General features: G+C 64.3%; 191 protein-coding genes, 3 pseudogenes and 1 riboswitch (1 of these 195 cut by a window edge). Of the genes and pseudogenes, 86 read left to right on the forward strand and 108 right to left on the reverse strand.

Annotated elements, in window-relative coordinates; all coding sequences use genetic code 11:
• From DOD19_RS21395 to DOD19_RS27575, 7 genes and pseudogenes are all read right to left on the reverse strand, one after another.
• A partial coding sequence (locus DOD19_RS21395) for an FAD-dependent oxidoreductase (protein ID WP_162634427.1) occupies positions 1-329 on the reverse strand: 329 nt, incomplete at its 3' end.
• Between the two features lie 35 nt (positions 330-364).
• Entirely contained in the window at positions 365-1,054 is a 690-nt protein-coding gene (locus tag DOD19_RS21400; protein ID WP_152543742.1) for a c-type cytochrome, read from the reverse strand.
• Positions 1,051-2,547, reverse strand: a complete 1,497-nt coding sequence (locus DOD19_RS21405) for an FAD-dependent oxidoreductase (protein ID WP_112187982.1) — start codon at positions 2,545-2,547, stop codon at positions 1,051-1,053. The genes DOD19_RS21400 and DOD19_RS21405 overlap by 4 nt, the downstream gene beginning before the upstream one ends.
• Before the next feature lie 193 nt (positions 2,548-2,740).
• Complete coding sequence (locus DOD19_RS21410) at positions 2,741-3,619, reverse strand: phytanoyl-CoA dioxygenase family protein (RefSeq protein ID WP_112187984.1); 879 nt, start codon at positions 3,617-3,619, stop codon at positions 2,741-2,743.
• A 58-nt stretch (positions 3,620-3,677) separates the two neighbouring features.
• Positions 3,678-3,779: pseudogene (locus DOD19_RS21415) on the reverse strand (SDR family oxidoreductase); the annotation flags it as partial.
• Between the two features lie 30 nt (positions 3,780-3,809).
• Entirely contained in the window at positions 3,810-5,171 is a 1,362-nt protein-coding gene (locus tag DOD19_RS21420) for an FAD-binding oxidoreductase (protein WP_112187986.1), read from the reverse strand.
• 107 nt (positions 5,172-5,278) lie between these two features.
• Positions 5,279-5,509, reverse strand: coding sequence for a hypothetical protein (locus tag DOD19_RS27575; RefSeq protein ID WP_162634429.1), 231 nt, complete (start codon positions 5,507-5,509; stop codon positions 5,279-5,281).
• Positions 5,510-5,889: 380 nt separating this feature from the next.
• Between DOD19_RS27575 and DOD19_RS21425 the strand changes: the two genes are divergently transcribed.
• Entirely contained in the window at positions 5,890-7,323 is a 1,434-nt protein-coding gene (locus DOD19_RS21425; RefSeq protein ID WP_024978783.1) for a TetR/AcrR family transcriptional regulator, read from the forward strand.
• Between the two features lie 178 nt (positions 7,324-7,501).
• Here DOD19_RS21425 and DOD19_RS21430 read toward each other — a convergent pair whose 3' ends face one another.
• From DOD19_RS21430 to DOD19_RS21475, 10 genes are all read right to left on the reverse strand, one after another.
• Positions 7,502-8,314, reverse strand: a complete 813-nt coding sequence (locus DOD19_RS21430; RefSeq protein ID WP_239498077.1) for a phytanoyl-CoA dioxygenase family protein — start codon at positions 8,312-8,314, stop codon at positions 7,502-7,504.
• A 105-nt stretch (positions 8,315-8,419) separates the two neighbouring features.
• Positions 8,420-9,391, reverse strand: a complete 972-nt coding sequence (locus DOD19_RS21435; protein WP_112187990.1) for a YCF48-related protein — start codon at positions 9,389-9,391, stop codon at positions 8,420-8,422.
• Between the two features lie 13 nt (positions 9,392-9,404).
• Complete coding sequence (locus DOD19_RS21440; protein ID WP_112187993.1) at positions 9,405-11,765, reverse strand: efflux RND transporter permease subunit; 2,361 nt, start codon at positions 11,763-11,765, stop codon at positions 9,405-9,407.
• Positions 11,766-11,828: 63 nt separating this feature from the next.
• Entirely contained in the window at positions 11,829-13,664 is a 1,836-nt protein-coding gene (locus DOD19_RS21445) for a DUF1302 family protein (protein WP_112187995.1), read from the reverse strand.
• Between the two features lie 74 nt (positions 13,665-13,738).
• On the reverse strand, positions 13,739-15,106 hold the full coding sequence (locus DOD19_RS21450; RefSeq protein WP_204360094.1) for a DUF1329 domain-containing protein: 1,368 nt from the start codon (positions 15,104-15,106) through the stop codon (positions 13,739-13,741).
• Between the two features lie 56 nt (positions 15,107-15,162).
• Complete coding sequence (locus DOD19_RS21455; protein WP_112187999.1) at positions 15,163-15,576, reverse strand: RidA family protein; 414 nt, start codon at positions 15,574-15,576, stop codon at positions 15,163-15,165.
• Between the two features lie 678 nt (positions 15,577-16,254).
• Positions 16,255-17,232: an alpha/beta hydrolase gene (locus DOD19_RS21460; protein ID WP_112188000.1), complete on the reverse strand. Its 978-nt coding sequence runs from the start codon at positions 17,230-17,232 to the stop codon at positions 16,255-16,257.
• Between the two features lie 12 nt (positions 17,233-17,244).
• Positions 17,245-18,708, reverse strand: a complete 1,464-nt coding sequence (locus DOD19_RS21465) for an NAD(P)/FAD-dependent oxidoreductase (protein ID WP_112188002.1) — start codon at positions 18,706-18,708, stop codon at positions 17,245-17,247.
• A 108-nt stretch (positions 18,709-18,816) separates the two neighbouring features.
• Positions 18,817-19,986, reverse strand: a complete 1,170-nt coding sequence (locus tag DOD19_RS21470; protein WP_112188004.1) for an iron-containing alcohol dehydrogenase — start codon at positions 19,984-19,986, stop codon at positions 18,817-18,819.
• 35 nt (positions 19,987-20,021) lie between these two features.
• Positions 20,022-21,506: an NAD-dependent succinate-semialdehyde dehydrogenase gene (locus DOD19_RS21475; RefSeq protein WP_037032291.1), complete on the reverse strand. Its 1,485-nt coding sequence runs from the start codon at positions 21,504-21,506 to the stop codon at positions 20,022-20,024.
• Positions 21,507-22,635: 1,129 nt separating this feature from the next.
• Here DOD19_RS21475 and DOD19_RS21480 point away from each other — a divergent pair.
• The 3 genes from DOD19_RS21480 (at position 22,636) to DOD19_RS21490 (ending at position 26,302) form a co-directional block, all read left to right on the forward strand.
• Positions 22,636-23,217 carry a hypothetical protein gene (locus DOD19_RS21480; RefSeq protein ID WP_024978772.1) on the forward strand — a complete coding sequence of 194 codons (582 nt, stop codon included), beginning with the start codon at positions 22,636-22,638 and terminating at the stop codon, positions 23,215-23,217.
• Positions 23,214-23,900, forward strand: a complete 687-nt coding sequence (locus tag DOD19_RS21485) for a hypothetical protein (protein ID WP_112188008.1) — start codon at positions 23,214-23,216, stop codon at positions 23,898-23,900. Before DOD19_RS21480 ends, DOD19_RS21485 begins: the two co-directional genes overlap by 4 nt.
• Positions 23,901-24,421: 521 nt before the next feature.
• A complete protein-coding gene (locus DOD19_RS21490; RefSeq protein WP_162634431.1) occupies positions 24,422-26,302 on the forward strand; it encodes a CocE/NonD family hydrolase in 1,881 nt (626 codons plus the stop codon).
• Between the two features lie 174 nt (positions 26,303-26,476).
• Here the strand turns inward: DOD19_RS21490 and DOD19_RS21495 are convergent, their stop codons facing one another.
• The 3 genes from DOD19_RS21495 to DOD19_RS21515 all read right to left on the reverse strand — a co-directional run bounded on the left by DOD19_RS21495 (position 26,477) and on the right by DOD19_RS21515 (position 30,274).
• Complete coding sequence (locus DOD19_RS21495) at positions 26,477-28,216, reverse strand: DUF2334 domain-containing protein (RefSeq protein ID WP_024978769.1); 1,740 nt, start codon at positions 28,214-28,216, stop codon at positions 26,477-26,479.
• An 11-nt stretch (positions 28,217-28,227) separates the two neighbouring features.
• The gene (locus DOD19_RS21500) at positions 28,228-28,557 is read right to left on the reverse strand and encodes a hypothetical protein (RefSeq protein WP_024978768.1); all 330 of its coding nucleotides are present in this window, start codon (positions 28,555-28,557) and stop codon (positions 28,228-28,230) included.
• 1,132 nt (positions 28,558-29,689) lie between these two features.
• Positions 29,690-30,274 (reverse strand): fasciclin domain-containing protein, encoded by a 585-nt coding sequence (locus DOD19_RS21515; RefSeq protein ID WP_024978765.1) that lies wholly within the window; start codon positions 30,272-30,274, stop codon positions 29,690-29,692.
• Between the two features lie 355 nt (positions 30,275-30,629).
• Here DOD19_RS21515 and DOD19_RS21520 point away from each other — a divergent pair.
• Positions 30,630-31,667 (forward strand): annotated as a pseudogene (locus DOD19_RS21520) (PEP/pyruvate-binding domain-containing protein); the annotation flags it as partial.
• Positions 31,668-31,857: 190 nt separating this feature from the next.
• On the opposite strand, the gene DOD19_RS21525 reads toward DOD19_RS21520, so the two are convergent.
• The 6 genes from DOD19_RS21525 to DOD19_RS21550 form a co-directional block, all read right to left on the reverse strand.
• Complete coding sequence (locus DOD19_RS21525) at positions 31,858-32,061, reverse strand: DUF2892 domain-containing protein (RefSeq protein WP_024978764.1); 204 nt, start codon at positions 32,059-32,061, stop codon at positions 31,858-31,860.
• 184 nt (positions 32,062-32,245) lie between these two features.
• Positions 32,246-33,064, reverse strand: coding sequence for a c-type cytochrome (locus DOD19_RS21530; protein WP_239498078.1), 819 nt, complete (start codon positions 33,062-33,064; stop codon positions 32,246-32,248).
• Between the two features lie 55 nt (positions 33,065-33,119).
• Positions 33,120-33,938 carry a sulfite exporter TauE/SafE family protein gene (locus DOD19_RS21535; protein ID WP_112188014.1) on the reverse strand — a complete coding sequence of 273 codons (819 nt, stop codon included), beginning with the start codon at positions 33,936-33,938 and terminating at the stop codon, positions 33,120-33,122.
• Positions 33,939-33,956: 18 nt separating this feature from the next.
• Positions 33,957-34,388: a DUF6691 family protein gene (locus DOD19_RS21540; protein ID WP_112188016.1), complete on the reverse strand. Its 432-nt coding sequence runs from the start codon at positions 34,386-34,388 to the stop codon at positions 33,957-33,959.
• Position 34,389: 1 nt separating this feature from the next.
• Positions 34,390-34,824 (reverse strand): YeeE/YedE family protein, encoded by a 435-nt coding sequence (locus DOD19_RS21545; protein ID WP_112188018.1) that lies wholly within the window; start codon positions 34,822-34,824, stop codon positions 34,390-34,392.
• On the reverse strand, positions 34,818-35,156 hold the full coding sequence (locus DOD19_RS21550) for a metalloregulator ArsR/SmtB family transcription factor (RefSeq protein ID WP_112188020.1): 339 nt from the start codon (positions 35,154-35,156) through the stop codon (positions 34,818-34,820). Before DOD19_RS21550 ends, DOD19_RS21545 begins: the two co-directional genes overlap by 7 nt.
• An 82-nt stretch (positions 35,157-35,238) precedes the next feature.
• Here DOD19_RS21550 and DOD19_RS21555 point away from each other — a divergent pair.
• The 3 genes and pseudogenes from DOD19_RS21555 to DOD19_RS21565 all read left to right on the forward strand — a co-directional run bounded on the left by DOD19_RS21555 (position 35,239) and on the right by DOD19_RS21565 (position 36,749).
• Positions 35,239-36,098 (forward strand): annotated as a pseudogene (locus DOD19_RS21555) (MBL fold metallo-hydrolase).
• A gap of 28 nt (positions 36,099-36,126) precedes the next feature.
• Entirely contained in the window at positions 36,127-36,345 is a 219-nt protein-coding gene (locus DOD19_RS21560; RefSeq protein ID WP_239498079.1) for a rhodanese-like domain-containing protein, read from the forward strand.
• Positions 36,346-36,419: 74 nt separating this feature from the next.
• Positions 36,420-36,749: a hypothetical protein gene (locus DOD19_RS21565; protein ID WP_162634433.1), complete on the forward strand. Its 330-nt coding sequence runs from the start codon at positions 36,420-36,422 to the stop codon at positions 36,747-36,749.
• Positions 36,750-36,857: 108 nt separating this feature from the next.
• Here DOD19_RS21565 and DOD19_RS21570 read toward each other — a convergent pair whose 3' ends face one another.
• Genes DOD19_RS21570 through DOD19_RS21605 form a run of 8 tightly spaced genes read right to left on the reverse strand, consistent with a single transcriptional unit; the run spans position 36,858 to position 48,287 of the window.
• Entirely contained in the window at positions 36,858-38,042 is a 1,185-nt protein-coding gene (locus DOD19_RS21570) for an acetate/propionate family kinase (protein WP_112188024.1), read from the reverse strand.
• Positions 38,039-39,484, reverse strand: coding sequence for a bifunctional enoyl-CoA hydratase/phosphate acetyltransferase (locus tag DOD19_RS21575; RefSeq protein ID WP_112188026.1), 1,446 nt, complete (start codon positions 39,482-39,484; stop codon positions 38,039-38,041). Before DOD19_RS21575 ends, DOD19_RS21570 begins: the two co-directional genes overlap by 4 nt.
• 9 nt (positions 39,485-39,493) lie before the next feature.
• Positions 39,494-40,000: a hypothetical protein gene (locus DOD19_RS21580; protein ID WP_112188027.1), complete on the reverse strand. Its 507-nt coding sequence runs from the start codon at positions 39,998-40,000 to the stop codon at positions 39,494-39,496.
• Positions 40,001-40,009: 9 nt separating this feature from the next.
• Positions 40,010-41,161 (reverse strand): ABC transporter permease, encoded by a 1,152-nt coding sequence (locus DOD19_RS21585; RefSeq protein ID WP_051541544.1) that lies wholly within the window; start codon positions 41,159-41,161, stop codon positions 40,010-40,012.
• Positions 41,162-41,173: 12 nt separating this feature from the next.
• A complete protein-coding gene (gene rbbA / locus DOD19_RS21590) occupies positions 41,174-43,990 on the reverse strand; it encodes a ribosome-associated ATPase/putative transporter RbbA (protein WP_112188029.1) in 2,817 nt (938 codons plus the stop codon).
• A complete protein-coding gene (locus tag DOD19_RS21595; RefSeq protein WP_024978751.1) occupies positions 43,954-45,027 on the reverse strand; it encodes an HlyD family efflux transporter periplasmic adaptor subunit in 1,074 nt (357 codons plus the stop codon). Before DOD19_RS21595 ends, rbbA begins: the two co-directional genes overlap by 37 nt.
• On the reverse strand, positions 45,024-46,487 hold the full coding sequence (locus DOD19_RS21600; protein ID WP_112188239.1) for an efflux transporter outer membrane subunit: 1,464 nt from the start codon (positions 46,485-46,487) through the stop codon (positions 45,024-45,026). The genes DOD19_RS21595 and DOD19_RS21600 overlap by 4 nt, the downstream gene beginning before the upstream one ends.
• A 51-nt stretch (positions 46,488-46,538) precedes the next feature.
• Positions 46,539-48,287, reverse strand: coding sequence for an alpha/beta fold hydrolase (locus tag DOD19_RS21605; protein ID WP_112188031.1), 1,749 nt, complete (start codon positions 48,285-48,287; stop codon positions 46,539-46,541).
• 495 nt (positions 48,288-48,782) lie between these two features.
• On the opposite strand from DOD19_RS21605, the gene DOD19_RS21610 reads away from it, so the two are divergent.
• The gene (locus tag DOD19_RS21610; RefSeq protein WP_024978748.1) at positions 48,783-48,968 is read left to right on the forward strand and encodes a hypothetical protein; all 186 of its coding nucleotides are present in this window, start codon (positions 48,783-48,785) and stop codon (positions 48,966-48,968) included.
• Between the two features lie 14 nt (positions 48,969-48,982).
• Positions 48,983-50,380: an ATP-dependent RNA helicase DbpA gene (gene dbpA, locus DOD19_RS21615; protein ID WP_112188241.1), complete on the forward strand. Its 1,398-nt coding sequence runs from the start codon at positions 48,983-48,985 to the stop codon at positions 50,378-50,380.
• A 50-nt stretch (positions 50,381-50,430) separates the two neighbouring features.
• Here dbpA and chrA read toward each other — a convergent pair whose 3' ends face one another.
• Positions 50,431-51,666 carry a chromate efflux transporter gene (gene chrA / locus DOD19_RS21620; protein ID WP_112188033.1) on the reverse strand — a complete coding sequence of 412 codons (1,236 nt, stop codon included), beginning with the start codon at positions 51,664-51,666 and terminating at the stop codon, positions 50,431-50,433.
• 125 nt (positions 51,667-51,791) lie between these two features.
• Between chrA and DOD19_RS21625 the strand changes: the two genes are divergently transcribed.
• From DOD19_RS21625 to DOD19_RS21635, 3 genes are all read left to right on the forward strand, one after another.
• Positions 51,792-53,174 carry an ethanolamine ammonia-lyase subunit EutB gene (locus tag DOD19_RS21625; RefSeq protein ID WP_112188035.1) on the forward strand — a complete coding sequence of 461 codons (1,383 nt, stop codon included), beginning with the start codon at positions 51,792-51,794 and terminating at the stop codon, positions 53,172-53,174.
• Between the two features lie 20 nt (positions 53,175-53,194).
• The gene (gene eutC / locus DOD19_RS21630; protein WP_112188036.1) at positions 53,195-53,986 is read left to right on the forward strand and encodes an ethanolamine ammonia-lyase subunit EutC; all 792 of its coding nucleotides are present in this window, start codon (positions 53,195-53,197) and stop codon (positions 53,984-53,986) included.
• A 64-nt stretch (positions 53,987-54,050) separates the two neighbouring features.
• Positions 54,051-54,156: riboswitch (glycine riboswitch) on the forward strand.
• Positions 54,157-54,301: 145 nt separating this feature from the next.
• Positions 54,302-55,555, forward strand: coding sequence for a D-amino acid dehydrogenase (locus tag DOD19_RS21635; RefSeq protein WP_112188039.1), 1,254 nt, complete (start codon positions 54,302-54,304; stop codon positions 55,553-55,555).
• 58 nt (positions 55,556-55,613) lie between these two features.
• Here the strand turns inward: DOD19_RS21635 and DOD19_RS21640 are convergent, their stop codons facing one another.
• Positions 55,614-56,678, reverse strand: a complete 1,065-nt coding sequence (locus tag DOD19_RS21640) for a porin (RefSeq protein WP_024978742.1) — start codon at positions 56,676-56,678, stop codon at positions 55,614-55,616.
• Between the two features lie 121 nt (positions 56,679-56,799).
• On the reverse strand, positions 56,800-58,686 hold the full coding sequence (locus DOD19_RS21645) for a sugar phosphate isomerase/epimerase and 4-hydroxyphenylpyruvate domain-containing protein (RefSeq protein WP_112188243.1): 1,887 nt from the start codon (positions 58,684-58,686) through the stop codon (positions 56,800-56,802).
• A 131-nt stretch (positions 58,687-58,817) separates the two neighbouring features.
• On the opposite strand from DOD19_RS21645, the gene DOD19_RS21650 reads away from it, so the two are divergent.
• From DOD19_RS21650 to DOD19_RS21670, 5 genes are all read left to right on the forward strand, one after another.
• Positions 58,818-59,585 (forward strand): IclR family transcriptional regulator C-terminal domain-containing protein, encoded by a 768-nt coding sequence (locus tag DOD19_RS21650; RefSeq protein ID WP_009240699.1) that lies wholly within the window; start codon positions 58,818-58,820, stop codon positions 59,583-59,585.
• Positions 59,586-59,825: 240 nt separating this feature from the next.
• On the forward strand, positions 59,826-61,211 hold the full coding sequence (locus tag DOD19_RS21655) for an MFS transporter (RefSeq protein ID WP_024978740.1): 1,386 nt from the start codon (positions 59,826-59,828) through the stop codon (positions 61,209-61,211).
• Positions 61,212-61,229: 18 nt separating this feature from the next.
• The gene (locus DOD19_RS21660; protein ID WP_112188041.1) at positions 61,230-62,063 is read left to right on the forward strand and encodes a ThiF family adenylyltransferase; all 834 of its coding nucleotides are present in this window, start codon (positions 61,230-61,232) and stop codon (positions 62,061-62,063) included.
• A 4-nt stretch (positions 62,064-62,067) separates the two neighbouring features.
• Positions 62,068-63,258: an MFS transporter gene (locus DOD19_RS21665; protein ID WP_112188043.1), complete on the forward strand. Its 1,191-nt coding sequence runs from the start codon at positions 62,068-62,070 to the stop codon at positions 63,256-63,258.
• 81 nt (positions 63,259-63,339) lie between these two features.
• Positions 63,340-64,413: a VOC family protein gene (locus DOD19_RS21670; RefSeq protein ID WP_024978737.1), complete on the forward strand. Its 1,074-nt coding sequence runs from the start codon at positions 63,340-63,342 to the stop codon at positions 64,411-64,413.
• Between the two features lie 79 nt (positions 64,414-64,492).
• Here the strand turns inward: DOD19_RS21670 and ggt are convergent, their stop codons facing one another.
• Complete coding sequence (gene ggt / locus DOD19_RS21675; RefSeq protein ID WP_024978736.1) at positions 64,493-66,223, reverse strand: gamma-glutamyltransferase; 1,731 nt, start codon at positions 66,221-66,223, stop codon at positions 64,493-64,495.
• A 144-nt stretch (positions 66,224-66,367) separates the two neighbouring features.
• Complete coding sequence (locus DOD19_RS21680; RefSeq protein WP_024978735.1) at positions 66,368-66,844, reverse strand: Lrp/AsnC family transcriptional regulator; 477 nt, start codon at positions 66,842-66,844, stop codon at positions 66,368-66,370.
• Positions 66,845-66,954: 110 nt separating this feature from the next.
• On the opposite strand from DOD19_RS21680, the gene DOD19_RS21685 reads away from it, so the two are divergent.
• Positions 66,955-68,133: a cystathionine beta-lyase gene (locus DOD19_RS21685; RefSeq protein ID WP_112188047.1), complete on the forward strand. Its 1,179-nt coding sequence runs from the start codon at positions 66,955-66,957 to the stop codon at positions 68,131-68,133.
• Between the two features lie 11 nt (positions 68,134-68,144).
• Here DOD19_RS21685 and DOD19_RS21690 read toward each other — a convergent pair whose 3' ends face one another.
• Positions 68,145-68,597, reverse strand: coding sequence for an Lrp/AsnC family transcriptional regulator (locus tag DOD19_RS21690; protein WP_112188049.1), 453 nt, complete (start codon positions 68,595-68,597; stop codon positions 68,145-68,147).
• A gap of 132 nt (positions 68,598-68,729) precedes the next feature.
• Here DOD19_RS21690 and DOD19_RS21695 point away from each other — a divergent pair, with 132 nt between their 5' ends.
• The 8 genes from DOD19_RS21695 (at position 68,730) to DOD19_RS21730 (ending at position 73,784) form a co-directional block, all read left to right on the forward strand.
• Positions 68,730-69,632 (forward strand): DMT family transporter, encoded by a 903-nt coding sequence (locus tag DOD19_RS21695; RefSeq protein ID WP_112188051.1) that lies wholly within the window; start codon positions 68,730-68,732, stop codon positions 69,630-69,632.
• Between the two features lie 156 nt (positions 69,633-69,788).
• Complete coding sequence (locus DOD19_RS21700; protein WP_024978731.1) at positions 69,789-70,058, forward strand: H-NS family nucleoid-associated regulatory protein; 270 nt, start codon at positions 69,789-69,791, stop codon at positions 70,056-70,058.
• Positions 70,059-70,177: 119 nt separating this feature from the next.
• Positions 70,178-70,708 carry a hypothetical protein gene (locus tag DOD19_RS21705; protein ID WP_045204032.1) on the forward strand — a complete coding sequence of 177 codons (531 nt, stop codon included), beginning with the start codon at positions 70,178-70,180 and terminating at the stop codon, positions 70,706-70,708.
• 227 nt (positions 70,709-70,935) lie between these two features.
• Positions 70,936-71,202, forward strand: coding sequence for a DUF2282 domain-containing protein (locus DOD19_RS21710; protein ID WP_024978729.1), 267 nt, complete (start codon positions 70,936-70,938; stop codon positions 71,200-71,202).
• 22 nt (positions 71,203-71,224) lie between these two features.
• Complete coding sequence (locus tag DOD19_RS21715; RefSeq protein ID WP_112188245.1) at positions 71,225-72,094, forward strand: DUF692 domain-containing protein; 870 nt, start codon at positions 71,225-71,227, stop codon at positions 72,092-72,094.
• Positions 72,081-72,839: a DNA-binding domain-containing protein gene (locus DOD19_RS21720; protein ID WP_112188053.1), complete on the forward strand. Its 759-nt coding sequence runs from the start codon at positions 72,081-72,083 to the stop codon at positions 72,837-72,839. Before DOD19_RS21715 ends, DOD19_RS21720 begins: the two co-directional genes overlap by 14 nt.
• On the forward strand, positions 72,836-73,306 hold the full coding sequence (locus tag DOD19_RS21725; protein WP_024978726.1) for a DoxX family protein: 471 nt from the start codon (positions 72,836-72,838) through the stop codon (positions 73,304-73,306). The genes DOD19_RS21720 and DOD19_RS21725 overlap by 4 nt, the downstream gene beginning before the upstream one ends.
• Positions 73,307-73,367: 61 nt before the next feature.
• The gene (locus DOD19_RS21730; RefSeq protein ID WP_024978725.1) at positions 73,368-73,784 is read left to right on the forward strand and encodes a BON domain-containing protein; all 417 of its coding nucleotides are present in this window, start codon (positions 73,368-73,370) and stop codon (positions 73,782-73,784) included.
• Between the two features lie 13 nt (positions 73,785-73,797).
• Here DOD19_RS21730 and DOD19_RS21735 read toward each other — a convergent pair whose 3' ends face one another.
• The gene (locus DOD19_RS21735) at positions 73,798-74,220 is read right to left on the reverse strand and encodes a hypothetical protein (protein ID WP_024978724.1); all 423 of its coding nucleotides are present in this window, start codon (positions 74,218-74,220) and stop codon (positions 73,798-73,800) included.
• A gap of 97 nt (positions 74,221-74,317) precedes the next feature.
• On the opposite strand from DOD19_RS21735, the gene DOD19_RS21740 reads away from it, so the two are divergent.
• The 9 genes from DOD19_RS21740 (at position 74,318) to fdhD (ending at position 86,434) form a co-directional block, all read left to right on the forward strand.
• Positions 74,318-74,719 (forward strand): MerR family transcriptional regulator, encoded by a 402-nt coding sequence (locus DOD19_RS21740; protein ID WP_112188055.1) that lies wholly within the window; start codon positions 74,318-74,320, stop codon positions 74,717-74,719.
• 156 nt (positions 74,720-74,875) lie between these two features.
• Positions 74,876-76,246 carry a TolC family protein gene (locus DOD19_RS21745; protein WP_024978722.1) on the forward strand — a complete coding sequence of 457 codons (1,371 nt, stop codon included), beginning with the start codon at positions 74,876-74,878 and terminating at the stop codon, positions 76,244-76,246.
• 4 nt (positions 76,247-76,250) lie between these two features.
• Positions 76,251-77,399, forward strand: coding sequence for an efflux RND transporter periplasmic adaptor subunit (locus tag DOD19_RS21750; protein WP_112188057.1), 1,149 nt, complete (start codon positions 76,251-76,253; stop codon positions 77,397-77,399).
• A gap of 2 nt (positions 77,400-77,401) precedes the next feature.
• Positions 77,402-80,497, forward strand: a complete 3,096-nt coding sequence (locus tag DOD19_RS21755) for a CusA/CzcA family heavy metal efflux RND transporter (RefSeq protein ID WP_112188059.1) — start codon at positions 77,402-77,404, stop codon at positions 80,495-80,497.
• Positions 80,498-80,649: 152 nt separating this feature from the next.
• Positions 80,650-81,063 (forward strand): Hpt domain-containing protein, encoded by a 414-nt coding sequence (locus DOD19_RS21760; protein ID WP_051541542.1) that lies wholly within the window; start codon positions 80,650-80,652, stop codon positions 81,061-81,063.
• Positions 81,064-81,353: 290 nt separating this feature from the next.
• Positions 81,354-83,009 carry an OFA family MFS transporter gene (locus DOD19_RS21765; RefSeq protein WP_112188061.1) on the forward strand — a complete coding sequence of 552 codons (1,656 nt, stop codon included), beginning with the start codon at positions 81,354-81,356 and terminating at the stop codon, positions 83,007-83,009.
• Between the two features lie 28 nt (positions 83,010-83,037).
• The gene (locus tag DOD19_RS21770; protein ID WP_112188063.1) at positions 83,038-85,377 is read left to right on the forward strand and encodes an FdhF/YdeP family oxidoreductase; all 2,340 of its coding nucleotides are present in this window, start codon (positions 83,038-83,040) and stop codon (positions 85,375-85,377) included.
• Entirely contained in the window at positions 85,377-85,622 is a 246-nt protein-coding gene (locus tag DOD19_RS21775) for a hypothetical protein (RefSeq protein WP_024978717.1), read from the forward strand. The genes DOD19_RS21770 and DOD19_RS21775 overlap by 1 nt, the downstream gene beginning before the upstream one ends.
• The gene (gene fdhD, locus DOD19_RS21780; protein ID WP_112188065.1) at positions 85,619-86,434 is read left to right on the forward strand and encodes a formate dehydrogenase accessory sulfurtransferase FdhD; all 816 of its coding nucleotides are present in this window, start codon (positions 85,619-85,621) and stop codon (positions 86,432-86,434) included. Before DOD19_RS21775 ends, fdhD begins: the two co-directional genes overlap by 4 nt.
• Positions 86,435-86,452: 18 nt before the next feature.
• On the opposite strand, the gene DOD19_RS21785 is transcribed toward fdhD, so the two are convergent.
• Positions 86,453-88,348, reverse strand: coding sequence for a potassium transporter Kup (locus DOD19_RS21785; RefSeq protein ID WP_024978715.1), 1,896 nt, complete (start codon positions 88,346-88,348; stop codon positions 86,453-86,455).
• 351 nt (positions 88,349-88,699) lie between these two features.
• Here DOD19_RS21785 and DOD19_RS21790 point away from each other — a divergent pair, with 351 nt between their 5' ends.
• On the forward strand, positions 88,700-88,903 hold the full coding sequence (locus DOD19_RS21790; protein WP_004627322.1) for a cold-shock protein: 204 nt from the start codon (positions 88,700-88,702) through the stop codon (positions 88,901-88,903).
• Between the two features lie 177 nt (positions 88,904-89,080).
• Positions 89,081-89,287 carry a cold-shock protein gene (locus tag DOD19_RS21795; protein ID WP_024978714.1) on the forward strand — a complete coding sequence of 69 codons (207 nt, stop codon included), beginning with the start codon at positions 89,081-89,083 and terminating at the stop codon, positions 89,285-89,287.
• Between the two features lie 75 nt (positions 89,288-89,362).
• Here the strand turns inward: DOD19_RS21795 and DOD19_RS21800 are convergent, their stop codons facing one another.
• Positions 89,363-90,886 (reverse strand): CoA-acylating methylmalonate-semialdehyde dehydrogenase, encoded by a 1,524-nt coding sequence (locus DOD19_RS21800; protein WP_112188068.1) that lies wholly within the window; start codon positions 90,884-90,886, stop codon positions 89,363-89,365.
• A 1-nt stretch (position 90,887) separates the two neighbouring features.
• The gene (locus DOD19_RS21805) at positions 90,888-92,225 is read right to left on the reverse strand and encodes an aspartate aminotransferase family protein (protein WP_024978712.1); all 1,338 of its coding nucleotides are present in this window, start codon (positions 92,223-92,225) and stop codon (positions 90,888-90,890) included.
• Positions 92,226-92,380: 155 nt separating this feature from the next.
• On the opposite strand from DOD19_RS21805, the gene DOD19_RS21810 reads away from it, so the two are divergent.
• The 4 genes from DOD19_RS21810 to DOD19_RS21825 all read left to right on the forward strand — a co-directional run bounded on the left by DOD19_RS21810 (position 92,381) and on the right by DOD19_RS21825 (position 96,880).
• The gene (locus DOD19_RS21810; RefSeq protein WP_024978711.1) at positions 92,381-93,784 is read left to right on the forward strand and encodes a PLP-dependent aminotransferase family protein; all 1,404 of its coding nucleotides are present in this window, start codon (positions 92,381-92,383) and stop codon (positions 93,782-93,784) included.
• Between the two features lie 221 nt (positions 93,785-94,005).
• Positions 94,006-94,749, forward strand: a complete 744-nt coding sequence (locus tag DOD19_RS21815) for an acetoacetate decarboxylase (RefSeq protein ID WP_112188070.1) — start codon at positions 94,006-94,008, stop codon at positions 94,747-94,749.
• 50 nt (positions 94,750-94,799) lie between these two features.
• Positions 94,800-95,585, forward strand: a complete 786-nt coding sequence (locus tag DOD19_RS21820; protein WP_024978709.1) for a 3-hydroxybutyrate dehydrogenase — start codon at positions 94,800-94,802, stop codon at positions 95,583-95,585.
• A 32-nt stretch (positions 95,586-95,617) separates the two neighbouring features.
• Positions 95,618-96,880 carry a patatin-like phospholipase family protein gene (locus DOD19_RS21825; protein ID WP_024978708.1) on the forward strand — a complete coding sequence of 421 codons (1,263 nt, stop codon included), beginning with the start codon at positions 95,618-95,620 and terminating at the stop codon, positions 96,878-96,880.
• A 30-nt stretch (positions 96,881-96,910) separates the two neighbouring features.
• Here the strand turns inward: DOD19_RS21825 and DOD19_RS21830 are convergent, their stop codons facing one another.
• Positions 96,911-99,022 (reverse strand): sodium:proton antiporter, encoded by a 2,112-nt coding sequence (locus DOD19_RS21830; protein ID WP_112188072.1) that lies wholly within the window; start codon positions 99,020-99,022, stop codon positions 96,911-96,913.
• A complete protein-coding gene (locus DOD19_RS21835; RefSeq protein WP_112188074.1) occupies positions 99,019-100,095 on the reverse strand; it encodes an oxidoreductase in 1,077 nt (358 codons plus the stop codon). The genes DOD19_RS21830 and DOD19_RS21835 overlap by 4 nt, the downstream gene beginning before the upstream one ends.
• Positions 100,096-100,361: 266 nt before the next feature.
• Here DOD19_RS21835 and DOD19_RS21840 point away from each other — a divergent pair, with 266 nt between their 5' ends.
• From DOD19_RS21840 to speG, 3 genes are read left to right on the forward strand one after another with little or no spacing between them, the layout of a single operon-like run.
• Positions 100,362-102,482: a TonB-dependent siderophore receptor gene (locus DOD19_RS21840; RefSeq protein ID WP_112188076.1), complete on the forward strand. Its 2,121-nt coding sequence runs from the start codon at positions 100,362-100,364 to the stop codon at positions 102,480-102,482.
• A gap of 22 nt (positions 102,483-102,504) precedes the next feature.
• Positions 102,505-103,647, forward strand: a complete 1,143-nt coding sequence (locus DOD19_RS21845; protein ID WP_112188078.1) for a PepSY-associated TM helix domain-containing protein — start codon at positions 102,505-102,507, stop codon at positions 103,645-103,647.
• 55 nt (positions 103,648-103,702) lie between these two features.
• On the forward strand, positions 103,703-104,245 hold the full coding sequence (gene speG, locus DOD19_RS21850) for a spermidine N1-acetyltransferase (protein ID WP_112188080.1): 543 nt from the start codon (positions 103,703-103,705) through the stop codon (positions 104,243-104,245).
• A 16-nt stretch (positions 104,246-104,261) separates the two neighbouring features.
• Here speG and DOD19_RS21855 read toward each other — a convergent pair whose 3' ends face one another.
• On the reverse strand, positions 104,262-104,978 hold the full coding sequence (locus DOD19_RS21855; protein ID WP_024978702.1) for a winged helix-turn-helix domain-containing protein: 717 nt from the start codon (positions 104,976-104,978) through the stop codon (positions 104,262-104,264).
• Between the two features lie 88 nt (positions 104,979-105,066).
• Between DOD19_RS21855 and DOD19_RS21860 the strand changes: the two genes are divergently transcribed.
• The 3 genes from DOD19_RS21860 to DOD19_RS21870 all read left to right on the forward strand — a co-directional run bounded on the left by DOD19_RS21860 (position 105,067) and on the right by DOD19_RS21870 (position 107,915).
• Positions 105,067-106,206, forward strand: coding sequence for a cytochrome P450 (locus tag DOD19_RS21860; RefSeq protein ID WP_024978701.1), 1,140 nt, complete (start codon positions 105,067-105,069; stop codon positions 106,204-106,206).
• Positions 106,207-106,262: 56 nt separating this feature from the next.
• The gene (locus tag DOD19_RS21865; RefSeq protein WP_112188082.1) at positions 106,263-106,607 is read left to right on the forward strand and encodes an antibiotic biosynthesis monooxygenase; all 345 of its coding nucleotides are present in this window, start codon (positions 106,263-106,265) and stop codon (positions 106,605-106,607) included.
• A gap of 153 nt (positions 106,608-106,760) precedes the next feature.
• Positions 106,761-107,915 carry a Gfo/Idh/MocA family oxidoreductase gene (locus DOD19_RS21870; protein WP_112188084.1) on the forward strand — a complete coding sequence of 385 codons (1,155 nt, stop codon included), beginning with the start codon at positions 106,761-106,763 and terminating at the stop codon, positions 107,913-107,915.
• 46 nt (positions 107,916-107,961) lie between these two features.
• Here DOD19_RS21870 and DOD19_RS21875 read toward each other — a convergent pair whose 3' ends face one another.
• From DOD19_RS21875 to DOD19_RS21955, 17 genes are all read right to left on the reverse strand, one after another.
• A complete protein-coding gene (locus DOD19_RS21875) occupies positions 107,962-108,252 on the reverse strand; it encodes a hypothetical protein (RefSeq protein ID WP_004627354.1) in 291 nt (96 codons plus the stop codon).
• A 203-nt stretch (positions 108,253-108,455) separates the two neighbouring features.
• Positions 108,456-111,695, reverse strand: a complete 3,240-nt coding sequence (locus tag DOD19_RS21880; protein WP_112188086.1) for a cytochrome P450 — start codon at positions 111,693-111,695, stop codon at positions 108,456-108,458.
• A 150-nt stretch (positions 111,696-111,845) separates the two neighbouring features.
• Positions 111,846-112,637: a DUF2968 domain-containing protein gene (locus tag DOD19_RS21885; protein ID WP_112188088.1), complete on the reverse strand. Its 792-nt coding sequence runs from the start codon at positions 112,635-112,637 to the stop codon at positions 111,846-111,848.
• Between the two features lie 106 nt (positions 112,638-112,743).
• Complete coding sequence (locus DOD19_RS21890) at positions 112,744-114,141, reverse strand: sigma-54-dependent transcriptional regulator (RefSeq protein WP_112188090.1); 1,398 nt, start codon at positions 114,139-114,141, stop codon at positions 112,744-112,746.
• Positions 114,142-114,156: 15 nt separating this feature from the next.
• The gene (locus tag DOD19_RS21895; RefSeq protein ID WP_239498080.1) at positions 114,157-115,821 is read right to left on the reverse strand and encodes a TadG family pilus assembly protein; all 1,665 of its coding nucleotides are present in this window, start codon (positions 115,819-115,821) and stop codon (positions 114,157-114,159) included.
• Between the two features lie 63 nt (positions 115,822-115,884).
• Positions 115,885-116,214 carry a DUF3613 domain-containing protein gene (locus tag DOD19_RS21900; protein ID WP_112188092.1) on the reverse strand — a complete coding sequence of 110 codons (330 nt, stop codon included), beginning with the start codon at positions 116,212-116,214 and terminating at the stop codon, positions 115,885-115,887.
• Positions 116,211-117,146 (reverse strand): tetratricopeptide repeat protein, encoded by a 936-nt coding sequence (locus tag DOD19_RS21905; protein WP_112188094.1) that lies wholly within the window; start codon positions 117,144-117,146, stop codon positions 116,211-116,213. The genes DOD19_RS21900 and DOD19_RS21905 overlap by 4 nt, the downstream gene beginning before the upstream one ends.
• A gap of 1 nt (position 117,147) precedes the next feature.
• On the reverse strand, positions 117,148-118,137 hold the full coding sequence (locus tag DOD19_RS21910) for a type II secretion system F family protein (RefSeq protein ID WP_024978691.1): 990 nt from the start codon (positions 118,135-118,137) through the stop codon (positions 117,148-117,150).
• Between the two features lie 9 nt (positions 118,138-118,146).
• On the reverse strand, positions 118,147-119,073 hold the full coding sequence (locus DOD19_RS21915) for a type II secretion system F family protein (RefSeq protein WP_112188096.1): 927 nt from the start codon (positions 119,071-119,073) through the stop codon (positions 118,147-118,149).
• Positions 119,066-120,421, reverse strand: coding sequence for a CpaF family protein (locus tag DOD19_RS21920; RefSeq protein ID WP_112188098.1), 1,356 nt, complete (start codon positions 120,419-120,421; stop codon positions 119,066-119,068). The genes DOD19_RS21915 and DOD19_RS21920 overlap by 8 nt, the downstream gene beginning before the upstream one ends.
• Positions 120,418-121,761 carry a CpaE family protein gene (locus DOD19_RS21925; RefSeq protein ID WP_024978688.1) on the reverse strand — a complete coding sequence of 448 codons (1,344 nt, stop codon included), beginning with the start codon at positions 121,759-121,761 and terminating at the stop codon, positions 120,418-120,420. The genes DOD19_RS21920 and DOD19_RS21925 overlap by 4 nt, the downstream gene beginning before the upstream one ends.
• A gap of 9 nt (positions 121,762-121,770) precedes the next feature.
• On the reverse strand, positions 121,771-123,135 hold the full coding sequence (locus DOD19_RS21930) for a type II and III secretion system protein family protein (RefSeq protein ID WP_024978687.1): 1,365 nt from the start codon (positions 123,133-123,135) through the stop codon (positions 121,771-121,773).
• Positions 123,128-124,057 carry a Flp pilus assembly protein CpaB gene (gene cpaB, locus DOD19_RS21935; protein ID WP_112188100.1) on the reverse strand — a complete coding sequence of 310 codons (930 nt, stop codon included), beginning with the start codon at positions 124,055-124,057 and terminating at the stop codon, positions 123,128-123,130. Before cpaB ends, DOD19_RS21930 begins: the two co-directional genes overlap by 8 nt.
• A gap of 52 nt (positions 124,058-124,109) precedes the next feature.
• Complete coding sequence (locus DOD19_RS21940; protein ID WP_239498083.1) at positions 124,110-124,577, reverse strand: TadE/TadG family type IV pilus assembly protein; 468 nt, start codon at positions 124,575-124,577, stop codon at positions 124,110-124,112.
• 100 nt (positions 124,578-124,677) lie between these two features.
• Complete coding sequence (locus DOD19_RS21945) at positions 124,678-125,142, reverse strand: prepilin peptidase (protein ID WP_024978684.1); 465 nt, start codon at positions 125,140-125,142, stop codon at positions 124,678-124,680.
• Positions 125,143-125,234: 92 nt separating this feature from the next.
• Complete coding sequence (locus DOD19_RS21950; protein ID WP_024978683.1) at positions 125,235-125,414, reverse strand: Flp family type IVb pilin; 180 nt, start codon at positions 125,412-125,414, stop codon at positions 125,235-125,237.
• Between the two features lie 569 nt (positions 125,415-125,983).
• Complete coding sequence (locus DOD19_RS21955) at positions 125,984-127,108, reverse strand: collagen-like triple helix repeat-containing protein (RefSeq protein WP_112188104.1); 1,125 nt, start codon at positions 127,106-127,108, stop codon at positions 125,984-125,986.
• Positions 127,109-127,598: 490 nt separating this feature from the next.
• On the opposite strand from DOD19_RS21955, the gene DOD19_RS21960 reads away from it, so the two are divergent.
• The 5 genes from DOD19_RS21960 to DOD19_RS21980 all read left to right on the forward strand — a co-directional run bounded on the left by DOD19_RS21960 (position 127,599) and on the right by DOD19_RS21980 (position 135,456).
• Positions 127,599-129,005 carry a collagen-like triple helix repeat-containing protein gene (locus DOD19_RS21960; RefSeq protein ID WP_112188106.1) on the forward strand — a complete coding sequence of 469 codons (1,407 nt, stop codon included), beginning with the start codon at positions 127,599-127,601 and terminating at the stop codon, positions 129,003-129,005.
• A 268-nt stretch (positions 129,006-129,273) separates the two neighbouring features.
• A complete protein-coding gene (locus DOD19_RS21965; RefSeq protein ID WP_112188108.1) occupies positions 129,274-130,959 on the forward strand; it encodes a ShlB/FhaC/HecB family hemolysin secretion/activation protein in 1,686 nt (561 codons plus the stop codon).
• Positions 130,960-131,089: 130 nt separating this feature from the next.
• Positions 131,090-132,343, forward strand: coding sequence for a helix-turn-helix transcriptional regulator (locus DOD19_RS21970; protein WP_024978679.1), 1,254 nt, complete (start codon positions 131,090-131,092; stop codon positions 132,341-132,343).
• A 303-nt stretch (positions 132,344-132,646) separates the two neighbouring features.
• Positions 132,647-134,734, forward strand: coding sequence for a bifunctional diguanylate cyclase/phosphodiesterase (locus tag DOD19_RS21975; RefSeq protein ID WP_112188110.1), 2,088 nt, complete (start codon positions 132,647-132,649; stop codon positions 134,732-134,734).
• A 413-nt stretch (positions 134,735-135,147) separates the two neighbouring features.
• Positions 135,148-135,456 (forward strand): H-NS histone family protein, encoded by a 309-nt coding sequence (locus DOD19_RS21980; RefSeq protein WP_004627393.1) that lies wholly within the window; start codon positions 135,148-135,150, stop codon positions 135,454-135,456.
• A gap of 120 nt (positions 135,457-135,576) precedes the next feature.
• Here the strand turns inward: DOD19_RS21980 and DOD19_RS21985 are convergent, their stop codons facing one another.
• The 4 genes from DOD19_RS21985 to DOD19_RS22000 form a co-directional block, all read right to left on the reverse strand.
• Positions 135,577-137,118, reverse strand: coding sequence for a methyl-accepting chemotaxis protein (locus DOD19_RS21985; protein WP_024978677.1), 1,542 nt, complete (start codon positions 137,116-137,118; stop codon positions 135,577-135,579).
• A 178-nt stretch (positions 137,119-137,296) separates the two neighbouring features.
• Positions 137,297-138,724, reverse strand: a complete 1,428-nt coding sequence (locus DOD19_RS21990) for a PAS domain-containing protein (RefSeq protein WP_112188112.1) — start codon at positions 138,722-138,724, stop codon at positions 137,297-137,299.
• Positions 138,725-138,762: 38 nt separating this feature from the next.
• Positions 138,763-139,788, reverse strand: a complete 1,026-nt coding sequence (galE, locus tag DOD19_RS21995) for a UDP-glucose 4-epimerase GalE (RefSeq protein ID WP_024978675.1) — start codon at positions 139,786-139,788, stop codon at positions 138,763-138,765.
• Positions 139,789-139,954: 166 nt separating this feature from the next.
• Entirely contained in the window at positions 139,955-140,935 is a 981-nt protein-coding gene (locus DOD19_RS22000; RefSeq protein WP_024978674.1) for a tyrosine-type recombinase/integrase, read from the reverse strand.
• A gap of 86 nt (positions 140,936-141,021) precedes the next feature.
• Here DOD19_RS22000 and DOD19_RS22005 point away from each other — a divergent pair, with 86 nt between their 5' ends.
• From DOD19_RS22005 to otsA, 7 genes are all read left to right on the forward strand, one after another.
• Positions 141,022-141,228, forward strand: a complete 207-nt coding sequence (locus tag DOD19_RS22005; protein WP_080693713.1) for a hypothetical protein — start codon at positions 141,022-141,024, stop codon at positions 141,226-141,228.
• 108 nt (positions 141,229-141,336) lie between these two features.
• A complete protein-coding gene (locus tag DOD19_RS22010; RefSeq protein ID WP_112188114.1) occupies positions 141,337-143,388 on the forward strand; it encodes an NADPH-dependent 2,4-dienoyl-CoA reductase in 2,052 nt (683 codons plus the stop codon).
• A 262-nt stretch (positions 143,389-143,650) separates the two neighbouring features.
• Positions 143,651-145,243, forward strand: a complete 1,593-nt coding sequence (locus tag DOD19_RS22015; protein WP_112188116.1) for a hypothetical protein — start codon at positions 143,651-143,653, stop codon at positions 145,241-145,243.
• 13 nt (positions 145,244-145,256) lie between these two features.
• Entirely contained in the window at positions 145,257-146,138 is an 882-nt protein-coding gene (locus tag DOD19_RS22020) for a hypothetical protein (RefSeq protein ID WP_162634435.1), read from the forward strand.
• On the forward strand, positions 146,135-146,797 hold the full coding sequence (locus tag DOD19_RS22025) for a 2OG-Fe(II) oxygenase (RefSeq protein ID WP_024978669.1): 663 nt from the start codon (positions 146,135-146,137) through the stop codon (positions 146,795-146,797). The genes DOD19_RS22020 and DOD19_RS22025 overlap by 4 nt, the downstream gene beginning before the upstream one ends.
• A 173-nt stretch (positions 146,798-146,970) precedes the next feature.
• Positions 146,971-147,771 carry a trehalose-phosphatase gene (otsB, locus tag DOD19_RS22030; protein ID WP_112188120.1) on the forward strand — a complete coding sequence of 267 codons (801 nt, stop codon included), beginning with the start codon at positions 146,971-146,973 and terminating at the stop codon, positions 147,769-147,771.
• A complete protein-coding gene (gene otsA, locus DOD19_RS22035) occupies positions 147,768-149,210 on the forward strand; it encodes an alpha,alpha-trehalose-phosphate synthase (UDP-forming) (RefSeq protein WP_024978667.1) in 1,443 nt (480 codons plus the stop codon). Before otsB ends, otsA begins: the two co-directional genes overlap by 4 nt.
• Positions 149,211-149,219: 9 nt before the next feature.
• On the opposite strand, the gene DOD19_RS22040 is transcribed toward otsA, so the two are convergent.
• From DOD19_RS22040 to DOD19_RS22050, 3 genes are all read right to left on the reverse strand, one after another.
• Positions 149,220-149,996 carry a Mut7-C RNAse domain-containing protein gene (locus tag DOD19_RS22040; RefSeq protein WP_112188122.1) on the reverse strand — a complete coding sequence of 259 codons (777 nt, stop codon included), beginning with the start codon at positions 149,994-149,996 and terminating at the stop codon, positions 149,220-149,222.
• Positions 149,997-150,125: 129 nt separating this feature from the next.
• Entirely contained in the window at positions 150,126-150,455 is a 330-nt protein-coding gene (locus tag DOD19_RS22045; protein WP_024978665.1) for a hypothetical protein, read from the reverse strand.
• A 97-nt stretch (positions 150,456-150,552) separates the two neighbouring features.
• Entirely contained in the window at positions 150,553-151,497 is a 945-nt protein-coding gene (locus tag DOD19_RS22050; RefSeq protein WP_024978664.1) for a LysR family transcriptional regulator, read from the reverse strand.
• 339 nt (positions 151,498-151,836) lie between these two features.
• Here DOD19_RS22050 and DOD19_RS22055 point away from each other — a divergent pair, with 339 nt between their 5' ends.
• From DOD19_RS22055 to DOD19_RS22070, 4 genes are all read left to right on the forward strand, one after another.
• Positions 151,837-152,928 carry an alpha/beta hydrolase gene (locus DOD19_RS22055; RefSeq protein WP_112188124.1) on the forward strand — a complete coding sequence of 364 codons (1,092 nt, stop codon included), beginning with the start codon at positions 151,837-151,839 and terminating at the stop codon, positions 152,926-152,928.
• A 115-nt stretch (positions 152,929-153,043) separates the two neighbouring features.
• Positions 153,044-154,354 carry an efflux RND transporter periplasmic adaptor subunit gene (locus tag DOD19_RS22060; RefSeq protein WP_024978662.1) on the forward strand — a complete coding sequence of 437 codons (1,311 nt, stop codon included), beginning with the start codon at positions 153,044-153,046 and terminating at the stop codon, positions 154,352-154,354.
• 28 nt (positions 154,355-154,382) lie between these two features.
• Positions 154,383-157,589 carry an efflux RND transporter permease subunit gene (locus DOD19_RS22065; protein WP_024978661.1) on the forward strand — a complete coding sequence of 1,069 codons (3,207 nt, stop codon included), beginning with the start codon at positions 154,383-154,385 and terminating at the stop codon, positions 157,587-157,589.
• 25 nt (positions 157,590-157,614) lie between these two features.
• Positions 157,615-159,174, forward strand: a complete 1,560-nt coding sequence (locus DOD19_RS22070; RefSeq protein WP_275426892.1) for an efflux transporter outer membrane subunit — start codon at positions 157,615-157,617, stop codon at positions 159,172-159,174.
• A 66-nt stretch (positions 159,175-159,240) separates the two neighbouring features.
• On the opposite strand, the gene DOD19_RS22075 is transcribed toward DOD19_RS22070, so the two are convergent.
• The 9 genes from DOD19_RS22075 to DOD19_RS22115 all read right to left on the reverse strand — a co-directional run bounded on the left by DOD19_RS22075 (position 159,241) and on the right by DOD19_RS22115 (position 170,365).
• The gene (locus DOD19_RS22075) at positions 159,241-160,083 is read right to left on the reverse strand and encodes a hypothetical protein (RefSeq protein ID WP_024978659.1); all 843 of its coding nucleotides are present in this window, start codon (positions 160,081-160,083) and stop codon (positions 159,241-159,243) included.
• Positions 160,080-161,090, reverse strand: a complete 1,011-nt coding sequence (locus DOD19_RS22080; RefSeq protein ID WP_239498081.1) for a YaiO family outer membrane beta-barrel protein — start codon at positions 161,088-161,090, stop codon at positions 160,080-160,082. Before DOD19_RS22080 ends, DOD19_RS22075 begins: the two co-directional genes overlap by 4 nt.
• 87 nt (positions 161,091-161,177) lie before the next feature.
• Positions 161,178-163,028 carry a polysaccharide deacetylase family protein gene (locus DOD19_RS22085; protein WP_112188128.1) on the reverse strand — a complete coding sequence of 617 codons (1,851 nt, stop codon included), beginning with the start codon at positions 163,026-163,028 and terminating at the stop codon, positions 161,178-161,180.
• Positions 163,025-164,011: a hypothetical protein gene (locus tag DOD19_RS22090; RefSeq protein ID WP_112188130.1), complete on the reverse strand. Its 987-nt coding sequence runs from the start codon at positions 164,009-164,011 to the stop codon at positions 163,025-163,027. Before DOD19_RS22090 ends, DOD19_RS22085 begins: the two co-directional genes overlap by 4 nt.
• A 10-nt stretch (positions 164,012-164,021) precedes the next feature.
• Positions 164,022-165,065, reverse strand: a complete 1,044-nt coding sequence (locus tag DOD19_RS22095) for a hypothetical protein (RefSeq protein ID WP_112188132.1) — start codon at positions 165,063-165,065, stop codon at positions 164,022-164,024.
• Entirely contained in the window at positions 165,062-166,387 is a 1,326-nt protein-coding gene (locus DOD19_RS22100) for a glycosyltransferase family 2 protein (RefSeq protein ID WP_024978654.1), read from the reverse strand. The genes DOD19_RS22095 and DOD19_RS22100 overlap by 4 nt, the downstream gene beginning before the upstream one ends.
• 27 nt (positions 166,388-166,414) lie before the next feature.
• A complete protein-coding gene (gene wecB / locus DOD19_RS22105; RefSeq protein ID WP_024978653.1) occupies positions 166,415-167,572 on the reverse strand; it encodes a UDP-N-acetylglucosamine 2-epimerase (non-hydrolyzing) in 1,158 nt (385 codons plus the stop codon).
• A 556-nt stretch (positions 167,573-168,128) separates the two neighbouring features.
• The gene (locus DOD19_RS22110; RefSeq protein ID WP_024978652.1) at positions 168,129-169,430 is read right to left on the reverse strand and encodes an MFS transporter; all 1,302 of its coding nucleotides are present in this window, start codon (positions 169,428-169,430) and stop codon (positions 168,129-168,131) included.
• A 128-nt stretch (positions 169,431-169,558) separates the two neighbouring features.
• On the reverse strand, positions 169,559-170,365 hold the full coding sequence (locus DOD19_RS22115; protein ID WP_024978651.1) for a putative hydro-lyase: 807 nt from the start codon (positions 170,363-170,365) through the stop codon (positions 169,559-169,561).
• Positions 170,366-170,591: 226 nt separating this feature from the next.
• Here DOD19_RS22115 and DOD19_RS22120 point away from each other — a divergent pair, with 226 nt between their 5' ends.
• Positions 170,592-171,506: a glutaminase gene (locus tag DOD19_RS22120; protein WP_024978650.1), complete on the forward strand. Its 915-nt coding sequence runs from the start codon at positions 170,592-170,594 to the stop codon at positions 171,504-171,506.
• 46 nt (positions 171,507-171,552) lie between these two features.
• Here the strand turns inward: DOD19_RS22120 and DOD19_RS22125 are convergent, their stop codons facing one another.
• A complete protein-coding gene (locus DOD19_RS22125; RefSeq protein WP_024978649.1) occupies positions 171,553-172,497 on the reverse strand; it encodes a LysR family transcriptional regulator in 945 nt (314 codons plus the stop codon).
• Between the two features lie 314 nt (positions 172,498-172,811).
• Here DOD19_RS22125 and DOD19_RS22130 point away from each other — a divergent pair, with 314 nt between their 5' ends.
• Positions 172,812-180,560 carry a glutamate cyclase domain-containing protein gene (locus DOD19_RS22130; protein WP_162634437.1) on the forward strand — a complete coding sequence of 2,583 codons (7,749 nt, stop codon included), beginning with the start codon at positions 172,812-172,814 and terminating at the stop codon, positions 180,558-180,560.
• A gap of 85 nt (positions 180,561-180,645) precedes the next feature.
• On the opposite strand, the gene DOD19_RS22135 is transcribed toward DOD19_RS22130, so the two are convergent.
• From DOD19_RS22135 to DOD19_RS22195, 13 genes are all read right to left on the reverse strand, one after another.
• Positions 180,646-181,713, reverse strand: coding sequence for an EscU/YscU/HrcU family type III secretion system export apparatus switch protein (locus tag DOD19_RS22135; protein ID WP_112188137.1), 1,068 nt, complete (start codon positions 181,711-181,713; stop codon positions 180,646-180,648).
• Positions 181,710-182,486 (reverse strand): type III secretion system export apparatus subunit SctT, encoded by a 777-nt coding sequence (gene sctT / locus DOD19_RS22140; RefSeq protein WP_235193233.1) that lies wholly within the window; start codon positions 182,484-182,486, stop codon positions 181,710-181,712. Before sctT ends, DOD19_RS22135 begins: the two co-directional genes overlap by 4 nt.
• A gap of 28 nt (positions 182,487-182,514) precedes the next feature.
• Positions 182,515-183,009 carry a hypothetical protein gene (locus DOD19_RS22145; protein WP_112188139.1) on the reverse strand — a complete coding sequence of 165 codons (495 nt, stop codon included), beginning with the start codon at positions 183,007-183,009 and terminating at the stop codon, positions 182,515-182,517.
• Entirely contained in the window at positions 183,006-184,364 is a 1,359-nt protein-coding gene (locus DOD19_RS22150; RefSeq protein WP_112188141.1) for a FliI/YscN family ATPase, read from the reverse strand. The genes DOD19_RS22145 and DOD19_RS22150 overlap by 4 nt, the downstream gene beginning before the upstream one ends.
• On the reverse strand, positions 184,361-184,966 hold the full coding sequence (gene sctL, locus DOD19_RS22155; RefSeq protein WP_024978643.1) for a type III secretion system stator protein SctL: 606 nt from the start codon (positions 184,964-184,966) through the stop codon (positions 184,361-184,363). The genes DOD19_RS22150 and sctL overlap by 4 nt, the downstream gene beginning before the upstream one ends.
• Positions 184,948-185,610, reverse strand: coding sequence for a SctK family type III secretion system sorting platform protein (locus DOD19_RS22160; protein ID WP_162634439.1), 663 nt, complete (start codon positions 185,608-185,610; stop codon positions 184,948-184,950). Before DOD19_RS22160 ends, sctL begins: the two co-directional genes overlap by 19 nt.
• Positions 185,607-186,374, reverse strand: a complete 768-nt coding sequence (gene sctJ / locus DOD19_RS22165) for a type III secretion inner membrane ring lipoprotein SctJ (RefSeq protein WP_112188147.1) — start codon at positions 186,372-186,374, stop codon at positions 185,607-185,609. Before sctJ ends, DOD19_RS22160 begins: the two co-directional genes overlap by 4 nt.
• Position 186,375: 1 nt before the next feature.
• On the reverse strand, positions 186,376-186,957 hold the full coding sequence (locus DOD19_RS22170; protein WP_024978641.1) for a hypothetical protein: 582 nt from the start codon (positions 186,955-186,957) through the stop codon (positions 186,376-186,378).
• Between the two features lie 62 nt (positions 186,958-187,019).
• Positions 187,020-187,226 carry a hypothetical protein gene (locus DOD19_RS22175; RefSeq protein WP_024978640.1) on the reverse strand — a complete coding sequence of 69 codons (207 nt, stop codon included), beginning with the start codon at positions 187,224-187,226 and terminating at the stop codon, positions 187,020-187,022.
• A gap of 139 nt (positions 187,227-187,365) precedes the next feature.
• On the reverse strand, positions 187,366-188,559 hold the full coding sequence (locus tag DOD19_RS22180) for an FHA domain-containing protein (protein ID WP_024978639.1): 1,194 nt from the start codon (positions 188,557-188,559) through the stop codon (positions 187,366-187,368).
• On the reverse strand, positions 188,519-190,390 hold the full coding sequence (sctC, locus tag DOD19_RS22185) for a type III secretion system outer membrane ring subunit SctC (RefSeq protein ID WP_239498084.1): 1,872 nt from the start codon (positions 190,388-190,390) through the stop codon (positions 188,519-188,521). The genes DOD19_RS22180 and sctC overlap by 41 nt, the downstream gene beginning before the upstream one ends.
• A gap of 78 nt (positions 190,391-190,468) precedes the next feature.
• On the reverse strand, positions 190,469-190,744 hold the full coding sequence (sctS, locus tag DOD19_RS22190; protein ID WP_024978637.1) for a type III secretion system export apparatus subunit SctS: 276 nt from the start codon (positions 190,742-190,744) through the stop codon (positions 190,469-190,471).
• Between the two features lie 42 nt (positions 190,745-190,786).
• On the reverse strand, positions 190,787-192,742 hold the full coding sequence (locus DOD19_RS22195; protein ID WP_051541566.1) for an FHIPEP family type III secretion protein: 1,956 nt from the start codon (positions 192,740-192,742) through the stop codon (positions 190,787-190,789).
• A gap of 307 nt (positions 192,743-193,049) precedes the next feature.
• Here DOD19_RS22195 and DOD19_RS22200 point away from each other — a divergent pair, with 307 nt between their 5' ends.
• The 4 genes from DOD19_RS22200 to DOD19_RS22215 are packed head-to-tail and all read left to right on the forward strand — an operon-like array spanning position 193,050 to position 196,480.
• Complete coding sequence (locus DOD19_RS22200; RefSeq protein ID WP_024978635.1) at positions 193,050-193,898, forward strand: LuxR family transcriptional regulator; 849 nt, start codon at positions 193,050-193,052, stop codon at positions 193,896-193,898.
• Positions 193,895-194,983, forward strand: coding sequence for a type III secretion system cytoplasmic ring protein SctQ (sctQ, locus tag DOD19_RS22205; RefSeq protein WP_112188151.1), 1,089 nt, complete (start codon positions 193,895-193,897; stop codon positions 194,981-194,983). The genes DOD19_RS22200 and sctQ overlap by 4 nt, the downstream gene beginning before the upstream one ends.
• Before the next feature lie 52 nt (positions 194,984-195,035).
• The gene (sctR, locus tag DOD19_RS22210) at positions 195,036-195,695 is read left to right on the forward strand and encodes a type III secretion system export apparatus subunit SctR (protein ID WP_024978633.1); all 660 of its coding nucleotides are present in this window, start codon (positions 195,036-195,038) and stop codon (positions 195,693-195,695) included.
• A gap of 59 nt (positions 195,696-195,754) precedes the next feature.
• Positions 195,755-196,480, forward strand: a complete 726-nt coding sequence (locus DOD19_RS22215; protein WP_235193241.1) for a lytic transglycosylase domain-containing protein — start codon at positions 195,755-195,757, stop codon at positions 196,478-196,480.
• Between the two features lie 34 nt (positions 196,481-196,514).
• Here DOD19_RS22215 and DOD19_RS22220 read toward each other — a convergent pair whose 3' ends face one another.
• Positions 196,515-197,594, reverse strand: coding sequence for a LuxR family transcriptional regulator (locus DOD19_RS22220; RefSeq protein ID WP_162634441.1), 1,080 nt, complete (start codon positions 197,592-197,594; stop codon positions 196,515-196,517).
• Positions 197,595-198,043: 449 nt separating this feature from the next.
• On the opposite strand from DOD19_RS22220, the gene modB reads away from it, so the two are divergent.
• A complete protein-coding gene (gene modB / locus DOD19_RS22225) occupies positions 198,044-198,730 on the forward strand; it encodes a molybdate ABC transporter permease subunit (RefSeq protein ID WP_024978630.1) in 687 nt (228 codons plus the stop codon).
• Positions 198,727-199,470 (forward strand): ATP-binding cassette domain-containing protein, encoded by a 744-nt coding sequence (locus DOD19_RS22230; protein WP_024978629.1) that lies wholly within the window; start codon positions 198,727-198,729, stop codon positions 199,468-199,470. The genes modB and DOD19_RS22230 overlap by 4 nt, the downstream gene beginning before the upstream one ends.
• Here the strand turns inward: DOD19_RS22230 and DOD19_RS22235 are convergent.
• From DOD19_RS22235 to DOD19_RS22250, 4 genes are all read right to left on the reverse strand, one after another.
• Positions 199,467-199,964, reverse strand: a complete 498-nt coding sequence (locus tag DOD19_RS22235) for an NAD(P)H-dependent oxidoreductase (RefSeq protein WP_112188155.1) — start codon at positions 199,962-199,964, stop codon at positions 199,467-199,469. The genes DOD19_RS22230 and DOD19_RS22235 overlap by 4 nt on opposite strands.
• A gap of 6 nt (positions 199,965-199,970) precedes the next feature.
• Entirely contained in the window at positions 199,971-200,783 is an 813-nt protein-coding gene (locus DOD19_RS22240; RefSeq protein ID WP_112188157.1) for a TOBE domain-containing protein, read from the reverse strand.
• A 58-nt stretch (positions 200,784-200,841) separates the two neighbouring features.
• On the reverse strand, positions 200,842-201,345 hold the full coding sequence (locus DOD19_RS22245; RefSeq protein WP_024978626.1) for a DUF6622 family protein: 504 nt from the start codon (positions 201,343-201,345) through the stop codon (positions 200,842-200,844).
• A 135-nt stretch (positions 201,346-201,480) separates the two neighbouring features.
• Positions 201,481-204,231 (reverse strand): EAL domain-containing protein, encoded by a 2,751-nt coding sequence (locus DOD19_RS22250; protein WP_112188159.1) that lies wholly within the window; start codon positions 204,229-204,231, stop codon positions 201,481-201,483.
• A 712-nt stretch (positions 204,232-204,943) separates the two neighbouring features.
• Between DOD19_RS22250 and DOD19_RS22260 the strand changes: the two genes are divergently transcribed.
• From DOD19_RS22260 to DOD19_RS22275, 4 genes are all read left to right on the forward strand, one after another.
• Positions 204,944-205,342 carry a glycoprotein gene (locus DOD19_RS22260; RefSeq protein ID WP_112188163.1) on the forward strand — a complete coding sequence of 133 codons (399 nt, stop codon included), beginning with the start codon at positions 204,944-204,946 and terminating at the stop codon, positions 205,340-205,342.
• Positions 205,339-205,770 carry a hypothetical protein gene (locus tag DOD19_RS22265; RefSeq protein WP_024978622.1) on the forward strand — a complete coding sequence of 144 codons (432 nt, stop codon included), beginning with the start codon at positions 205,339-205,341 and terminating at the stop codon, positions 205,768-205,770. Before DOD19_RS22260 ends, DOD19_RS22265 begins: the two co-directional genes overlap by 4 nt.
• 52 nt (positions 205,771-205,822) lie before the next feature.
• A complete protein-coding gene (locus DOD19_RS22270) occupies positions 205,823-206,740 on the forward strand; it encodes an AraC family transcriptional regulator (RefSeq protein WP_112188164.1) in 918 nt (305 codons plus the stop codon).
• Positions 206,741-206,895: 155 nt separating this feature from the next.
• Positions 206,896-207,336: a universal stress protein gene (locus DOD19_RS22275; protein ID WP_112188252.1), complete on the forward strand. Its 441-nt coding sequence runs from the start codon at positions 206,896-206,898 to the stop codon at positions 207,334-207,336.
• 66 nt (positions 207,337-207,402) lie between these two features.
• Here DOD19_RS22275 and DOD19_RS22280 read toward each other — a convergent pair whose 3' ends face one another.
• The 3 genes from DOD19_RS22280 to DOD19_RS22290 form a co-directional block, all read right to left on the reverse strand.
• Complete coding sequence (locus tag DOD19_RS22280; protein WP_024978619.1) at positions 207,403-207,957, reverse strand: Spy/CpxP family protein refolding chaperone; 555 nt, start codon at positions 207,955-207,957, stop codon at positions 207,403-207,405.
• Positions 207,958-208,062: 105 nt separating this feature from the next.
• Positions 208,063-208,722, reverse strand: a complete 660-nt coding sequence (locus DOD19_RS22285) for a response regulator (protein ID WP_024978618.1) — start codon at positions 208,720-208,722, stop codon at positions 208,063-208,065.
• Complete coding sequence (locus DOD19_RS22290) at positions 208,706-210,259, reverse strand: ATP-binding protein (protein ID WP_112188166.1); 1,554 nt, start codon at positions 210,257-210,259, stop codon at positions 208,706-208,708. Before DOD19_RS22290 ends, DOD19_RS22285 begins: the two co-directional genes overlap by 17 nt.
• 262 nt (positions 210,260-210,521) lie before the next feature.
• Between DOD19_RS22290 and DOD19_RS22295 the strand changes: the two genes are divergently transcribed.
• Both DOD19_RS22295 and DOD19_RS22300 read left to right on the forward strand, forming a co-directional pair.
• Complete coding sequence (locus tag DOD19_RS22295; protein WP_112188254.1) at positions 210,522-211,301, forward strand: AraC family transcriptional regulator; 780 nt, start codon at positions 210,522-210,524, stop codon at positions 211,299-211,301.
• A 97-nt stretch (positions 211,302-211,398) separates the two neighbouring features.
• Entirely contained in the window at positions 211,399-212,307 is a 909-nt protein-coding gene (locus DOD19_RS22300) for a DMT family transporter (RefSeq protein WP_112188168.1), read from the forward strand.
• Here the strand turns inward: DOD19_RS22300 and DOD19_RS22305 are convergent.
• Entirely contained in the window at positions 212,304-213,884 is a 1,581-nt protein-coding gene (locus DOD19_RS22305) for a TerC family protein (protein WP_024978614.1), read from the reverse strand. The two genes, DOD19_RS22300 and DOD19_RS22305, sit on opposite strands and share 4 nt — an antisense overlap.
• A gap of 123 nt (positions 213,885-214,007) precedes the next feature.
• Positions 214,008-215,399, reverse strand: coding sequence for a cytochrome-c peroxidase (locus DOD19_RS22310; protein ID WP_112188170.1), 1,392 nt, complete (start codon positions 215,397-215,399; stop codon positions 214,008-214,010).
• A 274-nt stretch (positions 215,400-215,673) separates the two neighbouring features.
• Here DOD19_RS22310 and acpA point away from each other — a divergent pair, with 274 nt between their 5' ends.
• Entirely contained in the window at positions 215,674-217,818 is a 2,145-nt protein-coding gene (gene acpA / locus DOD19_RS22315; RefSeq protein ID WP_112188172.1) for an acid phosphatase, read from the forward strand.
• A gap of 67 nt (positions 217,819-217,885) precedes the next feature.
• On the opposite strand, the gene DOD19_RS22320 is transcribed toward acpA, so the two are convergent.
• Complete coding sequence (locus tag DOD19_RS22320; RefSeq protein WP_024978611.1) at positions 217,886-218,134, reverse strand: dodecin; 249 nt, start codon at positions 218,132-218,134, stop codon at positions 217,886-217,888.
• Between the two features lie 355 nt (positions 218,135-218,489).
• Here DOD19_RS22320 and DOD19_RS22325 point away from each other — a divergent pair, with 355 nt between their 5' ends.
• The gene (locus tag DOD19_RS22325) at positions 218,490-218,771 is read left to right on the forward strand and encodes a hypothetical protein (protein ID WP_024978610.1); all 282 of its coding nucleotides are present in this window, start codon (positions 218,490-218,492) and stop codon (positions 218,769-218,771) included.
• Positions 218,772-218,789: 18 nt separating this feature from the next.
• Here the strand turns inward: DOD19_RS22325 and DOD19_RS22330 are convergent, their stop codons facing one another.
• Positions 218,790-219,149, reverse strand: coding sequence for a DUF3175 domain-containing protein (locus DOD19_RS22330; protein WP_112188174.1), 360 nt, complete (start codon positions 219,147-219,149; stop codon positions 218,790-218,792).
• 152 nt (positions 219,150-219,301) lie between these two features.
• Here DOD19_RS22330 and DOD19_RS22335 point away from each other — a divergent pair, with 152 nt between their 5' ends.
• The 3 genes from DOD19_RS22335 (at position 219,302) to DOD19_RS22345 (ending at position 225,486) form a co-directional block, all read left to right on the forward strand.
• Positions 219,302-220,600, forward strand: a complete 1,299-nt coding sequence (locus DOD19_RS22335; RefSeq protein ID WP_024978608.1) for an MFS transporter — start codon at positions 219,302-219,304, stop codon at positions 220,598-220,600.
• 292 nt (positions 220,601-220,892) lie between these two features.
• Positions 220,893-222,788: an ATP-binding protein gene (locus tag DOD19_RS22340; protein WP_112188256.1), complete on the forward strand. Its 1,896-nt coding sequence runs from the start codon at positions 220,893-220,895 to the stop codon at positions 222,786-222,788.
• Positions 222,789-223,056: 268 nt separating this feature from the next.
• A complete protein-coding gene (locus DOD19_RS22345) occupies positions 223,057-225,486 on the forward strand; it encodes a penicillin acylase family protein (protein WP_112188177.1) in 2,430 nt (809 codons plus the stop codon).
• 331 nt (positions 225,487-225,817) lie between these two features.
• Here DOD19_RS22345 and DOD19_RS22355 read toward each other — a convergent pair whose 3' ends face one another.
• Both DOD19_RS22355 and DOD19_RS22360 read right to left on the reverse strand, forming a co-directional pair.
• Positions 225,818-226,744 (reverse strand): sugar kinase, encoded by a 927-nt coding sequence (locus DOD19_RS22355; protein ID WP_112188179.1) that lies wholly within the window; start codon positions 226,742-226,744, stop codon positions 225,818-225,820.
• Positions 226,745-226,756: 12 nt separating this feature from the next.
• Positions 226,757-228,034, reverse strand: coding sequence for an amino acid deaminase (locus DOD19_RS22360; RefSeq protein WP_112188181.1), 1,278 nt, complete (start codon positions 228,032-228,034; stop codon positions 226,757-226,759).
• Positions 228,035-228,196: 162 nt separating this feature from the next.
• Here DOD19_RS22360 and DOD19_RS22365 point away from each other — a divergent pair, with 162 nt between their 5' ends.
• The 3 genes in view from DOD19_RS22365 to DOD19_RS22375 are tightly spaced (at most 42 nt apart) and all read left to right on the forward strand, a layout consistent with a single transcriptional unit that may run on beyond the window.
• Complete coding sequence (locus DOD19_RS22365; protein ID WP_024978603.1) at positions 228,197-229,066, forward strand: MurR/RpiR family transcriptional regulator; 870 nt, start codon at positions 228,197-228,199, stop codon at positions 229,064-229,066.
• 13 nt (positions 229,067-229,079) lie between these two features.
• On the forward strand, positions 229,080-230,576 hold the full coding sequence (locus tag DOD19_RS22370) for an amidohydrolase family protein (protein WP_112188259.1): 1,497 nt from the start codon (positions 229,080-229,082) through the stop codon (positions 230,574-230,576).
• 42 nt (positions 230,577-230,618) lie between these two features.
• On the forward strand, positions 230,619-230,686 hold the 5' portion of the coding sequence (locus tag DOD19_RS22375) for a RidA family protein (RefSeq protein ID WP_024978601.1). 319 nt of this gene lie beyond the right edge of the window; only the first 68 of its 387 coding nucleotides appear in the window; the start codon lies at positions 230,619-230,621; its stop codon lies beyond the right edge, outside the window.

Genomic DNA, 230,686 nt, shown 5'->3' on the forward strand with positions numbered 1-230,686 from the left:
TGGCCACCCGATTCCGAGAAGTAGCCTTTGCCGAGGTCGTGGTTGAGAGTCCGTCCGCCGACGCGGTCGCGCGCTTCCAGCACCACGAAGGACTCGCACCCCGCACGCTTCAGGTCACGTGCCGCGGTCAGGCCTGCCAGCCCGGCACCGATGATGGCCACCTCAAGTACGTCCCGCTCATCGCTCGCAGCCGTTGCCGCGCTCGCCACCTTCGGCAATGCCGCCGCCGTCGCCGCTGCTGTCACCGATGCGGCCATGCCGAGAAAGCCGCGCCGCGTGAGCGCAGCCGCCTCCGGCGTCTCATCGCCTTTCTTTGCAATATCGTCCATCTTGCTTCCCGCCTAGCTTGAAAAATCTGCGTGGTCTATCGGCTTGCGATGTATTGCGCGAGGTCGTCGATATCCTGCTGCGACAGCGCTCCGACAACTGCCGGCATCGAGCCCGTGGCATCGCGGCGCGCGCCGCTCTTGAAGCTGGTCAGCTGGTCGCGCAGATAGCCGTAACCCTGCCCGGCCAACCGCGGATACAGGTCTTTCCCCTCCAACTGCTGCCCGTGACAAGCGGCGCAGTTGTTGGCCTTGACCAGCGCCTCGCCGCGCGCCACGTGTGCCGGGTCCGCCTGGAACGTCGTGTTCGGCAGCGGCGTCATCTTCGAGAAATGCGCGGCCAAGCCGTCAAGCTCGTGTTGCGACATGCTCACCGCCAGCGACGTCATGGTCGGATTGCTGCGCTCGCCGCTGGCGAAGGCGGTGAGCTGCTTCTTGAGGTAGGCCTCCGGCTGACCCGCCAGGCGCGGATAGGTCTGGGCGCGTGCGTTGCCCCCATAACCATGGCAAGACACGCACACTTCGCTGACGCGTGGCCATGGACCGCCGACACGCGTGTCCTCCTGCGTGATCTGATCGAGCTGCTTGCCAATCTGCAGCAGGCCATAGAAGTTCGGCCCGTACATGACGCCGCCGACCACCACTGCGGCCAACAGCAGCGCGCCCCCCAGTACCAGAATCCGCTTGCCGCGACCGCGTGATTTTGTTGTCGTATTCGTGTTCATCATGCTTTCCCCCCAGCCGCAACCTGAAGCGCTTGCAATGCCGCCTTGTGGCCCGACCGTATTGCACCGTCCATGGTGGTAATCCAGATTTCTGCGGTTTCCGTACCCGCCCAGATCAACCGGCCGATTGGCGGATGCAACACATCGCCGTACTTGGTGAGAAAGCCTGGAGGGATGGGCGATGTGCAGCTCAATGACCAGTTGTCAGCCTTGCCCCAGTCGTGCTCGTGGTACGCAACGGGATGCAGCGCTTCGTCGCCAAACGCCTGGGCATAGATGCGCGAGAGCTCGGCTTCGGCAGCCTTGGGGTCGGACGGCAGCACGCCGTTGTTCACGAAGGCCGAGATCACGCCGAACGAGACATCCTCCGGCGAGTTGTCGTAGGCAAATTGGATCGGCCCCCTCAATTGCACGAGCATGCCGTCCAAGCCCTTGTCACGCCAGAACGCCTTCTTGTAGACATGCGCTGTCTTGCGCATCGGTGCATAGGCAGGCCAGCGGCGCTGCATTTCCCGGCGCTTTTCCGGCAGCGGCGGATCGAAGGCGATCTGGTTGCACAGTGATGGTGAGAGCGCGACGATCAAACTGCGCGCGCGAACCACGCCCTTCGCGGTGTGGATGGTCACCGGTCCGTTTTGCCAGTTCTCGATACGCAGCACCGGGGTCGACAGGCGCACCTTGTCGCCCAGCGCCTCGGCCATCTTGATTGACAGGATCTGCGAACCGCCCGAGATGCGGCTCTCCTGTGCACCGCCCTTGATTGCTTCGAGCTGCCTGTAATTGCAATCCGCCGAGTTGATCAGGGACAGATAGTGCAGCATCGATAGTTTTTCCGGTGCAGTACCTGTCGTCAGCTGCGCGGCGAGCACCCAGCCGATTTGGGCTTCCGGTGTGAGGTTCTTGGTTGCCAGCCAGTCAGCAAGCGACATGGCATCGAACTCGGCAGCACGCGGTGACGTCCACGGCGCGGCCGTCGGCACGCTCTTGGCCATCTCCTCGAGCTCGCGCCGCAGCTTCGGATCCGTGTCAAAGCCGCCGTCGTTTGCGATGGTTGTGCGTGCGTTGCCGGCAAGCATCACGAAATCGCCCTCCCAGTGCGTCAGAAAGGTGCCGACACCCAGCTCGCGAGCCAGATTGGCGATCGCGGTCTGGCCGGGCCCGATCCATTGGCCACCCGCTTCCGAGAAGTAGCCGTTGCCGAGATCGTGGTTGAGGGTCCGTCCGCCGACGCGGTCGCGCGCTTCCAGCACCACGAAGGACTCGCACCCCGCACGCTTCAGGTCACGTGCCGCGGTCAGGCCTGCCAGCCCCGCGCCAATGATGGCCACCTCGAGCACATCGCGGCCATCGCTTGCTGCAGTGACTGCACTCGCCACATTCGGCAGTACCGCCGCCGTTGCCGCTGCCGTCACCGATGCGGCCATGCCGAGAAAGCCGCGCCGCGTGAGCGCTGCCGCCTCGGGCGCCTCATCGTGTTTCTTTGCAATGTCGTTCATCTTGCCCCCGGGCTTAACTTGAAAAATCTGCGTGATCTATTGGCTTGCAATGCATTGCGCCAGATCGTCGATATCCTGTCGCGACGGCACTCTGACGCCCCTGGCATCTCGCCAGTGACATCGCTGCGTGCACCGCCCTTGAAGCGGTTGAGCCCTCCCCATGCGCTCCATGGGGAGGACGGATGCACTGGAGTCAGTCGAAGTGGCCGACCTCGGCAAAGTCGTCCTGCTGGAGCAACGCCTGCGGGTCGGTCATCACCCCGTTGCGCTCGACAAATCCCGCATAGGTCGTGCTACACGACCATCCAAGCAGTCGCTGCATTTCCTCAGGGAAGCGCTTGACGCGCTCGATCGGCAACGTCAGGTAGTGGTTCTCTTCCTGCCGCAAGATCGCAAGGTCATACGACATGGTCAGCCCCGTGCGCGGCGCATTGCTACGGTTCTGACCACCTCCGTGGTACGTCGAACCGATGAAGATCAGTGCATCGCCAGCGTCCATCGAGGTCGGGATCGCCTCTTCTTGCTTTGGCATGCGCTCGTCATCCCACTTGTGGCTGCCGGGGATGACCAAGGTCCCGCCGTTCTCTTCGGAGAAGTCGGTGATGGCGATCATGATTTGCACGCGAGCTTCCCGGTTGTAGCCGGGGTGTCGCCACAGCCAGACTGAATCGTCACGGTGCAACGGTTGGATGCCCTGACCGGGTCGAATCTGGATAGCCTGCGTCACGCCCACCTGAATATCGGGGGCCACCTCGACCTGGTTCTCTCCACTCCAGAGCTTGATCGGCTTCTGCAGGATGAGGCGTGCAGTTTCGAGATACAGCGGGTTCAGCGCGACGTCGACCATATGGTCAGTGCGGGCAAACAGGCGTGACAGGCGCCGCGTTTGTGTACCGGCAAAGTACTCGTCCACCCCGTTTGGGGTTGCTTCGAGCATCGGAAGAAGATCCTTCTTCAGGTTCTCGAGCAGGCTTGGGGCTAGGAAGCCCTTCACGATCACACCGCCGTCCGCTTCAATGACGGATGCAAGTTCAGAGGGCGTTGCTGAGTTGGGGAAACGCTTGACGGACATGGTGTTACCTCACGTTGATGTTGATGGCTGAACAACTGCGAACCCGCTCTGATCGCAACTAGGTCGAGAGTTCCCCCGACACTTCGATCGCTTCTCCGTTGATAACGCTGGCCTCATCGGAGGCGAGGAACGCATAGACGTTTGCGATTTCATTTGGCCTCCGTCGCGCGGTCGCAGAAAGCGCTCGCCTTCAGGCTGCAGCGCCCCGCACCTTGCGGTTCAACCGATCGTCCAATGTGTTTGCCGCGGCCAGAGCCCCATTGACGAGACACCAGCGGAACGGCTCCGGCGGCAGCGTGGGCGTGTCGTAACGCAGCGCTGCCAGTAGCGGCGGCTCGGTACCGCGAATCTTCTGGGCAAGCATGTTTCCGAGCATGGATTGACTGGCCAGGCCATGGCCAGAACACCCGGCGGTGTAGTAAATGTTCTGGTTTGCGCCGGTTGTGCCGACCACGGGAAGCGCGTTGCCGGCGGTGCTGATGTAGCCGCTCCAGCAATGCCGTAATGCGATGTCCTTCAAGGCGGGCAAACGCTCATGGAGGTTTGCTCGCAGCGCTCGATACTGGTCGTAGGCGGGCACGTTCGGCGTCTCTGAGCCGTACGGATAGTGGATGCGCTTGACTGTGGAGATGATTGTGTTGCGTGCCGTCAGGCGGAAGCTTTCCATGCTGTAGTGGCCCGTCACGATGCCTTCGCGCCTTGGCCAATCCAGCGAGGCTAACTGCACCGCGGACAGCGGTTCGGTCTCGATTGCCGAGATCCGCAAGGGCACCACCTTGTTTGCAAGCAAACCGAGCTGCGGCGTGTAGGCGTTGGTGGCAAGCATCAGCACCGGGGCGCTGACGCTACCGCGCGGAGTCTGCACCCGAATGACCGGGCCGTCGGTGTAAGACAGGAGCGGCGTGTTCTCGTAGAGCTTCACGCCAGCCCGCAGCGCGGCACGGCGCAGCCCCATGACGTATTTGCCTGGATGAAGCGTTCCGCCGGCCGGCGTGTATTCGCCAAATAGAAACGCCGACGGAATGCCGCGCGCGCGCATCTGCGCGTGATCCAGAAATTCCGACTTGTGGCCGTGTTCGATACCGACCTGCATATCCGCGCGGATCCTCTTCTCCTGCGACGGATGGACGCCCGCCCGGATCCACCCGGACTGCACGTATTCGCAGTCGATATCGTGTTCCTTGAGCTTGCCTTCCACGAAGCCGACAGCCTCATCGTAGTAGCGGACGATCTGCGTCGCCCGTTCCTTGCTGAGGCCCCTGAACATGAGGTCGTATTCGAGCGCCATGGCGCCGGCCAGATAGCCTGCGTTTCGTCCGCTTGCGCCGAAGCCGGCGAAATCCCGCTCAATCACAACGACGTTCGCGCCCAGCCTGGCCAGCTCCAGCGCCGCGGAAAGACCTGCAAAACCGGCGCCGGCAATCACCACATCCGCGCTGACGTTGCCCTCCAGCGCGTGCTGCATGTCGTCCGGCTTTTCCACCCAGCCACCCAGCGCCCGATACTTCCCCAGGTCGGCGCGCTCTTTACCACGCTCAAGATCCATACTCATTTCGGATTTCCTCAATCCCTGCTCAAGATGTGGGCGACCAGCGCAGCTTCTTCGCAGCTTTTCATCCCTCCATGCACGACGACGGGGTGCTTTGCCATGGTTGCCTCCTACGACTTCTTCTGGTGAGGGTTGGGTAAGGTCAAACGTGGATCAATCGCCGCGGTGCGCTCCACGTCAGTTGAAGCCGGCACCCATGCGCCGAGCGACAGAGAAGAGCCGCCACCCTTCTTCTGTTCCACCATCAAGTTGGGAAGCCGTTCAGCCCTTCCTGGAAAGCATTGCGCACGCAACCAGCCCTGCGATGCACGAAATCCTTCACCTGATTGCGCGGCCGACATCTGCCTTACATGAGCGTATTACTGGCCCTGTATTTGCGTTACTACGGCCTAATATTAACGTCGCACCGGCCTACACTCAAGGGCGAGCAAACTAGGGAAAACACCGACCAAGGGAGACGCAAACGCTGTCGAGCCGACTCAACTTCGCACGCTGCAAGGCGCAGGATGGCTAGGCACACCAACCAAAGTGTTTTGCAGCGCAAGGTTGGCGTGGACTGTTCCTGCCAAGTATTCGAGTTAAAGACGGAGGTGTGTGACCTGCGCACTCAAGCAGACATGACTTATGCGCAAGATCAGAGGGAAAGCAGCTACGTTTCTCCCATTCCGTCGGATAGGCCTATAATTTGCGGAAGTTTTGTATAAGCCACGGGAGAGTCAACGTGCAAAACAGCGCGGTCAAGCAAGGAACCCCTGACCATTCGGAGGGAGCCAAGTCCGCCGTGCGGTCATCAACACGGCGCAATCGGGAACAGCGCATTCGCGAGATCATCGATACCGCGCGCCAGGTCTTTCAAGAAGACGGCTATGCCGGATTCGCAATACGCCGTGTAGCGGATCGCATGGGCATCACCCATGGAAATCTGCAGTATTACTTTCGAACGACAGAAGAATTGCTTCGCACGGTGCTCCCGGCCTATATGAGCCAGGTCATGGAGGACTACACAGCGATTGCGAGTCGTCCGGGCACGGGGGCGGCACAACGTTGCTCCGCGCTGATCAATCGCATCTTCCAGAACATCAACGAAACCGATCTGCCGAAATTCATGGTGGAGATCTGGGCATTCGCTTCGCATGAAGCCTTTGTCGCAGAACTGCTCGACGATATGCAGGCGCGTTTTCGAGAGATCTTTGCGAAGTTGTTGTCGGAACTCCACCCCACGTTGAGTCACGAAGAATGTCTGGTGCGTGCCGCCGTGATCGGCGCGCAGATGGACGGCATGACGCTATTCGCATCCCACGGCGATTACCCGGGAAGAGACTATGTCGAGCTCGCTCGTGTTGCGAAGCGCGCCGTCAAGATGGTCGTGAGTGCTTCAGCCGCAACGCTGCAGAGCGAGGTACCTCTTCGTCGTCCACGCACACTGCACGACGGTAGCGATGCCCGTGTCAGCGTGTTTGGATCTGACGGGTACCTGCAGCCGGCCCTACTGGAATTGCGCACGCGTCAGTCGACTCAAGACAGCTTCCATTACCGGCCGACGGCCCAGGGCAAACGCAGAGAGCTCAAGATCAACGAGATCATCTCCACCGCCGCCAACCTGCTGGCGACGGAAGGCTATGCAAATTTCACCCTGGCACGGGTGGCAAGAGAACTTGGCACCCTGCCATCGGCGCTTCAGAACTATTTCCCGACCCATGACGATTTGCTCCGTTCGACAATGGAAGCGGTTGGGCAGGCTTATCTGGACCGTTACTCGGAGATCGGCAAACCGAGCGGCAAACCGGCGCTGGAGCGCATGCTCGAAATTGCCGCAGAAAACTTCGAGGAAACCTGTGTTCCTGCGGTGCAGCAACTGTGGTCGGAGATGTGGGCGCTGGCCCAGCATTCGGATATCACGCGTGAAAAGGTGAGAAGCGGCTATGCCGCCTACCGGGTGGTCTGGGCCGACCTCATCCGGGAAGTCGACGCGACAGCAACCGCGCGGGAATGCCTCGCTCGCGCAACGCTCATCACAGCACTGCTGGACGGCGTCACGGTGCTGAGGTTTGACGCCCAGCATCAATCGGTGAGCGAGGACCGCGCGTTCGAACTGGTCATGGTGATGACCGCGCTCATCGCGCAAGGGCGGATCGCTCCCAACGACGTTCTGTAAAGCAAGACAAAAAAAAGATGCCGTGCTGCCACGGCATCAAAAGACCCCAGAGGAGACCAAAGCTAGGATCTAGGAGACGTCACCAGCGTACGTTTTCAATCCCATCGGATTGCTGTGTTCGCTGGTTTAAGGGGGCTTGGCGATGGCGCACGCCGCTGAGACGACGCCTTTGCTTGCCTCACCGCACCTGCGTGCAGTAAGGCGCCCGGAACGGTTCGCCCGACGTCAGCGACGGATCGTTGAGATTGCTGATGTCGTAGCCGTAGTTGCATCCCCCGGTTGGCAGGGGCCGGTAAAACAGCTTGTCGCCGTAGAACCGGTAAACCAGCGTATGGCGATTCGGGCAATCCGGGGTCACGGGCGCACCGCCGTGCAGCGAGCCCGAGTGGAACAACAGCGCATCGCCCGGCTCCAGATCCCAGGAGACAACGTCCCACGAGGCTGGGTCTTTTGCACGGTCGGCCTCAATGTTGGGCAGTAGAGGCCAATCGGTGTTGGCCCACAGCGGCTTGGTGTGATCGTTAGGGTCGTTGTAGGAGGTACCGTTGTACTGCGCTCCAAGGTGAGAGCCTCGCACGACCTCTAGCGCATTCTTGCGGGGAATCTTCTCAAAGCACGTCCAGATGTTGAGCAACTGCGGCCCGCTGAACGGATAGTACGAAGTGTCCTGGTGCCACGGTGATCGGCCGGCCCTGCCGCCCTTCTTGATGAAGAGCTCCTCGCCGATGAACCACACATGCTCGGAATCCCAGAGCGACGCTACAAATTCATCGAGCCCCAACGCTTTGACCGTCGCGACGTGTACATCACGGTTGTCAAAGTTGCCGTAGTCGTTGAAATGCTCATCCGGCGTGCCTGCAAAGGCGTAGCCGTGCTGCGGGCTGGGGTGGGCAATCCCGTAATCGAACGCCTCGCGCATCCGCTTGAGGCGCTCGGGGGAAAACAGGCCCCGGGCGACGGTGGCGCCATCGCGCGCCAGCTCCAGCTTCATCTGCTCAGTCACTTGCATGTGGACCCCTTCTTACCTCGTTGAATAACGAACCCGTCTCGACGATGTCGGGAGACACGGGGAGACGTGTGTGCGCGTTAACTGGCCTCAGAGCCCGGCAAGCACGCCTTCTTTCGAAAACAGAATCGGCTTGCCACCCGCATCGATTACAGCGGCGGTGAGTGCCGCGCGGTCTTCACGCTGTGCCGCTGCGAGCGGCGCGCCGTCTTCACGCTGCTTGAGCACGAGCCCATCCAGCCCGACCGCAACGAACCCGTTACCCGACGCTACAAGACCGGTGATCGAACTCTTCGTCTCGGCCTTCAACGGTTGCCAGGTCGCCCCACCATCGCTGCTCTGGAACAGACTGCCGAGCAGACCACCCACCACAACCCGTCCATCTGGCATGGCCACACCCGACCACAGCGAACCCTTGCCCCCCGTTGCGAGATAATCCCAAGTGGCGCCGCCATCGGCCGACTTGAGCACCGTCCCCTGCTCGGCAGAGATGTAGAACGCGCCCTTGCCATCCGCAAACACGCGGTACAGGTTGCGGTCGGCCTTGCCGCCCCCGGGGGGTTTTGGCAACGTCGTTTTCATCCACGTCTTACCGCCGTCGTGGGTCTGCAGCATCAAAGACCACAGCCCAACTGCAATGCCATCCTGGTCGTTCGTAAAAAGCACGGAGAACAGCGGCTGATCGACGGCCGTGTCCATACGCTGCTTTTGCCACGTCTCACCGCCATCGCTCGTCGCGAGAATCACGCCCCACTGACCGACTACCCAGCCGTGCTGTTCATCGGCAAAGGAGACAGCGGATAGCGTGGCGGACACTGGAACCGAGCGTGCCTGCCGATACGTCTTGCCTTCGTCGTCGGAGAGCAGAACGATGCCGTGCTCACCCACGGCGATGATGCGTTTGCCGGCGCGCGTGGCGTCCAGCAGCATGCGGTGCGTCGGCGCGGGCCACGTATGCGCGGGCTTGACGCTCCAGGTGGCGACCGTGCCTTCGGCGGGCGTTTGTGCAAACACTGCGGCAGCCGCGCACAGCGTGATGCTGGTAAGGATCGTTTTCATCATGGCTGTCTCTCGTTCAGTGGCTCAGCAGGCCCGGCGCACGCGCAGGCTTGCGCCGGGGGAACCAGCGCTCCAGCACCGAGGCCAGTGCGGGCAGCGCGGTCATCGCCATCACCAGGTTCACGATGAACATGAAGGCCAGCAGCTTGCCCATGTCGGCCTGGAACTTGAGCGCCGAGAAGCTCCACGTCGCCACACCAACGGCCAGCGTGATGGCAGTGAAGATCGTCGCCACGCACTCGAACTCCAGCGCGCGCTCCATCGCCCGTTCAATCGGATCACCTTCGGCCAAGTGCCGCTGCAGGCGGTTGTAGATGTACAGCGCGTAGTCCACGCCGATGCCGACAGCCAGCACCATCACCGGCAGCGTAGCCACGGTCAGGCCGATCTTGAGTTCCTTCATGAACCAGTAGCCGATGAAGGTGGCGACCGTCAACGGCACGCAGCAGGCCAGCATCGAGCGCCAGTCGCGGTAAGCCAGGAACACGAGGATCACGATGGCGGCGTACACGTACAGCATCATCGGCAGCTCGCTGTGCTCCACCTCGTCATTGGTGGCGGCCAGCACGCCGGCATTGCCCGCCGCGAGGCGGATCTTGATACCCGGGAACGGATGCGATGCGCGGTACTGCTTGATGTCATCCAGGATCCGGTTGATCGTCGTCGCCTTGTGATCGGTCAGGTAAAGATGGACAGCCGTCATGCTGCAGTCGGCTGTCATGAAGCCCTTCAGGCGTGCCACATCGACCGACACGGCCCCGTAGTTCTCGGGGTCGATCGGCACGACGTTCATCTTTGGATAGTCTTCGTTGTAGCCCGCGTTGTAGGTGCGCAGCATCCCCGAGTACGACTGGGCGGAGACCACCCCGGGCTCGGTGCGCATGGCGGCGGTGAACTCGTCCTCATACAAGCCGACGGCCGGGTTGTCGCACGCCTTGCCGTTCGACTCGATCGCCACCGACAGCCAATCGAGCCCCATGTCGTAGTTGCCGGCAATCGACGTCGCATCCCGGTTGAAGCGCGCTTCCTCGCGCAACTCAGGCGCACCCGGCTGCAGCGTGCCGATCACACGGTCACGGCTTTGCCAGACCGCCAGCCCAAACACCACCAACGTGATCAACAGCGTGACGCCGGCGTACTTTGGCTGCGCCACCTTGGACAGCGGGCGCAGGACCGCCGAGCGCCAAGCCGCACGCTTGAGTGCGCTCTGCGCGTAGGCTTGCGTGAAGTTGAAGCAAGAGGCGGCCACCGGCAGCAGGATCAGGTTCGTCACGATCTTGTAGGCCACGCCCAGCGAGGCCGTGATCGCCAGCTCCCGCACCATCGGAATCGGGATCAGCAGTAGCGTGATGAACGAGACGAAGGCCGTCACGAGGGCCAGCACGCCCGGGATCAGCAGACCGCTGAAGCTGTGGCGTGCGGCGTCGTACGAGCTATTGCCGCGGGCAATCTCGCGCACGATGAAGTTGACCTGCTGCACGCCGTGCGACACCCCGATGGCAAAGACCAGGAACGGCACCAGCACCGCGAGCGGATCCAGCCCGAAGCCCAGCAACCGCAGCGTGCCGAACTGCCAGACGAGTGAACTCAACGAGCACACAATCAGCAGCACCGTGAAGCGCACCGAATGGCAGTACCAGTACACCGAGAGGGCCGTCAGCAGCAGCGCGATCGCGCAGAAGACGAGCACGCCCTTGGCGCCATCGGCAATGTCACCGATCTGCTTGGCGAAGCCGATGATCTGAACCTCGTAGCCGGCATCCTCAAACGGCTTGCGGATCTTGTCTTCGAGCGTGTGGTTGAACGCCACGTAGTCGAGCACCTTGCCTGCACTGTCGCGCTCATTGAGCTCCGCGGTGATCATCGCGCTGTCTTCGTTGTGCGAGACGAGCGTGCCCACGTAGCCGCCGAGCGTGGTCGCGCGACGAATGCTCGCCACGACTTCAGGCGTCAGCTGATCGGGTGTGATGTTGCCCGAGATGATCGGCTCGGCGCGGAAGCCTTCTTCGGTGATCTCGTTGACGAACGCGTTGGGCGTCCACAGCGAACGCACACCGATGCGATCCACGTTCGGCAGGTAAATGACGGCCTGGGTCACGTTGTACAACCGTGTAAGCCCCTCCGGCGTCCAGATTGAGCCCTTCTTCGCGCGCACCACCACCGTGATTCGGTTGGCCCCGAGCAGATCGTTCCGGTACTTCTGGAACGTCTGGATGTACTCATGGCCGATCGGCATCTGCTTCTCGAAGCCAGCATCCATGCGCAGTTGCACGGCAAACACGGCCATGCCTGCAGTGAATAGGCCAATCACCGCCAGCACGATCGCGCGGTGACCGAAGAAGGCTTTTTCCAGCCCCGCAACAAGACGATTCAACACGACACTACCCCTTCAAGTATTCCTGGCGGCGCACCGCGTGCGCCGCCGCCCGACACGAACGCGTTAGAAGTTGCGCGTGACGAATGCGCCGATGAAGTTGCGATCCGAATACGGATTGCCCACCGTGTTGTGCCCGCCCCAGAACGCCGTGAAGTTGATGCCCGCCTGCCAGACCGTCGGGTTCTGGTTGAACAGCACGTAGAAGTTGGCGGACTTCGCCCCCTGCATGTAGTTGGCGTTGAACGTCGGCGTGTAGCCGTACAGCGCGGCGTTGAATGTCACGCCAGGCGTCACCTGCCAGCCCGGCACCAGCGTGCCGTCATACGTCCAGTTGAAGTCGACCGTCACACCGCCCGAGGCTGCCGTACCCTGCCGCATGCCGATGGGGTAACCCGTGCCCGAGTTGTTGTTCAGCCACGTCAGATAACCAGCCTGCGGCGCCTGCATGACCTGCACGCCGTTGACGGTGCGTGTCACGCTGCCATCCAGGCCTGGGTAGTAGACCATCGTCGCTTCTGCGGTCAGCGAGGCCGAATCTGCTCCGATCATCTTGAGGAACGGATATTCGCTGCGCGTGAGCGCCAGAATGCCGTTGATGCCGAATTGCAGCTTCTTACGGTCCACCCACTGCTGGCAGTCGACACCGGCCGGGTTCACGTTCAGGTCCATCGGTCCGCCCGCGCCGTAGCAGCCCGAAAGCGCCACCGCGTCGCGCGGGCGATACGACAGCTCGGTACCGACTGCCCACGGCCCCACCGGGAAGTTCGCGCTGATCCCAAACAGCTGACGATTCTGCTGATACGACCACTGCGCCGTGTTGTTCGCGAACGAGGCCAACACGGGCGACTTGTCGGTGTAGTTCTCGTAATAGAAGGCGAAGTTCGCGTCGATGGAGGTCGGTACATAGTTGAACTTCACACCGAATTGCGGCTTGTACTTCGAAGGCAACTTGTTGGAGACCGGCAGCCCGATCGAGAACGAAGGGGGGCCAGCGAAGTCGCCATTGACCAGGCCGTTGTTGATCGCCGCAATGGTGCCCGGGTCGTGGCTGTTCAAACCGTTCTGGCCTGCGACCGTGCCTGCACTCGGGCCGTTCGCATTGAAGTTCGTCGTGTTCACGGTGAAAGGCTCAGCACCACGGCCCACAACGTTGGACGCCGACCAGAAGGAGCCAACCGGCGGCATGCGGTTGCCGTTCCAGATGAACTGGTAATAAGCCTCGGTGCTGAGGCCATGCGAGAGATTCGTGGCAAAGCTCACCATCGGCGCAGGTAGCAGCGCCTGCTTGAGCTGCGAGCCCGGAATCAGGAGCTTCTGGACATCGAGCGAGTTGGTGGCGTTGATGCCGCCCATGGCAAACATGCTCTCGCCCCAGTTGATGACCTGGTTGCCGATACGGACGTGGGCGTTCTGATCCGCCACGGTAAAGTCCTTCTGCGCCCATAGATCAAGCACGTGCGCGTCATAAACCACCTGCGCCCTCGCATCACTCGACAGCGGCGTGCGCTCGGTGTTCTTGGCCATGAAGTCGTACATGCCCGTGCCGCGCGCCATGAACTTCAATCCCTCGCTGGGCATCGTCAACAGCAATTCGCTGGTCGCGCTCAGGTACGTGCTGTAGGGCTTCCATCGGCGATAGTTCAAATCGCCGTTGTCGCCGGCACCCCACTGGTCAGTGTTGGCCGCAGCGCCGCAGCCGTTTGCGTTCGGATCGCCCGTGAGCGCACAGCTCGGGCTCTTCGTTCGCGTTGCCACGCCGGCTGTGATGTTGCTCACCAGCGAGCCTTTCACCGCGTCGTCCGTGCCCATCGTGAAGTCGTAGGCCTGCGCTGCAGACGTTGTTGCTGCCAGCACGGCGAGCGAAATCGCTGTCCGCGTGGACATCTTCTTGGTATTCATTTTTCCTCCAACCCGTTTTGATACCGGCACGCCCCTCCTCAAGCGCGTGCCGGCCCCCGCTCATGCGGCCACGTTCAGCGCTCGCTCACCGCGCGCAGTGTTTCTGCGGTAAAGAAATCCGTCTTGAAGCGCGGATCATTGATCTGCTCGTACCAATGAATGTCCTTGCCCTGGCCGAACGTCGTTTGATCCATCACGTAACGGCCGTTGCTGAGGTCGTACATCACGAAGGGCATGTTGTCGCACGTGCCGCCCAGCTCCCACACCGGAATCGGGTAGCTTTCGCGCACCTTCCACAACTTGCCCTGGGCGTCGTAGTCTTCGCCGACGAGGGCTAGCCAGCTGTCTTCATCGAGGTAGAAGACCTTCTTGGATGCAACATGGCGCGCGCTCGGCTTGAGCGTGGCCTCGACCACCCAGACGCGGTGCATTTCGTAGCGACGATTGCTCGAAGCAACGCCGTCTGGCGTAGCAACGTCGTGCAGCTTTTCCTTGAACTTGTACATCCCGAACGCGTTGTACGGCACCAGCAGTTCCTTCTTGCCGACGAGCTTCCAGTTGAACCGGTCGATGGTGCCGTAGAACATGTTGGCCTCATCGATCAGGTACTGGTTCTCCATGCCGATGACCGGCGCATCGTGCGTATAGGCCGGCATGCGGCGCACGCGACGTTGGCCCGGGAAGTAGTAGAACGTCTCCGATGGCTTGTTGAAGAACTGCCGCTGTACAAAAGCCTGTCCTGCCAGCGCCGGTGGCGATTCCATCTTGAAGAAGGCGGCACTGCTGAGCTGATCAACATCCTGTGGCGTCGTCTTGCCCGGCTTGCCCCAGGGGACGAAGGCATGCTGCGGAGAGATCACGTCGATCCATTCGTTGCTGCCCGGGCGTGGGGAAATGGAGGTGACCATCTTCGGCCATTCCAGACCTTCACCGTGGTAGCGATACATGTAGTTCAGGATCGCTTCTGCGCCGTTCTTAGGCTGCGGGAATACAACACCCGGAAGGGTTGCGGTCTGCAGTTGCTCCCCCGTCGAATCCAGCTTCGCTCCGGTCAGATTTGCCTTGGAGTTTTGCGCAACAAAGTCGGGCACCTGGCATTCGCGATGCGACGCATACACGTCCATGCGATAGCCCTTCTTCTGCTTGAGGAGCTGGATCTGGCCGGGCGTCAGCTTGTCCGCGTACTTGTCGATGTTTGACGCATCGATCGAGTACAGAGGCTTCTCGCTCTTGTGCTTCCAGAAATCACCGCGAACCTTGCCCCACTCCCATCCGGCTTCGGGGGATTGCTTGCCGGCATAAACGGGGACGCTACCGTCCTTGCTGGCAGATCGATCAGCGCCCTCAGGAGTGAGGTCTTCCGCCATGGCGGTGGTACCGATCGCAAAACATACTGCGGCCGCGATTGCGGATACGACTTCAATGCGTTGCTTCTTCATCATGGGCTCCTTCCAATATCTCTCGCCTTGCAGCCAGCATGTCCGGCCGCCTCAAGCGCTCATTCCTCTCCGGATCCGGCTACGGCCGTTGCGCGAATCTCGATCAGCAATCCAGGCAAAGCCAACTGCGTCACCCCCACCGCTGACCACGACGGATAGCGGCTCGGGAAGTACTGGTCCTTGACGGCGATAAACGCATCGATGTCGCCATGCAGGTCCGTGTGAAACGTTGTGAGCTCAACGACATCGGCCAGGCTCGCGCCCGCCTCTTCGAGAACCAGCTTCAGGCATTCGAAAGCGATCTGCGCCTGCGCTTGCATCCCTTCGGCAGGCTTCATGTCCGTGTCCACGCCAACCTGGCCGGATACCCAAACCATGTCGCCCACACGCGTTGCCGGCGAGAAGTGATACGCGTCGTAGTGCCCTTGGAAAGGGGCCGGGACGATCGATTGACGTTTATTGCTCGCAGCCATGGCCTGAGCCTCCCTGCTAGATGCGTTGATGGAAACAGGAGTGCAGAGCAGAAGAAGACGCCCACAGCGCTGTAGCCCCGGCAGCTGTTTTCTGGCTGCCATTTGCAGATCACCTCGCCGCCAAGGAAGCCAGCACGGGCCTGTGACGCTCGGTGCGGCACCGACCTGGGCGCCCCTAACCTGAGCATCGCCTTGCGAGTACGTATTTACGGCCTAAAAACAACGTTAGTACGGCCAAATATTAGCGTTGCACCGGCCTATCATCAAGGTGACAAAAGCTAGGGAAAACACCAACCAAACAAGACGCAAACGATGTCCAATCGATTTACTTACGCGTGCGGGTGGGGATTCGGCCGTTCGAGCGCAGCGGCGCGAGGCTCCCAGCACGCGCGCGTGCCGCGTTGGCATCAGACGGAGAGCTGGGAAAGGAACAACTGAGAGAGGCGCCACTCACGACGAGGCTAGTTCCATCGCCGGGCGCGTCGGGATTTCCGTGTTCAAGCGCGGGGCCGCGAATCACGCGGGCGGTCCTTGCAGGCCTGGCAAATTGCCGAAGTGCGAGTCAAGACCGGCAGGATGGGCGCGGCATTCCTGCCGCAGCGATCAGCACACGCGCTAGCTCGCGTGCCTACACATCAGAAGAAGGCGGCCTCATCGTCGCCCATCAGAAGCAACGCTTCACGAATGCGAAGACAGTCGGCGAATGAATAAGCCTGCGCGCTCTAGCAGATTCTGCGCAGTGCTGATGCGCCCTGCCGCCGTGAAAATGCCGTGCATGTGACGAGGTAGGTGGTGATGCTCCAGCAAGCCACCTGCTCGCGCCGCCATTGCCGCGTATTCAATGCCTTCGTCACAGAGCGGGTCCAGGCCGACGGTAGCGATAAACATCGGTGGCTGGCGGCGGCCCTCTGCGTGTAGCAGCGGTGACAAGGCAGGCTGGTCAAGCGGCGTGCCCGCTGGCACGTACAGATCGCGGAACCATCGCATCGATTCTGCGACGAGCGGCAGTCCGACTCGGAAGCGGCCGTAGGAGGGCCGGCTTGCTGTCAGGTCCGTCACCGGATAGAGCAGCACCTGGCCTACGACCTGGTACGCCCCTGTAGCCGGCGCGTTGCTGATGATGGTCGCCATATTGCCGCCCGCGCTATCTCCAGCCAGCACCACGCGGCTGGCGTCAATGGACAACGCAGCCGCATTGGCGACCAAATAGCCGAGTGCCTCCTCGCAGTCCCGAAGCGGCACTGGCCATTGATGTTCTGGGGCCAGACGATATTCCACCGACGCGACGATGCAGCCGCTTTGCCGGGCCAACAGCCGGCAAATGCCGTCATGCGTGTCGATGCTGCCGATCACCCAGCCACCGCCGTGCAGGAACACGACCAAGGGCCCCTTGCCGCCCGCGCACTCCGCCTCGTTCGGCTGGTACAGCCGCACCCGAATCGCACCGTCGGTCACAGGCACGATGATGTCGCGGTGGTCAACGCCGTCGATGTCGTTCAAACCATTCAGGCTGCAGGCCCGGGCAAAGTTCGCGCGCGAAGGCTCCGGCGCCAGGCTGCCGTAGTGCAGGCCGCCCGCTTCGCGAAACGCCTGCACCAGGGGCCGCGCATCCTCCGCCACCTCGCTTAGCGGCTGCCAGGAGAGTTCCGAAGACACGTCCCTGCCCCGTCAAACCTGCTCGAATGCGCCGAGGTCCCAGCGCACCGCCGCGCGGTACTCGTCCACCGTGCCAGACCAGTTGTTGATGACCTTGCCCTGGGCGTTCTTGTACCAGCTTGAGCAGTCGGCGGAAAATGCCGAGCCGCCCATCGCCGCCTGCAGCGCACGGTTGTAGTCGTCGGATCGCGCCTTGCTGATCTGGCACGCACCAACGCCCGAGGCCTCGATGCCGCGAATCGCATCGATGATGTAGCGCTGCTGGATCTCCAGCATCGAGAGGATGGAGTTGTGGTTCAGGTTCGTGTTCGGGCCATAGATCATGAATAGATTCGGAAAGCCCGGTACCGCCATGCCGAGATACGCTTGCGGTCCGTCGGCCCAGGCATCGGCCAGCGAACCGTCAAGGCCGCTGACCTGCAGGTCACCCTGGAATGCCTGGCTCTCAAAACCGGTGCCGAACAGCACGACGTCGAAAGCGTGCACGCGGCCATCCTTGGTCAGGATGCCCTCTTCCACAAACGCCTCAATTCCGGCCGTCTCGAGCGTGACGTTGTCGCGCGTCAGAGCGGGATAGTAGTCGTCGGAGCGCAGAATGCGCTTGCAGGCAAATTCATAGCCTGGCGTGAGCTTGGCACGCAGGGCCGGGTCGGCCACGCTACGCTCCAAATGCTCCAGCGCCAGGCGCTTGCCTTCGCGCTGCGCATCGGTGCCGACGCGGGTGCGCTCGAAGCCTGACTCTCGGAATGCATGCAGCCGCTCGCGGCTCTTTTCGAACAGTGCCGGATCGCGCTGAAATTCATCGAGCTGTTCCGTGGTGAAGACAATCTGATTGCGCGGCATGATCCAGTTGGCGCTGCGTTGGAACACGGTCAGATGGTTCACCACCGGGGCAATCTCGGGAACGTACTGCACCGCGCTGGCCGCGTTACCAATGCTGGCGACGCGCTTGCCGCGCAGGTCCACATCATGGCGCCAGTCGGCGGAATGAAAGTATTCCCCCTTGAAGGTGTTCAGTCCCGGCACCTTGGGAATCAACGGTCGGTTGAGCTGGCCCCAGGCCGGCACGAAGAAACGCGAGGTCAGGCGCGAGCCGTCGGCCAGTTCGAAGCGCCAGAGGCGATCAGCCTTGTCCCAAACCGCGCTGCGGATTTCGCTGTTGAAGCGCAAGTGGGCATCGAGTCCGAAGCGGTCTGCGAGCGATTCCATGTAGCCGAGCAGCTCGTCGCGGCCCGCGTACATGGCACTCACGCGCAAATGCGGGTGGAAACTGTAGCAATAGAGGTGCGATTCGGTGTCACACGCCGCGCCAGGGTAGGAGTTGTCGCGCCAAACACCGCCCAGCGCCGGGCGCTTTTCGAGCACGACGAAATCATCGATGCCCGCCTGCTTCAACTGCGCCGCCATGCCCAACCCGCCGAATCCGGCGCCGAGGACGACAACCTTGTAGTGACCGTTGGTTTCCACGTTACTCATGATGCTTCACTTCCTGTGCTGCGGGCCCCGCCAGACGGCGGGCCCCTTTATTGCAATGGATTGGTGGATGCCGGTCTGCACCGGTCCAGCGAGCGCCCCACTCTCTCTTCAGTACGCCTGTTCGTAGAGCTGCAGGGCGTCGGCTTGCCGCACCTCCACCGGGTTGTTCTGCAATAGGCGCTGCTGTTGCATGGCGTCCGCAGCAAGCATCGCCAGGCTTTCGCGCGTGACACCTGCATCGCGCAGCCGCCGCGGCGCACCCGACCGATCCATCAGATCCTCCATGAATCCAATAAAGGCCTCGGTGCGGGCTTCGTCATCGTCATCGGCATGACCGACGCCTAGCGCACCGGCCAGCTCTGCGTACTGCGCGGCCGCTGCTGCTGCGTTGAAGCGCAACACGGGGCCAAGCATCAGCGCGTTCGACAGACCGTGCGGGATATGGAAATGCCCACCCAGCGGATACGCCAACGCATGGACGGCCGCAACCGGCGCATTGGCGAAGGCCTGGCCGGCGAGCGTCGCGCCAAGCAGCATCGCCTCGCGCGCGCTCCGGTCGTTACCGTTCTCGCATGCAGCCAGCAAATTGGCCGACAGCAGGCGTAGCGCCTCACGCGCCAGCGCGTCGGAGATGACGTTCTTCTTGTGCTTGCTGGTGTAAGCCTCGATGGCGTGAACCATGGCGTCGATCCCCGTGGCCGCAGTGTGCTGACGCGGCAGGCCGACCGTCAGCTCGGCGTCCAGGATCACCCGGTCCGCGAAAAGCTGGGGCGCGACGATTCCCATCTTGGTCGTCTCGCCGACCGACACGATGGAGATGTTGGTGACCTCCGAACCGGTACCGGCCGTGGTCGGCATCTGCACCAGCGGCACGCGTGCGCCCTTGACGTTTCCGATGCCATACATCTCGGCCAGCGGCTGTTCGGAAACAAGCAGCACGGCCGCCAGCTTCGCAATGTCCATCGACGAGCCGCCACCCAGACCAATCACGAGATCGACACCAGCCGCGCGCGCATGCTCGACGCAGCGCAGCAGCACCGCCTCAGGCGGATCGGCTACCACCTCGTCGAAAACGGTCACGCGGAAGCCGGCTGTCGCCAGCGATGCCTTGGCGTTCTCCAGCACCCCGGCTTCGTGCAGGCCACCATCAGTGACGACCAGCACACTGCGGCGCTCTGTCCATGTGGCCAGGATTTCTCCGAGGCGGCGGGCGGCGCCCCATTCCTGGAGGATGGACGGGACCGTGTCGAAGCGTACCGGCTGTTGGAATTGAGCCATTCTTTTGCTCTTTGATGCTGTCGGTTACGCCGTGCTCAGACCTGCGCGCACAGGTACTTGATTTCCAGGTATTCGTCGATGCCGTATCGCGAGCCCTCGCGGCCGAGGCCGGACTGCTTCACGCCGCCGAACGGGGCCACCTCGTTGGAAATCAGACCGGTGTTCAGGCCCACCATGCCGTACTCCAGTGCTTCACCAACGCGCCAGATGCGTGCGTTGTCGCGGGTGTAGAGATAGGCGGCCAGGCCGTACTCGGTGTCATTGGCCAGCGCAATCGCCTCGGCTTCATCGCGAAAGCGGAACACGGGAGCGACCGGACCGAACAGTTCCTCGCGCGCCACGCGCATGTCTGGCGTGGCGCCGGCAATCACGGTCGGCTCGAAGAACGTGCCGCCCAATGCATGGCCCTTGCCGCCGATGACGACCTTCGCGCCCTTGTCGACGGCATCGTCGATCATGGCTTGCAGGTGTTCGCACGCGGACTTCTGAATCAGCGGCCCCTGTTGCACGCCTGGCTCGACGCCATTGCCGACCTTGAGCTCCGCCACGCGGCGCACCAGCGCCTCGACGAAGCGGTCGTAGATGCCGTCCTGCACCAGGAAGCGGTTGGCGCATACGCAGGTCTGGCCGCTGTTGCGGTATTTCGACGCCATCGCGCCTTCGATGGCGGCATCGAGATCCGCATCGTCGAACACGATGAACGGGGCGTTGCCACCCAGCTCGAGCGACAGCCGCTTGATCGTCGGCGACGACTGGCTCATCAGCACGCGACCAACCTCGGTCGAGCCTGTAAAGGACAGTTTGCGTACGACCGGGCTGGCCGTCAGGACCGCACCGATCTCGCGCGACGGGCCGCACACTATTTGAAGCACGCCGGCAGGAATGCCCGCACGCTCAGCCAGCACTGCCAGCGCAAGCGCGGTCAGCGGCGTCAGGTCGGCCGGCCGCACGATAATCGAGCAGCCCGCGGCAAGGGCTGGTGCCACCTTGCGGGTGATCATCGCCGCCGGGAAATTCCACGGCGTGATGGCCGCGCAAACGCCGACCGGCTGGCGAATGACGAGGATCCGCTTGTCGGTCTGCGGATGCGATGCGACGTCACCGTAGATGCGCTTCGCCTCTTCCGCGAACCACTCGACAAACGACGCCGCGTAAAGGATCTCGCCGCGCGCTTCGGCCAGCGGTTTGCCCTGCTCCGAGGTCATGATCAGAGCCAGGTCGTCGGCGTTGGCAATCATCAGATCGAACCAGGCACGCAGCAGCTTGGCCCGCTCGTGGCTGCTGCGGCGCTGCCACACGGCCTGCGCTTCTGCGGAGGCCGTGATTGCCGATTCAACCTCGGCACCGCTCAGGCTGGCCACGCGGGCCAGGATCTCGCCCGTGGCAGGATTGGTCACTGCAAACGAGCGTCCGCTGGATGCCTCTTGCCATCCCGAGGCCAACCAGGCGCGCGTTTCGAGCAGTGAAGAGTCGCGCAGGCTGTCTTGGAGCACTGCAGTAGCTTGGGTGTCGAGGTTCATTACGTTGAACTGCATATGGAATGGATGACGCTTCGCAGAAAGCGTTCGGGCAAGCCATGCCGAGGCTGGCGAACCAGATATCGGTACGCCATGACGACGCGCTGGTACAGGCGCAAAGGATGACAGTCAGTTGCAGCGCCACACGCAAGGCGCAAGCCCCAACATCTCGGTCCCGACAAACCTTCGATTATTACGTTTTGTCGGCCTACAAACAGCGTTACTCCGGCCAAATATTAGCGGCTTAATGGCCTAAACTCAACGCAATAAAGGTTAGGGAAAACACCGACGGAATCAGGCGCAGATGATGTCGAATCGAGTGAGTTGGGCGTGTTGCGGGACATGCAGGCGTGACTGTTCGGGCGCGGGCCTTTGCACGTGCTTGCGCTCCGACAATCGAGGTGGACACCTCGTTGCCGTCTATGTGGGTTTGAACGACTGAAGGAGACGAGAGGCGTTGTTGACGCCCACCAAGGTGGACAGCAGTTCGGAATTCGCTAGTAACGTCCCAGGTGTGCAGCGTACGAAGCGGGGGCCTCAAGTCAATCGAGGCCATCACCAGCGAGCGCGTACCTGCCGTGGCATCAGACTTGCCCAGCGCCACGCCCGGTGAAGCCCCGGTAGGTGCTTTTCACACCCCGGCGTCAAAGCGGCTTCGTGACGCCGCCAATGGGCCTACCCCTAGACTGACCGATTCCATGGTGGAACTGGGGGAGCGGCTCGTCCATCCTATTTGCGCTGATCTTCGCTTGGCCGCCCCGCCCTTATTCCTTTTGCTCACCGCTTTACTTGTTGCGCTGGCCTTAACGGGAAGAAGACGGCAATTTCCGGACAAGTAAAAGTGCGCGCGATTTCTTGCGAATGGCGCGGCATAGCCATTCCGGACTGGGACATTGCACCTAGATTTACATCGCCGCACTGCTCCAACGAAATTCCGTGCATTGATACGGTCCAGTGCGGTTCGATGCAGTCTGCGTGAGCGTGGACCACGTCCGCACATCAAAACTCTGCAGTGGCTCGATCCATCCTGCATCCGATCTCGCATGGCAGACGTATATGACATCAGCGCTGCGCCGGGCTTGAGACAAGCTGCGCAGCGCCCGATCCATACCCTGCCAAAGGAGATTGACCCATGAAGCGAGCACTGCTACTGGTTTTGACGTTGACCACCGCGACGCTGAGCGCATGCGGAGGCGGCGACGATGCGCCCATGTCGATGGCATCGACGGCGTCGACAGCACAATTTCCGCAAAACGCCGACATGTGGGCCGGACTTGGCGGAGATGCAAGTGCACCGGCCGCCGTTTCGAAGGTGGTCGACGACGCGGTGTCCGGTCTGCTCGCAGACCCCAAAGAAGCACCGTACTTTGCCAACATCGGTCAGCCCGGACACGACACGGTGGGGCGTCTCAAGGCTTGCCTGAACCTCCAGTTCAAAGCGTTGTTTGGTGGCCCCTTCAGCTATCCAGGACAAGTCGCGGCAGATGGCACCACCGTCATGTGTGACGACATGGCCACAGCACATTCCGACGTCGGTATCCCTGGCTGTGTGTTCGATCAGTTCATCACCGATGCCGCTGCTGTCATGAAGACCGATGGCGTTCCGGATGCCTACATCTCCCGTGTAGCACCCGTGCTCACTGGCCTCAAGTCGACCATCGTGTCGTCCATGCCTCAGTATCTGGGCCCCAACACCGCCCAGAACTGCCAATGAGCCCGCGCCGCTGGCTGCAGCGCTACACAATGCCCAGTGTTGCAGCGCTGACGGTTGCGATTGGTCTGGTCGGGGCATTGCACTCGAAGGCGGCTCGCCCTCTGCTCGCAATGCTTGGCGTCCCCTGCCCCGTCGACACCACCACGGCGGAGCAAGTCAGCGTACTGCGTGCCAGCGGCCTGGCGCACCTTCGAACAGACCAGATCGCACCGGCTCGCCCCGTCCCGGGCGGATTCGTACTGGATCGCACGACCGCCGAGGAGGCCGCTCGCTGGGCATACAAAAATGACATAGCCTGTGATGATGTCAAACACGGCTACCGCTATCTTCGCTGCCGAGGTGTGGACGCCAATAAGCTCGGTCTTGCCGGCCCGCCTGTCAGCGAGTTGTGGCTCAGCTTCGGGCCCAGTGGCCATCTCGTCGGCATAGACGTCTACCGACGCGGTATGAGCGCCGGCGACACAACGGCCGCCTGGGATGGCGCGAGATATGCGCTGCGCAATGCGCTCGGTATGCCGACGTCGACAATGGGTGATCCATCACCAGAGGTATTGAGCGGATCGCCACTGCAGACGGCACGGTTGCAGTATCGATTTTCCGACTACGTGGCGATCGTCACCGCGAGCAACTTGCCTTACGCCGGACTGGCGGTGCGAGAACAGTACCTGTCGTCCGGTTTTTGATTTCACGTGCTAAACCTTCGGCCTGATGGTCGAAGGTTTTTTTGACCGCGACGGATAACGTGTGGGCCAGTAGATTCGCCGGCCTCCATTAAAGTTACTGCTTCAACACGAACGGCTGATCAGCATCAGCCTGTCACCTGCAATCTCTGCATCGCCCCCGGGGCGAATCCACAGCGCCTCACCGGCCTCCCGCAGTCGGGGTTTCCCCGCGCTTGGATGAAAGTTCTTGCCGCCGCTAATCGGGAGAACAGCCACTGTCGCTCGGGTTAACCTGCATCGCGCGCCCCTTTCGATGACAGGCTCTAAAAAACAGCGTGTCTCAAACAGAACGGCGTCAATAGAATCCTCGCAGCCTCGGCATACGTACATAGAAGACACCGATCGAGGCAAGAGGAGACCCCATGCTGCACATCCGCAACGGCTGCCTGGCAGCCAGTCTTTGTTTGCTCGTTGCCGCCTGCGGCGGTGGCGCATCTGATTCATCAACGGCGGGCGCCTCAGGATCCGCGACCTCCTCGGTCGTGGCAACGTCCCCTGTCGCGCAGTCGGCTGCCTGCGATACACCACTGGCACCGAGTGTGGTCAACAACTCGATCGTCGTGCCGGTGCCGTCGGACTTCGACCCGAGCGCGAATCCAACGCCAACCACCCGCGTTTACTTTTCGGTCATGCTGCCCTCGCGCTGTCCTGGCGATCGCTTTCCGGTGGTCCTGCACAGCCATGGCTACGGCGGCAATCGACTGAAAACCCTGGCAGCCAATGGCGATCTGCATCCGGGCGATCCGCATTTCACGTCGATCGACGAACTGGTGCAGGCGCTGCCGTATCACGGCTACGTTGTCATCAGCTACGACGAACGCGGACACGGCGACAGCGTGCCCGCCAATGGCGGCGGCAATGCCCGCATCATCGATCCGCGCGCCGAAGTTCAGGACGCTCGCGCGATCCTGGATTGGGCCTACGACAACGCCGACAGTCTGTACGTGCAGACCGAGCCGCAGACCGGGATCCCAAAAGACATCAAAGTCGGCACGATCGGTTACAGCTACGGGGGCGGTTTTCAGATGCCGCTGGCCGCGCTCGACCCGCGCATCGACACCATCGTGCCCAACGGCACCTGGTATGACCTGCTATACAGCCTGCTGCCGGGCCAAGGCATGAAGCTCTCCTACGGCGGGCTGCTTTGCCTGCTGGCCAGCACCGCCACGACCGCGAGCCCGGGCGGGCACGGCGTATCGAATACGCCGCTGGTAGCAACGCTGTGCAACACCATCGGCGTGCAGGGGCCGCTAGCCAGCACCGTCCGCACGGAGACAGACCTGTTCAACCTGGCGAGTCTGCCGACGGCGTACCCGCGTCCCGTCTCCGGCACGGAGCTGACCCAGTTCTTCTTCGATCATGGCATGGGCTATTTCGAGGCCCAGCAGCGTGCGGGCCTTCCCTGGAACTTTGGCGAAACCCAGGCAGTACTGCGCAAGGTGCCAGCGCTGTTCCTGCAGGGCAACCGCGATGTTCTGTTCAACGTGACGGAGGCCTACATGAACGCGCGGTATTTCGCGTCGACCGGCGCGGATGTGCGCGTGCTGACGACCGAAGGCGGCCATATGAATCCGCTGGCGGGCCAGTCGCAGGGCACCGCCAATTGCGGCGGCGTCGTGGGTGTCGCGTCGATCCTCAGCTGGTTCGACAGACAGTTGAAGGGCATCGACTCCGACACGTTCAACGCGATCCCCAAGGTTTGCCTCTCGGTGGCGGATACGGTTGGCGCCCCCAATACCCAGCCGGTCGGTTTGGAGATGGACCGCATCCCCGTGGGCTCGCTGTCCGGGCCGGGGGCGATTCCCACGAATGCCTCCACGCTGACCGCGTCGGTGCCGCTGGGTGCGGCCGGGCCGGTCTTCGTGCCGATCACGACCATCAGCGGTACCGGGCAGGTGCTGGCCGGCGTGCCCCGTATCACCAACCTGGCGGTGACGCGCGGAACGGGTGCGGTTCAGGCGGCGGTGGCTTACGTCGGTGTCGGCATTCAGCGTGGCGGCAAGCTGATCCTGGTGGACGACCAGGTGACGGCGTTTGCAGAAGGCGACCATCAGGATGATCCGGGGCTGAACGCAGGCGCAGTCCTGCTGCCCGCCATTGGAGAGCAGCTTCAGGACGGCGACCAGGTCGGGCTGCTGTTCTATCCGCAGCACGTTCAGTACGCGGCAATCGTCAGCGCGAGCTCGCTGCCCAATGCGACCAACGTCGTCAACTTTGCGCTCGGCACGCAGATCCCTCCGGTGACATCGGCTCTCGACCTGTCGACGGCGGCAGTGCCAAACGTCTATAACGTGTCTGCGACCGACGTGGAGCTGCCGATCCTGGTGCCGGGTGCGTACCCCCGAAGCCGGCTCAGCCAGTGACGGAGCGACCGGTGATCGCCTGGGTGCCGCTGAGCGAGCGCCGCGGGTGGGGCAGCCGGCTCAGCCCTCCCCTCACCGCCTTGACCTGATGTGTGGTGAGGCAGACGGCGGGCCAATCGAGGGGCAGGCGAGGCGGTGACGTGGTGTCCACCGCCCTGCCAGATGCGTTTGGGGCTATTTGAGTGTGCTTGCATCCACCCACTGGTATCCGAGGCCAGAGATGCCTTTCACCAGGCTTTGGAAATCCTGGAATGCATTGGACGCAGCCGTACCCGACATGTCGGAGTCCAACCAGAACGGATGGAAGAAGAACGACGCGAAACCATCGCGCACGACCCACGCATATTGGGCATTCAGGTAGATGTCCTGCCAGGTGTACGTCAGGCACGAGAACGGATCGATATTGCAGATGTTGTATTCGATGTTGCCGAGGTTCTCCGGAATGATGCGCTGGCCGTAGTAGTCGGAATAGATCGCGTACGGGAAGAACTGCCCGACCGCGAACGCGTGACTGTTGGCGGTTGAGTTGAGCGTGTACAGATCGCTATTGCTGCAGATGGTATTGGTGTTGGTGACGCTGCTCGTGGTGTTGTTGGTGCACGCGAAGTACACCACGCGCTGGTAGGTCGAGTTGAAGCGCGGCGGTACGGCGGCAATCGACAGCGGCGACGATTCGTAATGCGGGGCCTCCCAGGCGAACGGTGTGTAACCGTTGCTGGTGAACTGCTGGAGGCCCGCGTCCAGTCGCCCGCCCGCCCACTGGAGCGAGTCGTCGTCGGTCGGGGTATTGGCCGTCGCATACCAGAACTCGAAATCATTGCCGCTCACCGCATTGTCGATATTGGGCACGTTCTCGTATTGATGCGTGTAGCCATGCATCATCACCCTGCCCCCGCGCTTGAGCGCATAGTTGATCGCCGATTTCAACCCAGTCGCGTTGGCCAGCGTGATCGTCTCCGGCACGCCGTTGTTGTAATACCCGTTCGGATCGGTGTAGACCGGAATCGTCGCCATCGAGAACGGAATGTGCTTGTTGTACAGATAATCCGTCAGCTTCTTCATCGAGCTTGTACTGGTGTACGCATTCATGTCTTCGAAGCGCACCATGGCCCGGTGGGTGTAGACCGTTGACGGGCTGTCGCCAAGGATGTCGTGCAGCAGATCGCAGAACGCCAGGTAGCGGTCGCGCGGGCCGATGTACGAAAACGGCTGATCGGCGAAGTACCAGAAGTTGCCCGAGCGGACCACGTAGGGCGCCACGGCTCCGGTCTGGCTGTCCGTGATGTTGACCAGCACCTTCGCCTTCGTTGCGTCAGTGACCTGCGTGACGCCGATGTCCGGATCGGCGCTGACCACGCCCGTCGTCGCGTTGAAGTTGTAGTACTTCACCATCGACATGCCCTTGTAAGCCACGGTATCGAAGAACCCCGGGTTCGGATTGCTCGACGACGGATAGACGTTGCCGTTGAAGCCATAGACCTCGTTGAAGGCGATGCCGAATTTCTGGGTGAAGGTTGGATTGGCGTAATCGACCGTGTCCCAGGCCAGCTCCCACAGGTTGTACTTGAACCAGACCACGGTGGAGGTGGTCGACATCACATCACTCAGGAACGCAGGGGGAATGGTGTTGTTGTAGTAGTCGCCCAGATAGAAGGTGGCCTGGCTGGCCTGCACGGAGCCCGCCGTGTAATTCTGGATCGGGACCAGACTGACTGAGGTATTCCAATGCCCCAGCAGGTTGCGCAGCATGATTGCGTAGGCAAGACCCAGGTTGGTGTAAGGGTCGTTAGGCGGCGCGTCGTACAGTACAAGCACCTTCATCGGCGCCGCAGCCTGGGCAGATGGTATGGATATGGGCCGGAATGCCAGCAGGAGACTGACTGCGAGCATGCATGCCAGGATGAGTTTTTTCATGATCGCCTCCGTCAGTCGACCCAGACAGTGCCGTTCTGGCGATGCACCGACGCCGGAGAGACGATCGTGCCGCCGGTGCTATGGCCGTGCTCTGCTTCGCGCATGAGCGAACGCGGCATGCCTGGAACGATCACGGTCGGCACAGTGGGACGAGGCGGCGGAACCACCTTGCCATTCAGCATATGCGGCGACGCGCTGATGCCGGCATTCTTGGCTGGGCCGGTCGATCCGGTTGTACCGGTCGGCGCAGCAAGGCCTGTAGCCCCCAGCAATCCGATCGTGGCGGTCAGCAGGCCCTTGCGTGCCCATGTCCACGATGGTGTGCAATGTTTGGATGTCATGATTCGTCCCCTTGACGCAACGCGCCGCCCTCACCTTGAAGAAGCGCTCGTCCCGGTTTGCCAAACACTGCTCTGACAACGAGATTCGACGGCCCCCGTGCCATTCCCTCCCGACGCCAGTTGTTGAACAGGTCTCTACCGTCACGTAAATGGCGAACGGCGTTGCGGCCGTACGCAGGCAGCACCACCGCTGGCGCCACCACATCCGTTGAAGGCACAGGATCGTTTCAGGATTGCAGCGGCGTATCGGCCATGATCGCGTGCGGCGGAACGCTGCATCACGACGCTGCGTCGATGGCACCGCCTACCTTGTCGGCCGTCGCTCGCGCGCGCGTCGAAGGCGCCACCGTAATGGCGGTCGTGACGGACTGGCGGGCATTCTGGATGGTTCCGCGGCATGGCGGACGTCTCCGCAACAATGTACTTTGCACGGATGGTGAATCCGCGCAAGAACCACGCCAACGCGGCTAAAGGCGCGAACCACGGCGCATCAGCGCGTCGGGCATGACGCGTCGTCGGGAAACACGCCAGAACTGATTCACGCATGAAACAGGTGGACGTCGTGTTCGTGTCCGGCTCTACTACTGTATCAACGCCAAGCAGACTGCCGGAGGCCAACCGCCCGAAGCGCGCCAATGCCCCCTGTTTCTGATGGCTTTGTCCTTGGCATTGCCCTGCTCCAAGACGGACTGCATCGACGCCACATGCTCCATCGGTACAACGGAATCGTGCCCTGCGTACAGACCCAGTTCTGCAGCACGTCTTCTGCTTCGCCTGAACTGCGGAGGATTGTGTAAGCCGACGAATAGAGTTTGGGAGAAGTCAGCGTACAGGGTTCTGCGAACGCCGATTTGCTTCCTTCGCCAGTCTGCTTGAGCAGCTCAATAAGCCGTTCCCGGGCGGCTTCCTGCGGCGCTGATATCGTGCCCGCGGGGCCGGGCGAAGATGCTCCGACAACGTGCATATGATTTTGCGTGCCCGGGTTACCCATGACGGGATGCGGCAAAAGCATATCTCCCGCGTCCTTCCGGCAATGAACATCTTGCGCGTAGCGAAATTGAGATGACATTGCCTTCCTCCCGTCATAGTTCGAGCGCGCAAGGGCACGCGCCCTTGCGCTGCACGGGAAGGATTACGGCATCAATACCTTGTCCACGACGTGAATCACGCCGTTCGACTGGTACACGTTGCCGATCGTTACAACGGCGACGCCACCCTTGTCGTCGGTGACGGTCAAACGGTCGCCCTTCTGCATGACGGTGAGCGGATCACCCTCGACGGTTTTGAGCATCGCCTTGCCGCCGCCATCGGCGACAGCCTTCATAAGGTCTTGTGCCGTGAGCCGGCCGGGCACCACGTGATAGGTCAACACCTTGACCAAGGTCGGCTTGCTTTCAGGCTTGAGCAACTGATCGACGGTGCCGGAGGGCAGCGCAGCAAAGGCTTCGTTGGTTGGTGCGAACACGGTGAATGGCCCCGTCCCAGACAGTGTTTCGACCAAGCCACCTGCCTTCACGGCAGCAACAAGAGTGGTGTGATCCTTCGAATTGACCGCATTTTGAATAATGTTCTTGGACGGATACATCGGAGCGCCGCCCACCATGGTGGTGGCTTCGCCATCGCCCATTGCGGCCGTCGCTACGGACGCATAGCCGCCAGAAATGATTGCGAAAGAAAGCAGAACACCAAACAACTTTGCCAGTTGATACCGTTTCATCGTTGACCTCTATCGTGGCGCTTCGCAACGTGGAAGCAATCAATATACGAAGACAAGTGGCTGTCGGATGCACGGTCGGATCGCGCAACAACGCAGTAGCAACCCACAAGATTGAGTTGGCTTTGCATCAGAAAAGTCTGTACCTCCAGACCCAAGAGTTGCGATCGCTCATCCAACCGAGCCTCGCTGGTGAGATGGGAAGGTAGCTACTGTTCGCTCTTTCGTTTTGTACTGATTTTTCCTTGCGACCCGGGTGCGCGTTAATTTTGCGCACGGATTTACTTCCAAGTCATGACGGCATAGCGGAGACAGAAGTTGCTCTACAAAGAGAGTCAGCGCATTTCTTACTGAATGGCTTGCATACCATGAACTGAACCGCCGGCTGGGACAGGTCGACGTGGACGTTGCCGTGCGATCAAGCGCGACGGCCGAGGATCTGCCGGGGGCGAGCTTTGCCGGGCAGCAGGAAACCTATCTCAACATCCGGGGCGAACGTGCCCCGCTCGACGCCTGCCGCCGCTGCTACATGTCGCTGTTCACAGACCGCGCAATCAGTTACCGCCAAGCGAAGGGCATCGACCATTCCAAGGTCGCACTGTCGGTCGGCGTGCGGCGGATGGTGAGATCCGATCTGGGCGGCGCCGGTGTCATGTTCACCATCGATACCGAGACGGGCTTTGACAAGTCTGTCCTGATCAATGCGGCCTGGGGGCTTGGCGAAAACGTCGTCCAGGGCAAGGTGGACCCCGACGAATACGAGGTCTTCAAGCCGCTGCTGTCTGAGCCGTCGTTGTTGCCGATCGTTGGAAAGAAGCTGGGCGGCAAAGGTCTCAAAATGATCTACGCAAACGACGGCGGCCACCCGACGAAGAACGTCCCGACATCAAAAACCGAGCGTGCGGCGTTCGTCCTGAGCGATAAGGAGATCCTGATCTTGTCGCGATGGGCCTGTGTGATCGAGCAGCACTATGAAGTGATGGCGCAGAACGGCATCCGGCGCGGCGAAGCCGGCCTCAAAATTTATGTGATGTGCGAGATTCCATCGAACGTGATTCTGGCGAAGGCTTTCGCGCAACGCTTCGACGGCTTCTCGATTGGCAGCAACGATCTGACGCAGCTGACGCTGGGCGTTGACCGCGACTCGGCAGATCTCGCGGAGCCTTTCGATGAGCAGGACGATGCCGTCAAGTGGATGATCCAAAGCGTCATCGCGAAGGCACATGAGGCCGGCGCCCACGTCGGTTTGTGTGGCCAAGCACCCAGTGACCACCCCGAATTTGCCGCCTTCCTTGTCGAGTGTGGCATTGACTCCATATCGGTGAGCCCGGACAGCTTCATCGCGGTCAAACGCACTGTGGCGGCGGCCGAGAGCGCTGCACGGAAAACCGCGTAATACGGGCACTAAGCGGGCGCACTCACAACGCGCCTTCTCATCCGTTCCGAAGTCACCTCAAATTCCGGCGCATTCACCGGCCGATCGCACACCTGCGGTGTCCCAGCAAATAATTGGTTGATCAATAGCGCTTCCTGATTTGGCACGGTTGTGCCCAGATGGGCTTCGTCCGGGCACGGCCGGTGCATTTCTACTTTGCATCCGCCTTCGGCGCTGCGCACGTTTTCACGCCCAGAATGCTGTAGGCGGGGCATACGCGCACGATACCTGTCAGCAGTGGCACGATGCCAATCCAGCCCCAGGCGCCCACGCGCCCTGTCGCGGCCAGACCGATCAAAACCAGCCCGACAACAATTCGAATAACGCGGTCGATCGTTCCAACATTTGCTTGCATGGCGGACTCCTTGATTCGATGAGGATTGCACAGGCTTTTCACCAAGGCTGAACGTTGCTGTGCAATCCGTTCAGAGGCTGGGCGACTCATATGCGCCTTGGGAAAATTCTTAACGCAAGTCAAAAGCCGGGTCATGATGTAGCGCAACACTTTGCTAAGTGGTCCGTCGCCCGGCCGCCCGGCGCTAGCGTGCGTCCTTCGGCCTGTCACCTTTGGGCCAATCGTTGACGCGTGGCGCGTAGTCTGGGCGGGGTTGCTGGGTAAAGAACGCGGCGACATCCACAGCATCCTGCGCAGACAGCGTGCCGCCCTGACCAAGCGGCATGTTGTGCTTCACGAACGCAGCAGCGGTGTACATCCGGGCCATCCCTGCCCCCACGTTGAACGAGTCCTTGCCCCACAGTGGCGGGAATATGTAGCCGCCTTGCGGATTTGGGGTGCCCTGCCCCTCAGCACCGTGGCAGGACGCGCACTGTGCTGCGTAGACTGATTTGCCGTGCTCACGGTTTGGAACGAGCGAGGTGTCAATCTTCTCGAAACCTCGGCCAGCCACATTGGTGCCGGTGGGCACGCCTGTGGACAGCCACTTCATATAGGCCATGATGGCGTTCATCTCTGCCGAGTCGAAGGGCAGCGGTTTGCCGTTCATCGAGCGCTGGAAGCAGTCGTTGATGCGCTCCTGGAGCGAGATGATTTTGCCGCTGCGGGACCGGTATTCCGGAAAGGCTCCTGTGAGCCCGACCCAAGGCGATGCGTAGGCCGTCGTCCCGCCATTCAGATGGCAACTCGTACAGTTCAGGCCGTTGCCCACGTTTCGGGGCAACAGTTTGTGGGTATCCGTCAGCAGCTCCTTTCCGCGCTTGATGGCGTCCCCCATGGCCCCCTGCTGGATCGAAGACTCCTCAGGCACGTGCATCGGGACGGTCTGAGGTTGCGATAGCGCAGGCATGCTGGTTGCCGCCAAAAGCGCCACTACCAGGGTGTGCGACTTGACTGAGTTCAAGAGTGTCTCCTTTGTATGAGGCGTACCTTTTTCGGGTACGTTAGTGTGTTTGGCATTACGCTGCCAGTGCGACCTTTGCCACCATCCCGATGGCAATGAGACCCGCGATGAACGCGAAGCCCTGCTGCAGCCTGTGGCCGCTCAACTGACCGGCCACGACCCGCCCACCCAGCATGGCAAGCATGGCGCCTGCGGCAAAAGGCACGCCGATCTGCCAGTTCATTCGCCCCGACAAGGCAGTTGTGATGACGCCTGAGGCAGACACCAAGGTAATGACTGCCAGAGAGGTCGCCACGATGGAATGCACCGGGGCGTTGGTGGCTTTCTTGAGCGCCGGAACGATGACGAAGCCCCCACCCACCCCCAGCAGGCCCGAGAGAAAGCCAGCGCCAATGCCCGAAAGCGCGAGCGCGCGGGTGCAGGAAGCCGTCCAGACAAAGCGGCCGGTCTGGTTATCCAGTTGACACGGTTGCGAGTGCTGCTCGGTTTCCGCTCTGTGGGACGCACTCGCGCTAGCCTGCTTGAACATGCGCAGCGCAACAAAGGCCAGCACGGCAGCGAAGAGCAGGGTCAGCGGTCCGTTCGGAAGACGGTGCGCGAGCCACAAGCCTGCGGGTGAGAAGACCGTACCGGCCAATGCCATCAGCGTGGCGGCGCGGTAGCGCACGATGCCCGCCCGCAGTCCAATGGCGGCCCCCACGGCCGCAGACAGGCCCACGGCAAGCAGGGCGACCGGCGCGGCCTCTGCAACATTGAGGCGCAGGACGAACAGCAGAAGCGGAACCGCGAGGATCGCGCCACCTGCACCAGTCAACGCCAGGATGAGGCCGACCACAGCGCCAAGTGCAGCGCTGCTTACAACGATGTTTTCCATTGACTCCCCGTAGCCTGCTTATGCGTGTTGTGCGCTGGATTTCATTCGCTCAAAGACCTCGAAGACAACCATGCCAGCCACCATGGCGGCTACGAAGCCAATCGCTTTCGGATAGCCCGCACCCAGGGCCACGAGCGCGGGGCCCGGGCAGAAGCCTGCCAAGCCCCAGCCGATACCAAACGCGGCGCTGCCCAACACCAGCCGCAGTGTCACGACCGTGCTTGCTGGCAACTGCATGGACATTCCGAGGAACGAACGCTTGCGGCGTTTGGCAATGAAGAACGCGAGTGAGCCAACGGCAATCGCGCCGACCATCACGAAGGCAAGAGAAGGGTCCCACCGGCCTGCCAGGTCGAGAAAGCCCTGCACCTTGGCCGGATTGGCCATCCCGGAAATCATTAAGCCCATGCCGAAAAGCAGGCCGGCGAGCAATGCGGTAATGGCAGCCATGTCAGCCTCCAATCAGATGTCGTTGCACGAAGACGGTCAGGAAGCCAGCCGCCATGAAGGTCGAGGTCGCAACCAGGGAGCGAACGGAGCCGCGCGAGATACCGCACACCCCGTGGCCGCTTGTGCAGCCGCTGGCGTAGCGCGTGCCCAGGCCCACCAGAAAGCCGGCGACCAGGATTTCGCTCCAGCCGGCCTGGATATCTGCAACGGGCGCCCTGCCGAGCAAAGTCGCAATGACCGGGGCACCGACCAGACCGGCAAGAAAGGCCACGCGCCAGACCACGTCAGTGCGTGGCAGGCTCAATAACCCGCCCAGGATGCCGCTGATGCCTGCGATACGGCCGTTGAACAGCACCAGCACGGCCGCCGCCGCACCGATGATCAGTCCGCCGCCCAGCGACAGGCCAGGCGTGAAGTTTGTGATGTCAATCAGCATGTTTTTTCCCCTTTGCCGTCGGCGCAGAACTGTTCGTAAAGGACAGTCATGACTGCGAGCGCCGGCCCACTTTCGATCGAATAAAAGATGTTCTTCCCATCACGACGTGACACCACCAAGCCGTTCTCGCGCAGGATGCCCAGCTGTTGCGACAGCGTCGGCTGCCGGATGCCCAGCCGCTCCTCCAGTGCGCCCACGGACAGCTCCTCTTGCGACAACTGGCACATCAGCAGCAGTCGGTCAGGATTGGCGAGCAGCTTGAGTAAGGCGCAAGCGTTCGACGCGGCGGCTTGCATGCTGACGAGGTCGATAGCAGCTTGATCGTTGTCCATATGTGCTTTCGGTTTCCATGCGTATAGTATATAAAAAAATATATTATTTTCCAGTAGATTGATGTGCGGCATAGGAGGCCCCATGCAACCGATTGTTCAGCCATTCTTTGACCCGGCAACCTGGACAGTGACCTACGTGGTTCATCAGGAAGCGCGCTCCGAGTGCGCGATCATCGACTCGGTCCTGGATTACGACCCAAAGTCGGGCCGGACGTCGACGGCCAGCGCCGACCGGGTCATCGCGTTTGTGCGCGAGCGTGCGTTGCGCGTCGAATGGATTCTTGAGACGCATGCACACGCAGACCACCTTTCCGCCGCGCCCTATCTCAAGCGTCATCTGGGTGGCCGCATCGGCATCGGTCAACACATCCGACAGGTGCAGGGCGTGTTCAAAGAACTCTTCAACCTGGAAGCGGAGTTCCGGCCAGACGGGTCACAGTTCGACCATCTGTTTGAAGACGGCGAGACGTTCGCCATCGGCGGGCTGACCGGCAAGGCGATTCACGTGCCAGGTCACACACCTGCCGATATGGCGTACCAATTCGAGGATGTGGTTTTCGTGGGCGATACGCTGTTCATGCCGGACGTTGGCACCGCGCGCTGTGACTTCCCGGGTGGCAATGCACACGAGCTGTTTCATTCCATCCGTAAGCTGCTGGACTTGCCAGACGAGACCCGGCTCTTCATGTGTCACGACTATCCGCCAGAAGGACGGGGTCCGGCCTGGGAAACTACGGTGCGTGACGAACGCAATCGCAATATCCATGTGCACGACGGCGTGACCGAGGCACAGTTTGTCGCCATGCGGCAGGCCCGCGATGCGACGCTGGCGATGCCGACGCTGATTCTGCCTTCAGTGCAGGTCAACATCCGCGCAGGAGAGCTGCCCCGCCCGAAGAGAACGGCGTTCGCTACCTGAAAATCCCGCTTAACGCCCTCTGAGGCCACATCGCGCACGCCCATTGGGCAGATGTTCAAGTCACCGGCAGAGATTCTTGCCGATTGCGCGACGGTCGGAATTCGCCAGGAAACCCCCGTCATTGTCTTCTGCTTCAAAGGCGCGCGCGCATCCACAACGTTCGTCGCGCTGGAGGAAGCCGGCATCAAGAACGTGCGGCTATATCTCGGTTCCTGGAACGAGTGGTCCCGGGACCCTTCCCTTCCGATCGAAGAAGGATTGCCCTACTGAGGGCTATCGCCATCGCACGCCACCTCAATCAGATTGGCCTTCATATTTCGCTTCAGGAGATACGTGAGGAAGAAATGGACAAGGCTCGCCAGACCCAGGATCCGAAAGAGCGCCAGAAACTGCTCGATGAACATTGGGCAACAACGCAGAGCACGATGGGCATGATGCGTGAGCTGTGGGGCCCGGGAATGATGGGCGGTCCTGGAATGATGGGTGGCCCTGGAATGCGCGGTGGTCACATGATGGGCGGCGGCCCGATGATGGGGTGGCGGGGGATGGGAGGCTACTACTCGCGGCTCACACCCGAGCAGATGAAGGAACACCAATACATGTCGGACCAGTACATGGACCTCCACTATCAGATGATGCTGGACCATCAGATGTGGAGGCAGACGCCACGGTAACGCCGATTTGTGCAAGCCCGTGTCCACTAAGCCAAGTGGACATGGGGCGAGGTAGCACGAGGTTGCGTACCCGTCTGCCGAGCCGATCAGCGATTTCGCCAGGAAGGCTTATGGCCGTGGATTGCACTGAACCGCATGCCGAGCTGCCACCCACTCCTCGTTTGTAGGCTCTACTGCTACGCGAATCCGGCTCGCTGAACTGGAAATGATCGCCGCATGCGCCTGGTTGGCCTCGTCATCCAGGCTGACGCCCAAATAACCAAGCGCGCCCACAACGCGTTCGCGAAGTACAGCGTTGTGTTCGCCAATACCCGCCGTGAAGACCAAGAAATCCAGGCCGCCCAGCACGGCCACCAGGGCGCCGATCTCACGGACGATCCGGCGCACGTAGAGCGCGAGCGCTGCCTGCGCACGCGGGTTGTCGGCCTCGCGCGCAATCAGGTCGCGCGGGTCGGAAGACAGCCCCGACAACCCAAGCAGACCCGATTGGTGATACAGCACGTGCCCGACTTGTGCGGGGGAAAGATGCTCCGTCTCCATCATGTAGAGCACCGCACCCGGATCGAGCGAGCCACATCGCGTCCCCATCATCAGGCCGTCGAGGGCGGAAAACCCCATCGTTGTGGCCACGCTCTTCAGGCCGTGCATCGCACACAGGCTGGCGCCGCTGCCCAAGTGCGCGACGATGCCTCGCCCCAGGGCTATATCGTCATGCCGTTCCAGCAAAGCGATCGACATGTACTCGTACGACAACCCGTGAAAGCCATAACGGCGCAGACCGCGCTCCCATGCCGTGTACGGCAGCGGCAGCATCGTCTCAACCTGCGGCAGCGTGCGGTGGAACGCGGTATCGAAGCACGCGACTTGCGGCACATCGGGCAAGTCCGACAGCAGCGCCTCGATCGCCTCCAGCGCAAACGGCTGATGCAGGGGCGCCAGCGGAATGTAGCTCCGTAGATCGGAAAGCACCTCCGAGTTCACGCATACCGGCGCGAAATATTTGGAGCCGCCATGCACCACCCGATGCGCCACGGCCATCAGCCGGCGGCCGTCCAGCCTGTGCTCGACACGCTGGCGAATGTGCATGAGTGCGGCGTGATAGGGCTGCGAACCTTCAAGCGCTAGCGCTTGTGTTGGCACGCCAGCCTCTGTCGCCAGGGGGTGGTCAGTGCCGATCCCCTCTACTTTCCCGCTCCACATGGGTGTGCGCGGCAATGGATCCAGGGTGGCATCGAACAACGCAAACTTGATGCTCGACGAGCCGCAATTCAGTACGACGATGCAATCGTTCATGGCGGTAGGTTGCGGTAGCGGTGAGCCAGCAAGGTGGCAACGGCACACGACGCGATGCGTGATTCGCGCGAGTCGGCACGGCTGGTCAACACAATGGGCACGCGGGCGCCGAGCACGATGCCTGCGCTGGCAGCGCCGCCCAGGTATTCCAACTGTTTGGCGAGCATGTTGCCGCTTTCCAGATCGGGCACCACCAGCACATCGGCCTGTCCTGCGACTTCCGAAACAATGCCCTTGATACGCGCCGCAGCCGCAGATACCGCATTGTCGAAAGCCAGCGGCCCGTCCAGCACACCGCCCTCGATCTGACCGCGGTCCGCCATCTTGCACAGTGCGGCCGCATCAAGCGTGGCGGGCATGCGCGGGTTCACGGTCTCGACCGCCGCAAGGATCGCCACCCGCGGCCGTTCAACGCCAATCGCATGCGCCAGATCGATGGCGTTGCGGACGATGTCCGCCTTTTGATCCAGGGTCGGCGCAATGTTGATGGCCGCATCCGTCACGATAAACGGGCGCGGATACGCTGGCGATTGCATCAAGAAGCAATGGCTGATCCGACGTTTGGTACGCAGCCCAGCCTCCTCGCGCACCACTGCCGCCATCAACTCGTCGGTATGCAGACTGCCTTTCATCAGCGCCTCTGCCCTGCCCTGCGTCACAAGCTCCACTGCGCGGGTTGCAGCGGCACTGCTGTGCGGCACGTCTTCGATCTCTATGCCACTGAGGTCAAGGCCGGCTTCGGCGGCTACGCGCATCAGCTTGGCATACGGCGCGACGAGGCATGGCACGATCAGCCCCTCAGCGTGCGCGTCCATCACGGCAGACAGGCTCAGCGCATCACACGGGTGGACGATGGCCATACGGATCGCACCAAGAGGCCGCACATGGTCGAGCAGCCGGTGAATGCCATCACTGCCGGTGGTGATACGCACATCCGGCAGCGTGGTACGCGGACGCTCGATCCGCTCGGTGGGCGCGATGACCTCGGCCTCGCCCGTGATGGCCACCGTGCCGCTGTCGTTTGTGCAACTGCATGCCAGCTTGATCCGCTTTCTTTCCTCCTCCTTGCTGACCACCGTCACGCGGATGGTCAAGGTGTCGCCAATGCGCACCGGCGCGAGAAACTGCAGCGTCTGCCCAAGGTAGATCGTTCCCGGCCCCGGCAAACGCGTGCCAAGCAAAGCGGAAATAAGCGCTCCGCCCAGCATGCCGTGGGCAATCACACCATGAAAACGCGTGGACGCCGCAAACTCCGGGTCCAGGTGCTGCGGGTTGACGTCCCCCGATAGCACGGCAAAGAGTTGGATGTCCTCCGCCGTGAGCGTGCGCAGGATGGCAGCCGTGTCGCCAATGGCAATTTCGTCAAAGGTGCGATTGCGCACAACACTCAGATCACCGACTGACAGCAAGGCCGGCGGTGCAGACAAATGATCGGGGCCCATGTGTGCTCGTCAGGAAGCTTGATGGAGTTGACCGTTGCCCTTGCCGGGCGCACGGACAGGAGTTGACCGCTCGGGTCCGGAGGGGAGCAATGCGTCGCCCGGCATGCCCCACGCCGACAGCATGCCCTGCAGCGCCGTATTGACCGGCATGGCATTGCCTGCCGTGCTCAATGCCCTTACAGAAGCCTGCTGCCATTCCAGCATGACGCCCTGGTAATCCGCCACGAAGCTCGATTGGTTAGAGATGGCCGTCTGCACCACCCCCTGCAGCACATTCATGCCGCGCTGGCTGGCCTGCCAGAATGCGTTGGGCAGCAGTGCTGCAAAGGCGTTCCAGTCTCCGACGCGTTGCAGATCCTCCAGCGCGGACTCTGTGCGGGCGACGTCTTGGGCCAGCAGCTCAGCACCCAATTCATACCACCGCTGCCGTGTTGCCTTGAGCAGACCCAACGTCTGCAGTGCGAACTTGACTTGCGCCTTTTGGAGCGCGAGAGGAACGTTGGCGGGTGTATCCATGTTGGCTCCTTAAACCATCTGGCTGATGGTTTGGCGAAAGCGCGTCAATGATGCGAGAAACAGCACGGTGCCGATTACGCAGATGGCCAGACACTGCGGCCACACGACCTCGAGCCCCGCACCCCGATAGAGAATGGCTTGCGACGCCGACACAAAATGCGTGGTCGGCGCGGCGAACATAATGTCCTGCACCACGCTGGGCATGCTCTCTCGCGGGGTGGTACCGCCCGAGAGCAACTGCAGCGGCAGCAGCACCAGAACCAATAGCATGCCGAACTGCGGCATGGACCGCGCCACCGTCGCAAGAAAAATCCCCATGGACGTCGTGGCAAACAGATGCAGCGTAGCCACCAGCATGAACAGCAGGATCGAGCCCTCGATCGGTACATGCAGCGCGCCCTGCACCACGCACACCAGTGCAACGAGCGCGGCCAGCACCACCACCAGCCCCATCGACCAGACCTTGGACACCATGATCTCGAATGGCGTGACAGGCATCACCAGCAGGTGCTCGATCGTGCCGTGCTCGCGTTCGCGGATGAGCGCGGCTCCGGTCAGGATGATCGAGAGCATGGTCACGTTGTTGATGATCTCCATCAACGAGCCGAACCACGTCTGCTCCAGGTTCGGGTTGAAGCGGGTGCGCAGCACCAGGTCGACCGGCGTGGCGGGCGCGGCGCGGTGGCGCTGCAGGAAGGTATTCACCTCGCCCGAGACGATCTGCTGGATGTAGCCGTTGCCGGTAAAGGCCTGGCTCATGCGCGTGGCGTCGATGTTGAGCTGGATGGACGGTGCGCGGCCCGCCAGCACATCGCGCTGGAAGTTGGGCGGGATGTCGAGCACAAACGTGTAACGGCCGCTGTCCATGCCTGGGTCCACCTCGGTGAGCGGGATCAGCGCAGGCGTTCGGAAATGCGGTGGATAGAAGCTCGAGACAATGCGCGCCGACAGCGGTGAGCTGTCTTCATCGACGATGGCGATCGAGGCATTGTGCAGGCTTGCCGGCATGGCAGTAGCCGCCACGTAGATCGACACTGTGAAGGTATAGACGATCAGCACCAGCATCATCGGGTCGCGCACCAGGCTTCGCAATTCCTTGATGCCAAGACGGAAGATGTTGTTCAGGCGAGCGGTGCGGCGATCGATCGGAAGGCTCGGCATGATGTGGCTCTCCTATCGATCCTGCTTGCGCAGCATCAGCAAGGTGGCGCCCAGGATGAACGGCACCGCCGCCAGGAGCGGCCAGAATGCGCTGCCCAACGCACCCATATCCAGCGCCTTGCTGAACACGCCCCGGCTGATGGTCAGGAAATGCGTGGCCGGATACACGCGCCCGATCAAGGCCCCCGCCCCTTCCAGCGACGACACCGGATTGAGCAATCCGGAAAATTGCACGCACGGAATGATTGTGCCGATCATGGTGACGAACATGGCCGCGATCTGGCTTTGCGTAAAGGTGGACGCAAACAGCCCGAAACCCGTCGAACACGTCACGAAGATCAGCGCCCCCAGCGCTAGCGTCGCAAAGCTGCCTTTAATCGGGACACCGAACACCGTCACCGCCAGCACCGCCAGCAACAGGAAGTTCAGCATGGCCAGCACGATATACGGCGCCTGCTTGCCGAGCACAAATTCCGCGCGTGTGACCGGTGTCACGTAGAAATTGATGATGGAGCCCAGCTCCTTTTCACGCACCACCGACAACGCCGCCAGCATGGCGGGAATCATCATCAGCAGCATCGGAATCACGGCAGGCACCATGGCAGGCAGGCTTTTCACGTCGGGGTTGTAGCGATAGCGCGTCTCAACGCTGCTGGGCGCCGCCAGACGCACCCCCAGCCGGTGCACGGCCGTATCGGCCAGCCAGAGTTGGTGGATGGCCTGTACGTAACCGCGCACGGTTTCCGCGCGGGTGGGCATGGCACCGTCCACCCAGGCACCGATCTGCACGGCCGCGCCGCGTTCCAAGTCGCGTGCAAAGCCAGGCGGGATTTCAATCGCCAGCGACAACTCGCCGTTGCGCATGCGGCGGTCCAACTCAGCGTAGTCGCGAATTGGGGGTTTTTCGATGAAATAACGCGAGCCCGCCAGGTTGAGCGTGTAGTCGCGCGAAAGCACGGTCTGGTCGCGGTCCAGCACGGCGTAGGTCAGGTTCTCCACATCCAGGCTGATGCCGTATCCGATGATGAACATGAGGATGGCCGTGCCCAGCAGGGCCAGCGTGGCGCGCACGCGGTCGCGGCGCAGCTCCAACGCCTCGCGCTGCGAATAGCTCAATGCGCGCGCAAGACTGAAGCCGCGGCGGGCGGGCATGCCGGTAGGCGCAGTGGTTGCCGCCGTGCGCACCGGCAGCGGCGCGGCAACCTCGTCGGTGTCCGCAGACGCTTCGGCAGCCTCCCGTAGATAGCCAATGAACGCCTGCTCGAGCGTCTGCGTGCCACGGGCACGCACCAGCGCCGCGGGCGCATCGCTCACCAGCACACGGCCGGCATGCATGAGCGAGATGCGGTCGCATCGCTCGGCCTCGTTCATGAAGTGCGTGGAGATGAAGATGGTCACGCGATCCCGCCGGGCGAGGTCGATCATCAGGCGCCAGAACATATCGCGCGCGACCGGGTCCACGCCGGAGGTCGGCTCGTCCAGGATCAGCAGCTCAGGCTTGTGCACCATCGCCACGGCCAGCGACAGCCGCTGCCGCATGCCCAGCGGCAAGCTCTGGGGCAGGCTGTCGGACACGTCCTGCAGTCCGAAGCGGGTCAGCATCTCAGCCGCACGCGACTGCACCTCGGGTTCGGGCACCTGGAACAGGCGCGCGTGCAGCACAAGGTTCTGACGTACGGTCAGCTCGCCATACAGCGAGAACGCTTGCGACATGTAGCCCACCCGCCGGCGTGTGTCGATGTCCTTCGGGTCAACAGGATGCCCAAACAACCACGCTTGGCCCTCGCTGGCAGGCAGCAGGCCCGTGAGCATCTTCATGGTGGTCGATTTGCCGCAGCCGTTCGAGCCGAGAAAGCCGAAGATCTCTCCACGACGGATGCGGAAGTCGACGTGGTCGACTGCGACAAAGTCGCCAAAGCGCATGGTCAGGCCGTTCGCCTGCACGGCCACATCGTCTTCTGCGCCGGCCACCAGCGGTGGCACCACCACGGCCTGATGACCCTGCCGGCGCGTGAGCGGCAGCAGCGCAATGAAAGCGGCCTCAAGGGAATCGGTACCCGCGCGGCTGCGCAGGGCGGCCGGTGTGCCGGTGGCGAGCACCTGCCCCGCATCCATGGCGATCAGCCAATCAAAGCGCTCGGCTTCTTCCATGTACGCGGTGGCCACGATCACGCTCATGCCCGGGCGCGCGGCGCGAATACGGGCAATCAAGTCCCAGAACTGCCTGCGCGAGAGCGGGTCGACGCCCGTGGTCGGCTCGTCCAGAATCAGCAGATCGGGATCGTGGATCAGCGCGCAGCACAAGGCCAGCTTCTGTTTCATGCCGCCCGACAGCTTGCCGGCTGGTCGCGAGAGAAACGCCCGCAGGCCGGTGCTGGACGTGAGCGCATCAATGCGGCGTCGGCGCTCCGCTGCATCGTGGCCGAACAGCCGCCCGAAGAACTGCAGGTTCTCCTCGATCGACAGCGTGGGGTACAGGTTGCGCCCCAACCCTTGCGGCATGTAAGCAATGCGAGGACCGACCGCGGCGCGCGCACGGCGGTCGGCCATGTCGCTGCCCAGCACATGCACTGCGCCGTCCTGCAGGGCACGCGCGCCGGCCACCAATGACAGCAGGCTGGACTTGCCCACGCCGTCCGGACCGATCAGTCCGACCATGCAGCCGGCGGGCAGGTCGAGCGTGACGCCATCCAGCGCCAGCGTCTTGCGATAGCGCAGGCTCACGCCGGCCAGGCTTGCCACCGGCGCCACGGGGCGCCCGTCATGTAACGCAGATGGGTCGACAGAGGTGGTCACTGCGGAACCTTGATCGCCAGGCTGGCCGGCCATTCGGCTTGCCCGTCGAGTCTGAGCCACGCCACGCCGGGCAGACCGGTCTTCACGAGCTTCAGGTGTTTGCGCAGCAGATCGCGATCGATCTGCGCCTTGACGCGAAACATCAGCTTCTGGCGCTCGCTGGCCGTCTCCACGGTCTTGGGGGTGAATTGCGCGGTGCTGGCCACAAAGGACACGCGCGCCGGAATCACGAATTGCGGCGCGGCGTCGAGCACGATACGCACCTCGCTGCCCATGGCGATGCGGCCTGCGTCCGTCTCCGGCACAAAGAAGGTCATGTAGACGTCGGAAAGATCCACGAGATTGAGCAGGCGCCCGCCGCCGGCCAGAACCTCACCGGGCTGGGCGATGCGGTATTGCACGCGGGCGTCGCGCGGGGCCGTCAAGGCGCTGTCATCGATATCGGCCTTGATGCGCAGTACGGTTGCGTCGGCCGCCTTGACGGTGGCACCGGCACCGGCCACCTGCGTACGGGCGGCCAAGACGGCGGCCTGCGCCGCCTCGGCTTGCGCGCGGGCCGCCACCAGCGCGGCCTTGGCGCTGCGCACACGGGCGCGGTCGTCGTCCAGTTCCTGCATGGACGATGCCCCTTCGTTCGACAGCGTTTCGGAACGCGCCAACCGCCGCTGCGCGGCATCCAGGTCGCTCTCACGCAGGGCGATCTGCGCCAGTGCAGCCTGCCGATCGGCCTCTCGTACAGCCACCTGGGCCTGCGCACTCGCCACGGCAGAGACGGATTGCTGCTGCCGCGCCTGGGCCTCGTCGCGCTGCGCCTCCAGCGTCTGCACCTGCATGTGCGCAAGCGGCTGGCCGCCCCTCACGAAGTCGCCCTCGTCCACCAGGATGTCTTGCACGCGGCCGGGAAGCTTGGTGGCCACGTCGATTTCGGTGGCCTCGATACGGCCGTTGCCGCTCACAAAACCCTTGCCGGGCCCCTCTTGCCGCAAGGACTTCCATGCGAACGCCCCACCGGCGACCACCAAGGCGGCAGCGAGCAGCGCAATCCATCGTTGTCGGGGAGTCGTGGTCATGGTGTAGGTTCGCCCGATACGCGCGGTGATGGCGTCGGGCTCAGATGGGGTTGCGGATCGGATGCGGATTCGACGGCCTGCGTGCCGCCACCCAGTGCCGCATACAGGCCAACGCGGCTAGAGAGAAGCGCACGGCGCACCTGCACCAGTTGCTGCTGCGCGGCCAGTAGGTCGCGCTGGGCGTCAAGAACCTCCAGGAACGTCGATGCTCCGGCATCAAAGCGAAGTTGCGACAACCGTGCGCGTTCGGTCTGCGCTGCCAGTGCGGCCTGCGCAATGTCGAGCTGTTCGGCTACCCACTTGCGTGCGGAAAGCGCGTCGGACACGTCGCGGAAAGCGCTCTGCACGGTCTTCTCGTAGGCAGCCACGGCAAGGTCTCGGCGGGTTTCTGCCAGGTCGAGGTTGCTGCGCAGCTTGCCGCCTTCAAACAGCGGGAGGCTGATGCTTGGTGCAAAAACCCAGGCGCGCGTGCCGGGTGCAAACAGATTGCCCAGTTCCGGGCTGATCGTGCCGTAAGCGCCTGTCAGGGCCACGCGGGGGAAAAACGCCGCCCGTGCCGCGCCGATGCTGGCGTGCGCGGCACGCAGCCGGTGCTCCGCGGCAACAATGTCCGGGCGCTGCGTCAGTAGGTCGGAAGGCAGGCCCGCGCGCAACTCGGCCAGCATGCGGTGCTCGTCAAGTGGCTCAGAAACCGATGGCAGGTCGATCGGCTTGCCGACAAGCAAGGCCAAGCCATGCGCCTGTGCGTCGCGCGCCTGCTGCAATTGCGTCAACAGCGCCTGCGCCTGGGTCAGCAGGGTCTCGACCTGCGTTTGGTTCAATCGTGAAGTCGCTCCCACCGTCACACGGCGCGAGAAGATGCGCAGGGTCTCGGTTCGGCTGTCTACGGTCTGCTGCGCCAGTGCAATGCGCTCGTCCAGTTCACGCAGCACCAGGTAGCTGTCGGCCACCTGCGCGATCAGCCCAAGCGCTACCGCACGGCGCGCGGCGTCGGAAGCCACATAGCTTTCCAGTGCGGCGTCGTTGAGGTTGCGTACGCGCCCCCAGAAATCGATCTCCCAACTGGAGACACCGGCGCCCACCTGGTACTGAGTGACACGCATCGGCATGCCGAATGGGCTCAGGTCCGCCGGAATGCTCAGGCGGCTGATGCCGGCCTGCGCGTCGAGGTGCGGAAATATCTCCGCCCGCTGGATGCCAAACGCGGCACGCGCCTCCTCCACCCGCAGCACGGCGGTGCGCAGATCGCGGTTGTTCTCCAGCGCCTGAGCGATCAACGCCTGCAGGCGCTTGTCCGTAAAATACGCCTGCCAGCCGGTGGCGGAGGCTGAGAGGCCATCCCGGCCATCGTCAGCGTCATAGTGCTGGGCCACGGGCAGGGCGGGTGCCTCGTAAGGCGGCGCCATCGAGATGCAAGCCGACAGGGCCAGCGCAGTGGCGGAGGCCACCATGGCGGACATACGCGTGCCGGCGTACCTGCCGCATGCGCGGCGTTGTTTCTTAACACGCATCTATTTCTCCAGCACGTAGGTGCCGGGCGCATCAGCCAGTGGCGGCAATCCGGGTACGCCCATCTTCGGCGGTTTGACCGCTGTGGCGCCCGATGCATGCGCGACCAGCCATGCATGCCATGCCGGCCACCACGAACCGTCGGTGGCGGGGGCCGATGCCAGCCAGTCATCCGGCGCCGCCGATGTCTCACCGATGTGGCGCGTCTGCATCTGGAACCGCCGATGCGAGTTGGCCGGCGGGCTGACAATGCCGGCGTTATGACCGCCGCTTGTCAACACGAACGTCAGCTCCGACTCGGTCAAGTGATGCAGCTTGTAGACCGAGCGCCATGGCGCCACGTGGTCGGTCAGCGTGCCCACCACGAAGATGGGCAGGTCGATGTCGTTGAGTGCCACCGGCTTGCCGTTGACGGGGTAGCGGCCCTCGCTCAGGTCGTCGTTCAGAAACAGATGCCGCAGATACTGGCTGTGCATCCGCGCGGGCATGCGCGTGGCATCGGCGTTCCAGGCCATCAGATCGTTCATGGGTGCACGATCGCCCAGCAGGTATTCACCCACCACCCTCGACCACAGCAAGTCGTACGAGCGCAGCATCTGGAAGGCTCCGGCCATCTGGCTCGCGCGCAGATAGCCAGTCTGCTCCATCTGCGCTTCCAGCAGACTGACCTGTGCCTCGTCGATGAACAGGCCCAGTTCGCCCGGCTCACAGAAGTCTGTCTGCGCGGCAAAGAGTGTCATCGACGCCAGCCGCGCATCGCCATCGCGTGCCATGGCAGCCGCGGCAATGGCCAATAACGTGCCCCCGAGGCAGTAGCCGGCGGCGTGTACGTGCCGGCCCGGCACGATGGCATTGACGGCATCGAGCGCGGCAAAGACACCGAGCTTGAGGTAGTCATCCATGTCGAGGTCGCGATCAGCCTCGTCGGGGTTTTTCCAGGAGATGCAGAACACGGTATGGCCCTGCTCTACCAGATAGCGGATCAGCGAGTTCTGCGGCGACAGATCCAGGATGTAGTACTTCATGATCCATGCCGGCACGATCAGGATGGGCTCGGCCTGGACCTTGCTCGTGGTCGGTGTGTACTGGATCAACTCGATCAGGCGGTTGCGCAGCACGACCTTGCCGGGCGTTATGGCAACGTCACGGCCTACCATGAAGCGTTCCGTACCGGCCGCCGGCGCGCCGCTCATGGAACGCTCGAGATCATCGAGCGCATTGAACGCACCGCGCACGAGATTGGTGCCGTGCTGCTCGAACGTCCGACGCAGGACAATCGGGTTGGTTGCCAGTTGGTTGCCCGGCGACATCATGTCGAGCCATTGACGCGCAGCAAAGGCAACGACGTCCTCATGATGCTTGGCGACACCCCAGACGCCGCGCGTGGCCGCCTCCCACCATTGTTCAGTCAACAGGAAAGACTGGTGCAGCACGTTGAACGGCCACAAGCGCCACTCGTCAGCCAAGAAACGACGATCATGGGCCGGCGGCTGGACGCAAAGACACACGTCCTGCGGGCCGGACGCCAAGCAGTTTCGGATGTAACGCTCGAGTTGTTCGGCCTGCGTCAGCGCGAGGCGGCACAGATCCAGCCGCTTGCCCGGCGAGACGGCCAGATGCAGCGCCCAATCGAGCAACGCCAGTTGCATTGATGCAAGCGACAGCGAATTCGATGTGCGGGCAAGAGCCGCGTGAAACGGCAGATCGATCTGGTCTGCAGTCGGTGAAGACGGCACGGGGGCGGTGCGCATGGTTGGGGCGTCAAACGATTGCCAATATGCGATCCATTAGATGCCAGCGGCTACCGACCGGACTTGACGCACCTCAAACCGGGACAAGAGCGTGGACTCTAGGCCGTGTCAAAGAAATGACATCTGCGGTTTCCTGCCAGTCGCCACAGAGGCTTAGCCCGCGCCTTACGGGCCTAAATGGGTGTGTTAGAGTCCGGCGGGGAAAACGTGACGATCTGCAGGATCGGCCCCATATCTCCATCGCTCTCAACGTTGTAGCCGCGAATCTGTTGCACCAACAGGATGCATTGGGCGCATGGCGTGGGCGTCGCGAGACGAGATGACTTTCCCACCTGTCAGGCCAACATAGCCAAAGGGCAGCGCAATCTCCTACGAACGGCTTGGCAACGCCATTTGTGGTTGAGGTAATGATCCAGATTGACATCGGCGCGCTCGCGGCCCCGGTCCACCTGCCTCGTCATCGAGGCGCAACGAACAATCCATTTAGAGAAAACCGTGTTCACTTGCATCAACCAGAGCTGCGGCACGCAGTGGGAGCTGTCCGACGTCGTCATCAAGGATGAGGGCCAAGGACCGCTGTTCCGCTGTGCGCTATGCGGCGCGCGCAACTATCTCAAACGCGTCGAAACCAAAGACGGCCGGGTCATCTACAAGCAAATCGAAGGCAAGCCGCTCAAGTGATCCAACGCAACGACATGACCATCGAACCAACCGCCACGCCCTTCACCACCCTAGCGCTCGCCCCGGCCGTGCTCGCGAACCTTGCGCAGCTCGGCTACACCGACATGACGCCGATCCAGGCTGCAAGCCTGCCCATCGCGCTTGCGGGGCACGACCTGATCGCGCAGGCCAAGACCGGCAGCGGCAAAACTGCAGCGTTTGCGCTGGCCCTGCTCGCACGGCTCGACGCGCGCAGCTTCGACGTGCAGGCGATGGTGCTCTGCCCCACGCGCGAGCTTGCCGATCAGGTGGCACAGGAGGTCCGCCGTCTGGCACGCGCCGAAGAAAACGTAAAGGTACTGACGCTCTGCGGCGGCACACCGATGCGTCCGCAGGCGGCGAGCCTCGAGCATGGCGCACACGTCATCGTCGGCACACCGGGGCGCATCATGGACCATCTGGAGCGCGGCAATCTCGCGCTCGGCGCATTGAAGACGCTCGTGCTGGACGAAGCCGACCGCATGCTCGACATGGGCTTCTTCGATGACATCGCGACAGTCGTGCGCCAATGCCCGTCTGATCGGCAGACGCTGCTGTTCTCAGCAACCTACCCGGAAGGTATTGCGAAGCTGAGCCAGCGCATTCTGCGCAATCCAAAAGAGGTAAAGCTCGAAGAGCGCCACGACGACAGCAAGATTCGCCAGCGCTTCTACGAGGTGCCCGACAACAAGCGGTTGCATGCGGTCGGGCTGCTGCTCAAGCACTATCGGCCAGTGAGCACACTCGCGTTCTGCAATACGAAGCAGCAATGCCGTGACTTGCTTGACGTGCTGCGCGCGCAGGGCATCCACGCGCTGGCGTTGCATGGCGAACTCGAGCAGCGCGAGCGCGATCAGGTATTGATCCAGTTCGCGAACCGCAGTTGCTCGGTGCTCGTCGCGACCGACGTTGCCGCGCGCGGGCTCGACATCGCACAGCTCGAAGCGGTAATCAACGTTGACGTGACGCCCGACCCCGAAGTGCACGTGCATCGCATTGGCCGCACGGGCCGTGCCGATGAGAACGGCTGGGCGCTGAGCCTCGCGAGCATGGATGAGATGGGGCGCGTCGGCAACATCGAGCAGGCCCTCGGGCGCGAGGTCGAATGGCACAAGCTCGACGAGCTGGATACCGGCAATGACGCCCCGCTGCTGCCGCCAATGGAAACGCTGCAGATTCTCGGCGGACGCAAGGAGAAGATCCGCCCTGGCGATGTGCTCGGCGCGCTGACGGGCGATGCCGGCTTTCGCGGCGACCAGATCGGCAAGATCAACGTGACCGAATTCTCGACCTACGTCGCGGTCGAGCGCGGCATCGCGCGCGATGCGCTGCGCAAGCTCAACGCCGGCACGCTGAAGGGCAAGAAGGTCAGGGTTCGGCTCATGGACGAATGACCCGCTGCCTTTGCGCAGCTACCGGTTGCCGCTCGTAGGGAGAGCGCGATTCAACCCAGCACGGCTGCGGCAACGCCCGCCGCCGCACAAAACGCCACCACAATCAGCGGTGGCGTTTTCCATCGCGTCAGCAGCAGAAACGCAATCGCCGCGACAGCGAAATCAAGCCATGACCGCACGGCGCTCGTCCAGACCGGCGTGTAAAGCGCAAACGCCAGCAACCCGACCACCGCGGCATTCACACCTGCCAGCAACGCTGCCATGGAGGGGCGAGCGCGCAACGCCTGCCAGTAAGGCAGCGCGGCAATGACCAGCAGCAGGCCCGGCAGAAAAATGCCCACCGTGGCAAGCGCAGCCCCGGCCCAGTGATTCAGCCCCGGGCCGATCGTCCAGCCGAGGAAAGCGGCGAAGGTAAATAGCGGCCCCGGCACGGCCTGCGCGGCACCATAGCCAGCCAGAAAATCGTTCGACACGACCCAGCCAGTCGCAACAGTCTGCTGCTCCAGCAGCGGAAGCACGACATGGCCGCCCCCGAAAACCAACGCGCCCGAACGATAGAAAGCGTCGAACACCTTGGCGGGCATCCACGGATGGAGATCCGTCGCGACAGGAAGCCCGAACAGCAGCGCGCAAAACAGGACCATGCAGACGATGCTCGCCACGTGGGACACGCGGAATGCAGCCCCCTGCTCCGCCCTCGGACCACCACTCGCCTGACGGGACGATCTGCACAACGCCAGCCCGAGCATGGCGCCGAGCACGATCACGACCAGTTGCGCGTATACGGTCGTCAACGCGCTGAGCACGGCGATGCTGATCAGCGCGATACCTGCGCGCTGCCAGTCAGGACAGAGCTTGCGTGCCATGTCCCACACGGCCTGTGCCACTACCGCAACGGCAACCAGCTTCAAACCGTGGATCAGGCCCGCGCCAATCGGGCCGCCCAAGCTCGGCGCGAGCATCGCAAAGGCCAGCAGCAGCAAGACGGAAGGCAGCGTAAAGCCACACCATGCCGCCAACCCGCCGCGCCATCCGGCCCGAAGCAGCCCGACGGAGAATCCCACCTGGCTGCTGGCAGGCCCGGGAAGAAACTGGCACAGGCCCACGAGGTCCGTGAACGTTGCGTCGTCCAGCCAGCGGCGGCGCTCCACGAACTCGCGCCGGAAGTAGCCGATATGTGCCACCGGCCCACCGAAACTGGTGAGACCCAGCTTGAGAAAGACCGCCAGCACTTCCATGGCAGAGCCCGCTTGATGTGTGCGGGACGGTGTGGCGGATGCAGTCATTGGCAGGGAGAGATCGATGTTTGGGAAACGCGTATTAGAACATTGCCGCCGTGGCATAGAAGGCTACTAAAGTGGCAGGATAGACACCGCCGTCACCGTCATTGGACTCTTCCGCGTATCCCATCATGCACTTCGCTCAGACCATTGGCGCGCAGCGCTATGTGTTCAACGATCTCAAGACGCTCCTGGCCAAAGCCAGCCCGGCGCGTTCCGGCGACTATCTGGCGGGCCTGGCCGCTGCCAGCGAAGGTGAACGCATGGCCGCGCGCATGGCGCTGGCAGACGTGCCGCTGTCGGCGTTCCTTAACGAAGCGCTGGTGCCTTATGAGAAAGACGAGGTCACGCGCCTGATTCTTGATCGGCACGACGCGCAGGCCTTCCAGCCGATTGCCTCGCTGACGGTGGGCGAATTTCGTAACTGGCTGCTCCTGCATGAAACGGACAGCCAGACACTGGCAAACGTCGCGCCCGGTATCACGCCCGAAATGGCTGCCGCGGTCAGCAAGCTGATGCGCAATCAGGATCTGATCGCCGTCGCCCGCAAGTGCCGCGTGGTCACGCGCTTTCGCAACACCATCGGGCTGCCCGGCCGGTTGTCGGTCCGGCTCCAACCCAACCACCCGACGGACGACCCCAAAGGTATTGCCGCGTCGATCATCGACGGCCTGCTCTATGGCTGCGGCGATGCGACCATCGGCATCAACCCTGCGGGCGATAATCTCGGCGCCATCGTCTCGCTGCTGCAATTGGTCGATGAACTGCGCAATCGCTACGCCATTCCCACGCAGTCGTGCGTGCTGACCCACGTGACGAACACACTGCGCGCCATTGACCAGGGCGCGCCGGTGGACTTGGTATTTCAGTCCGTGGCGGGCAGCGAGCAGGCCAACGCGGGATTCGGCATCAGCCTTGCCTTGCTGGCCGAGGCGCATGACGCCGCGCGGGGCCTTGAGCGCGGTACGGTCGGCAATAACGTGATGTATTTCGAGACCGGCCAGGGCAGCGCGTTGTCGGCCAATGCGCATCACGGCGTCGATCAGCAAACCATGGAGGCGCGTGCTTATGCGGTGGCGCGGGCGTTCTCGCCGTTGCTGGTCAACACGGTGGTCGGTTTTATCGGGCCGGAGTATCTCTACGACGGCAAGCAGATCATCCGCGCCGGATTGGAAGACCACTTCTGCGGCAAGCTCATGGGCCTGCCGATGGGCTGCGACGTCTGCTACACCAACCACGCCGAAGCCGATCAGGACGACATGGATACGCTGCTCACCCTGTTTGGCGTAGCCGGCATCCACTTCATCATGGGCGTGCCGGGCGCCGACGACATCATGCTGAACTACCAGAGCACGTCGTTTCATGACGCACTCTATCTGCGCGACACGTTGGGCCTGCGGCCTGCACCAGAGTTTGAGGCGTGGCTGCAAAGCATGGGTATTGTCGACACCGCTGGGCGCCTGCAAGACGCCACGACGCGACAGCCGCTGCTGCAGTTGGCCCACGCGCTGTGAATCCCGCTGGGAATACGCACATGCCGAAACACACGCTCGTTCAACCGAATCCGTGGACACACCTGCGCGCCTTCACCGACGCACGTATTGCGCTGGGCCGCGCCGGCAACAGCCAGACGACCGACGCCGTGCTCGCGTTTGGCGTGGCGCATGCCCAGGCGCGCGATGCCGTGCACTTGCCGCTCGATATCGCTGCAGTGGCGGCCGCGCTTGAACAGGCGGGCTTCACGGCGTTGACCGTGCACAGCGCGGCAGCCGATCGCGCCCAGTATCTGCGCCGTCCCGATCTTGGCCGCCGGCTTGACGATGCCAGCCGCGCAAAACTCGGCGCGTTGCGGCCAGCGCAACCCTTCGACGTTGTCTTTGTGATTGCTGACGGGCTTTCCGCATTGGCGGCGCAAAGCCACAGCGTGCCGCTCCTGTGCTGCGTGCGCGAGCGTCTGCCGCGCGACTGGTCGATCGGCCCCGTGGTCATCGCCGCGCAGTCTCGTGTGGCGCTGGGCGATGAGATCGGTTCGCTGCTTGGCGCGCGGCAGGTGGTGATGCTGATCGGTGAGCGGCCCGGGTTGAGTTCGCCAGACAGCCTAGGCATTTACCTGACCTACGCGCCGCGCGTTGGGTGCTCCGATGCGCAGCGTAACTGCATCTCGAATGTTCGGCCGGCCGGCCTGACCTATGACCAGGCAGCGACCCGGCTGGTGTTCCTGCTCAAAGGCGCGCTGGCGCTCGGCCGCAGTGGCGTGGACCTGAAGGACGACACGCCATCCGTTGCCCCCGGGACAGCCCGACTTGCCGAACGTCACAACCCGTGACACACTCCGTCCCGCTGCCCACACCGGCAGCACGCAGGCGCGGCTGACGCACCAACGACAGCTGCAACACGCCGCAGGAGAGACCGGGCTCAACGCACACACGCACAACGCCCGGCGCCGATGGAGCAACCACCCCGGAAACTCTCAGGCAAAAGGACTGTGGCGTCGACTGCGAATCTGGAGAGAGGCGTGCACGCGTGCGCCCACCGAAGGGGAAGGCGCCACCGCTGCTGGCGCCCAAGCTCTCAGGTCCCAAGACAGATGGGGTGAGCCGACCGGATCGTCCGGTCATGACATCACTCCATAGGGACCGCCATGACGCACATCGTCATCGTCGGCGCCGGTATATCCGGCGTCACCACTGCTTACACGCTCTCGCAACTCGGCTATCAGGTCACGGTGCTCGACCGCCACCTGTATCCGGCCATGGAAACCTCGTTCGCCAACGGCGGGCAGCTTTCCGCCAGCAACGCTGAAGTCTGGAACAGCACCGGCACGCTGCTCAAGGGCATCAAATGGATGCTGCGCAACGACGCCCCGCTCCTGCTCAATCCCAAGCCGTCCTGGCATAAGTATTCGTGGATCGGCGAGTTCGTGGCCAGCATCGCGCACTACCGCCGCAACACTATCGAAACCACGCGCATGGCCATCGAGGCCCGCAAGCATCTGTTTGCGATGGCCGAACGGGAGCAGATCGATTTCGACCTGCAGAAGCGCGGCATTCTGCACGTCTATCACGACAAGGCGAGCTTTGCGGCCGCAGGCAAGGCCAACGCCCTGCTCATCGCCGGGGGGCTTGAGCGCCACGCCGTGAGCCCGGAAGACATTGCCGCCATCGAGCCCACACTACGGGGCAACTACTACGGCGGTTATTTCACCGAGTCCGACGCCACCGGCGACATCCACAAGTTCACGCGCGGCCTCGCGCAGGCCTGCGAAAAGCGCGGCGTGCGCTTCCTGCAAGGTGTGGACGTGCGCGATGTGCAAACCACAGAGCACGGCGTTCGTCTCCTGCTGCAAACCACGCTGGATGACCGCCTTTCCACCAGCGAGGCGAACGTCGTGCAGGACCTTGCCGCCGACGCGATGGTCGTGTGCGCGGGCGTGGGCAGCCGGCATATCGCACAAATGGTTGGCGATCGCATCAACGTGTATCCGGTCAAGGGGTATTCCATCACGGTGCACCTGGACGATGAAGCCAGCATGCAAGGCGCGCCGTGGGTCAGCCTGCTCGATGAGAGCGCGAAAATCGTGACCAGCCGACTTGGCACCGGCCGCTTCCGCGTGGCCGGCACGGCCGAGTTCAACGGTTACAACCGCGATATCCGCGCGGATCGCATCGAACCCCTGGTGGCCTGGACGCGCCGCAACTTTGCGATTGGCACGTCGCGCGTGGTGCCGTGGGCGGGCTTGCGCCCGATGATGCCGGACATGATGCCGCGCGTCGGCCGTGGGCGGCATGGGCGCGTGTTCTACAACACAGGCCACGGGCATCTGGGTTGGACGCTATCCGGCGCCACCGCCGCAATGGTGGGTGACGTGATCGCGCGCGACTGCCCGGTGCATTGATCGCAACAAAGGAAAAAGCCCGCCGAGGCTCTGGCGGGCTTTTTCTTGATCAAAGCGATCAGAACTTGTGCCGCACGCCCAGCATGACGCCCAGGCGCGAGTTGTTGCCATACGTGTTGCCCGAGTTGTTGAACGTGGCCGCGCTGTTCAGTGCAATCCAGGCGCCTTGCAGGCGGGTGTAATCAACTTCGGCGTAGACGTCAGTGCGCTTGCTGAGAGCGTAGTCGAGCATACCGGCGGTGGTCAGGCGCTTGCCGCTGGCATCGAGGTGCTTCATCCAGTCGTACTGCACGGTGCCGATGAAACTCAGTGCGCCGGAGATCGGTACTTTCGCGCCCACATAGGCGGCCTGGTTCTTGTAGTCGGCCACGTCGAGGCGGCTGTTTGTATAGCCCAGGTACCACGTGGCAATCGAGGTATCGAGCTTGCCGCCAAAACCCCAGACCGTCTGCTTGCTGGCGAGCGCCGCCGGCACCGCGCCGAAGAACGCCGATGACACATCGCGCGTGACCTGGTACACCGCGCCCACTTCAGCCGACCCCATGCTGTAGACGATCGAGCCGGCGCCAGCCGAACTCTTGCTGAAGCTGCCCGCAGCCTCGCCAAAGGTCCAGGCGCCCGCAAGCTGCAGCCCGCCGAACGACTTGATGTATTTGACCGTGTTGTCGTAACGCAGGCCGGTGTAGTTGCCGCCTTGATAACCGACGATGGAGTTGTTGGCAAACGCCATCGCCTCGTACGAAGACAAGACCTCGTGCGCCAGCGTGTATTGCCGACCGAGGTAAAGCTTGCCGTAGTCGCCTTCGAGGCCGACCACCGCGGTGCGTCCGAACAGGCGCCCGCCCTGCTGGCTGCCGCCGGTATCGGGGAAGAAGCCCGATTCCAGGATGAACATGGCCTTGGTGCCGCCGCCCAGGTCTTCCGTGCCGCGCAAGCCCCAGCGGCTACCGGTCAGCACGCCGTCCATCATCTGCAGATTGCTGCTGCCCGCCGCATTTTCGTGCGTGCTGTAGCGGATGGTGGTGTCGATCAGCCCGTAGAGCGTGACACCGCCTGCGGTTTGCGCTGCCGCTGGCAGGCTCGTGGCTCCGAGCACCAGTGCGGCAATCATTGTCTTGTTCATGGCTCCCTTGTCTCCTCTTTGGTGTGATGGGTATGGATGTGCGACGGCCGCACGCGCAGCCGTGGTGTTGCGTGGATAGCACCCACGGCCGCACAACCGTGAGCGCAAAAATTCTCGTGTCTCAGTGGTCAGCCGAAGTGGTGGTGCCGCGGCTCAGTTGTGCCTGCACAGCCATGCGCACGGCAGCGTTTGCTGCGCCGTAGCCCAGGTAGCCGTTGCGCTGAACAAGCTCGAAGAAGAAGCGCTCGCGAAAGGGCTCGGTGTAGGCGTGCAGAAAATCGCCGTGCGGGTCGCGGTCGTAGAGAAGACCATCGTCATGCAGGCGGTTGAGCAGCGCTTCATCCAGACCAAGCCGGGCGGCAACGTCGTCGTAATAGTTCTCGGGAACGTGCTGCAGGCGGGCGGCGCCACGGTCGATGGCCTCAATGGTCTCGAACAGCCGCTCAGTGCGGAATGCAATGTGATGCACCCCCGAGCCCGCGTAGGCGGTGATGAACCTGCCCGTGGCCGTGCGCCCGCTTTCCGATACGTTGAGTGGAATCCGCACGTTGCGGTCCGGGCTCACCATCGCCCGGCTTTTCACGAGGCCGTACGGGTCGGCAATCTCCTGTACAGCTTCGGCGTACATGCCAAAGATGGCCCGGTAGAACAGCACGAAGCTGTCGAGCCGGTGCGCCGGCAGCGCCTGCGCAACGTGGTCAATCGATGCCCAACCTGCTGCACCGTCTTGCACGCCAGAATGCAAGACAAAATCGCTCTCGTAGATGCTGCGATCGGCATGGCGATCGTCGATCAGATAGAGCAGCGTGCCATCGGGTGCGCGCAGCGCGGGAATGCTGCGCTCAGTCGGCCCCACGGGCCCGCGCCACTCCTGGGCACACAGCTCACGTGCGCGTGCCATGGCGCGCTCGGCATCGTCCACCTTCAGGCCGATCGCACAGACAGACGGCCCATGCAGCTGAAAGTGTTCCGACGCCGCGCTGTCCTGCTCCATGTTCAGGATCACGTTGACGCCACCTTGCCGATACAGGTCAACCGCCTTGGAGCGATGGTGCCCCGCAAGGATAAAACCCAGCGCACGCAGGCGCGTTTCAAGTTCCCGTCCTGCCGCTGCATCCACGGCAAACTCCAGGAAATCCACGCCTTCAAATTGAGCTGCCGCGGGCAGTTCCGCACCACCAGCTTCGGACTCCAGCCAGCGCAGCGAACGCATGCCGTCCAGTGCCGTGAGCCGCGCCGGTGCAGAGCGGAATTCGTCGTTGAAGACTTCGAGCGACAAGGGCCCGGTATAGCCCGCAGCAAGCAAGTCGCGCGCAAAGTCCGTCACCGGAAGGTCACCCTGCCCCGGGAAGTTACGGTGATGCCGGCTCCAGGACAGTACGTCCATCGACAACTTTGGGGCATCTGCAAATTGCACGAAGAAGAGCTTGTCTGCCGGCACGTCGTGAATGCCATCCAGCGTGTCGCCCAGCGACAGCGTATGGAAGCTGTCGAGAATCAGCCCGAGCGCCGGGTGGTCAGCCTGCCGCACGATCTGCCACGCCTGGCGCCAGGTCCGCGTGTGCCGCCCCCAGGCCAGTGCCTCATAGCCCACGCGCAGCCCGCGCCGTGCCGCTGCTTCCGCCATCTGGCGCAGATCGTCTGCCGCGCGCGCCGGGTCGTCGATGGCGATGTCCTGCACGTTGCTGCAGACCAGTACCGTGTCGACGCCCAATTCGGCCATCACGTCGAACTTGCGCTCGGCGCGCGCCAGATTGCGTGCGAGCAGTTCGCCGGGCATTGCCTCGAAATCGCGGAAGGGCTGGTACAGCATGATCGCCAGCCCAAGGTCCGCCGCCATTTGCCGCACGCGCGCCGGCGATCCGTCGAAATTCAACAGGTCGTTTTCGAAGATCTCGACACCGTCAAAGCCCGCGGCGGCCGCGGCTTCCAGCTTTTCAGGCAGCGTGCCGGACAGGCACACGGTGGCGATGCATTTGGGATGGCGCGCTGCGCGGGGCGAATTCATGGCAATGCGTTGGTCTGACGATGCCCGCAGCGTAGGTGGGCGCACCATGCATTCACAAGCGGCATTCGCGCAACAACGTGCGATGATCGTACAATCGTGCGCACATATCGCTCGTTTTTAGGGTTATCGCCATGACGAAGGAACCGCTGAACCGGCGCGACTGGATCGCTGGGCTGGAAAAAGGGCTCGCCATCCTGGAGGCGTTCGACCACGAGCACCCGCGCCTGACGCCCACCCAGGCTGCCGAGTTGACCGGCCTCACCCGCACGGCCGCGCGCCGCTACCTGCTGACGCTCGAACACCTCGGCTACCTCACCAGCGAAGGCACGCTGTTCAGCCTGACGCCGCGCGTGCTGAAGGTGGGCTGGTCGTACTTCGATTCGGCGCGCCTGCCGCGCACGGTGCAGCCCTTCCTGCAGCAGGTGACCGCCGCCGTGGGCGAGGTGGCGTACCTCAGCGTGCTGGATGATTGGGAGCTCGTCTTCATTTCGCGCACCAGCACCAGCCGAGTCATGAGCACGGGCTTCGTACTGGGTGCGCGCGTGCCGGCGCCGCTCGCCTCAGCCGGCGTGATGATGCTGGCCGCGCAACCCGAGCAGAAGGTCAAGGCATGGCTGGAGACCTGCGTGCTGACACCCTACACGCCGTACACCATCCTGCAGCGGGACCGCCTGTTCGATGAAATCCGCAAGGCGGGCCGGCAGGATTACGCCGTGGTCGAACAGCAATTGCAGATTGGCGTGCGCGGCGTGGCGGTACCGCTGCGGGATCGGCACGGCAACGTGATCGCCGCGTTGAGCGTGAACATGCAAGTCGGTGAAGAAACAACGGAGCACGCCTTGCAGCGCGTGCTGCAGGTGCTGCAGGACACAGCGCTTTCGATCATGCGTGTGCTGTAGCGCGCCGCGCACGACCGTTGCACCAAGACCTCACGCTTTGACAGACCGATGAACTCGGAGAAACCCTTGAGTCGTACGTTATTCGCACCACATTGTGCGATTATCGAACGAATTCAATCGGCAGTCGCTTGTGCCCCGCCCGGGCGGCGGACTACGCTGCGTTGCGTGTACAGACGGCCCTTCATCGAACGAATCGCACGAGTTGCACGATAGGCCGCACAGATAAAACCGGAGACAACCATGACCGCAGCCCCTGCCCACGAGCCCCTGGGCAAGCACCAGTCGAAGAAAGCCGCCGCCAGCGGCTGGATCGGCTCGGCGCTCGAGTACTACGACTTCTTCATCTACGCCACCGCAGCGGCGCTGATCTTTCCGCAGATCTTCTTCCCCAAAGGCGATCCGAAGACGGCCATCATCGCCTCGCTAGCGACGTACGGCGTCGGTTATATCGCGCGGCCGATCGGCGCGTTCGTGCTGGGCCATCTGGGCGACACGCACGGGCGCAAGAACGTGCTGCTCTGGTGCATGTTCCTGATGGGTTTTTCGACCATTGCCGTGGGCCTGCTGCCCACGTATGACCAAGTCGGCCTGTGGGCGCCGACACTGCTGGTCATCATGCGCCTGATCCAAGGCTTTGCCGTGGCCGGTGAAATCTCTGGCGCCAGCTCGATGATCCTGGAGCACGCACCGTTTGGCCGGCGCGGGTTCTTTGCAAGTTTCACGCTGCAAGGCGTGCAGGCCGGGCAGATCCTGGCGGCGGCCGTGTTCCTACCGCTGGCGCACTACATGCCCGCCGACCAGTTCAACGCCTGGGGCTGGCGCATTCCGTTCGTACTGAGCTTCGTCGTCATCATCGCCGGCTACGTCATCCGCCGCGAAGTGCACGAAACCCCCGCGTTTACCGCTGAGCAACAGCAACAAGGCCGCCCACGCTCGCCCGTGATCGACGCCTTCAAATACAGCACACCCGACATGCTGCGCGTGGTCTGCATGGCGCTGATGAACGTGATTCCGGTGGTGGCGACCATCTTTGGCGCGGCCTATGCGGTGCAGCCGGCTTACGGCATCGGCTTTGCCCAAGACATTTACCTGTGGATTCCGGTGGTGGGCAACATCGTTGCGGTGCTCGTCATTCCGTATGTTGGCGACCTGTCCGACCGCATCGGCCGCAAGCCGCCGATCGTGATCGGTTCGCTGCTCGCTGGCCTGCTCGCCTTTGCCTACCTGTACGCCATCAGCATCAAGAACGTGCCGCTCGCCTTCGTCATCTCGATTCTGATGTGGGGCGTGGTCTACCAAGGCTACAACGCGGTGTTCCCAAGCTTCTATCCGGAGTTGTTCCCGACGCGCACTCGTGTGTCGGCCATGGCGATTTCGCAGAACGTCGGCACGGCCATCACTGCCATGCTGCCGGCCCTCTTCACCGCCGTGGCCCCGCCGGGCGCCACCAACATTTGGCTGACCGTGGGCGCCATTGCCTTTGGCGTAACGGTGATTGCCGCCGTGGCCGCCATGACCGCACGCGAGACGTACCGCATCCATATGGACGACCTGGGCCAGCCAGCCGCCCAACCCGTCGACAAGGCCGAATATGCCCGCCAGCGGGCCGGAGCCTTGGCCGCCTGAAACACGCACGCCTGAACCATGATTTCTGGAAAAACCACCCTCATCGCCCACATCGGCTACCCGACCGAGACGTTCAAGTCGCCGATGATCTACAACCCCTGGTTCGAGCAAAAAGGCATCGACGCCGTTGTGGTGCCCATGGGGGTCAAGGCAGAGGATTACGCGCAGAGCTTCGAATCGATCTGCCGCTTTACCAACCTGCGTGGCGCGCTGATCACCATGCCGCACAAGGTCACCACGGTGGATCTGGTCGACGAAGTCACGCCCGCCGTGCGCATCGCGGGCGCCTGCAATGCGGTGCTCAAGCGCGATGACGGCACGTTGCTGGGCGACCAGTTCGACGGTGCCGGCTTCGTGCGCGGCGTGCTGCGCAAGGGGCGCAAACTGGAAGGGGCGCGTGTGCTGCTCTCGGGGGCCGGCGGTGTCGGCTCGGCGATTGCCGCGTCGCTGGCGGCTGCGGGTGTCGGCGAGTTGGCTCTGTATGACACGCGCGCAGAATCCGCTGAATCACTGGGGCTGCGTCTGCGCGAGCACTACCCCGCGTTAGTGGTGCGCACCGGGTCGAATGATCCGGACGGCTTCGATGTGGTCGTCAACGCCACGCCGGTCGGCATGAAGGAAGACGATCCGCTGCCCTTCGACGTGGCACGCATCGCGCCGAGCTGCTTTGTCGGCGAGGTGGTCATGAAATCCGAGTACACGCCGCTGCTGCGCGCAGCGCTCGACAAGGGCTGCGATGTCCAGGTCGGCACCGACATGCTGTTCGAGATGATTCCCGCGTATCTGGAGTTCTTCGGCTTCGGCACCGCCACCGCAGATGAGCTGCGGCGCAGCGCGGCCATTGCATACTGAGCCGATGACGCGTCGCCCCCTGAGCTTTGCCCTGCTGCTGCCGTTGCTGCTATCGGCGCAACCGGTTGCGACCGACAGTTATCTTCCCGCCCTGCCCGCCATTGCCCAGACGCTGGGATCGGCCAGCGCGAGCCTCACGGTCTTCGCGCTGGCCTTTGGCATCGGGCAACTGCCGATGGGCAGCCTTGCCGATCGTTTTGGCCGCCGCCAGGTGCTGTTGCTCGGGCTCGCGTGCTATGCCATGGCTGCACTGGCCGGCGCGCTGGCGACAACCGCTTCCATGTTGACCGCCGCACGCGCCCTGCAGGGTTTCTCGATGGCCGCCATCCTGGTGTGCGCCCGCGCCGCTGTGCGCGATCTGCACCCGGCGCGCGATGGTCCGCACGTCATGGCACGCGGCCTCACGGGCCTGGGTTTCGTGGCGTTGATGGCACCGATTCTCGGTGCCTTTGTCGCGCAACACGCAGGCTGGCGGTGGGTGCTGGCGGGCATGAGCATCTATGCAATCGTGCTGTGGGCGATGTGCTGGTACGGCTTTGCCGAAACCCGGCAAGAGACACACGCCCAGGCGGGCAGCATGCGCGAGATCTTCGCCAGCGCGGACTTTCGCGTCTGGGGCCTGCTGGCGGCCACGACCTACGCCGGCATCTTCTGCTTTCTGCTGCTTTCGCCGATGGTCTATATCGCATACCTCGGCCTGTCACCCGAGCTTTATGGCTGGATACCGGCCGGCGGCTCGCTCGTCTATATCGTGAGTACGACCGGTTGCCGGCGCCTGCTGCGCCGCCAGAGCCTCGTGCGGACTGTGCAGCAAGGCGCAATGCTCAGCCTGTTGGGCGCCTGCATTCAGGGATTGGGCTGCTGGCTGCTTCCCGGGCAGGCGTGGCCGCTGCTGCTCGGGCATGGCGTCTATTGCATGGGCCACGGCATCCACCAGCCTTGCGGCCAGGCAGGCGCGGTGGGCGAGTTGCCGCATCTTGCAGGGCGGGCGGTGTCATGGTCAGGCTTCATCATGATGCTGGCAGCCTTCTGCCTCGGGCAGACCGCGGCAGCATTTGACGACACATCGCACAGCCTCGGTGCCTGGCCCATGGTGGCGCCGATGATGCTTGCCGGCGCCGTGCTGGCGTCCATCGCCTTCCTTTGGCTACCGAAGCTGCAGAGCCAGCCGGATCCACAAAGAGCTGCCGCATAGCGACTGCGGGATGCGCATTGCCACCCGCGTGGTACACAATGCGGTGTCCGCATTCTTTGCTTCAGCCACAGGAGTTTGACCATGAGCCGCAACGCCGACCTGCCATTCAAGACCGCCGGCTTGGAGTTCATCGAGTTCGCCACGCAAGCGCCGGCTGCGCTCGGCCAGGTGTTCGCATCGCTCGGCTTCAAGGCCATCGCGCGGCACGTAAGCAAGGACGTCACGCTGTACCGGCAAGGCGACATGAACTTCCTCGTCAACGCCGAAGCCGATTCCTTCGCGCACCGCTGGGCTGAGGAATATGGCGTGGGTATCTGCGCCATCGGCATCCGCGTTGACGATGCGCATCACGCCTACGACCGCGCCGTCGAACTGGGTGCATGGCCGGCCGAAGCCGAGCCGATCGGCCCGAGCGAACTGGTGATCCCGGCCATCCAAGGCGTAGGCGACACGCATCTGTATTTTGTCGACCGCTGGCGCGGCAAGCACGGCGCCAAGGGCGGCCTGGGTGACATCTCCATCTACGACATCGACTTCCGGCCGCTGGATGCAGCAACCGCGCTTGAGGACTGGCACCACGCCGGCGTTGGGCTGGCGCGGGTCGACCACCTGACGCAAACCGTCGGCGCTGGCCGTCTGCAGGATTGGATCGACTTCTACCGCAACCAGCTCGGCTTCAGCGAAATCCACGAGCTGCATGCCAACTGGCACGTCGCGGCGGATTCCCGCGTGATGGTGTCGTCGTGCGGCATGATCCGCATTCCGCTCTATGAAGAAGGCACGCACCGCGCGCACCTCATGCACGCCTACCTGCCCGACCACCCCGGCGAAGGCGTGCAGCACATTGCGCTGGCCACCGACGACATCCTGCGCACAGCCGCCGCGCTGGCCGCCAACGGCCTCACCTTCGTCGAGCCCCCGGCACACTACTACGACACCGTCGACGCGCGCCTGCCCCGTCACGGATTGGACCTGGAAGCCTTGCGCCGATATGGCATCCTGGTCGACGGCGAGATCGTCGATGGCGTGCCCAAACTGTTCCTGCAAACCTTCGTCAAGCGCCATCCAGGCGAGATCTTTTTCGAGATCGTGCAGCGGCGCGGGCACCACGGCTTTGGCGAGGGCAATCTGCCGGTGTTGACTGCGGCGGCCTGACCCGGATAAACGTCGCCAAGAAAAAAGCCCGCCAAGTTTCGGCGGGTTTTTTTTCGTGCTGCGGGTGCTGCAATGCCGATCAATAACCGGCTGCCAGCCCAGTGTTGCGACGCGGATCATTCGCGCCATAGAAGCGGTTGTTGCCGACCGGCTTGCCGCCCAGCGACGGCGCCCCGACGATGATCGCCGCCAGGTGGTTGGCCGGCTGCGGCGCCCCCAGGTTGTGGCCCATCGACGTCAGGATCTTGCGCGTATCTTCCGACAGCGCGTACGGCTCGACGTTGGTCACGTCCGGCAGCCATTGCTGGTGGAAGCGCGGCATGTCGACGGCTTCCTGCACGTTCATGCCGTAGTCGATCGCGTTGATCATGGTCAGCATGACGGCTGTGATGATGCGGCTGCCGCCCGGCGTGCCCACCACCATGACGGGCTTGCCGTCCTTGGTGACGATGGTCGGGCTCATCGACGACAGCGGACGCTTGCCCGGGGCTATCGAGTTGGCCTCGCCCTGCACCAGGCCGTACAGGTTAGGCACGCCGACCTTGGCGGTGAAGTCGTCCATTTCATCGTTCAGGACCACGCCCGTCTTGGCGGCCGTCACCTTCGCACCAAACCAGTCGTTGAGCGTGTACGTGACCGACACGGCGTTGCCGTACTTGTCGGCAATCGAGTAGTGCGTGGTATTGCTGCCCTCATGCGGCTCGACGCCCGGCTTGATGTCCTTCGACACACCCGCCTTCTTCGGGTCGATCACAGCGCGAATCTTGGCCGCATAGTCCTTGCTCAGCAGGCGGTCCAGCGGGTTCTTCACGAAGTCCGGGTCGCCCAGGTAGCTGTTGCGGTCCACATAGGCGTGGCGCATGGCTTCGATCTGGTAATGCGTGGCCTGCGCGGAATGCCAGCCCAGGTCCTTGAGCGGATAGCCTTCCAGGATGTTCAGCATTTCGCAGATGACCACGCCGCCTGAACTCGGAGGAGGTGCCGACACCACGTGATAGCCACGGTAGTCGCACTCGACCGGCGCCAGTTCGCGCGTTTTGTAGCTGACCAGATCTTCTTGCGTGATCAGGCCACCACCGGCCTTGCTCGATGCAGCAATGGCCTGCCCGACCCAGCCCTTGTAGAAGCCGTCGGTGCCCTTGTTGCTGATCTCGCGCAGCGTCTTGGCCAAGTCATGCTGGACGAGCTTCTCGCCCACCTGGAACGGCTGCCCCTTGTTCAGGAAGATCGCGCCCGACGCGGCGTCTTCCTGGAAGTCCTTGGTGGAGGTGTGCAGCATGTCGACATCGCCCTGATCGAGGACGAAGCCCTTGTCGGCCAGCGTGATGGCCGGCGCGATCAGTGCAGCGCGTTGCATGGTGCCGTACTTCTGGCGCGCATACTCCATGCCGGACACGGTGCCCGGCACACCCACGGCCAAGTGGCCCTTGGTGGACGCACCCTTGATGACGTTGCCGTCCTTGTCGAGGTACATGTTGGCGGTGGCACCCTTCGGCGCGACTTCACGGAAGTCGAGGAAGGTCTTGCGGCCATCGGCCAGTTGGATCGTCATGAAACCACCGCCGCCCAGGTTGCCGGCTGCCGGATAGACCACGGCCAGCGCGTAACCCACGGCCACTGCGGCATCCACCGCATTGCCGCCGCGCTTGAGCACTTCCACACCGACCTTGCTGGCCAGATGCTGTGCCGCAACGACCATGCCGTTTTCTGCGGCCACGGGTGCGACGGATGCCGCGTGTGCGACGGTCGTGATGCTGATCGATGCGATTGCAGCGGCGATCCACCGCATGCCTGTTCTTGGATTCTGCATAGGAGCTCCTTTGGTACCTTCAAGGACGCCGGTCGTGCCAGCGTACGTGTTATGGCGCGCGAACCTTATCAGGCGGTGCGCCGGGGCACTATAGCCTCATCCCCGTATTGACGCATTGTGCAGGCGGTGGAACGGCACGCATCGCTAGCCCAGCGGCACCTCGAGCCCGACCTTCACGCGGTTGAGCACCACCGCCGTGCGGTACCACCGGATGTTGTCGTTGTCGTCGAACAGGCGTCGCGCCAGAGCTTCGTACTCCGTCATCGTGGCCACGTTCAGGATGAGGACGAAATCGGCCTCGCCCGTCACGTAGTAGCACTGCTGCACCTCGGGGCCGGAGAGCGCCTTCTTGAGCGCAGCCATTGCAGCGGTATTGGTGCGCTCGGCATGCACCTCAACGATCACGGTGATGGGTTTGGCCACCCGCTCGGGGTCGACTACCGCCACGTTGCCGACGATGACACCCGCTTCCTCCATTCGCTTGATGCGCCGCTGCACGGCGGCGGTCGATAGATTGACCTGCTCCCCAATCACGCGCAGCGGCGTGGTGTAGCACCGCTGAACAGCGTTGAGGATGGCAATGTCGAATGCGTCGAGTTCGAGCGATTTCTGTGCGGCCATAACGGGCATGGAGCGAGAAATTTTTGCGTCTGGCTGGTCAGAATAGCTGAAATTACTCTGCTGACGTGACATAGGATTTCGTGGTCCACGCGTTCGCAGAGGTCCATCCCATGCATTGGCAATCCCAGCTCGTCAGCCCCGAAACGCTTGCCCCTGGCGGCTTTCGGTCATTGGTGACCCCGGTCTACCGTGGTTCAACCGTGTTGTTCGACAACGCAGCGCAGGTCGTGGACGACTGGCGCCATGCGCAGCACGGCTACACCTACGGCCTCTACGGCACACCGACCGCCATTGAACTCGGCGTGCGGATTGCGCAACTGGAACGCGCCCGCCACAGCTTTATCGTCCCCGGCGGGCAGGCGGCCATCGCGCTCGTCTACCTGGCCTGCTGCGGCGCGGGCAGCCATGCGCTGGTGCCGTTCAGTGCGTACGGGCCCAACCGCAGCATGGCTGACGGCCTGCTCAAACGCATGGGCATCGAAGTCGAAATCTATGACCCGCTCATCGGCGCAGGCATCGGCGGACTCATCCGGCCGAACACCATGCTTGTTTGGACCGAAAGCCCCGGCTCGGTCACGATGGAAGTGCAGGACGTGCCGGCAATCGTGGCTGAGGCGCACGCGCGCGGCGTGCCGGTGGCGCTCGACAACACGTACACGGCCGGCGTGTATTTCGATGCCTTCGCGCACGGCGTGGACATCAGCATGCAGGCCCTGACGAAGTACGTGGGCGGCCACAGCGACCTGTTGCTCGGGTCGGTCTCGGTCAACTCGGAGGCGATGTTCGAGCGTGTGGGCAGCGCGTTTGCCGATCTGGGCATGGGCGCCTCGCCCGACGATTGCAGCCTGGCGCTGCGTGGCCTGCAAACGCTGGGGCTGCGGCTTGAGCGCCTGCAAACGTCCACCCTGGCGGTGGCGCGCTGGCTGCATCTGCAGGACTGCATTGCGACCGTGCTGCATCCGGCGCTGCCGTCATGCCCCGGCCATGAACTCTGGAAGCGCGACTTTACCGGCGCAACCAGCGTGTTTTCGGTGGTGTTCCAAGAAAGCGTCTCGGCCGAACAAGTCAACGCATTCATTGATGCGCTGTGCATGTTCCGGATCGGCATGAGTTGGGGTGGCACGAGCAGCCTGGTGATGCCATATCCCGATCTGGCGCGACCGAACCGCCACTATCGCGGCCGCCTGGTGCGGCTCAATATCGGGCTGGAAGCGCCGGAAGATCTGATTGCCGATCTGCGGCACGCCATGGCTCGCGCAGCCATCCAGGAGCCCGCTGTTGCCGCATAACCGACGGCACGTCAGTCAGCCGGTGCAAACGGCGGCGCACGCCGCTTTACCGGCTGCGTCTTGACGATGGCGGTGTTGGTCTCAGCGTGATACGCCACGCGATCGAGAATCTGGTCGAGCTGGTCGATCGAGCGCACATACAGCCGGGCGATGAAGCAGTCCTCGCCCGTGACCTTGTCGCATTCGCCGATCTCGGGAATCTCTTCGATCAGCTTCTGCACGATATGCAGCTTGCCCGGCATGGGCCGCACGCGCACGATGGCCTGCAGCGTGTAGCCCAGCGCCGCCGGGTCAATGTCGACGGTGTAATGCCGGATCACGCCGCGCTCTTCCAGCCGCCGCAGGCGCTCCGACACGCTGGGGGATGACAACCCCACCTGCTCGGCGAGTTGCTTGAGCGAGATGCGGGAATCGGTCAGCAGGACGTCGAGAATGCGTTGATCCAGCGCGTCAATCGTGTTCATTGCGTTCCGCCTCCAATTCTGGAATTTCGCCTTACTTCATTAGAAAGAACGCTAATTTTGCCTTAGAAAAGCAATGGAAGTGAGCCCATCCGCATGCGATCCTGATTGCATCCAACGCTCAAGGTGGTTCGCATGAACGATAAGACGCGCGGCACGGTCGAGATGACCACCGCCATGGTCATCTCCGGGACGATCGGCTGGTTCGTTGTCCGCTCAGGCCAGCCGGTGGCCGACGTTGTGTTCTGGCGCTGCGTGTTCGGCGCGCTGACGCTGCTGGGGGTGTGCGCCGGCCTGGGGCTGCTGCGCGGCGCCATCACGTGGCGGCGTGCGGGCATTGCCGCGTTGGGCGGCGTGGCAATCGTCATCAATTGGCTGCTGCTGTTCGCGGCGTATCCGCGCGCATCTATCTCGATTGCGACGGCGGTCTACAACACGCAGCCGTTCATGCTGGTCGGGCTGGGCGCGCTGTTTCTGTCAGAAAAGCTGACGGCGGCCAAACTCACATGGCTGGCCATCGCCTTTATCGGCGTCGTACTGATCGTGCAGGTGGGGCCTGCAGCCAGCATGGGGACCGATTACCTGTCTGGCATTGCGATGGCGCTGGGCGCGGCGTTTGCCTATGCGGTGGCCGCGCTCCTGATCAAGAAGCTGGCCGGTACGCCGCCGCATCTGATTGCGCTCATCCAGGTGTGTGTGGGCGTGCTGATGCTGGCGCCGTTGGCCAACCTGTCGCATCCGCCGGCCGATGCGCATACGTGGGTGATCCTTGTCACGGTGGGCGTGGTGCATACAGGGTTGATGTACATCCTGCTCTATGGCGCCATCCAGAGGCTGCCGACGCATCTGACGGGATCGTTGTCGTTCATCTATCCCATTGTCGCCATCGTGGTGGACATCGTTGCGTTCGGGCATCGGCTGCAACTGGCGCAGTTTTTGGGTGCGGGGGCGATCCTGCTGGCGGCTGCGGGCATGAACCTGGGGTGGTCGCCGTATCGCTGGTTGCGGGCACGGGGCGAATCCCCCGTTACCAAATAACGCAATACACGCAATAGTCCCCCACATTCGCAACACGAATCGGCAGTCCAACTGCTGTTATTCTTGTGCGTTTTCCGCTGGCGCCCGGCGCGCCCTGCGCCTGCCTCTCTCTCCCTTTGGCAGCCAGCGGACAGAAACCCCAAACATACGTACAAGATGAAGGAAGGTCACCCGCCGGAGCCGGGTCGCGAAACCGCGATCGCCTGGATCCTGGAACAAATGCAAACCTATGACCTGTCTGTCGAAGATTTGCAGGCGCATGGCTGCTTTGACGCGCCACCGCCGCCGCCCGCGCCATCCGCACCCATCGGCCCGGTCTACATGAGCGCCGACGGCCAGCACTGGGACGGCTCGGGCGACATGCCCGACTGGCTGCGGCGCGCCGTCAACGCAGGGCAGAGCATCGAGCATTTCCGCGTGGGCTGAACGCAGGCGATGCAGGTATGCCGGTTGCGTGGTTGTTTGCAAGCGCTGCCGGTTTGTCGATCTGTGGGCTGATCCACAGCACGACCGGCCGGCGCCCCAACCCAACGGAGGACGTCATCATGCCGGAACGCAAAACCGTAGAACGTGCGCGCGCCGACAAGCGCCACGGCAAAGCCGCCTCGACCCAGGCGGGCAACTTCGTGAAGGAAGAGATGGATCACATCCGCGAAGGCAAGCACGGTGCGAAAAACACCAAGCAGGCCATTGCGATTGGTCTATCGAAGGCACGCCGCGCGGGCGTTGCCGTCAAGCCGCCGGGGGAAGGCAAGGCATCGGCCGCCACGCGCAAGAAGGCGGAACATGACGTCAAGGCCGGCAGCAAGGCAGGCAACAAGACCGGCAGCCACGCCAGTGCGAGCAAGGAATCCACGGCCAAGCGCAGCAAAACCACAACACGCACGCTGAAGAAGGAAGGCCATTCGGCGGCTTCCAAGTCGTCGCTGTCCAAGCAGGCGCATAGCGCGGCCTCCAAGCGTTCGAGCAGCGAGCGCTCGGCGGCGGCCAAGAAGGGCGCTGCTACCAAGGGCGCTGCCGGCCGATCCGCCGCCGCCAAGAAGGCGGCGCGCACGCGCGCGGCGCACGCCAGGTAAATCCTTCCTGTTCAGCCTGAAGGCGGCCCATTGGGGTCGCCTTTTTTATTGGCGGTTTGCCTCACAAAAAAAAAATTAAAAAAATTTCTGTTCTCCGTGTCAGGAACGCCCACGTGCGCCGACGAAGGTGCACGGAACACATCTGCGCGATGCCGCAGTGCACCGTACGGCGAGGGATTTGGCCCTGTCCGCCGTTCAACGACACCTGCCACTCAAGGAGAACACAAATGAAACAACACGCCATGATCGCCGCCGCTCTGGGTAGCCTGCTCGCGCTGGGCGCACTGTCGACACCGGTGCAGGCCGCTGATGCCGCCGGCAAGGAAAAGTGCTACGGCGTCGCCAAGGCCGGCCAGAACGATTGCGCCAGCCCGGGCAGCGCCCACGCCTGCGCCGGCCAATCGAAGATGGACAAGGACCCAATGTCGTGGAAATACGTGCCCGCCGGCACCTGCGCGCAGATGGGCGGCACGATGCAGGCTCCGTCCAAGTAACGCGCGACGCCGGGTGACCACCATGCAGACCGCTCTGCCAACCTGCGCCGGCGCAGGCCTGCGCGCACCGCACTTTCCTGCCCTACTGCACGGGGAAGCCCGCTTCCCCTGGGTGGAGGTGCACAGCGAGAACTATCTGTATGGCGGCCCCGCCCGCGCAGCGCTGCACGCCGCGCGGGCGCACCAGCCTGTGAGCCTGCACGGCGTGGGCATGGGGCTGGGCAATGCGGATGGACTGGACGTCGAGCACGTACGCGCCATCGCTACGCTGGCCGATGCGGTAGCGCCCGCCGCCATTTCCGAGCACCTGTGCTTCAACCGCAGCGGTGCGCAGGTCGTCAACGATCTGCTGCCGCTGCCTTATTCCCGCGAATCGCTGGATGTCGTCTGCGCCAACGTCATGCGTGCACAGGACATCCTCAAGCGACCGCTGCTGATCGAGAACATCGCCGCGTACATCGACTGCCGCGCACTGGTCGATGCCGACGAGGCCCTCTTCGAAGGCGCATTCCTGACCGCCCTCGCCCGGCGCACGGGCTGCGGCATCTTGCTGGACCTGAACAATCTGTACGTGAACAGCGTCAACCATGGCGTGACCGTCGAATCGGTACTGGCCGATATCGACCCTGCACTGGTCGGCGAGATTCACTTGGCAGGCTTCAGTGTGGAAGACGGCATGCTGATCGACACGCACAGTGCGCCGGTCCATGCACCCGTCTGGGCGCTGTACGACGCATGGATTGCCAAACACGGCGCACGCCCGACACTGATCGAATGGGATGCTGAACTGCCGCCCGCGCAGGTCTTGCTGGACGAGGCGGCACGCGCCCAAGCAACGCTTGATCGCCATGCCAACGCACCCACTCAGGAGCCACGCCATGCGATTGCCTGACTGGGAAGCGCACCTTATCGGCGCACTGACCACCCCTGCAAGCCACGAAGAGGCGCGTGGTATTGCCATCTACCGCAATGCGCGTCTGGCAATTCTGCGCAATGCGCTGACGGGGGCGTATCCCGTCTGCCGAGCGCTCGTCGGTGACGACTGCTTTGATGCGCTGGTGCGCGACACGCTGGCCATGCAGGCGTCTACATCCCCGAACCTGCATCGCTATGGAAATGCGCTGCCGGATGTCATTGCGCAATCCCCGTTGGCGCACAGCGTGCCGTATCTGGCTGACGTGGCGCGTCTGGAATGGTGCGTGCACTGGGCGCACTACGCGCCGGATGCACACGTGGAAGCGGCGAACGCCACCTTGTTCGCACAACCCGCAGACACGCTTCGCGCCGGGCTGGTCGAAGGTGCGCAGTGGGTGGCTTCTCCATGGCCCGTGGTTTCGATCTGGCGCGCACATCAGCCCGACGCGACGATCGCGCTCAACGAAATCGACCTGAGTGTGGGCGAAGCCGCTGTGATTGCCGTGCACGGGCATCGCGTTGCTGTGCTCGATCTCGATGCCCCGACGGCCACGTTCCTCGCAGCTTGCGACGCGACGCCGTCGCTTCAGGCCGCGCTCGAAACCACGCTGGCTGAGCGGCCAGATTTTGATTTGACCGCATGCCTGTCAGCCCTCTATCGCTCGGGGCTGCTCGCGCTGAGCGCATGCCCAACAACACCGCCCACTGGAGACACGCCATGAACACCCTCGCCACGACCTTTGCCCCGCTCACGCGCATCCGCGCTTCGCTTGACCGACTCGCCGGGCCGCAAAGCGCGCTCTGCTCGCTCATCTTGTTGATCGCACGGGCGTATCTTTTCTACGTGTTCTTCCGCTCGGGCCTGACCAAGCTGCACGACTGGGACACGACCGTGCTGCTGTTCACGGAGGAATACAAGGTGCCGCTATTGCACCCGGCCCTGGCAGCGGCGCTTGGCACGTTTGGCGAACTGGTCTTCCCGTCTCTCATGCTGGTCGGCATCGTGCCGCGGTTGGCGGCGGCGGGGCTGTTCTTCGTCAACGTGGTAGCGGCGGTGTCGTACTGGGCCAATCTGTCGGCGTCGGCCATCGAATTTCATTTTGTGTGGGGCGTTCTGATTGCGCTCGTGGCGACGGTGGGACCGGGTTGGCTGGCGGTGCAGACCCTTTGGGAGCGCCGCACGCATTAAGCAGATTGGGTGGGCAGCAGGCTTATGATGTGGTTCTGTCGCCCTCTCTTCAGGAGCATCGATGCGCTTCCGTCAGTTGTCCTTCGCTGCCTCAACCGGTGTGTTGGCTGCAATCGCCGCCGCAACTGTTCTCACTGCCTGCGCGTGGGGCGATAGCCCGAACACCACCGGCGCGCGCATGCTCGACGATTCGCTGCTGTCGTACCAGGTCAAGGCGGCGCTGGATCAGGACACAGCGCTCAGCACGCGCCAGATCCGCATCCGCTCTACCCCAGACGGCAAGGTCACGCTGACGGGCTGGGTCGATACCCCCGAAATGGCCCGACGGGCTGGTGACGACGTCAAACGCTTTGTTGACTCGGCCAAGCTCGACAACCAGTTGCGCGTGCTCTCGCGCATGCAGGTGCTGGGCGGCGGCCCGTACATCCCGGCCGGCTTGCCGCCGGCGGCACCGGCCAGCGCCCCGGCCGCGCGCTAACGCGTTCAAGCACTTAAGCTGCCTGTGTGCCCGTCCGCCCTGGCAAGCGGCCCACGGGCACCGATTGCAGCAGGCCGAAGCCGATCTCCGCAATCAGGAACGGCAACACCAGCAGCGAGGCGCCGGATGCCAGCGCATAGGCCTGCCACGCTGCAAAGAGGCCGCGTGCCGCGGCGTCGTACCGGCCCAGCGCCACACTCGGCTGTCGGATGCGCAGCACCGACCACACGCACACCACCGACCCCATCAGATTGGCCATCAGCAGGTGCTCTGGCTCAAATGCCGGCAAGCGGCCGATACCCAGCGCATGCGCCAATGCAGTGAGCGCTTGATGCAACAGGGCAAACGTCCACGGCGTGGCAAACGGTGCAGTCACGATCAGGTCATACCAGCCGCTGGCGCGCACCACACGCAGGAAGGTCGATTCAGAAACCATGGTGAAACTCCAGGAATGAAGTGAAGGAGTCGCCACGGTAAAGCTTGGTGTACGCTCCAAGGTCAAGCGCTCGGCCGCCCCACTCTTCCAAGCCACCATGCCTGCTGCACTTCCCGCTTCCGCTTCCAACGCGCATACCGGCGACCTTTCCATCGGCGACCTGGCCGCCGCCACCGGCGTCTCGCGGGATGGCCTGCGCTTTTACGAGGCACGCGGCCTGATCCGGGCGCGACGCCGCAGTAACGGCTACCGCGCTTACCCGCCCGAAACCGTGGAACTCGTGAACTACGTGCGCACGGCTCAGCAACTGGGCTTCACGCTGGCAGAAATTGGCGAAGGGATGTCGCAGGTGTGGCAGCAACCCGACACCGATGCCGCTGTTACGGCGCTACTGCGGGAGAAACTTGCCGCCATCGATGTCCGCATCGCCAGCTTGCAGGCCACGCGTGATGCACTCGCTGCCCGCGTCGGGATACCATGCCCGCTTGCACCGACCTGAGACTCCGACACGTCTTGTCATATGACTGTCGCAGACTCCCGCCACAGGGCGGGTTTGGCGCGTTTTCTCCACGCCCTGACGGCTTGCTGAGTCGTGAAAGGCGCTTGAAAGTTCGCGTCGGTAAAAACGCTCCCGTCTCAAGGGGAGTCTGCTGCAGTGAAACATCGGGGTGCGTTCCATCCACGGGCGAGGGCCGTGCTGTGCGCGGTGGCCTGCCTGCCATTTGCCGCTGCCTGGGCAGCCACGCCTGCGCCGGCACCGGCTGCGGCCAGCATGCCGGTGGCGACCATGCCGTCGATCAAGCCTTCCGTTCCGGGCGTGACGGGCGCGGGCTTCAACCTCGTCGAACTGCTGCAGGAGCTGAAAGGCAACAACCCGCAGTTGATCCAGGCGCGCCATAACTACCTGTCGGCCAAATCGATCCCCCCGCAACTTGCCGCGCCCAACAACCCGCAGCTCGGCTACATCTGGAACAGCATCCCGAAGGGTTTTCCGCTGGCGGTCAACCGCGCGGGCGGCAGCCAGTACAACCTGACGCAGCAGATCCCGTTTCCGGGCAAGAAAGCGCTGGCCGCTGAGATTGCCGATCGCCAGGCGGAATCGCTGAACGCGCAAAACGACGCGCTGTACCTGCAGCTCTACGCGCAGCTTTCCACTACGTACTACCAGGCGATCGCGCTGCAGAAGCAGATCGATGTACAGAAGCTGACCATCACGCGCCTGGAGCAGGTCAAGCAGATCACGCGCGTGCGCTACGCCAACAATGCCGCTGCCTACGCCGACTTCCTCAACGCGCAGGTCATGCAGAGCAGCGCGCAGAACGACCTGTTTGCCGCGCAGCGTCAGTACGACAGCACGCTGCAGACCCTCAACACGCTCATTGGCAAGGAGCCGAGCTTCCCGCTCGTGCTGCGGGCCGACGACGAGTCCGTACACCTGCCGGAAGAGCCGCTGCCCGAGCTGGAAAACCAGGCACTGCGCGAGCACCCGTCGATCAAGGCGTCGGCAGACCTGATGGACGCCGCACGCAAGAGCGTGACGCTGGCGCGCAAGGCCTACCTGCCCGACTTCCAGGTCATCGCCACCGTCACCACGGACAACCCGCCGTATGGCGTGCGCCCGAACAGCTACCAGATCGAGCTGGACGTGATCATTCCGTTCTGGTTCCTGACCAAAGAGAAGTACGGCGTGAATCAGGCGGTGGAAAGCCAGATCGCCACCGAGGCGAATGACGTGTCGGTGCGCCAGCAGACGCTATTGGCCGTCGACACCGCCTATAACACGCTGCGCCAGACGCTCGCCCAACTCGACTTCAACAAGCAGCGGCAACTGCCGCAAGCGCTGGCGGCCTATCGCGTGACGATGACCAACTACGCCAGCAACAACGCTGATTTCAACGACCTGCTCACCGCCCAGGGCGCGCTCAGGAACGCAGAACTGTCGGTCGCCCAGGCTCAGGCCACGGCCTTGCAGGCCTATCACGCGCTGCTCGCGGCCACCGGTCGCTCGCCGGTTCAAGCTCAATAACATCATGAAGAAGTTCTCTCCCGTTGTTGCAGTCATCGCCTTGGCCGCAGCCCTTGCTGTTGGTGTGGTGGTCGGACGCAAATGGCCCGCCGCTGCGCCCGCCGAGACCGCGAAACCCGCTGTTACCGTGGCATCCGCTCCGGCTACGCCGGCACGTCCGAAACCCGACTCCGTGGAAATTCCTTCCGGCGGCTTCGACCCGCAGCAGGTGAAGGTTGCACAGGTCAGTCAGCTTTCGGTGCCAGTGGAGCTGTCCACGCCCGGCAAGCTCGCCTACAACGCCGAGCGCACCAAGTTGGCATCGGCGCGCGTGGCTGGGCGGCTGGACCAGATTCTCCTGTTCGAAGGTGCGCTGGTGCGCGAGGGGCAGCCGATTGCGCAGCTCTACTCGCCAGACTTCATCTCCGCGCAGAAGGAATATCTGCTGGCGCTGAATACCGCCCGCCAGCTCAAGGGTTCCAACATGAAGGATCTGCAGGACGATGCGGACGCCACCGTACAGTCCGCGGCAGGCCGCCTGCATGTGCTGGGCATGTCCGATGCCGATGTCGCGCAGATCGCCAAGCGCGGCACGCCGGCTGAACACCTGACGCTGCGCGCGCCCATCTCGGGCACGATCGTCAAGCGCAACATGGACCCGGGCGCCTTCCTGAACGTGGGTGACTCGTTCATGAGCATCGTCGATACGCGTGTGCTGTGGTTCACGGGCAATGTCTATGAGAACGACATTGCCAGCGTGCGTATCGGTCAGCCGATCTCGCTGCATACCTCGGCATATCCGGACCGCGAGTTCACCGGCCGCGTGAGCTTTATCGCCCCGAACATCGACCCGGCAACGCACACCCTGACGGTACGCTGCGACGTGCCCAACACCGACGGCCTGCTGCGCCCCGAGATGTACGCCACGGCGCGCATCCAGACCGGCAGCGGCCAGGCCACGGTGGTACCGAAGGCCGCCTTGGTGAAAGACCACGGCAGCTACTACGTGATCGTGCAGAGCGATGCCACGCATTTCAAGCGCGTGGAAGTGCACGGCAAAGACACCGGCACCGACGGCAACTTTGCCGTGACGGCCGGACTTGAGGCTTCGTCGCAGGTAGTGGTGCGCGGCGCCGCGCTGCTCAACGAGATGATCGTCAAGGCGGGGGCGTAGGCATGGGCTTCAACCCCATCGCGGGCATTCTCAAGCGGCGGCTGCTGATTGTCTTCCTGGCGATCGCGCTGCTGGTGGCGGGCGTGCTGGCGTTCCGCGAGCTGCCGCTGCAGGCGTATCCGGGCGTGGCGCCGTTGTCGGTGCAGGCCATCACGCAATGGCCGGGCCGCAGCACGACCGAAGTCGAACAGCAGATCACCATCCCGATCGAGAATGCGTTGGCTGGCGTGCCGGATGTGCAGTCGTTCCGCTCGGTATCGCTGTTCGGGCTGTCGGTGGTGACGCTCAAGTTCAAGGAAGGCACCGACAGCTTCAAGGCGCGGCAGAACTTCTCGCAATACGTGGCGGCAGCCAATCTGCCGACCGGTGTGCAGCCGTCGCTGAGCCCCGACTCCGACGCCACGGGCGAGATCATGCGCTTTCGCCTCGTGGGCAACGGCGTAGACCTGACCACGCTCAAGAGCTATCAGGACTACGACATCACCAAAGAGCTGAAGCACGTGCAGGGGGTGGCGGATGTCAGCTCCTTCGGCGGCAAGGTGAAGGAGTATCACATCGTGCCGTCGCCGGCGAAGCTGCAGTCGTACGGCATCACGCTGTCGCAGCTCATCACGGCCATCGGCAACGCCAACAACAACACTGGCGGCAACCTGCTGCGAGACGGCGAGCAGCAGTTCGTCGTGCGCGGCGTGGGCCTGCTGCAGACGGTGGACGATATCCGCAACGTGGTGGTGGCCGCCAACAACGGCGTGCCGGTGCGCGTGCGCGATATTGCCGAGGTGGAAGTCGGCAACGTGCAGCGTCTGGGCCAGGTGCAATACAACGACCAGCCCGACGTGGTGGAAGGCATCGTGCTGCTCAAGCGCGACGCCAACGCCAGCGAGGTGCTGGCCAAGGTGCGCGAAAAGGTAACGGAACTGAACAACGGCATCCTGCCCAAGAGCGTTCAGATCAAGCCGTTCTACGACCGCCAGGTGCTGCTCGACATCACCATGGGCACAGTTGAACACACGCTGGTGGTGGGCATCTCGCTGGTGCTGGCGGTGTTGTTCGTCTTCCTGGGCAATTTCCGTGCGGCGGCTGTGGTGGCGGCGGTGATTCCGCTGGCGCTGTGCGTGTCGTTCATCAGCATGGAACACTTCCATGTGCCGGCCAATTTGATCTCGCTCGGGGCGATCGACTTTGGGGTGATTGTCGACGCAGCCGTGATCGTGATGGAAAACATCATGCGGCATCTGGAAGAAGGCGCCGAGAAACTCGACGATGCCATCATCAAGGCCACCAGCGAAGTGCAGCGCGCGATGATCTTCTCTACGGGCATCATCATCGTGGCGTATTCGCCGCTGTTCTTCATCGGCGGCGTGGAAGGCATCATCTTCAAGCCGATGGCGTTCACGATGGGCTTTGCCTTGATGGCGTCGATCGTGCTGAGCCTGACCTTCGTGCCGGCCACCACGTCGTTCGTCTTCGGCAAGACGCTGCATCCGCATTCGCCGGCGTTTATTACGGCGATTCTGCGCTGGTACAAGCCGTTGCTGCGCAAGCTCATTGCACGCCCGATGGCCGTCTTTGCCACGGCCATCACGGCGCTCGTTCTGACGCTGTATAGCGCCACGTTCCTCGGTACCGAGTTCCTCCCGACGCTGGAAGAAAACAACCTGTGGCTACGCATTACGTTGCCCAACACGGTCGACCTGGACTACTCGTCGTCAGTGGCCAACGACCTGCGCGCGTACTTCGTCAAGCAGCCGGAAATCAATCAGGTTTCGGTGCAGATCGGCCGCCCCGATGACGGCACCGATTCCACCGGCGTGTTCAACCAGGAATACGGCCTGTACTTCGCGCCGCCTGACCAATGGCCCGCCGGCATGACGAAGGGGAAGCTGGTCGAGCGCCTGTCCAAGCGCCTGGAGAAGATTCCGGGCATCGAATACAACTTCTCGCAGTACATCCAGGACAACGTGGATGAAGCGCTCTCGGGCGTGAAGGGCGAGAACTCGGTCAAACTGTTCGGCAATGACCTGAATGTGCTCGAAGCCAAAGCCAACGAAATCCAGGCGCAGCTCAAGAAGGTGCACGGACTGGTGGACGTGGGCATCTTCCGCGAGTTGGGCCAGCCGACGCTGAACGTTTCCATCGACCGCCAGGCCGCTGCGCGCTTCAACATCAACGTGAGCGATGTGCAGAACCTCGTGCAATACGCCATTGGCGGAGCGCCGGTCACGCAAATCCTGGAGGGCGAGAAATCGTTCGGCCTGGCGGTGCGGCTGAACCAGCAGGCACGTGCGTCATACGACGCCATCCGCGAACTGCTGATCGATACGCCCGACGGCCAGCACGTTCCGCTGTCGATGATCGCCAAGGTGGAAATGACCGACGGCCCGTTCTTCATCTACCGCGAACTCGGCAAGCGCTACATCGCCATCAAGTTCGGCGTGCGTGGGCGCGATTTGGGCAGCGCGGTGGACGAAGCGCAGCGCGTGGTGGGCAACGGCGTGCAGTTGCCCGAGGGCTACACCGTCAAGTGGGACGGCCAGTTCAACGAGATGAAGGTCGCCCAGAGCAAGCTGATGGTGATCGTGCCGTTGACGATTCTCGTGATCTTCCTGTTGCTGTACAGCACCTTCGGCAACTTCAAGGATGCGCTGATGGTGGTGCTGAATGTGCCGTTTGCCGCCATCGGCGGGCTGCTGGCGCTGCATATCGCGCATGAGACGCTGTCGATTTCGGCGGGGATTGGCTTTCTGTCGTTGTTCGGCATCGCCATCCAGGACGGGGTGATCCTGATCTCATACGTCAATCGGCTGGCGCAATCCGAAAACGTGCGGGAAGCCACGGTGGACGGCGCCGCACTGCGCCTGCGCCCGGTGATCATGACGGCCATGCTGGCGGGCCTGGGCCTGCTGCCCGCCGCGCTGTCGCACAGCATCGGCTCGGAGGCACAGCGGCCGCTGGCGCTGGTGATCGTCGGCGGCATGGTCACCACGACGATTCTCACGCTGCTGGTGCTGCCGGTGGTCTTCACGTGGGCGCACCGTCATCGCCGGCCGCCCTCGCGCGATGCGGACGTCAATCCCACAGCGGCCATGCTGCCTTAAGCCGCATGTGCTGAAAGCGCAACGGGCGCATCGCTTTGCCAGCGATGCGCCCGTTTTCATTTGGGCTCACACCAGAATCGGACCAATCTCATGGTGACGCGTAGCCGAGGCGAGCAGAGTGCGCCTCTGGTTCTATCGCACGCATCGCCACCATGCTCCCCACGCCCAACGTATCCCCCAGCGTCGCCGCCAAGTTCCCGCCGCAGGTCGTCGACACGCTCATCGAGCTGTTTGGCAATGATCTGCACCAATGGCGTTTTATCGTCGATCTATTTTGCGAGACGGCAGAACAGGATCTCGCCAACCTGGAGAACGCCATCCGCGGCGGCGAGGACGCACAGATCGTTGAAGCGGCGCACCGCATCGTCGGTTCCGCACGCATGCTGGGGCATCAACCGATTGGCGATGCTGCCCGCCGCATCGAGCGCGCTGCGCAAAGCATCGGGCCCTATCAGCAGCGTGCGCAAGAAATGGAATCTGCCCTCGCCTGCCTGCGCGCCTTGGCCGATGAATTCCGCCAGCAGGCCAACGCCTGCCCCTGGCCAGACGCGCCGGTGGTGGGCTAACGGCGCGCCACGCTCCGCAAGCCATCGGTTGCGGAGCAGCGTCACCCTTGGTCTAGTTAAGTTATGCTTTATTAAACATAACTTAATTGATTAGGCTGTAAATTGCGTGACTCGTAATACAACGGGTGATTACAACTATTGATCTAGGACACGCTGCCCCACTATCTTTCGCGGGCAACGTCGGCGCACTCCAACTGCCGCCGCCTGGCACGCACCGGCCATGACCGGCGCGGCCGCACCGTTTCACTACGTACGTCACAACACGGGCTCAACTTATCCGGGGGGATTCGATGTCCGAAGCAGTCCTGCATCCATTTTTTTCGCGCGAGCGCACCGTCGCCGCGGTTGGTTTCAACCGCTGGCTGGTTCCGCCTGCCGCACTGGCCATCCATCTGTGCATTGGCATGGCCTACGGTTTCTCAGTCTTCTGGCTGCCGCTTGGCCGCGCGCTTGGCATCACCAAGCCGCTCACCTGCGGCGCCGATGTCTCGCTGATCGCCGAGCTGTTCACCACCACCTGTGACTGGCGCGTGTCCAGCCTGGGCTGGATGTTCACGCTGTTCTTCGTTTTCCTGGGCGCATCCGCAGCCATGTGGGGCGGCTGGCTCGAGCGCGTCGGCCCGCGCAAGGCTGGCGTCGTGTCGGCCGTGTGCTGGTGCGGCGGCTTGCTGATTTCCGCGCTCGGCATCCAGATGCACCAACTGTGGCTGCTGTGGGTGGGCTCGGGCGTGATCGGCGGCATCGGCCTGGGGTTGGGCTACATCTCCCCCGTGTCGACGCTGATCAAGTGGTTTCCGGACAAGCGCGGCATGGCCACCGGCATGGCCATCATGGGCTTTGGCGGCGGCGCGATGATCGGCGCCCCGCTGGCTGATCGCCTGATGAAGGTGTTTGCTACGCCCGAATCGGTCGGCGTGTCGCAAACGTTTATTGTGCTGGCTGGCATCTACTTCGTGTTCATGATGGCGGGGGCGCTGGGTTACCGCGTGCCGCCCACGGGCTGGAAACCGGCCGGCTGGACACCCTCGCCCACCAAGGCGAAGGACACGATGGTCACGCAACGCCACGTGCACGCAAACGAAGCGCTGAAGACGCCGCAGTTCTGGCTGATCTGGGCCGTGCTGTGCCTGAACGTCTCGGCCGGTATTGGCGTGCTCGGCATGGCCTCGCCGCTGCTGCAGGAAGTGTTTGGCGGCAAGCTGCTTGGCGTGACGACTTCGTTCATGGAACTGACCGCCGCTCAGAAGGGCCAGATCGCGGCCATCGCTGCGGGCTTCACGGGTCTGCTGAGCCTGTTCAACATCGGCGGCCGTTTCTTCTGGGCATCGCTGTCGGACCGCCTGGGCCGCAAGATGACGTACGCGGTCTTCTTCGTGCTCGGCTTCGTGCTGTACGCATCGATTCCGTGGACGTCGCACACAGGCAATATCGCGCTGTTTGCACTGGCCTTCTGCGTGATCCTGTCGATGTACGGCGGCGGTTTTGCTACCGTGCCGGCGTACCTGGCTGACATGTTCGGCACGCAAATGGTGGGCGCCATCCACGGCCGCCTGCTGACGGCGTGGTCGACGGCCGGCATTCTGGGCCCTGTGCTGGTGAACTACCTGCGCGAATACCAGATCGCCCATGGCGTGGAACGCGCAGCCGTGTACGACATCACGATGATGATCCTGGCCGGCCTGCTGATTCTCGGCTTCATCTGCAACCTGCTGGTGCGCCCGGTCAACGCGAAGCACTTCATGACCGAAGCGCAACTCGACGAGCAACGTCACGCTGCGGCAACCAAGAGCCCGACGCCGTCGGTGATCGCACCGGAAACGTCGCTGGAATGGAAGGCGCATCCTGGTTCGGCCGTGGCCGTGGTGCTGGCTTGGGCCGCCGTGGGCCTGCCGTTGGGCTGGGGGGTTTGGATTACACTCCAAAAAGCTGCCGTTCTGTTCTCCTGACACCTGATTCGAAGCCGCCCCGCCACCCATGAAGCACCAGAAGATCGAGTTCTACCGTCATCCGGCCGGTGGCTGGGGCGCGCTTAAAAGCGTTGCACATCAACTGCTGTCGCAGGGCATCGCGGCCAAGGGCGCCAAGACGATGCTGTCGGCCAACCAGCCCGACGGCTTCGACTGCCCCGGCTGCGCCTGGCCTGATCGCGACCACGCCTCCACGTTTGAATTTTGCGAGAACGGCGTCAAAGCTGTGGCGGCCGAAGCCACCTCCCGCCGCACCACGCCGGAGTTCTTCGCACAGCACACCGTGCGGGAGTTGGCCGACTGGTCCGACTACGCACTCGAAGACCAAGGGCGTCTGACGCACCCGATGGTCTACGACGCGGCCAGCGACAAGTACATCCCGATCGAATGGGACGCCGCCTTCGCGCTGATCGCGCAGCACCTGCGCGCGCTGCCTGATCCGAACCAGGCGATCTTCTACACCTCCGGCCGCACCAGCAATGAGGCGGCCTTCCTCTACCAGTTGTTCGTGCGCGCCTACGGCACGAACAATTTCCCCGACTGCTCCAACATGTGCCACGAGCCCTCCGGCACGGGCATGCGGGGCAGCATCGGCGTTGGCAAGGGCACCGTCACGCTCGACGATTTCACCAAGGCGGACGCCATCTTCATCTTCGGCCAGAACCCGGGGACGAACCACCCGCGCATGCTCGGTGAGCTGCGCGAAGCGTCCAAGCGCGGCGCCAAGATTGTTTCGTTCAACCCGCTTCGCGAGCGCGGGCTGGAGCGCTTTGCCGATCCGCAAAGCAAGATCGAGATGCTGACGCTGGGCTCCACGCGCATCAGCACGGAGTACCACCAGGTTCGCATCGGCGGTGACTTGGCAACGGTGAAAGGCGTCATCAAACACGTGATCGAGCGTGACGACGTGGCACGTAGCCGCGGAGAGCCCGCCATCATCGACCACGCCTTCATCGCGCAACACACCGGCGGCTACGACGCCTTTGCCGCCGACGTGCGCGCAGAATCGTGGGCGACCATCGAAGCCGAATCGGGCCTGCCGGAAAACGAAATCCGCCAGGCCGGCGATACCTACATCAAGGCCGGCAGCGTCATCGCCTGCTGGGGCATGGGCATCACGCAACACAAGCATTCGGTCGCGACGATCCAGATGATCGTCAACCTGTTGCTCCTGCGGGGCAACATCGGCCGCCCGGGCGCCGGCGCGTGCCCGGTGCGCGGCCACAGCAACGTGCAGGGCGACCGGACGATGGGCATCTACGAGAAGCCCGCCCCTGCGTTCCTGGATCGGCTGGAAAAGGTCTTCGGCATCCAGGTGCCGCGCGAACATGGCTACGACACCGTCGGCGCCATCGAAGCGATGCAGCAAGGCGCCGCGCGCGTGTTCTTCGCCATGGGCGGCAACTTTGCGGCGGCCACGCCGGACACCGCTGCCACGTGGGCCGGCCTGCGCCAGTGCGACCTGACCGTGCACGTGACCACCAAGCTCAACCGCAGCCACATCGTGCATGGCAAGGCAGCGCTGATCCTGCCGTGCCTGGGCCGCACCGAAGTCGACCAACAGGCCGGCGGCACGCAAGGCGTGACCGTGGAAGACTCGATGAGCATGGTGCACATGTCGGCGGGCATCAATCCGCCGGCCTCGCCGCATTTGCTGTCGGAACCGGCCATCGTGGCGCGGCTGGCGGAAGCGACGCTGCCCGAGAGCACCATCCCATGGCGCTGGCTGGTGGAAGACTACGACCGCATCCGCGAGCGCATTGAAGCCGTGTTCGACGACTTTGCCGGCTTCAACGAGAAGATTCGCGTGCCGGGCGGTTTCCGTCTGCGCAACACTGCATCCGAGCGTGTGTGGAGCACGCCGTCGGGCAAGGCGGAATTCCACACGCACGCCGTGCCGACCGACACGCCGGTCCACCGCGCCCGCGAGCGCCATGCAGATACGACGGTCTTTACGCTGGCCACGGTGCGCTCGCACGATCAATACAACACCACCATCTATGGCATGGACGACCGCTACCGCGGCGTGTTCGGCCAGCGCCGCGTGGTCTTCATCAACAAGGAAGACCTGCACACGATCCGCATGAAAGACGGCGAGTGGGTCGACATGGTGACGCTGTCAGACGACGGCACCACGCGCCGCGCCGATGGCTTCCGACTGGTGGCATACGACATCCCGCGCGGCTGCCTGGCAGCGTATTACCCCGAGACGAATCCGCTGGTGCCGCTCTCTTCCGTGGCTGACCAGGCCCGCACGCCGACGTCAAAGTCGATTCCGGTGATGCTCGTGCCGAGCCAGGTCGAGCGCACCGCTGAGTCCCAAGCGGCCAACACGGCAGAAGCCTGATGCCAACCGAGCCGGCGTGGTCTGCGCTGCAACTGGCGCTGCTGGCCGCATTGCGCGAGACCGACGCCGCCAAGCCGGTCTCGCTACCCTGGCTGACCAAGCGCGTGGGCGAGCGCGCCAGCACAGTGCTGCGCGCGCTGCATCCGTTGGCTGACGCCGGCCTGCTGCGCGTCGCCATGGACGACACACGCTGGCTGATCGTGCTGCTCGATGCCGGCCGCGCTTTGCCCCATTTCACCGCATGACTTTTCTGCCCCGCCACCCCGCCGGAATGCCCGTCGTTTCCACCACCGCGACGAAACGCACGCGCACCGGCACGCAAGAAGACGCGTCCACCGCCGTCGCAGATGAAGCACCGGTCGCGCTGGTCTTCAACGGCATCACACATGCGGTGATGATGGCCTCGCCAGCCGACCTGGAAGACTTTGCATTGGGCTTCGCGCTGTCCGAAGGCATCATCGACAGTCGCGCCGATTGGCGTGGCGCAGATGTTCAAACGCATCCGCATGGGCTTGAGGTGCATGCGGAAATCGCTTCGCATTGCTTCGTGCGGCTGAAGGAACGCCGCCGCGCGCTGGTCGGCCCGACCGGCTGCGGCCTGTGTGGCATTGAAAGCCTGCAGACCTTTGAAGACGCACCGACACCGCTTGTGCCGGCTGCATGGATGGCGTCATTGACCGACGCACAAGTGCTGGACGCCATGCACGCGATGACGGCGCATCAGCCGGCCAACGCGCTCACCGGCGGCTTGCATGCCGCGGGCTGGGTACCTGCGGACGGCAACGCGCCGCTGCATGTGCTGGAAGACGTGGGCCGTCACAACGCGCTGGACAAGCTGATCGGCCGGCTCGCCCGGCTCGGCATCCGCCCCGCAGACGGGTTCATCGTCATGACAAGCCGCGCAAGCTTCGAACTGACGCGCAAGTGCGTGCAGGTGCAGTTGCCGCTACTGGCAACAATCTCCGCGCCGTCCTCGCTGGCGATCCGCCACGCCAAGGCCGGACAGCTGACACTGCTGGCGTTCTGCCGGGGCGAGAGCGTGACGCGGTTTGCGTAGCGCACTGCACGCGCAGGGCTAAATCTCCACCTTGCTCCCCAGCTCAACCAGTCGGTTGGCGGGAATCCGGAAAAAGTCCGACGGCTTGGCGCTGTTGTGCTGCATCCAGGCAAACAGCGATTCGCGCCACATCGCCATGCCAGGCAGCGGCGACGGCACCACCGTGGCACGCGTAATGAAGAACGAGGTTTCCATATCTTCAAAAACGATGCCAAGCCGCTCACCCACGTTGCGGACGATCTCGTCCACGGCCGGTGTTTCCTTGAAGCCGAAATCGACCACGGCCGTGTGGATGTCGTCGCCAATGGTTTTGATAACCAGGCGCTTGGCGGGGTCCACATACGGCACGGCCAGCGTGCGGAAGTGGATGAACAGCACGCGCTTGTGCAGCACGTGGTTGTGCTTGAGGTTGTGCAGCAACGCCAAGGGCACGAAATCCATGCTCGGGGTGAGATACACGGCCGTGCCGTCCACACGATACGGCGGATGGCGCAGCAGCCCCTCCATGAACGGCTCGAGCGGAATGCCGCCTTCCACATTGCGCGCCTTCAACAGCTGCGTGCCCGAGTGCCACGTCACCATCAGGAAGAAGATCAAGCCACCCAGCAGCAACGGGAACCAGCCACCCGCGGCAATCTTGAGCAGGTTGGCTGAGAAGAACGATAGATCCACCGCCAGGAAAACCGCGCCGAGGGGGGCCACCAGCGACAGGCGCCACTTCCAGGCGTTGCGCATGACCACCGTAACCAGACCCGTCGTCAGCACCATGGTGGTCGTTACCGCAATACCGTAGGCCGCGGCCAGGTTGTCGGACTTGCCGAAAGCCAGCACCACCGCCACCACCAGCACCAAAAGCATGTAGTTGACCATCGGCACGTAGATCTGGCCGATCTCCACATCCGACGTGTAAAGAATCTTCATGCGCGGCGCATAGCCCAGATGCACGGCCTGCGCCGTCATCGAAAACGCTCCGGAGATGACAGCCTGCGACGCAATGACGGTGGCCGCCGTGGCCAGTACCACCATCGGGCCCACGGCCCAGTTCGGCATCAGCAGAAAGAACGGGTTCTGCACCGCGCTCGGCTCGCGCAGCAGCAAAGCGCCCTGGCCAAAGTAGTTCAGCAGCAGGCACGGCATGGCAATGTAGAACCACGCGTAGCGGATCGGGCGCGCGCCAAAGTGGCCCATGTCGGCATACAGCGCCTCAGCGCCGGTCAGCGCCAGAAACACCGAGCCGAACACGATGAACGCCAGCACCGTATGCCGGAATCCGAACTCGATGGCGTACACAGGGCTCAACGCCACCAATATCTGCGGCGACTTCACCACCGAAGCCAACCCCATCAGCCCCAGCAGCACGAACCAGATCACCATGATTGGCCCGAACAGGCGCCCGACCACGTGCGTGCCCTGCTTTTGAATCAAGAACAGGGCAATCAGCACGATCAGCGCCAGGGGCAACACCCACTTCTGTAGCGCGGGGGCCATGATCTCCATGCCTTCAATGGCGGAGAGCACTGAAATGGCAGGTGTGATGACGGCATCGCCATAGAACATGGCGGCGCCGAGCAGGCCGAGCAGCATCAATGTGCGTGTGAACCGGGCGCCTCCCCTGCTTGCGCGCATGGCCAGCGCCGTCAGGGCGAGGATGCCGCCTTCGCCGTTGTTGTCGGCGCGCATGACGAACAACACGTATTTAACGGACACCACCAGCGTCATCGCCCAGAACAGCATCGATAGGATGCCGAAGACGGTCTGATCGGAAAACGGGACCCCATGCTCGGGGTTGAAGCATTCCTTCAGTGCATACAGGGGGCTGGTACCGATGTCCCCGAAGACCACGCCGATTGCGCCCACCATGGTGGCCATCAACGCGGGATTTTTCTTGGTTTTACTGGCTGCGGCGGTCGTCATGGGTAGGCTGCGACTGGAACGACGGGGGCGCACGCAATTTTCGTGCGCCGTCTGCGGCACCGATTCTACGGGGCGAGCCGAGTGCGGCAGAAGCCACTAAAGCTTAGGTGAAAACGCCAGGTTTTGCGCCGGTGTTTGCACCGATGGCAAGCCTGCGCCAACCCTGCTGAGCGCCAGAAAACGACGGGCCCGCCCGGTTCGAAAAGAAAGCTTAAAAAAACAGACTTTGACGGGGAGACGCGCCAAGCATATATTCACCAAACGATCGTTTGGCCGGTTAGGCCGGGTCTGCCTGCTGCGTTTGTATTTGGCCGGCGGCCGATCGATTTCTCAACTTCACGACTCAAAATCATGGCTACTGGTACCGTCAAGTGGTTTAACGACGCAAAGGGTTTCGGCTTCATTACCCCGGATGATGGCGGCGAAGACCTTTTCGCACATTTCTCTGCTATCAACTCCGCAGGCTTCAAAAGCCTGAAGGAAGGTCAGAAGGTGTCGTTCGAAGTCACGCAAGGCCCCAAGGGCAAGCAAGCTTCGAACATCGTGCCCCAGTAACTAGGAGCACGCGGGCGCGGTAGCCCGGTTTTGGCTTGCCGCGCGGGGTTTCCTCGCGCGTGTATTGGCCGGGATATTCCGCCAGGCAGGTTGTTCAGTACGTGTTTGCCATCAAGCAGTCGGATGGCCGCCGGAAGCGGTGGCCTGGTTTGACGAACCCCCTATTGGGAGCATGCAATGGCCAGCCGAATTGAAGAGAACGCCGTTCAATATGATCCGCCCGCCGGGGCAGCTGCAGAAATGCATGCTGCCCCGAGTTTCATTCGGGATTCGGAAATCCAGTTTTCGCGCTCGCAGACATTCCATGAAGGCCAGCGCGTCAGCTTTGATGTGGAGATCGGGCCCGATGGCGAACTGATCGCCGTCAACATCAAACCAATATGACACGCCGGTTTCAACTCGGCATGGTCAAAAGAAAAGGGAGGCATTGCCTCCCTTTCTCATGGGTGATGCACCCGCTTACTTGGCTGTCGGCATCACGAACTCGGCGCCCTTGGCAATCGAATCCGGCCAGCGTTGCATCACGCTCTTGTAACGCGTGTAAAAACGCACACCTTCTTCGCCATAGGCGTGGTGGTCCCCGAACAGCGAGCGCTTCCAGCCCCCAAAGCTGTGCCACGCCATCGGCACCGGAATCGGCACGTTGATCCCGACCATGCCCACCTGGATCTGCCGCGCAAATGCGCGTGCCACGCCGCCATCGCTCGTGTAGCACGATACGCCGTTGCCAAACTCGTGCGCGTTGATCAGGTTCACCGCCTCGGCAAGATCATGCACGCGCACCACCGAAAGCACCGGACCGAAGATCTCTTCCTTGTAGATCGTCATGCCAGGCTTGACGTGGTCGAACAGCGTGCCGCCCGTGAAGAAGCCTTCGGCATGACCCTCGACCGTGTGGCCGCGGCCGTCCACCACCAGCTTGGCGCCCTCTTCCACGCCCTTGGCGATATAGCCTTCAACCTTGGCCTTGTGCGCGGCCGTCACCAGCGGACCCATTTCGCTGTCGGCTTGCATGCCGTTGCCGATCTTGAGTGCCTTGGCGCGCTCGGCAAGGCGCGGGACGAGCTTGTCAGCCACGTCACCCACTGCCACGGCCACGGAGATCGCCATGCAACGCTCGCCGGCAGAACCGTAGCCGGCACCGATTAGCGCATCCACCGCCTGGTCGAGGTCGGCATCGGGCATGACCACGAGATGGTTCTTTGCACCGCCCAGGGCTTGCACGCGCTTGCCGCGCTTGGTGCCCTCGGCGTAGATGTATTCGGCGATGGGCGTGCTGCCGACGAACGAGACGGCCTGCACATCCGGATGCTCGAGCAGCGCATCGACGGCATCCTTGCCACCCTGCACAACGTTGAACACGCCATCGGGCAGGCCAGCCCGCTTGAGCAGGTCGGCAATCATCAGACTGGGGGTCGGATCGCGCTCGCTCGGCTTGAGGATGAACGTGTTGCCGCACGCCAGTGCCACCGGCGCCATCCACATCGGCACCATGAACGGGAAGTTGAACGGCGTGATGCCGGCCACCACGCCCAGCGGTTGGCGCAGGTTCCAGTTGTCGATGCCGCCGCCAATGTTGTCGGTGAAATCGGTCTTGAGCAGATTCGGAATGCCGCACGCGAACTCGACCACTTCAATGCCGCGCGTGACTTCGCCCTTGGCATCGGAGAACACCTTGCCGTGCTCCCGCGTGATGGCTGCGGCCAGGGCATCCTGGTTCTGGTCGAGCAGCTCCTTAAACCTAAACAGAACGCGCGAGCGCTTGAGCGGCGAGGTCTCGGCCCAGTCGGCTGCGGCCGCGTGCGCCGCGGCCACGGCGGCGTCCACTTCGGACTTACCGCCCAGCAGCACCTGCGCGCTCACAGCGCCCGTGGCGGGGTTGAACACATCGGCGCTACGCGTGCTGCTACCGGCATGGCGTTGCCCGCCGATGTAATGGCTGATAACGGATTCCGTCACGGCGGGATCAATCGGTCGGTTCATTTCAGGCTACCTCTTGCAGAACGGTACGAACGGTGTCGAAGATGCGCGCGATTTGCGCCTCTTCGATGATCAGCGGCGGGGAGAACGCCAGGATGTCGCCGGTGTAGCGCACCAGCACGCCACGCTCCAGGCATTTCAGGAAGACTTCGTAAGCGCGCGCACCCACCGCGCCCGGCCGCGATTCCAGCTCGATGCCGGCCACGAGGCCGAGGTTGCGGATGTCCTTCACATGCGGCGCACCCTTGACCGAATGCGCTGCTGCTTCGAACACCGGCGACATCGCACGCGCGCGCTCGAACAATCCTTCGCTGCGATACAGATCCAGTGCGGCCACCGCCGCGGCCGCAGCCAGCGGGTGCGCAGAATACGTGTAGCCGTGGAACAGCTCGATCGCGCCTGGCGCGCCGGCGTCGACCACGGTGTCGTGCACCAACTGACGCACGGCCACAGCGCCCATCGGCACGGCAGCGTTGTTGATGCCCTTGGCCATCGTCAGCAGATCGGGCGTCACGCCAAAGAACTCGGCCGCCGTTGCCGCGCCCAGGCGGCCAAAACCGGTAATGACCTCATCGAAGATCAGCAGGATACCGTGCTTGTCGCACAGCGCGCGCAGACGCTGCAGATAGCCCTTGGGCGGCACCAGCACGCCCGTGGAACCTGCCAGCGGCTCGACGATGACGGCGGCGATGGTCGACGCGTCATGCAGCGTCACAAGGCGCTCGAGCTCGTCGGCAAGGTGTTCGCCCCAGGCCGGCTGGCCTTTGGAAAACGCATTGTGCTCAGGCGCATGCGTGTGCGGCAGGTGGTCGACGCTGGGTAGCAGGTTTGCCGAGAACGCCTTGCGGTTCGGCGAGATACCGCCCACCGAGATGCCGCCAAAACCCACCCCGTGATAGCCGCGCTCGCGGCCGATCAGGCGTGTGCGCTGCCCTTCGCCCCGTGCTCGGTGGTACGCCAGCGCAATCTTGAGCGCCGTATCCACCGCTTCCGAACCCGAGTTGACGAAGAAGATGCGGTTCAGACCTTCCGGCATGATCTCGGCGACTTTTTCTGCCGCACGGAACGCCAGCGGGTGGCCCATCTGGAAGGTGGGTGCGAAATCCAGCGTGGCCGCCTGCATGGCGATGGCATCGACGATTTCCTTGCGGCAGTGACCGGCGTTGACGCACCAGAGGCCCGCCGTGCCGTCCAGCACTTCGCGGCCGTCGCCGTCTCGGTAGTACATGCCCTGGGCCGACGTCAGCAAGCGCGGTGCGGCCTTGTACTGGCGGTTGGCCGTGAACGGCATCCAGAAGTAGGACAGATCGGTGGTTTCCAGCGGGTGCGGTGCGGGTTTCATCGGTCACTCCGAAAAAACAGCGGAAAGGGAATGGACTGGCGAGCCAGCCGTTGGAGCAAACTGTACAGAGTCGGGCGTGACACGGACATGCACAGATGGCGGTTCTATAAGAAACTGTATAGGCGCCGACCACCGCTCCCATACCGCATCGCAACATGCAACTCGAACTCGATCCTTCTCATCCCCAGCGTACGTTGGTCGACCAGATCGTCCAAGGCATTCGTGCGGCGGTCGACAACCATACCCTGCTGCCCGGCACGCGGCTGCCCTCCGTGCGCAAGTTGGCCCAGGCCCACGATGTGAGCACCTTTACGGTGGCGGAGGCCTATACACGGCTGGCGGCACTGGGCGCCATCGTGGCGCGGCCACGCTCGGGCTACTTGGTGGCAGCGCGCGCACCCACCCAACCGGCGCCCGTGGCCCCGCGCTGGGAGCCGCCCACGCTCAACGCGGCGTGGTTGCTCTCGGATGTGTTTGCCGATCGCTCCATCGCTATCAAACCAGGCTGCGGCTGGCTGCCGAACGACTGGCTGGACGAGCGCGGCGTGCAGGAAGCCATGCGCGCGGTGAGCCGTGTTTCCGCTCTGCGGGTGGCGGGCTACGGGCACCCGTGGGGTTACGCCCCGCTGGGCGAATACGTGGCGCAGTCGCTTGCGCTGCGGGGGCTGCCGGTGGAACGCTCGCAAGTGCTGCTGACCAGCGGCGCCACGCAGGCGCTCGATCTGATCGTCCGCACATTATTCAAAGCCGGCGACGTCGTGGCCGTGGATGATCCGGGCTACTGCAACGTGCTCCAGGTGCTCAAGCTGGCCGGCCTGCGCGTGGTCGGGGTGCCGCGCACACCGGATGGGCTCGACACAACGGCACTGGAGACCATCCTCCGCGCGGACGATGCCGACCGGCCGCGCGCCCTTTTCACCAGTTCCGTGCTGCAGAACCCCACCGGCTCGTCGATGACCGCTCAGAACGCCTACCGCGCGCTGCAACTGGCCGAACAGCACGGCCTCTGGATCGTTGAAGACGATCTGCACCGCGAATTGGCCGACCCTGCCGCGCCGATGCTGGCTGCGCTCGACGGCCTGCGCCGCACGCTGTACGTGAGCGGCTTCTCCAAGACGATCTCGCCCTCATTGCGCGCGGGCTACGTGGTGGCCGATGCCGCTATCGCGCGTGAGCTGGCACGTACCAAGATGGCTGTGGCGCTCACCTCATCGGAGATCACCGAGCGCATCGTGCATGCGTTCGTCACCCGCCCCGTTTATGCCGAACACGTGGCGCGGCTGATTGCGCGGCTTGGAGAGGCCCACACGCACGTCGAAGCCCTCATGCGCCAACATGGTGCCGAACTGTTCGATACACCGGGGCGCGGCCTCTTCCTGTGGGCGCGGCTGCCGGGCCACGCAGATGCCTCCGCGCTGGCCAATCGGGCCATCGACCACAACATCTGGCTCGCGCCGGGGCAGTATTTCAGGCCGCATGACGAGCCCAGCGCGTGGTTGCGTTTCAACGTGGCGTACTCCGCCGAACCGGCGCTCTGGGAATTTCTCTCGCACGCCTGAACGGGCCACCCTGCCGAGCGGCACAACAATGCATTGTTGGCGTCAACTAGCATTGCGGATTTGTCCATAGTGAGCGGCCTCTCGTTACGATAATTGCCTACGCAATCAAGTCAATATGCAGCGAGGTGCATACCGTCACAAATGACCGACAGGATGCGTCATCGCCTACCGTTCTCTTGCGTCGTAGCCGATCCCTAACGCCCTCATGCACAAGGAGTGCCATGGACATCAAGACCGTCCGAGAAACCGCCTTCGCGATGCCGCTCACGAGCCCCGCTTACCCGCCCGGCCCGTACCGCTTCATCCACCGAGAATTCTTCATCATCACGTACCGCACCGACCCGGCCAAGCTGCGCGCCATGGTGCCGGAACCACTGGAAGTGCCCGAACCGCTGGTTGCCTACGAGTTCATCCGCATGGCCGACTCCACCGGCTTTGGCGATTACACCGAAAGCGGCCAGGTGATTCCCGTCACCTACGAAGGCAAGCCCGGCACGTACACGCTCGCGATGTATCTGGACGACCATCCGCCCCTGGCAGGCGGACGTGAAATGTGGGGCTTTCCCAAGAAGCTCGCCACGCCCAGGCTCGTGACGGACAAGGACACGCTGATCGGCACGCTCGACTACGGCCCCGTGCGCGTGGCAACCGGCACCATGGGTTACAAACACCGCGAGCTGGACCTGGCCGAGCAGAAACGTCGCCTGGAGCGCCCTAACTTTCTGCTCAAGATCATTCCGCATGTGGACGGCAAGACCGCGCGCATCTGCGAACTGTCACGCAATTACCTGATCGACGTCGACATGAAAGGCGCCTGGACGGGTCCGGCGTCGCTGGAGCTGGCCCACCACGCGCTGGCACCCGTGGCCGAACTGCCCGTGCTGGAGATTGTCGAAGCCCGACACATCATTGCAGACCTGACCCTTGGCATGGGCGAGGTCGTGTTCGATTACCTCGCGCAGTAACGCCCGCCCGAACGCCCTCTTTTTTTTCCGTCAACCCTCGGAGTACACACATGTCTGATTTGAAAGGCAAAGTCGCCGTCGTCACGGGTGCCGCCAGCGGCATCGGCAAGCAGATCGCCCTCACGCTCGCCGGTTCGGGTGCGGCCATCGCCATCGTTGACCTGAACGAAGACGGCGCCAAGGCCGTCGCCAAAGAGATCAGCGATGCAGGCGGCAAGGCGATCGGCCTGCGCATGGACGTGACCGACGAACAAGCCGTGGACAGCGGCATCGACCGCGTGGCTGAAGAGCTCGGCTCGGTCGACATCCTCGTGTCGAACGCCGGCATCCAGATCGTCAACCCGTTCGTGAGCTACTCGTTTGCCGACTGGAAGAAGATGCAGGCCATCCACGTCGACGGCGCGTTTCTGACCACGCGTGCCGCGCTGCGCCACATGTACAAGGACAACCGTGGCGGCGTGGTGATCTACATGGGCTCGGTGCACTCGCACGAGGGCTCGCCGCTCAAATCAGCCTACGTGGCGGCCAAGCACGCGCTGCTCGGCCTGAACAAGGTGCTGGCCAAGGAAGGCGCGGCGCATAACGTGCGTTCGCATGTGGTGTGCCCCGGTTTTGTGCGCACGCCGCTGGTCGAAAAGCAGATTCCCGAGCAGGCCAAGGAACTCGGCATCAGCGAAGACGAGGTCGTGAAAAAGGTCATGCTGGGTGATACCGTGGACGGCGTGTTCACCACGGTGGAAGACGTGGCCGAGACGGTGCGCTTCCTGGCCACGTTCCCGAGCGCTGCGCTGACCGGCCAATCGTTCGTGGTGAGCCACGGCTGGTTCATGCAATAAGTCTCTGCACACGCAAGGAGGTTGGAGGAGATATGCCCGCACCCAAACTACGCGTGGCCGCAAGCAAGCGGCCCACACCGGCAGAATCATCGCGCCCGGCAGATGCACCGCTCACCACGGCACAGCGCATCGTGCTGCCGGCGTACGAGAACATCGCGCTGGTGCTGCAAGGCGGCGGCGCGCTTGGCTCGTACCAGGCCGGCGTGTTCGAAGGGCTGGACGAAGCCGGCATCGTGCCGAACTGGATTGCGGGCATCTCCATCGGGGCGCTGAATACGGCCATCATTGCCGGCAATGCGCCCGAGCATCGGCAAGCGAAGCTGCGTGAGTTCTGGCAGATCATCACGCAGCCGACGTTCTCGCCGCCGCTGCCTGACATCCTGGAAAACGCCTGGTTTGACGGCAATGCGCATCTGCGGAAATGGCTGACCGCCATGCAAGCCGCCGATACGCTGCTTGAGGGCCAGCGCGGCTTTTTTACACCGCGCTTTCCCGCTCCACTGCCAGCCAACGAAGTCGACCCGCTCGAAGCCAGCTATTACGACACCACGCCGCTCAAGGCGACGCTGGAACGCCTGTGCGATTTCGACCGCATCAACGATGGCGGCATCCGCGTGTCAGTGGGCGCCGTGAACGTCCGCACGGGCAACCTGGAAGCCTTCGACAACACCGAGCGCCGTCTGCGCGCAGAGCACTTCATGGCATCGGGCGCGCTGCCGCCGGGCTTTCCGCCCGTGCTGATCGACGGCGAGTATTACTGGGACGGCGGTGTGGTCTCCAACACGCCGCTGTCGTATGTGCTGGGCACCAAGCCGCGCCGCGACACGCTGGTGTTTCAGGTAGACCTCTGGAGCGCGCTGGGGCCGGTGCCCAACACGATGATCGGCGTGGCCAGCCGACAGAAGGACTTGCAGTACTCCAGCCGCACGCGGCTTACTACCGACTGGATGGAGCGTTCGCAATCCACGCGCCGGCTCATGCGCAAGCTGCTTGATCACCTGCCACCCAAGGAGTTCGAGCGCACGCAGTGGTACAAGCACGCGCAGGAGATGGCCTGTACCAAGCGCTACAACGTCTTCCACCTCATCTACGCTGCCAAGGAACACGAAGGGCCGGGCAAGGACATCCAGTTCGGGCCGTCGACCATGCGCGACCACTGGGCTTCGGGCCTGGCGGATATTCGCGAATCGCTCTCGCACCCGGAGTGGCTGGAGATGCCCGATAACGACACGGGCTTCGTCACGCATGACATCCACCGCCATCCGGGCGTGGAGCGGGAAGACAAGCGGCTCTGAGCTGTTCGCCGCTGAATTCTCCGAGTCGCACTACTTCCGTGCGGCCGGCATGTGCAATGCAGTCGACAGCGGCGGCCGCGGCAGCGCGGCCGTCCATGCACGGCGGATCACCGCGCTGATCTGCTTGTAGACCTCTTTCGAGATCACCGTTTCGGCCAGCATCGTGTCGATCTTGCTCTGGCCGATGTAGAGCGCGAACAGCACGAGCAGACGCTTTTCCAGAGCGGCGCTGTAGTCGCCAAACTTCTCGCGCAGCTCGGCCAAGCCCTCTTCCGCCGCCTCGATCCGAGCAATCAACACACCGTCGAGCAGGTCTGCCATGCGCTCGCCGAGCACAGGTTGCAGCGATGCACGGTTGTACGCGCGCAAGCGCTCCAACACCGTCTGGCGGCAAATAAGCAATTCAAAGCGATCGGCCAGCGCGTTGGCCAGCGGGCGGTCGATATGCACCACGCGGTGCAGCCAGACCGCGAACCGGTAGCCGGCGTGCTTGGCCAGGATGCGCCGCGATGCACGCTTGTAGCCAAGACGCCCCTCCGTGCGCGCCGCGTCGATCATGTCCGCGGTGTTGCGCATCATCGCGTCAAGGTTGCGGATGGAGACGAGGCCGTTGCCGTACTCGGGAATCAACTCGCGCTCACGCGTGGCGAGCGAAACAAGGCCGATGGTCAGGCGCTCGCGTTCGGACAGCGCTTCCTCAAGGTTCAGCTCGACCGCGCCGGCCGCGACCTCCCGCCGATACACCTCCGCTGCCTGATCCGTCGCACCCGAAGTGAAATGGAAATGCCCGCCGATGCGGCGCATGGTCGATTCCACTTCCTCTGTCGACATGTTCAGCGCCTGGCCTTGCAGGGCCTGCTCTTGCGGCGACAACTGATCCAGCCCCAACTGGCGCATCACCCAGCGCAGCGTGGCGCCATTGAAGAGCACGCTCACCAGCACAAAGCCGGTGGCGAGGATGGTGACGAAATGGCGATCCGCCTCGCGCACTGCCTGGTTCTCCGCCACACCTAGCGCCAGCACCAACGTGACAGCACCACGCAGGCCGCCCCATGCAATCGCCAGCTTGTAGGCATGACTGACCGGCGCGGAGAGCTTGAGCCACGCGAGCGCGGGCAACAGGCCAAACAGCACCGCAAGGCGCGCAGCAAGTGCAGCCAGCACGATCACCGCCAGCCACAGCGCGTCTTTCCACACCACGCCGTGCAACAACTCCGGCACCCGCACCGCAGCCAGCAAGAAGACCACCGCCCCGGCCAGCGCAGCAATCTGCTCCCAAATGAGTTGCAGGTGCGACCAGTTGCGGGGCGTCAAGCGCGTGCGCCCCAGCGCGCCAATCACCAGCCCCGCGCACACCACCGACACCACGCCCGACGCGCCCAGCATGTTTTCGGCCACGAGATACAGCGGGTACGGCAGCGCCAGCGTCCAGGCGGCTTCGGCCTGAGCAATGCCACGCAACGCCGGCAGCAGGAATGCGGCGATGCGCCCGGCAATCAATCCGAACACCACGCCGCCTCCGAACGCCTTGGCCAGTTCACGCAGGCCGGTGCCGACGGAGGCATCACCGCCGTGCCCCGTCAGCATTGCGAGCAGCACGCCCATGATGGCAATGGCCGCGGCGTCGTTGAGCAGCGCCTCGCCCTCCACCAGGCGGATCAACCGTGCCGGCGCGCCCACGTCGCGAAACACCGCAATCACAGCGGATGGATCGGTCGTGGCAATCATCGCGCCGAGCAGCAGGCACGTGACGATGCCGAACGGCGTGACAGCCGCCGCCGCGAGCCCGATCACGCCCGTGGCGACCACCACGGCCACGATGGCCAGCATCAGGATCGGTGCGGCATCCGGCGCCATGCTCCGCACATCAACCGACAGCGCTGCCTGAAACAGCAGCGGCGGCAGGAACAGCCACAGATACGCCTCTGCCGGCCAACTCGGATCGACGAGCGGCGCGAAGAACGTGGCCGCGGAGGCCGGCGCGCTGTTCTGCACGATCACATAGGCGCCGCCGATGCCAATGCCTGCCAGCGCCAGCAATGTCGATTCCGGCAACGTCAGCCGCGAGGCCAGCATCTGCACCAGCGCCACCACAGCGAGCAAACCGCCCGCCACCAGCAACAGGATGACGACGCCGTTCACAAGGCGGTCTCCCGCGAGGCCAGCCAATCCGCACGTTCAGCATCGGTCAGGTCCGGCACGACAGCCGTGCCGGTTTCGGCAGCGGCCACGGCGGCTTCGAGCACGGCCATGACAGCCACAGCCTGCACGGGCGGGACAGGGTTCGCGCGCAGGCCGAGGATGGCGTCGCGCACAGCGGCGTAGTAGGCGCGCTGGTCGCCGGCGGGCGTTGCGATGCGGGTTTCGGTCGAGGTTGCGCCGTCAATCAGTAAGCCCGCGTCATCGTCCACACCCCAGCCTTGCGCGCCAGGCTGCATGCCGGCCAGCAGTTGCGTTTCCTGCTGATCCATCCGGCGCTTGATGAACGAACCGCGCGTGCCATGGACGACCCAGCGCGGCGAGCCGCCCGCCACCAACATGCCCGCGTGAAGGACTGCTCGGCGCTCGCCCACTTCCAGCACGACGTGCGCCCAGTCCGGCGTTTCGGCGCCCGGCCGCTGGCGTGCAAACGAGGCACTCACCGCATCCGGCAGGCCGAGCAGTTGCAGCGTCTGGTCGATCAGGTGCGGGCCAAGATCGAACCAGATGCCCGTGCCATGCCCCGCCTGCTCGCGCCAGCGCGCACGTACCTGCGGACGATAGCGGTCGAAATGCGCCTCGACGTGCATGGCTTTGCCGATAGCGCCACCGGCAATCGCGGCTTGCACGGCCAGGAAATCGCTGTCCCAGCGGCGGTTCTGAAAGACCGACAGCACGCGCCCCGTTTCACGCGCCGCCCGAGCCAGATGCCGCGCCTCTGCCAGCGTGACGGTAAACGGCTTATCCACCACGACATGTTTGCCTGCGCGCAACGCAGCTTCGGCCAGCAGTGCGTGACGGTCGTTGGGCGCGGCAATGACAACGAGGTCGGCTTCCGCATGCGTTGCCGCCGCCTCGGGCGTGCAGACCACGGCATTAGGCCGATCCGCATGCACGGCGTCTGGCCGGTTGGAGCCGATGACCTGCAAATGCAGCCCGGGCGTGGCGTCGATCAACGCGGCGTGAAACAGCTTGCCGGCGTAGCCGTAGCCCACCAAGGCGGCTCTCAACGGCATCTGGTGTGATGAATGCGACATATCAGAAAGATGGCAGAAATCCGGCAAATGAGACGGTTATGGCGCAACTTGGTGCCCGAAACATCGCGGTATGCCACGAAAAATTGCGGCGCACAAGACCGGCAAACGTTGCCTCTCGTCAAAAGCTCGCCTTAACTCTCTTGTAAATAGGAATTGTTCTCATTATTATCTGCGTCTTCACATTCTGAAGGCGCCAACCTCGGGGGAGGGAGTCGCGCCCTACTTTTCACTTTACGGGAACTGCAATGCCGCCGAAACGTTTGTGCCTGTCTCTGGCCGTCCTTGGAACGCTGCCGTTTGCCCAGGTGGCAACTGCCGCCGACACCGTTGCCGCAGCCGACGCCGGCACGTTGCCGACGTCCACGGTCAAGGGTACGCGCACCAGCACGAGCTACGACACGCCCATCGCGAACACCGCCACGAAGATTCCCGTGCCGTTGCGCGAGATTCCGCAGTCGGTGAACGTCGTGCCGCGCGCAGTGATCCAGGACCAGGGCGCGCTGTCGATCAACGACACCCTGCGCAACGTGCCGGGTGTGTCGGCCTCGCTGGGCGACGCGCAGCGTGACCAGGTGACCATTCGCGGTTTCTCGTCGATCAATGACCAGTACGTCGACGGTCTGCGCGATGACTCGCTTTACTTCCGCGATCTCTCCAACGTCGATCGCATTGAAGTGCTGAAGGGCCCGGCGGCCGTGCTGTATGGGCGTGGCTCGTCGGGCGGCATCATCAATCGCGTGACCAAGAAACCGCTGGCGACGCCGCTGGCCGAGGTGGGCGTGATGGTGGGCACCGAGCGCCAGAAGCGTGCGGAGTTCGACCTGAACACGTCCATCAACGACGACGCCATCCGCGCGCGCATCACCGGCGCGGTGGAAGATTCGGGCGGTTTCCGCAACGACTACTTCCTGCGCCGCCAGGCGATTTCGCCGTCGTTCCTGTTCAATCTCGCGCCGGATACCAAGCTGACGGTGCAGTTCGACTACCTGCACGACAAGCGCATTGCCGATCAGGGCGTACCGTCGTACCACGGCCGCCCGGTCGACGTGCCGATCGAAACGCGCTATGGCTCCGCCAATGCCGCTGCCGGCAACGTGGAGTCCACTGTCAAGAGCGTGACCGGCACGCTAGACCACCGCTTCAACGACAAATGGTCGTTCCACAGCGTGGTGCGCAACTACGAATACTCGCTCGGCCGCAACAACTATACGACCGTCAGCCGCGTCACCGACGGGCCGATCCCGACTGTCACCCTCACCGTCAACCAGCGCAACCGCAGCGACCGCGGCACGCTGTGGCAGAACGAGCTGACGCAGAAGGCCGAGACCTGGGGCATCCAGCACACGCTGCTGTACGGCATCGAGCTGGGTTACCAAGACAAGAGCGACCGCGTGGCCGCTGCGCCGGGCAGCGCGACCTACAACCTCTTCAACCCGACGCTGCAGGTGTTGCCGACCGTACCCGGCAACGCCGTGCCGACCAACTACGGCCTCTCGCACAACGAGACGTATGCGGCGTACGTGCAGGACTTGATCAAGTTCTCGCCGCAATGGACGGTGCTCGCCGGCCTGCGCTATGAAATCCTCAAGCAAAGCCGCGACGACCTGACCGCGCGCAATGTGGATCTGTCTCGCACCGACAAGCCGGTCAGCCCGCGCCTGGGCGTTGTGTATCACCCGATCGAGCCGCTTTCGCTGTACGCGTCGTACAGCCGCTCGTTCCAGCCGCTGGCGGATAGCTTCACGTTCTTCCCGAACAGCGGCGCGCTGGCCCCGCAATCGACCACGAACTACGAGATCGGCGCCAAGTACGACCTCTCGGCCGGTGCAAGCGTCACGGCCGCACTGTTCGACATGAAGCAGACGAACCTGACGGCGGCGGATCCCGTCACGCTGCTGGGTGTGCCCATCGGCACGCAGCGCACGCGCGGCCTGGAGCTGTCGTTCACAGGCGAGATTGTGAAAACCTGGTCGCTGATGGCGAGCTATGCCTACCTGAACGGCCGCCTGGAGAACCCGAACGACCGCAGTGGCAGCGTGGCGGTCAACGGCAACCAGCCGTCCCTCACGCCGCGGCATAGCGGCTCGGTATGGCTGAAGCACGATCTGCCGAACGGCTTCTACGTGGCCGGCGGCGTGCGTGCGGAAGCTGCGCGTTACGCATCGCAGTACAACCTGACGACGCTGCCCGGCTACATGACCGTCGACCTGGGCGCCGGTTATCGCAGCAAGCACGTTGATGTCACGCTGAATCTGCAGAACCTGTTCAACCGCGCGTACTACGTGTCGGCTCACGGCGGCGCCGAGAACTACAACATGCCGGGTGCCCCGCGCATGGCGCTGCTCGGCGTGCGCTACAAGATGTAAGCGGCTGTAAGTGGCAAACGCGATGCTGCGACGGATACTCTTCCGCCTGCACTGGCTGATCGGGTTGTCAGCCAGTGTGGTGCTGGCCGTCGTTGGCGTTACTGGCGCGCTGATGGCCTACGAAGACGAACTGCTGCGCGCGCTCAACCCCGGCGTGCTCAGCCTGCCCGCGCGCACCGGCCCTGCGCCAACTCTGCCGCAGGTGGCTGCGCAGGCGCGCGCCGCCATGCCCGAGCGTCCTGTCACTTTCATCACCGCCGCATCCGACCCGACCGAGCCGTGGCGCGTCTGGTATGCGTGGCCGCCCGGCAAACACGGCGGCAGCAGCCGTGGGGAGCTGCGCTACATCGATGCCGCAACCGGCACGTTGTTGCCCGAGGCGCGCGGGCAGCGGTTCTTCGCCACCGTCAAGCTGCTGCACCGGACCTTGCTTGCCGATGAGATCGGCAAGCAGATCGTAGGCGCGAGCACGATTGGGCTCGTCGTCATGGCCCTTTCCGGCTTGTATCTGCGTTGGCCGCGCCGCGTAACGAATTGGCGAAGCTGGCTCGTCATCCGCTGGAGCCGCGCAGGCCGCATCCGCTGGTGGGATGTACATACCGTCATCGGAACGCTGGTGCTGCCGCTGTATGTGCTGGCCGCCTTCAGCGGCCTGTATTGGGCGTATGACTGGTACCGCGACGGCCTGCAGCGCCTGGCCGGCATGCCGCTTGTAGCCAAGGCAAAACCGGTGGAGGGCCTGCGACAACCACTCGAAGATGCGGCAATTGAGCGCACGTGGAACGCTTTCCTCGTCAACGCGTCGAACTACGGAACAGCCACCCTCCGCATCGACGATGCCCGCACGGGCAAGGTCGATATCAACTGGCTGCCGGTCGATGCACCGCACGACCGCGCCTTCAATCGATTGACGCTGGACGCCAGCACCGGAGCCGTCCTCGGCAACGAATCCTTCGCAGCAAAGCCGCCAATGCAACGCCTGCTGGCAGGCATGTTGCCGCTTCACAATGGACGCTATTTCGGGCCGATCGGCATCGTGCTAGTGTTGGTCGGAGCGTTGATGCTGCCGGTGTTTGCAGCAACGGGGTGGTGGCTTTATCTGGATCGGCGCCGACGCGCGCAACCGCAGCGCAAACAGGCATCCGCGGCGACACGTCCTTGCTGACACTGTAGGGACGTCGACGCGATGTCGGGCGCCTCAACACAACAAGGACAACACCATGGTCATCGAAAAATCCCACGACCTTTCCCTGCGCCCGCTGGAGCGCAATGACCTGCGCTTCGTGCACGAGCTGAACAACGACGCGAAGATCATGCGTTACTGGTTCGAAGAACCGTACGAAACCTTCACTGAACTCTCACAACTCTACGACCGCCACGTGCACGACCAGCGCGAGCGCCGCTTCATCTGCGAGAACGATGCCGGCGAAGCCGTGGGTCTGGTCGAGTTGATGGAGCTGAACTACATCCACCGCCGCGGCGAATTCCAGATCATCATCGCGCCCAGCTGGCAAGGTCACGGCTATGCGTCAACAGCAACGCGACTGGCCATCGACTATGCATTCATGGTGCTGAATCTGCACAAGCTGTATCTCGTTGTCGACGTGGTGAACGAACGCGCGATCCACGTGTACGAAAAATGCGGCTTCCAGCGCGAAGGCGAACTGATCGAGGAGTTCTTCAGCAACGGCGCGTATCACAACGCCTTGCGCATGTGCGTGTTCCAGCGGGACTACGTAAAAGCGATCCGCAACGCCAGCTGACTCCGCCTGCACGCCCCTACGCCGTGTGCAGCCACGCATGCAATTCGCGCTGCCCGGCTTCGGTCATGCTCAGTGCGCGCGAATGCTTCTGCCGCGCCAGCCACCCCAGTGCGATGCAGCGTTCTGCCACGGCGGCCCCGAGCGCACCGGCCAGATGCGGGCGCCGCTCGCTCCAATCCATGCAACCGTAAGCAAAGCGGCGTCGGCCGTTGCGCAACGCGTTCACATCGACGCCGATGGCGGCCAGCGCCTGCTCCCCCTCGGGCGTAACCTCATAGGCGCCGTGCGTGTCATCGAGCTGCGTCAGCCAGCCGCGCGACAGTAGTTTCTCCGAGACCTCCGTGCCAAGCTGACCAGCCAGGTGGTCATAACACAGGCGCGCCGCACGCAAGTTTTCAGGCACGGTCGAGCGTCGTGGGTCGGCCGGCTTTTCAGGTGCGACCACCAGCAACGATTCGATCATCTCCGCCACCGCCGGCGAGCGCAGCCCGAAGTATTTGTAGCGCCCGCTGGATAGTGAGGTGATGAGCGCATCTGCCTCAAGCCGGCGCAAGTGCGCGCTGGCCGTCGCTGGCTCCACGCCCGCGCCGTAAGCGAGCTCCTTGGCGGTAAGCGAGCGGCCCTCCATCAACAGCAGCAGCATGCGGATGCGGGTTGGATCACCAATGGTGGCGGCCACGCGGCCGATGTCAGGCTGAGTTGTCGATTCGGTGGCTGAGGAAGATGCGGTCATGGTTCGATGGAGACCAAACTGTTGGCGCGTGACAGGCGGGCGGGCAGTCCAGACAATGGGAGCCATCTTACTCCCGCGCCCCACGCTGATGACTGCCCTGGACATCGCCCCGCCCGCCGACGCGCTGCAAGCCATCGCACATGCCGACCCGGCCCCCTATTACGCCGAACTTGCGGCCAACCGCCCGTTCTTCTTCGATGCCGCCCTCGGGTGGTGGGTCGCAGCCAGTGCCGAAGCCGTGGACGCTGTACTCGGCAGCGCTGCCTGCCGCGTACGGCCGGCCGATGAACCCGTGCCCAGGGCCGTGGCCGCGACGCCCACGGGCGCATTCTTCGGGCGCCTCGTGCGTCAGATCGACGGGCCGGACCACAGCGCGCGCAAGGCAAAGGTGATGGCCGCGCTGGGCCAGTTGGATGTGTCGGCGCTGGCCGGCCGCGCGCAGCGGCATGCTCGCACTGCGCTGCCCGATGCAACGCATCTGCACGCGGCGCTGGAGACCGATGCTCACTTCGCCGTGCCACTCGCCACGATCGCGCAGACGCTGCTGGGCGATCACGCCGATGCGCCTGCCTGCCAGGCTGACATTGCCGCGTACCTCGCCGCGCTCGGCCCCGGTGCCAGCGCAGCAGCCATTGCACAAGCTGATGCCGCAGTCGACCGCCTGCAGCGCCGCTTTACCGACTCACCGCTCGCTAGCGTTGCTGATGACGGCGACGCAGAAATCACCAACCTCGCCGCCCTGCTCGCGCAAACCTACGACGCCTGCGCCGGACTGCTCGGCAACTGCATCGTCGCGCTGTCGCGGCACTCGGGATTGGCAACACGGCTGCGCGCGCAACCGCATGCCATCGAGCCCTTCGTGCGCGAAGTCCTGCGCCGCGATGCGCCCGTGCAGAACACGCGCCGCTTTGTCGCGCACGATGTTGTGCTGGTCGGCCAGTCGCTGCGTGCGGGTGACAAGATCCTGGTGCTACTGGCCGCCGCCAACGTGGACGGCACGGCCAACCCGGACCCACTACGCTTCGACATCGACCGTGCAAAGCCGCATCTGTGGACGTTCGGCCGCGGCGCGCACCGCTGCCCCGCCGACGCATTGGCAACCACCATCGCGCGCGAAACGGTGCTGCATCTGCTGAGCCTGTCAGATATCGACCGGTGGCTTGCCAGCCTTGGTGAGGTGGCGTATCGCCCGTCGCCCAACGCGCGTATCCCCAGCTTTCACGCTTGAAATTGCAGAGAACGAAACCGCTGCAAAAACACCCCACACCTCACTGGAGCCTTGCCATGATCGCCGTCATCTTCGAAGTCGAGCCCGCACCGGGCCAGCGCGACACCTACCTCAACCTCGCCGCGCGGTTGAAGCCGCTGCTTGAGCAGGTCGACGGCTTTATCTCGGTGGAGCGCTTCCAGAGCATCACCAACCCCGACAAGATGCTGTCGCTGTCGTTCTTTCGTGATGAAGAGGCCGTCAAGGCCTGGCGCAACATGGAGCAGCACCGCGGCGCCCAGCACGCCGGCCGCGACCACGCATTTGCCGACTATCGGCTGCGCATCGCCCATGTGATGCGCGACTACGGCATGACCGAGCGCGCCGAAGCCCCGGCCGACAGCCGCGCCGAGCACGTCTGAGCGCCCCGTACAGCACCCCGATAAGGCCCGGTGTGACGCCCTTTGCGCTCACCGGGCACCGCCTTTGCTTAGTCAGTTAGAACCCGCACGGCCGAGCGCGCCGCACCACGGCATCGGCATGCCCCCGTGCGCAACGATTGCAAAGGAATTGTCATGTCTACCGCTTTTCATGAGGCCGAACGTGAGCCGCAAGCCGCTCCTGCACGTACCGTCCAGAGTCCTGTACGTTATGCCGTGGTCGGCGCCGGTTGGATTTCACAGGCCGCGTTTCTGCCGGGCGTGGCACAGAGCGGCAACTCCGTCGTCACCGCGCTAGTTACCGGCGATGAGGTCAAAGCCACGGCACTGGCCGACCGCTACGGCATCGAGCACGTGCACGGTTATGCCGACTACGACCAGTTGCTCACCTCCGGAGATATCGACGCGATCTACCTCGCGCTGCCCAACGACATGCACCGGCAGTACGCCCTGCCCGCCCTGCAGCGTGGCATCCACGTCCTGCTTGAAAAGCCCATGGCCACCAGCGAAGCCGATTGCGAAGCGATGATCGAAGCAGCCCGCAACGGCAACGCAAAATTGATGATTGCCTACCGGCTGCATTTCGAGCCCGCCACGCTGGCCGCCATTGAGCTGGTGCGCGCCGGCAAGCTCGGGCGCATCCGGGCGTTCTCGGCCATGTTCAGCCAATCGGTGGCGCCGTCCAACCACCGCGCCAGCCATGGCTATTGGGCCGGGCCTGTGTCGGACATGGGCGTGTACCCCATCAACGCGGTGCGCAATCTGTTTGGCGAAGAGCCGGTGGAGGTTTCAGCCTGCGGGGTTCGCGACCCCGATCTGCCCTTCAACTTCGATGACACCGTCAGCGTAACGCTGCGCTTTGCCGACCACCGCGTCGCACAGTTCGTGGTCAGCTACAGCGGTGCGAGCATCGATCAGTACCGCATCCTCGGCACCAAGGGAGACCTGGAAGTCTCACCCGGCTTCATGTTCGGCGTGGGGCTGAAATACCGCGCCACAATCGACGGCAAGACGCACGAACAAGCGTTTGACGCGACGGATCAGTTTGGCGGCGAGCTGCAGTACTTTTCCGATTGCATCCTCCGCAACCGCGAGCCCGAACCCAACGGCGAAGAAGGCCTGGCCGACGTGCGCGTACTGGCCGCCATTGAGCGCGCGCTGGAATCCGGCCAGCCCCAAAACCTTGGGCCGTTCCAGCGTCAGGGCCGCATGGAAACTGCGCAGGTGCGCAAGCTGCCGCCCGTGCCCTCGCCAGAACTGGTGGACGCGGCTGAACCCAGCAGGGGATAGCAATCAGGGAAAGAAAAACGCCCGCAACGAACGGCGGGCGTGGGATTTACAGCTTGATGCGCTGGACGGCGTCGCGCATGCGTTTCCGTATCGAGACATCCGAGTTGGTGTTGCTGCTGGAGCCGTCGGTTTCCATGGCGTTATCGCACCGCCACTCGGTGGCTTCGCCGTTGTCGGTCAGCGCACAGACACGGTGGGTCCAGCGGTCCCACACGAACACATCGCTGCCGGCCTCGCCAGAGAGCAGCGGCTCAAAACGGTACATCCACAAGTACCCGACACCCAGCAGGGTGACCAGAAAGATCGCCATCCAGGACGCTTTGATTCGGCGCCACATTTTCATTTCTCCTCGTGGAGCCGCTGCGCCGGACGCGCCTGACAGGGCGTCGCTGGGCCAAAAGCGCGGTGCTCCGAGGGGCAAATCGTAACATGGGGTACCCGCGTCGCTGCTCAAGCGGGGCCGTCAATGCGGCAGTGCCGCAACACCCACGCCCGCTATCGGCGCCCTATCAGCGCCCTATCAGTGCCCTATCGGCGGCCTCAGTTGAAGACGTCCTGGCGGTAGCGGCCGGATTGCATCTGCGCCGTCAACCAGTCCGACGCGGTCGCCAGGTCGCTACCGTAGCGCGCCTGGTGCATGCGGATCAGCGTGTCGCGCACCGCCGGCGCCATCGCACGGCCGTCGCCGCACACGTACAACGTGGCGCCGGCATCGAACGCCGCCCACACGGCTTCGCGCGCATCCCACAGCGCATGCTGCACGAAGCGATGCGGATGATCGGCCACGCAAGAATACGCCGGGAAGACGCGCACCACGCCTGCGTTTTCCCACGCGCGCAAGGTGTCGCGGTAGAGGAAGTCGTGCTCGGGGTGGCGGCAGCCGAAGCACAGCAACGACGTTGCCACCGCCTCGCCTGCCGCCTGCCGCGCGGCGCGCTCTTCCAGGAAGCCACGGAACGGCGCGATGCCCGTTCCGGCGCCGATCAGCACCATCGGCTTACCGGTATCCGCGTCCGGTGCAAACGGCGGGTTGGGCGTGCGCACGGCAGCAGCGATCTCTGCGCCTGCACGCAGCGTCATCAGATAGTTCGATGCCGTCCCGCGATATGTGCCTACCCCAGACCATGCCGGCCCCGACACCATGCCCACCGTCAGCGCTGCCACACCCGGCGACACATGCGCCGACGACGCAATGGAATAGAAGCGCGGCCGCATCGCGCCAAGCCGCGCGAGAAACGCCTCCAGCGTCAGTTCAATCGCCGGGAAGCGCATCAGCAGATCGAGCACGCTCACGTGTGCGGCTTGGATGTCCTGGTCGAAGCGTTGAGCTGCATCCTCGCCTTCCAGCCAGACGGCAAGCTGACCTCGCGTGAACGGACAGCGCGTGGCCGCGTGCAGCGCGGTGATGTCGCGCACGGTGGCGGTGTCTTGCAGCTCGACGAAATCGCGCAGCAACTGGCGCACGGACACCGCCTGGTTGAGCGGCAAGTGCCGCACGTGTGCATGGCGCGCGGTCAGCGTGACGAGCGCGTCGCCCTCGAGCGCAAGCCGCGCGATGGCTGCGTCGACACGGTCGTCCGCATTGCGCGGATAGACGGCGAGGTGGTCTCCAGTGGCGTAGGTCATACCGTCAGGCAACCGCACGGTGAGGTGGCGCGTGGGGCCGCGTGGCGCTTCCTGTGCGAAGTCCCAGAGGCCGGTGGGGTCGCTGACGAGTTCTTCGTTCGCGAGCACCGTCATCGCGCGGGCGGCGGGCGGCAGTGTGGCGGCGCGCACGGCATCGGGAGCGAGATAGTCGACGTGGACGGAGGGGCCATCGGCTTGTGACTGGCGGGCGCCCAGGGCGCTCCACAGGCCGCGCGTCCAGGCATCGACGGCGGCATCGAAACCGGCGTTGCCGTCAGCCTCTCCGCGCGGCACGATGGCTTGTGCGCCGGCTGCCGCGAGCATCGCCTCCACCCGCTTTGGAAACGCCTGGAACGCGGGCCATTGCGAGTTGCCGCAGCCAAGCACGGCGTAGCGCAATCCTGTTGCCTGCCGGGCGAGCGCATCGGCAGCATCGAGCCGAGCTTCCAGCGTGCGGGCGCTGTCCGGCGCACGGCCGTTATACGTAGCGGCCACCACGATCAGCACGCCCTGCTGCGGCAGCGCGTCGGCAATCGTGTCCAGCGGCGCCACCTTGGCGTCGAAGCCGGCGCGCGATGCGGTGGCGGCAAGCTGCTCGGCGATGTCCTGGCAGGTGCCAAGGCTGCCGCCGTACAACACATGCATCGGTTCGCCGCCGCCGGCGAGTGCGGCTTCGGCGTCGTCTTGTGTGGCCACCTCGGTGCGCGAAGGCATGGCGATCGACAACCGCTCCCGCGCATTGCGCAGCCGCGCGCGCAGGCGGAAACCGTCGGGTTTGAGCGTCAGCGTTTCCTTGATGTGGAAGCCGTAGTCGTACGGGTCGGACAATGCAAAGCGCTGCAGGATCACCGCCAGCGCCAGCTTGGCTTCGGTCAGCGCAAACTGGCGGCCGATGCAGGCGCGCTCACCGTTGCCGAAGGGCTTGTAGGCGTGTGGGTGAAGCTTGGCTTCGTTCTCAGGCAGGAAACGGTCGATATCGAAGACTTCTGGGCGGTCCCACACCGCCGGGTCGCGGTGCAGGGCCAGCAGCACGGTCACCACGCGCTGGTCCTTGCGGATGGCGTAGCGACCGCCAATGCGCGTGTCTTCGTAGGGCGCCACGCCAAAGCTCGGGGCGGTCGGCCACAGGCGCAGCGTTTCCTTCAACACACGCTCGATCACGTCGAGCTGCGCGAGGTGCGCATATTGCGGCACGGTATCGCCCGGCAGCACGCGATCGGCCTCGGCGTACGCCTGCGCGAGCACCGCAGGATGGCGCAGCAGCATGTAGAGCGCGAAGGTCAGCAGGCCGCTCGTGGTTTCATGCCCGGCAATCAGGAAGGTGATGACCTGGAAGCGGATGTTCGTGTCATCCAAAGGCTCGTCCGACACCGGATCGCGGGCGTTGAGCATCAACCCAAGCAAGTCACTCGCGCCGAGGCCGCCATCTTTTGCCTGACGGCGGGCGCGGATCACCTCGTCCACCAATTGGTGCATGGCGGCCACGTCGTGCGCGAACCGGCGATGGTGCTCGCGCATGAAGCGGTCTTTGAGCGGCAGGCGTGTGAGCTTGCCCATGGCTTCGGACAGCACGCCCACCATGGCCGCCAGGAACGGATGCAGCTCCGGCGTGTTGAACGAATCAAAGCGGTATCCGAAGCCCGCCAGCGAGATGGTGTCGAGCGTGAGCCGCGTCATGTCGTCGGCCACGGGGATATCGGCGTCGGGCCCCTGGCGCGCCCATTTGTCGGCCAGCGCATTGGCCACTTCGAGCATGACGTCGAAGTAACCCTTCATCGCCCGCTGGCTGAAGGCCGGCAGCAGAATGCGATGCGCCTTGCCCCAGTTCGGCTCGTCCTGATGCGCGGTGAAGAGACCATCGCCCGCCCCCGCCCGCAGAAACGACAGCGGCGGGCCGATCAGCTTGCGAAAGCGCGTTTCATCGCATAGTTCGGCCACCAGATCGGCGGAATAGACAAACGGCACGCGCCGCCCGGCAAAGTCGAGCTGGTAGAGGCCTTGGGGAAACTGCCGGCTGGTTTCCAGGAGCGTCTGGGCCAGACGGTCTTTGGGAAGTTGAAGCAGGTTGCCCAGCCACGGCAAGCCCTTGGGCTGCGGGATGGGCTCCGCCGCTGCGGGCGAAGCATTGGCGGGTAACTCGGAGGCGGAACGCATGCGCGGTCGACTGCGAAAATGGATTGTCCGCCAATGTACGCGCCGCCCCGCCCGGTATCAAACAAAGTCGCCATGTTTGAATGCCGGCGCCTAAAAGTGAATCGGGCGACCCGTGGGCCGCCCGATCTGGGGATGACGTGAAGGGTTGAATCAGCGACGGCGCGGCTGTGGAATGAACGGCGCGTTGACCTGCGCTTCGAGTTCGCGGATCTGACGCTGCAATTCGTCCACGCGGGCGCGGGCGGCACGGCGTTCGATATCCAGCGCTTCGGCTTCCGTGCGAGCAGTCTTCTGCCGTTCCTGTGCCTGGGCCTGCTGCTGACGCTGAATGTCCAGGTCGGTCTTCAGACCACGGAGTTTTTCCTGCTGGGCAGCAATCTGGCGCTCGGAACGCTCTTTCTGGGCTTCCAGGCGGATGCGCTGCAGCTCCAGATCGGCCATCGTGCGGGTCTGCTTGGCGAAGTCGTTGTACAGGCGTTCGGCAAAGGCTTCGTTGGTGGTCTTGATGACGCGCCAGAGGTCTTTCTGCTGGAACAGCGTGACGTAGTACGTCAGGTCACTCTGGGCAAACAGCAGGCTGGCGCCGTAGGCCCCGTTGTATGTAGTACGCAGCTCCGACAGCTCGTGCGCCTGCATGCGCTGTTGCAGCTCGAATACGGCGCTGGTGGGAGCAGGACCTCCGGTGCGAGCCGCGCTGCCGGGCGTGGCTGGCGCGCTGGCGGAGGGCGCAGCTGCCGCCGGCTGGCCAACCGTGGCGGTCAACGCCGGCACGGGCGCGGCGGCAGCAATGGGTGCAATGCCTGTGGGCGGTGCGGTTGGGCTCTGCGCTACGGCCGATGTGCAGGCGGCCGTACCGGCCATCACTGCGACTGCGGCCGCGATGGCCAATCCCCTCTGAAACGTCTGGTGCGACGCTTTCCCTGATTGTTGTTTTGTTCTCATCTCGACCCTGTGGATTCTGCGCAGGTGTTGCAGCCGAAAACTATACGCGATCCGCCGCCGGAGTGGCGCGCCGGGCACCCGCCGCGCAGTAGGGTGTTGTATGGCATCACTCCAGCTCGCGCAGCTCGGCTTCGCCGTCGGCAATCTGGTATTTGCGCATCTTTTCCCACAGCACCTTGCGACTGATGCCCAGCGTGGCGGCGGTGTCCTGGCGGCGCCAGTTGTTGGAGTCCAGCGCGGCCAAGATACGTCGACGCTCTTCCTCGCCACCACTGCTGCCATTTCCACCGCTACCGCGCTCGCCATTGCCGCCTTCGCGCTCGAAAGCATCGCGCTGCAAGCCGGCGAATAGCGGCAGGATGCGGGCTTCGTCCCAGCGACCGAACTGGCGCAGGGTGATGCCGATGCGCTCGGCCAGGTTGCGCAGCTCACGCACATTGCCGGCAAAGTAAGCCCGACTGACCGACGCCCGCACCCATTCCGGCACCGGCGGCATGGCATCAAAGGTTTTGTCGCCGAGCAAGTGCCGCAGGAAGGAAAGCAGCAGCGCGATCTTGTCGTCCGCCCCGCGCTGCTCCAGGCTGGGGATGCGCAACTCGATCACAGCCAGGCGGAAGTACAGATCTGCGCGGAATTTGCCCATGGCGACCATCTCGCGCAGGTTCTTGTTGGTGGCGGCCACCAGCCGGAAATCCAGTTTGACAGGCACCGTCGAGCCCAGCCGCGTGCATTCGCTGTCTTCCAGCACACGCAACAACTTCACCTGCTGATACAGCGGCAGATCGCCCAGCTCATCGAGGAACAGCGTGCCGCCGTTGGCCTGTTCAAAGTAGCCGCGGTGCGCGTACATGGCGCCCGTGAACGCGCCCTTGGCATGGCCGAAGAACTGCGATTCGAACAGCCCGTCGGGAATCGCGCCGCAGTTGACTGCCACGAACGGGCCTTTGCCGTAGACGCTGTTCTTGTCGTGCAGCAGGCGCGCAATGCGTTCCTTGCCGGCGCCGGTTTCGCCGTAAAGCATGACGTTGCTGTCGCAATCGGCAAAGGTATCGACGTGCTCCAGCAACCCGTGCATGGCCGGCGATGCAGCCACGAGGTCGCTCTGATCGTGCGCCTGAGCCTGCGCAGACGACATCGACGGCAACACCTTGCTGATCTGCGCACGGAGCTCGGTCGCGCCAAAGTCGGGCCCAAGCACGTGCGTGTATTCGGGGGGGAAGCGGCTCGAATCATGCTGCGTATCCGCCGCCACCCAGATCACCGGCATGCCTTGCGCGGCCTGCCAGTCGAGCACCGTAAAACCGCCGCTTTCCACCACCGACGCGCTGATCACCGCCACCGCCGGCTTCAGCCGAGGCTCGGCCGGCTGGAAGTCGATGCCGCCCGCGCGGATCACCTCCGCCCCAAACGGCGCCATGAACCGTGCCACACGATCGGCAATGTCGTGGCGGCCTTCCCAGACAAAAATCTCAAGCGTTTCGTACGTCCAGCGATCGGTTTTCATGTCGTCGCTTCCATGTCAGTAAACCAACTCGACGGCGTCGCAGTCGAGCGAGAGGAGTTTGATGTCGGCGTAGCCGAGTTGGATGCCGAGGACTTCGAGTAGAGGTGACAACACAGCGTCGAGTGTCTGGCCGACAAGGCCAAGCGTCGCTCGAACGATCAAATCTGAAAGTCCCAACAGGTTTAGAACGCCCGAGCCGAGAACTTGAAGTTTCACTTGATTCGTATCGTTCAGAATCGAGGCAAAGAAAGTTCCAGTGCCTGAGACGCGAGTAGTCTGTCCAACGGTCAAGGTGGTGGGGTCAGGTGTCCAACCAGCACTGGCTGCGGGCGCGATGTTGGCTTGTAGCGATATCACGTCAACGCCCAAGGCTTGCAACACAACCGCTGGCGTGGAAGAGCACGAATAGCTGCTGACACTACTGGCAGCCGTGGCGGATCCGTTGGCAATGCAAAGCGATACGGGGGCTATCTGCCCACCAAAATCGGCGGAAATGCCGCTGCGGGGCACAGGACAATGCGCAGCTTCAAAGTGCGCATTTGCACCGGCAGCAATGAGCCCGATAGGGACATTGATGTTGACAATTCCAAGCACTGAAGCCGAAACATTCAAGCCCAGACTCACCTGCCCCGTGCGCGCCACCGTACGCCAGTTTCCAGATCCATCGGTTCCGGGAGGGCCGATCGCGATCACAGGCGGCTGAATGATTTTGAGCGACAAACCGACATTCACGAGGCCCGGGAGGCCGGCGACACCAGGCAATCCCAGGTTCGTGGAAACCGCTACACCATTCTGCGAATTGGCAATCTGTGCAGCCGTCATCAGCAGATCGAGCACGTTCAATGTCGCATCGGCCGCCGACTGATCGTTCCCCACATCCGCTAGCAGTTGAAGGACACCAGGCGTGCCTGCACTGTTTCCCATATTGATGGTTGTGCCGCTCAACAGTGGGCCAAGCACCAGCGTATCCGGCGCGGCTACAGTACCAGCCGAGACACCGACCAATCCGTTCTGTGCACCCGCCGCGATGACCGCGTTGAAAAACTGCGTCAAGGTCAACTGCGCTGACAAGAGTTGCTGCACCGTACCCACACCGACAGCCGCCATCAGGTCAGAAACACGAATGTTCGTGTTCGCCAGCCCTTGGTACGAGACCAAACTAAGGCTCAAAGGATTGGCGTTACCAAGAAGGCTTCCTAGTAGCTGATTAAGTAGCCCTCCGTCGACGGCTGCCAGACCGGAACCTAACGAAAACGATGCAATCGGCGTGTTCTTCGCAATCGCCGTCGCTGTCAGTTGCCGCTGGCCCACCATGAAGAAATACGGCACGTTCTGTGTGATCGTCACCTGCGCTGCGTTGGTGTTGCCGTCAACGGCCGCCTGCGCGGTGAAGTACGTGGGCGCAGTGCCCGCGCTGGCATCCCAAACGCCCGGCACGACCGCCAGCGTGACATTGGTGCCATCCACTGTCAGTCCGTTCTGCACCACCGCCTGTTGTGCGGCGGTCGGCAGGTCAAGCCGCTGCACGGCGGCCATCGCGGCCAGATCGGCCGAGCGTTGCAGCGCGCGCTGCTGATAGAACAGGTTGCCGATGTCGATCGACACCAACACCGCCAGCCCGACCGTGGCGATGAAGGTGGCCGTCATCACGCTCACCGCGCCGCGCAGGCGGCGGAGCATGACGGCTCGGCGAAGACGGGGGGCGGCGGCTCGTGTCACAGCGTGGGGCGCATTCTGCAGGGATCAGCGCCCCGACTGCTGGACAAGATTGACCGTCGACGCCCGCGTTCCGGAGCTCTGCTGTGCCAGGCCGGGCATGGCCTGATTGAACGAATTGAGGTAGCGCTGATAGGCCAGCGCCGCCTGCTCGCCTCGCAACGGTACGAACTCGCCCGCGTAGGTGCCCTCGGCTTGCGCCTTGAACAGCGCTCGCGTCGCATCATTCACGTGGGTGCCGACCTTGGGTGCCGCTGCGGCGCCCTGCGAGTCGCTGCCCGAGAACCCCTGGGCGCCGGCAACGCTGCACGTCAGCCATGCCGCCACACCGGCGGCCATCAGGATGCGAAAAGTCATTGCGAAACCTCCAAGGTGTCAAGCAGGCGACCGCGCTGCAATGCCAGCGGGCGGGCCGATTTGGGGGTGGCGGTCGCCGCGGCGGCGACCGAGACGCCCGCAGACGCTGCCGCAGAAGGCCCGGTTGCCACGCCGCGCGGCACCATTGTTGTGGTTTCCCGGGCGATACGGCGATCTCGCCAGGCAGCGCGCACGCGAGCAACGTCGTCATCGACTGCTTTGCGGGCAGATGCCGTCAGTTGTGCGTGCGACGTGAGGGATGCAGCATCGTCCTTGCGATCGTTCACGGCCAGCCAGATCACCAGGTTGCCGGCGATCTTCGGGCTGGAGGCGGCCATCTGCTGCGCCTGCATCAACGGCACGCGGGCTTGCTCAACCTCGCCGGCGCGCATGAGCGCGTAGCCAAGATCGCTGGCCGTGCTGGCGTCGGTCGGGTTGGCCTGGGCCGCCACCTGCAGCCGGCGAGCCGCTTCGGCAAAGTTGCCTTGGCGCCCCGCAACGATGCCCAGCCCGCGCCAGGCCGCGGCATTGAGCAATCCGCCTTGCGTGCCTGCGCCCATGGCGGAGGTGGCACCCACCACCGCCCGGTACTCGGCATCAGCAGCGGCAAGTTGATCGGTTTCGCGCAGCGCATCCGCGCGCAGCAGCATGATCTCGGGCGCGCGGCCATAGCGTTGCTGGTAGGCATCGATATGCGCTAGCGATGCGTAGTACAGGCCCTGCTCCTGCATCTTGCGGATCAACGAAAGATACGTCGCCGGACTGGTGATCTCGGACTTCTCCTGGCTCTGACGCTGACGTGCCATTTCAATGTCGGCATCGGCACGCAGGCTCATGTCGGACGTCGCCATCGAGCCACAGCCAGCCAGGAGGATGGTCAACATGGCCACGCCGGCCCAGCTGGCGCGCGCGGTGTTTGGGAAGCGTGTCATCTCAATGTCCCCCGGTATGTTGCAGGCTGCGCATGACGCCCATGAAGCCCGGCCCCGCAGTGACGATCAGCAACGCGGGCAACAGCGTCAAGACCATGATCATCGTCATCTGCACGGTCAGCTTGCCCACGCGCTCCTTCAGGCGAGCGCGGCGGTTCTCCTGCAGACGCCCGCCGAACTGCCGCAGCGGCTCCTGCACTGCGCCGCCGAAGCGATCCACCTGCGTGAGTAGCGTAATCAGGCCCTTCAGGTCTTCGTTGTCGAACAGGCGCGCAATGCGCAGCAGCGTCTGCTCGCGGGGGCGGCCCGAGGCGAACTGCTGGTTGGCGCGGCCAAATTCACCCGCCAGCACGGGCAGCATGCTGTGGAATTCGTTCGCAATCACCTGCAGGCTCTGGTCAATCGACAAGCCCACACCCTGCAGCAGCCGCAGCATGTCGACCATGACCGGCAGCTCATCGTCCATACGACGCCGACGATTTTCCTTGCGACGCCCGAGCAACCACTTCGGCGCAAGGTAGCCCAGTGCAATGCCAACAAAGCCAAACACGAACACGAACAGGAGCGATGACGCATGCAATGCGCCGAACACGCCAAGCAGCGGCGGCAGCAAGATACGGGTGCCACCAAAGACGGTGCGGGCGTGTTCGCCGTAGTAGCCGCATTCTTCGAGCAGCTTGCGGTCTTCCTCAGTCACGATGCGGCGGCCCAGGTCCGTGTCGATCCAACGCTGCCCCACCTTGGCAATCTGCTGCTGGAGCTGCTGGGCTTCACGCGGGCCATGCGGGCGCGGCTTGGTGGCGGGCGGCACGACTGGCGCCCCAGCGGCCGCGGGGGCCTTTGCCGCCGTCGCACGCAGGTCTGACAGCGCCGTATCGAGCTTGCGCGCGCTGCGATGCCGCGTGAGCGTCGCACGCAGCGCGAGCCCACCGAATACCAGCACGCCCGCCGCCGCTGCGGTCAGGCTGAGGGTGATCAAGGTGTCGTCCATGCGCCCTCCTCAGACCGATTTGGCCAGCTTGGCCAGCATGACCGCACCCAGCACTTCCAAGCCGAAGGCAGTGAGAATCAACGTCTTGCCGAACGGGTCGCGCCACATCGACATGATGTACGCCGCATTGAACATGACGATGACACCGCCGACCACGATCGGCAGCAGCCCGATGATCCATGCGGACAACCGCGTCTCCGCCGACAGCGCAAACAGCTCGCGCTGAGCTTGCTGGCGGTCGCGCATGAATGCGGCCGTGCGCTCCATCACAATGTCTGCCCGACCGCCGTAGCGCAACGCCAAGCGCAGCACCGACGACAGCAGGACCAGTTCGTTCACACGGTACTGCTGGCCGACTGTCAGCACCGCTGCGTCGAGGTCTTTGCCGGCGCGCTGCATCTGGGTGATGGCGATCAGGCAGTTGCGCAACGGCTGCTCGGTATTGGCACTCGCCGCCTGAAACGCCGCGGGCACCGCGCTACCGATGCTCATCAGCCGCACCACGCCATCGAGAAAGCCCGGCAATTGCGCCAGCAGGCGCTCGTTCATCTTCCGGGTGCGGTTCCAAAACAGGAACGCAACGATCACGACATACAGCGCGAGCACTGTCAGGGCCGAAAGCAGGCTCGACACGGCCCAGGCGGCGAGCGCAATCATCAGCGCGGGGCCAATCAGCAGCACGTAAAACCGCCGGCTCGGCTCGATATCGGCGCGGCGCAGTGCATCCTGCCAGGCCCGATTCAGCGAATCGGGCACGCTTGCCGGTACGGGTTCCACATTCGGTTGATAACGCGCATTGATCTGCTCGGTCTGTGCACGCACAAAGCTGCGCGATGCCTCGCGCTCGCGACGGCGCACGGCCTCCGCCCACAGCATGAGCGATGCGCCCATCAGCAGCAGCGCGAGGCAACCAAACCAGAGCGTCATGCTAGACATGGAAACGGCCTCCGCCGCCGAATCCGGTCATGCCACCGTCCATCCCGCCGCCTTCGCTGTTGCGCATGCGGGCCAGCTTGGGCGAATGCGGCTGCAGGCCGAGCGCCGTCCAGCGGTCGACCTCTTCGCCGTCCGGGCCGATGTAGGGCTCGTAGCGGTACAGCTCCTGCGTGGAGATGATGTTGTCCCCGAGCCCCGTCACTTCCGTGATCGACAGGATGCGGCGCTTGCCGTTGGACAACCGCCCGATCTGCACGATGAAATCAATGGCGTTGGTGATCTGCCGGCGCAAGCTCACCTCACTGCCTTGGAAGCCGGCAAAGCCCGCCAGCATCTCCAACCGGTAGAGGCATTCGCGCGGGCTGCTGGCGTGAATGGTGCCCATCGAGCCATCGTGGCCGGTGCTCATGGCTTGCAGCATTTCCAGCACTTCACCGCCACGCACTTCGCCCACGATGATGCGGTCGGGCCGCATGCGCAGGCTGTTGCGCAGCAGTTCTCGAATCGTGACGACGCCCGTGCCCTCGAAGCCGCCCGGACGGCTTTCCAGGCGCACCACGTGCGGGTGGTTGAGCGACAGTTCGGCCGTGTCTTCAATGGTGATCACACGCTCGGCCTCGGGAATGTGATACGCCATCGCGTTAAGGAGCGACGTCTTGCCTGAGCTGGTGCCACCGCTCACCAGGATGTTGCATCGGGCGCGCACAGCGGATTCGATCAGCGCCCCGATCTCTTCACTCATCGTGCCAAGGCCGAGCAGGTCTTCCGGCTTGAGCGGGTCTTTCCGGAACTTGCGGATCGACACCACTGGCCCTTCCAGGGCGAGCGGCGGAATGACCACGTTGATCCGCCCACCATCGGGCAGGCGCGCGTCGACCATCGGATTCGATTCATCCAACCGGCGCCCGATCGGCGCGAGGATGCGGCGCACGATGCGCAGCAGGTGGTTGTTATCGGCAAAGCGCACCGGAATGCGCTCCAGAATGCCGTGGCGCGACACGTACACGTCCAGATGTCCGTTGACGAGAATGTCTTCCACCGCCGGATCGGCCAGCAGGTCTTCGATGGGGCCAAAGCCGGCCAACTCCTTCGTCAGCGCCTCGGCAATCTGCCGCACCTCCGTCTCGTTGACGGGGATGCGACGCATGCGCGTGAAGCCTTCCACTTCCAGATCGACAAAACGCTGGATGGCCGTGCGCGACCAACGGCCGAACTCGGCGCCAAGTTCTTCGATGCGCGTCAGCAGGTGTTCGTGCGCGGCTTCCTTGATGTCCTGGAAGGCCTGCGAAACGGCAAACACGCCGTGGCCGGCGTCCGCCTGGTTGGAGAACTCGATGGGTTGGGTCATGTCGCGTTCCGTTCGGTGGTACCGATATCCAGTTCAGTGGCGTCTGCCGACTTGCGTTTGGAGCGCCCGCCAAAGCGCCCGCCCAGCCGCGCACTCACACCTGAGACCCAGCTCGACACACCCGACGCACGCTCGCTCTGCTGGGCATAGCCGAGCGTCTGCGCAATCTGGGCTAGCGCACGCACATAGGCATCGGTGGGGTGGGTCTCGGCCAGCATCGCTCCCTGGTTGGAGGCGATCACCAGCGCTTCGCGGCGGTTCGGCACAGTCAGCACCGAAGGAATTTCCAGCCGCTCGGCAATCTGCGCCGCGTCCAACGACAGGCGCGTGTCGAACTTCGAAATGGCCAGGTGCAGGTGATCGCGATCGATTTCGCGCTTCTTGAGTTCCTGCATCAGCTCGGCCGCCGACACGATGGCGCCCACGCTCTGCTCGGTCACCAGCATCACGTCGTCGGCGGCCTTGATGATCTGTGCGATGAAGTCGATGTTGCCGAAGCCGCCCAGGTCAACGACCTGCAGGTCGAAGAACGTACGCAGCCGATTGAGCAGGCCGAGCGCTTCGGAGAACGAAATGTCACGCATCTCCGCCAGCGAGATCGGCAGCGGCAGGATGGCAAGCCCGTTCGGATGACGCGACAGCGCGGTCTGCACAAACACCTGGTCGAAGCGGCGCAAGTTGCGCACGGCTTCAACGAAATGGAAATTGGCCTGCACGTTCAGGTACAGCGCGCCATCGCGCAGCGGCTGGCCCAGATCGAGCAGCATCACATCACTGGCCGACGTGCGGCGCACGAGCGTGGCCAAATTGGTGGCCAACGTGGTGGCGCCCACGCCAGGGCGTGCGCCCAACACGGCCAGCACGCGGCCACGGCGGGTCGGCTCAGCCGATGCGCGCTCCGCCAGCAGGCGACGCACCACGCGCACGGCCTCGGCCGGCGCGCCGTCCACATCGACGAAATCCTTCACCCCTGCGCGCAAGGCAGCCAGCATCGCGCGGCCATCGGCAGCGGAACCCACGGCCACCAGCGGCAAGCCCGGAAACAAGCGCGTGAGTTGTGCGACCAGTTGCGTCGCCTCGTTGATCGCGTCGGCCCCCTCGCCCAGCTTCTGGTCGTGATCTGGCACGTCAATCAGCGTGGGCGATGAGGCAAAGCGCACGAACACCACTTCTGGGTTCACTGCGCCAATCTGCTCGATGAACGCGTCGTGGCCAGTCGTTTCGGCCACTAGCACGCCCAGTTCACGAATCGCCCCAGCCAGCCAGCGGTGCACACCTGCCGCCTGGGCGTCGCCCTGCATACCGCCACGCGCGCCGCCGTGCAGAAGGAAGTAATCCATGCCGGCCCCTTAGTTCGAGAACCCGGGCATGGTGGCCCGATCTGCCACCCCCAGAGCAAACGGCCGCCACACGGGGTCGCCTGCGGTATCGCGATCCTGCCCGCCGTTCTGTCCCGGCAGCATCTTGTCGATCGGCGCATTGCGTGCCATCGGCTTGACCAGATGCGGCGTGACGATGATCACCAGTTCGCGCTCTTCCTGGTTGTAGTTCAGGCGCTTGAAGAACGTCCCGATGATCGGCACGTCGCCCAGGAACGGCACCTTGTCGACGTTGGACAGCGTCGATCGGCTGACCAGCCCACCGATGACAAAGCTTTCGCCATCGCCGAGTTCAACGGTCGTATCGGCGCGGCGCGTAACGATGGCCGGCACCGTTGCGCCATTGAGCGTGATGCCTCGGCTGAAATCCAGGTCGCTCGCTTCGGGCGCCACTTTCAGGGCGATGCGGTTTTCCGACAGGATCGTCGGTGAGACCGTCAGCCCGATACCGAACGGCTTGTACTCGATGGTGGTGGTCCCCAGCGCTTGCGGCACGGGAATTGGAATCTCGCCGCCGGCCAGGAAGTTGGCGCTCTGGCCGGACAGGGCAACCAGGCTTGGCTCGGCCAGCACGCGCGCCATGCCGTTCGATTCCATCAAACTCAGGTTGCCAAAGAGTCCCTTGCTGACCGACCCGATCAGCAGGTTGAACGCGGAGCCGATCGGCATGGTCGACTCGGTCGACAACCCCGTCGAGCCGAACGTGTACTTGGTCAGCGATGACGGCGAGAACGTGTTGAAGCTGAAACCGCCGCGCGTGCGGGTGAAGGAGAAGCCCGCTTCCTTGAGCACCGTCTTGCTGAACTCCACCACACGCACGTCGACTTGCACCGTGCCCGGCACGTTCATCGAAGTGGTGTCGATGACGTTGCCGTCTTTGGGCTTTTCCCCGCCGCTGGCTGCGGCGGCCGAGCGGCGCGCACGAGCCAGTGCGTAAACATCCTTGGGCTGACCTGAAACGACGGCGGTATCGCCCTGCGCAACCACGGCCGGATCGCCCGGCAGCGGCGCCGCGGCGTCCACTTGGACGTTGTAAGTCGTCGCAACGCCGCCTTGCGTCCAGACCATGACGTTGGCCGCACCCGGCTTCTTGGCGATGATCAAAACGCTCGTGGCCGTACCGCGCCCCTTGAGCAACAGCGCATCGGCAATCTCAGGGTTACCGATGGCAATGCGCTCGAGCGGTTTGCCCAGGCGGATTTCGCGCTGGCTGCCCGTCAGGAGATGAAGCGTCTGGCCGGTCGGTGCCGTCTCAGCAAATGCGCTCGACACGAAGGCGGCGCAGCCCAACGCGAGTACGCCCATCCAACCGCGAACCATGGCGGCATCAGTCATGTTGCTCCTCACGTTTTCCTGCGCGGATGATCTCTACGCCGCCGGTGGCGACTGTACTGGCGCGTGCGGTCTCGCGCGTTGATGCCACCACGGGCAGCGGCGGCACTTGGAGCACCGGCGAGCGGCGCGTCGAGCCAGTCAGGCTGGCCATCGACACGCCGGCCTGTGCCACATCCATCGGATTGCGGTTGGCGGCCGCCAGCAGGGCGGCGTCCTGCGGCTTCACGGTCGGCTCGGCGTCGTCCCCCGGGTTGCGCAGCGCCAGCAGCAGACGACCGCTCTGATGTGCCATCGCCAGTTGGCTGACAGCCTCCACCGGCACGGCCAGCACGGCCGTCTTGGCCTGATCGACCTTGCGCGTCACCCCGTTGTTCTCGGGCTGCTTCTGCGCCCCTTCATTGACGGCCAGCGGGCCAAACGCCAGCACGCGCAGGTGCGGCAACAGCAGACGCGCCTGGCTGGCTTCAACCTCCTGGCCGTCCTTGCGCATCACGAGAAACACGTCCACGTAGTCGCCCGGCATGACGCGGTTGCCCACGCCAATCACCTCGTCCACATTGATGGCGACCGCGCGCTGCCCGGCCTCCACCTGCTGCGCAAGGCCCGACGACAGCTGCGAGGCAATCAATGGGACACCGACGCCGACCGGCAGAATGGGTTCACGCCCGACCACTTTCGTCACGTCCGAAAACGCCTCTGCCGGATTGATGGGCAGTTGCTCAATGGCCACCTGGTCTGCGGTGATGGGCTTGCCCGCCTCCAGCGGTTTCATGGTCACGACCACGGGATAGACGGTTTTGCCATCTTTCTGCTCGGCCACGGGCGCCGGCGGGCGATGCGCCGTCTTCCATGCCACGGCGCCAAGAATGGCAGCCAGCAGCAACAGCGCGGCGGCGAAGATCTGGAGGTGTTTGCTGGTCATCTGGGCGGCGTGTCCGAGCGGTCGATCGAGAGGGTCAGCGAACTGAAACGTGTCAGGAGCCAGGCACCAGCTGCACGACGGCAGAGCCCGTCAATGTGTCCGGTGCGGGCAACAGGGGTATCGAAGGCAGCAACGGACTATTGCCGGAGGTCACGGGCAACGTCAGGACCACGCTCAGGCATTGCATGCCCGCCACGTTCTGGCAGTTCACGAGCGGGGTGCTGTTCTGATTGGTCTGGACCCGCCCGGTAAGGAAGGTGGGGAGTACCGACGTCACGGCCGCATAGGCAGCCGCCACGCGCTGCGTGTTGGAAGGCTGATAGCGGAGCGCGGCGCGTGCGCCCTCTTCCGCCGCCAGGGTCAGCGCCTGCTGCATGGCGAGGATCATGCCGTAGTACACGATGCCAAGCATGAGCACCAGCAGCACCGGCACGACGATGGCAAATTCGACTGAAGCCGCGCCACGACTGCCTTGCCGCCCGGGGCAGCGGCCAGCATGCGTGCGGACTTGCGGGTGCATGCGAGCACCCTCCCGTTCCCGTTGCAATGTCGGCATGGCCGACTCCTTTCTTATAGGCTGGCCGCTTGGCGGCTCTTGTTCAACGCTTCAACTGTCTGAACTACATGCCCGGCAGCCATGGCATGCGCATCGCCGGGGGCACCCATGGCAGGCTCAGCAACCCGATTGCCATATAGGCGGCGTACGGGATGCCGCGGCGCCCTGCCTGAGCGATGTCCCAACGCACGATCGCTGGGCACACGCGCATCACGATCCATGCAGGTGGCGACGACGCGTCGAACTGGCGTAACACCATGATGGCGAGCGCATGCAGGCCGGAAATCATGCTCGAGACAAGCCATACGGCCACAAGGCCATGCCAGCCTGCCAGCAGGCCGACGACAGTGAAGAACTTCACGTCGCCGGCACCCATCCAGCCGAGGGCGTACAGCGGCAGAAAGCAGGCAAACGCGATCGCTCCGCCGAGCCAGAAGTCCTGCCAGTCATAGGCAAGCGCCTGTACCCCGCCGAACTTGATCAGGGTGACAGACAGCACAACTCCCGCAGCGACGAGCCAGTTCGGCACACGTCTTGCACGGAAATCCTGCGCAATTGCAACCAATGAAAGAACTACGACCGCTGCCCAGCCTGGCGTATCGACGTGGCCGTACCAGGTTGCTAGCAAGCCACGTTCTTGTTGACGGCTTGGCAGATGGACGCGAACACGCTCTCAAGCTTGGTACCGAGCGTGGACACGATTGTCACGATCGCTGCTGCGATGAGGCCAGCGATCATGCCGTACTCGACGGCGGTGGCACCTTGTTCGTCACGGATGAACTTCAGAATGGCGTTCTTCATGATCTCTCTCCTGTTTGTGCACTCGCCCGCGGATGTGTTGATCCCGACCAGCTTTCGGCGCTCCAACCGTAGCCAGTTCATATTGACTAATAGCGAATTAAACGCATGGGGATTTACTGCGATGACACGACCAGCAAAAAAAATCGCTGTTCGCGCCGTTCCACTAATGGAACGGAATTCAAATATCACCGGACGAAGCGTCCCGAACACGCCCGATGATCACCACACGCCCCCCATGGGCATTCATTTTTTTCGGTCATGTCACGTATGTCACGTAACACCCCGTAACAACTTTATAGGCGTGCGGTGCCGCAAACAAAATAACTCAATTGAGGTACTTGCCCCAAATTAGAGTGAAGTCTCTATTTAATTTCGTTAAAGACGTGCCAACCCTCTGAAAACTAATGGAAATCCCCTAATGATTCTAAGACTAGATCAATTATCTGGATGGGTTTCCCATTAATCCTCGGGGCCGGTCTGAACGCTCCCCATTTCTGTCCAGGCAAAAAAAGGATGCGCGAGCGACGGGAACACGCCCGCGCACCTTCAAGAGCACAGACAGGTACTGCTCAGTGCGCTAGGCTGCCAACGCCGCCCAGCAAGTTGGTAACAGGGGCCAGCGGATTGCTGCCCGATGCGCCGCCGGCCGCGCTGGTCGCGCCGCTCAGCAGGTTGGTGACGGGGGCGAGCGGATTGCTGCCACCGGCAGCGCCGCCCAGCAGACCCGTGACAGGAGCCAGGGGGTTGGAGCCGCCAGATGCGCCGCCCAGCAGGCCAGTCAACGGCGCCAGCGGGTTCGTGCCGCCAGTGCCGCCGCCCACGCCGCCGAGCAGGCCACCCAGCGGATTGCTGCCCGCCGAGCCGCCGGTCGTGGCAACGCCGCCGATTGCCGCGACCGTGGTGCCGAGTGAAGTCACCACCGGGCCCAGGTTCGAGACCACCGGCACGCCCGTTCCGGTGATGGTGTTGCCGGCGCCGGCCACGCCGCTGCCAACGGTCCCCAGCAGGTTGTTCAAGGCGCCGCCCAGGCCCGTCGAATCGCCAATCATCTGGGTGGCGCCGCTGACCTGCGTGGTAACCGGCACGATCGCCGTGCTCAGTTGCTGCGTCACCTGCTGAACCGCGCCGGAAGACAGCGCGCTGCCCAGCAGCGTGCCACCGCCGATCAGCGCCTGGCCGATCTGCTGAACGCCGCCGCCCACCGGCTGGGTGATCGGGGCGAGCGGTGCGCCAGAGCCTTGGCCGAGGCCCTGCACGAGGGAGCCGGCGCTTACGGTCGCCTGGCCGAGATCCGTCACGACATTGCCGGTGCTGGCCACCGTCGTGCCGATCGGGTTCGGGTTCTGGCCCATCTTGCCGAGCCCGGTCTGGATGCCCAGGCCGAGATCGCTAACCGCTTTGCCAGTGTTGTCCACGGTGCCGCCGAGGCCTGCCTTGGCTTGGTCCGACAGGCCGGGAATGTTCGCGTTCTGGAGCGTCGAGCCGAGGCTGCTGACTGCCTGGCCGGTCGCCACAACGGTGTTGCCGGTGCCGTTTGCGACCTTGCCAACGGGCGTCACGCCCGTCGTGTCGCTTGGGCTCGGATTCGGCGAACTGCCCGAGCCGGAGCCTCCCGAAGAACAAGCCGCCAGCATCAGAGCGGCGACAGCGCAGGCCAATGGCGCAATGCGAATGGAGTGTCGAATGTGAGTCATGGTCCGTCCCCTTCTTGGAATGATGTGTCTTGATGTCTGAGCTCGGTATTGCGGACTGCGGGCCACATTCTGCAAATGGCATGCCAGGCGCGGTAGAAGCCCGATTCAGTTTTCAAAGGACGGCGTGGTTATTGGTTTTGTGGGCACCGCGCCAGGTGTTACCCCGCCCTGAACGCGGACTGTTCCCCACCCAAATCCGTGTTCCGAGCGTTACGACGTAACGTGACACGGGAACACAATTTCCCTCAGACATAACCCCCGAAACAAACGTTTAACCCCTACTTTGGTGGGGTATGTAATCCCATATTCTGATTAGTTTTCACAATTCCTCCATTTTTATTGAGCTAAACGCGGCAAGTTCACACACCTCATTACGCATTGCGTAATAACCATGACATGGCACACCGTTTGCAGAGTCCGGCCACCTCACATCGACAGTGAGACCTTTTCCAGCTGACTTAAGCGGACTTTTTAAAACGGGAGATCCATCATGAATAAGAACATCAAGTGCCTGGCCGCCACCATGGCAAGCCTGTTGGTTTTGGGTGGTTGCGCCAGCTCCGGTTCAGGCGACTTGGGCAGCTCGCTCGGTGGGTCGAACGGCGGCGGCTCGAATAACAACGGCAGCGGTTCAACACCAACGCCTTCGCCGTCCCCCTCCCCGTCGCCTTCGCCCTCGCCTTCGCCGTCCCCCAGTCCGACTCCGGCACCTGCGCCGCTGACCCCGGCCGGCGCTGTCCTCAACAATGCAGGCGGCATCGTCACGGCAGCCGGCTCGACCGTGAGCGGCCTGGGCAATACCATCGCCACCGCACCGCTGCCCTCGCAACTGAGCGGCGCGCAAAGTGGCCTGGGCGGCGTGGTCGAAAATGCCGGCGCGACAGTCTCGGCACTGGGCACTGGCATTCAAGACGGGTTGGGCAGCATCGGCCGCAACGCCAATCCGGTGGGCACCACGGTTTCCAGCCTCGGGAATGTGGTGACCGGCGCAGGCAACACGGTCACGAGCGCCGGCACGCTGGTCAATAACCTTGGCACTGGACCGCTGGCGCCGCTGGCTCCGGTGACGACACCGCTGGCAGGCGTGGTCACGCAAGTCGGCCAGGCGGTTGCCAACGGCGGCAGCACGCTGGGCTCGGCCCTGTCGACCGGCCCGGTGGAACAACTCACGCAGCAACTGAGCACGGCCATCGTGCCGCTGACTTCGCAGATCACCAGCGGGACACAGACGCTGGGCGCTGCCACGGGCCTCGGCTCGCCGGCAAACACGCTGCTGGGCACGATTGGCGGCGCGGTGGCCAATGGCGGCACCGCACTCTCCGCAGCGAACGTTCCGGTGGTGAGCGGTCTCGGTGGCGTGGTGACGGCCACGGGCAACACGGTTGCCGCGCTGGGCGGCGCGGTCTATTCGCCGACGGCATCGGGTGGCAATCCGCTCGCTCCGATTACGGGCTTGCTGGGCGGCCTGGGTGGCGGCACGGGCGGTAGCAACCCGCTCGCTCCCATCACTGGCGCACTTGGCGGTCTTGGCGGCGCTGGTGGCTCCAACCCGCTGGCTCCGATTACGGGCTTGGTGGGCGGCCTGGGTGGTGCTGCGGGCGGCAGCAACCCGCTGGCTCCGATCACCGGCGCACTGGGTGGTCTCGGCGGCGCTGGCGGCTCCAACCCGCTGGCCCCGATCACGAGCGCACTAGGTGGCCTGGGCGGTGCAGCAGGCGGTGCCAGCAACCCGCTGGGTCCCGTCAGCACGATCACGGCCCCCGTCGGCAACGTGGTCACCACGGTGGGCTCGGGCCTGACGTCGGCCGGTGCGGCCACTCCGCTGGCACCAGTTACCGGCGCGGTGGGCGGTCTGCTGGGCACGGTGGGCACCGCACTGGGCGGCACGCCCCGCTGATCCACGATCGAGGCTTCGGCGGACCGGCTATCACGCCAGTCCGCCGCTGTCGCGTTTCAAACGCATCGATGCCGCGCAATGCGGCATCGTCACTGGGCTGGCTGCCACGCATCGACGCATCCCAGTATTTACCTGGGCCGTTGCGTTGCGTGAACGCTCCCTCTATGTGTCTTGTTGTAAAGCACCATGTCTCGCGGTTATCGTTTGATGCAACGCGCGGCTGCACGGCTTCGCGACACTACAAACGAAAATCACGGAGGAGACAGGCGTGCGGACCACCACCATGCGGTTGGCCCTGGCCACAGGCATAGCACTGACCGGCCCGGCGCTGAGCTGGGCCCAGAGCAGCCCCAACCAAGGCAACCCGATCGACACGCTTCCCAAGGTCGATACCTCCCGCCCGCCCCAGCAGAAGATCCAGGTGGAAGTGCAGCGGCCGAATCCGGCGCTGGAGAATCTGCTCGCCTCGCATCTCACACCGACCAAGTTCCAGATCGAAGGCGTCAAGACGCTGCCGTTCCCCGAGGTCGCCGCGCATTTCGCACCGTTGGCCGGGCACGACGTCACCGTCGCGCAACTGCTGCAGGCCGCGAACGATGTCACCAAGCTGTATGCCGACCGCGGTTTCCCCCTCTCGTTTGCTTTTGTGCCGGCACAAACCTTTGAAGGCGGCGTCGTGCGCGTCACCGTGGTCGAAGGCTATGTGGCACGCATGCGCATCGAGGGCACACCCGGGCCACTGGAAGGCCGCCTGCGCGAAATCTCGAAGCGCCTGATGAACGAAAAACCCCTGCGCCGCGAAACATTCGAGCGCGTGACCGGTGTGCTCGCGCAGCAACCGGGCGTGCAGATCACCGCGACCGTGCAGCCGCCCACCACCACGGATGGCGCGAGCGAACTCGTGTTGAACGTCAAGCGCCAGCCGTACACCATCGGCACGGGCATCGAATACCGTTCGCCGGGTGTGCGGGCGATCATCACAGGCACGCTCAACAGCGTGACGCCGCTGGGCGAGCAGATCACCGTGTCGACGCTGCAACCGCGCGGGTCGGATCACGAGACGTTCTACTCCGCCACTTGGGCGCAGCCGATCGGCACCGACGGGCTGCTTGCCAAGCTCACGTGGTCGCACTATCGCGGCATGCCAGAAAATCTGCCGCTGGAGCAACTGGGCTATCAATCGCGCTACCTGACCGACACGCAGCGGCTTGGGTTGTCATTGAGCTATCCGGTGCTGCTGTCGAACTCGCGCAATCTGACGGTGACGGGCACCGTCTATGGCAACGACGACAAGCAGCGCTATAACCCGCAAGACACTACGCTGGCGCAAACTGAGCTGGATACCAGAGTCCGCGTGGCCGGTGCCGAGGTTCTCTACACCGAGGTCAAGCCCGGTGAGACCCGACGCGCATCATTGGGCTTGTACCAGGGTATCAATAGTCTCGGCGCGGGCAAGGCCGCCTCCGTCAACGCCAACAACAACGTCGACCTGAGCTTCCTGCGCACGCGCATCACCGCCAGCGAAGCCCACGACCTGCCCATGGGCTTTGGCGTGGTGGTGTCGGGAGCCGCGCAGTACAGCGGCGCGGTGCTGCCGTCATCGGAGCAGATCAGTTTTGGCGGGCGCTTCTTCGGCCTCGCCTATCCGGCTGGTGAGGTGGCGGGTGATCGGGGCTGGGGCGCGTCGGTTGAACTCAACCGCGCCTTCCAGGTATCGATGGATTACCTGAAAACCGTGCAGCCCTACGTGCTGTACGACACCGCAAAGGTCTATTCAAACGCAGGCACGCTCGTGCATGATCAGCTTGGATCGATCGCGCTGGGCGTGCGCTTCTCCGATCGGAAGTACTACACGCTGGACCTCGCCGTCGCGCGCCCCGTCGGCGACAAACCGATCAACTCAAGCTCGCGCAGCCTGCGGTTCAACGCGGCCTATACCTACCAGTTCAACTGACGCGCCAATATCGTGAACACGTGAACTAATTTTTTTATATTTTTTATATTTTCAGCGCTGAAAGTCACCCATACTCCCCTCTGAAGGGGGGGATACATCGCCGCCGGAATTTGGGAGCATCGAAAGCGGAATGTTAAGTTTTTCCAAAGAGTTGCCGATTACCACAGAAGTCGCGCAGAACAACAATAATCATTACAGCGACGGCGGCATCACGCCGCAACACGCCGACAGCAAGGGATTGCATTCAGAGCTGTCGCAATACGCACCGGGGGCCATCATGCTGCAACGTCTATCGGATGACGCAGAGTTCCATCGACTCGTCGATACCATCTACGAGGCGGTACTTGAGCCTGCGCAGATGCCGATCGCCCTGGCCCTGCTCTCTGTCTACGCCGGCGCCGAAAGCGCACACTATTTCGTCTGGGACAAGCACACCGACACGCCGCGTCACGGCGTTTCGTCGGGCTGGTGCCAGCACTGCCCGCAGCCGGGCCACTGCAACGCCTTCTGCCAAGATCCGCAACTGCTCGGCCCCGGGCAACCTGAAGAGGCGCCGTCGGCATCGATGACCCTGATCGATACGCCCGACATGCGCGTCACGATGCGCCTGCGCACGCGCGACGACGATCTGTCGGAAGTCAGCGCCATCGACCGCGAGACCCGCCTGCAGCGCGTGCTGCCGCACCTGCAGCGGGCTGCGCGCATGCAGCAGCGCAATCTGGAGCTGAACGAACTCGCCGCGCTCGGCATGGCCGGGCTGGATACGCTGGACTTCGGTGTGATGGTCATCGAGCGCACCATGCGCGTGAAATACGCCAATGCCTGGGCGCGCACGATGACGACGGGCGACGACCGTCTGTCGCTAGATGGCGGCCTGCTGCACTCGGCAGATCACACACACGACGCTGCACTGCGCAACCTTATCGAACATGCCGCCGGCTCTCTCGGCGTACAAGGCGCGGCCGGTTCGTGGATGTACCTGGCGCGCGATGGCCGCCCGGTACCCTTCATTGCTACGCCCCTCGCGCCCTCCGATGCAATGCGTTCGACCTGGGCTTCGCCGCTGGCGCTGGTACTCGTCGGCAACTCCGAGGCCCGCTCGGTCATGGACGCCGGCGTGCTCGCCTCACTCTTTGGGCTGACCAACAAGGAGTGCATCGTCGCTGCGCGGCTGGCCGCAGGCGAAACCTTGCAGGAAATTGCCGAGCGCGAATTCCTCTCGCTGCACACGGTCCGCGTGCATATCCGCGACATCCTGCGCAAGACCGGCACGCATCGGCAGTCTGAACTGGTGCGCCTGTTGCATTTGTTGCCCAGCGTCGATCTGGAGCGTGCAGGCGCCGCCACTCCGGCTTCACGCCGGCGCGGCCGCCTCAATGCCTGAGTTCGCGCCCCATTTTCCTCTCCACTTAGCCTGACTCCGACGCCCAACCACGGGCGTCGAGCCATCCGCGTATACCCGGCTCACGTTTCGGCAGTTTCTGCCGATCCTCTAAGACAGGCGTGGCGCCGTCATGCTTGCTTGATGCGAGGCGGTATCCGCGAATGATCCCGACGCATTCTGTGAATAGCGCGCAACAAACGCGCTTTTTCGCGGCCTGAAACGACAGGTTTTTGCGCTATCCTCGCCGCAAAACACAGACTAGGCGCTGGTCGTAGATCGGGGGGCCGCGCCGGATGCGCTCGCATGCATAACGATTTCCATATTGCGCTGCTGCTGTTTGCGTGGGTCTGCACTGGGCTGACCACGTTTGCCGCACTGGACGCTGCGACACGTCTGCCGGGGGGCTCGACGATCGCAAAACGCCGCAACTGGCGCATCGCCTGCGCGGCCATTCTTGGCATTGGGTTGTGGTCGGGGCTTTGGCTAGGCCAGCTTGGCCTGCATCGGCAGGTCGGCACACCCATATCCGCGCCGATTGCGGCGACGCTCATGACGGCGCTGGCAGCATCGCTGGCGGCTTTCTCCATCGTGTTGCCAGACACGTCGTCCTCCAATGGCGCACAGGCTCCGCGACGACGCAGCATTGTCATGGGCGCCATGGCGCTTGGCATCGGGCTGTTGACGATGGAGTTGTACTTGACACGCCCCTGGGCGCATGACGAGGCCTTGCCGCTGCGCCGCGCCCTGCTTGGCTGGGGCGGCGGCACGCTGGTGCTTGGCGCAGGCGTGTGCCTGGCAATGTGTATGGCGTTTCATATGCCGCCTGGGCAGCGCCGCGCCGCCGTGGGTTTGCGTGCACGTGCTGCGGCGGTGCTGGCCACAACGGCTGTGCTGTCACTTGTGTTGTGGCCGGGCGCTACCGCATGGCCTGCGGACGAATCAACGATGCACATCGTGCCCGTCATCATGCTCAGTGCCGGCGGCGTGCTGATTGCACTGGGTTTGCATGCGGTGCTGATGATGCTTGAAACACGTGTCGACTCGGCGCAGGCGCACCTGGAAGCATCACTGGCGCGCGTGGCAAACCACACGCCTCGGCCCCAACTCCACGACACGCTGACAGGTCTGCCGAACCGCCTGCATCTGCGCGAAGCACTAGAGGCGGCAATTTTGTCGTCCACGCGGCGCGGGCGTCCGTTTGCCCTCTTCTATCTGGATCTCGACAACTTCGGTCAGATCAACGACCAATACGGCCGCAACGCGGGCGACCGCGTGCTGCAGATCATTGCGGAGCGCCTTCGCCAAGCCATTCGCGGCGAAGACACCGTGGCACGCCTGGGCGGCGACGAATTCGGCATTCTCGTTGAAGGTCTGGCACTGCCCGAAGCTGCCGCCACCATCGGCGACAAGCTGCTGTTCCGCCTGCGGGAATCGGTGGAAGTGGATGGTCGGCGACTGCGCGCGACCGCCAGCATTGGCGTGGTCGTCCATCCGCACAACGGCGCGACGGCGGACACGCTGCTTGAACATGCCGACACCGCCATGTTCGATTGCAAGCAGTCCACCGGCAACGCCTACCGCTTCTTCGAGCCACGCCTGAACACCACCGCGCACCGCGTGTTGCAGATTCAACGTGCGCTCTCGCATGCAGCGCTCAACGGGCAACTCTCGGTGTACTACCAGCCGAAGTACGATGCACGCACGCAGGCCATGACCGGCGCTGAAGCGCTGCTGCGCTGGAATCATCCGGAGCTGGGCCCGGTGTCGCCTGCGGAGTTCATCCCGCTGGCCGAACGCACCGGCACGATCGTCGAACTGGGCGATTGGGTGGTCGAAGAAGTCTGCCGCCAGATCATGCATTGGGATGCCATCGGCATGTCGCCGCAACGCATTGCCGTCAACCTCTCGCCACGGCAATTCCAGCAGCCCGATCTCGTGCAGCGTCTGTCGCAGATCCTGCATCGCTATCAGGTGGCCGCGCATCGGTTGATGTTCGAGATTACCGAGACGGCGGCCATGCGCGATGCCGGCCAGAGCATCGCGGTCATCCGTCAAATCCAGTCGCTGGGCTTTGAGGTAGCCATCGACGATTTCGGCACCGGTTATTCCAGCCTCAGTTATCTCCAACGCTTTCGGGCCCAGCAAATCAAGATCGATCGCGCGTTCGTCTCTGCGCTCGACGACAATCCGCCCGAGGCAGCTGCCATCATTCGCGCCATTTGCGCGATGGCCCACTCGCTGGACATGACCGTGGTGGCGGAAGGCGTGGAAACCGAAGCGCAAATGCAGGCTCTGGTGAATCTGCAATGCGATCAGGTGCAGGGCTATCTGCTGGCCCGCCCGATGCCTGCCAAGGATTTTCAGGGGTTACTTGGAATCGAGTACGCCTGAACGGACGACCTCGAATAGGCGGCACTGAAAATGCGCCGTTCTGATGCAGGCGATACAGCCTTTCAGCAACCTTTCATCTTCATATTCGGAAATATTGGACGAAGAAGAGATGCGATTGCCGAAGCAATGAAGCAGTCACATAAGAAAGGAATTGTGTCGGGATTGCGTAGATAGTGCACTGCATCGATTGCAATACTGCCCAATGGTTTTTGCAATGGTTCATATGTTTACGAATTCGACATATCGCGCAAATGCCGGCCCCATGCAGGTTTGTGCAAGCGCAGTGCAGCAGAAAATCCACGCCGTTGACATGAGGTCTTAACGAAATTCAATTCTCACGTGCAAAGTCGTTATAATGCGCTGGGCTACGGGGAGCGTGCCCATGTTTCAATTGCAAAGTTGAGGAATCCATAATGCCGACTTACAAGGAAATCGTTCAGAAGATCTCTGAACTGCAGCGCCAAGCCGATGAACTCCGGGCAAATGAACAAGCGACGGTGATCGCTGAAATCAAGCACAAGATCGTGGAATACGGCCTGACCGCCGAAGACCTCGGTTTTGGCGCCAAGGGGGCCGTGGCCTCGAAGAAGGCTGGCCGCAAGGTGCCGGTGCGTTACCGCGACAACAACGGCAACACCTGGACCGGCCGTGGCAAGCGCCCGGGCTGGCTGGTAAAGGAGCTGTCGTCGGGCCGGAAGATGGAGGATTTTCTGGTCGCCTGAGCAGCGCTTTCAGCGCAGCATTCCGAGCCCGCACGAAGAGGCGCGCCGGAAACCACAAAAGAGAAAGGCCGGCGAATATGCCGGCCTTTTGCATTTCTGCTCGACAGAGGTCAGGCGCCGTTATACCTGGAAGCGCCCCACTGCCGTGCGCAGCAATTGCGCCTGCTCTTCCAGCGACAGCGCGGCGGCCGCCGCCTGCTCCACGAGCGCGGCATTCTGCTGCGTCACTTCGTCCATCTGATTCACGGCCTGATTGACCTGCTCGATGCCGGAACTCTGCTCGTCAGACGCCGCAGAAATCTCGCCCATGATGTCGGTCACGCGCTTCACGGCAGTTACCACATCCTGGATCACCACACCGGCCTCTTCCACCAGCGCCGAGCCGTTCCGCACACGGCCCACCGAATCGCCGATCAGTTCCTTGATCTCCTTGGCAGCGCTTGCTGAGCGTTGCGCCAGGCTGCGCACCTCGCCCGCCACCACGGCAAAGCCACGGCCCTGCTCGCCGGCGCGTGCGGCCTCCACAGCAGCGTTCAGCGCCAGGATGTTGGTCTGGAAGGCGATGCCCTCGATCACGCCAATGATGTCGGCAATCTTCTTGCTGCTTTCGTTGATGCCGGACATGGTCTCGACCACACGCCCGACCACCTCGCCGCCCTTGACCGCAATATCCGACGCGTTGACGGCCAGCGTGCTCGCCTGCCGCGCGTTGTCGGCATTCTGCTTCACGATGCTCGTCAGCTCTTCCATGCTCGACGCGGTTTCCTCCAGCGACGACGCCTGCTGCTCCGTGCGCTGCGACAGGTCGGCATTGCCGGCGGCGATCTGCTTGGTGGCGCTGGCAATGGAATCCGCCGAGTTCTTGATGTCGCCAATCGTGCCGGTCAGTTGCTGCTGCATCTGCGACATGGCGAAAAGCATGCTGTCACGATCGCCCGGGCGGGTTTCAACTTGCACAGCCAGATCACCCGCGGCAATGCGGCCGGCAATGTGTGCGGCATAGGCCGGCTCGCCCCCCAACTGGCGCTGTAGGCTGCGCGTAACGGCCACGACCACCACCGTCATCAGCAAGCCGACGCCAAACAGCAGCCCCAGTGCCTTGAGGAGCGAGGCGTGGAATGCGGTCGCGATGTCGTCCATGTAGGTGCCCGTGACGAGGCACCAATCCCACGGCTGGTAATACAGCACGTAGCTCTTCTTCGGCTGCGGCGCCTCCGCGCCGGGCTTCGGCCATAGATAGTCGACAAAACCGCCGCCGCTCTTGCCCGCGCGAGAGATTTCCTGGAACAGATGATTCCCCGCCGGATCGGTAAAACCCGACATGTCCTTGCCGTTCATTTCGGCTTTGATCGGGTGCATCACCATCACCGAGTTGGTCTGGTTGATGCTGAAGTAGCCGTCCTTACCGTAGCGGATCACCTTGATGCGCGCGAGGGCCTGGGCGCGTGCGTCGTCGGCGGTGAGCTTGCCGTCTTGCGCCATCTGCCCGTAGTCCTTGATGATGCTGAATACGGATTCACTGATGTTCTGCAAGTCGCGCTCGCGTTCTTCCAGACGCAGGGTGCGGGTTTCCCAGGCGCTCCACAATGTGATCAACAACAGACAAAGCCAACTCAGGACGAGCGGCAGCCACAGCTTCTGACGAAGCGTGAGTCGATTCATCTTCCTTCCCTCCAAGCGTTTCTTTTGCCCGCGCATGGCACGAATGCCGTTCGCGGCGCTCCCCTGGCGCGATTACACGCGCTCTGCTTGAGCTATCGAACACAAACACGAAAAACTTGAGTAGGACATGCACTCAAGTGCCCGTTCGCCAGCGAGAAAGGGAAAGAAAGCAAACGCCTCAGCGCAAGGCGTCAGGATTGATGCTCGGAAGCGTGCCGCCCGTGGACGTCGTGGCGGGCACGGGCGTTGATGTCGATTCTTTTTGCGGTGCGACAGCTTCTGCGGCGGGATGATCGACAGGCGTCCACGACTCCCACAAGCCATGGCGACGCAGCGTTTCGGGCGCGTCGACGGAGGCTGAATAAGACGCCACGGCAACTTCTGCCGAGGCCACCTTTGCTGCCACCTCGATATGCGACCCTGCCATGCGCACGGCATGGCCACCGGCGTCACGCACTGCCACGCCGTGCGCGGCAATCTGGCGATAGCTGCCATCCTTATGCCGCATGCGGAATTCCGCCACGTATGCGGGCGTGTTGCCGTCAACGTGCGCCTGGATGCGATTAAGCACCATGGGCAAATCATCCGGATACACCAGGCGGAGATATTCGCTCGTGCTTGGGCCGATCTCCTTGAGCGTGTAGCCGAGCATGGCGGCAAAGCGCGTGGAAAACTGCGCGGCGCGCGTGACCAGATCGAACTCCCAAAGACCGAAATCTGCGCCGTCGAGCAACAGTTGGTGGCGTGCAACGAGTTCTGCTTCGCGGCGGCGGTAACTCTGCTCCAGGTCGTTGAGCGCCTGCACGGTTTCCTTGCGCAGACGAATTTCGCGCGCTGCGATGGCGGCGGCAGTGTCACCCGTAGCGCGGTCCCGATAGCCCAGCAGCAAAGCAGCGAGCACCGTTGCAACTGCGCCCATCACAAGCAGCAACCGCAACCCTGCCGGCGCATCGCCCGGCATGGCGGAAAGCGTCGAAAACGAGCCTGCGAGCGACGCCGTGTACATCGCATCCACCGTCAAGGCGGTGCCAAACAGCACGCTCACAAACAGACTCACGCCCGGGCGGCGTACCGCCACCCCCGTCGCGCCCGATCGTGCAGAGAGCGCAACCTGCAGCGCCGCCGCACACGCCACTGCCGACAGCACCATGACGATGCCGAGCAGCCCAGCGTCTTCCCAGGCGGTGGTGCTGAAGCTCGTCACGCCCGCCAACAGTAGCACCGCCACCGGGCCACTCCCGCTCAGCAACACGCCAAGCAACATGGCACGCACTACGCCTGCGCGGCCGCCCAGCACGCACCACAGCGCCGCAACGGCCAGACTCCAGCAGAACGAAGCCAGTGTCATTACAAGCACAGCGGTGTCTTTGTGCAGCGGCCAATGCGCAAGCAGCGGCAGCAGCGGCACCGCCCATAGCCCAACCGCCGAGAGCAACGCTGTCATGACCAGCGGCACGCGCGTGCGCGGCGCCATCGCACTGCGCAAGTCATCGAGCAACCGCAACAGCAAGCTGCCCGCGCCGCAGGCCACGACAAAGGGCAGCAGCGCCGGCGACAATGCACGCGCCATCGTACTGATCAGGTGAGCGATGAACGCCTCATCCACGAGGGGATGTCTCCTGTTGGTTCGAGCCGTTCAATGAATCAGCCACGGGTCTGAAAGCCGTCCGGATTCATGCTCTGCCAACGCCACGAGTCTTCACACATGCGCTCGATGCCGTATTGCGCGCGCCACCCCAAGAGTGAAGCCGCGAGTGCCGGATCGGCATAGCACGCTGCAATATCGCCGGGGCGACGATCCACAATCTCATACGGCACAGGCTTGCCGCTGGCGCGCTTGTAAGCCTCAACGACTTCCAGAACCGAATACCCACGGCCCGTGCCGAGGTTGACGGTAAAGCCGCGGCCATCGCGGCGCAGCGTGTCGAGCGCCGACAAGTGACCGCGCGCCAGATCCACCACGTGGATGTAATCGCGCACGCCGGTACCGTCGGGCGTGGGCCAGTCGCCGCCGTAAATCGAAAGCTTCTCGCGCTTGCCGACCGCCACCTGCGCCACATACGGCATCAAGTTGTTGGGGATGCCGCGCGGGTCTTCACCGATCAGGCCGCTGTGGTGCGCCCCCACCGGGTTGAAATAGCGCAGATAGGCGATTTTCCAGGCGGTATTGGAAATCTCCAGATCCCGCAGCACCTGCTCGCCCATCACCTTGGTCTGCCCATACGGGTTGGTGGCGGACAGCGGAAACGATTCGGTAATCGGCACGGTATGCGGATTGCCATACACCGTTGCCGACGAACTGAACACGAGCTGCCGCACGTTCGCATGCGCCATGGCTGCGCACAGCGTGACCAGCCCGCCCATATTGTTGTCGTAGTAAGCCAGCGGCTTCTGCACCGATTCGCCCACCGACTTGAGCGCCGCAAAGTGGATGACAGCTGAGATACGCGAACTGGCAAACAGGTCGTCGAGCAGGCGGCGGTCACGCACGTCGCCCTGCACGAACTTGGGCGTCTTGGCAGTGATCTGCTCGATGCGGGACAGCACAGTCGAACTGCTGTTGCAGAGGTTGTCGAGGCCGATCACCTGGTAGCCCGCATCCAGCAGTTCAACCCAGGTGTGCGAGGCGATGTAGCCGGTAGCGCCGGTCAGCAGAATGGTTTCTGTCATGGGGTGCGAGGTATCGAGGAAGGAGAGAGCTAGCGTGCCGGTTTGAACCCGGCATCGTCGTTCTACGCTGCGTCGACCTGCTCCGCAGCGCGCAAAACAGCGCGATCATAGCAAAGCCCGCCAACGGCTCGCGGGCAGTTTGAAGCTCTGGTTGCCCAAAACGGCACTACGGCCGGCCGTCTGGATGGGCAGCCGCCTGCCACTCAGCATAGGCCGCGCGCAGACGCCACGCCGAAGTCGCATCGCGCAAGCCCAGTGCGTACCCCACCTCAGCAGGGTCTGCGCCTGCGTCGAACAGCGCGGCGGTGTAGCCGTTACGCAGCGTCTGCGGTGACAGCCGCTCGCTGCGGTGCAACAACGCCGGCAGCGCGGCCAGCCATGCCTCCACGCGCCGGTATACCGACGCCGCGTGCATGACGCGCCCGCCGGAATCGGCAACGAACACGCGCTCGCCCGGCACCTCTGCGTGTGCGCGCACCGCCAGCCAGGCGGCCAGCGCGGGGCGCGCAGCTTCGAGCATGGGCGCCTTGTACGACGGACCGCGCGGCCGCTCGACGGTGATCGCCTCCAGCGCCTCGTCTACTTGGCGGAGCAGCAGCGATTGCACCTGCGCGACCTTCAGCCCCGCGCCATGGCACACGGCTACGAGTGCGCGGTCGCGCGCCAGTTTGAACGCGCTGGCGTTGGCGGCGGCTTCGCTGGCCTGCGCGCCCACCTCCAGCGACGCCTCGATTGCCGCACGTTCAGCCGATGAAAGGAACGTGGTCGGATCGTTCTCACCTTCGGCCAACTTCTGCTGCACCGCAGAGCTTGCAGGGTTGTGCGTGCCGGTCCGTTGTTGCTCGATCTGATGGAAGACGCGCTCGATCAGGCGCGCGTAGCGGTAGCGATGCAGCTTGGTCAGGCCCGACTCGTCGAGAAAGGCGGCAATGTCGCCGGCGCTCCAATCGGCCAATGCGCGCTGGTGCGACTCCGCCCAGCGCAGCCATTTGCGCCACATCGCGCGGTACACCGTCGCCGACGATTCGCGATAGCCGCGTGCGGCCAGCCAGTGTTCGAAGGCTTGCGCGGGCCGCTCAGCCCAGTCTTGCAGGCTGGGCTGAAACAGATCCGGAACGGGCGTGGCGGGCGGCGTGAACGAGGTCAATGCGGTAGCGGAAATGCAGAAAAACGGGCGCGGGCGGACCGGGGGTTTGGCAATTCGCGTATCCTGCCGAGCGTAACACGCAGCCCATGTATCCCATTGCGGACCCCATCGTGAAGAAAACAGACCTCGAAAAACTCAAGGGCCTCAAGATTGCCAACAACATCAAGCGCGGCAGCCAGCGCACCGGCAAGCCCGACCAGGGCACCGGCAAGGCGATTCCCCAGAACAAACTGCTGAAAGCGCTGCTCGGCAAGCCCGCTGAAGACGACGCGAAGAAGTCGGGAAAATCCTGACGCGCCTTCCACACATCTAGAGCCCCGCCCTGTTGTTCCAACGGGCGCTTGGGTGCTACCGTCCGGCGCGTTTCCACATCATCGCAGCGCCTGTGCCCTGCGCCGGACATGCCCTCCTCCACGCCCGCCTCGCCTTACCCCCACCTGCTCCAGCCCCTCGACCTCGGCTTCACCACGCTCAAGAACCGCGTGCTGATGGGCTCGATGCACACCGGCCTGGAAGATGGCAACCACTTCGACCGGCTGGCCGCCTACTTTGCCGAGCGCGCACGCGGCGATGTCGGCCTGATGGTCACGGGCGGATTCGCACCCAACATTGCCGGGTGGACAAAGCCCTTTGCCGGGCGCCTCGCCACGCATGGCGCCGCACGCCGCCACCGCACGGTCACCAACGCCGTGCACGACGAAGGCGGCAAGATCGCCCTGCAGATCCTGCATACCGGCCGCTACGGCTATCACCCGTTTGCGGTGGCTCCCACCGCGTTGCGCTCGCCCATCAGCCCGTTCACGCCACGCGAGCTGTCGGAGCGCGGTATCGAACGGCAGATCCGCGCCTTCGTGCGCTGCGCCCAACTGGCCCGCGAAGCCGGCTACGACGGCGTCGAGATCATGGGTTCCGAGGGTTACTTCATCAACCAGTTTCTCGTCACGCACACCAACAAGCGCACGGACGACTGGGGCGGCAGCTATGCGAACCGCATGCGCCTGCCCGTGGAAATCGTCCAGCGCACGCGCGAGGCTGTCGGCAAGGATTTCATCATCATCTATCGCTTGTCGATGATCGACCTGATCCCGGACGGCAGCTCGTGGGAAGAAGTCGTGCAACTGGCCAAGGCCGTGGAGCGCGCGGGCGCCACCATCATCAACACGGGCATCGGCTGGCACGAGGCACGCATCCCCACCATTGCGACGAGCGTGCCGCGCGCGGCGTTTGCATGGGTGACGAAGAAGATGAAGGGCGAAGTCGGCATCCCGCTGGTGACGTCCAACCGCATCAACACGCCGGAGGTGGCCGAAACCGTGCTTGCCGATGGCTGCGCCGACATGGTGTCGATGGCGCGCCCGCTGCTGGCCGATGCCGACTTCGTACGCAAGGCCGCAACGAACCGCGCGCAGGACATCAACACCTGCATCGCCTGCAATCAGGCATGCCTGGACCACGCATTCAAGGCCAAGATTGCGAGCTGCCTCGTCAACCCGCGCGCTTGCCATGAGACCGAACTCATCATCCGCCCGACGCCCGTCAAGCGCCGGTTTGCGGTGGTGGGCGCGGGGCCTGCGGGTTTGTCGGCAGCCATCACGCTGGCCGAGCGCGGGCACACCGTAGACCTGTTTGACGCGGCGCCGGAACTCGGCGGTCAGTTGAACATGGCCAAGACGATCCCCGGCAAGGAAGAGTTTCACGAGATGCTGCGTTACTTCAAGCGCCGGGTTGAGGCCACCGGCGTGACGCCCCGCCTGGGTGCGCGCGTGGATGCGCAGCAACTACTGGCAGGCAAGTACGACGAGATCATCATCGCGACAGGCGTGTCGCCGCGCAATCCGAAGATTCCGGGGCAGGACCATCCGAGCGTTCTGTCGTACATCGATGTGCTGCGCCATCGCAAGCCGGTGGGCAAGCGCGTGGCGATTGTCGGTGCCGGTGGCATCGGCTTCGACGTGGCGGAATTCCTCGCGCTTGACGGCCACTCTCCCACGCTGGATCTGCAAACGTGGCGCGCCGAATGGGGCGTCGGTGATCCGACCGAAGTGCGTGGCGGTGTGGATGGCATACGCCCTGAACCCCAAACACCCGCGCGCGAGATCGTCCTGCTGCAGCGGCGTGCCGGCAAACTCGGCGGCGGGCTGGGCAAGACCACCGGTTGGATTCATCGCACAAGCCTGAAGAACCTGGGCGTGCGCATGGTGGGTGGCGTCAACTACGAGCGCATCGGCGACGAAGGGCTGCTCGTGAGCTACGGTGAAAAACGCGAAGCCGCCGAATGGCTGCCGGTCGATTCCATCGTGCTGTGCGCAGGGCAGGAGCCGCTGCGTGAATTGGTCGAGCCGCTGCAGGCGGGCGGCGCCAAGGTGCACATCATCGGCGGCGCCGACGAAGCGCTCGAACTCGATGCCAAACGTGCGATCGACCAAGGCACGCGGCTGGCTGCATCGCTGTAGCGCGGGGCCGACTGGATAGCGCGTCGCATGAAGAACTCAGCGTTCGCTTCATGTTTCGCGCTTTCAATGAGAGTTAAAAAAATAGACGCATGAAAGGGCTTTCCTGCGCTTGCTGAAGTGCGCGCCGTGACCTTAGATGCCATTGCGCAAGCCGCTCAACCGGCCATCAGGCCGCAGTAGCACGCAAGAGGAAGCGGCACGCCTTGCGGTGGGGTGGGATGGTGCATGGGCACGACCACGGCCATCGCCGGAGGATCGCGCCATGCCCGACCAGCCTTCCAATCCCGGATCATCCGATCTGCTGCGTGCTCTTGGCGCAGACCTGTCGACCCATCCGAGCGTGCTCTCCGAGCGCGAGCGCGAATTGCTCGCCAGCCTCGTCGCACAGCTCAAGACGCAGACCACCGATCCGAACGTAGGCAACGCGATTCATACCGCGCTGTCCAACACGCTCGGCAAGCGCGCCAGCGATGTCCTCGGTGCGGCCATCGCCTCGCATCTTCTGGGCGCCGGCAGCCGCGTGCCGGTACAGGTCAATCCGGCGGTAGGGCCGGTGGTGGCGCATCCGGTGGCGCCCGTGGTGTCTGAGCCAGGCATCTTTGGCCCGATTGCCCCATCGCCCATCGGCCCCGTCGCGAATGACCCGAGCGGCGGGCCATGGGTGTGGCCGCCGTTGAACCCGCCGCCGCTTTTTCCGCCATCTATTCCGCCTGTCCCGCCGAACCCGGGGCCGGGCCCGGTGCCCGTTCCCATCCCCATTCCCGTCGATCCACAACCCGTACCGGTTCCCGGCGTACCGCCGTGGTTCCCAATTCCCGTGCCGCCTTCGCTGCCGCCGGACGACCCGTTCTTCCCGCACGGTCCCCAACCCATCTTTCCACCGATCCCGCTCGGCGATCCGGGTGTTCCGCCGCCTCCGGAACCGATTGATCCGGGCGATCCGCAACCGATCGACCCAGGCTGGCCGGGCGACCCCCAACCTGGCGAGCCGGAAAATCCGGAGCCCGTCGATCCTGGCGAGCCCGGCCCGGTCGGTCCTGTCGGCCCCGGCGACCCTGGGGACCCCGGCGGCCCAGGCCCTGTTGGGCCGGGCGAACCGACTGGCCCCATCAATCCTGGGCCGGTAGATCCGGGTGGCCCCGGACCTGTCGACCCTGGGAGCCCTGGAGACCCGGGCCCCGTCGATCCAGGCCCGTCAGACCCCGGTTCGCCAGAACCTGGGCCATCCGACCCGGAGGGCCGGTGGAACGGCGTGCTGGATCCTGGCGCGCTCGAATCCATCGTCGACCAGTTCGCCAGCATGGCGGTGTTGCAGCAGGTGGCCGGTGCAGTGGCTGCGGCGGGCGCGCGCTTTGAAACCCAGGTCGTCTACACGCGGTCGATCGAAGCCAGCGAAACCCTGGCTCCTGCGCCGGTGCGCATCCAGGTGCTGCGCGACGCTCCGCAGATCGACAAGCTGCTCGTCGGCCCCGTGGAGCAGGCCTTGCCGGGTGCCGCCCGCCGGCTTGCGCCGCGTGCGCGGCAAGTGGGCCGGATTCGTGTGTCCGTGCTCGCGCTGCAGCCCGGTACCAGCACGCGCGTCGATCTGGCCAACCAGCCTGCGCACGCCAACGACGTGGTGCTGGTGGCAACGCTCGGCAGCACGGGCACGGCCAGTGCATCGCTGCGCATGCTGCGCGGACCGCTGCGCCTAGCGGGTGTCGACCCTCGCCGTGGACAGATCGTGGTACCGCTCTCCACGGGGCGCGCCGTGGTCGTGCCCGCTTTGCGGCCTGCGGAGATCGTCGCCCCTGTCGGACCCAACGCCAAGCCGCTGCTGGTCGCTGTCGTGCTGGCCGAGCTTTCGGTCAAGTAAAACGGAGGCCTGCGTGATTGCCCCCATGCTCGACTATCAGCCGGACGTTCTCGCACCGCGTGCAGCGGTGCAGCGCATCCGCGCCCGCGCGATGTCGGATCAGCCGCTGCGTATCAATCCGCGGCTGCGCTTTGGGCAATCGGAGCAAGGCTGGCTGCTGCATGTTGAAGACCCTGACCGTCGCATCGGGCGCACCTTCGCCGTCAGCCCGAATGTCTGGAGCAGCCTGCGCCGGATGCGGCCCGGCGACGTCGCCCCGTCAATGGACCCGTTCATGCATAACGTGCTCGTTGACGCTGGCGTGCTGGTATCGGCCGCCCAAATCGATACCGCGCAGGTGCCGGCGCTCGAAGCCGCGCGGGCGTCGTTCGCCCGGGAAAGCTATGGCGTGGTGACCGACGCCCTGCACCCTTACGAGGTGGCAGTCGTGCGGCGCTACCTCCGTCATGGCGTACGCACGGGCGCCATCCGGTTTGGCGACCCGCAGGTGCCACGCCGATACCGAGCCCACAATGATCCGATGCTGCGAACGCTGCAGGCGCGCCTCACGCCATTGATCTCGCACGTGGTGGGCGTTCCGGTCAAACCGTCGTACGCCTACCTTGCGGCCTATACGCAGGGCGCGGTCCTGCACCGGCATGTCGACCGGCCGCAGTGTGAATACAGCCTGACGATCGCCGTGGACTACACGCCCGAACCGACGCTCGAAGCCTCGTGGCCCATCCGTCTGGGCCTGCCCGATGCCGAAGTGCTGGTCTATCAAAGCCTGGGCGATGCGCTCGTCTATGCCGGCCCGCGCGTGGTCCATTTTCGTGAGGCCTTGCCCGAAGGACACATCTCGACCTCGCTGCTGCTGCACTACGTCAACCTCAACTTTCGTGGGTCGCTCAATTGAAATTCGAACCACAGCACTTGCCGACGGCATCCTGGCCCGACCTCTTACCGGTGGAGCTCGTCCACCCGCCTTGGTGGGCGTCATGCGACGAATTCCTGCCGCCCAACGAACTCGAACTCGTGCGCGAAGCCGCGCTGGCGGACCCGGCCGCATACCGACCTTCAGCCGTGCTCAACACGGCCGGCGGCGGCGTCGAACTCGACATCCGCAGATCGCGCGTGCGCTACGACGAGCCGACCATCGTGGCGTTGTTCGAGGAGCGCCTGCTCGCCTGTGCCGACAACATCTTCGAGCGCTTGCGCATCGCGCCGTTTCCGGTTCAGCGCCTGGAAGTGCAGCTCACCGTGACTGGCCATGGCGAATTCTTCAAGGTTCACAACGACAACACCCATGCGCAGTTGCGCACGCGCCGCGTCACGTTCATCTACTACTTCCATCGCGAGCCGAAGACGTTTGAAGGCGGCGACCTGCGGCTCTATGCATCGCGCACCGATGGCCGGCGCTGGCGCGAAACCGCAGATTTCGTCGACATCGCGCCCGTGCAGAATCGGCTGATCGTGTTCCCCAGCTTCCTCATGCACGAACTGCGGCCCGTGAGCGTGCCATCGGGGCGCATGGAGGATGGCCGCTTCACGGTCAACGGGTGGTTCCACAGTTGAGGCCGCTACGGCGGCAGGCCCGTGAAGGATTTGCATCCCGCTTCCGTTTTTACACACACCGCCCCCGCCACGCGCGCGAAGAATGGCGAAATGACAACGTGTGGTGCCGCCGCCCTCCGGTCGGCCCGGTTCTTGCGTGAAAAGGCGCATCACGCACATTTCCAAGAACCGGTTTGTCCAAAAACGTCTCTCCTCAGTCTTCTGCCAACGCGGCGCCCCTGCCCTCGCTCAACTTGGGGCGAACGGCCTTCCTGCTCGACTTTGACGGCACGCTCGTCGACATCGCGCCGCAGCCCGATGCTGTGCATGTCTCTGCGCCGCTGCGTGAAACGCTGGCTGCGCTGCACGCCGCAAGCGGGGGCGCATTGGCGATCATCAGTGGGCGCACGGTGCACGACGTGGAGTCGCGCCTGTCTCTGCCGGGGCTCGTCATCGCCGGTGTGCACGGCGCCGAACGCCGCTATGCAGACGGCGGCTTCGTCCGCCTGAACACCGACGCCGACGCGCTCGCCCGGCTGGAGCGCGAGTTACGCGCCGAACTCACACAGTTGTCGACGCAGTTTTCCGGCGTGGTGCTGGAGAGCAAGGGCATCGCTTTCGCCCTGCACTACCGCCATGCGCCAGAGGCTGAGAACGCCGTGCTGACGGTGGCTGACCGCCTCGCGCGCCGCTATGCCGACCACGTGCGCCTGCAGGCCGGCAAGATGGTTGTCGAACTCAAGCCGCGCGGCGCCAGCAAGGGCGACGTGGTGCACACGCTGATGACCGAGCCGCCCTTCATGGGCCGCACCGTGCTGTTTGCCGGCGATGACCTGACCGATGAAAGCGCCTTCGATGCCGTCAATGCGCTGGAGGGCTGGTCGATCAAGGTGGGCGCAGGCCCGAGTCAGGCGCGCTGGCGCGTGCAAGACGCCGCGGCATTGCGCGCATGGCTGGCAACGCTCACGGCCCCGGCCAAGCGAGGTGCCGCATGAGCCGGCTCATTGTTGTCTCCAACCGCGTTGCGCCCGTAGCCGAAGGTCAGGGAACAGCGGGCGGCCTGGCCGTGGGGGTGTTCGATGCGTTGCGCGAAACCGGCGGCATCTGGTTTGGCTGGAGCGGCGAAACTGCGACCACCAGCTCGGACACGATCGCGCACGAGCCGAACATCGTCACCAAGGGCAACATCACCTATGCCACCGTCGGCCTGAACCGCAAAGACTATGACCAGTACTACCGCGGCTTCGCCAATGCGACGCTGTGGCCGATCTTCCACTACCGCGTGGATCTCTCGCGCTACGAGCGCCAGGAATACCACGGCTACCGCCGCGTGAATGCGCAGTTTGCGCATCAGCTCAAGGCGCTGGTGCAGCCAGATGACATCCTCTGGGTGCACGACTATCACCTGATTCCGTTTGCTGCGGAGTGCCGCGCGCTGGGGCTCACCAACCGCATCGGGTTCTTCCTGCACATTCCGTTTCCGTCGCCGGAAATCCTGACGACGATTCCGCCGCATGAAGACCTGATGCGGGCGCTCTGCGCGTACGATCTGGTCGGTTTCCAGACCGAGACCGATCGCGTCGCCTTCTACGACTACATCGAGCGCGAGGCGCGGGGCTACATCGAACAGAAGGAACAGAACGGCCCGGTGCACGCCTACGGCCATACGCTGCGTGCCGAGGTCTACCCGATCGGCGTGCATCCGGACGAGATTGCGCAGCAAGCCAAGGCGTCGCTGGCGCGGCGCAATCCATTCACGCGGCATGCGAGCCCGCGCGGCGAGCGCGCCGTTGGTCAGGGGCAAGGTCAAGGCCAGCAGCCGCCGAGACTCATCATGAGCGTGGATCGGCTCGACTATTCAAAAGGGTTGCCTGAACGGTTCCGCGCATTCGAACAATTGCTGGACGATTTTCCGGACCATCGCCGGCACGTGACCTTCATCCAGATTGCGCCAACGTCGCGTCAGGATGTGCAGAGCTATCAGCAGATCCGGCAGCGGCTGGAGGCGGAGTCGGGCCGTATCAACGGCAAGCATTCGGAGCTGGACTGGACGCCCATCCGCTACATCAACAAGCAATACGAACGGCGCGTGCTGATGGCGCTCTTCCGCAGCTCCCAAATCGGCTATGTCACACCGCTGCGCGATGGCATGAACCTCGTCGCCAAGGAATACGTGGCCGCGCAAGACCCGGAAGACCCCGGCGTGCTCGTGCTGTCGCGCTTTGCCGGCGCAGCGCGCGAACTGGATGCCGCGCTGATCGTCAACCCGTACGACACGCGCGGTATGGCCGAGGCACTGAACCGCGCATTGACGATGCCGCTGGAAGAGCGCAAGGCGCGCTACGCCCACATGATGGATCGGCTGCGGGCCGCCAACCTCACCATCTGGCGCGAGCGGTTTGTGGCCGACCTGCGCAACGCGCCGTCGCAGTAGTCAGGCGCGTCAGGCGCCTGCGCTGCCGGTGCGCGACATACGCTCGGCGGCTTCCGGCGGGTCTATCGATACGCCGGCGTGGGGCGACAACATGTCGGCCAACACGGCATTCATGCGTGCCCAGTGCGAACCGGGCCAATAGATACGCCGACAGGCATCGCAGGTGCTAAACAGCCGTTGGCGCTCGCGCACGCGGGGTGGCACGCTGGCGGAAGCCTCTTCCGGGCTCAGCATCCGCAGCGGCACATTGCATTCGAGACAGCGTGAGAACGGCTTGGCCACATCTGCCAGCCGAAGGCGCATGACGATTTCGCGCATCTGCGCCTGCGGCTCGCGCGCGCGGATGAATGCGCCCCGGCGGATGCCGCGTCGCTTGAGGAGCTCACGGTCACGCGAGAGCACGATCCAGTCTTCGCCCTGTGCCAGCGCTTCGATGGCCGCGTCGGCGTAATTGTTGTCGTAGGCCGTATCAAAGCCCGCCATGCGCAGCAGCCGAGCCGTTGCCCCAAGATGGGCGTCGCACAGAAAATGCAGCGGCGCGGTTGGCACCAGGGGCGCCACGGCCGAAACGGCAACGTGCCCCCTGCCGGGCAACATGGCCTCCAGACCCATGGGTGCGCCATCCACCAGCACTTGCCCAACCTCGGTATGCGGCACGCCAAGCGCCTCAATGGCGTGCTTGAGCGTGGCGCCATCAGCCCAAGTACGCGCAACGGGATGCCCGCGCAACGCCAGCGGAAGAAGCGGCGTCAGACTGGAATCGAACGTGAGGACGACGGTCTGCATGCCTGCCACGATACTCCCAACCCAACATCGGCGCCCTGGCGCCCCGGCTCTCGCACCAACAAAAATGCGGCGTGACCGATGAAGTCACGCCGCAAACAGGGAGGAGGAGAAATTCAGCGGGTGCGCAGTTTATGCGCGCGATGCAGCGCCGGCCTTCGGATAGCTCGCATCGCCGTTCCACGACAGGTAGCCATAGGTGTCGGCCTGGCGATCCGCGCCTTGGCTGTACGGATCAAAGCGATCGTTCTTCCACGACAGATAGCCGTAGGTGTCTGCTTGGCGGTCGGCGCCTTGGGTGTACGGGTCGAAGCGGCCCGCCTGCGTCGCGGCCGGGGCGTCAAAGTTGGGCTGGATGGAAGCCGTCGCGGGCTGCGACAGCAGTGCGGCAGAAGCCGATACGGTAGCCACCATGGCCAGGACGGCGCGGCGGGAAAAAGCAGAGAAGAGGCGGGAGTTCATGATCTGTTCCTTGTTCGTTTGCGCTCGTTGTTGCGCTTGGAGGGCAGAATAGATCGTTGCTCCCGTCTGATAAATGCGACTTTGCAGAAATAACTGTTCAGGCGGCGCTAACAATCTGCAGCCGTGGATTTTCCTTGAGCTGCAGGCACGGGTGGTCAGCAAACAGCGTCGCCACCCAATCCACAAACACCCGCACCTTGGGCGACAGGTGCCGGTTGTGCGGATACACCACCGACACCGGCACCGGCTCGGAAACATGGTCCGGCAGCACTTCCACCAACGCACCCGACATCAGGTGCTCGTACACCAGGAAGCGCGAGGTCTGCAGCAGCCCCAGGCCATGCAGGCCGCACGCCACCGCAGATTCGGCATCGTTGACGGACACCATGCTGCGCACCTTGTGGATCTGCTTCTGCCCGTCGATCACGAAATCCCAGTCCATGCGGCGGCCGTTGCGCGCAGAGAAGTAATTCACCGCCGTGTGGTCCTGCAGGTCTTCCAACGTCTGGGGCGTGCCGCAGCGGGCCAGATATTCGGGCGACGCGCAATTGACCATCGACAGCTGGCCGATGCGGCGCGCGACAAGACTTGAGTCCTGCAACTCGCCGCCACGCACGGCGCAATCCACACCCTCCTGCACGAGATCGACGGTGCGGTCACTCATGCCGATCTCCAGCTGAAGATCGGGGTACGCCTCGTGAAAATCCCGAATGCGCGGCACAAGCAACCGTTTGCCAATCGACGCAGGCACGTCGATGCGCAGGGTGCCGCGTGCGCCCGATGCGCTTTGCGAGAAAGCAGCCTCGGTCTCTTCCAGATCGCCGAGCAGACGCACGCAGCGCTCGTAGTACGCAGCGCCATCGGCGGTGACATTCACGCGGCGCGTGGTCCGGTGCAGCAGGCGCACGCCGAGATGCGCCTCAAGGCTTTGCACCAGGTTCGTCACCGTGGCGCGGGGTAACTGAAGGCTGTCGGCAGCCTTGGTGAAACTGCTGGCCTCCACGACACGCGTGAAAACCTGCATGGCCTGCAAGCGATCCATCTGCGGCTCCTTAGGGACGGACTCCACGGGGCGGGCGCACTGCCGGAATCAAACGGGCAATGCGCCGGACCTGTGGAATCAAGAGGTCTGCTCATGCTCGAGAACACGCACGCGGTCTGAGCATGAGGCGCGATCAGGAAGGCGGCGACTACGGGTTTTCGCAGTGCAACAAGATCGGCCTCGAGCAAGAACACTTTGTAGCACAACCGTAAATTTTGATTGTTCGGCTGCAACTAATAGTGATGTCCGATTATAGGCATTTATCCGCGTTCGTCTAATCACCATCATTCAGCCCATCGATATCCGGGTTATCCGCAAAGGTAAGCCCCGCCTGACATCATGGGTTCTTCTCCACCGCGTCTCGTTGTTTCGGATCGCACGCTGACCAGCGATGCGGCATCGGCCGCTGTTCGCCCAGCACGACCGTACGCAACGCCCGCCCCCACAAATGTTGCACTGAATAACAATTTGCGCGGCGCAACATCCAAGCTGCCTGAGCAAGCTTCTGCATGCGAGGAAACGGCTGGTGCGGGTCCGCTGCCGCGCGAGGTCACGTCCGAAGATTATTGGACGCAGGGTTACGCCAGCCGCATCCGCCTGCGCGTGTTCCGCCCCGAAATGCACGCCGACGATGCCGCCGCGCCGTTGCGCCGCCCCGGCGTGCTGTACCTGCATGGCGGTGGTTTCGTACGCGGCTCGATTGACGATGCCGATGCACCGGCGCGCCTCCTGGCCGCCACATTGCCGGCGGTGGTGGTCACGGTCGGCTATTCGCTCGCACCGGCTGCGCCCTTTCCTGCCGCGCCCGAAGATGTGTACGCGGCGCTGTGCTGCATGGCCGACCACGCCGACGCATGGGGGATTGACCGCCGCCGCATGGCGGTGGCCGGGCATGACGCCGGCGGCAATCTTTCTGCCGCACTGACGATGATTGCGCGCGACCGCGGCGGCCCGAACCTGCGCGCCCAGGTCCTGATCGCCCCGATGCTCGACCCGACCATGGCCCGTGTGCGCCCGGATCATCTGGCCAATGCCGACAACTCGGCCGAAGTCTGCGCCGATTGTTATCGACAGTATCTGCCCCGCCCGACCGAGCGCGTGCACCCATACGCCGCGCCGGTTGAATCGCGCCGCCTGCAGGGCCTGCCCCCCGCCCTGCTGCTGACCGCGCCGCAAGACCTGCTGCGCACCGAAGCCGAGCGCTATGCCGCGTGCCTCATTGAAGCGGGCGTCGTCACGCAGGTCGTGCGCGTGAACGAGGCCTGCCATGACTCGATTGCCATGAGCGCAGTGGCGCAAGACGAGATGACGTGCTTCCTGCGCTGGCACCTCGGAATGACGCGCCAGGCGGCCGCTCCGCGCAAACGCCGCGCACGTGCGGATCGAAAGGATCGCACCTCCATTGACCCGACCGCGGAGACGCCTGGCTGAACCCATACAACAAGAAACGGAGTGCGAGGCCGCCCGCGTGTTTCTACGCTGCGGCCAAAGCGCTTTTATCCAGTCTTTTCTCTTTGCTTACCCCAACAAAATCGAGAGAGTCATCATGAGCCTGTCCAAACGCACACTCGCCATTTCGGTTGCCGCCGTGCTCGGCGTTGCAGCTGTGGGCACCTACGGCCTTGTCTCCAGTGCCGGCGCATCGCAGCAGCCCTCCGCCGCACCCGCCGCCACGCCGGTGGATGTGGCGCCCGTCCTGGCAAAGAACGTGGCCGAATGGGATGAGTTTTCCGGCCGCATTGAAGCCGTTCAACGCGTTGAAGTCCGCCCGTTGGTGAGCGGCACCGTCACCGCCGTCCACTTCAAGGACGGCAGCATCGTCAAGAAGGGCGACGCGCTGTTCACCATCGACCCGCGCCCCTACGCTGCCGAAGTCGCACGCACGCAAGCCGCGCTGACCGCCGCCAAGTCACGCGTGGCCTACACCACGTCAGAGCTGGACCGAGCACGAAAGCTGGTGGCCGACAACGCCATCGCGCGTCGCGAGTTTGAAGAGAAGGAAAACGCCGCACGGGAGGCGCAGGCCAACCTGCAAGGCGCCGCCGCCGCGCTGGACGCCGCCAAGCTGAACCTGGAGTACACGCACATCGTGGCGCCGGTTGCAGGCCGCGTGTCGCGCGCAGAGATTACGGTCGGCAACGTCGTTTCCGCCGGCGGCGCTGCCCCGGTGTTGACGACGCTGGTGTCGGTCTCGCCGATGTACGTGGCGTTCGACGCGGACGAGCAAAGCTATCTGCGCTACTCCGCCAAGGCAGCCCAGGGCGCGAAGACACCGGTCTACATCGGGCTGGCCAATGAAGACGGCTACACGCGCGAAGGCGTGATCCAGTCCGTCGACAACCGGCTGGACGTGCGCTCGGGCACCATCCGCGTGCGCGCCACGCTGGACAACGCCGACGGCCGCCTCACGCCGGGGCTCTACGCCCGCGTGCGCATGAGCACCGGCGCACCGCACGACGCCATCCTCATCAGCGATAAGGCCATCGGCACGGACCAGGACAAGAAGTTCGTCCTGGTGGTGGATGCCGCCAACAAGACGAGCTATCGCCCGGTGGTGCTGGGCGCCTCCATTGACGGCCTGCGCGTTGTGAAGTCGGGCCTGAAGGCGGGTGACCGCATCGTCGTGAACGGCATCCAGCGTGTGCGCCCGGGCGACGCCGTGGCACCCAACGCGGTGACCATGGATAGCCTGGTCACCAAGCGGGTGGTGTTGCCGGGTGCACAGCCGGAAGCCCCCGCCACGCCCGCCGAAGCCAAAGCCGACGCACCCGCTGCGCCTGCCGCCAAGGCTGAAACCAAGCCTGCCAACGCCAAGACCGCAGCCAACGCTCAACGCCTTCCGGCCGACCGCGCCTGATTGCGACTGAAACTCATCGCTCACAGCCATGAACTTCTCTAAATTTTTCGTGGACCGCCCGATCTTTGCGGGCGTGCTTTCCACGCTGATCCTGCTGATCGGGGTCATCTCGATCTGGCGGTTGCCGATCTCGGAGTACCCCGAGGTCGTGCCGCCTTCGGTGGTGGTGCGCGCGCAGTTCCCGGGCGCCAACCCGAAGGTGATTGCCGAGACTGTCGCCTCGCCGCTCGAAGAGCAGATCAACGGCGTCGAGAACATGCTCTACATGCAGTCGCAGGCCAACAGCGACGGCAACCTGACCACGACGGTCACCTTCAAGCTGGGCACCGATCCTGACAAGGCACAGCAGCTCGTGCAGAACCGCGTGTCGCAGGCGCTGCCGCGTCTGCCCGACGTGGTGCAACGCCTGGGCGTGACCACCGTCAAGAGCAGCCCCGACCTGACGATGGTGGTGCACTTGCTGTCGCCCAACGACCGCTACGACATGACGTACCTGCGCAATTACGCAGTGCTCAACGTCAAGGACCGTTTGGCGCGTATCAGCGGCGTCGGCCAGGTGCAATTGTTTGGCTCGGGTGACTACTCGATGCGCGTATGGCTCGACCCGAACAAGGTGGCCGAGCGCGGCCTGACTGCCAACGAAGTGGTCAAGGCCATCCGAGACCAGAACGTGCAGGTGGCAGCCGGCGTGATCGGCGGCTCGCCCTCGGTGCCGGGCACGGATCTGCAACTGTCCGTCAACGCGCAGGGTCGGCTGAAGACCGAACAGGAATTCGGCGACATCATCCTCAAGAGTTCGCCCGATGGCGCCGTCACGACCCTGCGTGACGTGGCCCGCATCGAGTTGGCCGCATCGGAATACGGCCTGCGCTCGCTGCTGGACAACAAGCAGGCGGTGGCCATTCCGATCTTCCAGGCGCCGGGTTCCAACGCGCTGCAGATTTCGGACGACGTGCGCAAGACGATGGCCGAGCTGAAGGAAGACTTTCCCGAAGGCGTCGACTACCGCATCGTCTATGACCCGACGCAGTTCGTCCGCTCAAGTATCGAAGCCGTCACGCACACGCTGCTGGAAGCGGTGGCGCTTGTGGTGCTGGTGGTGATCCTGTTCCTGCAGACGTGGCGTGCGTCGATCATTCCGCTGCTGGCGGTGCCGGTGTCGATCATTGGTACGTTCGGCCTGATGCTGATGTTCGGCTTCTCGATCAACGCGCTGTCCCTGTTCGGGCTGGTGCTGGCGATCGGGATCGTGGTGGACGACGCCATCGTGGTGGTGGAAAACGTCGAGCGGAACATCGCCGAAGGGTTATCGCCACGCGAGGCCACCTACAAGGCCATGCGTGAAGTGAGCGGCCCGATCATCGCCATTGCGCTCACGCTGATTGCCGTGTTCGTGCCGCTGGCCTTCATGACGGGCCTGACCGGTCAGTTCTACAAGCAGTTCGCACTGACGATCTCCATCTCGACCGTCATCTCGGCCTTCAACTCGCTCACGCTGTCGCCTGCGCTGGCCGCCCTGCTGCTCAAGAGCCACGACGCGCCGAAGGATTGGCTGGCGCGCACGATGGACAAGGGCCTGGGCTGGATTTTCCGTCCGTTCAACCGCGTGTTTGGTGCGGCATCGGAATCGTATGGCCGCAGCACGTCGCGTGTGATCGGCCGCAAGGCCGTGATGCTCGGTATATACCTGGCGCTGATCGGTGCAACTGCCCTGCTGTTCAACAAGGTGCCGGGCGGCTTCGTGCCGATGCAGGACAAGCAGTACCTGGTGAGCTTCGCGCAACTGCCGGACGGTGCATCGCTGGACCGCACGGAAGACGTGATCCGCCGCATGTCGGACATCGCCCTCAAGCACCCCGGCGTGGAAAGCGCCGTGGCGTTCCCTGGCCTGTCGATCAACGGCTTCACCAACAGCCCGAGCGCCGGCATCGTGTTCGTCACGCTCAAGCCGTTTGACCAGCGCAAGAGTGCCGACCTGTCGGGCGGTGCGATTGCAGGTCAGTTGAACAAGCAATACGGCGCAATCAAGGATGCGTTCATTGCCGTGTTCCCGCCGCCGCCGGTACAAGGCCTCGGCACGGTGGGTGGCTTCAAGCTGCAACTGGAAGACCGCGGCTCGGTCGGCTATGAACAGCTCTTTGCCGCCACGCAGGCCTTCATGGCCAAGGCACGCAAGACGCCCGAGCTGGGCCCGTCGTTCTCGAGCTACCAGATCAACGTGCCGCAGTTGAATGCTGACCTCGACCGCGTGAAGGCCAAGCAGCTTGGCGTGCCGGTGACCGATGTGTTCGACACCATGCAGGTGTACCTGGGCTCGCTGTACGTGAACGACTTCAACCGCTTCGGCCGCACGTATCAGGTGAAGGTGCAGGCAGACGCGCCGTTCCGCGCCCATGCAGAAGACATCCTGCAGTTGAAGACGCGCAACGCCGCTGGCGACATGGTTCCGCTGTCATCGCTGCTGCGTGTGTCGCAAGGCTTCGGGCCGGACATGGTGGTGCGCTACAACGGCTACACCGCTGCCGACATCAACGGTGGCCCCGCGCCGGGCTTCTCGTCGGGCCAGGCACAGGCGGCTGTGGAGCGCATCGCGCATGAAACGCTGCCCAAGGGTGTGCGCTTCGAGTGGACGGACCTGACGTATCAGCAGATCCTGGCCGGCAACTCGGCCGTGTGGATCTTCCCGATCTGCGTGCTGCTGGTGTTCCTGGTGCTGGCCGCGCAGTACGAAAGCCTGACGCTGCCGCTAGCCGTGATCCTGATCGTGCCGATGAGCCTGTTTGCCGCCATGCTGGGCGTCTGGCTCTCGCATGGAGACAACAACATCTTCACGCAGATCGGTCTGGTGGTGCTGGTGGGGCTGGCGTGCAAGAACGCGATCCTGATCGTGGAGTTTGCGCGCGAGCTTGAGCTGCAAGGTCGCACCATCGTGCAAGCCGCCATCGAGGCCTGCCGCCTGCGTCTGCGCCCGATCCTGATGACGTCGATCGCATTCATCATGGGCGTAGTGCCCCTGGTGGTGTCGACCGGCGCCGGCGCGGAAATGCGCCATGCCATGGGCGTGGCCGTGTTCGCGGGGATGCTGGGTGTGACGCTGTTCGGCCTGTTCCTCACGCCGGTGTTCTACGTGCTGCTGCGCACGCTGGCGGCACGCCGCGGCCAGCGCTCTGAAGATGCACCCGACCGCGATCTGGACCTGGACGGCGCGCTGCCTGTGCCCTCGGCCCAGCACTAAGGTCAACACTCATCAAGACATCGCTATGAACGCGTCTACACAACAACAAACAGGTCCGGCCATGCGGTCGGGCCGCTGGACCCCGCTGGCGCTGGCCGCCGCGCTGTTCCTCGCGGCCTGTTCGCTCGCCCCGACCTACGAGAAGCCGGACGTTGGCACACCCAACGCCTTCAAGGAAGCCGCACAAGCGGCACAAGCGGCGGATGCGCCGTTGGCCGCAGGCGAGCAAGGCAAGTGGAAGACCGCCGAGCCTGCCCTGCCCGCCGACGGCGCGTGGTGGAAGATCTTCAACGACCCGACGCTCGACAAGCTCGAAGCACAGGCCGCTGAAGCCAGCCCCACGCTGGCCGCCGCAGCCGCACGCGTGAATCAGGCGCGTGCGTTCGTGCAGGCCAACCGTGCATCGCTGTTCCCGGAACTGGACGCGGGCTTCGGCCCGACGCGCCAGCGGGCATCGGCGGCATCGGCCGGTTTGCCGGTCGGTGCGCCCGTGCAGCCGCAGACGTACTGGCGTGCGCAATCCACCGTGGCGTATGAGGTCGACCTGTTCGGCCGCGTGCGCAACAACATCGATGCCGCCGGCGCCGATGCCGAGCGTGTCGAAGCGCTGTACCGTGCCGCCCGCCTGTCATTGCAGGCCGACGTGGCGCAGACGTACTTCAGCCTGCGCACGCTGGATGCGGAAGAGGCGTTGCTGTCCCGCACGCTGGTCGGCCGTGAAGAGGCGCTCAAGCTGGTGCAGCGCCGCTTCAACACGGGCGACATTGGCGAGCTGGACGTTGCCCGCGCCGATGCCGAGCTGGCAACGGCACGCTCCGACCGCATCGGCGTACAGCGCCGTCGCGCGGTGCTGGAGCACGCGCTGGCAACGCTGTTGGGCAAGGCACCGGCCGATTTCACGATGGGCACCGACCCGCTGCAATCGGCCGACGTGCGCGTCCCGGCCGGGCTGCCTTCCGCCCTGCTGGAACGCCGCCCCGACGTGGCCGCTGCTGAACGCTCAATGGCTGCGGCCAACGCGCGCATCGGCGTGGCGCGTGCGGCGTTCTTCCCGCAACTGCAGCTCACGGGCGGCTTCGGCTACGAGTCGCACGACATCGGCGACCTGCTGAAGTGGGGCAGCCGTACGTGGATTCTCGGGCCGTTGGTCGGCACCGCGCTGTCGCTGCCGATCTTTGACGGGGGCGCACGCAGTGCCGGCGTGAAGCAAGCACGCGCTGCATACGAAGAGAACGTTGCCAACTACCGCGAAAGCGTGCTCGTCGCCTTCCGCGAGGTGGAAGACAACCTCTCAGAACTGCGCCTCCTGGCCGATCAATCCAAGGCACAGGATGACGCTGTACGCGCTTCCACACGCGCCGCGCAACTCTCGCGCACGCGCTACAACGCGGGTTCGGTCAATTACCTGGATGTGATCGATGCCGAGCGCAACATGCTGTCCGCCGAACGCATCGGCGTGCAACTGGCCGGCAGCCGCATGAACTCCACGGTGGGGCTCATCAAGGCGCTGGGCGGCGGCTGGGGTGATCTGCCGCCGGCAGCACCGGCCAACGCGGCGCAGCCAGCAACGGTGGCGCAGCAGTAAGAATTTCTCTCCTCTCTCTCTGGAAAGCGAGATCTGCGCGGCTTCGGCCGCGTTTTTTTTGTGCGTTCAGCGCGAACCTCTGGCCCCGCGCGCGTTCCAGCTCATCGCCCACGCATAGAAGCCCACCAGCGTGCCGAACTGCAGGAACACCGCCCACAGCAGAAAAATCTGCGGGTACCAGAGCATCGACCCCTTGAGCAGCACCACAGATGCCAGCGTGTACTGAAACGGAATGAACACCGTCAGATATGCCATGCCCATGACCGACAGCACCAGCTTGCGGATCAGGCCAAAGTCGAGCACGTTGTAGATCAACGCATAGAGCCACGGCGTGATCAGCACCACCACGACCGACGCCTGCGTGAGCGAGCCGATCGATCCACCGCCGTCATACGGAAAGCTCGCCGGCCACATGAAGAAGTAGAACTGCGCGCTGGCCTGCACCACGCCAATGAAGCGCAGCCAATACGCCAGCGGCAACGCACGGCCACCGATGAAGCGGGTGCCGAACAGCAGCGCCAGCGTGACGATCATCCCGACCAGCCATTGCACGGCGGTGGGCAACGCGGCGTCGCTGTGCGGATACGGAATGGCCCCAAAGCCCGGCACGAGCGCCTTGACGGCCGCCACGCGAACCTGCCCTTCCAGTGCCACGCTCCAGAACCCGATGATGCGCTCCCACAGCCCGGCCACGGTTGGCCAGAGTGCGCAGTACCCGGCAGTGAGCGCTAGCGGAATCCCCAGCACGTCGATCCAGCGCGAGAGCGGGAACGCCAGACGCCGCATCGCACGGTGCATGACGATGCGATCGCCGCGATAGCCGATCACCCGCTTGGGCTCATGCCCGCGCAATCTGCGCCTGGTGGGCAAGTCGTCGGTTGGCGCTTCCTCGATCGGCTTGGCGTTCATCGGAAACTCCAGCGGAAGCCGATTTCACCGTAGGTGCGGTTGTAGAAGGGGTTGTGGTAGTACTGCGCGCCAATGAGCAGCAGCAGATCACGCGACACGCGCTCGCGCCACTGGATCGCGTAGCTCATGCTGTTGTAGTCCGCACGCTCGGTGCCGGTGGTCAGGACTTGATAAGCCTCGCGGGCGTGCTCCACGCGCAGGATGAGCGCGCGCTTTTCGTCGTTGCCGATCGTGGCCGCAATGTATTGGCTCGGGCCGAACACCAGGCCGGGATTGGCCCGGTTGAAGCGCAGGCCGCCTTCCAGCACCACCGACTGGAAATACGCCAGCGAGCTGAGCACCAGCCCCTGGTCATTGCGCACGCTGTCCTGGCCCTGCGCGTAGTAAGCGCCGATGCCCACCACGAAGCGGCGGTCGGGCCCGAACTTGCGATAGCCCGCCACATCCACACGCCACTTCGAGAACAGCTCGCTGTTGCCCGTGCCCGCGCCGACCAGGAAGTAGTAGTCCTCGGAGATATCGCGCGTGAGCGAGAGTGCGCCGTACTGGCCCGCAAAGCCAAACCGGCTCTGCCGATCCAGCTCGGCCTGCCAGATGCCGTATGAGGTGACCATCATGCCGCGCAAGGCCACTGCCGTGGCACCGCCAAAGCCGTCGCTCATACGGCCTGTGTCGAGCACGGCCTCGATGGCGGCGCGCTCGGGTGCGTAGGGTTCCGGCACAGGCTGCGGCACGGTGGGCGCGTTGGCGCCAGGCGTGGGCACGGGCGTTGCGGCCAATGCCGTGGCGCCTGCTGGCGGTGTGGCGCCTTCCTGTGCAGCCGGTTGTTCCGGTTCGGTTGCAGCCTCTTGCTGGGTTGCCGGCTCTGCCGGTTGCATCGTTCCGGCCGGTTGCGCGTCTTCCACCGGCTGGGCGGCGGCCGGCTCGGCAGCCTGAGCCCACACCGCTGGCGCAGTCATGCCGCAGATGGCCGCCGCCGCAATCCACGCGATTGGAATTCGGTTCACGCTGGTATTTCCCCGTCTGTTATTGAAGCGGGCGCCGGCCTTTTTTTTGATGCGCGGCGGCGGCCCTCTCTGCTTGTTGTCTTGTGCTTAGCCGCCCGTGTTCAACTTGGCAGCAACGGCGAGCTTGGTGCCGGCGCCTGCCACCACGCGCCAGTTGTTCCCTTCCCGAACCACGCTCGCTTGGCCCGTTTCCACGCGCGGCTCGGCATAGCGATCCGCCGGGAACAGCCATGTCAGGTCATTCAGTGTTTCCGGATTCTCAGCAATCACGCGCACGTCGCCGCGCTCCGATGTCGTGTGCCACACGGTCTTCTCACGCCGCTCGGCAAACTCGGCCATCTGCGTGATGGTGTGCCAGCGGAAGCGCTTGCGCGCCTCTTGCGCGTCGGCGGCTTCCATCAACGCGTCAATGGCGTGCAGGTAGCGCACCGCACCGGGCGGGTGGAAGTAGATCAGGCGGATCTCGCCCGAGTCCGTGGTGAACTTCACCAGCGAGGTCAGCCACGCCGCAATCTCCGCTTCCGGAATGTGCGCCATGTCGGCTTCTTCAATGGTCGCGTACTGCCCATACGTCTGCACGGGGAACGACCAGATGTGCTCGTCGCGGCGGCCATTGCGATACGTGCGCGTCGGCCCCTGGCCGATGTTGCCGGTGAAGTAGTAGCCCTTGACGTTGTGCTCATCCAGCCAGCGCGTCGCCCATTCGGGCTGATTGCCGGTGGGCGCGGAATACTCGGTCTGCGGCTTGCCCGTCAGCGCCTCGATGGCATCTGCGTTCTTCTGCAGGTAGGTCTCCATGGTGGCCTGGTTCTCTTCCGTCACGTTCAGGCCAAACCAGTCGTGAATCCAGCCGCCGTGGCTGCCCACTTCGTGCCCCTGCTTCATCAGGCCGTGCACGACCTCTGCAAACGCAGGGTTGTGAGCCAGGTTCACGCCCAGGCCGTCGCCAAACTGGCGCTGGTCAGGGCCGGCGGTGATGTGGAAGCTGAACGGGCCGCGCTTGAAGACGCCGTCTTCAATCAGCTTGTCCGTGGCGTCAATACAGATGCGCGCGTCACAGTGCCAGTTCAGCACCAGGCCACCCACGCCCTGCGGCGCCGGCGACAGGCGCGGCTGTTCCAGCACGTGGCCGGCAAAGTAGCTGAGGAAGCCGTGCATCAGCACGCCATCGGTACGCAGCTTCAGATACGTCAGCGGCAGGTTGACGAACAGCACGTGGCCTTTACCCACGGTGCGCTCGCCCGCGATGATCGAGTTGTCTTCGGAGCGCAGCAGCACCTTGCCGGCGTAGTCGCCGTGCGTGCGCAAGGTCGGATACTGCAGCATGTCATGCCCGTAGCCCGACAACACGGCGCGCCCTTGCGACACAATCCAGCGCCCAGGCGGAATATGCAGATCGACCATCGCATCTGGCTGGCCATAGACGGTGGCCTGGCTTGCCATCTTTTCGCGCAGCGTTGAATAGAAACCGTACTGCACGCCAGCCAGCGTGGACATGCGCGAGGCGCCATCCTCGTAGAAGCCCTTTTCATTGAGGATGCCTGCGTCGTACACCTGCATGAGCGCGCCGCCGTTTTGCACGAACTGGCTGATCTGGTTGACGAGCGCGGTGGTCATCGAACGGTGCACGGTGTCGGGCAGGATCACGCCGGCAAACACACGCTCGCCATTCAACCCGTGGCGCACGAAATCCGACGCCGACATGGTGCGCAGGCGCAAGCCCTCTTCCAGCGCGGCGTCTTCCCACGCCTGCACGTAGATGCGGTTGTCTTGCCCGAAGTTGTCAGGCACCACCAGGACGATGTCGTCGGTCTGCGGGCGGCCTGGGCCCGCGCTGAGGTTGCGTGCCAGCAGCAGCGCGCAGGCCGCAAAGGCGATCAGGATCAGCAGACTGGCCAGATGCTTGCGCCAGTTGATGTGCTTGGAAGGTGTGCTCATTCGGAAACCGCCAGTGCGTGCGAGAGCCCGATCAGCGCGCCCTCTTCCATCAAGTTCCAGCGGCCTGCCGCGCGCCATTGCGGCGCGGCCTGCAGCCACTTCTGCGCAGTCGGCATATCGCCGAGCTTGTAGGCGGCCCAGGCGATCATGCCCCACGGGAACGGGTCAGCCTTGCCCGACAGCCACGTCTGCCCGTAGCGGAACTTCCATACCGCCCATTTGCGTTGGGCGGCGGAGCCGGTTTCCAGGCTATGCACCCACGGATAGACCGGCGCAACCGCCGTCGGGTAGAAGCCGTAGGGCGTGGGTGGCAGGCTCACGCGTGCGGGCTCCAGCGCGCCGTTCAACTGATAACCATAGGCATGCGCAAGGCCGTCCATCATCTGCTTGTGTGATGGCAGCGCGGCCAGCTCCAGCGTGTAGTGCAACGATGCCTTGGGGTCGGCGCGCAGGCGCTTGAGCGCTCCGGCCACTTCCACGTTGTCGGCAAAGTAGGCTTCCGGCAGATCGGCAAACGCCTGGAATGTCGCGCGCTTCGGGTCCCACAGCGTGGCCAGGTGCATCAACGCGAGGCTGCAGCTCGCCAGCAGTTGCGGCGGTCCATGCAGGATCTCATTGACGAGCAGGCACCAGAACACCGCTTGCGAGTCATCCGCATCTGCGTGGCCACATGCGGCCCAGCCGTCTGTGCCATTGCGGCAGAGGCGGGGGAACGTGCCATTCGGCTGTTGATACGGCAGCAGCCAGTTGGCCAGCCCAACGGCCGGGGCCTGCACGTCGGCACCCAGGCGGTGAGCGACCAGCAGCGCTTCGATGGCAACGTAGGGCTCGACGTAATCGCCCTGGGCGAATACGGTCATGGCCCCGTCGGGCGTGGTGAAGTCTTCAAACATCGTGGCACTGTGCGCAGCGGCAGCCGACATGGCGAGGCCAGCCAGCACAGCACCGCAGCGGCGAACGCAAGCGTTCCAGAACGTGACCATACGAGCCCCCTTACCCTTCCACACGCGCGAACTCGTGCGCGGTAATCACGCCATGCACAACACAGCCGGGCGAGACGAACAGGCGGTTGCAGACAAGCGTGGTCGGTGCATCAGGGCGGCCGATACGGCAATTCGGACCGAGAACGATGTCCTCAAAGCCGATCAGCGGGCCAAGTACAGCGCTGCCCGCACCGATCTCAAGATTCTTGCGTGCAGACAGCGTGCCGGCAATGCGCACGCCGTCGCCCGTGCGCAGGTGCCCGTGCGTTTTGATACTGCCTTCGAGCACGATGCCGCCCGCGACCCGGCAGTCGCCACGCACCACGTAATCGCAATCGGTTAATTCGCCGGCCGACAGCGTGGCATCGCCGTCGAGCACGCGGCGCTCCGTTGCGGGTTTCGGCATGCCCACGGGGTGCGCAGCGCCGCGCACGTCGCCAAACATCACCTCATTGGCGCCAGCACGCTCGAAGCGCGCCGGTGCAGCCATCACGATGCGGTCCTCCGCAGTGACACGGCCTTCGACACGCACGTTAGGCTGCAACCGCACATTGCGCCCATGCACCCAGCGCTGCACCACCACGTTCTCGCCCAGTTCGATATCGCCTTCGGCCAGGCAGGCACGCAGGCGGGTGTCGTGCTCCACCGCGACATCCTGCTCGACATACAAGTCGGCACGCACGCGGCTGCGTGGCCCCAGCCACGCGTTGCCCCGGAACACGACGATGTGGTTGACCTTGTCCAGCATGCGCACCAGCCCTGATTGCTCGGCAGACGGCCGGCCGCGCGGGTCGCGCCCCACGCTCAGTTCCGCGCTCACGGGCACCTGGTAGGCGGCACCGGCAGCGCGCATGGCTTCAACATCCACGCCGTACTGCTCTTGCAGCCGGCGGCGGAAACTGTTGGCAAAGAAGGTGAGATTGTTCGGCTGGTCACGCCGCATCGGCAGCGGTGCGGAGTCGGTCGGACGCAGCCATTCCGACAACGCCGGCAGGAACGGCAGTACGAGCAGGCCCGCCACCGCGCCGCTCAGCAGCAGCACGCTTCCGATCATGTGCCCTCCGGGCCGGTGCGCACGGGCACCTCGCCGGCCATGATGTTGACCACACCCGCGGCTTCCGTGCGAAAGCGCTCGGTCTTGTCCCACACCAGTTCGCGCTTTTTCACGGCGTCGATGACTTGCGTCACACCCGCGCGCGCGATCGTCATCATGCTGACCAGGAAGCCGAACAGGTTCAGCGGCAGCAAGCGGATGCGGTTGCGATGGCCATCGAGGTAGGTGGCCGCCGCAATCTCAAAGAAGGCTGCGTTGGTACCCAGCCCGCCGTAGCACAGCAGCGCCGCCAGAAGAATCCAGCCCGAGACGATGGACTGCGCCGCCGCATAGAACAGGATGACGGCCACCACCCAGCCGGCCAGCTGCACCATCGGCATGACGAAGATCAGCAGCAGCAATGCGCCGTCCAGGCGTTCAAGCCGGCTGATACGATCGTTGGCGAGCAGCTTGCGGATGTTCTGCACCATCACCTGGTTGTGGCCGCGCGACCACCGGCTGATCTGCTTGAGCCGCACGGGCCAGACTTCGGGCACCTCTTCGTAGCATTCGGAGCGGTTCTGGTAGACCGTTTTCCAGCCGTGCTGCAGCAGGCGGAACGTCACATCGGTGTCTTCGGCCAGCGTGTCGATGTTCCAACCGCCGATATCGTCCAGCGCACGGCGGCGGATGCCGCCCACGGTGCCGCCGTACTGCGGTACCAGGCCCAGGTTCATGCGGGCGGTCTGGTCGACCTGGTAGCCGCCGGAGCGTTCCAGATCGAGCAGGCGCGTCAGCAGGTTTGCACCGGCATTCACCGGCACCACGCGGCCCATGATGGCGCCCACTTCCGGGTCGAAGAACGGGGCCACGAGTTGCTTGATCAGCCCGCGCGCCGGCAGGTAGTCGGCATCGAACACGATCATGATCTCGGCGTCGATCAACTGCGTGGCGTCGCGCAACGCAGCCGCCTTGCCGGGCCGGCCTTCGGTGCGGTGAAAGCGCTGGAAGCGGCCCGGGTTGCGCGCTGCAATCTCGTCGATGATCTCGCGCGTGCGGTCCTTCGAGCGGTCATTGACCGGCATGATGGTCAGCTTGTCCTGCGGATAATCCACCAGCAGCAGCGCGTTGAGGCAATCGGCAATCACGCGCTCTTCGTTGTGCGCCGCCACGCAGACGACCACGCTGGGCCACGCACCCTGTTCAATGTCGAGATACGGCTGACGCTGACGGCCGAACAGCCGATTCAGCGTGAACAGGTAGTGCCGCGCGGTGTACACCACCAGCAGCGTGATGATGCAGAACGCAAGCACCAGCAGGATATCGATTGCGAGCGTGGACATGATCGTGATTGCCTTTTCGGTTTCCGCTCAGGCGGCTTCGCGTGCGTCCACGTCGCCAAGGAACTCCTGGACGAACCCGCCGCCCAGGGCGGACACGATGCGCTGTGAAGCAAGCCCATCGCCATATGGGTTGAGGTGCTGCGAGAACGCGCGCCATGCGTCGTCGTTGTCGTACAGGTGGCTGACGGCGCCCACGATGCTGTCGACCTCCGTGCCGACCAGGCGCACGGTGCCGGCCTGCACGGCCTCCGGGCGCTCCGTCACGTTGCGCATGACGAGCACCGGCTTGCCCAGCGACGGCGCTTCTTCCTGCACGCCGCCCGAGTCGGTCAGGATCACGTGCGCACGCTGCATCAGGCGCACGAAGCGGGCGTAGTCCAGCGGCTCGATCAGGTGCACATTCGGCAGGCCTGCCAGCGCGGTCTGCACGGGCCCGCGCACGTTCGGGTTCAGGTGGATCGGATAGACGATCTGGATGTCGTCGCGGCGCGCCAGCTTGGCCAGTGCCTCGCAAATGTTGGCAAAGCCCGAACCGAAGTTTTCGCGCCGGTGTCCCGTCACCAGCAACACCTTGCGGTCGTCCTTCAGGAAGGGGAAATGCGCATCCAGCTCGGCGCGAAAGGCATCGTCCTTCACGATGCGCTGCGTGGTCTGCAGCAGCGCGTCGATCACGGTATTGCCCGTCACCAGAATGCGCCCGCCCAGGTTCTCTGCCTGAAGGTTGCGGCGCGATGAATCGGTTGGGGCAAACAGCAGATCGGCGCACACGTCGATGGTGCGGCGGTTCATCTCTTCCGGCCACGGTTGGTAAAGGTCGCCCGTGCGCAGGCCGGCTTCAACGTGACCGATGGGAATGCGACGGTGGAACGCAGCCATGGCCGACATCATTGCGGTGGTCGTGTCGCCGTGCACCAGGATGCGGTCGGGGCGCACCGTCTCCAGCACGTCGTCAAACGCCGTGAGCAGGCGGGCACTGAGTCCGTTCAGCGTCTGGTTTTGCGTCATCAGCTCCAGGTCGATCTGCGGAACGATGTCGAACAGGTCCAGCACCTGCTGCAGCATCTGCTTGTGCTGCCCCGTCACGCATACGACGGATTCCATGGCCGACTGCGCGGCCAGCGCCTTGACGAGCGGCGCCATCTTGATCGCTTCGGGCCGTGTGCCGAAGACGGAGAGAATTTTCATAGCCGGATAGAAGAAGCACGGCATGCGCATCGCAGACGCGCATACAGCACACAGGACTGACGAAGGGAATCGGGTGACGCCTCCTCCGTGCCTCCTTCTTGTTCTTGTGCGACCGTGGGGGCGGGGAAACCGGGCGTCGTGCAGGCCGCAATTTTCTCAATGAACACGCCATTGCCGCCACCCCTCGTTTTTTTAAACAGAAAGGCTGACTAGGATTACCCCTTCTTTAGGGGGTGCCGGAAATAACCAGCGTTTGCGGCGAAAAGGAGATGCAGGATCGCGTGCGTTGCTGAAACTGTCCGCGTGGCGCGGAGCCTCACTGGCACTTGCGTTGCAGCCGATTGATTGCCTGAACGTGAATAATCAGCTGATAAATCGGCGTCTCATGCCCGGCTTGTTTTAAAATCGAAACATACGCAATTGCAACGTGAATGAAAACACAAAAAGGCCAAATCATTCCCACCCATTAGTGGGGTGTTTCGATTTATCTTCTGGTAAAAAAAGCGCGGCGTCTTCCAAACGCCGCGCGCTGTGCACTTTGGGGGAAGCACAGGAGTTAAATCGATTCGAGTTCCCGGCCGCGTGTTTCAGGCAACGTGAGTGCCGCCACGATGAGCAGCCCATAGGCGCCCGCCGCGAAGATGCCAATGGCATGCCCCAGCGACGAATGCGCGCTCACCTGCCCGATCAGGAACGGGAAGCACGCGCCCACCGCCCGGCCAACGTTGTAGCAAAAGCCCTGGCCCGAACCACGCACCGCCGTCGGGAACAACTCGGTCAGGAAGGCGCCCATGCCAGCAAAGATGCCCGAGGCAAAGAAGCCCAGCGGCAGGCCGAGCAGCAGCATTGTGCTGTCGGTCACCTCCAGCTGCGTGTAGGCCAGCGCCACCACCATCGAGCCCACTGCAAACAGGATGAAGTTGCGCTTGCGGCCCAGGCGGTCAGTCAGCACCGCGCTGATCAGGTAGCCGATGTACGAACCGATGATCACCACGGCCAGATAGCCGCCGGTGCCCAGCACAGTCAGATGGCGCTCGGTTTTGAGGAACGTCGGCAGCCACGTGGTGATGGCGTAATAGCCGCCTTGCGCGCCGGTGGTCAGCACGGCGGCACGCAGCGTGGTGCTCAATAGCCGCGGCGAGAAAATCTCGAAGAAGCTCGTGCGCTCGGCGGCCTGCGACTTCGCCTCCTGAAACACCTCGGGCTCTTTCACCAGCCGACGCAGGAAGAACACAAACACCGCCGGCACGATCCCCACGAGAAACAACGCGCGCCATGCGGTCTCGGGCGGCATCACGCTGAAGAACCACGCATACAGCAATGCCGATGCGCCCCACCCCAGAGCCCACCCTGCTTGCACCATGCCAACGGCCTTGCCGCGATCCCGCGAGCGAATGGCTTCACCGATCAGCACTGCGCCGGCCGTCCACTCGCCGCCAAAACCGAAGCCCATGAGCGTGCGTGCAATCAGCAGTTGTTCGTAGTTCTGCGCGAGACCGCACAGGAAGGTGAACACCGCAAACCAGAGGATGGTGATCTGCAACGCGCGCACGCGCCCGATGCGATCCGACAGGATGCCCGCCACCCAGCCGCCCGCAGCCGATGCCAGCAGCGTGCATGTGCCGATCAACCCTGCATCGGCCTTGGAAAGGCCCCACACGCCGATCAAGGTGGGGATGACGAAGCTCAGGATCTGCGTGTCCATCGCGTCGAGCGCGTAGCCCACCTTGCAGCTCCAGAACGTGCGGCGCTCCTGCGCGGAGATCTCTCGGTACCAGCGGAACAAACCGCCGGAATTGGCTGCGGTCGTGGCGTCCGTCCCGGCGGGCGCTCGCGCAACCGTTGCTTCGGTTGTCATGGTGTTTCCTCCTTTGTTGATGCTGTCTCGATGTATCTATCGCTTATTGCTTGCTATAGGCCAGCGCCTCTGCGTGCGCCAGTTGGAACCCCGATACCCGTCCGTCTTTCGGTCTTGCAGCTGCGTGTTCAGGTCAGCGCTGCGGTGCGCACGTCGGTGATCAGCATGTGCCCCGGCGCATGCGTGATGCACAGCTCCGGCCGTGCCTGTTGCACCACCGCCTGGGGTGTCACCCCGCAGGCCCAGAACACCGGCACTTCACCCGGCTGCACGGGCACCGCATCCCCCCAGTCGGGCTGTGCGAGATCGGCAATGCCGATGGCTGCCGGATCGCCAAAATGCACCGGCGCGCCGTGCGCACGCGGCATGCGCGAGGTGATCTCGATCGCGCGGATGGCATCGGGCACCAACATCGGCCGCATCGACACCACCAGCTTGCCCGCCAGGCGGGACGTGCCGATCGTGTCGACCGACGTGCGATACATCGCCACGTTGCGCGACATGGCGATATGGCGCAGCGGCACGCCCGCTTCCATCAACGCATGCTCGAACGAGAACGAGCAGCCGATGGCAAAGGCGACCATGTCGTCGGTCCACAGCGCTTCAACGTCGGCCGGCTCGTCGGCCAGTTCGCCGTTGCGGTAGACGCGGTAGCGCGGCACGTCGCGGCGCACGTCAACGTCCTGGCCCAGATGGCGGAACACGGGCACGCCGGGTTCGGTCACGTCCAGCAGCGGGCACGGTTTCGGGTTGAGCTGGCAGAAGCGCAGGAACTCGTTGGCCCACGTATCGCGCAGCATCACGATATTGGCCTGCACGTAGCCATCGCACAGGCCGCTGGTGTGCCCGCGCAGCACGCCCGAGCGCGCCGCAAGGCGGGCGGAATACGGATTTGCGTACGCCACGCTGGCACCCGGGCGGGTGTGTACGGGCATCGGCGCCGGGTGTTCCGGCATTCTTTTTGCCTGGGCTATCTCCACTGCCGTCGTCATGCAAGCTCTTCCACAAGGTTGTTCGTGCGGCAAATTGTGAAAGCGTGATGAAACGCGGTCCAACGAAAGTTTCGGATTGCAGGCGATAGGAAAAGGTGATTGCCGAGGCGGGTGCAGCATCCGCGCGTGTAGAATCCCTCGCCCCACCGTTCGCCGCTCCTCGCCTGACATGGACTACCAAGCGATCCTGGACACCATCCACCGCGACATCCAGCCGTACCTCGGCCAGGGGCGGGTTGCCGATTACATCCCCGAGCTGGCCGGCGCCAATGCGGCGGATTTCGGCATGGCCATCGTCACGCTGGGCGGTGATGTCTACACGGTGGGCAAGGCGGATGCGCCGTTCTCGATCCAGAGTGTCTCCAAGCTGTTTGCCTGCACGCTGGCCTTCCAACTCGAAGGCGAAACGCTCTGGCAACGCGTCGGCCGCGAACCCTCCGGCAATGCTTTCAACTCGCTGGTGCAGCTCGAATACGAGAGCGGCATCCCGCGCAACCCGTTCATCAATGCCGGTGCGCTGGTCGTGACCGACGTGCTGTGCCGCCGCTTCGTGCAGGCTGAGACCGCACTGGTGCAATTCATGCGGCGGCTGGTCGACAACCCGCGCATCGACTATGTGCGGCGGGTGGCCGAATCCGAACTGGCCCATGCCGACCGCAATCGCGCGATGGCTCACTTCATGAAGAGCTTCGGCAACCTGCACATGCCGGTGGAAACCGTCATCGATGCCTACTGCCGCCAGTGCGCCATCGAGATGGACTGCACCGACCTCGCCCGCGCGGTGCTGTTTCTCGCCAATGGCGGCGTCGTGCCGTGGAGCGGTGAGCGCATCGTCGATGCCAGCCCCGCCAAGCGCCTCTCTGCACTGATGCTGACCTGCGGTACCTACGACGCGGCGGGCGACTTCGTCTATCGCGTGGGGCTGCCCGCCAAGAGCGGCGTGGGCGGCGGCATCGTCGCCGTGCTGCCCGGCGAGTTTGGCGTGTGCGTGTGGTCTCCGGGGCTGGACGTCAGCGGCAACTCGCTGGCCGGCCTGCAGGCGCTGGAATGGCTGACGACGCTGACCGGCCGCTCGATCTTCTAACCCTGCCACCACGGCACGCTTCCGTGGCCTGGGCGGCCTAGGCGGCTTAGGCGGCTTCCGTGTTGCGCTCGACTTCTTCGGCAATGGCATAGCGCGGGCCGACCGACAGGCAGAATTCCCGCGCCATCGTGCGTGCCAGGCCAACAATAGCCTCGTGCACCTCCAGCCCTGCCCCCGCGCGCCATGACGCGATGATCGGCAGCGCGGGCAACGCCGGTTCCACTTCCAGCACCGTCAATGCGCCGCTCTCAATGCGGTCGCGCACCAGCACGGTGGGCAACGCGCCCACGCCAAAGCCATCGCCCACCAGGCGCGTCATGGCGGCCACCGAATTGACGCAGTTCACGCGCGGTGACTCCACCCCGCTCAGGTGCAGCAGGTTGAGCATGTCCTGATGCGGCCGCGAGTTACGCACGAAGGTGATGAGCCGTTCGCGTGCCAGTTCACCCAGACTGCCATACGGGTGGGCCAGCCGGGAGTTGGTGGCCACCACCCAGTGGATCGGGTACTGCGCGAGCTGCACGTTGCGCACACTTTCGGCACGCAGCAGATCGGTCTGGAAGGCGATGTCGAGCGCGCCCTTCTGCAAATGCTCGACGAGGTGCATCGCGCTGTCGGCCACGAGTTCGATTTCCAGCGCAGGAAACATCTCCGCCGTGCGCGCGATGAGCGGCGAGAGCCAGGTGTGGATGACGCTGTCCATCGCCCCCACCCGCACGCGCCCTTCAAAGCCCGGGCGTTGTGCCACGGCTGCCTGCAACTGGTGCAGCGTGCTCACCATGCGGTCGGCATATTCCAGCACCTTGTGGCCATCGGGCGTGAGTTGCACGCCGCGTGTGTCGCGGTCAAACAGGCGAACGCCCAGCTCTTCTTCCAGCGCGGCAATGCGCGCCGAAATGGACGCCTGCGTGGTGAACAGTTTGTCTGCGGTGAGACGAAAACTGCGCAGCCGCGCCACCCAGACAAAGGTTTCCAGGAAACGTAGGTTCATGCCCTGCCCCTCGTGTTGTTGTATGCGGCCTGCTTGCGGCGCACCCGCTGCGCCACCGGCCCATGCAGCGCGCTCAGGTTACGGATTTTCGTGCTGCGGCGCACGCTCATGCACGCCTGTTCGGCGGTTTTTACCAGAGCCCCGCCAAAACCGCTACGGAACCTCGTAGTTTCTACAAAAGCGGCCGCGCCCACACCCGCGCCGCACTACGTAATTCGCCAATAGCTGTGCTGGCAACCGGCGTCCAGAATGCCCTTATCACCCGATTGCTTTCAATCAGGCCCACCCCGCATGGGGCGAAGCTGGAGGACACCATGCCCGCCATCGACGAGATCAACGGCCGCATCGTCTACTACCGTCCGCCGCCCCCTCCGCCGCCTCCGCCCACCCCCGAGCAGAAACAAGCCGCCGCCGACGCCAAAACCAAGACCGACGCGGCCATCCAGACAGCCAACACGGCGGTCAACGACTACATCAACAACGGCGACGACTCCACGGCCGCGCAGGCCAAGCTCGACAAGCCGCTTTCGGACGTCATCAACTCGGTGCAGAACGAGTTGCGCCGGCAGGCCGACGAAGCGCCCGGCGGCGGCGAGAAGAAAGCCATCGAAGACGCAGCGGACGCCATCAAGAAACGCGATCCCGATGCCAAATGGCTGGACAAGATCGTCGACGACGCAAAAGACGCGGTTGAGAAGCAAGACCCGAGCCAGCGCACCGCATCGGAAGCGCGCGACGGCGTGCTTGATGCCCAGGACAAGCTGCAGGACGCGCAAGACATCAAGGTCACGAACCGGACCATTGCTGAAGACAAGCAGGACTCGATCAACACGGCGCAGGCCAACCTGGACAAGGCCATCCAGGATTTCAAAACCGCCATTGGCGGCGAGCTTTCCACGTACGAGAACTTCGGCTCCGGCGACAACCTGAAGGCCGCCAACGACGCCACCGATGCGCTGGCAAACGCCCACCCTGATTGGGACGACGGCAGCCTCGCGTTTGCCAGGAACATCGCCACGGCCGATGCGATCCAGTACCAGATCAACCACATCAACCCGAACGACCCGACGCTATCGGCACAGGACAAGGCGCTCGCCACCAACGACCCGGTGCAGTTTGCGTGTGTGCAGCTTGCGCGGCCGCACGCCAATGACAAGAACGCCGAGCAGATCTACGAGCAGATCGGCGCAGCCAGCTACGACGTGCGCGTGAACTACACCAAGGATCAGGTCGCGGCCAAGATGAAGGCGGGCGATGCCCAGGGCGCGCTGAAGATCCTGTCGACCAACATGAACGACGTGTCGGTCACCAGTGCCGACCCCGACGCGCGCGACCATCTGTACCAGGTGGCCGGCGCGCCCTTCTTCAACGCGCACAGCGACTACTTCAACAAGCAGATCAGCGACCTCACCCAGGTCTACAAGTACAACCCCGACGACCCGGACGCCAATCGCAAGATGGCCGACAGCACGGTCAAATACGACGCTGTCGGCAAATGGATGAAGGACCTCGCCACGGTGGCACCGCCCGAGGTGGCAAACAACCTGCTGACAACCGTAGAAGATCGCTTCAACGACAACGGCCACTGGTTCCAGAGCAACGCCGGCGCCGACACGTCTGGACTCGTGCCCCATGGCTCGGACTTTTATGGCGGCTTGAGTCTGACGGCTGCCGTGGCCGATTCACCGCGCTTTGCCAGCGACCAGTCGAGCACCGACCACGCCCAGCAGGTTGCCAACTGGCTGACCACCAACTCCAATGCCAAATCGTTCCTCTACAGCATGCAGACCTCCGGCTCGGGTGGGAGCATGCCGTCGTGGGTGCCGGTGCAGAACGCCGTGGGCGACGGCAACGGCGCCACCGTCACCGATGCGCTCATCCAGCAGCACGGCAAGGACTTACCCAACGTCGACATGCTGCAACGCGCCTTCGACCGCGGCAACGAGAAGGTCCAGCAAAAGCAGGCAGAGGCCGACTACAAGACGTTCCAGTCCGACCAGAATGCGGGGCTGAAGAACATCTTCGGGCAGATGTCCAAGACCACCTTTGGCAAGGACACGCCGCTTTACAACGACAAGGCGCAGACCTTCACCGGCCCCGATTCCGACACGCAGCTCAAGAACTACATCGGCGGCGCGCTGATGATCCAGGCCGACAACGCCGGCGCGCAGAGCAGCGGCGCCACCGGCACCGCGTGGTTCACCGGCGGCAACAGCACCAAGGTCATCAACGAGGTCAACAAGACGATCCACGAGGCGGGCGGGGACAACCCGACCGTGAAGGCCATTCCCATCGCCTACGTGGACACGAGCGCGGGCGTGATGCCGACGGCGTTGTTCGAAGTGGCCGACAAGAATGGGGGTAAGCCGCACTACATCGACGATCGTGGTTGGGACTACAGCAGCCTTGATGATTACCGCCACAACAACGCCTTGTCCGACGGCGGCACGATCTACGTGCCGAAGAACCTGGCTGGCACGGTCTCGCTCGACAGCAACGGCATTCCGGACGTCGATCACTTCAGTGCACATATCACCACGACGGGGCAGAAGATCCGGCACGTTGTCGACATCGTGGCCGGTGTAGCCACGGCGGTGGGCGGCGTGATCCTGTCAGTCGGCACGTTTGGCGGCGCGGCACCCATTGGGGGGGCCTTGGTTGCGGTCGGCACAGGCTGGATCGTGGGCGAATCGATCGATCACCTCGACACACTGGCGGATCACGGCCGCTCGTGGTCGCCGCTGAACCCCGAAGCGACGAATGACTGGCTAGCCATCGTCACCTCTGCTGCAGGCGAGTACAGCCTTGCGGGCAAGGGCCTGGTCGCCGTATCGGACGTGGCCAATGCATCGAGGCTCTTCAAGATCACGCGCTCGGCGTCGGACCTCGTGGCTGGTGGCGGCGGCATGATCATGACGGGCGCGCAGGTCAAGGACCTGCTGATGTACGGCGACCGGATGTCAGGCGAGCAGAAGGCCGAATCCATCATGTTCCTGGGTCTCGGCCTCGGGCAGGTGGGTGCAACGCGCATGCTCGAACGCGTTGGGCTGTCACAAGGCACCGAACGCGTCGGCCTGCTCAACGCACTGAAGAACAACGCCGGTCGCTACAAGCCCACCGAGATGGCGCCCGAACCCACCACGGTGGCCGCCAATGACCCAGCCACTGCGGGCCGACCAACCACCGATCCGACCACCGAGCTAGTGATCACGCAAGCCGGCGGCAAGACCACGGAGCCTGCCGGCACCACCCTTGGCAACGAAGGCAAAGACGGCACGACGGGCAAGCCCGGCACCGACCCGATCGACCCGGTCACAGGCAAGCCCAAAACCGCCGGCGACCCCATCACTGAACCGGGCAAAACAGGCACACCGGGCGACGAAAGCAACCCGACCAACCCGGGGCCTGCACGCCCCTCGCGGCCGCTGCCGGGCGCCCTGGACGACCTCGCCAACCCGGAAATCACGCTGACGAGCTTTACCGACACGCAAAAGGCTCTGGACGCCGGCACGCAGAATGCGCTGTCGCAGCATGCCGATCTACTGCTCGATGCAGAGAACTACCGCACCGACGGCACCACCAATGGCCGCCACCCGCGCGGCATTGGCGTGCGCAGGCTGGCCGCCAAGCTTGCCGAGATGAGCGACCAGCAGCGGCAGCTCATCCTCAGCAAGGCTGAGTTCGCGCACGACACCGCCAACATCAAAGACCCCGTGCGCATGAGCTGGCGCCAGCGCATGCAGCTCTACCGCGGCAAGTCGTCGGTATTCGGCCGCACGGCGGATCGCATCATGTCGCCGGTGGACCGCATCCAGGCGCTTTTCGTGGATCGCGGCATCCGCAAGTTCTTCGTCAAGGGCGGCACGGAAGACGCCGCCGCCGCGCTGCAAGACACCCAGCGCATTCTGCTGGTGACGGGCTTCACCGTCGGGCGAGATCCGGTCTCGGGCCGCGCCCTGCCGGAAACGGACGGCCCCGTCGGCACCGCTGAAATGGCAGCCAAGCTCGCGCTGGCCGGCCGGGACATGACCATCGCCACCGATTCGGCCAACATGCCGGTCGTGCAGTCCGTGCTGGCGAGCCTCGATGGCGGGCATCTCGTCAAGCTGGAGCCGTTCGATGCCAAGCGCGGGCAGCCCGCTCGCGATGCCGCGAACGAACTGCTTGACCGCGTGCAGCCCGACGCAGTCGTCGCCATTGAACTGCCGGCCCGCAATGCCGACGGCGATTACCTCAACATGCGCGGCATCTCCGTGGCGGAAGTGAATGCCCCGAAGGATCAGATCGTGCTTGAGGCCAACAAGCGCACGGGGATTGTCACGGTGGGGGTGGGCGACGGCGGTAACGAGGCCGGCATGGGCAGCCTGCGCAGCAATATCCCGCCCGTTACGCTCGCCGATAACACCACGATCGATTTCGCATCGACCGTGCCGGTGAAGTATCCCGTGACTGCGTGGAACTCCAACTTTGGCGCGCAGGCCATCCTGGCCAACATGCTGCACCAGATGGGCCGCATGGACCTCATGACCACGCCGGAGGAACTACACGCAGCCATCAAGGCATCAGTGGATGCCGGGGCGGTGGACGGTGTCAGCCGCAAGAGCGAAGCCAGCGTCGACGGCTTCCCCTCACAGGTGCATCAGGGCATGCTCGTGCTGCTGCGCGAAGCGATGAACCACATGCCCACGGACAAGACCTTCGACGAAGCCACGCCCACGGAGCCGTTTACGTTTGCCGCATTCGATTCCAGCAACGGCGGGCTGATCGCCGCCAAGAACATGCTGGCGACCATCAAGGCGCAAACGGGCGAAGACCTCCCGGTGGCCATCGTGGTCGACCACGCCAACGCGCCCTATGGCCCCAAGAGCCCAGAGGCGCTCATCCGCCTGGTGGGCAACGGCCTGCAGACGGCGCAGCGCCTGAAGGCCGCCATGGTTGCCATGGCGTGCAACACAGCGTGCACGGCCTTCCCCAAGGCGCTGGACAACGTGGACGTGCCCGTCATCGATTTGATTGACGTCACCTCACGCGCCATCGTCCAGCACGGCGGAGACCGCCCGGCCGTGATCGCTACCGCCGGCACCGTCAAGAGCCTCGCCTATCAGGAGAAGGTAGCCACACTGACCGACGGCAACATCCGCCCGCAGGCCGTAGCCGCTCACAAATTTGCGGATTTCGTCAACGACCTCAAGCACAAGAGCGACGATCCGACGGTCAAGAAAGAACTGCAGGAGGCATCCGACCTGTACGTGTCGGAACTGGACCCGACCACCACATCGCTGTGGCTGTGCTGCACGCACTATCCAGCCATGAAGGACTTTCTCGTCACGTCGCTGCAGAAGCGCGGCATGGATATTCCCGTGGTCGACCCGATGCAGTACCAGGCCAAGGCGGTGCTCGATGCCATCGGCCAACAGGAATGGAAGGTGCCCAGCGCGGCGTATTCGTCCGATCCGTATGTCGTCACGTCTGGCAAGACCGGGCCGGTGAGCGAATCGGCGCAGAACCTGATGGACCTACCCGATGTGCCAGTGCAACGCGTGCGCAGGTTTGGCCCCGGCAGGATGCTGGACAGCGTGATTCCCTCGAACCCGAGGCTTGAGCCCAGCCCCATCACCAATGCCGTGCAGGCGCTGTTCACCGGCGACTCGGCCCGCATTGAAAACCCCTTGGGCATCGACCAGGCCGCCGCCGCGCTGCAAAACAGCAACCGCATTCTGGTACTGGCCGGCGCCCGCAACGCACACGGCGCAGTGGATACCGATGGCGTGGCCGGCGCCGCTGTGTTCGGGCATGACATGCAGGCGGCGGGCAAGCATGTCGTCTACGTGGTGCCGCATGAAGCCGTGCCGGCACTCGATGCCGCCCTGCAAGCGCGCGGTGCCGCAGTCAATGACTACAGCATCGTCCCCTTCGATGCCACACACGGTGAATCGGCACGCGCCGCCGCGCAGGAGCTGTTCAACGGAACAAACGGCGAGGCACCGGACACCGTTGTGTCGATCAACGTGCACGGCCGCAATAGCGAAAACCGCTACGTCGACCAGAACGGCAACGACGTCACTGACCAGACCGTACCGCTGGACGAAGTGGCCATTGCCGGCTGGAAGACCGACGGCGTGACCACCATCGGCGTAGGCTCGCGCGGGCATGAAGCCGGCATGGGCAACACGCGCCGCACGGCCCCGCAGGTAACCCTGCCCGATGGCACGGTGGTGGACCCGCGTTCAGTGGTGCCGGCGGACCACTATGTGAGTGCATCGAACTCCAACTGGGGCGCGCACGGCCTGGCGGCTTCGGTGCTGGAAGCCGCCGGCCGCACGGACCTGCTGACCACCCATCAGCAGCACATGGACGCGCTGAACGCCACCGCCAGCGCCGGTGCTGTCGATGGCACGACGGGCCAGGCCACCGGCACGGTGGGCGGACACGACAGCAACACTTATCAGACGGTCGTGCAGATGATCAACCTGGCTGCGGGCAAGAAGCCCGATGTGCCGCCACCTTCGACCGCAAGCGCGACAGGGCCGAAGGGACCGGGAGGCCCGCGGCCCGACAACGCGGCGCCCAGCCCGCAGCCCACCGGCAGCAAGACTACGGAGCCCACCGCCCCGGCCATCAAGACCAGCGAAGCCGGCGACGATGGCAACGGCACTCCGCCCACCGGGCCCGACCGCGCCGCCAACGCTGGCGAACCCAAGCGCAAGCCGTGGATCCGCTGGATCTTCGCGGGCTCGCTCACGGGTGCGTTCTCCACGGCTGCGAGTTCCGCCACGCTCACCGGAAGCGCCGCGACGCACGCGGTATTCGATCCGTCCGTCACCAGCCCGCTGTCGTTCATGTATCGCGGCGGCATCGCAGCATTGCGTGCCAACAAGACACGCGCCGTGTCTGACCAGGTCGGCAAGTTGGGCACCGAAGACTCAGACTCGGCACTGGCTTGGCTCAAGACCAACATGTCGGATCATGGGCGCCGCTGGGGCGTGACGAAGGGGGACCGGCAAACCATCGCCGACGCGGTCGCGCGGTTCCAGGACAACCCGGATGCGCTCACCGCCGCGCTGTCCAAGGTCGACGACCCCAAGGCCAAGGACGACCCCGATGTACAGGCACTGCTGGCCCTCAAGGGGGCGCCGGGCAAGCTGCTTTCGCCCAAGAGCCCCGTGGGGCGCGCGAACGACACGCTGCAACTGCTGACACTTGCGCTCAATAACGGCAACACGGCTTACTGGTTCGCCATGCATGGCGCGCACCTGAACACGCCGTCGTTCTGGAGCAATGCGCTGTTCCTGAGCGCCAACCTGGCACTGTCCAGCCGCAACTTTGCCGGCCGCCTGGGCGCGACGTTCAACGACAAGGCGACCAACGCGAGCCCGTGGCTGAACCGTGCCCAGGCGTTCACGATGTCGCTGTACACGGTCGGTTCAGTACCCCTGGCGATGAACGACGCGCTCATGCACACCAACAGCCCGGCCATGGGTGCCACCAAGGCGGCACTGGACCTGGCGTTCGGCGCAGGCGCCCTGCGCATTGCCGGCGACCTGATGCCCAGGGTCGGCCAACGGCTGCCGAGCAACGCCATGCTGCCCGGCGGCGTGATCCTGGGTGTGGCGGCGGTCACGCGCTTCGGCATCGAGCTGTTCGCGCCCAACCAGGCGGCCAAGCCAGCCGTTGCGCAAGTGCAGGCCAACGGCAACGGGCAGGATCAGAACAACCAGCCCATTGCCGCGTTCCCGCTGCCCGACATGCAGGGCGTAAGCGGTGACCTGCTGCGCGCCAATGCCCCGCACGCGTTGCCATCGATCGGCCCAGCGAAGTCGCCGCAGTATGCGATCGTTGGGCCCGGCGACACGCTCTGGCAATTGAGCGCCACCGATGCCGCCAAGCTGCTTGGCGCCACGGCCCCGGCATCCGACGCGCGCACGGCTGCCGCGTTGGACAAACTGGCACCGATGAACAGCCAGTTCGACTGGGCGGCGCTGGATGGCAATCCATATACGCAAGGCGCAACGGGACAGGACCCGGATCTCGTCGTCCCGGGCGACATCGTGCGGATCGGATAACGGGGAAAGCAAGCCGGCCAGCGGGCAGCGGCGGGCGCAGCAGTCAGGCGCCCGCCGCCTTTTTTCTTTCGCGTTCGTCGCGCGTTCAGGAAGTGGACGACACGTAAGGATTGCCCACCGCATCCGCGCCTTCAGCCCAGCGCAGCAGCGCCGCCACATCGCGGAACAGCGTGCGGTCAATGGTGGTATCCATCGGCACGGTGTCGTGCAGGCGCTCCGCCAGACCTGCGTTGGCAGCGGTCGGCACGAGGTGGTATTCGGCCATCTGCCGGATGCGCTGGACAGACTCGCCGCTGCCCTTGGCGATCACCATCGGCAACGTGCCATCGCCGGGGTAATACAGCGCCACCGCATGCCGCGCACTGAACACGATGGCGGTGGCAATGCGCATGCGATCTTCCAGCGCGCTGTATTGCACCTCCAGGGCAAGCTGGCGGCGGCGCCCAACGATGTGCGGATCGCCCTGCAGCTCGCGGTGTTCACGGCGCAGCTCTTCGGTGGACATGCGGTTCTTCTTGAAGAATTCGAAACGCACGTGCCAGTAGTCCAGCGCGGCCATCAGCACGTACACCACCGCCGCCCAGCCGAACAGCACAAGAATCAGATGCGCGACCACAGCCAGAATGGCCGCCGGCCGACCGTAACCGGCCTGCAGCGGCAACGCTAGCGACCCGCGAATCACCACAAACAGCGTCAGCGCCAGGCAAGCCACCTTGAACAGCATGATGGCAAGGCCGATGAGGTTGCGCACGGAGAACATGCGCTGGATGCCTTCCCCCGGATTGAGCCGTGACATTTGCGGCGTCAGGCGTTTGGGCGCGAACATGCCGCCCACCTGGGCAAACGCACCCAGCACTGCCAGCACGGTCACCAGCAACAGGACGGCGGCGCTCAACAGGAGCCACTCCGCCCCTGCCGATACCAATGCCTGCCGCACCGCTGCAGTCGGGTCGCGCGCCTGCGCCACGGCGCTCACGTTCTGTATCAGCAGGCCGCGCATGCGTTCGAGCAACCACGGCCCGCCTTGCCACAACAGCACGAGCATCCCGATAAAGACCAGCGCGCTCGTCACGTCTGTGCTGCGGACGACTTCGCCTTCGCGCCGCGCATCCTCCAGCCGGCGCTGGGTGGGCTTGTGCTGTTTCTCGCTCATGAGCCGGGGCTGTGCAGCAGCGCGCGCAACAGCCAGACCATCTCGCCATTGCCGGCCAGGAAGGTGCGCATCGATTCAAAGACAAAGCCGAGGAACAGCACCATCATCAGCACGGCCAGCAGGCTCTTCACCGGCTGGGCGAACAGGAACACGTTCAACTGCGGCACCGAGCGGTTGATCAGCCCGATGCCCAGCTCCGCCACCACCAGCACGATGATCACGGGTGCGGCCAGCTTGAGCGTCCAGCCGAGCACGCTATCGGCCTCGTGCACCGCAAACTGCTCCAGCGCGACCGATGCGCTCGGCAACATGCGTTCGATCGGCCAAAGCTTGTACGACTCGAAGAACGCGCCAAGCATCACATGCAGGCCGCCGCCTGTGACGAACAATGTGACAGCCATGAAGCCGAGGAAACTGGCGGTCGGCCCGCTCTCATGCCCGGCCACCGGGTCAAAGAAGGATGCGTTGCCCGAGCCGGTCTGAAAGTCGATCAGGTGGCCGATGTTCTCGATGGCCCAAAGCAGCGCGCCAAACGCCATGCCGAGCAGCACGCCGATCAGCGCTTCCTTGAGGGCCAGCGCCATCCACAGGCCGCCGCCCTGCACGTTCATCGCCGCGCCCGCCATGGACGGCGCCACGAACACCGCCAGGATGGCGATGAACCCGCTGCGCACCATGCCCGTCACCACCCGCCCGCTGAACACGGGCACGATGAACATGATGGGCAGCAGCCGCGGCAGCACCAGCAGCGCCTGCCGGAACAGGCCTTCCATGGAGTGCGGATCGAACCCTTGCATCGGCTCAGGCGGTGATCTTCTGGCTGACCAACTGGCGCGCGAGCTGGGCTTCAAGCGCGGCGTCTTCTTCCTGCCATTCCGCCGCGCGGCGCTGGGCGGCCGTCACACGCTGCTCGGCACGGTCGACGGCCTCGCACTTGGCGTTCGCGCGGGCCACATGCCGCTGGGCGCGTGCCTGCGCCACCTGCTCGGCTGCCAGCGCCGTGCCGGTCTGCGTTGATTCGACGTGCGCGTTGACGATGGCGCGATCCAGCGCCAGCCGTGCGGCATTGGCGCCGCACAGCAGAGCGACGGCGCTGCGTGCGTCTTCACGCACGGCCTGTTCAATGGCAGCGTCGTGCGCAGAGCGCGCCGATACCGTTTGCTGCAGCCCTTGCTGCGCCGCCGCGTTCTGCGCGGCTGCCTGGGCCACCAGGGCAGCCTGCTTCTGCGCACGCGCCATGGCGCCGAGCTTGCGCGCTTCGCGCACGCGGGCGAGCTGACGCAGCACATCGCTCATAGCGCCCCCACCACGGCTTCGAGGTCGGCCACGGTGCGCTCCAGCTTCACACGCGCATCGGCGTCCTGCTCAAAGAAGCGCGCAAGCGCGGCATGGGCGCGCAATGCGGTATCGCCCAGGGCATCGCTGCCTTCGCGGTATTCGCCAATCTGCACGAGCAATTCGATCTCCTGGTATTTGGCCAGCAGCTCGCGCACGCGTTGGGCGGCGGCGCGATGCGCTGGCGTGGTCACCTGCGGCATCACACGGCTGATGCTGGCCAGCAAATCGATGGCCGGATAGCGCCCGGCCAGCGCCTGCTTGCGCGAGAGCACGATGTGCCCGTCGACGATGGAGCGCACCTCTTCGGCAATCGGGTCGCTCTCTTCATCGCCCTCCACCAGCACGGTGTAGAAGGCGGTGATGACACCATGCGCACCCACACCCGCCCGCTCCAGCAACTGCGGCAATACCGAGAACGTGGAGGGCGGAAAACTGCGCCGCGTGGGCGGCTCGCCGCTTGCGAGCCCGACCTCGCGTTGCGCCCGCGCAAACCGCGTGAGTGAATCAACGAGCAGCAGCACGTTCTTGCCGCGGTCTCGGAAATACTCGGCCACGGCGGTGGCCACCAGCGCGCACTTCACGCGCTCCATGGCCGGCCGGTCAGACGTGGACACCACCAGCACCGTCTTGCGCCGCGTCGCCTCCGGCAGGCACAGCTCCAGAAATTCACGCACTTCGCGCCCGCGCTCGCCAATCAGCGCGATGACGTTGACATCGCTCTGCGCGCCGCGCGCGATCATGCCAAGCAGCGTGCTCTTGCCCACGCCCGACGGCGCAAAGATGCCCAGCCGCTGGCCAATGCCCACCGTCAGCATGGCGTCGATGGCACGCACCCCGGTGGAAAGCGGCGCGTCGATGCGGCGGCGTGACAGCGGGCTGGGCGGCTCTGCATGCGTTGAAACACGCTCGTTGGTGAACAGCGGTCCGCCGTCATCCATGGGCGCGCCCAGCCCATCGAGCACGCGGCCAAGCAACGCATCGCCCACGCCAAAACGATGCGCGCTGCCGGAGGGAATCACCTCCGTGGCGGCCGACAAGCCGTGCACGCTGCCCAGCGGCGTCAGCAAGGTGGACTGCCGCTCGAAGCCAACGACTTCCGCATAGATGCTGCGTTCACCGGGCGTGCGCAGTTCGCACACTTCGCCCAGCCGCGCCTGGATGCCCGATGCATTGAGCATGAGCCCCACCGCACGGTGAATGCGCCCGCGCATCTGGACGCCCGCAGCCATGCCGTCGGCGCGCTCCAGCACGTCGCGCAGGCTACGTTCCAGATCGCCCGCGTCGATGATGTGGCTGACGGCGGGTTCGGTCATCCTTCGTCCCCGACCAGTGCGGCGTGCAGCGCAGCCAGTTGCGTGTCGATGCCGGCTTCGACCACGCCGGATGCGGTCTCCACCACCAGCGCCTCTTCCGACAGGCTGGCATCGGGCACCACGCGCACGCGGCGGGTACCGTCGGTCATGGTTCCCAGCACACGCTCCAGATCCGCCACCTGCTGCGGGGCGATGCGCACCGTCAGCACGGGTTCGTGTTCGACCAGTGTTTCGATGCGCGCGAAGGCCTTGGCATAGATCGCCTCGCGCGGCAGATCGGCCGCCAGCTCGCGCACGGTGCGCGTGACGAGTTCGGCCATCAGCTGCTTCATGGCCGCCAAGGCACGCGCGTTGGCAAGCGCATCGGCGTACAGCCGCGTGGCGGCTTCGCGTTCGCCCTTTTCATAGCCTTCGTCGTAGCCGGCCTTGAGTCGTTGCTCGCGCTGCGCCTCGGCATCTTCCAGCAGGCGCTCACGTTCTTCCTGTGCGTTGCCGAGGATGCTCGTGGCATCGAGCAGCGCTGCGTACTCGTGCTGCTTGAGCACCTTGCGCTCGCTCAGGATATGCAGCTTGTCGGTGGTAATCAGAAAAGCCAGTCCCATGCCGGCACCTGTTCAGGAATCAAGCTCAGCCGCAGCAGCTCGCCCAGTTCTGCGCGTTGCGTGCGGCCCAGCAAATACGGCGGCCGATCAGCGTCGGCCGCGTTGCGCGGAAACTTCAACGCCAGCCGACGGATGACGGCCGGGCCAAACGGCACCAGAAAATCAGTCAGCAACCGGCGCCCACGGGCGCGCAGCGTTTCCACCGCCAGGCGCGGGTACTGGCGCTGCGCCTGCAGGGTCTCGGCAACGGCCTCGAAGGCCGGCATGCGCTCCAACGCAAAGGCCACCAGCGGCGCACCGAACGCCAGATCGATGGCCTGGCGCGTCTTGCGCGAGACTTCGCCCTCGCGCAGCCACTGGCGATGCAGGCAAAGGCCGCAGCACACGGCCAGGCGCTCCAGCGCGTCGGCGGGCAACAGGGCGACGCGCTTTTCCATGGCGGCAAAGTCGTAGTCCCATTCGCCGTGCAACTGATGGGCTTGCAGCAGCGCCCGCGCCAGCACGGCGCGCCCGGCCTCGCCATAACGGACGGGGTCGCGCAACGCCAGCGGCCAATCCGCCGGCAGCCACGACGCGTCGATATAGCGATCCGGCCGCAGGTTGAACGTGGCAACCAGCCCTGCCAGGCGCGCATCGTTGGTCATGACGCCCGCTCCGGCCGACGTCCGCTGAGGTTGTCGAACACGCCACGCCGCCATGCCACGAGACCTGTTACCACCATCGCCGCGACGATCAGCAAGCCGAGCAACCACACCAGGGGGTTGCGCGTGCTGAATGTGCCGAGCAACGCCGCGCCCTTTCGCACGTCCACCGGCACCGGCTGTGCGCCCTGCAAGAACAGCGATACGTTGTCGTAGCTCAGCCCTTCAATGCTGTGCGCGACGAGGTCTTTCACCATCGGCGCCATGGCGGTGAGGTTCACGCCGGGCCGGTAGCGGATGTAAACCGCAGCGGAGGCTGGCTTGGCCTTGTCGGCCAGCGGATCGTTCTCGGGAATCACGACATGCACGTGCGCGAGCATCACGCCATCCACATCCAGCAGCGTGCGCGACAGCTCCTGCGATACGCCGTAGATGTAGCGCACGCGCTCTTCAGCCGGCGTGGCTACCAGCCCCTGTTTCTGGAACACCTGGCCGAGTGACGCCAGGCGCGGGCGCGGCAGGCCCTGCGCACGCAGCACCGCCAGCGAGGGACCCATGTCGGCCTGGTCGACGGTAAGCGTCCAGGTGCGGCCTTCCTGGCCCTGGCCGTCCTGCACGAGCTTCTGCCCGCTGATGCCAGCCGCCGACAGCGCGGACACCATCTCGTTGACCTCGACCTCCGACAGGCCGGTGTACAGCTCCTGCTCGCACCCGGCCAGGCCGAAGAGGCAGGCAAGCGCCATCAGCACACCCAGCAATCGGTTCATGTCAGCCTTCCTGGTTCTTCAGCAGCGAGTGGCTCACGCCGTTGGCGGCCTGCGCAAAGCTCATATCCATCTGGTACTCGGCCAGCGTCATCGAGGCGAAGTAGCTGAAGTCGGCCAGCTTCACCATGGTCATGGTCACGTCCATGCTGTCGAGCGAGTCGAGCATTTCCTGCCGCTTGCTGTTGATGCTGGTGTAGCGCTCGTTGAGGTCGTGGCCGTAGTCGCGCCACTGGCCCATCGCACCGTCGGCGCCGGGCCCACGCGTGAACGAGAACGACACATCCGGCACCGGCGATGGCGTTGCGTGGGAGGCCATCGGAATGGGCTGCGCCGGCAACGTCGCGGGCTGCACCGTCGTGGTGGCAACCGGGCGCATCATGCCGCCAAACTGCTGGGCGTCGGTGGGCATGGCGGCCTGCGTAGCCGGAGTGCCGATGCCCTGCTCGACCTGCCCCGGGCCCTGGGCCGCATACGCCGCGGGGTTCACCTGCGCGGCCTGGCTGGCGCCGGCAGCACCGCCGGCTTGCGCCTGTGCGGCCTGAGTCGCGGCAACGGCCGCAATCGCATTCGCTTCGATCGACATCGTGCCCTCCTGAATTCGGTGAAGCGGCGGCAGGCCGCGCCCGCCGCCGCTGGGGTTGCGCGTCAGCTCGCGCGCGCGCCGTCGCGGACGGCACCGGCTGCCGAAGCCGCCGTATTGCTCAGCGATTGGGCCGCGCCGATGATGCCGCTGGCTGCGGCGCCCTTGGCTGCAGCGGCCTGCACTGCCGTGGCGATCTTCAATTGGTCATCGCCGGACTGGTTGATGCTGCCGATGGCGCCGTCGACGCCGGTGGTGGGTGTACCTGCCATGGTGCTCTCCTGGATGTCAGTCAAAAGGGTCAAAAGGATCAAACGGAACTACCAACTGCCTGGCGGTGGCAGCCGGCCTCGCATCTGCCGGCGGCCTCCGTACGACACACCCCACGCGCGGGAAAGGGGACCCGCTGCGCTACGGTGTTTGCGGCTGGATCGGCCACGTGACCGATTGCCCGCCGCGGTCGAGCACCACACCATCTGAAGCGATGCTCTTCACCTGGAGGCCGCCCTTGAGACGGGCACCCTCGAAATACAACTGGCCGTCACGCGTCTGCACAAAGCGCGTGCCGTCTTCGTCTTCATACGTGCTCACGATGGCGGGCAGGCCGTCGGGGCGCGGCGTTTCCGCCACGATGTTCGGCGGCGGCGGGCCATCCCACGCCACGCGGTCGACCACCTCGACGGCCGGCTTGGCGTCGCGCGCGTAGTTGCGGATACGCTGCCATGCCTGTGCGCGATCGGCCGTGCCGCTCACCACGATGCGGCCATGCCCGTCGTAGGCCACGTTCAGCGCGGCCGTGCCGCTTGTGCCGCCGGCGCTGAAGTACTGCTGCGCAGCGGCCAGCAGATCGCTCACCACATACACCTCGCCAATCGACACATCGGACAACCCGCGCGCGCGGCTCAGCAGCGCCTGATGATCTGCCTCGGTCGGCACGTAGCCGGACACGCGCGACGTGCCGTCTGACGCTGGCGTCACCACAATCTCCGCCGGGTCACCCAACGCGTGGCGGACCTGCGCTGCACGCGCTGCCGGGTCGCGGCCCCACAGCGACCAGCCGTCATGCCCGGCAAACGCGACCACGCCGCCGGCCAGCAGCACCGCAAGCCACAGGCCGATGCCGGCAACCAGCCACGTCCGCCCGCGCCCCGCCTTGGTGGACACCCGCGACAGCCACACCGCGGCGGCCAGCGGCATCCACGACGGCACGCGCTCTGCCAGCACCGCAGCACCCGCGCCTTCCACTGCGGCGGCCGGCATGCGGATCGTCCCGACCTTTTCGATGCCGACGCGGATGTCGCCCATGGCAATCACATCGCCTGGCACCACGCTGCGGCGCGTCTGGCCGAATGGCTGGCCGTTGAGCGTTGGCTCGGCGTCATCCAGCCGGCGTGCAGAGACAGCAATGCCGCCCACCTCGAACATCAGCTCGCGCGCAGCGACACTGCTGTCGGGCACGATGATTTCGCAGTTGGGCGCCGAGCCGACCACGTTGGCGCCCATCCGCAGCGGCATCGATCTGCCGTATAGCGGGCCGCTCAGGAAGCACAGCTTCCAGGGCGATTTATCCGAGTGCGGCGAGGGTTGTGTGGCTGGCTGGTTCATGCAGTCGCGAAACAGGCGGCGTGGGCAAGGTGCCGACACTGGCCGGCGGCTGGTTGGGTGCCGGCGTGTTGGGCAACGGGCCCGGTTTCCAATCGGTCGATCCCGGCACCGGCATGCCAACGCCCGGGATCGATACGGCAGGCACGTCGTTCGGATTGGTACTGGCGGCGGTCAGGATGCGGGGGGTCAGCAGATAGAAGCGCTCCATGTGCTGGCCGGTCTTGTTGGTGTACTTGAACAGGTTGCCGATGAAGGGCACGTCCGACAGGAACGGAATGCCCGACTTGGTGTTGTTCAGGCTGTCGGAGTTGAAGCCGGCAATCAGCAGGCTCTTGCCTTCTTCGATCATCGCCTTGGTCACGATCGAACGCTCCTGCACCACCGGCAACTGCGAGACGCGGTCGTTGGTCAGGTTGCCGTCGTCGATGTCGATCGACATCATCACGCTCATCTGCCCGGCCTCGTTGACGATGAGCGGCGTGACCTTCACGCTCGTGCCCGTCGTGATGCCGTACAGGGACGCATCCTGAAAGCCCGACACCGGCACGTAGAAGTGGATGAGGTTTTCGAGGATGGCTTCGGTGTTGTCGAGCGCCAGCACCTTCGGCTTGGCTTGCAGTTGCGCATTGCCGCTCTGCGTGAGCGCATTGATGCGCGCCAGCAGGTAGTTGCGCAGGCTGCCGCCAATCGATGCGGTGAGCGCCATGCCGATCGGGGTCGTGGCGCCGGTCTGGCCGTCTTCCGTGGTGCCGAGGTTGAACGTGAGCGGCGGATTGTTGCCGTTGCCGGATTGGAAATCGCCGTGCGTGGTATGCAGGCGCCAGTCGACGCCGAGGCTGTCGAGCGAATCGGTGCTGATGTCGATGATGGTGAGGTTGATCTCCACCAGTCGCGGCTTGGTATCGAGCGAGGCAATCAGACGCTCGTACTGCGCCATGTGCTCGGGCACGTCGCGGATGAGCACGGCGTTGATGCCCGCGTCGGCCTCGATGCGAGGGAGGTCAGGCGGTGCACCACCGCCCGATGCGGCGGGCGCCTGCGCGCCGTAGCCGGAATCGCCCTGCGCGCCGGCCAGCGGAATCTCGATGCGCGGCACGTTGATGCTGTCACCGGAGCTGAGCTTCATCTGCCGGGTCGGCCCAGTCAGCCGCATGGCGCGCGTGGGCGACATGCCGGGGCTGCTGGCACCCGGGTTGGGCGCGCCCAGCAGGCGACGCATCATGGTGGCAATGCCCGGAATCGTCACGGGCTTGCCAGACCGGTTGATCTCCACATCGCCGGCCCATGCGTACTTGAGCGGGAATGCGCGAATCTCGGCGCGATCCATGCCGCGCGACGGATCGGCAATCGATGCAATGGCCTGGCGCACCAGTTCCACATAGCGCTTCGGGCCAGATGCGTAGACGGTGTTTTCCTTGTCGCTCACAACCAGCGGAAAGCGCTGATCGGTGATCTGCATGGCGCGCAGGATCTGCGCAAGCTCCGGGCCGCTGCCCTTCGGAATCGGGAAGACCTGCGTCTGTGAATCGTCTGCGCGATCCACGTAGATGAGCGAACCGTCGTAGTACCACGTGAGCCCGTAGGTGGCGCACACGGTATTGAGCGTGCTGGCAGGCGGGCCCGAGAACTTGCCGTTGATGGTGCCTTCCACCTTCGGGTCGACAACCGCCGTCACGCCTTGGGATGCCGCCAGCTCGCGGATGAAATCGCCCACCTTCTTGCCTTCGGCCACCAGCGTGTACGACCGGTTGCGCCAGCGCAGCTCGGCCGCCTGCACCAGGGCCGCCGTCGTCAGCAGCCATAGGCACGCTGCTGATGCACTCCACCGCAGGAATCGATAGCGTTTGTTCACGCGTGTTCTCGCTCGGTTATGTTGTTGTTTGTTCGGCGCCATCTCGCGATCCCCCCGCTAGAAAGGCGCCACACCGCCGTAAAACACCTGATCGAGTGCCATGCGGGCAAAACGCAGCACTTCGCGTCCACCCCACCCCGCCAGCACCACGATGGTCACCATCACCGCAATCAGCCGCACCGACAGGCCGATGCTCTGATCCTGGATCTGCGTCACTGCCTGCGCGATGGCAATCAGCAACGCCGATACCGTCGCTACGGCCACCACCGGCAACGAGACCAGCAGCACCAGAAGCAAGCCCTGGCGTGTGGCTTCGAGAATGGTGGCGCTCATGTTCATGGGCCTGTCTCCTTGTGCGTTCTATGCGTTCTGTGTTCAGGCGGGGTTGGTCACCCAGCCCACGGTGTTGAGCTCGATGGCTTCGTCGATCTCCTGGTACGACAGCACCGGCAGATCGCCAAACACCGGCTGCAACATCGTCTTGACGTAGCGCCGGCAATTGAGCGACACCATCACCGCCAGCGGGCGACCATGTCGGTCTTTCTCCAGCGGGCGTGTGCCGCCCAGGATCTTCACCACCTGGTCGGTAATCGCCTGCTTGGCCTCACGCGTGAGGCTCAACACGCTGCCCTGCTTGGTGTGCACGACGGCCTGCTCGATGCGTTCCTGCAAGGACTGCTCGAACAGCACCACATCGAGCACGCGGCTGGTGCCGCAGAACTGCTCGGTGATCTGGCGGTGCAAATCCACGCGCACCAGTTCCACGAGGCCGATCACGTCTTCAGGCTCCTTGGGCGACCACGTGATCAGGCTCTCGAAAATGGCCCGAAGGTTGCGGATCGACACGCCCTCCTGCACCAGCCGGCGCAGCACTTCGGTAATGCGCTGCGGGGGCACCAGGCGAGTGAGTTCGGCCACCAGTTCGCCGTGTTCGCGGCGCATGATCTGGATGAGGTTCTGTGTTTCCTGAATGCCGATGAGCGACGCGGCGTTGCGCTCGATGAGCGTTTCGACTTCGGCGGCCAGGCGGTCTTCTGCAGGCACGGCACTGTCTGGAATCGCATCGCGCTCCGGCAGCGTGCCTTCGGCGGCCAGCACGTCCTGCACGAGCAGCGCGTAACCGTGAGGCGGCAACGCCGCATCCCAGTTCAGTTGCACACGCGGGAACACCGCACCGAGCCTGCGCTGCACGCGTGACTTGGCTTCGGCCAGGCGGGTCTGCAAAGCAACGAGTTCGATCTCGCCACGCAGGTCTTCCGACAGGCGCACCGCAATGGGTGCCGCAATGCCTTCTGCGGGCGAGCCTGCTTCGGGCTCGGTCAACCGCCGTGCGTCGGGGCCGAGCACAAGCAGATCGAGTGGCGGGGCCTGCCGGCGCTGGCGCATGCGGAGGAACGCAGCCGAAGCGGTGCCGATCGCCAACAGCAGGAACGACCACTTGGGAAACCCCGGCACCAGCAGGAACGCCAGCAGCACGCCGCTGGCCATCAGCATGCCGCGCGGGTGGGCGGTGATCTGCGCGCCGATCTGCTGGCCGAGGTGGCGGGCCTCGCGGTCACGCGTCGCCACACGGGTGGTGACGATGCCTGCGGCAATCGACACCAGCAGCGACGGAATCTGCGAGGCCATGCCGTCGCCCACCGTCAGGATCGCGTAACGGTGCAGCGCATCGCCAATCGACATGCCGTGCATGAGCGCACCCACGGCAATGCCGGCCAGGATGTTGATGACCGCGATGATGATGCCGGCAATGGCGTCGCCCTTGACGAACTTCATCGCGCCGTCCATCGCGCCGTGCAGCTGCGATTCCTGCTCCAGCGCTTCGCGGCGGCGCTTGGCTTCGTCAGACGTGATGATGCCGGCACGTAGATCCGCGTCGATGCTCATCTGCTTGCCGGGCATTGCATCCAGCGAAAACCGCGCACCCACCTCCGCCACGCGCTCCGAGCCCTTGGCGATCACGATGAACTGCACCACCGCGATCACCAGGAACACCACGCCGCCCACTACAAAGTTGTTGCCGACCACCAGCTTGCCGAACGTGTCGATCACGTGGCCCGCGTTGGCCTGCAGCAGGATCAGCTTGCACGAGGCGATGTTCAGCGACAGCCGGAACAGCGTCGTAAACAGCAGCACCGCCGGAAATGACGAGAACGCAAGCGCCGACGGCAGATAGATCGACACGCACAGCAACACGATGCTGGCCGCCAAATTGAGCGAGATGAGGCCGTCCAACACGACGGTCGGCAATGGCAGCACAAAGAGCGCAACCACCGCCACCACAAACACGGCAATCGCGATGTCGTAGTTCACCAGCCGCGCCCAGCGCATGCCGGTGAGCGGAACGTTCAACGCTGCAGCAAGATTCCGAGGCTTTGCCATGGAGCGCCTTTGGGCCTGTTTGGGGCCGATTGGGCCCAGGGCCCACGAATGTCCGTAGAAGGCGGACGCTGTTCAGCCCCCCCTTCCCTTGCGAAAAGTGTAGAGGTGGGGGGCCTCTGCGCTCAACGCTGAAACTCGTAGTCGCGCGGCCAATCTCTGACGAAGTTTCGGGGTCGACTACGCTTTTCGGTAGTTCATCGCGGCGTGTGCGCGCCACTACAGTGAGTGCATTCACTTGCCACGCGAGAGGCCACGGTTGACTGCTTCGAATGTGGGTGCCGGCGATGTCCGCGCGCCGATCCTGTTTGGCGAAGAACACATCGTGGTCGATGCGGAATCGATCCGCCTGGGTGCGATGGCGCGCGCCGAGTCCTTCTCTGAAACCGCGCAGGATCTGCGGGCCGCGCACGGTGCGCAGGAACGGCAATTGCTGTTGCGCGCCGTCTTGCGCAGCATCGGTTTCGACTGGCTCTGCTACTACCGGCTGACCCGCATTGGGGAATCGATTACGCGCGTGCTGTACTTCCGCGCGTATTCCCCGCCCAACTGGCCCAAGCGCTACGTCGACGAGCGTTACTTTGAAGTCGACCCGCGGTTGGCCTTCGCGCTGCGCTACGAATGGCCCCTCGTGTGGGATCTGGCCGACCTGGGCGCAACACTCACCGCTCCGGCAGATGCAGATCGCCTGCACCGCCTGTTGCAGGACGCCGAACGCTACGGCCTGCGCAGCGGTATCAGCTTCGGTGTCGTGAGCCCCCGCAGCCTGGAGCACAGCGTCATCTGTTTTGGATCGGGCAACAACGCCAAGGGCTGGATTGCCGACAACGTGGTCGGCCAAGCCTATGCCGTGGGGCTCGGCCTGCACGAATTCCTCATGCAGCACGCCAAGCCGTTGCATGAAGACACGCACGCGCGTGCGCTCACGCAGGTGCAACGGCAGATTCTGGAGTTCATCACCAGCGGGTTGTCGGACAAGGCGATTGCCGAGCAGCTCAACATGTCGCCGCACAACGTCGACTATCACCTGCGTCAGCTCAAGAAGAAATACGGTGCACAGAACCGCGTGCAGCTCGCCTATATGGCCGGGCGCATGTTCATGACATGAATACGCTCGACGCTCGCATGCTCTCGGCTGTGGACCAGACATTGGCGCGTACGCTGTCGCGCCTTTACCTGGCGCGCGCGGCACTACCGTTTTCCGTAGGGAACACACCCTACGAAGCGCGTTGCGAAGCCCACGCCGTGCAGGCCGCGGCACAGGCCTATCGATTCACGCTGGGCGATGCGCCGGGCTGGCTGCTGCTCGATGCCGCCGCCGAGCATGCGTGGCTGGCCGACGCCGCAGATGCGCACGTGCCGCAAGCCCTGCGCTGCGCCGTGCTGGCCGACGCCCTGGCGCCACTCACACGGGCCACCGAACAACGCAGCGGACGCGCGCTGGCGTGGCTACCTGAGACCGCGCCGCCCGACATCCGGTTGGATCGACCGGACGTCCTGCAAATGATGATCAGCCGCCGCGATGCCGATCCGGCAGAGGACGGTGCCGCGCCGTGGCTGGCACGGGCCGGGCTGCTGTTCGACGCGCCACAGGTTCTGCCCGAACTGTGCCCGCCGGAGCTGGCCGCGGAGCCCATTCCGCTGGCCGCGTTCATGGGCACACAGGTGCCGCTGCGCTTCGAACTGGGCGCCACCTTTCTGTCGCGCCGCGACTTTGCCAGCATTGCGCTGGGCGACATCGTGCGCATCGAAAAATGGCTGCCTGCGGGCAATGCGCTGCGCTGCGTGGCCCGCGTGCGGGGGCGGCTGCACCTGCGGGTGTTCGGGCAAGTGCAAGGCTCCCGCATCGTCGTGGAAAACGTGGAGGAAAAACCGATGGCAACCGAGAACCCAGCCCCCTACACCGCTGCATCCGGCACGGAGCCCACAGCGCACCCGCTCCCCACCGACAGCCTGGACGACATCGAACTGGTCACCACTTTCGAGCTGGAAGAGCGGCGGCTGTCATTGGCCGAACTGCGTGCGTTGCGGCCCGGCACGGTCATGGAGCTGGCGCAGCCGCTCAATCAGGCTGTCATCCGCATCCTGGCCAATGGCATGCCGGTGGGCGAAGGCCATTTGATTGCAGTCGGCAACCGGCTCGGTGTGCGCGTGTCGCGCTTCATCGGTCAGGCGGCACCCGGGCAGGCATAACGCCCGCCCTTCCCTCAACAAGAACAACGCATCGACACACTCGACACGCCTCATGGGAAACCTGCCCAATCCCGTAGCGATGATTGCCGTGGTGGCGGCGCTGGGCATCGCGCCCTTTGCCGCACTCATGGTCACGAGCTACACCAAGCTGGTGGTGGTGTTTGGCCTGCTGCGCTCGGCACTGGGCATTCAGCAGGTGCCGCCCAACATTGTGCTCAACGGCATCGCGCTGATCCTGACGGTGTTCATCATGGCGCCAGTCGGCATGGACATGGTCGACAACCTGCGCGGGCGCAACTTCAACCTGAGCAGCCAGATGAGTGTGGATGACGTGATCGCCATCCTCGATGCCGCGCAGCCGCCGGTGAAGAAATTCCTGCAGACCCATACCCTGGAATCAGAGCGCAACTTCTTCGTCAAATCCGCCACGAGCATCTGGCCCAAGGAGCGCGCCGCCGGCCTCAAGAACGACGATCTGACAGTCCTCGTACCGAGCTTCACCCTCACCGAGCTGATCAAGGCGTTCCAGGTGGGCTTTGTGCTCTACATCATCTTCGTGGTGGTCGACCTGATAGTGGCCAACCTGTTGCTGGCGTTGGGCATGCAGATGATCGCGCCGACCACCATCTCCGTGCCGTTCAAGCTGCTGCTGTTCGTGATGCTCGATGGCTGGTCGGTGCTGGTGCACGGGCTCGTGCTGTCTTATCGATAGAGGTGGCGACCATGCGTGCGAGTGCTTTCATCGTTGCCGCCATGACTTTTGGCGCCTGCATGGCAGCCACGTCTGCCGTGGCGGGACCACGCATTGATGCGCGCGCTTTCGCCACGCTGGCCGCCACGTGTGCACCGCGCGTTGACCGCCTCACGCTAGAAGCGCTGGTGCGCACGGAGTCTGCCTACAACCCCTATGCGATCGGCGTGGTGGGCGGCAGGCTGGTGCGCCAACCTGCCACGCTGGAAGAAGCCGTGGCAACCGCGCGTTCGCTGGAACGCCAGGGCTACAACTTCAGCGTCGGGCTTGGGCAGGTCAACCGCTACAACCTCGCGCGCTTTGGCGAGACACTGGAAACCGCCTTCGACGCCTGCCGCAACCTGCGTGCAGGCGGCACCATCCTCGCCGAGTGCTTTGCGCGCTCACTGCCTCGCTATGGAGATCAGCAACAGGCGTTGCGCGCGGCGCTGTCTTGCTACTACAGCGGCAATTTCGAAACCGGCTTCCGCCATGGCTATGTGCAGAAGGTTGTCGCCAACGCTGGCGACGTGCCGGCCATCGTGCCCGACGCCGCCGCCCCTGGGCGGATCGAGCCGATTCCTGTCGTGCCCGCCGGCGGCGGTACGCCGGGCCCAAGAGCACCACGCCCGGCCTCGACCTCTGCACAACCACGGGTGCTGACCGGTAGCGCGTGCACGGGCCAGACCGGCCGGCAGGTGATGATCGTTGCGTGCAATCGCGCCGACGGCACATCGTGCCTGCGCTGCGTGGCGCTGCCCCGCTGAATGCCGCCGGCAGCTTGCACATCGTCCATCCCGGTCAGATCAGGCTCAGGCGACCCGCAATGTAGGCCAACTGCGCGCGGTTGGTCGCGCCGTAGCGGCGGCGAATCAGGCGCAGGTGGTAATCAACGTTGTGTGCCGTGGTGTGCAGCTTGATGGCAATTTCCTTGTCGCTCATGCCGGCGGCCAGGCACGTCAGCACACGGCTTTGCATGACGGTGAGCGGTACCTCTTCACCAGATACGCGCGTGTTGCGCGTGAACGTTTGCAGTGGCGCCCGCCAGACCTGATGCAGCGCCATGCCAAAGAGGATCGACTGGCCAAGCACGCTGTCGCTGATCCACTCCCGCCCTGCATGCGGTGAACTGAGGCTGACAATCGCTTGGCTCATGCCCTTGCCGGCGCCCAGGCTGAACATCACGCCGCTGCGCAGGCCGTGTTCGTCCATCGTCTGCAGCAGCGTGCGCATCGCCGGTTCCATGCGCGCCTGGCCGCGCGCCAGCGATGCCAGATCCCACACCAGCGGCATGCCCGTGGCAAACACCGCCGGCAGGCGCGGGTCGACGGTGAAAAGGCGCTCGTCGCAATAGCGCTGCAGGAACCGCGGCGTCACGTAGTTCTTGAGCATGGCCACCGTAGGCGGCGCGTTTTCGTGGGGCTCGGTCAGCGCGTAGGTGAGGGATGAAAAGCCCATCAGCCCCATCAGCCCGGACACAATGCGTGCGCGCTCGGCCACCCCGCGTGCGGCCTGTAGTTCGGCAGCCAGGCGCAGGCGACCCGGCTGTGCGGGCGCGGGCTCGAACAGCAGCGCGTGCTCGTCCACGGGAACAACGTCCGTGCCCGGCGGCAGCGGCACGAAGAAGCGATCGCCATTGGCGGCATCGTCTGCAGCAGTGCGTGCGGCCAGGGAATCGGCGTGCCCGGGTAGCGGTGCAGTGTCCGCCTTCGCGGACAGCGCATCCAGGTCGAGCTGGACGGAAGCGCTTGCGCAGGTGGAAACGCCGGACTGCGCGTCCGCCCCCTTGAGCGCGGTGCGCATGTCCATCAGCAGCGCCACGTCTTCGGCGCGGGGGAAACGTACTGCCTGCAAACCATCTGAGCGATGTGCGGCGGCCATTGCCGTCCTCCGGTCATGTTGGAAACACTGCTTGGCCGCCGGAATGCTTCCGGCCATAGCCAAGACTGTTTCCCCCCCGGGGGATGACATTTGCTGTGCGGCGACCCTGAGCACCGCTGGGCATGGATCGTGAAAAGCGACGTCCGGCCTACGTTTTGGCGCATTGTTGCAAGCTGACGGCAAGGTTGTCCAACAAAACTTTTTAGTGCCCCACCATCGACGTGGCTTATGTTGCAATGCAGCGGAGGACGCCGCTGACAGCGGTCGCAGGACGGCGCATCCATGCCCCTTGCGGCATGCCGGACATCACTGTGTCAGGATTGACCGCGCGTTATATCCAACCCTATATTGCGAATAATTAACCCAATCTGTCGCCGGCGCCCAACGCGTCACCTCGTGGTTTGCGGGAATCATCCGGCCAGCCAACCGCACCTTCGCAACGTATCCGCATGTCCGCTTCCATCTGGACGCCTCTGCTGCTTTCACTCAAGGTGGCCGGCTGGGCGACCGTCCTGAACCTCGTGCTGGGCGTGGGCGCGGCTTACGCACTCGCGCGCACGCGCAACCGCCTGCGCGACGTCATCGACTCAATCCTGACGCTGCCCCTGGTGCTGCCGCCCACGGTGCTCGGCTATTACCTGCTGGTGCTGCTGGGCCGGCGCGGCCCAATCGGTGGGTGGCTCGACAGCATCGGGATCCAGCTCGTCTTTACGTGGCAGGGCGCGGTGATTGCCTCCACGGTGGTGGCGTTTCCTCTGGTCATGAAATCCGCACGCGCCGCCTTTGAAGGCGTGGATCACCAACTGGAAAATGCGGCGCGCGTGCTGGGCCTGCCGGAGGCTGCCGTGTTCTTTCGCGTCACGCTGCCGCTGGCCGCACGCGGCATTGCAGCCGGCGTGCTGCTGGCCTTTGCGCGTGCATTGGGCGAATTTGGTGCCACGCTCATGATTGCCGGCAACCTGCCGGGCCGCACGCAGACGCTTTCCGTGGCCATCTACGAAGCCGTGCAGGCCGGCGACGACGCCACGGCCAATACGCTAGTGCTGATCACCTCACTCACCTGCATCGTGGTGCTGGTGGTTGCCAGCCGGCTGCTGCAAGGGCGCGCGCCGAACCTTCAGGAGCAACTGGCATGAGCGGCGGCATGATCGATCTCGTCGTGCAGAAAACGCTCACCAGCGCGGCGCGTGTGTTCTCGCTGGACATTGCCGTACGCTCGGACAGCCGGCGCGTGGTGCTGTACGGGCCGTCGGGCGCGGGCAAGAGCCTCACGCTGCGCGCCATTGCCGGCCTCATGACGCCCGAGCGCGGCCGCATCGTGCTGAACGGGCGCACGCTGTTCGATCACGCCGACGGCATCAACCTCAGCGCGCAAGAACGCCGCGTCGGCTACCTATTCCAGGACTACGCGCTCTTCAACCACCTGACGGTGACGCAGAACATTGCGTTCGGGCTCAAGCGCGGGTGGTTCAACCCGCCACGCCGCACACACGACCCTCGCGTGCAGCAGTGGATCGACACGTTCGAGTTGGGCGCCGTCGCCGCCAATTACCCGACGCAGATTTCCGGCGGGCAGCGCCAGCGTGTGGCGCTGGCCCGCGCGCTGATCGCCGAGCCGTCCATGCTGCTGCTCGACGAGCCCTTTGCCGCACTGGACCCGGCGCTGCGCACGCGCATGCGTTCCGAGCTGTCTGCCCTGCAAGCGCGGCTGCGGGTGCCGATGCTGATGATCACGCACGACCCGGCCGATGTGGAGATATTCGGAGACCACGTATTCGAGCTGCGCGATGGCCGCGTCGTGGCCGATGCGGTGCGCGCGCCCGATGCGGCACCGCTGTCGCCGTATCCGCATCTGACGGCTGTGGTGAACCGCTAGAAAACGCCTAACGCGAGCCCGGTTGCCATGGCCTGCCCGAGGGTGCGGCAGCGCTCCAGATCGTCTGCCCCGATGCGCTTGGGAGCCAGGATGGCCTCGGGCGTTTGCGCATGCGTGCAGACGATGATCGGCTCGGCCACGGGCTTGAGCCGCCAGCCGGTGGCAATGCGTTCAATCTGGCGCACCGCGTTCTGGCCATCGCTGCCTGCACAGATCAGGCACGCGTATGGACGGCCGTTGATACGGTCGAGCACCGGGTAATAGCAGCGGTCGAAAAAGTCTTTGAGCTGCCCGCTGATGGCGGCGAGGTTTTCCGGTGTCGCGAAGAGATAGCCGTCCGCCGCCAGCACATCGTCGGGGCCGGCCTGCGCCGCGTGCCGCAACCGCACCGCAATGCCGCCCTCTTCTGCGGCGCCCGCCTGAGCGGCCTCGGCCATCTGGCGCGCGCCACCCGTCATCGAGTGGTAGACGATCAGCAGGGTTTTGGGCGTCATGGGGGCTTAGGCCAATCCCAGGATCACGCTCGACGCTTCAAAGACAGCCACGGCTTCCACACCTTCGGCCAGTGCCAGTGTTTCCACAGCGGTGCGCGAGAGCATGGCCACCAGCACGGTTTCGCCCGCCGACGCGGCGTTCGCATCGAGCAGGCGCAGGCGCACTTCGGCCTGCACCGCGCCATCGCGGATTTCCGTGACCACGCACGGCAACTGATTTTCTGCCGAGACGCGCCATTCGCCGGCGCCGCGCATCAGCATCACGGCAGGCGCCTTGATGAGCGCGACGGCCTGCACACCCGGCGCCAGCCCCAGCATGCGCGTGCTTTCCTGGGTGATGGTGGCGGCAACAGCCTGGCCGCCCGGCAGGCGCAGCGTCACCACATCATTGACGGCGCCCGACGCCACCGATTCCACCGTGCCGAACAGGGTGTTGCGCGCGCTCGTGCGCAGCATCAGGCGGCGCAGCAGGTTGACGTCTTCGCTGGCAGCCTGCGCGGCGGCATCCAGGCGTTCGACAAAGCGACGGTGCTCGGCTTCCAGCACGCGGAAGCTTTCGATCAGCCGTTGCGCGCGCGGCGTCAACACACTGCCACCGCCGCCCTTGCCGCCCGTGGTGCGCACCACCAGCGGCTCGCCGGCTAGGTTGTTCATGGTGTCGATGGCGTCCCACGCGGCCTTGTAGGAAAGACCCACGGTTTTGGCGCCTGCAGTGATGGAGCCGGTCTGCCCGATGGCAGCCAGCAGTTCGATCCGGCCGCGCCCGCCCCAGTTGTCTTCACCGGCGCGCAGCCAGATGGTGCCGTCGAGTTCCAGCATGTCGTCTCGTCTTGGATGGAGATTGCAACATGCAGGATGTTAACGCTGATTCGTCGGCTCAAGCCGCCGCCAGGCGCGGCGTACGCACATGCAGCAGCACCGAGCGCGAGAGCAGCAGCCCGCCCAGGAAGCCGAACAGCGCGCTGAACATCGCCATGAAGCTGGCAGAGTGCGAGACCTCCGGGTGCATCGCTAGCATCACGTTGTAGGCATAGCGGGCAGCGAACAGGCCCACGATCACCACCATCGGCACCCAGCTTCCGGGCACGCGTACGGTGCGGGCCGTTTCAGACACGGCGCCGTTGGGCGGCGACATGTATGTCAGCAGGAATGCCATCAGAACGGCCACCAGCCACATCGTGAGCGCAAGCGCGCTGCCATGGCTTGCCATCGACACGCCGTAGAGCGAGTACGCAGCGACCACCAACGGCAGAACGATCAGGCGGCGGCGCGACACGATGCGGGGCTGCATCTGACGCACCCCAATGGCGATCAGCACGGCAAACACCACGAACACCCAGGTGGGCGTATGCGACACGATGGAGGCGATCGATTCGAGCATGGCGGTCTCCCTGTTGGAATGACGCCAGCTTAGGTGCCGGCCCCCGCACGCGGGAGCGGATTGCGACGAACGGCAGAAACGCCGGTGTGAATGGCTCAGTCAGCCGCTCAGTCAGCCCCGCAGTCAGCCGCGCCGTCAGCCCAGCGCGGCGCGTACGCCGGCATCTACCACGGACAGGTGCGCCCGCAGCAAACGGTCGAAACCTTCGGCCGTGACAGGCTTGCCGATGTAGTAGCCCTGGATTTCCTGGCAGCCCGCCTTGGCGAGGAACTCCACCTGATCGGCGTCTTCCACACCTTCGGCGGTGACGGTCATGCCCAGGGCGCGCGCCATGGCGACGATGGCCTCCGTCAACGCCACGGAATCCGGATCGCCCGGAATGCCGGTGATGAACGAGCGGTCGATCTTCACGTTGCTGATCGGGAAGCGCTGCAGATACGACAGCGATGAATACCCGGTACCGAAATCGTCGATCGAGATCCTGATGCCCTGCGCGGTGAGCGCATCGAACATCGGGCGGACCTCATCCGCACCGCCCATCAGCAGGCTTTCGGTAATTTCGACTTCAAGCGCGGTGGGCGGCAGGCCGCTGTCGGCCAGCGTCTGTTCGATCATCGGGACCACGTCGCCGGCCTGGAACTGGCGCGCCGACAGGTTGACCGCCATGCGGAAGTCATAGCCCAGCGCTTCGTACCAGATCACGGCCTGCTCGCAGGCGCGGCGCAAGACCCATGCGCCAATCGGCACGATCAGACCGGTCTCTTCCGCCACCGGGATGAACTCCACCGGCGAGATCGCCCCAAGCTTGGCGCTGTTCCAGCGCAGCAGTGCCTCGGCACCGACGATGCGATGGCTGGCCAGGTCGTACTTGGGTTGATAGACGAGCTGCAGTTCGTTGTTCTCGCGCGCATCGCGCAGCGCGTTTTCCAGCATGTAGCGGCGTTGCAGCCGGGCGTTGAGTTCAGCCGTGTAGAACTGCGCACGGTTGCGACCGTTCTGCTTGGCGCGGTACATGGCGGCGTCGGCAGAACGCAGCAGGTCGGAACCCGAGATGCCGTCATGCGGATACAGCGCCACACCAATCGACACACCCAGGTAGTAACGTCCGTTGACGGTATCGAAGGGCTCGCGCATGGCCTGAAGCAAACGTTCAGCCAGCAGTGCGATGCGCTTTCCCTCAACACGCTGGTCGATCAGGATGACGAATTCGTCACCGCCCAGGCGGGCGATTACGTCGCCGGGGCCGATGCAATCGGTCAGGCGCGCCGCGGCGCTTTGCAGCAGCGTGTCGCCGCAGGCATGGCCGGCAGTGTCGTTCACGCTTTTGAAGCGGTCGAGATCGAGGAAGAAGAGCGCCAACTCGCGGCTCTCGTCGCGCGCGCTCTCAATGGCGCCTTCCAGGTGCGCGATGAAGAAGCTGCGGTTGGTCAGGCCCGTGAGCGCGTCGTGCGCGGCCAGATGGCGCAAGCGCTGCTCGGCGCGCTTGATATCGGTGATATCGGCAAACGACAGCATCACGCTGCTGGGTGCCGGCTCGGCATGGCGGCGGATGGGAATGATGTTCTGCCGCACCCACATCAACTCGCCCGTTTTGAGCAACAGCCCGTACACGCGGCCGAAGATGGGTTCGCCGGTGCGCAGCACCAACGCGGACGGCATCATGGTCGAACCGACTTCCTTGCCGTCTTCATCCACAACGCGTTGAATCGGGTCGAGCCGGTTACGCCCCACGAGCTGCCCGGGGCGCACGCGCAGGATGCGCTCGGCGCTGGCGTTGGCGGCCTGCACCACGCCGTCCGGCGACATGATGACGACGCCTTCATGCAAATTCGAGATCGCCAGGCGATAGCGCTCTTCGCTTTCGGCCAGGCCGCGTTCGACGGTGTCCTTCTGAATGGCAACGCCTGCCAGGTGCGTGACGTCGTCGAGGAAATGCTGCTCTTCTTCCACGGGCATGCACGGTTGTCGATAGAACAGCGCGAGCACGCCAAGCTTGTCCCCGCGAGACGAGCGGATCGGCAACGCCCATGCAGAAGCAAAACCCGCAGCCAATGCCGCCGTGCGCTCGTGTTGCCAGCGCGGGTCGGTCGCAATGTTGTCGATGAAGACAGCGTCGCCCAGATACACCGCGCAGCCGCATGCGCCGGCATCGGGGCCGACAGGCGTGTCTTCCAGTGTGGCGACATAGGTCGCTGGAAGCGTGGGCGCAGCGGCCACACGCAAGGTCTGGGAGCCGGCGTCCAGCAACAGCAGCGCCGACATGGCATTCGGATAAACCTGCTCGACATACAGACACAGGTGGCGCAGCACACTCGACAGCGTCGCATTGGAGGCAAGTTGCGCAAGCACGGCGTTCTCCGAAGCGAGCAGACGGCGCGCATGCAGCGCTTCAGCGCGAGCCTGTACGGCGTGGCGCTCCAACGCATGGCGCGACACGGCTTCACGCAGCACAATCATGACGGCGGGCTGGCCCTCGTGCTCGCACGCAGCGGCTTCGCTGGCAACCAGCACGTGTGTGTAGTCGGCGCGCACCAGACGGTGTTCGACCGGCTGGGCAGAGACCCCGCTGCTCAACATGCCTGCCAGGCGCGGAACCGCCTGGGCAACGTCATCGGGATGAATCAGGCCGGCGAGTTGCAGGCCCGCCAGTTGCGCTGGATCCTGCGCGCCCAGCAAGCGGGCGGCGGCCGGGTTGGCTCGCACGAGGCGCCCGTCCACGGTCAGCAATACCGCGTCGGACGACAGCCGTGACAGCGCATCGAAATCGGTACCACGCACATCAGTCATCGCCCCGACCATGGCCGCTACCGGACGTTGCGCGGCCTGGGGGCCCAGCGCAACGTCTGCAGGAGAGGCTCCGGCCTGAGCCGGAAGAAACTGGGTCATGGGCAATGCGATGGCTTGAGCGATAACAGCAACAGCAGTGGCAATGGGAAAGCGAGAGGGAGACTACAGGTGTCTCGCCCCTAACCACAACGGCGCGCCGGTGAAAAACTGAAGGGTGCTGCGTGCGATCGCCCTGAGGGGCGTGTGGAGGCCACCCGACGTTGACATGACCCAAGAAAAAACCCGCGCTCAGTTGACGAGGCGCGGGTTGAAATCTCTGGACCGTGTCGATCTGTTCCAGAGAGGAGAACCGACCCATGAGGCAAACGACGCAAAGTTGCATCGCATCGCCATGTTGTGAATCATAGTGGCCCCCTTGGAAAAACAAAGGGCGGAAAAGACCGGATATTCCATCGCATTTTCATTCCCGCCGACCCATTTGTTTTGGCACTGCACGAACCCCGTTGCTGCTTGTCCCGTCTGCTTACATCGCCTGCATGTGCGAACCTTACGTGCGGTTCGTTTCACGATGCCGACGACGTCGAAAAAATCTCCCCGGCATATTGATTGGTCGCTACATTGATGAGAATGTTCCAGCCTGCACGATTATGTCGTTCACATGACGTATTTTGCGCAGGCAAAATCACGCTTGAGTGACCCATGAGGCAGATTGCCGCGTCAAGTTCGGGCGCGGCGTGCCGTTACTGGTCGAAAGAGCGCGCCTGTCCCGTGACGTAGCAGGCGCAATTTGGATGCCTGTGCCTGGACTGTCATGCCGTCTCTGTCTCCCCCCAATCGATCGCTTTCACGGCGCACGACGCGGTTGCTGATTACCGTGAGCGTGCTGGCCGTACTTGTTGCGTTGCCGCGTGCGCACGCTTCTACGCCGCCCGCGGCCGCGGCAGCCCCTGCCCCCAGTCGTCCACCCGTTGCTGCTGCGGCACCCGCCCCAATTCCGGCCGCCAAGACAGCCAAAGCCACGACCGTTGCCTCCACGGCCCCGACCTGCCAGGCGATCATGCAGCGCCTGTCGGGCAGCCTCGCGGCCACGCCCAGCACGGCCGACAAGCCGGGCACCGTGATGATCGACGTCGACAAGGCAGGCGTGATGATGGCCTGCAGCCATTCCGACTCGATTGCCATTCCCGTACCGGGTGGCAAGCCCCGATGACATCCTTCGGCGTCACACACCGTGCCGTGACCGGCATGCTGGCGGCGCTGGCAGCGCTGTCCATGCCGGTGGCCGGTGCTGAGCGCTGGATCCCGCTGCCCGACCAACCGGACAGTCACGCCTCGCTCGACGTCGGCAGCATCCAGCGCATGCCCAGCGGCCCGGTCAGCGCGTGGGTGCGCGTAGAAGCGTCGAACCGCGCGGGCATGCGTTCGCTGCAACGGATGTTCGGCGCCTTCCGCGGCGACATGGCCGATTTTCTGTACACCGTCGATTGCCGCAGCCGGCAGTTCTCGGTCTCGCAAGCCAAGCTGTATCAAGGCGCGCTGACCGTCAGCGAAAGACAGATCGCCAACGATGCGGGCTGGCAACGCGTGGACGGCGTCGGGCTGGCGGGCGAGGTGGCGCGCCAGCTCTGCAGCGGATAGCGCCCGGACTCTTTGCGTCGCGTCGCGGTGCCATCGTTGGTAACATCGACGCGTGCGCCCCGCCCCCACGCCTCCTTCGTCTCAACCTGCCGACCCTCGCGTAACCGCAGACGCGAGCGTCTTCGGCACGCTTGCGCGCGGCTCGCGCGCATCACTCGAGCGCGTGACGAATCTGGGCGACGGCGTGACCGCCGCCATCTGGCGCAACGAGCACGACGAGGCGCGCTACATCCAGCCCGAGCACCACACGCTGTCGGTCTATCTGCAAGGCGGCTACACGACGCACCGGCAAGATCTGCCGCACCTGTTCGGCGCACCGGGGCGCGTGTGCATGCTGCCGGCCGAACACCAGTCGAGCTGGGTGATCGAGCAGCCGATGCGTTTCGTTCATCTGTATTTCCCGCCCGACGCGCTGGCCGGACACGCCGTACGTCTGCTCGACGCAGAGCCCCGCTTGTTCACGCTGCACGACCGCACCTTCATCGAAGACGCTCATCTCGCACAAGCTTGCGCGAACATCGCCCAGCTCGATTGGACCGACCTGGACGATCGCATGCGCGCCAACGCGCTGGCCAATGACACGCTGTCGTATCTCGTGCAGACCCAGGGCCGCACGCGGGCGCTGGCCGTACGCGGCGGACTGGCGCCGCACGTGTGCCGGCGCATTGCCGCGCGCATCGATGCCGAGCTGCATCTGCCCCTGTCACTCGGACAACTGGCGGCAGAAGCGAACCTGTCGGAATTCCATTTCGCGCGGATGTTTCGGGCGTCTTTCGGCGCGGCGCCGCATGAGTGGGTGATGCAGCAGCGCATGGCGCGCGCGCAGACGCTGCTGCGCACAACCACCCTTGCGCTGGCGACGATTGCGGAGCGCTGCGGCTTTGCCAGCGCCAGCCATTTCAGCCGGCGATTCGCGCTGCAGCTTGGCGCGTCGCCGTCACGCTATCGGCAGGCGTGGCAACGGGGCTAGGCCGCAATCTGCCACGTCAATATGCGAACGACCGTGCATTGCGATCGTCTGGTCGTCCAACTCAGCCGAAAAGCTGCGCTGGACTAGCGTTTTCCACGATAGAGGCGCATCGGTGGGCGCAGTAACGTGGAGATGGGTTCCCCATGGAGACCGCCATGTTTACCCATATCCTCCTGCCGACCGACGGCTCCGAGCAGTGCCGCAAGGCCATCGACGGCGCGCTCAAGCTGGCGCGCGCCACCGGGTGCCGCCTCACCGCCTACACATGCATTGAAGAATTCCCCAACATGGCCTATTCGGCCGGCGTGGGCGAGTGTCCGCATGCGCACTACATGGAAACGGTGCAGGGCTACGCGAAGGACTGCATCGACCGCATTGCAGAGCGCGCCCGGGAAGAAGGCGTGCAGTTCGACAGCGATGTATCGCAGTTTGCCGAGCCCTATCTGGGCATCCTTGATGCGGCAAAGCGGCACGCGTGCGACGTCATCTTCATGGCATCGCACGGGCACCGCAGCCTGATGGGGCGACTGTTGATCGGCAACGAGACGCGCAAGGTGTTGACCTACGCGCACGTACCGGTGGTGGTCTACCGCTAGGAATCCGTTCACGGGCCGTCCGCTGCGGACAGAGAACCGATTCCCTATCTTTGGGCGAGTCCTGAATTACATCATCGGCACCGGTTCCGGCCCGCCTTCGCCGGACTCGAGTTCCGCCACGCGCTGGGCTTCACGCTCGCCCACCTGCTTGCGCTGTTCGGGCGTGAGCACCTGCATGATCTTGGCGCCGGCCTGCGCGCGCAGTTGCGCTTCGCGGGCAACGGCGCGGCCCAGCGATTCAGTCAGGCTGCGCGCACGCGCTTCGTCATACTGACCCGAAGCCACCATCTGATGCAGATCGCGGCGCGCATGCTCGATGGCCTTGCGCTGCTCTCGCGCTTCGGGCATCTGTGCATATTCGATGGCGAAGATCTTGTCGCGCTGCTCTTCGCTCAGTTTCAGGCCACGCAGAAAGGGCGCCCCGCCATGATGCGGGCCCATGCCGCGTGGGCCGCCAGGGCCCATGCCTGGCCCACGCTCCATCATGCCCGGACCATGTGGTGACATGGGTGGCATGGGCGAGAGCGGAACGGCGCCGGGGCCGGCGGTCTGGGCCAACGCGGCGCACGAAAGCAAAAGTCCGGCGGCAATACCGGCCACGCGGGAAGTCACAGCGGTCATGTTGAGGCTCCTCATGAGATCGTCGGCCGAACACGCCGGCCATACGTTCACTGTAGCCATCGGCCCTGCACGAAAGGTGGGCAAACAGAGGAGTTTTCTTGAACCTCAGGCGTCGAGCCTGTAACCCACGCCATAGACGGAATGGATCATCTCGGTGCCCGGGCTCACCTGTTCCATCTTGCGGCGCAGGTTCTTGATGTGGGTATCGACCGTGCGGTCGGTCACGATGCGGTGGTCGTCATAGATCTGCTCGAGCAGGTTCGAGCGCGACAGAATGCGCCCCGGTGCGCCCGCCAGCGCAGCGAGCAGACGAAATTCCACCGGCGTGAGGTCCAGGCGCTGGCCGCGCAGCGTGGCGGCATAGGCGGCGCCGTCGATCTGCAAGGCGCTCTCCGGCATGCCGCCACCGCGCTGTACGCGGCGCAGGATGGTCTTGATGCGCGCCACCAGTTCGCGCGGGCTGAATGGCTTGCAAACGTAGTCGTCAGCGCCAAGCTCAAGGCCGAGCAAGCGGTCGATTTCTTCCACGCGCGCCGTCACCATGACGATGGGCACCTCGCTGAACGCGCGCACCTCGCGGCAGATCTCCAGGCCGTCCTTGCCGGGCAGCATCAGGTCGAGCAGCACGAGTTCGGGCGCGGTCTCACGAATGCGCTGCGCTGCATGCGTGCCATCGGCCAGCCACTCGGTCTCGTAGTGAGCGGCGCGCAGATAGTCGGTCATCAATGCGGCCAGCTTGGGTTCGTCTTCAATGATCAGAATCATGGTCGGCTAGCGGATCAAGCACATCAAGAATAGGCAGGCGAATGGCGATCCACAGCCCGCCCAGCGGCGAATGTCTGGCTTCAATGGTGCCGCCGTGTGCGGCGATGATGGTCTGGCACAGGCTCAGGCCCAGGCCAGCCCCGCCCTGCGCCCGGCTGCGTGAGGCATCAACGCGGAACAGGCGATCGAAGATGCGCGGCAGCATCGCCTCGGGCACACCCGGCGCGCTGTCCTGCACGTCGATCTGCTGCCAGTCACCGTCCTGATGCACATGCACACGCAGCGTGCCGCCGGCATCGGTATAGCGCAGCGTGTTCTCCAGCAGGTTCTGCATGACCTGCCGCAGACGCTGCGCGTCGCCCTTGACCATCGTTTCCTGCGACGGCGCCTCCGGCATGTCCAGTTGCAACGCGATGCTCTTTTCCATCAGGCGCGGCGTAAAGCCCTGCACGGCACTGCACACGGTATCGGCCAAATCCAGCGGCTCCATGTGGAAAGCGAGCGCGCCCACATCGGCCAGCGAGAGTTCGTACAAGTCGTCGATGAGCTTGCTGAGCGTCGACACCTCCGCCTGCAATGACGCGAGCGAGGTGGCCGTCAGCGGGCGCACGCCGTCTTCCAGTGCTTCCAGTTCACCGCGCAGCACGGCCAGTGGCGTGCGCAGTTCGTGCGAGATGTCCGCCGTGAGCTGACGCCGCATCTTCTGGTTGGCCTCCAGCGACGCGGCAAGGTGGTTGAAATCCGCCGCGAGCCCGCCAAGTTCATCGCGCGAATGCACGTCGACACGGGTGGCGTAGTCGCCGTCGGCCATGCGGCGTGCGGCATCCGTCAGCCGGCGCATCGGGGCCAGCAGGCCGCGTGCGAGCAGCACCGCCACCAGCGCCGCCAGCAGAACCGACAGCCCCGCGATGATCCATGTGGCGCGCAACTGCTGCGCTTGGAATGCCTGGTCGGCGCCTTCGGGCACACGCACGCGCGGCGGCATGGCCAGCCAGCCGACGGTCTGGCCGTTGTGGCGCAGTTCCTGCCATCGTGCGTTCGGCCCGAGGGGCGGCCCGTCGCCAATGATGACGTTGCGCTGCGCATCAAGCAGCCAGATCGGCGAGTGCGGGATCGGCGGCTCGCTGGGCGGGTGCGGCGGCATGCTCCCTGCCGGAGGCGGGCCGGGCGGCGGCATGTCTCTGTCGATGCCGCGGTCCGGGCCGGGCGGGAGTGTATCGAAGCGATGACCTGGTGGCAGGTCGAAGCGGTCGCCGCCCATGCCATTGGCTCGGGCCCGGGCGCCTTCGCGGCGCAGCAGGCGGAACCACGCCGTGCGATCGTTGCGCAGGAAATCCCAGTTGCCGTGCTGCGTGTAGGCGGCCTCCACACCCTGCGCGAGCGCGGCCATGCGCTCGGATTCGCGCGCGTTCACGTAGTCGAGAAAGTTGGCGTCAAAGCGCCAGCGCACCGCCGCGCCCATGGCGAGCGCAACAACGATGCTCAGCATGAACAACGCAACGAACAGCTTGGAGGTAATACCGAAAGACGGGCGCATGGATCAGTCAGGGGCTGCCGGGCACCACTAGCGGAAGCGGTTCCCGCGCTGCCCGGCAGCAGGCACGGCCTCATCTTACCGGGCGCGCTGCCGCAGAAAGGCCCCAGCATACCAACCGCCTGTGCGCAAAAAATGAGCGAAATGCGAAGAAAGCGTATGCTGCTGCCACGCTGCACACCCATGGATTCGCGTATCCCCTCACAAGGAACCGCCCTTGCCCAGCCGGCCGGCCAACCTCGCGTTTTCGATGCATCGCTGCGCCATGCGCGGCGTGGAAGCCGTCGCCGCAGATTCCGGCCACACCTTCCCGCGCCACACGCATGGCCAGTTCGGCATCGGCATCGTTGATCGCGGGGCGCAGAGATCCTTCAGCGGACGCGGCACGGTAGAAGCCGGCGCAGGCGACGTCATCACGGTCAATCCGTTTGAAGTGCACGATGGCACACCCATCGGCGATGCCGGCCGCGCATGGCGCATGCTTTACCTCGACCCCGGCGTGGTCGCCGAGTTGGCGACGGACCTGCACCCCGGCCACTACGGCGACGCTGAGTTTGACCGCCCTGTCATCCACGACGCAGACCTCGCCCCCCGCATGCGCCTGCTGTTTGCGCAGATGACGGTGCCCGCCGCTCAAAGCGATGCACTGCTGCGCGAGCAGCTGCTGCTGTCTGTCCTGGCAGACGCGCTGCACGCCGCCAACGACCGCGCCAACAATCACAGCGACGCAGCCCCCGACGCCATCCGGCTTGCCCGAACCCGCATCGATGACGACCCGGCGGCGGCCATCTCCCTGCTCGACCTCGCACAGGAAACAGGTTTGAGCCGCTTCCAGGTATTGCGCGGCTTTGCCCGCGTGACCGGCCTCACGCCTCACGCCTATCAGGTACAACGGCGCGTGGCCCTGGCGCGCCGCCTGATCGCCCAAGGCGAGCCGCTGGCGGAAGTGGCAGCCGCATGCGGTTTTGCCGATCAAAGCCACATGACGCGGCAGTTCGTCCGCAAGTACGGCGTGTCGCCGGGCATGGTCGCGGCGGCGCGCTAGCCGCATCCTCCCCCCACCCTCCCCCCGCTGCAATTTCGTTCAAGACGCGCGCATCGCGCGGGCCCATCCTGCGGCTTCCACACACGCAGGATGCGATATGTCCAAACGACTCGAAGGTTGTTTCTACCTTGCCCTGGCGATGGTGCTGGTGGGCAGCACCGTGGCGGCCAGCAAGATCATCGCGGCGGGCTTGCCGCCATTTACGGCGACAGCGTTGCGCTTTGCGATGGCGCTACCGCTGTTCCTGCTCATCATGCGTATGACCCGCACGCGCTGGCCCGTGCTCGCACGCAGGGAGTGGGCCCTGCTTTTCGTGCAGGCAGCTGCCGGCAGCGTGGGCTATACGACGCTGCTCATTTCGGGGCTGCGGCACACGTCAGCGGCAGATGCGGGGGTCATCATCGGCACGCTGCCGGTGATGTCGGCGCTGATCGCCATCGTGCTGCTGGGCGAACGGCCCGGGCGCGCGGTGCTGGGAGCGATTGCGCTGGCCACCGCCGGCGTGCTGGCCATCGCCCTGCAGCCGCGCGGCGACGCGACACATCCGCTGCTGGGCAATGTACTGGTGATGGGCGCAGTGGTGTGCGAGGGGCTTTTCATCCTGCTCAACAAGCGGCTGCGCACGCCGGTGCCACCGCTTGCGCTGTCGGCATTGATGAGCACATTCGGTTTGCTGACTGCGCTGCTGCCCGCGCTGTGGGAAGCGCCGTGGCAGTTGCACGCATCGGCGCAGGCAACGCACGCGCTGATGGCCGTGGCGTATTACGCCATCGTGCCGACCGTCGGTGGTTTTGTGCTCTGGTATGCCGGGGCCGCGCGCGTGAGCGGTGCGGAGGCTTCGTTGTTTACCGCGCTGGCGCCTGTGGCAGCCATGGCATTTGCAGCAACGCTGCTCGGCGAGGCCGTCAGCACGCGCCAGGTCGGTGGCATTGCTTGCGTGCTGGCAGCGGTGCTCAGCCTTGGCTTGGCGCGTGCGCCACGGCCAGCAATATCGACGACGTCTTAGGCTTCCGCCTCGGGTGCCGTCACATCTTCCATGCGCTCGATGCGCACGCGCACGATGCGGCGGCTGCCAGCTTCAAGGATCACGAAACGCAGGTCGTGGCGCACCAGCGTATCGCCCACTTCGGGCAGGCGGTCCCATTGATTGAAGAGGTAGCCGCCCAGGCTCGTGGCGCTGCCGCCTTCGTCGAGCAGCCAGTCGACATGCAGCACATCTTCGAGCCGGCGCAGGTCAGCCTCGCCGGCCACTTCCCAGCAGCCATCGCTGACTTCCACCACGCCCGGGCGTTCGTCTTCATCGGGGAATTCACCGGCAATGGCTTCGAGCACGTCGATGGGGGTCACTACGCCCTGCACGACATCCAGCGAATCCGTCACCAACATCATGCGGCCGCGTGCGCGCTTGAGCTTATCCATCAGGCGCAGGATGCCGACGTTGTCCGACACCTTGAGCGCAGGCTTGACGCTGCGCTCCACGTCGATGGCACCTCGCGTGTCGAGGTCGCCCATCAGGTCTTTGGCGCGCGCCACGCCAACCAGGTCATCCAGCCCGCCGCGGCACACCGGAAACTGGTTATGCGGCACAGCCAGCAACAGTTTGCGCGTGATGGACACGTCGGCATCCAGATCCACCCACGAAATATCGTGGCGCGGCGTCATGATCGAGCGCACCGAGCGCTCGGCCAGGTCCAGCACGCCGCTGACCATGCTGCGCTCTTCCGGGCGGAACACGGTCTCGGGCACGGACTGGCCAGCGTCGTGCGAGGCGGCCTCGTGCGATTCGGACTCTGCCGGCGCGCCACGGCGGTCGCCCAGCAGGCTCAGCACCGCATCGGCGGTGCGCTCGCGCAACGGGCGGCGACGATCGTAGCGCACGGTATTGTGCTGGGCCACCTGGTTGAAGAACTCGATCAGGATGGAAAAGCCGATGGCCGCATACAGATAGCCCTTCGGAATATGAAAGCCCAGGCCCTCGGCAACGAGCGAGAAGCCGATCATCAGCAGGAAGCTCAGGCACAACACCACCACCGTGCGATGCGCGTTGACGAACTCCGTCAGCGGGCGCGAGGCAAACAGCATGGCGCCCATGGCAATCACCACGGCCGTCATCATCACCGGCAAATCGTTGACCATGCCCACGGCGGTGATGACGGAGTCGATGGAGAACACCGCATCGAGAATCACCACCTGCGCGATCACATTCCAGAACTTGCCGTGACCGGTGCCATGGCTTTCGTCCTGCGGCTCGCCGTCCAGACGCTCATGCAGCTCGGACGTGGCCTTGAACAGCAGGAAGAAACCGCCCAGCAGCAGGATGATTGACCGGCCCGACAGATCGACCGGCCCAAGCGTGAGCAGCGGCTTGGTGAGCCCGATCAGCCACGACATAGCGGCCAGCAGCACCATGCGCATCAGCAGGGCGAGGCCTAGCCCGATCATCCGGGCACGGTCGCGCAGCACTGGCGGCAGCTTGTTGACCAGGATGGCGATGAAAACGAGGTTGTCGATGCCGAGAACAATCTCGAGCACCACCAGGGTGAACAGGCCGATCCAGATGGACGGGTCAGCAAGCCAGGTCATAGCGGGAAATGGAAGACAGCAAAAAGACGATCCGCCGATGATAACCGCAGCGCACGCACGGCCCTGCGCGAATCCCGCGTTGGGTGTTGCAACAAACGGGCCGCGGGGCTTGGAGCCGGCGGTTCAGCGCTGTGCAACCCGGCTGCCGCCCGGGGCGCCGGATTGCGTTGTGCGCACGGGGCGGTAGCCGTCGGTCAGCGTCTTCAGGAAGGCAACGATGTCGCGCACGTCGCCCTCGGACAGCACGGGCTTGTCGCCGGGCTTGCCGCCGAACGGCGGCTCCATGTTGACGTTGGCGCGGTATTGGGGCGGCAGGTCATCAAACTTGTCGACCGTGCCGTCTGCCTTGCGCGGATACCACTTCTGCGGCTGCGTATCGCGCTGGGCATAGAAGCGCACCGCGTCTTCCAGCGAATGGATGGCGCCGTTGTGGAAGAACGTCTTGCGCAGCGCCACGTTGCGCAACGAGGGCGTGCGGAAGCGGCCGCAATAGTCGGCGCGGTCCTTCAGGTCGGTCCGATCGGGCCCGCACAGGCCCAGATCGAAGAACTTCGGGTCAGCATTGGCCGCCAGCGTGCGGTTGCGAGGAACGCCCACGGCAATGTGCCCGAAATCGGTGAAGGCCGGGAACGCACCGTCCTGCTTGATGGCGCTCACGTGGCACGAGGCGCAATTGCCTTTGGCCGGATCGCTGAATGCCTGCAGCCCGCGCATTTCCTGCGGAGACAGCTTCACCTGCTTGCGCAAAAACGCGTCGTATTTGCTGTCATACGGATAGAACTCGGACGGCGTTTCCTGGAAGACCTCCAGCACCATCAGTGCTGCGCGGAAGGCAGTGTCTTCGTTGTCAAGGATGTCGTTGCCGAATACCTGGCGGAATGTCTGCGCGTGGCGGCCACTGCGCAGCTTGGCCACGACCCCGGCCGGCGTGCCGTTGGCCATCTCATGCCCCGACAGCAGCGGAATACGCGCCTGGTCGTGCGTGGACGACACGCGGCCATCCCACGTGTAGCCGCCGGTCGGGCCCTGGTCTTCAGAGTCGTTGCCGTCGCTCTCGTAAAAGTGTTCGGAGAACGGCGGCACATTCTGCAGATAGCGCAGCGATGGTGCGGCACGCACGCCGGTCTTGTTCATGCCCGTGCCGCCAAGCTGCACCGACAGATCGTTCGGCGGGCCATAGGCATGCGTGGGGCTGTGGCAGCTTGCGCAGGCCTGTTTGCCCGAGGCAGACATGGCCGGATCGAAGAACAGCGCCTTGCCCAATGCCGTCATCGCCGGAACCGATGGGCGTCGCGCCGCCATCATTGTGTAGAAGGCTTTTTCGTAAGCGGGCGTCGCTGGTGCCTTGACGGCCGGTGCTGATGCCGCCGATGCCGCCACTACCGGCGCCGTTGCTGCATGCGCCACCGCGACTTCGCCGCGCCCGCACCCGCTCAAGCCAGCAGCCAGCCCGACAAACGCAAGCGCAGAAACGGCGATCACGCGAACAGTTGCAGCAGGCAGAAGGCGGCGCATTGGCGATAGGCGAAATTTTGGGAGCCTTGCAACTTAGCATGGCTCCCATGACACTTTGATGTCGTCAAATGTGTGTCACGTCAGTCCTTGGAGAGGTCCCATGGTGGCAAATGTCTTCAAACGTTCGGTGGTGCCCCTGCTCATCCTGATGACGCTCATCACGCTGAACTGGAGCGAAATCGGTGCCATGCCTGCGTTTTCATCATCAACTTGTCACACACGAAGCACAGACTCCCGCTCGCTTTCGTCCCCCACACAACAATCCAGGGAAATCATGAGCCGAGCGCTTCGTCTTTTGCCGCTGACCGCGTTGGTTGCGGCCAGCATGTCTGCCTGTGGTGGCAGTGATTCGGGCAGCAATGCCTCCGCGTCCACCTCGGGCGTGGTGACCGGCAGCTACTTCGAGCATGCCAAGGTCTGTATCGACGCCAACAACAACGGCAAGTGCGATTCGGGTGAAACCAGCACCTATACCGATGCGAACGGCGCCTACACGCTGGCAGGCTCGGGCGCCATCACCGTGGAAATCGGTACGGACGCCTTCCGCAACGATCCGGACAAGGGCACGCACACGGCCATCACGCAGCCACTGGTGTTCCGTGCACCGGCCGGCGCCAACGGTGTTGTCAGCGCCATCTCGACCGAACTGGCTGTGCTGATGGACAGCAACGGCGGCGACATCAACGCTGCCAAGACGGCACTCGCCGCACGCCTTGGCGTGACGATCGACAAGCTGCTGGAAGACCACAACAAGGAAACCGACGCCGGCACCAAGGCTGCGCTGCAGGCTGAAATCGACCAGGCCATCGCCCTGATCGCCGACGCCGTTGCCAACGGCGGCGACATCGGCAAGACCATCCGCGACGGCGTGGCAAAGCGCATGGCGCTGACCAACAACGTCAAGACGATCGTGGTGATCTACGCAGAAAACCGCGGCTTCGATAACCTGTACGGCCTGTTCCCGGGCGCCAATGGCATCCCCGGTGTGAACCCGACCTCGACGGGCACCGCCGTTGCGCAGAAAGACTTCGATGGCTCCGTGCTGCCGACGCTGCCGCCCACCTGGGGTGGCGTGACCGCAGCCGGCCAAAGCGTGCAGATCACGCAGGCCTCCACGGCCAACATGCCCAACCAGATGTTCCAGATCGACAGCCCGTCGGGCTTCGGCAGCACGGGCACGGTCGTCGGCCAGAACGTCATCACGCGCGACCTCTGGCACCGCTTCTATCAGAACCAGATGCAGATCAACGGCGGCAAGAACGACAAGTTCGCCGCCTTTGCCGACGCCGGCGGCCTGACCATGGGCTACTACGACGGCAGCAAGATGACCATGTGGAACATCGCCAAGCAATACACGCTGGCGGATAACTTCTTCATGGGCGCATTCGGCGGTTCGTTCCTGAACCACCAGTACCTGATCTGCGCGTGCGCACCGATCTATCCGAACGCCGCAAACTCGCCGGCTTCGGGCAGCATCGCCTCGGTTACGACCGATGCAAACGGCTCACCCACGCTCACCCCGAGCGCCAGCTCGGTCATGGCGGGTGCCCCGACGTCGTACACCGGCGGCACGAAGGACGGCAACCTGACACCGGTCGACAGTAACGGCAACTCGTACGCCGTCAACACGATGCAGCCGCCGTACCAGCCGTCGGGTAACGCCGTCGCCAGCGGCAACACGGCCTACGCCGACCCCACCAAGGCTACCACCATGCCGAAGCAGTCGAACACCAACATCGGTGATCTGCTGACGGCCCGTGGCGTGGACTGGGCCTGGTACGCCGGCGCCTGGAACGCGGCCCTTGCCGACGCCCCGAACACCACGCGCAGCGTGATCTACAGCGGCTCGATCCAGTTCCAGCCGCACCACCAGCCGTTCAACTACTTCAGCCGCTTCGACCCGGCCACGACCACCGGCGCTGCTGAGCGTGCGGCCCACCTGCGCGACTACGACGCCGCCTTCCTGCAAGACGCAGCCGCAGGCAAGCTGCCCGCCGTCACGTTCTACAAGCCACAAGGCAACCTGAACCAGCACCCGGGCTATGCCAACGTGGCTGACGGCGACGCACACATCGCCAACGTGATCGCCCAACTGCAGAAGAGCCCGCAGTGGAAGAACATGGTGATCGTCGTGACGTATGACGAAAACGGTGGCTTCTACGACCACGCCACGGTGCCGAAGGCTGACCGCTGGGGCCCGGGCACGCGTATCCCGGCGATCGTTGTCTCGCCGTTTGCCAAGAAGGGCTTCGTTGACCACACCCAGTACGACACGGCTTCGGTCCTGCGTCTGATCACGCACCGCTTCGACCTGCCGACGCTGCCGGGTATCAAGCAACGTGACGAGGCGCTCGTCTCCAACGGCAACAAGCCGATGGGCGACCTGACCAACGCGCTGGACTTCACGCAGGCGCAATAACACTGCAGCGCAGTCCTCACGAAAAAAGGCGGCCCGGAGAAATCCTGGCCGCCTTTTTCTTTAACCGCTATTTGCCCTTCTTCTTGCCGGCGGGCTTTTCGCTCTCCAGCGTTTCGAGCCGCATCCCCACCTTGATCGTCACCTGCCAGTGGGCGATTCTGCCGTCGACCAGGTGGCCGCGTGTTTCCAGCACCTCAAACCAGTCCAGATGCTTGAGGGTCTCGCCCGCGCGCGCGATGGCGTTGCGGACGGCTGCATCGCTGGAATCGGGTGAAGAACCGACCAGCTCGATCATCTTGTAGGTATGGGAACCCATATCGCCTCCTTGTTGGCATGGTTGGAACGTCGGCAGGGTGCCTGCAAGGCGCGAGGTGCATGCGATTGGCATGCGATGCGCGCGCCATGGCACTTACCAGAATGGCACCTGTCTCCGCGCCTTGATAGCCCGGATTTGCACGGGGCCCAAAAATCCTGGCGGTTAATTGCGTTTACAAAATTGACAAATCTCGTCAACGGACCGACGCATGGCGTCAAACCCGCCCGCATGTCGAGCGCCTGACCGGCGTTGAGGTGCCACTTTTCGGGCGGCCGCACGGCATGTCCAGGCCAAACGGAGCTGGTACGGAACCTGCGTTGGGGTGCATACCCGTTTTCCCCGAAGAGGAGGCGCCATGCGCCACCCCGAACAACAAGCCCCCGCTTCATACTCGCCGCTGTCTGCCGTGCCGCCCACGCCGCCGGCCACGCAGGAAACCGCGCGACTGGTCGCTGAGACCATCCCTTTCAATCTCGAGCGCGGCGGCCGAAGCATCGAAGCCACCTATTCGACCCGCAACGGCATCGTCACGGTCAAATACCGGGGCAAGACGCTGTCCACATATTCCCCGCAGAGTGACAAGGCCGACTACAAGGCGGTCGCACGCCAGTTGCTCAGCGTCATGCTGACCATCTGAGCGGCGCCGCACCTTCCATCAATGCCGGGCCTTGGCCGAGCTGTGCGCAGGGCGGCCGAACTCGGCACGCAGTGCATCCTTGGCACGCTCCAGAATCCGGCGCCGCCCGACGCTGAGGTTGTCCCCCGCCCGATTGATATAGAACGTCAGCATTGACATGGCCGACTGGAATGCCGTCCCCTTGCGCCGCCGGCTGTGCTCGGCCGATGCCTTGAGCGACGCCGCAATCCGCGCGGGGCTGCGCGACTTGAAAATGTCGGGTTCGATGTCCAGCGCGTCGCTGGTCTCCATCACCTGGTGCGACCAGCGCTGGGGCTTCGGCTTGGCCTTCGATGATTGGGCGGGCGCCGGCTTTGAGCTGGCGTGGTGCGTGGTCATGATGAAATCTCCTGTAATGACGTACCGGCAGTTCCGCAAGCCACGTACCCGCGCGGGCGGCTATAAAGGGGCGACTTCCGTTACGATGACGGACGCTTCACGCTTCTTTTCCGCCTCCTTCATTGATCGCCGGATTCCGGCGCACATCCAACGTGTCTGGCGACGCTGGTCTTTCCCCCACCTCCTCTTCCGCATCCGCGCAAACGCTGTCGCATGCGCCGTTCGCCTACCCCGCCTTCAGGCTGTTCTGGTTCGCCCGGCTGTCCACCACCTTCGCGTATCAGATGTTCGGGGTGGCCGTTGGCTGGCAGATCTACGACCTGACGCGCAGCGCCTATGTGCTGGGGCTGGTCGGGCTGGCGCAGTTCCTACCGTCGGTGGTGCTGGTGCTGGCCTCCGGCCATATTGCGGACCGCTACGACCGGCGGTACGTCGTGCGTGCCTGTCAGGCCATCGAAGCCCTGGTGGCACTCTCGCTGGCTGTCCTGGCGGCCAACGGGCACGCCGGTGTGCAACCGATCTTCCTGTGCGTGGTGGTGATTGGCGCGATGCGCGCGTTCGAGACGCCGACGCTGCAAGCCCTATTGCCGACGCTGGTGCCACTGCAGGCATTGCCGCGCGCGGTGGCGCTGTCCAGCTCGGCCGGGCAGACCGGCGTCATCCTGGGGCCGGCGCTGGGCGGCTTTCTGTACGTGGCCGGCGCGCCAGTGGTGTATGCCACGGCAGCTGGGCTGTTTTTGCTCGCGCACGTGTTGCTGGCGCTGGTGCGGATGGAGCGCGCGGTGCCCGTCAGCACGCCGGTGAGCCTCCAATCGCTGTTCGCGGGCATCTCATTCATCAAGGGGCGGCCAGTGGTGCTGGGCGCTATCTCGCTCGACCTGTTTGCCGTGTTGCTGGGGGGCGCGACGGCGCTGCTGCCGATCTACGCGCGCGACATCCTGGGCACAGGCGCATGGGGGCTGGGCCTGCTGCGCTCGGCGCCGGCCGTGGGAGCGCTGGGCATGGCGCTCTTCCTGGCGCACCGTCCGCTGGATCGGCATGTTGGCCGGGTGATGTTTGCTGCCGTGGCGGTGTTCGGGTTGGCGACGCTGGTGTTCGGGGTGTCGCGCTGGCTGCCGCTGTCGATGCTGGCGCTGGTGCTGCTGGGCGCGTCGGACATGATCAGCGTGGTGATCCGGACGTCGCTGGTGCAGCTCGATACGCCCGATGCCATGCGCGGGCGCGTGAGCGCGGTCAATTCAGTGTTCGTGGGCGCGTCCAACCAGTTGGGCGAATTCGAATCGGGCATGTTGGCCGGGCTGCTGGGGCCAGTGGCCTCGGTGGTGATTGGCGGCCTTGGCACGCTGTTGGTGGTGGCAGTCTGGATGCGGCTGTTCCCCGCCCTGACGCACCGCAACCGCATGCGCGATCCGCACCCCGAGCATGCGGGGCACCCCTCGTCAGGGGGATAACCCCGCGGGCCCGCGCCGCGACTGGCCCGGGCAAGAATGGGGCACTGTCTTGCACGCGTGTCAGCGAAACCCCGATGGCATCGGCGGTGGCCAATTCGTATCCTGAGTCACCTTTGGCTGCTTTGTTCTCCGCCCGGTATTGCGCCCGACTGTGACGTCCATCCTGCCCCCATCGTCCCGCCCGTCGGACACGCGCGCTGCCGGCCCTGCCCGGTTGCCGGACCCTGGGCCCTTCAGCACCAGCGGGTTTACCGTGACACCGGCCATTCGCCCATCGGCATGGCTGGTGGCGGTGGGTGCGGCCGCCGTCGGCACCATCGGACGGGTGCTGCTCGAATCGGCGATGGGCATCCATCTGCCGTTCTACCTCGCTTTTCCGGTGGTGACGATTGCGGCGTGGTACGGCGGGTTCTGGCCGGGCATGCTGGCCATCGTCTCCTATGCGGGGCTGTTCATGGGACTGGCCGCGCTGCAAAGCTGGCCCGCCGCTGTGCCCCTCACGCCGATCCAGATGACGGTGTTTGGGGTGGGCGCACTGCTTATCTGCGGCTTGTGCGAGCAGTTGCGCCGCGCCCGCGCCGGGGCCGAACGCCGCGCACGGGCTGAAACCCAGCAGCGCCTGTCGCAGCAACGCCTGCTGGCCGCGCTGCAGGCCTCGCCCATTTCGCTCTACGACGTCGACAACACGATGCACTTCACGTGGGTGCATAACCCCGTGTTCGGCCTTCAGCCCGAACAGCTGTTGGGGCGGACGGTGCGCGAAGTGTTCGGCCGCCGCGCCGCATCGCGCCTGACCGAGGCCGGCCAGCGCGTCATCGCAACCGGCACGCCTACGCGCGTGGAGTTCGCGTTCCGTCGGCGCCATACGCAGCGCGTGGTCTACGACGTGGTGGTCATGCCGCTGCGCGACGACACCGGCGAGATCATCGGTCTGACCAACGCCGTGATCGACATCAGCGAGCGCCGCCAGGCCGAGGCCCGCCGCTCGCAGTTGCTCGAAGCCGAATCCCGCGCCCGCGAAGAAGCCGAGCGCGCCAGCCGCCTGAAAGACGATTTCCTGGCGACGGTCAGCCACGAGCTGCGCACGCCGCTCAATGCGGTGCTGGGCTGGGCGCAATTGCTGAACATGCGCGCCTACGATGAAGCGATGTTCAAGCGCGGCATTGAAGCCATCGAGCGCAGCGCCCGCACGCAAGTCCACCTGATCGACGACTTGCTCGACATGTCGGCCATCCTCTCGGGCAAGGTCCCGCTGGAGATCGGACCCGTGGACCTGGCCGATGTGCTGGAACGCGCGCGCGAGACCATCGAGCCCATGGCGCGCCAGAAGAACATCACCATCGATACCGAATTCCTGCCCGTGCCCATGCTGCAAGGCGATGCCGGGCGCCTGAAGCAGGTGTTCTGGAACCTGCTGGCCAACGCCGTCAAGTTCACGCCCGAGGGCGGGCACATCCGGCTCTCGGTGCACCCGTCGCCCGAAGGCGTGGTCGCCACCGTACGCGACACCGGCATCGGCATCGAGCCGGCCTTCCTGCCGCATATTTTTGACCGCTTCCAGCAGGCGGATCTGTCCAGCACGCGCCGCCACGGCGGGCTCGGCCTGGGGCTGGCGATTGCCAAGCAACTCGTCGAGCTGCACCACGGCCGCATCACCGCGGCAAGCAGCGGCGCGGACCGTGGCACCACCATGGCCGTGTCGTTGCCGCTGCACGCCGCGCAGCCGGGCGAACAGGCCAACCGCACGCCGGGCCTGGTCGCAGGTACGGGCATGCCGACGCTGGATGGCATTCGCGTGCTGGCGGTGGATGACAACCCCGAATCGCTCGGCGTGATCGCCCTGATGCTGGAGCGCTACGGCGCCGAGGTTGTCACCGTATCCAGCGGAGCCGCCGCGCTCGATGCGCTGGAACATGCAGTCGCCAACGCCTACCCGTTCGACGCGCTGGTCAGCGACCTCGCCATGCCCGGCATGGACGGCATGCAGTTGGTGCGGGCCGTGCGCGAACGCGGTTTGACCGACCTGCCCGCCATTGCCGTGACGGCTTTCGCCGACCCGATCCGCCTGAAGGCAGCGAAGGAAGCCGGTTACCAATCCGTCATCACGAAGCCGATCTTCCCGGGCGAGCTGGGCCACGTGCTGGCCGCCAATGTGCATCGCAAGACCGGGCCTGAGACGCTGGTGTGACACATCGGCAACCATGCCTTGACGGAATGGTTGACCGAACAAAAGTCATTGGCGCAAGTGGCGGCGCATCCGCATACTCGTCATTCTGTGCCGATCGGTGGGCATCTCTCCCCTAGCAGTTGCCAGCACCGGCTCACTCGATCGGCCAGCTTGCCCTTCCCCTCAGCCGCGTTCGCGGTTGTCTGCCGTATCCATAAGAACGCCTGAATCCTCCCTGCCCATCTGGGCTGCGCTGGCATTCCGGGCTCAGAGAGGAGACTGCATCGCCATGCTTATCCGTTCGCTTCCCATGCTGTTGTCTGCCGTTGCGCTCGGCATTTCTGCGCAGGCCGTTGCCAAAGACGCGCCCAAGACGACTACCCAGACCATCGCTGTAGCCGGCCTGTCAAAACCCGCCGACATCCTGATCGACCGCTGGGGCGTGCCGCATATCTACGCCAAGAGCGAAGACGATGGCTTCTTCGCCCAAGGCTTCAACGCGGCGCGAGACCGCCTGTTCCAGATCGACTTGTGGCGCCGCCGGGGCCTGGGGCAACTTTCGGAAGTATTCGGGCCGGCCTATGTCGAGCAGGATCGCGCGACGCGGCTGTTCCTCTATCGCGGCGACATGCAAGTCGAATGGAATCACTACAGCCCCGATGCGCAGCGCATTGCCACGCGCTTCGTTGCCGGCATCAACGCGTATGTCGACTGGCTGGCCAAGCATCCGGAGCAGATACCGTTCGAGTTCCGCAAGCTGAACTACACGCCCGCGCACTGGGCGCCGGAAGACGTGGTCCGCATCCGCAGCCACGGGCTGACGCGCAATCTGCAATCGGAGGTCGCACGGGCCAACGTGGCGTGCAAGGCCAACCTTGCTGACGACACCATCCGCTTCGGCCTCCAGCCTGCCTGGCAAACCCAGTTGCCCGAAGGCCTGGACCCGTGCCTGCCGAAGGATCTGCTGAAGGTCTTCACGCTCGCCACGCAGGGCGTGCGTCTCACGCCCGAATCGCTCAAGGGCGTAGACGTCGACAGCACGCGCGTGGCCACCGCCGCCAACCTTGAAGAGACCATGGAGGGCAGCAACAACTGGGTCATCGCGCCGGGCAAATCCACCACCGGCCGCGCCGTGATGGCCAACGACCCGCACCGCGCGTATTCGGCACCGAGCCTGCGCTACATCGCCCACGTCAGCACACCTACGCTCGACATCATCGGCGCCGGAGAACCATCGCTGCCGGCCGTATCGATCGGGCATAACGGGCACGTCGCGTTCGGCCTGACCATCTTCAACATCGACCAGGAAGACCTTTACGTCTACGAGCTGAACCCGGCCAACAACAGCGAATACCGCTACAACGGCGGCTGGGAGCCCTTCACCGTGCTGCATGAAACCGTGAAGGTGCGCGGCGGTGAATCCCACCCCGTCGACCTGACGTTCACGCGGCACGGCCCTGTCATCTACATCGATGCCGAGAAGCACCGCGCGTATGCCGTGCGCTCGGCATGGCTGTCGCCGGGTATGTCGCCGTATTTCGGCTCGGTGGGCTACATGCGTGCACGCACCTTCGCGCAGTTCAAGCAGTCGATGATGAACTGGGGCGCCCCCACCGAAAACCAGGTCTATGCGGACACGAAAGGCAACATCGGCTGGGTGCCGGGCGGCCTCGCCCCGATCCGCCCGAACTGGGACGGCCTGCTGCCCGTACCCGGTGACGGCCGCTTCGAATGGGCCGGCTTCTGGCGCGGCGATCAACTGCCCAGCACCTACAACCCGAAGTCAGGCTACTTCACCTCGTCCAACGAGATGAACCTGCCGCCGGATTACCCGTACCGCGAGCGGAAACTGGGCTTTGAGTGGACCAACGGCTCACGCCACGCACGCATTGACGAAGTGCTGGCCAAGATGGACAAGGTGTCGATCGAAGATTCGATGCGCCTGCAGAACGACATGGTGTCGATCCCGGCGCGCAGGCTGATGGCACTGCTGTCGCCGCTATCGTCCAACGACGCCGACACGCAGGCCGCGCTCAATCTGTTCAAGGGTTGGAACGCAACCATGCTGGCGGATTCGCCGCAGGCCGCGCTGCATGAGGTCTGGTTCACGCACCATCTGGGCCGCGCGTTCAAGAACGCCGTGCTCTCCAAGGCGGGCGCCGAGGTGATGGCCGCGCCCGATACCGCCGTCATGCTCGACACGCTCGAACACCCGCAAGGCAGCGAACGCAAATTTGGCGAAGACCCGCAGCAAGCCGCCTCCAAGCGCGATGCCGTGCTGCTCGCCAGCCTGAAGCTGGCGTGGAACGATATGGTCAGGCGCCAGGGCCCGAACCCTCAAGCGTGGAACTGGGGCCAGTTGCACCACAACCTGAACGCCCATCCGTTCGCCGCCATCGTCGACGAAGCCACGCGCGCCAAGCTCAACGTCGGCCCCACTCCCGAAGGCGGCAGCCCCTACACGCCCAACCAATCGACATATCGCGCGACAGATTTCCTGCAGACCAACGGCCCATCGTTCCGCACGGTGGTGGACGTCGGCAACTGGGACAACTCGCGCGCCGTCAACCTGCCCGGCCAGTCCGGTGACCCCGACAGCCCGCACTACCGCGACCTGGCCCCGCTGTGGCTCAAGGGCGAATACTTCCCGCTGCTGTATTCGCGCAAGGCGGTGGAGGCGGCGACCGAGTCGCGAGTGCATCTGGTGCCGGCCAAGTAAGCACACGACGCACAAAAGAGAAACGCCACCGCAAACAATGCGGTGGCGTTTCTCTTTACCCAACAAGTTCGCATGGCACGAACACAGGCACACGAGGGTTTGGCCGTACCCTGCCCTATGCGGCGCCTTGAATTTTTGTGAGCGGGCGGAAAAAGGAAGGAGGCTTGTCTGAGCGCAGCGAGTTTGCCTACTTCCCCGCACGGTCACATAAATTCAAGGAATCTTTCGCCGCATCGGGCGCGCCTTTCTTTGCTTACTTTCTTTGGCAAGACAAAGAAAGTGAGTCAGCCCCGGCAGGGGATGAAACACAAAGCCCACCCGCAACGCCCATTCAAGCAGCCTGAACCGAGGCCAACGCCGCCCGCACCACCTCCGCCCGAGGAATCGGCGCAACCGCGCTATACCCAGTCGTAGAAATCGCCGCAGCCACATTCGCATACCGCGCCGCCTCTACCGGCGAATCCCCCGCCACGATCCGCGCCACGAACGACCCGCCAAAGCAATCGCCCGCGCCGGTCGCGTCAATCGCATTGACGGTGTGACGCGGCACCAGCGTGCGCGACTCGGGCGTGGCCACGTAGCAGCCTTCCGCGCCCATCTTGAGCGCCACCAGCTTCACGCCCCAGTCGAGCAGCGTATCGACAATGCCATCGCGGTCATGGCAGTCGAGCAGTACCGTCACATCGTCCCAACTGGGCAGGCACAGATCGCACGTGCGCATCGCTTCCTGCATCACGGCGCGTGCACGCGCGAGCGGCCACAGGCGCAAGCGCAGGTTGGTGTCGAACGACACCAGCACACCCGACGCCCGCGCATGCGCCATCGCCGCCAAACCCGCGTCGCAGGCCGTATCGCTGATGGCGAGGCTGATACCCGACAGGTGAAACGCCTTGGCCGCCGCAATCGCCTGCAGCGGCAGTTGCGTCGTCTGGAAGCGGCTCGCGGCCGAGCCCGCGCGCAGATAGTCGAAGTGGTGGCCACGCGAATCGTGCGACACGAAGTACAGGCCCGTGGGCGCCTGCGCATCGGTGTGCACGTAGGTGTGATCCACGCCTTCGTCCCGCCATAGCGCGCGCAGCGCTTGGCCGAAGCGGTCGGCGCCCACCGCGCTGATGTAGCCGGTGCGTGCGCCCTGACGTGCCGCCGCAATGCAGAAGTTCGACGTATCGCCGCCGAAGCCGAAATTCCACGACGTGCTGCCGGAATCCGCCTGGTTGAACTCGATCAGCGCTTCGCCGTAGGCGAGGATGTCTGCCATGGGCGCTCTCGCTCAGAAGTAGGTCTGCACAACGTCGACCACGTTGTACGCATCGTCAACCACCGAAATCTGGCGCCACTTGTCGAACGTCAGGCACGGGTGCGAGATATCGAAGGCGATCATGTCGCCCACCTTGATGTCATCGCCGGGGGCGATCTTCAGGTAGGCATGCTGATCCATCATGCCGGTAACTTCCCAGTGCGCGGGGGTGGCCGAGGGCGTCTTGTCACCCGGGCGGAAATGCAGCACCGGCAGCGGCAGGCCGGCGTCGAATGCAGCGTCACGTTTGCCCATTGCGATGATGGCGCGTTCAGCTTCAGGCACGGATTGCACATAGGCCCAAAGCTGGAGCGCCGGCAGCAGGCTCGAACGCATCTTGTGCGCGATCGGGTTGTTGGCGTCGATACGGGCCTGCGCCGCGCGGTAGATGCCCACGTCGTGGGTCAGGTAGCAGCCCGGGCGCAGCACGACATCCAGCGGCTGGCCGATATTGGCCTTGGCGAACTCTTCGGCCACCACGTCGTACCAGGCCGACCCCGCGCCGGTCAGCACGGCCGGCGTGCGTTGCAGGCGACCCGCCTTCGCCAGATCCCCCATCACCGTCACGGCGCGCTGCAGGAAGGCACGGATATCGGCCTCTTCCTTGATCACGCCCTCATAGACTTCAACGCCTGCGAGCTTGACGGCGCTGTTAGCACGCGTAAGCGCGTCGAGCACCGATTGCAGTTGCGCGTCATCACGCACGCCGGTGCGGCCGCCCTGCACGCCCAGCTCGATCAGAACCTGGATCGGACGGCCGACCTTGCCGAAGAAGGCGGCAAGCTGGTCGACCTGATCCGCCGCATCCACCAGGCAGAAGAACTCGAACGTCGGGTCGGCCAGCAGCTCAGCCAGGATGCCCATGTTGCGCTTGCCGACCAACTGGTTGGCCATCAGGACGCGGCGCACGCCTTGGGCATAAGCAACGCGCGTCTGGTGCGCCGTTGCCAGCGTAATGCCCCATGCACCGCCGGCCAGCTGGCGCTGGAACAGGCGCGGGGCCATCGTGGTCTTGCCGTGCGGCGCGAGCTTGGCACCGTATTCGCTCACGAAGCGCTGCATCCAGGCCAGGTTGTGCTCCACACGCGATTGCGAGAGCACCGCCGCGGGCAGGTTCAGGTCTTCGTTCAACACATTCCAACGCTGGGCAGCAATCTGCTCCGGCGCGCATGCGGTTTCCAACGCACCCAAGCCCTTGTCGAGCGGGTTGACGACGGCGTTGGCGTCTCCTTGGTACTTTGTATCACTCATGGGAATCGACTCGCGTTCCTTTGGGGGTAAACATCGGGTTGACACAATGATAGCGGCGAAATTATTCTCCCGGCCAGCCTGTTACAAAGTACCAAAGCACTCTCCAAGCCGCTATCCGGACGACTACCGGGGGCCAGAATGCGAGACCCTAAGCCCGATCTCATGCGTGAACCGATGGACATCGTGACCCGACTCTCCCAGCGCGCCGCAGAACTGCGCCCCGCCGAGCAGAAGGTCGCGCAGACGGTCTTGAGCGACATTGCCGAAGCCGCCGCCGGCAGCATCCAGACGCTGGCCGAACGCGCTGGCGTGAGTGAGGCCAGCGTCACACGTTTTGCCAAGGCGATGGGTTGCCGCGACGTGCGTGAACTCAAGCTCAAGCTAGCGCAGGCAGCCGCAGTCGGCCAGCGCTTTCTGGATGGCGGCGCAGACCGCCCGCCCTCCAGCGCCGACGGCATCCTGGCCGACATCAGCAATGTGCTGGAGGCCAACCGCGCGCTGGTGCAGCCCGAGGCGTTCCGCGCCGCGGCGGTGGCGCTGGTGGCGGCGCGCATGATTGCCGTATTCGGCATGGGTGGCGGCTCGACCACCATGGCCGATGAAATGCGCTACCGCCTCGCGCGCCTGGGACGGCCGGTCACCACCTATCATGATTCGATGCTGCAGCGGATGGTCGCAGCCACGCTCAGCCCGGACGATGTGGTGGTCGTGTTTTCCGTCACCGGGCACGTACCAGAGGTGATCGACAGCGTGACCATCGCGCGCGAGTACGGCGCCAAAATCGTCGCCATCACGGCCATCGGCTCGCCGCTGGCGGCGCTGGCCGATGTCTTGCTGCCGATCCAGGCCATGGAAACCGATTTCATCTTCAAGCCGTCGTCATCGCGCTACGCCATGATGATGATGATCGACCTGCTGGCCACCGAGGTCGCACTGCAGCAGGCCGATCGCAGCAAGGAGCTCTTACGGCGCATCAAGTACGTGCTCGATGCGCATCGCGGCGGCGGCAATCGCCAGCCGCTCGGAGATTGAGCAGGAGCAGCACATGCAGCAGTACGACACCGTCATCCGTCAGGTCCGCATTGTGGACGGCAGCGGCCACGAACCCGAGGCCACGCTGTTCGACGTGGCCATCACCGACGGCCGCATCGCCGCCATCGCCACATCCGACTCCACCGCCTGGCTGGGGGATGCGGAAATCGCCGGCGAAGGCCGCGTCCTCGCCCCCGGCTTCATCGACGTGCATACGCACGACGACACCAACGTGATCCGCACGCCCGACATGCTTTGCAAGGTGTCGCAGGGCATTACGACGGTCATCGTGGGGAACTGCGGCATCAGCGCGTCGCCCGCTACGCTGAAGGGCGAACCGCCCGACCCGATGAACCTGCTCGGGCCCGCCAGCGCGTTTGCGTACCCGACCTTCGCGTCGTACGTGGATGCCGTGGAGCGCGCCAAGCCGGCGGTGAACGTCGCCGCGCTGGTCGGCCACACGGCGCTGCGCAACAACCACCTGGACCGCCTCGACCGCCCCGCCACTCCTGATGAAGTCGAGGGCATGCGCACACAACTGCGCGAGGCGCTCGACCACGGCGCGCTGGGCCTGTCGACCGGTCTGGCCTACGCCAACGCCTTTGCGTCGACCACCGAGGAAGTGATGGGTCTGGCGGAGCCGCTGGCCGAGGCCGGCGCCATCTACACGACGCATCTACGTACCGAATTTGCCGCGATTCTGGATGCGATGGACGAGGCGTATCGCATCGGCAAGCATGCGCGCGTGCCCATCGTGATCTCGCACCTGAAGTGCGCGGGCGCCGCCAACTGGGGCCGTGCCGGCGAAGTGCTGGAATCGATCGAAGGTGCGCAGCGCTATCAGCCCGTAGGGTGCGACTGCTATCCGTACACCGCAAGCTCGTCCACGCTTGACCTCAAGCAGGTGACGGACGAATTCGACATCTTCATCACGTGGTCGGAGCCCGAGCCCGGCATGGCCGGACAGACGCTCAAGGAGATCGCCGCCGCGTGGGGCACCGACCTGATGGACGCCGCCCGCCGCCTGCAGCCGGCCGGTGCCGTGTACCACAACATGTCCGCGCAGGATCTGGATCGCATCATCACCCACCCTGCGACGGTCATCGGCTCCGACGGCCTGCCGAACGATCCGAAACCGCATCCGCGCCTATGGGGCGCCTTTCCGCGCGTGCTGGGGTACTACAGCCGCGAGCGCAAGCTGCTCTCGCTGTCGGCCGCCATCCGCAAGATGACAGGCCAGTCCGCCGAGCGCTTCGGCCTGACCGAACGCGGCCTGGTGCGCGAGGGCTATTGGGCGGATCTCGTTTTGTTCGATCCCGAAACGGTGCGCGATGTCGCCACCTTTACCGACCCGCAGCAACCCGCGGCGGGTATTGCGGCAGTGTGGGTCAACGGCCATCTGTCATATCAGGGTGGTGCCGCGCAGCCCGCGGTACAGACACCCGGCGCGGGGCGCTTTCTCAAGCGCGGGCCGCGTGCGCAGGCAGTTGCGGCCACCGAAGTCCACTGAAATCCGAGTTTGTTTGAGAGTTTTGAAAGAAGGAACGTAGCGATGACGATTACCCGAATTGGCGTTGAAGGCGGCACCGGCACCGGTGGCCAGCACCTCCCCTTTGCCCG

The organism is Ralstonia sp. GX3-BWBA (genome assembly GCF_003290055.1).
In the GTDB taxonomy this organism is placed as follows: domain Bacteria; phylum Pseudomonadota; class Gammaproteobacteria; order Burkholderiales; family Burkholderiaceae; genus Ralstonia; species Ralstonia holmesii.

Coding starts and splice junctions, on each gene's coding strand:
- DOD19_RS21400 (WP_152543742.1), bottom strand. CDS start 1,054: ATGATGAACACGAATACGACAACAAAATCACGCGGTCGCGGCAAGCGG.
- DOD19_RS21405 (WP_112187982.1), bottom strand. CDS start 2,547: ATGAACGACATTGCAAAGAAACACGATGAGGCGCCCGAGGCGGCAGCG.
- DOD19_RS21410 (WP_112187984.1), bottom strand. CDS start 3,619: ATGTCCGTCAAGCGTTTCCCCAACTCAGCAACGCCCTCTGAACTTGCA.
- DOD19_RS21420 (WP_112187986.1), bottom strand. CDS start 5,171: ATGAGTATGGATCTTGAGCGTGGTAAAGAGCGCGCCGACCTGGGGAAG.
- DOD19_RS27575 (WP_162634429.1), bottom strand. CDS start 5,509: ATGTCGGCCGCGCAATCAGGTGAAGGATTTCGTGCATCGCAGGGCTGG.
- DOD19_RS21430 (WP_239498077.1), bottom strand. CDS start 8,314: ATGAAGCTGGAGCTGGCGCGCGATGGCGCCACCGTCGCCCGGGGCCTG.
- DOD19_RS21435 (WP_112187990.1), bottom strand. CDS start 9,391: ATGATGAAAACGATCCTTACCAGCATCACGCTGTGCGCGGCTGCCGCA.
- DOD19_RS21445 (WP_112187995.1), bottom strand. CDS start 13,664: ATGAATACCAAGAAGATGTCCACGCGGACAGCGATTTCGCTCGCCGTG.
- DOD19_RS21450 (WP_204360094.1), bottom strand. CDS start 15,106: ATGATGAAGAAGCAACGCATTGAAGTCGTATCCGCAATCGCGGCCGCA.
- DOD19_RS21455 (WP_112187999.1), bottom strand. CDS start 15,576: ATGGCTGCGAGCAATAAACGTCAATCGATCGTCCCGGCCCCTTTCCAA.
- DOD19_RS21465 (WP_112188002.1), bottom strand. CDS start 18,708: ATGAGTAACGTGGAAACCAACGGTCACTACAAGGTTGTCGTCCTCGGC.
- DOD19_RS21470 (WP_112188004.1), bottom strand. CDS start 19,986: ATGGCTCAATTCCAACAGCCGGTACGCTTCGACACGGTCCCGTCCATC.
- DOD19_RS21475 (WP_037032291.1), bottom strand. CDS start 21,506: ATGAACCTCGACACCCAAGCTACTGCAGTGCTCCAAGACAGCCTGCGC.
- DOD19_RS21480 (WP_024978772.1), top strand. CDS start 22,636: ATGAAGCGAGCACTGCTACTGGTTTTGACGTTGACCACCGCGACGCTG.
- DOD19_RS21485 (WP_112188008.1), top strand. CDS start 23,214: ATGAGCCCGCGCCGCTGGCTGCAGCGCTACACAATGCCCAGTGTTGCA.
- DOD19_RS21495 (WP_024978769.1), bottom strand. CDS start 28,216: ATGAAAAAACTCATCCTGGCATGCATGCTCGCAGTCAGTCTCCTGCTG.
- DOD19_RS21500 (WP_024978768.1), bottom strand. CDS start 28,557: ATGACATCCAAACATTGCACACCATCGTGGACATGGGCACGCAAGGGC.
- DOD19_RS21515 (WP_024978765.1), bottom strand. CDS start 30,274: ATGAAACGGTATCAACTGGCAAAGTTGTTTGGTGTTCTGCTTTCTTTC.
- DOD19_RS21525 (WP_024978764.1), bottom strand. CDS start 32,061: ATGCAAGCAAATGTTGGAACGATCGACCGCGTTATTCGAATTGTTGTC.
- DOD19_RS21535 (WP_112188014.1), bottom strand. CDS start 33,938: ATGGAAAACATCGTTGTAAGCAGCGCTGCACTTGGCGCTGTGGTCGGC.
- DOD19_RS21540 (WP_112188016.1), bottom strand. CDS start 34,388: ATGGCTGCCATTACCGCATTGCTCGCCGGCCTGCTTTTCGGCATGGGC.
- DOD19_RS21545 (WP_112188018.1), bottom strand. CDS start 34,824: ATGCTGATTGACATCACAAACTTCACGCCTGGCCTGTCGCTGGGCGGC.
- DOD19_RS21550 (WP_112188020.1), bottom strand. CDS start 35,156: ATGGACAACGATCAAGCTGCTATCGACCTCGTCAGCATGCAAGCCGCC.
- DOD19_RS21560 (WP_239498079.1), top strand. CDS start 36,127: ATGTTCAAGTCACCGGCAGAGATTCTTGCCGATTGCGCGACGGTCGGA.
- DOD19_RS21565 (WP_162634433.1), top strand. CDS start 36,420: ATGGACAAGGCTCGCCAGACCCAGGATCCGAAAGAGCGCCAGAAACTG.
- DOD19_RS21570 (WP_112188024.1), bottom strand. CDS start 38,042: ATGAACGATTGCATCGTCGTACTGAATTGCGGCTCGTCGAGCATCAAG.
- DOD19_RS21575 (WP_112188026.1), bottom strand. CDS start 39,484: ATGGGCCCCGATCATTTGTCTGCACCGCCGGCCTTGCTGTCAGTCGGT.
- DOD19_RS21580 (WP_112188027.1), bottom strand. CDS start 40,000: ATGGATACACCCGCCAACGTTCCTCTCGCGCTCCAAAAGGCGCAAGTC.
- DOD19_RS21585 (WP_051541544.1), bottom strand. CDS start 41,161: ATGCCGAGCCTTCCGATCGATCGCCGCACCGCTCGCCTGAACAACATC.
- rbbA (WP_112188029.1), bottom strand. CDS start 43,990: ATGGCCGGCCAGCCTGGCGATCAAGGTTCCGCAGTGACCACCTCTGTC.
- DOD19_RS21595 (WP_024978751.1), bottom strand. CDS start 45,027: ATGACCACGACTCCCCGACAACGATGGATTGCGCTGCTCGCTGCCGCC.
- DOD19_RS21600 (WP_112188239.1), bottom strand. CDS start 46,487: ATGTCCGCCATGGTGGCCTCCGCCACTGCGCTGGCCCTGTCGGCTTGC.
- DOD19_RS21605 (WP_112188031.1), bottom strand. CDS start 48,287: ATGCGCACCGCCCCCGTGCCGTCTTCACCGACTGCAGACCAGATCGAT.
- dbpA (WP_112188241.1), top strand. CDS start 48,983: ATGACCATCGAACCAACCGCCACGCCCTTCACCACCCTAGCGCTCGCC.
- chrA (WP_112188033.1), bottom strand. CDS start 51,666: ATGACTGCATCCGCCACACCGTCCCGCACACATCAAGCGGGCTCTGCC.
- DOD19_RS21625 (WP_112188035.1), top strand. CDS start 51,792: ATGCACTTCGCTCAGACCATTGGCGCGCAGCGCTATGTGTTCAACGAT.
- eutC (WP_112188036.1), top strand. CDS start 53,195: ATGCCGAAACACACGCTCGTTCAACCGAATCCGTGGACACACCTGCGC.
- DOD19_RS21635 (WP_112188039.1), top strand. CDS start 54,302: ATGACGCACATCGTCATCGTCGGCGCCGGTATATCCGGCGTCACCACT.
- DOD19_RS21640 (WP_024978742.1), bottom strand. CDS start 56,678: ATGAACAAGACAATGATTGCCGCACTGGTGCTCGGAGCCACGAGCCTG.
- DOD19_RS21645 (WP_112188243.1), bottom strand. CDS start 58,686: ATGAATTCGCCCCGCGCAGCGCGCCATCCCAAATGCATCGCCACCGTG.
- DOD19_RS21650 (WP_009240699.1), top strand. CDS start 58,818: ATGACGAAGGAACCGCTGAACCGGCGCGACTGGATCGCTGGGCTGGAA.
- DOD19_RS21655 (WP_024978740.1), top strand. CDS start 59,826: ATGACCGCAGCCCCTGCCCACGAGCCCCTGGGCAAGCACCAGTCGAAG.
- DOD19_RS21660 (WP_112188041.1), top strand. CDS start 61,230: ATGATTTCTGGAAAAACCACCCTCATCGCCCACATCGGCTACCCGACC.
- DOD19_RS21665 (WP_112188043.1), top strand. CDS start 62,068: ATGACGCGTCGCCCCCTGAGCTTTGCCCTGCTGCTGCCGTTGCTGCTA.
- DOD19_RS21670 (WP_024978737.1), top strand. CDS start 63,340: ATGAGCCGCAACGCCGACCTGCCATTCAAGACCGCCGGCTTGGAGTTC.
- ggt (WP_024978736.1), bottom strand. CDS start 66,223: ATGCAGAATCCAAGAACAGGCATGCGGTGGATCGCCGCTGCAATCGCA.
- DOD19_RS21680 (WP_024978735.1), bottom strand. CDS start 66,844: ATGGCCGCACAGAAATCGCTCGAACTCGACGCATTCGACATTGCCATC.
- DOD19_RS21685 (WP_112188047.1), top strand. CDS start 66,955: ATGCATTGGCAATCCCAGCTCGTCAGCCCCGAAACGCTTGCCCCTGGC.
- DOD19_RS21690 (WP_112188049.1), bottom strand. CDS start 68,597: ATGAACACGATTGACGCGCTGGATCAACGCATTCTCGACGTCCTGCTG.
- DOD19_RS21695 (WP_112188051.1), top strand. CDS start 68,730: ATGAACGATAAGACGCGCGGCACGGTCGAGATGACCACCGCCATGGTC.
- DOD19_RS21700 (WP_024978731.1), top strand. CDS start 69,789: ATGAAGGAAGGTCACCCGCCGGAGCCGGGTCGCGAAACCGCGATCGCC.
- DOD19_RS21705 (WP_045204032.1), top strand. CDS start 70,178: ATGCCGGAACGCAAAACCGTAGAACGTGCGCGCGCCGACAAGCGCCAC.
- DOD19_RS21710 (WP_024978729.1), top strand. CDS start 70,936: ATGAAACAACACGCCATGATCGCCGCCGCTCTGGGTAGCCTGCTCGCG.
- DOD19_RS21715 (WP_112188245.1), top strand. CDS start 71,225: ATGCAGACCGCTCTGCCAACCTGCGCCGGCGCAGGCCTGCGCGCACCG.
- DOD19_RS21720 (WP_112188053.1), top strand. CDS start 72,081: ATGCGATTGCCTGACTGGGAAGCGCACCTTATCGGCGCACTGACCACC.
- DOD19_RS21725 (WP_024978726.1), top strand. CDS start 72,836: ATGAACACCCTCGCCACGACCTTTGCCCCGCTCACGCGCATCCGCGCT.
- DOD19_RS21730 (WP_024978725.1), top strand. CDS start 73,368: ATGCGCTTCCGTCAGTTGTCCTTCGCTGCCTCAACCGGTGTGTTGGCT.
- DOD19_RS21735 (WP_024978724.1), bottom strand. CDS start 74,220: ATGGTTTCTGAATCGACCTTCCTGCGTGTGGTGCGCGCCAGCGGCTGG.
- DOD19_RS21740 (WP_112188055.1), top strand. CDS start 74,318: ATGCCTGCTGCACTTCCCGCTTCCGCTTCCAACGCGCATACCGGCGAC.
- DOD19_RS21750 (WP_112188057.1), top strand. CDS start 76,251: ATGAAGAAGTTCTCTCCCGTTGTTGCAGTCATCGCCTTGGCCGCAGCC.
- DOD19_RS21755 (WP_112188059.1), top strand. CDS start 77,402: ATGGGCTTCAACCCCATCGCGGGCATTCTCAAGCGGCGGCTGCTGATT.
- DOD19_RS21760 (WP_051541542.1), top strand. CDS start 80,650: ATGCTCCCCACGCCCAACGTATCCCCCAGCGTCGCCGCCAAGTTCCCG.
- DOD19_RS21765 (WP_112188061.1), top strand. CDS start 81,354: ATGTCCGAAGCAGTCCTGCATCCATTTTTTTCGCGCGAGCGCACCGTC.
- DOD19_RS21770 (WP_112188063.1), top strand. CDS start 83,038: ATGAAGCACCAGAAGATCGAGTTCTACCGTCATCCGGCCGGTGGCTGG.
- DOD19_RS21775 (WP_024978717.1), top strand. CDS start 85,377: ATGCCAACCGAGCCGGCGTGGTCTGCGCTGCAACTGGCGCTGCTGGCC.
- fdhD (WP_112188065.1), top strand. CDS start 85,619: ATGACTTTTCTGCCCCGCCACCCCGCCGGAATGCCCGTCGTTTCCACC.
- DOD19_RS21785 (WP_024978715.1), bottom strand. CDS start 88,348: ATGACGACCGCCGCAGCCAGTAAAACCAAGAAAAATCCCGCGTTGATG.
- DOD19_RS21790 (WP_004627322.1), top strand. CDS start 88,700: ATGGCTACTGGTACCGTCAAGTGGTTTAACGACGCAAAGGGTTTCGGC.
- DOD19_RS21795 (WP_024978714.1), top strand. CDS start 89,081: ATGGCCAGCCGAATTGAAGAGAACGCCGTTCAATATGATCCGCCCGCC.
- DOD19_RS21800 (WP_112188068.1), bottom strand. CDS start 90,886: ATGAACCGACCGATTGATCCCGCCGTGACGGAATCCGTTATCAGCCAT.
- DOD19_RS21805 (WP_024978712.1), bottom strand. CDS start 92,225: ATGAAACCCGCACCGCACCCGCTGGAAACCACCGATCTGTCCTACTTC.
- DOD19_RS21810 (WP_024978711.1), top strand. CDS start 92,381: ATGCAACTCGAACTCGATCCTTCTCATCCCCAGCGTACGTTGGTCGAC.
- DOD19_RS21815 (WP_112188070.1), top strand. CDS start 94,006: ATGGACATCAAGACCGTCCGAGAAACCGCCTTCGCGATGCCGCTCACG.
- DOD19_RS21820 (WP_024978709.1), top strand. CDS start 94,800: ATGTCTGATTTGAAAGGCAAAGTCGCCGTCGTCACGGGTGCCGCCAGC.
- DOD19_RS21825 (WP_024978708.1), top strand. CDS start 95,618: ATGCCCGCACCCAAACTACGCGTGGCCGCAAGCAAGCGGCCCACACCG.
- DOD19_RS21835 (WP_112188074.1), bottom strand. CDS start 100,095: ATGCCGTTGAGAGCCGCCTTGGTGGGCTACGGCTACGCCGGCAAGCTG.
- DOD19_RS21840 (WP_112188076.1), top strand. CDS start 100,362: ATGCCGCCGAAACGTTTGTGCCTGTCTCTGGCCGTCCTTGGAACGCTG.
- DOD19_RS21845 (WP_112188078.1), top strand. CDS start 102,505: ATGCTGCGACGGATACTCTTCCGCCTGCACTGGCTGATCGGGTTGTCA.
- speG (WP_112188080.1), top strand. CDS start 103,703: ATGGTCATCGAAAAATCCCACGACCTTTCCCTGCGCCCGCTGGAGCGC.
- DOD19_RS21855 (WP_024978702.1), bottom strand. CDS start 104,978: ATGACCGCATCTTCCTCAGCCACCGAATCGACAACTCAGCCTGACATC.
- DOD19_RS21860 (WP_024978701.1), top strand. CDS start 105,067: ATGACTGCCCTGGACATCGCCCCGCCCGCCGACGCGCTGCAAGCCATC.
- DOD19_RS21865 (WP_112188082.1), top strand. CDS start 106,263: ATGATCGCCGTCATCTTCGAAGTCGAGCCCGCACCGGGCCAGCGCGAC.
- DOD19_RS21870 (WP_112188084.1), top strand. CDS start 106,761: ATGTCTACCGCTTTTCATGAGGCCGAACGTGAGCCGCAAGCCGCTCCT.
- DOD19_RS21875 (WP_004627354.1), bottom strand. CDS start 108,252: ATGTGGCGCCGAATCAAAGCGTCCTGGATGGCGATCTTTCTGGTCACC.
- DOD19_RS21880 (WP_112188086.1), bottom strand. CDS start 111,695: ATGCGTTCCGCCTCCGAGTTACCCGCCAATGCTTCGCCCGCAGCGGCG.
- DOD19_RS21885 (WP_112188088.1), bottom strand. CDS start 112,637: ATGAGAACAAAACAACAATCAGGGAAAGCGTCGCACCAGACGTTTCAG.
- DOD19_RS21890 (WP_112188090.1), bottom strand. CDS start 114,141: ATGAAAACCGATCGCTGGACGTACGAAACGCTTGAGATTTTTGTCTGG.
- DOD19_RS21895 (WP_239498080.1), bottom strand. CDS start 115,821: ATGCTCCGCCGCCTGCGCGGCGCGGTGAGCGTGATGACGGCCACCTTC.
- DOD19_RS21900 (WP_112188092.1), bottom strand. CDS start 116,214: ATGACTTTTCGCATCCTGATGGCCGCCGGTGTGGCGGCATGGCTGACG.
- DOD19_RS21905 (WP_112188094.1), bottom strand. CDS start 117,146: ATGACACGCTTCCCAAACACCGCGCGCGCCAGCTGGGCCGGCGTGGCC.
- DOD19_RS21910 (WP_024978691.1), bottom strand. CDS start 118,137: ATGGACGACACCTTGATCACCCTCAGCCTGACCGCAGCGGCGGCGGGC.
- DOD19_RS21915 (WP_112188096.1), bottom strand. CDS start 119,073: ATGTCTAGCATGACGCTCTGGTTTGGTTGCCTCGCGCTGCTGCTGATG.
- DOD19_RS21920 (WP_112188098.1), bottom strand. CDS start 120,421: ATGACCCAACCCATCGAGTTCTCCAACCAGGCGGACGCCGGCCACGGC.
- DOD19_RS21925 (WP_024978688.1), bottom strand. CDS start 121,761: ATGGATTACTTCCTTCTGCACGGCGGCGCGCGTGGCGGTATGCAGGGC.
- DOD19_RS21930 (WP_024978687.1), bottom strand. CDS start 123,135: ATGACTGATGCCGCCATGGTTCGCGGTTGGATGGGCGTACTCGCGTTG.
- cpaB (WP_112188100.1), bottom strand. CDS start 124,057: ATGACCAGCAAACACCTCCAGATCTTCGCCGCCGCGCTGTTGCTGCTG.
- DOD19_RS21940 (WP_239498083.1), bottom strand. CDS start 124,577: ATGCACCCGCAAGTCCGCACGCATGCTGGCCGCTGCCCCGGGCGGCAA.
- DOD19_RS21950 (WP_024978683.1), bottom strand. CDS start 125,414: ATGAAGAACGCCATTCTGAAGTTCATCCGTGACGAACAAGGTGCCACC.
- DOD19_RS21955 (WP_112188104.1), bottom strand. CDS start 127,108: ATGACTCACATTCGACACTCCATTCGCATTGCGCCATTGGCCTGCGCT.
- DOD19_RS21960 (WP_112188106.1), top strand. CDS start 127,599: ATGAATAAGAACATCAAGTGCCTGGCCGCCACCATGGCAAGCCTGTTG.
- DOD19_RS21970 (WP_024978679.1), top strand. CDS start 131,090: ATGTTAAGTTTTTCCAAAGAGTTGCCGATTACCACAGAAGTCGCGCAG.
- DOD19_RS21975 (WP_112188110.1), top strand. CDS start 132,647: ATGCATAACGATTTCCATATTGCGCTGCTGCTGTTTGCGTGGGTCTGC.
- DOD19_RS21980 (WP_004627393.1), top strand. CDS start 135,148: ATGCCGACTTACAAGGAAATCGTTCAGAAGATCTCTGAACTGCAGCGC.
- DOD19_RS21985 (WP_024978677.1), bottom strand. CDS start 137,118: ATGAATCGACTCACGCTTCGTCAGAAGCTGTGGCTGCCGCTCGTCCTG.
- galE (WP_024978675.1), bottom strand. CDS start 139,788: ATGACAGAAACCATTCTGCTGACCGGCGCTACCGGCTACATCGCCTCG.
- DOD19_RS22005 (WP_080693713.1), top strand. CDS start 141,022: ATGTATCCCATTGCGGACCCCATCGTGAAGAAAACAGACCTCGAAAAA.
- DOD19_RS22010 (WP_112188114.1), top strand. CDS start 141,337: ATGCCCTCCTCCACGCCCGCCTCGCCTTACCCCCACCTGCTCCAGCCC.
- DOD19_RS22015 (WP_112188116.1), top strand. CDS start 143,651: ATGCCCGACCAGCCTTCCAATCCCGGATCATCCGATCTGCTGCGTGCT.
- otsA (WP_024978667.1), top strand. CDS start 147,768: ATGAGCCGGCTCATTGTTGTCTCCAACCGCGTTGCGCCCGTAGCCGAA.
- DOD19_RS22040 (WP_112188122.1), bottom strand. CDS start 149,996: ATGCAGACCGTCGTCCTCACGTTCGATTCCAGTCTGACGCCGCTTCTT.
- DOD19_RS22045 (WP_024978665.1), bottom strand. CDS start 150,455: ATGAACTCCCGCCTCTTCTCTGCTTTTTCCCGCCGCGCCGTCCTGGCC.
- DOD19_RS22050 (WP_024978664.1), bottom strand. CDS start 151,497: ATGGATCGCTTGCAGGCCATGCAGGTTTTCACGCGTGTCGTGGAGGCC.
- DOD19_RS22055 (WP_112188124.1), top strand. CDS start 151,837: ATGGGTTCTTCTCCACCGCGTCTCGTTGTTTCGGATCGCACGCTGACC.
- DOD19_RS22060 (WP_024978662.1), top strand. CDS start 153,044: ATGAGCCTGTCCAAACGCACACTCGCCATTTCGGTTGCCGCCGTGCTC.
- DOD19_RS22065 (WP_024978661.1), top strand. CDS start 154,383: ATGAACTTCTCTAAATTTTTCGTGGACCGCCCGATCTTTGCGGGCGTG.
- DOD19_RS22070 (WP_275426892.1), top strand. CDS start 157,615: ATGAACGCGTCTACACAACAACAAACAGGTCCGGCCATGCGGTCGGGC.
- DOD19_RS22075 (WP_024978659.1), bottom strand. CDS start 160,083: ATGAACGCCAAGCCGATCGAGGAAGCGCCAACCGACGACTTGCCCACC.
- DOD19_RS22085 (WP_112188128.1), bottom strand. CDS start 163,028: ATGAGCACACCTTCCAAGCACATCAACTGGCGCAAGCATCTGGCCAGT.
- DOD19_RS22090 (WP_112188130.1), bottom strand. CDS start 164,011: ATGGTCACGTTCTGGAACGCTTGCGTTCGCCGCTGCGGTGCTGTGCTG.
- DOD19_RS22095 (WP_112188132.1), bottom strand. CDS start 165,065: ATGATCGGAAGCGTGCTGCTGCTGAGCGGCGCGGTGGCGGGCCTGCTC.
- DOD19_RS22100 (WP_024978654.1), bottom strand. CDS start 166,387: ATGTCCACGCTCGCAATCGATATCCTGCTGGTGCTTGCGTTCTGCATC.
- wecB (WP_024978653.1), bottom strand. CDS start 167,572: ATGAAAATTCTCTCCGTCTTCGGCACACGGCCCGAAGCGATCAAGATG.
- DOD19_RS22110 (WP_024978652.1), bottom strand. CDS start 169,430: ATGACAACCGAAGCAACGGTTGCGCGAGCGCCCGCCGGGACGGACGCC.
- DOD19_RS22115 (WP_024978651.1), bottom strand. CDS start 170,365: ATGCCCGTACACACCCGCCCGGGTGCCAGCGTGGCGTACGCAAATCCG.
- DOD19_RS22120 (WP_024978650.1), top strand. CDS start 170,592: ATGGACTACCAAGCGATCCTGGACACCATCCACCGCGACATCCAGCCG.
- DOD19_RS22125 (WP_024978649.1), bottom strand. CDS start 172,497: ATGAACCTACGTTTCCTGGAAACCTTTGTCTGGGTGGCGCGGCTGCGC.
- DOD19_RS22130 (WP_162634437.1), top strand. CDS start 172,812: ATGCCCGCCATCGACGAGATCAACGGCCGCATCGTCTACTACCGTCCG.
- DOD19_RS22135 (WP_112188137.1), bottom strand. CDS start 181,713: ATGAGCGAGAAACAGCACAAGCCCACCCAGCGCCGGCTGGAGGATGCG.
- sctT (WP_235193233.1), bottom strand. CDS start 182,486: ATGGAAGGCCTGTTCCGGCAGGCGCTGCTGGTGCTGCCGCGGCTGCTG.
- DOD19_RS22145 (WP_112188139.1), bottom strand. CDS start 183,009: ATGAGCGATGTGCTGCGTCAGCTCGCCCGCGTGCGCGAAGCGCGCAAG.
- DOD19_RS22150 (WP_112188141.1), bottom strand. CDS start 184,364: ATGACCGAACCCGCCGTCAGCCACATCATCGACGCGGGCGATCTGGAA.
- sctL (WP_024978643.1), bottom strand. CDS start 184,966: ATGGGACTGGCTTTTCTGATTACCACCGACAAGCTGCATATCCTGAGC.
- DOD19_RS22160 (WP_162634439.1), bottom strand. CDS start 185,610: ATGACCAACGATGCGCGCCTGGCAGGGCTGGTTGCCACGTTCAACCTG.
- sctJ (WP_112188147.1), bottom strand. CDS start 186,374: ATGAACCGATTGCTGGGTGTGCTGATGGCGCTTGCCTGCCTCTTCGGC.
- DOD19_RS22170 (WP_024978641.1), bottom strand. CDS start 186,957: ATGTCGATCGAAGCGAATGCGATTGCGGCCGTTGCCGCGACTCAGGCC.
- DOD19_RS22175 (WP_024978640.1), bottom strand. CDS start 187,226: ATGGCAGGTACACCCACCACCGGCGTCGACGGCGCCATCGGCAGCATC.
- DOD19_RS22180 (WP_024978639.1), bottom strand. CDS start 188,559: ATGAACCAGCCAGCCACACAACCCTCGCCGCACTCGGATAAATCGCCC.
- sctS (WP_024978637.1), bottom strand. CDS start 190,744: ATGAGCGCCACCATTCTCGAAGCCACACGCCAGGGCTTGCTTCTGGTG.
- DOD19_RS22195 (WP_051541566.1), bottom strand. CDS start 192,742: ATGCGCTGGGCGCGGCTGGTGAACTACGACATCGCGATTGCCGTGTTT.
- sctQ (WP_112188151.1), top strand. CDS start 193,895: ATGAATACGCTCGACGCTCGCATGCTCTCGGCTGTGGACCAGACATTG.
- sctR (WP_024978633.1), top strand. CDS start 195,036: ATGGGAAACCTGCCCAATCCCGTAGCGATGATTGCCGTGGTGGCGGCG.
- DOD19_RS22215 (WP_235193241.1), top strand. CDS start 195,755: ATGGCAGCCACGTCTGCCGTGGCGGGACCACGCATTGATGCGCGCGCT.
- DOD19_RS22220 (WP_162634441.1), bottom strand. CDS start 197,594: ATGGCCGCCGCACATCGCTCAGATGGTTTGCAGGCAGTACGTTTCCCC.
- modB (WP_024978630.1), top strand. CDS start 198,044: ATGTCCGCTTCCATCTGGACGCCTCTGCTGCTTTCACTCAAGGTGGCC.
- DOD19_RS22230 (WP_024978629.1), top strand. CDS start 198,727: ATGAGCGGCGGCATGATCGATCTCGTCGTGCAGAAAACGCTCACCAGC.
- DOD19_RS22235 (WP_112188155.1), bottom strand. CDS start 199,964: ATGACGCCCAAAACCCTGCTGATCGTCTACCACTCGATGACGGGTGGC.
- DOD19_RS22240 (WP_112188157.1), bottom strand. CDS start 200,783: ATGCTGGAACTCGACGGCACCATCTGGCTGCGCGCCGGTGAAGACAAC.
- DOD19_RS22245 (WP_024978626.1), bottom strand. CDS start 201,345: ATGCTCGAATCGATCGCCTCCATCGTGTCGCATACGCCCACCTGGGTG.
- DOD19_RS22250 (WP_112188159.1), bottom strand. CDS start 204,231: ATGACCCAGTTTCTTCCGGCTCAGGCCGGAGCCTCTCCTGCAGACGTT.
- DOD19_RS22260 (WP_112188163.1), top strand. CDS start 204,944: ATGCCGTCTCTGTCTCCCCCCAATCGATCGCTTTCACGGCGCACGACG.
- DOD19_RS22265 (WP_024978622.1), top strand. CDS start 205,339: ATGACATCCTTCGGCGTCACACACCGTGCCGTGACCGGCATGCTGGCG.
- DOD19_RS22275 (WP_112188252.1), top strand. CDS start 206,896: ATGTTTACCCATATCCTCCTGCCGACCGACGGCTCCGAGCAGTGCCGC.
- DOD19_RS22280 (WP_024978619.1), bottom strand. CDS start 207,957: ATGACCGCTGTGACTTCCCGCGTGGCCGGTATTGCCGCCGGACTTTTG.
- DOD19_RS22285 (WP_024978618.1), bottom strand. CDS start 208,722: ATGATTCTGATCATTGAAGACGAACCCAAGCTGGCCGCATTGATGACC.
- DOD19_RS22290 (WP_112188166.1), bottom strand. CDS start 210,259: ATGCGCCCGTCTTTCGGTATTACCTCCAAGCTGTTCGTTGCGTTGTTC.
- DOD19_RS22295 (WP_112188254.1), top strand. CDS start 210,522: ATGCGCGGCGTGGAAGCCGTCGCCGCAGATTCCGGCCACACCTTCCCG.
- DOD19_RS22300 (WP_112188168.1), top strand. CDS start 211,399: ATGTCCAAACGACTCGAAGGTTGTTTCTACCTTGCCCTGGCGATGGTG.
- DOD19_RS22305 (WP_024978614.1), bottom strand. CDS start 213,884: ATGACCTGGCTTGCTGACCCGTCCATCTGGATCGGCCTGTTCACCCTG.
- DOD19_RS22310 (WP_112188170.1), bottom strand. CDS start 215,399: ATGCGCCGCCTTCTGCCTGCTGCAACTGTTCGCGTGATCGCCGTTTCT.
- acpA (WP_112188172.1), top strand. CDS start 215,674: ATGAGCCGAGCGCTTCGTCTTTTGCCGCTGACCGCGTTGGTTGCGGCC.
- DOD19_RS22320 (WP_024978611.1), bottom strand. CDS start 218,134: ATGGGTTCCCATACCTACAAGATGATCGAGCTGGTCGGTTCTTCACCC.
- DOD19_RS22325 (WP_024978610.1), top strand. CDS start 218,490: ATGCGCCACCCCGAACAACAAGCCCCCGCTTCATACTCGCCGCTGTCT.
- DOD19_RS22330 (WP_112188174.1), bottom strand. CDS start 219,149: ATGACCACGCACCACGCCAGCTCAAAGCCGGCGCCCGCCCAATCATCG.
- DOD19_RS22345 (WP_112188177.1), top strand. CDS start 223,057: ATGCTTATCCGTTCGCTTCCCATGCTGTTGTCTGCCGTTGCGCTCGGC.
- DOD19_RS22355 (WP_112188179.1), bottom strand. CDS start 226,744: ATGGCAGACATCCTCGCCTACGGCGAAGCGCTGATCGAGTTCAACCAG.
- DOD19_RS22360 (WP_112188181.1), bottom strand. CDS start 228,034: ATGAGTGATACAAAGTACCAAGGAGACGCCAACGCCGTCGTCAACCCG.
- DOD19_RS22365 (WP_024978603.1), top strand. CDS start 228,197: ATGCGTGAACCGATGGACATCGTGACCCGACTCTCCCAGCGCGCCGCA.
- DOD19_RS22370 (WP_112188259.1), top strand. CDS start 229,080: ATGCAGCAGTACGACACCGTCATCCGTCAGGTCCGCATTGTGGACGGC.